Consider the following 230686-nt stretch of genomic DNA (forward strand, 5'->3'; position numbering starts at 1 on the left):
GCCCTTGTCCAGGAGGAGGGTCTTGGTGGCGTCGTCCGGGGCGTCCTGCGCGGGGTTGGCGGGACCGGACGTGTAACCGTGGCTGAAGAGCAGCACGGTGCCGTTCCAGGCGGCGGGCACGTCCATCAGGTACGCGGCGCCGGAGGGGAGTCGGCCCTCGACATGGCTCGTGTCCGCCGCGGCCACCGCCGTCGAGGCCGGAAGGGCGGCGACGGCGAGCAGGACGGCAGCCGCCCAGGCGGTGCGCGTACGGCCCCGGGTGGGGACGGGGGTACGGGTGAGGGTGTGGGTGGGGGGCGTCATGCGGAGATCTCCTGCGTGTGGGGGGCGTCGGAGCCTTCGGCGGGGTCCGCGGTGTCGGAGAGGGACGTCCGACTGGTCTCGCGCACGAAGAGGACTGTCACGGCGGTGACCGCGGCGCCGCCGCAGAGCAGCAGGGAGACGGGGGTGCTGTTGCCGCTTCCCGCCACCAGGCTGCCGGCGATCATCGGGGAGAAGCCTGCGCCGATGAGGGTGGCGCCCTGGTAGCCGAGGGAGGCACCGGTGTAGCGGACCCGGGTGCCGAACATCTCGGTGAGCAGGGCGCCCAGCGGGCCGTACATCGTGGACTGGGCGATGCCGTGGCCGAGGACGACGGCGAGGATCAGCAGCCCGGGCGACCCGGAGTCGACCAGCGCGAGGACGGGGAAGGCCAGCGCCGCCGAGGCGAGCGCTCCGGCGAGGACGACCGGACGGCGGCCGACCCGGTCGGAGAGCGCGGAGGCGCAGGGCAGCACGACGAGGGCGACGGCGGCGGACACCGTGAGCGCGGTGAGCACCTGCGGACGGGCGTAGCCGATGCCGGTGGCGTACGCGATCAGATAGCTGGTGAGCAGCGACTGGGCGGTGAAGGCGCCGATGCCGACGCAGCAGGCCAGCAGGACCGGGCGCGGTCGCCGCAGCACGTCGAGGATGGGCAGCCGCGACTCGGCACGGTCCTTCTTCACCTCCGCGAAGAGCGGGCTCTCGACGACCTTGAGGCGGACGAAGAGCCCGACGCCGAGCAGCACCACGCTCAGCAGGAACGGCACCCGCCAGCCCCAGGCCGCGAACTCGTCCTTGGGGAGGGTGACGACGAGTGCGACGACGGCGGTGGAGAGCAGGGAGCCGAGCGGGGCCCCCATCTGCGTGAAGCTGGACCACAGTCCGCGCCGCCGCTCGCCCGCGTGCTCGACGACCATGAGCGTGGCGCCGCCCCACTCACCGCCGATGGCGAGGCCCTGCACCACCCGCAGGGTGATCAGCAGCACCGGCGCCCACACGCCGATCGTGTCGTACGTGGGCAGCAGTCCGACGAGGAAACTCGCGCCGCCCATCAGGCCCATCGTGAGCAGCAGCATCGACTTGCGGCCGAGCCGGTCGCCGAAGTGCCCGAAGAGGATGCCGCCGAGCGGGCGGGCGACATAGCCGGCGGCGAAGGTGCCGAACGCGGCGACGGTGCCGACGGCGGGGTCGGCGCCGGGGAAGAAGAGCTCGCCGAAGACGAGGGCGGCGACGGTTCCGTAGACGAGGAAGTCGTAGAACTCCACGGCGGTGCCGAGCAGTCCGGAGGCGGCGACCACGCGCAGCTGCCGAGTTCGTTCGGCGGTCGTGGACTTGGACGGGGACGGGGACGGGGACGGTGACGGTGACGGTGATGCGACGGGGGACGGGGGCATCGCGGTCTCCCTAGACCGGGGGAAGGACACCGTGAAGTTAGGCCCTCAAGTAACCGCCGTCAATAAAGTGCACAACATTGACCCATGGTGCGGGCCACCGCCTCCAGCAGAGCACGGTGACCCGCCCGGGTCCTGTCGGAGCTTGTACGGGTCAGGCCGCGAGGGTGGCCGGTTCGTCCGCCGGCTCCTCCTCCAGCAGATCCGCCAGGGTCGCCCGGGCCCGCGCCACGCGCGAACGCACGGTGCCCACCGGACAGCCGCTCGCCTCCGCCGCCTCCGCGTAGGGCAGCCCGGCCAGCTGCGTGAGCACGAACGCCTCCCGCCGCTCGGCCGGGAGCGAGGCCAGCAGGTCCAGCAGGACGACGCCGTCGTCGAAGCCCGGCAGGTCGCGCGGCTGGGCGCGCTCGGCGGCCAGTTGCCAGTCCGGTACGTCGGACAGCCGGGGCCGGGTGGCGGCGTACCGATAACTGTCGATCACCGCCCGGCGGGCGATGGACAGCAGCCAGGAACGGGCCGAGGAACGGCCCTCGAACCGGTGCAGGCTGCCGAGGGCGCGCAGGAAGGTGTCCTGGGCGAGGTCGTCGGCCGCCTGGGGATCGGCGCACAGGTGGGAGACGTAGCGCAGGACGTCGCGATGCAGAGCGCGTACGAAGCGCTCGACCGCGTCCGCGTCACCGGCCCGGGCGGCGAGCGCCCACGCGGTGATCGACTCGTCGAGCGCGGCCTGTGACGCATGGGAGGCATGGGTTGCCTGGGGCGCCTGGGGCGCCTGAGGTGCCTGGGGTGCCTTCACGGCAGACGTGATCACCTGGTGTCCTTCTCGGATCATCCACGAGGGCATGAGGGTGAGAGGGCCCCACGCCCGTCTGCACGGGCGTACGGCCGTGGCCCGGGGCGCACAGGGGCAGCCCCGGGTCGCCTGCTGCCGGCCTGTCGTCGGACGTCGGACGTCGAAAGTCGGACGTCGAAAGTCAGATGTCGGACGCCAAGTGTCGGACGCCAAGTGTCTGCTGTCAGACGTCAGATGTCAGACGGCGGCAGCGGTCCCCAGGGGCGGACCCCGAGTGGTGATCGCGTGGGTGAGGAGGAGCAGCCGGGGCGCTCGTGCCGAGCGGCGGCGGCGGAACCGGACCCGTGGGCGGTCCGGGGTGACCGGCACGGCGAGCAGCAGCCGCAGCGGCGCGGCCAGCCGTCCGGCCACCGCCCGCAGAATCCGGAACGCGGCCTTCTCGCCGTGCGCCAGCCACAGTCCGCACAGCAGCGCGGCGAGCAGGTGGGCGGCGAGCATGCCGAACGAGGAGGAACCGCCCTGTCCGGCACCCTCCCCCATGTGACTCATGTGGCTCATGTGGCCGATATGACTCACGTGATCCATGTGGCCCATATCCATGGAGTCCATGCCCATGGCGCCCAGGGCGCCCATGCCCGCGGACGCCGCGGCACCGGACTCCGGCCCGGCCAGCGAGAACGCCGAGTGCAGGGCCGTCTGGGCGGCGACCACGACCGTCACGATCAGCGGCAGCCCACGCTCCCGGCCCGCCAGGCACCAGCCCGCGATCCCGGTGACGGCGACGCCCGCGGCCAGCGCCCACGCGGGCACCTCGGCCCCGGACATCATCACGTGGCCCAGGGCGGCGAGCAGCACGCAGACAGCCGCGAACAGCGCGGCCCGTAGCGTGCGAGTACACCACCCAGCAGTCATGGCGCCTCATCCTCGCACTCGGACACCGCCCGTCGTACGGGGGTACGGAATTCACCCCCGTACGGAACTCAATCCGCCGCATATGACCTACCTCACCCCACCTCCCCTCCCGTCACCTCGCCTTGTCGGCCACGGCGCGTGGTTCCCCCGAAGGGTCTAGTCCACCGCGCAGGAGGCGCCCGGCCCGCCGACTCTGGGACGGGGCGTGTCGGTCGTGCCATGTCCATCGAGCAGCGGAGGTGCCGGTGAGCGGTTGCGCCGAACGCGTGCGGATCGCGGTCATCGGGGACTGCCCCGTCTTCCGGCACGGCATCTCGAACCTGATCAGCGCCGCTCCCGACCTCCATCTGGTCGCGGCCGCACCGTCGATGGAGAGCATGGACGGCAGCCTGCGCGGCGCGCAGGTCGTCCTGGTGGACCTCCAGCAGCCCGCCCCGAGACTCACCGCGGCCGTGACGAAGCTGCACAGGCGAGGACATGCGGTCCTGGTCGTGTCGTCCTCCCCGCAGATCGACGCCGTCCAGGTGATCCGGGCGGGAGCCAGCGGCTATCTGAGCCGGCAGGCGGAGGCGCACGAAGTGCTGACGGCGATCCGGACCGTGGGCTCGGGCCGCAGCTATGTCTCGGCACCCGCCAGCCGTCTGGTGGGGCTGTCCCCCCATTTCACGGACCGGGAGCAGGAAATCCTGCGCCTGCTCGCGAATGGTTCAACGGACCACGAAATCGCCGCCGAATTGGGCATCAGCAAACACACCGTCCATTCGCACCTCGACCGAATCGGCGAGAAGACGGGCTCCCGACGGCGTCCCGACCTGACCCGAATCGCCGTCGAACACGGTCTCACCAGCCTGGAATAGAGCCCTGCGCGAGCTCCGCCGTGGGTAGTCCTACCCCGCGCTTCGTGGGTAATTACCGCCCTTGACCTGCGACGACGGAAGCACGATCTTGGGATAGGACCAATATCGCGGGAATGAGTGAGCAGGGAGAAGTCATGCGCAATCGTCTGGCAATCATCTCCGCAGCAGTGGTGGTTCCTCTGACGGCCGTGGCGTCGTTGGCGGCAGCAACCCAGGCCGGAGCCGACCCCAAGAGTGGAACGGTCGTCGTCACAGGTCAGGTGGAGGACTGCCCGAATGGCGCTACCCCCAACAAGGTGACAATCACCACGGACCAGGAAAGCCGCGTCGACAACAAGGACGTCGATACGACGGGCCAGTACGCCATAAAGTTCACGAACATCGCCAAGACGGGGAGCCAGACCAAAAAGGTGACGGTCACCTGCGGTACGGCAACTTCGTACACCGCCGACAACTTCAAGATCAGTCGGCCCGCAGGAGCGGACGAGTTCACCGTGGAGCACGACATCGAAACTCCCTAGGTCCGTACACCGCGACCGGGTCCTGTACACACAGGACCCGGTCGAGGCATGATCACCCGGAATTCACTGATCCTCGTCACAGCCCGCCGCCCACCGTGAACCCGATCACCGATCCGCCCCCCGCCCGCCGGTGCGCGAACGGCGCACCCTCGTGGGCCAGCGCCACCTCGCGCACGATCGACAGGCCGAGACCCGAGCCCGGCAGGGAGCGGGCGTCGGCGGCGCGGTAGAAGCGGTCGAAGACGCGGGTCAGATCGGCCTCGGCGATGCCGGGGCCGCGGTCGAGGACCTCGACGCGGACGACCCCCGGCCGGGACGGCCCGGTGACGGCGATCTCGACGGGCGCCCCGCCCTCACGGTCGAACTTGGTCGCGTTCTCCACGAGGTTCGACACCGCCCGCTGGAGCATGGCCGGCCGCCCGTAGAGGGTGGTGTCACCGCTCGCCCGGATCAGGACCGGCCGCCCGGTGCGGCGCCGGGCGAGGCCCGCGACCTCCTCCGCGATGTCGGCGAGGTCCAGCCGTCGCGGCGGCTCGGTGTCGGACTGGCCGGCCGCGAGGTCGACCAGCTCGTTGACCAGGTCGGTCAGTTCCCGGGCCTCCTGGGTCAGATCCGCCACCAGTTCGTCACGGGTGTCCGGCGGCAGCTCGTCGATGCGGCGCAGCAGCGAGATGTTCGTCCGCAGTGACGTCAGCGGCGTGCGCAGTTCGTGGCCCGCGTCCTGGACCAGCCGGCGCTGGTCCTCCTCCGACTGGGCGAGCCGGCCGAGCATGCGGTCGAAGGCGCGGCCCAGCCTGCCCACCTCGTCGTGGCCGGTGACCGGCACCTGCACGCCGAGCCGGCGGGTGCGGGCGACGTCCTCGGCGGCGGTGGTGAGGATCACCAGTCGGTGGGTGATGCGCCGGGCCAGCCACCAGCCGAACAGCCCCGCGGCCGTGACCACCGCGATCATCAGGATCAGGGTGCGCTGCTGGAGGGCGCGCAGCAGGTCCTCGGTGTCGCTGAACTCCTGCGCCACCTGCACCGCGCCCCGGCTGCCGCCCAGGGAGACGGTGGCGATGCGGTAGACGTCGCTGCCGACGTCGACGTCCTTGTGCTCGGTGATCCGCCCGGCCGCCGCGGCCGCCGCGATCGCGCGGTCGGCGGTCCGGACGGGCAGTCCGGGGCTGCCGCTGTCCACGACCGAGCCGTCCGCGCCCAGCACCTGCACGTCCGTACGGGCCGGCCGCACGATGTCGTGTCCCGGCGCGGACGAGGAGAAGTCCTCCGGCGCCATCCGGTGGTTGCGCACCTCGTCCCGCAGGTCCTGCACGACCTCGTCGAACACCGACTCCTGGTCCACCCGGACCAGCCGGGCGGCCGCCGAGTACGACAGGACGCCGACGAGCACGGTGACCGCGGCCGTCACGGCCGCGAAGGACACCGCGAAGGTGGTCCGCAGCGACACCAGCTTCGGCCTCGGCCGGGACAGCAACCGACGCAGACGACTCACTCGCGTCCTCGTCTCACTGTCGCCCTCGTCTCACGCTCGTCCTCGTCTCACGCTCGACCTCGTCTCACGCTCGACCTCGTCACTCAGTCTTCCCGCAGCACGTAACCCACCCCGCGCACGGTGTGGATCAGCTGCGGGGCGCCGGGCTGGTCGAGCTTGCGGCGCAGATAGCCGACGTAGACGGCGAGGTTCTTGGAGCCGGGACCGAAGTCGTAGCCCCAGATACGGTCGTAGATCGTGGAGTGGTCCAGGACGATCCCGGCGTTGCGCGCCAGCAGTTCCAGCAGCTCGAACTCGGTCCGGGTCAGCTCCAGCTCGCGCCCGCCCCGCCACGCGCGCCGCGCCTGCGGGTCCATCCGCAGCCCGGCCGCCTCCACGTGCCGCTCCGTAGCCCGCTTCGGGGCTTCGGGTACCGGCGCGGCGGCCTCGGGGGCGGCGTCGGGGCTGGTGCGGCGCAGCAGCGCCCGCAGCCGGGCGAAGACCTCCTCGACGTCGAACGGCTTCACGACGTAGTCGTCGGCGCCCGCGTCCAGGCCGGCGATCCGGTCGGCGGTCTCCACCAGCGCGGTCAGCATGAGGATGGGCGTGCGGTCGCCCTCGGCGCGCAGCACCCGGCAGACCTGGAGGCCGTCGATGCCGGGCATCATCACGTCGAGGACGAGCACGTCCGGCGGGTTCTTGTGGGCGTGCGCCAGCGCTTCGACCCCGTCGGCGACCGCGGTCACCCGGTAGCCCTCCAGGGCCAGGGCGCGTTCCAGGGCGTTGCGGATGGCACGGTCGTCTTCGGCGAGCAGCACGGTGGGAGGCACCAGGCCAGTCTGCCAAGGCCTCCGGCGGTTGGGCGGTGGGGACGGTCCTACGATCACCCTTCTTACTGGGCTCTCACCGTCCGACCGGGTGGGCGTACCCGGGGGCTGCCGCCCCCAGACCCCCGCATCGGCCTGAACGGCCTCGTCCTCAATCGCCGGACGGGCTGAGTTGTCCCGTCCGGCGCTCAGGAGGGCAGCGGTTCAGTGGTTACCGGGCGGCCAGGGCCGCCAGCTGGTCGGCGAAGGGGACCACCGTGAGCTCGCTCTTCTCGGCCTTCTCATCCCTCTCATGGTTCACCGGTGCGGACGGCGTCGACGGTGCGGACAGGCCCTTCATCAGCGTCGCCAGCTCGGCCGCCGCTCGCTCGATCCGCTCGGGCAGGCCCTGCGCGCCCCAGTCCTCCGAGGCGGCGTAGACGGCTGTCGGGACGACCACGGCGCGCAGGTACGAGAAGAGCGGCCGCAGGGCGTGTTCGAGTACCAGCGAGTGCCGCGCGGAGCCGCCCGTGGCGGCGATCAGCACCGGCTTGCCCGCCAGCGCGTCCGGGTCGATCACGTCGAAGAACGACTTGAACAGTCCGCTGTAGGACGCGGAGAACACCGGCGTGACGACGATCAGCCCGTCCGCCGCCGTCACCGCCGCCAGCGCGGCCGCCAGTTTCCGTCCGGGGAAGCCGTTGGTGAAGTTGTGGGCGATCTCGACGGCGAGGTCGCGCAGCTCCACGACCTCCACGTCCACGTCCGCTCCCACCGCGGTCCGCCCGGCGGTCGCGGCCGACAGCCGGTCCGCCAGCAGCCGGGTCGACGACGGGACGCTCAGCCCCGCCGAGACGACGACGAGCCTCATGCGACGTTCACCCCTTCCTGGGTGGCCCGGGCGGCCTGGGCGGCCTTGAGCAGCGACTCGTGGGTCGGCGCGTCCGGCACCTCGGCCGGCCGTCCGACGGCGAACTCCTTGCGCAGCACCGGCACGACCTCCTCGCCGAGCAGGTCGAGCTGCTCGAGCACGGTCTTCAGCGGCAGCCCCGCGTGGTCCAGCAGGAACAGCTGGCGCTGGTAGTCGCCGGCGTACTCGCGGAACTTGAGCGTCTTCTCGATGACCTGCTCCGGCGTGCCGACGGTCAGCGGGGTCTGGTCGGTGAAGTCCTCCAGGGACGGCCCGTGACCGTAGACCGGCGCGTTGTCGAAGTACGGCCGGAACTCGCGCACCGCGTCCTGCGAGTTCTTCCGCATGAAGACCTGCCCGCCGAGCCCCACGATGGCCTGCTCGGGCGTGCCGTGTCCGTAGTGCGCGTACCGGGCGCGGTACAGCTCGACCATCTGCTTGGTGTGGTCGGCCGGCCAGAAGATGTTGTTGTGGAAGAAGCCGTCGCCGTAGAACGCGGCCTGCTCGGCGATCTCGGGCGAGCGGATGGAGCCGTGCCAGACGAACGGCGGCACATCGTCCAGCGGACGGGGCGTCGAGGTGAAGCCCTGGAGGGCGGTGCGGAACTTGCCCTCCCAGTCGACGACGTCCTCGCGCCACAGCCGGCGCAGCAGGGCGTAGTTCTCGATGGCGAGGTTGATGCCCTGCCGGATGTCCTGGCCGAACCAGGGGTAGACCGGGCCGGTGTTCCCGCGCCCCATCATGAGGTCGACGCGCCCGTCGGCCAGATGCTGGAGCATCGCGAAGTCCTCGGCGATCTTCACCGGGTCGTTGGTGGTGATGAGGGTGGTGGAGGTGGAGAGGACCAGCTTCTCCGTCCGCGCGGCTATGTAGCCGAGCATCGTCGTCGGCGACGAGGGCACGAACGGCGGGTTGTGGTGCTCACCGGTGGCGAAGACGTCGAGGCCGACCTCCTCGGCCTTCTGCGCGATGGCGACCATGGCCTTGATCCGCTCGCGCTCGGTCGGCGTACGGCCCGTGGTGGGGTCCGGCGTGACATCGCCGACGCTGAAGATCCCGAACTGCATGGTCGCTCAACCTCCAAAGTTGTTGACCGTTAAACTATACCGGCCAAACACCTCCCTCGTCCCCACTATTCCGCCGACCGCCACGAGTGTCGGCGGCGCTGTCGATGCCGCTGTCGGTACCGCTGTCGGTACCGCTGCCGTGGCGATGTCGGTGGCGCTGCCCATCGCGATGCCGGTGTCGGTGGCGGTGGCGCTGTCGGTGGCGGTGGCGGTGGCACTGTCAGTGGGCCGTCCTACGATCCGGAGATGGCCACCCCACGCCGTGACACCCGAGGCATCGTCGACGCGGCGGACTTCCTCGCACGCGTGCGCTTCCGCCGCCCCGAGCCGGCCCCGCCCCTGCGGCCCCATGTCGAGCACTACTGGCTGATCGACTGGGACCTGACCGAGCCGTACGTCTCCCACGTGGTCCCGCACCCCGCGGTCCACCTCGTCTTCCAGCGGTTCGAGGGGCAGGAGCCCTTCGTCGAGATCGCCGGCGTCCAGCAGGGCCTCTTCAGCCAGAAACTGGAGGGCCGGGGACGGGTGTGCGGCGTCAAGTTCCGCCCCGGCGGCTTCCGCCCGTTCGCCCCCGAGCACCCGGTCTCCCACTGGACGGGCCGCCGGGTCCACCTCACCGGCATCGACCCGGCCCCGGTCCTGGACCCGGCCGACGAGGAGGCCCGGGTGGCCGCCCTCGACGCACACCTCCTGGCGGCCCGCGTCCCTCGCCAGGACCCCCAGGCCGACCTCGCGATGACCCTCGTCGACCGCATCCGCACCGACCGCGCGATCCGCCGGGTGTCGGACCTCGCGCGCGACGAGGGACTGTCGGTACGCCTGCTCCAGCGCCTGTTCGCCGCGTACGTCGGTGTGGGCCCCAAATGGGTGATCCTGCGCTACCGCATCCACGAGGCCCTGGAACGGGCGGAGGCCGAGCGGACGGTGGACTGGGCAGCCCTGGCCGCGGACCTGGGCTACGCGGACCAGGCCCACCTGGTCCGCGACTTCACCACGACGGTCGGGGTCCCCCCTGCCACCTACGCGAGGCATCGCGGCCCATGACCTCTCTGCCCTGAGCCCCCGGGCCCCGACCCCCGGGCCCCCGCCTAAGGAACCAGCACCAGTCGTCCCCGGACCCCGCCCTCCGCCAGTCGCGCGTGTGCCTTCGGGGCGTCCTCCAGCGCGAAGGTGTCGGCCACCCGGAGGGTCAGCTCGCCCGCGTCCACCGACCGCACCAGCTCCGCCAGCCGGGCCCCGTCCGCGCTCACCTCGACGGCCTCGGTCCGCACTCCCCGCTCCGACGCGGGCTGGGCCTGCGGGATCACCCCCACGTACGCGCCCCCGTCCCGCACCAGGGCCAGCGCCTCGGCGCCGAGCACCGCCGCGTCCAGCACCGCGTCGAAACTCCCCTCGCCGCCCGGGAAGCGCGTGGCCCCCAGCGACCGGACGAACTCCTCGTCCTGCGCCCGAGCCAGCACGGCGACCGTCACGCCGCGCCGCGCGGCCAGCTGGACGACATAGCCGCCGACCGCTCCCGCACCGCCCGTGACCAGCAACGAATCCCCCGGCGACAGGGCCAGCAGATCCAGCGCCTGCGCCGCGGTCAGCGCGTTCAGCGGCAGCGTCGCCGCGTGCACCGCGTCCACGGAAGCCGGCGCGAGCGCCACCGCGTCCGCGTCGACGACGACGTACTCCGCGTGGGTTCCGAGCGGCTTGACCATCCCGTGGTCGAGCGCCACGACCTCCTCCCCCACGTTCCACGCGACGGCCACCCCCACCGCGTCCACGGTCCCGGCGACGTCCCAGCCGAGTCCGACCTGCTTGCCCGCGCCACCGAAGACCCCGGAGCGCACCCCGGCGTCCACCGGGTTCAGCGCGGCCGCCGCCACCTTGATCCGCACCTGCCGGGCGGCCGGCTCCGGCAGCTCCGCGTCCACGAGCTCGACGGCCTCGGGCCCGCCGAATGTCCGCACCACTGCTGCACGCATGACAACTCCCCTGGATAGGCGGGTACTTGCGGGCATCTCCCGCTTCCCTCTTGCTGTCACAACCCTAGGAAGAGTTACTATCCAGGGGGAAGTAGTTACCTGAAGGTGCCTACGTCACCAGGAGGAGAGTCACCATGGCCACCACGACCGCCGCCCAGCGACGCGAACAGGCCCGCAGCGACTACGACGCCTTCCTCCGCAGCTGCCCGACCAACCAGCTCCTGGACCGCCTCAGCGACAAGTGGGTCAGCCTGGTCGTCTCGGCCCTCGCCCCCGGCCCCCAGCGCTACAGCGACCTGGCCCGCAGGATCGCCGGCGTGAGCCCCAAGATGCTCACCCAGACCCTGCGCACCCTGGAACGCGACGGCATCCTGACCCGCACGGTCACCCCGTCCGTCCCCGTCCGCGTCGACTACGAGCTGACCCCACTCGGCAGCGACCTCGCGCTGCTGCTCACGGCCGTGAAGGACTGGGCGGAGATCCACTTCGACGAGGTCCAGGCGGCCCGCCGACGCTACGACACGGACGGCGCCGACGTCTGAGCGGCGCCGACCGATACCGTTCGGTGCCGATCAGCGCCCTCCGTGCCCAGGTCCGTGCCGTTCAGGAGGTGAGCGGCAGCGCGTCCATGTACGCGTTCGACGGCTTGCGCACCTTCCGCACGCCCCGCGCGTCCAACGCGACCGCCGCCGACGAGGTGCCCAGCGTGCCGCTCCCCTGCCAGGTCCCGGTGACGTTCACCCAGGTGTCGGCCTTCGGCGCCGCGATCCCCCGGACCAGCACCTTCACGGACGACGCGTCCGCCGCGCAGCAGTTGACGATGATCCGGGTCAGATACCAGCCGTCCTGCTTCCCCTGGGCCGGGGTGACGAACCCGGTCATCACGACCGCGCGGCCCCGGATGGCCCGCGACCGGTCCTGCTGCACCCGCTGGGTGAAGTCGGTGAGCGTGATCGGCAGCGGGGAGGTCGCGGGCAGCGGATCGAAGGCGTCGTCCTGCACGGCGACGGCCTTCGCCGGCTCCCGCGAGGCCGTGTAGGAGCCGAGCGCGGGAGGCGCGTAGAAGAGCAGGCTCAGCACGGGCAGGAACAGCAGCCAGGCGACCCGAGGAACACGGGAGTGATCATGCCCGTGCCCCTGATGCCCGTCCCCCGACTCGCCGTGCTCCTCCCGCGGTGGGGCGGCCCATGCCTCCGCCACTCCCAGTACCAGCAGCAGCACCCCGGAGGCGACCAGCAGCGGCCGCATCCCCTCCTTGACGTATCGCAGGTACTCGTCCGTGAACAGCGAGGTGTGCAACAACCCCAGTCCACCCAGCACCAGCAGCCCCACCTGTACGAACCGCCTCACAGCAGGACCCCTCCGATCACCGCGCTGCACACCACGGCCACCACCGCCGTGGCCGCCGAGAACCGCACCGCGAAGGCCCGCCCGAACGTGCCCGCCTGAAGCGCGATCAGCTTCAGGTCGACCATCGGCCCCACCACCATGAACGCCAGCCGCGCGACCGGCGAGAACCCGCTCAGCGAGGCCGCCACGAACGCGTCCGCCTCGCTGCACACCGCCAGCACGATCGCCAGCGCCGCCAGGAACAGCACCGACAGCCACGGCGAACCCGCGAACGTGTCGAGCAGCGTGCGCGGCACCGCCACGTTGAAGGTCGCCGCCGCCATCGCCCCTACCACCAGGAAACCCCCCGCGTGCAGGAAGTCGTGCTGGAAACCACGCCGGAACTCCGTGAACCGGCTGCGCCCCGGAACATGCCCGGTGTGCCGGACGACGGTGGGCTTCAACCACTCCTCGCGCCCCAGCCAGAGCCACAGCCAGCCCATCGCGGCGGCGGTGACCAGCGAGGCGAGCAGCCGGGCCAGCACCATCTCCGGACTGCCCGGGAAGGCGACGGCCGTGGCGGTCAGCACCACCGGGTTCACGGCGGGCGCCGACAGCAGGAACGCGAACGCGGCGGCCGGGGTGACGCCCCGCCCGATCAGACTGTTCGCCACCGGCACCGACGCGCACTCGCACCCCGGCAGCACCACACCCGCCATCCCCGCCACCGGCACCGCGAGCGCGGCCCGCTTCGGCAGCAGCCGGCTGAAGACCCGGGCCGGCACGAAGGCGTTGATCGCCCCCGACAGGGCCGTGCCCAGCAGCAGGAACGGCAGCGCCTGCACGGTCACGGCCAGACACACCGTCCGCCACGCCTGCATCGCCGGCTCGTCCAGCGACCGCCCGACGAGCACCAGCAGCACACCCGGCACCACCGCCGCGCCCAGCAGCAACAGCGGCCAGTGCCGCGGCAGCGCACCCGCCGGGCGGGCGTCCGCCGCCCGCACTCCCTCGGCCGCCGCCGCGGACGGCCGTATGTCCGTCTCCTGCATCCCGCCCTAGACCCGGCCTTCCCGCAACCGTGCGACCTGGACCGCGCCGAACTCCACCGTGCGCCGCATGTGCCGCACGATCACCGCGAGTTCGCCGTCCTCCAGGTCCTCGAAGAGCGGCATCCAGTCGCCGCCCAGCCGCTCCCACATCCGTGTGAACTCCGCGATCCGCTCCGGCACCGTCACCACGAGGACCCGCCGCCGGTCGGCCGCGTCCCGCTCCCGGACGACGTAGCCCGTCTTCTCCAAGCGGTCCACCAGCCGGGTCGCCGACCCGGTGGTGAGCCCCGTCAGCTCGGCGACCCGGCCCGTCGTCACCGGCTCCCGCTCCAGCATCAGCAGGTTCAGACACTGAAGATCCGTGGGATGCAGCCCGAGACGGTCGGCGAGAGCCTGGTTGAACAGCGCGTACGCGGCCACGTACCGACGCGACACCACGGACAGCTCGTCCAGCAGCCGCGAGCGCACGTTCCCGGACATCGCACCCCTTCGTCGGCACCGCCGTCAGCGCCGTCCGCAGATCGTACGACGCTCCGCAACCTCGACCGTCAGAAGAAGTAGGCGTCCCCGGTGTCCAGGACCAGCACCTGCTGCCGGTCGTTGGAGCGGTTGCGGTCCACCGCCCCGCCGCCCCACAGCGTGTCGACGGCCATCGTCACCTCCGTCGGCCGCCCCCGCAGCCACACCCGCAACGCGATCCGCTCCCCCAGTCCGTCCGCGGCCAGCGCCCCCGTCCGGCACACCACCTCCTGGCGGCCCGTCCGCGCGCAACCGGCCGGCAGCCGCTGCGCCCCCGCCGCCAACGGCACCGACCAGCGCAGCCGCACGGTCGAGTCGGAGACGTCCGCCGGACCGTGGTTGCGCGGGGTCAGCCCGACGTCGACCCGGCCGCCGCGCATGACGGCGGAGCCGTGGTACGACAGGTCCGCCTCGGTCGCCTCCCCCGCCTCCCCCGCCGTCCCGGCCGCCCGCGCGGGCGCGACCCCCACCCCCACCGCCAGCACCGCAGCCCACACCGCGAGACCTCGCATCCAGCGCATGCCACCACTCCTCGATTCCTCGATCGGAAACCGCCCGGGTACGAAGGGCCGGGTACGAAGGGGATGTATCCCACGCCCGGCGCCCGGCAGGCGCCCTCCAACAGGTGACAGCACCCGGCCGTGTCAAGCTGCCGGCATGTTCGTCCTCCGGTCCGCCGCTCTGTTCGTCGTCGCCGCGCTCTTCGAGATCGGCGGCGCCTGGCTGGTCTGGCAGGGCGTACGCGAGCACCGGGGCTGGCTGTGGGCGGCCGGCGGTGTCCTCGCCCTCGGCGCGTACGGCTTCGTCGCCACCTTCCAGCCCGACGCCCACTTCGGCCGCATCCTCGCCGCGTACGGCGGCATCTTCGTGGCCGGCTCGCTGCTCTGGGGCGCGGTCGCCGACGGCTACCGGCCCGACCGCTGGGACGTGACCGGTGCCCTGGTCTGCCTCGCCGGGATGGCCGTGATCATGTGGGCCCCGAGGAACGGCGGCTGACCCCGATACCCTGGGCGGCAGCCGGTCGTATGAACGAACACCCCCGTGTACGAGGAGCAGCCCATGGCCACCGCCGCACCGTCCGCCGCCTCCCGCATCGCCGTCGTCACCGGTGCGAGCAGCGGAATCGGCGCCGCCACCGCCCGGCAGCTCGCCGCGGCCGGTTACCGGGTCGTCCTGACCGCCCGCCGCAAGGACCGCATCGAGGAGCTGGCCGAGGAGATCACGCGGACGGGCGGCTCCGCGACGGCGTACCCGCTGGACGTCACGGACCGCGCGGCGGTCGACGAGTTCGCCGGCGCGTTCAAGAAGATCGGCGTCCTGGTCAACAACGCGGGCGGCGCGCTCGGCGCCGACCCCGTCGCCACCGGCGACCCGGCCGACTGGCGCACGATGTACGAGACGAACGTCCTCGGCACCCTCAACGTCACCCAGGCCCTGCTCCCCAAGCTGGTGGCGAGCGGCGACGGAACGGTCGTGGTGGTGTCCTCGACCGCCGGCCACGGGACGTACGAGGGCGGCGGCGGCTATGTCGCCGCCAAGCACGGCGCCCACGTCCTCGCCGAGACCCTCCGCCTGGAGATCGTCGGCCTGCCGGTCCGCGTCATCGAGGTCGCCCCCGGCATGGTCAGGACCGACGAGTTCGCCCTCACCCGCTTCGGCGGCGACGCGGACCGGGCCGCCAAGGTCTACGAGGGCGTCGCCGAACCCCTCACCGCCTCCGACGTGGCCGAGACGATCGCCTGGGCGGTCACCCGCCCCAGCCACGTCAACGTCGACCTCCTCGTCCTGCGCCCCCGCGCCCAGGCCTCCAACACGAAGGTCCACCGGGAGCTGTGACGGCCGAGGAGGAGGGGACCGCGGGCCAGGACCCGGACGCACGGGAGCCACGCTCGCCAGAACCGCTCTCCCCGGAGCAGCGCTCGCTGGAGCAGCGCCGCCTCGCCCAGGAGACGAAGAACGAGCGCCACATGTGGGTCTTCCTGGCCTACTTCCTCTTCGGCATCCACCTCGTGGCGTTCGTGATGATCTACGCGGTGCGCCACGCGAAGTGACGGCCGCCGCGCCATAGGGTTTCCACGTGGACAGACACATACCGTTCGAGACGCTGCACAACTTCCGTGACCTGGGCGGATATCCGGCCGGCAGTGGCCAACGGGTCCGCGCGGGCCGACTGTTCCGCGCGGACTCCCTCGGCAAGCTGCGACCGGACACCCCGGACTGGGACCGCTTCCTCGCCCTCGGCGTCCGCACGGTGATCGACCTGCGTCACCCCTGGGAGATCGAGGCGCGGGGCCGGGTACCGGAGGACGACTCCTTCACCTACCGCAATCTCAGCATCGAGCACCGCCCCTACGACCAGGCCGCGTTGACCCCGGACGTGGACCCGGGCCCGTACCTCTCCGCCCGCTTCATGGAGGTGGCGGAGGACGGCACGAAGGAGATCGCGGCGGCCCTGGAGCTGGTGGCCGGGGCGCGGGAGGGACTGGTCTTCCACTGCGCTTCGGGCAAGGACCGCACCGGGCAGCTGGCGGCCGTGGTCCTGAGTCTGCTGGGCGTGCCGGACGAGGTGATCATCGAGGACTTCACCCTGACGGAACTGGCGACCCCGGCCCTGCTCGCCGACTGGCGCGCGCGAAACGACGGCCGCTCCCCGGCGTGGCCTGCCTTCGGCCGGGCCCCCGAGTCGGTGATGCGCCTCTTCCTGGAGGCGCTGCGGGCCCGTTACGGCTCGGTGGAGGCGTATGTGTCGGGAGCTCTCGGCATGGACGCCGAGGCCTTGTCGGCCACCCTCCGCGCCCGCCTCCTGGAACCCGCCCCCACCGCTCGGCCGGAGTTGACCCACCGCAGGGCGGAGCCGCTCGACGCCCCTGTCCTGGTCCGCCTGCGCGACACGGCGGCGCTGTGGCAACTGGCCCGGGGCATCGATCAGTGGCAGCCCGGCGAGAAGACCGCGGCCCACTTCGTCGACCGCATGCGCGAGGGCGAGGTCTGGCTGACGTACGCGGACGGCGCGGTCGTGGGCGCCTTCGAGCTCTGGTGGGACGATCCGGCCGCCTGGGGCCCCCGCCCGCCCGAGGCCGGCTACATCCACCGCCTGATGACGACCCCGCACACCGCCCCGCCGGGTACGGGCCGCAGGATGCTGGCCCAGGCCGAGTCCCGCATCACCGCGGCCGGCCGCCCCTACGCCCGCCTCGACTGCCTCTCCACCAACCCCCGCCTGCGCGCGTACTACGAGTCCGCGGGCTACACGGTCGTCGGCGAACAGCACGCCAAGGAGGACGGCACGGGAAGCCCGTACGCGGTGACCCTGCTGGAGAAGCGGCTCGGCTGAGGGAGAGACGCGTGAGGGGCCCGAGCCGAAACCGGCCCGGGCCCCTCACCTGCGGTCGTCAACCGCGGACCCGCGGTGTCAGCCCTTCACGCAGACGACCTGCTTCAGCTTCGCCACGACCTCGACCAGGTCCCGCTGCTGATCGATGACCTGCTCGATCGGCTTGTAGGCGGCCGGGATCTCGTCCACGACGCCGGAGTCCTTACGGCACTCCACGCCCTGCGTCTGCTCCTCCAGGTCGCGCGTCGAGAAGCGGCGCTTGGCCGCGTTGCGGCTCATCCGCCGGCCCGCGCCGTGCGAGGCCGAGTTGAAGGCCTTCTCGTTGCCGAGGCCCTTCACGATGTACGAACCGGTGCCCATCGAACCCGGGATGATGCCGTACTCGCCGGAACCGGCCCGGATCGCGCCCTTGCGGGTGACCAGCAGGTCCATCCCGTCGTAGCGCTCCTCGGCGACGTAGTTGTGGTGCGCGCTGATCTCCTGCTCGAAGGCCGGCTTCGCCTTCTTGAACTCCTTGCGGATCACGTCCTTCAGGAGCGCCATCATGAGCGTGCGGTTGTACTTCGCGTACTCCTGGGCCCAGAACAGGTCGTTGCGGTAGGCCGCCATCTGCGGGGTGTCCGCGACGAAGACGGCGAGATCGCGGTCGATCAGGCCCTGGTTGTGCGGGAGCTTCTGCGCCACCCCGATGTGGAACTCGGCGAGTTCCTTGCCGATGTTCCGGGAACCGGAGTGCAGCATCAGCCAGACGGAGCCGCTCGTGTCCGTGCACACCTCGACGAAGTGGTTGCCGCCGCCAAGGGTGCCCATCTGCTTCACGGCCCGCTCCTCACGGAACTTCACCGCCTCCGCGACTCCGTCGAACCGTGCCCAGAAGTCGTTCCACCCGCCGGTGGCCGCCGGCCCGTGGAACCGCTCCGGGTCGACCGCGGTGTCGTGCATCCCGCGGCCCACCGGGATCGCCTGCTCGATCTTCGAACGGAGCGGGGAGAGATCGCCGGGCAGGTCGTTCGCCGTGAGCGAGGTCCGGACCGCGGACATTCCGCACCCGATGTCGACGCCCACCGCCGCGGGACAGACGGCGCCCCGCATCGCGATGACCGAGCCGACCGTCGCGCCCTTGCCGTAGTGGACGTCCGGCATGACCGCCAGTCCCTTGATCCACGGCAGGGTCGCCACGTTCCGCAGCTGCTGGAGCGCACCCTCCTCGACCGACGCCGGGTCGGCCCACATACGGATGGGTACCTTCGCGCCCGGCAGCTCCACGTACGACATATCGTCCTCATTCCCCCGGATTAATTACAAAATCCTTAGATCGCAAAACTGGCGCCAAGGTCAACGAAAAGGACAGCGAACCGGCATCCACAGCTCCACGTGCGATACACATTGTCTCCAGGGGCCGCCCCCGTCCGGCAAGCGAATAACCAGCGGGGACACCGGCAGCCACCCACATCACCAGAACTGTCGAGAGGAGCCGACCGTGCAGCGGAAGGCATACGTACCCGGCGTCGTCGCGCTCCTCGCGGCGCTGCTGGCCGGCTGCACCGGCGGTTCGGACGAAGGCGGCTCGACGGACAACTCCAACCCGGGCGAGGCGGGTACGGCCAGCGCCGTCGCGCAGCCCGGCAAGTACGACACGCTCCCCGAGGCCTGCGGTGTGGTGAGCCGGTCCACCCTCGACTCGCTCCTCCCCGGCATCAAGCAGCTCACCGACGAGGCGCAGCGCGACACGGCCTACGCGGGTGAGGCGACCCAGACGTTCGACACCGACCGCAAGGTGGGCTGCCGTTGGAAGGTGGAGTCGACGGACGCCACCGACCATCTCCTCGTCGACTTCGAGCGGGTCGTCTCGTACGACAACGCCGTGAGCGACGACAACCAGGCCGAGGCCCTCTTCGCGCAGCGGGTGACCGCGGCCGACCTTCCCGCGCCCACCGCCTCCGCCACCGGCGCGGCGACCGGCTCCGCTTCCGCGAGTCCGAGCACCTCTCCCTCGACGACGACTTCACCCTCCGCGGGCGCCTCCGCGTCGGCCTCGCCCTCGGCCTCCTCCACCGTCACCCCCGCCGACCTCCAGCCCCGCCTCCTGGAGGACCTGGGCGACGAGGCGTTCATCGACGACGCGCTCAGCAGCTCCGGTTCGACGGCCAAGCAGCGCACGGTGACTGTGGCGTTCCGCACGTCCAACGTCATGGTGACCATCCAGTACGAGGAGCAGCCGGCGACCGTCGGCGTGGTGCCGGACAGCGAGGAAATGCAGGACAAGGCCCGGAAACTGGCCGCGCAGCTCGCCGACTCACTGGCCGGCTGAGGGCACTTCGGCCAGGTTCGGGCCCCACCCGCAAAGCCCTCGAAGCGGAACCGCACAGCATCTTCACCGACTACGGTGGCCCCTCGGACCCGATCCGACCGCAGGAACCACGAGCGTCATGAGTGAAGGAACCATGCAGCGACGAGCCCAGCGAGACGGCCAGTTTGACCAGCGCGAGCAGCGTGCCGAGCGAGTGAAGCGTGCCGGAGGGCTGAACCGCCTCCTGGCCGCGGCGGTCGCCGTCCCCGTGATGCTGATGGCCGCGGGCTGCTCCTCGGACTCCGGCTCGGGCGATGACGCGAAGGACGCCGGCGCCTCCATCGGTGCCGGTTCGGGCACCGACTCCGCGGCGAGCGCCGCGCCGACCGTGCAGGCGGCGGCGTACAAGACGCTGCCCGAGGCGTGTGCGGTGGTGTCGAAGAAGACGCTGACGGAGCTGGTGCCGAAGGGGGCGGCCAAGGGCAAGGAGGGGACGTCCAGCGACACCGCGGCCCGGGCCAGCTGTTCCTGGTCCAGCCTCGCCAACAACGGGGTGAAGGGCTCGCAGTTCCGCTGGCTGAACGTTTCGCTGCTGCGCTTCGAGTCGGACACGACGACCGGTGACGGCGAGTCGCAGGCGAAGACGTACTACGCGAAGCAGGTCAAGGACGCCCAGGCGGTGTCGGGCGCGAAGAACGTCAAGTCGGCGCCGGCGGCCGCGACGGGTGACGAGGCGACCTCGGTGCGCTACGACCTGAAGAAGTCGGAAGGCGCCTTCAAGCAGCAGACGGTCGTGGTGCGCGTCGAGAACGTCGTGCTCACGCTCGACTACAACGGGGCCGGTCTGGCGGGCGACAAGGCGCCGAGCGCGGAGACCCTGACGAAGTCGGCGGAGAAGGCGGCCAAGGAGGCGGTGGCCGCCGTGCGGTCGGCCAACGGCGAGGGTGGCAGCGGCGGTTCGGACACCTCGGCCACGAGCCCGTCCCCGTCCAAGTCGGCCTCCTCCACCCCGAAGGCAACGCCCTCCAAGTCGTCGTCGGCGACCCCGAAGGCGACGGCCTCCAAGGCGGCCGCGGCGGCACCGAAGGCCTCCGCTTCCGCGAAGAGCTGACGGACCGGCAACACGTGCGCCGCACACATGTGCCACCCTGTTGCGCGCAAGAACACGCAAGGGGAGGGGAGTACGGGTGTCCGCGCCAATACAGCTGACCCGGACGCACCGCGTTCTCATCGGCGTGGTCGTGACCGGCGCCGTGATCATCGCCGGAATCGGCTTCGCCGGTTCGTACGCGGCCGTCCGGGAACTGGCCCTCGAGAAGGGCTTCGGCAACTTCTCGTATGTGTTCCCGATCGGTATCGACGCGGGTATCTGCGTCCTGCTGGCCCTGGATCTGCTGCTGACCTGGATCCGCATCCCCTTCCCGCTGCTGCGGCAGACGGCGTGGCTGCTGACGGCGGCGACGATCGCCTTCAACGGCGCGGCGGCCTGGCCGGACCCGCTGGGCACGGGTATGCACGCGGTGATCCCGATCCTGTTCGTGGTCTCCGTCGAGGCGGCCCGGCACGCGATCGGCCGGATCGCGGACATCACGGCGGACAAGCACATGGAGGGCGTGCGCCTCACGCGCTGGCTGCTCTCGCCGCTGCCCACCTTCCTGCTCTGGCGCCGTATGAAGCTGTGGGAGCTGCGCTCCTACGAACAGGTGATCAAGCTGGAGCAGGAACGTCTCGTCTACCAGGCGAGGCTGCGTTCCCGCTTCGGCCGCGCCTGGCGCCGCAAGGCCCCGGTGGAGTCGCTGATGCCGCTGCGGCTGGCCCGTTACGGCGTCCCGCTGGCGGAGACCGCCCCGGCGGGTCTGGCGGCGGCGGGCATCGAGCCGGCCGTGCTCCCTCCGGCGCCGGTCCCGGCGGCCGCGCCCCAGCAGGAGCTGACGGCGGGCGCCCCGGTCGACGCGGGCGTCCGTGCCGTCGAGGCCGCTCCCGCGCCCCGGCAGGCCCAGCAGGGCCGGCAGGTCGGCCACGCGCCCGTCCCCGCGCCCACGGAGGAGGAGCAGAGCCCGTGGTTCCAGGCGCCGCACGAGGTGGCGTACCAGGGGGGCTACGACCCCACGTACGACCCCTCGGAGCAGTACGCCCAGTGGTACGAGGAGCAGCAGCAGGCCGAGCAGTACCAGGACCAGTACCAGGAGGAGCCTCCGGCGCAGGAGCCCTCTCCTGAGGAGACCGGTTCGTTCCCCATCCCGGTGGGTCCGGGCCGCAGCCGCGAGCTCGGTGAGGGCGGCGGTACCCCGGTGGTCGAGCCGGACGAGGAGGCCTACTACCAGGTGTTCCGTCAGTCGATAGACGGCAGCTTCCCCACGCCCGGTGTCCTCGGCGACAACATTCAGGCGACCTACGGGACGACCATGAGTCCCAGCGCCCTGAAAACCCTTACGGAACGCTTCCAGCACCGCTTCAACGCGGAGTTGGAGGAGGACCACATCGCCTGATGCGCAGGTGTACGACGGAGGGGCGCCCGGTGCTGACACCGGGCGCCCCCTCCGTCGTGGAAGTGCCGCCTACTCCCCGAGCAGGGCCCGCACCCGCTCCTGGCCCACGGCCAGCAGCAGGGTGGGCAGCCTCGGGCCGGTGTCACGCCCCACCAGCAGGTGGTAGAGCAGGGCGAAGAACGTCCGCTGGGCGGTCTTGATCTCCGGCGGGAGTTCCTTGGGGGTGGCGTCGGCGGAGAACCCGGCCTGGACCTTGGGGACGCCGTAGACGAGGTGCGTGAGCCCGTCCAGCGACCAGTGGCCGGCGAGTCCGTCGAGCAGGAGCCGCAGGGACTGCTGGGAGGCCTCGTCGAGGGACTTCAGCAGCTCGGCGTCGGCTTCGGCGCGGACGATGGTGCGCTGGTCGGCGGGGACATGGGTGTTGATCCAGGCCTCGGCCTTGTCGTACCGGGGCCGGGCCTCGTCGAGGGAGCCGAGCGGGTTCTCCGGGTCGAGGTCGGAGAGGATCCGCAGGGCCTGGTCCCGGTGTCCGGCGGTGATGTCGGCGACGGAGGCCAGCGTGCGGTACGGCAGCGGCCGGACGGTGCGCGGCAGCTCACCGGCGGCCGTGCCCACCGCGCGGGAGTGCGCGGCGATGTCGGCCGGGAGCGCCGAACCCTCGGCGACCTTGGCGTCCAGCTTGTCCCACTCGTCGTAGAGCCGCTGGATCTCCTGGTCGAAGGCGATCTTGAAGGACTGGTTGGGACGGCGGCGGGCGTAGAGCCAGCGCAGCAGCTGCGGCTCCATGATCTTCAGCGCGTCGGCGGCGGTGGGGACACCGCCCTTCGAGGACGACATCTTCGCCATGCCGCTGATGCCGACGAAGGCGTACATGGGCCCGATGGGCTGCTTGCCGCCGAAGATGCCGACGATCTGGCCGCCGACCTGGAAGCTGGACCCGGGGGACGAGTGGTCGACGCCGCTCGGCTCGAACACGACGCCCTCGTACGCCCAGCGCATCGGCCAGTCGACCTTCCAGACCAGCTTGCCGCGGTTGAACTCGTTCAGCCGGACGGTCTCGGCGAATCCGCAGGCGGCGCAGGTGTAGGACAGCTCGGTGGTGTCGTCGACGTACGAGGTGACCGTGGTGAGGTCCTTCTCGCAGTTGCCGCAGTAGGGCTTGTACGGGAAGTAGCCGGCCGAGCCGGCCGAGCCGTCGTCCTCGTTCGCCGCGCCCGACCCCTCCGCCGCCTCGAGCTCGGCCTCGTCGAGCGGCTTCTGCTGCTTCTTCGCCGGGGCCTTCTTGGTGCGGTACTGGTCGAGGATCGCATCGATGTCCCCGCGGTGCTTGATCGCGTGCAGGATCTGCTCGCGGTAGACACCGGAGGTGTACTGCGCCGTCTGGCTGATGCCGTCGAACTCCACGCCGAGCTCGGCCAGCGACTCGACCATCGCGGCCTTGAAGTGCTCGGCCCAGTTCGGGTGGGTCGAGCCCTGCGGCGCCGGGACGGAGGTCAGCGGCTTGCCGATGTGCTCGGCCCAGGAGTCGTCGATCCCGTCGATGCCCTGCGGCACCTTGCGGTAGCGGTCGTAGTCGTCCCAGGAGATCAGGTGGCGGACCTGGTGGCCGCGACGGCGGAGCTCGTCGGCGACCAGGTGCGGGGTCATGACCTCGCGGAGGTTGCCCAGGTGGATGGGTCCGGAGGGGGAGAGTCCGGACGCGACGACCACAGGTTTGCCGGGGGCCCGACGCTCCGACTCCTCGATGACCTCATCCGCGAAACGGGAGACCCAGTCGGTGGTCTCGGTGCTCAGAGCCACGATCGGCACGTCCTCTTGTTCTGAAGGCTTCCGGGTTTGAAGTGCGTTCCATTGTCCCAGACCGCCCCGCGCCCGGGAAAACGGCTTTACCCCCCATGGGATACTGACTGCGTCTATCCATCCCCACGAGGAGAACGGCACCCACTCCTATGGCCCCGGTCACGTCCCTCAGTCACTCCGTCGAACAGCACCTCACGTCCGCTCTCTCGGCCACCCTGCCGGAGGCCGCCGGCGCGGACCCGCTGCTGCGACGAAGCGACCGGGCCGACTTCCAGGCCAACGGCATCCTGGCGCTGGCCAAGAAGGCGAAGGCGAACCCGCGGGAGCTGGCGACGCAGGTCGTGTCGCACGTCGTCACGGGTGACCTGATCGGGGAGATCGAGGTCTCGGGCCCCGGCTTCCTGAACGTGACGATCACCGACGGCGCGATCACCCGGAACCTCGCCGCCCGGTACGCGGACGCGGACCGCCTGGGCGTGCCGCACTCCGCCGCGCCGGGCACGACGGTCATCGACTACGCCCAGCCGAACGTGGCGAAGGAGATGCACGTCGGTCATCTGCGGTCGGCGGTCATCGGCGACGCGACGGTGCAGATTCTGGAGTTCACCGGCGAGAGCGTGGTCCGCCGGCACCACATCGGCGACTGGGGCACCCAGTTCGGCATGCTCATCCAGTATCTGGACGAGCACCCGCACGAGCTGGACCACAAGGATTCCCAGGTGAGCGGCGAGGAGGCGATGTCGAATCTCGACCGCCTCTACAAGGCCGCGCGCAGGCTGTTCGACGCGGACGAGGAGTTCAAGACCCGGGCCCGGCGCCGGGTGGTGGACCTCCAGGCGGGCGACCCGCACACGCTCGCGACCTGGCAGAAGTTCGTCGACGAGTCGAAGATCTACTTCTTCTCGGTCTTCGAGAAGCTGGACATGGAGATCCGGGACGAGGACATCGTCGGCGAGTCGGGTTACAACGACATGCTGGCGGAGACCTGCCGTCTCCTGGAGGAGTCCGGGGTCGCGGTCCGCTCCGAGGGCGCCCTGTGTGTCTTCTTCGACGACGTCAAGGGCCCGGACGGCAACCCGGTCCCGCTGATCGTCCAGAAGTCGGACGGCGGCTACGGCTACGCGGCGACCGACCTGTCGGCGATCCGCGACCGTGTCTTCCACATCAAGGCGAGCACGCTGCTGTACGTGGTGGACGCCCGTCAGTCGCTGCACTTCAAGATGGTCTTCGAGACGGCGCGCAGGGCGGGCTGGCTGAACGAGGACGTCAAGGCGCACCAGTTGGCGTTCGGCACGGTCCTCGGCAAGGACGGCAAGCCGTTCAAGACCCGTGAGGGCGAGACGGTCAAGCTGGTCGACCTCCTCGACGAGGCCGTCGAGCGGGCCACCACCGTGGTCCGGGAGAAGGCCGTGAAGGTCGGCCTGTCCGAGCCGGAGATCGTGGAGAACGGCCGGTACGTGGGTGTCGGCGCGGTGAAGTACGCCGACCTGTCGACGTCCGCCGTGCGGGACTACAAGTTCGACCTGGACCAGATGGTCTCGCTGAACGGCGACACGTCCGTCTACCTCCAGTACGCGTACGCCCGTATCCAGTCGATCCTGCGCAAGGCCGGCGAGGCCCGCCCGGTCGCTCACCCGGAGCTGGAACTGACCCCGGCGGAGCGGGCGTTGGGCCTGCACCTGGACCAGTTCGGCGAGACGGTGCACGAGGTCGCGGCGGCGTACGAGCCGCACAAGCTGGCGGCGTACCTGTACCAGCTGGCCTCGCACCTGACGACGTTCTACGACCAGTGCCATGTGCTGTCCCCCGACAACTCGCCGGAGGTCGTGGAGAACCGCCTGTTCCTGGTGGACCTCACGGCCCGCACACTCCACCTGGGCATGGCCCTGCTGGGCATCAGGACGCCGGACAAGCTCTGACCGACCGGCGACACCCTGGGCGCTCGACCTACCGCGGCCCGTCCTCCTTCCGGCTTCCGGCTTCCGGCCGTCGGGGAGGGCGGGCCGCGGTCATGGCCGGGTGCGTCAGGCGGCGAACCGCTTGAACGCCGCGCGGGTTCCGCTCCCGGCGATGCCGTCGATCTTGCCGGTGTAGCCGTAGTCGTCCTTGAGGAGCCGCTGGAGCGCCATGATCGTGTTGGGGCCGGGGTCGCCGTCGATGGCGTCGGTGTAGCCCCAGTACTTCTTGAAGCAGCGCTGGAACGCCTTCCAGCTCTCGGTGCCCAGCTGCCCGTCGATCTTGCCGGTGTAGTCCCAGTCGCCCGCCAGGAACGTCTGGACGTTCTTGGCCTCGGCGGTGGTCAGGCCGAAGTTCTCCGTCGACAGCGTGGCGGCGGGTGCGCTCACCGCCTGCGTGGCCGGCGCGGAGGCCGCGAAGCCGGTGCCCGCGGTCGCCAGGGATCCGGCGGCGAGACCGGCGACGGCGGTGAGTCCGACGAGGGTCCTGGCCAAGACGTTCGGTCGCATGCGTTCCTCTTTCGGTTCGTGGGTCGACACCGGGCCCGGTCGACGAGCTGGTGACGACACGAGAGTGCGGGACGGGCGCCGAAGGCCGCCACGGCTGCCGCCGAGGTGACGGCCTCGTGGGACGACACCGGCTCTGACCTGCGAGGACACCGGCCGCCTGGACGGTCCCGCGGGACGGTTGTGGCGGGTGTTGAGATGCTCATGCAGAATGCGAGCGAGCGGGGGGCCGCTGACCACGGTCCATGACCGCAAGTGGGGGGAAGATGTCGCGCTGGAAGGCGCTGTCCACCGAACTGGATCCACGCGTACGGCAGTTACTGACGCAGTTGCGCCGGCTGAAGGACCACAGCGGGCTGAGCATGCGTCAGCTGGCCGCGAAGACGGGGTACAGCGAGAAGTCGTGGGAGCGGTATCTGGGTGGCAGGTCGCTGCCGCCCCGGGAGGCCGTCGAGGCGCTGGCCCGGATCGGGGGCGTCGACCCGGTCCGCCTGCTCGCGCTGCACGAGGTCGCCGCCGACACGTGGGGCGGCAGGCACCTCGACGCCGCCGCGCCGCAAGAGCCCGCACCGGAGCCCCCACCGGAGCCTGTGCCGGCGCCCACGGTGGGGCCGGCCGCCCGTCCGCAAACGGAACCGGAAACGGAACCGGAGGCGGAAACGGAATGGGTGACGGCCGCCGGGCGGTCACTGCGCGTCGCGCTGGTGGCGGGAGCCGTGGCCCTGGTGCTGGCCCTGTCCTCGGCGGCACTCCTGGTCATGCGGCTCGACGGCGACAACAGCGAACCGGCGGCTGCTCCCCCCGCCGTGTCCACCGCTCCGGCGCCGTCGTCGGCGCCCGCGTACACCTGCCGGGTCGAGCGCACCGACGGCCTCTGGTACGCGGGCATCAGCCGCACCCGGGACACCGAGCTCGGCTACGGCGCGGCCGGGCCCGAGGTGGCCGAGGCGCAGTGTCTGCTGCGCCGGGCCGGGATCTCGCCCGGCGGCATCGACGGGATGTTCGGCCCGCTGACCCAGCGCGCGGTCAAGGCCTTCCAGACGGGGGCCGGGCTGGCCGTGGACGGCACGGTCGGGCCCGACACCTGGAAGGCCCTGCGCGGATGACCCGTCCCGCCTCGTCGCCGGCGGGTGTCCGACTGGCCTCCACACTCCGGGAGTTGAGGCGACGGACCGGCCTGAGCCTGGCGGGCCTCGCGGCGAAGACCACGTTCAGCAAGTCGTCCTGGGAGCGCTATCTCAACGGCAGGACCCTGCCTCCGCGCACTGCGGTGGAGGAGCTGTGCCGTCTCGCGAACGAACCGGTCGGTCGGTGTCTCACCCTGTGGGAGATCGCGGAGTCCGAGTGGGACGGCCGCGCCACGGCGGCGGAGCCGGCCCGGTCTGCGCGCCCCACGGCGGCTCCGCCGTCTCCCTCCCTTCCGGCCGCCACAGCCACCACAGCCGCCACAGCGGTCGGGGCCGCACCGGTCGGGGCCGCACCGGTCGGCCACCGGGGAGCGGCGACCGCAGCGGTCCTCGCGTCGGCCTCCGCCGCGGTGTTCGGGGCCATCGCGTTGACCCTCTTCCTCCTCCCGGGCCGGCACGGCGCACCGCTCCCGGCCGCGCACCCGCCCGCGTCCTCGTCCCCGTCCGTCACCGGCCCGCGCTGCCGGGGAACCGCCTGCGAGGGCGGGAGCCCGATGGACATGCGGTGCGCCACCGCGCCGGAGACCCTCGCCGAGCACGTCACCGCCACCGGGGCTTCGGTGCAACTGCGGTACAGCAGGGAGTGCGGGACGAGTTGGACCCGGATGTGGGGTGCGCGGATCGGCGACCGGATCGAGTCCCAAGCCGTGGGCGGCGTCCGCGCCTACCGAGCCGAGGTCAAGGACCGCGCCGAGGCGGACACCTATGTGCACACCGCCATGACGGCGACCCGCCCCGGGACGCTCGTCCGGACCTGTTTCCTGCCGACGGCGGACGGCAGGACGGAGTGCTTCGAGGCCCGGGTGGACCGGTCCCCGGAACCGACTCCCCGCATCCGCACGTCCCACCCCTCGACGACGTGAGAACGCAAGTGCGAGGAGAGGCAGTTGGGCGGCGCGGACGACCTGTCGACCGGTGACGTCCTGATCACCTTCCTGTTCGTCGGAGGCGCGGGTGTGGTCATCCCGGCCGCCGTCGTCCTCCCGCTCGTCGGCCTGGGCATCTGGCTGACGCACGTCTGGCGCCGCCGGCGCGCGAGACACTCCGCCTGACGGCCGTCGCGGACCGGACGGGACACACCGGCCCGGGCCGGTGTCAGTGCCTGCCCCTACAGTCACCGGCATGGCGACTCTTCCCAATCCGCTCCCCAAGCTGGCCTCCGATCCCAGCGGCCGCTCCCTCGGCCTCCAGCTCCCGCCCGGCCGGCTGATCGACACGACGGACGAGGGGGTCTGGCACGAGCCGTTGCTGTGGCACGCGGAGCAGTCCGCCTCCTCCGGCAACTGGACGGCCCTGGGCGGGACGGCGGGGCGGGCCGGGCTGCTTCCGGTCCTGGTCGACCTCGGCGGCTCCCAAGGCGGCCCGTCGGAATGGGAGTTGATGCCCGGCGAGGTGTCCTACCCCGGGGACCACGACGCGGAGGAGGTCCTCGCGCAGTACTGGCAGGAGTGCGCGGCGGACGGCGAGGAGTGGCCCGGTCTCGCCGCGCCCGGCACCCTGACGGCGGATCCCGACGCACGCGCCGCGCGGATCGCCGACACCCTTGCGGAGGAGGGGCCCACCTGGTTCAGGTCGCCGCATGTCGCCCTGGTCCCCGCCCGCCGCAGCGCGGACGTCCCGGCGGCCGTCGGCTGGTCGGGCCCGGCCAACCACGAGAGCGACACCGCGCGTCTGTGCGCCGTCCTGCGCTCCTGGGAGGACCGCTTCGGCATACGGGTCGTCGGCCTCGGTTTCGACGTCCTGGCCGTATCCGTCGCGGCCCCGCCCGCCACCCTCGCGGAGGCGGAGCCGATCGCCGCCGAGCACTTCGCGTTCTGCCCGGACAACGTCCTCCAGGGCCCGGGCACCCTGCAGGCCTACGCCCAGCAGCTCGTCGGCGAGCCCAGCTGGACCTTCTGGTGGGACTGATCCGCGCTACCCGGTGAGCCCCCGCCCCAGCCTGCGCAGCCCCTCCCCGATCTCGTCCGGGGTCTGCGTCACGAAGCACAGGCGCAGGGTCGAGCGGTCGGGTTCACCGGCGTAGAAGGGGGCGCCGGGGACGTACGCCACGTCCTGGGCGACGACCCGCGGGAGGAGGTCCGTGGTGTCGTACGACTCAGGGAGGCGGGCCCAGAGGAACATCCCGCCCTCGGGACGGGCCCACACCGACCCTGCCGGGAGGGCGCCCGCGAGGCCCGCGAGCATGGCGTCCCGGCGCTCCCGGTACACGGCGGCGACCCTGGCCACGTGCGCGTCCAGGTCGAAGGCGGTCAGGTACCGTGCCGCGGCGAGCTGGTTGACGGTCGGGGTGTGCAGGTCGGCGGCCTGCTTGGCGACGACGCAGGCCCGGCGCAGCTCGGCCGGCGCGCGCAGCCACCCCAGCCGGATGCCGGGTGCCATGACCTTGGAGAAGGAGCCGAGCAGGACCGTACGGTCGCGGGCGTCGGGGTGGGCGGCGATCCAGGGGACGCGCTCACCGTCGTAGCGGAGTTCGCCGTAGGGGTCGTCCTCGACGATCCACAGACCGTGCCGGGCGGCGACGGCTGCGACCGCGGCACGGCGCTCGGCGGGGAGGGTGCGGCCGGTGGGGTTCTGGAAAGTGGGGACGGTGTAGAGGAGCTTCGGCCGTTCGCGGACCACCAGGTCGGCGAGCGCCTCGGGGTCCAGGCCGTCCTCGTCCCCGGGCACGGCGACGATCCTCGCTCCGGCCAGCCCGAAGACCTGAAGGGCGGCCAGGTAGCAGGGCGCCTCGACGAGCACCGTGTCGCCGGGGTCCAGGAGAGCGGTCGCCAGCAGGGACAGGGCCTGCTGTGAACCCGTGGTGACGAGGAGGTCGTCGGCGGTCGTGGGCAGACCACGGGCCGTCGTCCGCGCCGCGAGCCCCTCACGCAGGCTCGGCTCGCCCTCGGTCGTGGCGTACTGGAGGGCCTGGGCCGGGGCCTCCTCCAGCGCGTACCGGAAAGCGGCGGCCACGCCCTCGCGGTCGAACAGCTCCGGCGCGGGCAGCCCGCCCGCGAAGTTGATCACCTCGGGGCGGCCGGTGACGGCGAGGATGTCCCGCACCGGCGAGCCGCCGATCGACCGGACCCTGGCGGCCAGTGGAGGCACGGAGGCCGGAACGGAAGCGGGGCCGGGGCCGGGGCCGGGGACGAAGGCGGGAGCGGGGGCGGGCGCGCTGGGCGACTCGGCTGCGACAGTCATGCCCGCACCCTAGGGAGATACATGCCGCCTACACACGGGTTTCTGCCATGTGGACAGCGGCATGCGTTCACACCTTCGTGCCCGTCGCCCCGTACACGTTGATGTCCTCGTCCGTCACGTCGTCGATCCCGCGATAGCGGATCTTCTCGATGTCGTCGAGGGCGGCGAACGCGTCCGGCGCGATGCCCGGCGGGGCGGGCGCCGGCCCCGGGTTCCACCGGTGCACGGGCACGACCCCGGGCGCGTCCAGGACGAGGCCCGGAGTATCGCCGAACAGCCGCTCCACCTCGGCCTTCGACCGGAAGACGAAGGTGAACCCGCGCTCCGTGTACGTCCGTTGGACGGCCCGGGTCGGCTCGGGATGCAGCTCGTCGGTCAGGTGGGTGAGGACGACCCTGCTCCCGGCGGGCAGCCCCGCCACCAGCTCCCGCAGCACGGGCTGGGCCGCCTCGTCCTCGACGAAGTGCAGGACCGCGACCAGGCACAGGGCGATCGGCTCGGCGAAGTCGAGTGTCCTGGCGGCCTGTTCGAGGATCCGGTCCGGCTTCAGCAGATCGGCGTCGAGGTAGTCCGTCCGCCCCTCGGGACCGCTGGTCAGCAGCTCCCGCGCGTGCGCGAGCACGACCGGGTCATGGTCGACGTACACCACCCGCGCCTCGGGGACGAGACTTTGGGCGATCTGGTGCACGTTCTCCCCGGTGGGCAGCCCGGTGCCGAGGTCGAGGAACTGGCGTATCCCGTCCTGCGCGGCCAGCTTCGTCACGGCCCGCCGCATGAAGTCGCGGTTGTGCCGTACGTCGAGGTAGCCGCGCGGGTTGGCGGCGAGGGCGGCGGCCGCGGCGGCACGGTCCACCGGGTAGTTGTCCCGGCCACCGAGGAACACGTCGTAGACACGGGCGGGATGCGCCCTGGTGGTGTCGATCCCTGCGGACTCTGCGGACTCTGCGGACAAAGGGGCTCTCCCTGGGCAGTCGGGCGTCCCACATCCCGTCCCGGAGGGGCACTGTTTGCGCAGGTCAGAGGCTATGGGACTGGACCGGCGTCCCGACTTGCGCGGTGGATGTGGAAGGGCGGAGGCCGTACGACTCAGGCTTGCCCCATGCCCACACGCCCCACTCCCCCCACTCGCCGCCGCGTCCGTCTGCTCGCCGTCGCGCTGACCGCCGCCGCGGCGCTCGCCCTCACCGCGTGCCACGACGGCGAGGGCCTGCGCGACGAGGGCCCATCCGGCGCCGGCCGCCTGACAGGGACCGGCGTCCTGACAGGATCGAACCCACCGGGCCGGGCCCGCTGACCGGGCCGGGCCTCCTGACCGGTTCGAGCGCCTACGGCGTGGGTGAGGCTCCCGCCCGCTCCCACGCGGAGCCGCCGAGCGGGAACTCGTAGTCGGGGCGCCCGTTCTCGCCGCTGGTGCGGAACGGCCTCCCCTTGTCGTCGATCGTCATCGTGCCGTGCCGTGCACCGCTGGACCAGGACAGCTCCAGGTACCAGCGCACGTCGTACGCGGAGGCGTCGGCGGTGACGTAGTAGACCTCCGGGTCCGACTCGCTCACCTTGAACGGGAAGTTCTGGTGCCCCGCCTCGGGCACCAGCGCCGGCCGCGCCGCGTCGAGGGCGACGGAGAAGGCGCGCGTCGGCACACCGCCACCGCAGCCGACGCCCGGGTAGCCCATGGCGTAGTCGTTCCAGGCGAGCGGCGCGGCCTTGCCGACGGTCCGGACCGTCAGGCTGTCCACGACGACGGTCTCCTCGCCGGTCCCCTGCACGGTGAGCTCCAGATACTGCTCCCCCGCCGACACGGCCCCGTGCCGGGCCACCCACGCGGGCGCGTCCTGCTCGACGGGCGGCGGCTTGACCTGCTCCGGCCCCTGCTCGATCAGATAGTGCTGGCTACAGGGGCTCTCCCAGGCGTACGGGCGGGTGGTGACCGTCAGCGGGACGCGGTCGCCGGCCCCCGCGCCCGACGCCGGCGAGGAATCCGCGGTGGCGGAGCCCGACGGGGAGGCGGATCCCGAGGCGGAGGCCGAGGCCGACGGCGACGCGGACACGGACGGCGACGCGGACGCGGACGGCGAGGACGTGCTCCCCGTTCCCCGGCCCTGCACGGACGGTGTGGCCGCCGCACCGACGCTGTCCCCGTCGCCGGACCCGCCGGAGGGCAGGGTCAGGGCGAGCGCCAGGGCGACCGAGCCGAGGGCGGCCACGGCACCGACCCCGGCCAGGGCCAAGGAGCGGCGGGTGGGACGGGTCCGCTCGTCCCCCACGACCTCGACAACCGCTTCCCCGGGCCCGACGTCCACAACCCCGACGTCCACAACCCCGGCGTCCGCGACCGCCGCCTCCGCGACCGCCGCCTCCGCGAGGGCATCGCCGACGGCGACGTCCGCGACCCCGCGCGCGACGGCGTCCGCCTCGGCCGTACTCCCCTTCCTCCCGCGCACCGCGTCCGCCAGCACCCACCGCCGGTGCAGCTCGACGAGCTCCTGAGGTGACGCCTTGCAGAGCCGCGCCAGCCGCTCCACGGGCGCGTAGTCGGTGGGGACGGCGTCCCCGTTGCAGTAGCGGTGCAGCGTCGACGTACTCATGTGGAGCCGTTTCGCGAGCATCCCGTAGCTCAGCCCGGACCGCTCCTTCAACTCTCGCAGCAGCTCGGCGAACTCGGTCGCAGACACCGTTCCTCCACTCCCCATGTCCCATCCCCGCGTTCCAGGGATGGTCCGTTTCCCCAGGTCAGACCCATTGCGGGCATTCCAGCGTCCCTGATCGTCCGCCGACCGTGGCGGCCGGGACGGATCCCCGCACAAGCTTTGGCCATCCAAGCACGCCGCTTCAACACGGCATTCCGGAAGAGGACTTCACGATGCGTATCCGCCGCACCAGCCACCTGCTCGCCCTCACCGCCCTGGCCGCCCTCGCGCTCACGGCGTGCGAGGACGGGACGGGCGTAAAGGACGAGGGCGCCTCGCGCCCGGCGTCGTCGACGGCCACGGCGGCACAGCTCACGCCCGGCACGGACAAGGGCACCGGCACCGGCACCGGCACCGGCACGGCCCCGACGAAGGACACGACGGGCTCGGCCGGCTCGTCCGGCAAGTCGGGCGGCACCACCGGCGGCTCCGGCACGGGCGGCGACACGGGCGACAAGGCCGCCGACACCGCCTCCGACAGCCGCGTCCTGTGCAACGGATCGAACACCAGGGTCACCGCGCAGACGGTCGCCCGCCCGCTCAACCACATGCTGCTCACGGTGACCAACACCGGCAGCAGGACCTGCGACCTGACCTACAACCCGGTCCTGCGCTTCGACGAGATGCAGTGGGTGCCGCAGGCCGCCAAGGAGACGCAGCCGCAGGCGGTCACGACCCTCGCGCCCGGCGAGTCGGGCTACGCGGGCGTGCTGCTGTCCGCCGCCGACGGCAGCGGCGACGGCGGCCAGACGGCCAAGAAACTGACGATCGCCTTCCAGGGCTACACCCCGAACAGCGACGGCGGCGCCTCCGCGACGCCGCCCCTGCCCGCCAAGGGCGTCTACTACGACAGCTCCCTGGCGGTGACGTACTGGCAGCAGGACATGGACGACGCCCTGTCCTGGTGAAAGCAGGCGGACTACCGCAGCTTCTGGGCCGCTTCGGTGGCCCAGTAGGTGAGGATGTTCCGCGCTCCGGCCCGCTTGATGCCGGTCAGCGTCTCGAGGATCGCCTGGTCGCGGTCGATCCAGCCCTTCTCGGCGGCGGCCTCGACCATCGAGTACTCGCCGGAGATCTGGTAGGCGGCGACCGGCACGTCCACGGCGTCGGCGACCCGGGCCAGGATGTCGAGGTAGGGGCCGGCCGGCTTCACCATGACCATGTCGGCGCCCTCCTCCAGGTCCAGCGCCAGCTCGCGCAGCGACTCACGGAGGTTCGCCGGATCCTGCTGGTACGTCTTCCGGTCGCCCTTCAGGGACGAGCCCACGGCCTCCCGGAAGGGCCCGAAGAAGGCGGAGGAGTACTTGACGGTGTACGCGAGGATCGAGACGTCCTCGCGGCCGATCTGGTCGAGGGCATCGCGGATGACCCCGATCTGCCCGTCCATCATCCCGCTGGGCCCCACGACATGGGCACCGGCATCGGCCTGGACCTGTGCCATCTCGGCGTACCGCTCCAGGGTGGCGTCGTTGTCGACGCGCCCCTGCTCGTCCAGCACCCCGCAGTGCCCGTGATCGGTCGTCTCGTCCAGGCACAGGTCGGACATGACGAGCAGGTCGTCCCCGACCTCGGCCCGCACGTCCCGGATGGCGACCTGGAGGATGCCGTCCGGGTCGGTCCCGGGCGTGCCGAGCGCGTCCTTCTTGGACTCCTCCGGCACGCCGAAGAGCATGATCCCGGAGATCCCGGCCTGTACGGCCTCCAGCGCGGCCTTCTTCAGGCTGTCGCGCGTGTGCTGCACGACACCGGGCATGGCCTGGATCGGCACCGGCTCGCTCACGCCCTCCCGCACGAACGCGGGCAGGATGAAGTCGGCCGGGTGCAGCCGGGTCTCCGCGACCATGCGCCGCATGACGGGGGTGGTACGCAGCCGCCGGGGACGCGTACCGGGAAAGGATCCGTACTTCGTCATGGCCTCTACGCTACGCCCGGCCCGGGGGCACCTTTGCCGACGCCCCGTCGGCCCGAGGGAGGGCCACCGCCCCGCCCGTGTGCACCGTGCACGCCCCGGGTCCATCCTGGAAGGAAGGACCACGACGGCCACTCCTGCGATCGAGGAGGCCGCGATGACCGCCACGCACCACCCCACCCCGGACCTCTTCGCCCTCTCCGACGTGCACGGCCCGGTGCTGCGTCCCGGGGACGAGGGCTACGACACCGAGGTGGCCGCCTTCAACCTGGCGGCCCGGCACGCCCCGGACGTCGTCGTGGGCGCGACCGGCGCCGACGACGTCGTGTCGGCGATGCGCTGGGCCGCGGCCACCGGCACGCCCGTCGCCGTCCAGGCCACCGGACACGGCGCGAACTTCCCCCTGGACGGCGGCCTGTTGATCAACACCGGCCGGATGACCGACGTGTCGATCGACGTCGGGGCGCGAACCGCGACCGTCGGCGCCGGCGTGAAGTGGCGGCTGCTGCTGGAGGCGTCGGTCCCGCACGGCTTGTCCGCGCTGCACGGCTCGGCGACCGACGCCGGGGTGGTCGGCTACACCCTGGGCGGCGGGCTGCCGCTGTTCGGCCGCGCCTACGGGTTCGCCTCCGACCTGGTCCGTTCCCTCCAGGTCGTCACCCCGGACGGCACCCTGCACGAGACGGACGCCGACCACGAGCCCGACCTGTTCTGGGCACTGCGCGGCGGCAAGGGGAACGTGGGCGTGGTGACGTCACTGGTCACCGGGCTGGTGCCGCTGAGCCACGTGGTCGGCGGAGGCATCTACTGCGCCGGCGAGCACGCCGAGCCGCTGCTGCGTGCCTACGCGGACTGGGCGCCCACCGTGCCGGCCGGGATGTGCACCGGCTTCACCCTGCTGCGGCTGCCCCCGCTGCCGATCATCCCCGAACCGATGCGCGGCCGCTTCTTCGCCCGCGTCGCGGTCGCCTGGACCGGCGACCCGGCCACGGCGGACTCCCTGCTGGCGCCGCTGCGCGCGGCGGCGCCGGTCGAGTTCGACACGGTGGCCGACCTGGACTGTCGCAAGGTCGACGAGATCTACCAGGACCCGCAGGACCCCATCCCCGCCCGCGAGTGCTGCGCGCTGCTGCGCGAGCTGACCCCGGAGGCCGTGGACACCCTGCTGGCACAGACCGGCCCGGACGCCGGCGAGGACTACCCGCTCCTCATGGTCGAGCTGCGCCACATGGGCGGCGCACTGGCCGAACCGGCCGCCGTCGAGGACGCGGTCTGCGCCCGCGACGCCGCGTATCTGCTGGAGTCGGTCGGCGTCCTGGCCGGCCCGGAGGCCGCCGCCGCGGTGGAGGCGGCCACGGCCGCCCTGTACACCGCGATGGCGCCGTACGGCACGGGCCGCACGATGGTCAACCTGCACGGCACCCCGGGCGACGGCGCCGACCGTGCCCGCGCCTGGACCCCCGAGGTGCACGACCGTCTGCGCCGCACGAAGGCGACGTACGACCCGCACAACCTGCTGCGCCACGGGCACACGGTCGTGCCGGTCCCCTGACGCCCTCGGCCGTTACGTCGCCCGCCTCCGCCGCGCACCCGGACGCCGCTCGCTCGGCCGGCTGACCGGGTCACCGGCCTCCTGGGCCGCGGCCCGCCGGCGCAGTCCGAAGTCGGCCAGTGCCTCGGCCAGCTTGAGCGCGGACGGCTCGGGCGCCATGACGTCCACCCGGAGCCCGTGCTCCTCGGCCGTCTTGGCCGTGGCCGGGCCGATGCAGGCGATGACCGTCACGTTGTGCGGCTTGCCGGCGATGCCCACCAGGTTCCGCACGGTGGACGACGACGTGAAGAGCACGGCGTCGAACCCGCCGCCCTTGATGGCCTCCCGCGTCTCCGCCGGCGGCGGCGAGGCCCGCACCGTCCGGTAGGCGGTGACGTCGTCGACCTCCCAGCCCAGCTCGATGAGCCCGGCGACCAGGGTCTCGGTGGCGATGTCGGCGCGCGGCAGGAACACCCGGTCGATCGGGTCGAAGACCGGGTCGTAGGGCGGCCAGTCCTCGAGGAGCCCGGCGGCCGACTGCTCGCCGCTCGGTACGAGGTCGGGCTTCACACCGAACGCGACCAGCGCCTTCGCCGTCTGCTCGCCCACCGCCGCGACCTTGATGCCCGCGAAGGCACGCGCGTCGAGCCCGTACTCCTCGAACTTCTCGCGCACCGCCTTGACGGCGTTCACCGAGGTGAAGGCGATCCACTCGTAGCGGCCCGTCACCAGGCCCTTGACCGCCCGCTCCATCTGCTGGGGGGTGCGCGGCGGCTCGACGGCGATCGTCGGCACCTCGTGCGGCACGGCCCCGTACGACCGCAGCTGGTCGGAGAGCGACACCGCCTGCTCCTTCGTACGCGGCACGAGCACCTTCCAGCCGAACAGCGGCTTGGACTCGAACCACGACAACTGGTCGCGCTGGGCGGGGGCGGAACGCTCACCGACCACGACTATCACCGGCCGGCCGCCCTCGGGCGAGGGCAGCACCTTCGCCTGCTTCAGCGTCTGCGCGATCGTGCCCAGGGTCGCCGTCCACGTCCGCTGCCGCGTCGTCGTACCGGCCACCGTGACCGTCATCGGCGTATCGGGCTTGCGCCCCGCCGACACCAGCTCGCCGGCCGCCGAGGCCACCGCGTCGAGCGTCGTCGACACGACGACCGTGCCGTCGGAGGCCCCGACCTCGGTCCAGCAGCGGTCCGAAGCCGTGCGCGCGTCGACGAACCGGACGTCGGCGCCCTGCGCGTCCCGCAGCGGCACACCGGCGTACGCGGGCACGCCGACGGCGGCCGCGACACCGGGTACGACCTCGAAGGGAACACCGGCCGCCGCGCACGCGAGCATTTCCGCCGCCGCGTACGTATCAAGTCCGGGGTCCCCGGTCACCGCACGCACGACCCGCCTGCCGCCCCGCGCGGCCTCCATGACAAGATGTGCGGCATCGCGCACAGCGGGTACCTCAGCGGTTGTTGACGTGCCGTCAACGATCGTCGGGAGGGGCGCGCCCGTGCCCGGAAGAGGGTCCGATGGACCCGCTTCCGCGTTCACGACGGCGACGCCCGGCCTCGCGTGCGTCCGTACGACGTCGAGCACCTCGTGCTCGGCGACGAGGACGTCCGCGTGCGCAAGCGCCTCCACGGCGCGCAGAGTCAGTAGTCCCGGATCCCCGGGTCCGGCACCCAGGAAGGTGACGTGCCCGTGTTCAGGACCAGCGGCTGGAAGGGCGGTGGGGCTCACAGTGCTCGCTCCCCCATCAGACCGGCCGCGCCCTGGGCGAGCATCTCGGCTGCGAGTTCGCGACCGAGCGCCATTGCCCCGTCGTGCGTCTCGGGCACGGGACCGGTGGTGGACAGCTGCACCATGCGCGTGCCGTCGGTGGTGCCGACGACGCCACGCAGGCGCATTTCGTTGACAATCTGCCCGTCGGCCAGCAGGTCGGCAAGCGCGCCCACAGGGGCGGAGCAGCCGGCCTCCAGGGCGGCGAGCAGGGACCGTTCGGCGGTCACGGCGATCCGGGTGAACGGGTCGTCGAGCTCACCGAGCGCGGCGATCAGTGACGCGTTGTCCGCGGCACACTCGATCGCCAGTGCTCCCTGGCCGGGAGCGGGCAGAACCGTGTCTATCGACAGGAAGTCGGTGACCTCGTCGATGCGGCCGATGCGGCTGAGGCCGGCCGCCGCCAGCACCACCGCGTCCAGCTCGCCGTCGTGCACGTACCCGATCCGCGTGTCGACGTTCCCGCGGATCGGGACGGTCTCGATGTCCAGCCCGTGGCTGCGCGCGTACGCGTTCAGCTGCGCCATCCGGCGCGGCGAACCCGTACCGATGCGCGCTCCGCGCGGCAGGTCGGTGAACTTCAGCGCGTCCCGGGCGACGATCACGTCGCGGGGGTCCTCGCGCACCGGTATGGCGGCCAGGACCAGGTCCTCGGGCTGCGTGGTCGGCAGGTCCTTCAGCGAGTGAACCGCGAAGTCGACCTCGCCCTTGGCCAGCGCGTCGCGCAGCGCGGTCACGAAGACGCCCGTGCCGCCGATCTGCGCGAGGTGCTCGCGGGAGACATCACCGTAGGTGGTGATCTCGACGAGTTCCACGGGCCGTCCGGTCACCTGGCTCACGGCGTCCGCGACCTGCCCGGACTGGGCCATGGCGAGTCTGCTTCGCCTCGTCCCCAGTCTCAGTGCCTTCGTACTCATGCCGCTCATGCCGGCCCTCGGCTCTCTGCGTTCTTCTCGGTGCTTTCCTCGGCCCGGGACACGGCGGCCACCGCTTCCGGGTCGAGGTCGAACAGGGTCCGCAGCGCGTCCGCGTACCCGGCGCCGCCGGGCTCGGCCGCGAGCTGCTTGACCCGTACGGTCGGTGCGTGCAGCAGCTTGTCGACGACCCGCTTCACGGTCTGGGTGATCTCGGCGCGGTGCTTGTCGTCCAGGCCGGGCAGCCGCCCGTCGAGCCGGGCGATCTCCGTGGCCACGACCTCGGCGGCCATGGTGCGCAGGGCGACCACGGTCGGCGTGATGTGCGCGGCCCGCTGTGCGGCGCCGAAGGCGGCGACCTCGTCGGCGACGATCCGCCGCACCTGGTCGACGTCGGCGGCCATCGGCGCGTCGGCCGAGGCCTCCGCCAGCGACTCGATGTCCACGAGCCGCACGCCGGCCAGCCGGTGGGCGGCCGGGTCGACGTCCCGCGGCATCGCGAGGTCGAGCAGGAAGAGCACCGGCTCCGGCCGGACGAGCGCGGCGACCGGCTCGGGTCCGCGGCGCTCGGGGATCCGGCCGAGGGTGGCGGCCGTCGCGGCGAGCGCGGTGATCAGCTCGGCGTCGGCCTCGGGGGTGCGGCGGGCGGTCGGCCTGCGGTCGACGGTCGCGTTGTCGACCCAGGCGGCGTGCTGCTCCAGCGTCGCCGCGTCCATGCCGGCGACGGCGGCCTCGCCCAGCACGGAGAACCCGGACTGCTGCACGGGGGCCTGCTGTACGGCGGCCAGGTCGAGGGGGCAGTTCTCGTCGGTGCCGACCGAGGTGGGCGGCAGCGGACGTACGTCCGTCGCCGCGGCCTCGTCGTCGAAGGCGGCGGGTGTCCCGGTGCGGCCCTCGACGGCCTCGGCGACCGCCTCCGCCGTCAGGACCAGGCCCGTCGCCCCGGTACAGGAGACGGCCACGTCGGCACGTGTCAGCTCGGCCGGCACCGACTCCATCGGTACCGCGCGGGCCGACACGTCCGTGTCGCCGCCCTCGGTCAGGCGCTGTCCGTACTGCTCTTCGAGCAGGTGGGCGAGCCGCTCGGCCCGGTCGGGCGTGCGGTTGGCGACGACGATCTCGGCGACCCCGGCGCGCGCGAGCGTGGCGGCGGCCAGCGAGGACATCGAACCGGCGCCGATGACCAGCGCCTTCTTGCCCCGCGCCCACGCGGTCACGTTCCCGCCCGCGGCCAGCTGCTCCAGGCCGAAGGTGACCAGGGACTGCCCGGCGCGGTCGATGCCGGTCTCGGAGTGGGCGCGCTTGCCGACCCGCAGGGCCTGCTGAAACAGGTCGTTCAGCAGCCGTCCGGCGGTGTGCAGCTCCTGCGCACGGGCCAGGGCGTCCTTGATCTGTCCGAGGATCTGCCCCTCGCCGACGACCATGGAGTCCAGCCCGCAGGCCACCGAGAAGAAGTGGTGGACGGCGCGGTCCTCGTAGTGCACGTACAGGTAGGGGGTGAGCTCCTCGAGCCCGACCCCGCTGTGCTGGGCGAGCAGCGTGGACAGCTCGGCGACACCGGCGTGGAACTTGTCCACGTCGGCGTACAGCTCGATCCGGTTGCAGGTGGCGAGGACCGCGGCCTCGGCGGCCGGTTCGGCGGCGACCGTGTCCTGGAGCAGCTTGAACTGGGCGTCCGTGGACAGCGAGGCCCGCTCCAGCACGCTGACCGGAGCGCTGCGGTGACTCAGCCCGACGACGAGGAGACTCATGCCGGCATCACGGCGGGTACGTCCCCGTCGGGTCCCTGGTCGGTGGAGTCGGCGCGGCCGGCCGGGGCCGGTACGGCGTTCTCGTTCGCCGCGGCCTCCTCGCCGGCCTTGCGCTGCTCGTGGAAGGCGAGGATCTGGAGCTCGATGGAGAGGTCGACCTTGCGCACGTCGACGCCGTCCGGGACGGTCAGCACGGTCGGCGCGAAGTTCAGGATGGACGTGACGCCGGCGGCCACGAGCCGGTCGCAGACCGCCTGGGCGACACCCGGCGGGGTGGTGATGACGCCGATGGAGACGCCGTTGTCGGAGATGATCTTCTCCAGGCCGTCGCTGTGCTGGACGGAGATCCCGGCGACCTGCTTCCCGGCCATCGCGGGGTCGGCGTCGATGAGCGCCGCGACCCGGAAACCGCGCGAGGCGAAGCCGCCGTAGTTGGCGAGAGCCGCGCCGAGGTTACCGATACCGACGATCACGACGGGCCAGTCCTGGGTGAGCCCGAGCTCGCGGGAGATCTGGTAGACGAGGTACTCGACGTCGTAGCCGACCCCCCGGGTCCCGTAGGAACCCAGGTAGGAGAAGTCCTTGCGCAGCTTGGCGGAGTTGACCCCGGCCGCGGCCGCGAGCTCCTCGGAGGAGACCGTGGGTACCGAGCGCTCCGACAGTGCGGTCAGCGCGCGGAGGTACAGCGGAAGCCGGGCGACGGTGGCCTCGGGAATCCCTCGGCTACGGGTCGCCGGTCGGTGAGTTCGGCCAGTTGCCACGGTGCTCCTGCGGGTAGAGCGGGGCTGTAGGCGGTCACACGTACCCAGACCGCCCCGTCGACAGCAGGCTATGTCTTTGTGAACGCGTGCACAAAGATGGTGTCCGATTTGCCCGGCCAACGTGACCGGGGTCACGCGCAACATTCCAGGGGGCAAAACCGCCACTCTCCTCGTGAATCCCGCCCCCGAGACAAAACCGCCATCGATCCTAAGCGACGTTCGGTACGGCCTTGTACTGCTCGGTCAGTTCCTCACCCGGCCAGTTCTTTGCGCAGGCGACTCTCGTCCACCCGCCAGAAGGTGTGCTGCCTGCCGTCGACCAGCACCACCGGGATCTGCTCCCAGTACTGGTCATGCAGCTCCGGGTCGTCGGCGATGTCCTTCTGCTCCCAGGACACACCGAGTTCCCCGCAGACCTTCTCGATCACGCGCTCGGCGTCGTCGCACAGATGACAACCGGACTTACGAATGAGGGTGACCGACCGCTCGCCCGTGGCGGCCTTACGTCGAAAGAGGGGAGTCATACCGCCATTCTCGCGCTTCTTTAACGGCGCGGTCGCGGAGAGTTCACACCCTTCGAACCTCTCGGCTCCGGAACCACCGAACAGACTGGCTATGCTCACGCCATGGCCGCTCTAGGATGGCTCACTCCCCGTAGGCGCTCCGCCACGGCGCGGAGCGTGTTGGCAGGCGAGGCCTCGGCGGAGGCAGCCCGCAAGTCCACCCAGGAAGCCCTGGACTCCCAGGAGACCCTGGCGCCCCTGGACACTTCCGACCGGGAACCGCAGTTCCCGGTGCACGGCGACGCGATGGCCGCCGCCTTCTTCGACCTCGACAACACCGTGATGCAGGGCGCCGCGCTCTTCCACTTCGGCCGTGGCCTGTACAAACGCAAGTTCTTCGAGACCCGCGACCTGGTCCGCTTCGCCTGGCAGCAGGCATGGTTCCGGCTGGCCGGCGTCGAGGACCCCGAACACATGCAGGAGGCCCGCGACTCGGCGCTGTCCATCGTGCAGGGCCACCGGGTCTCCGAGCTGATGTCGATCGGCGAGGAGATCTACGACGAGTACATGGCCGAGCGCATCTGGCCGGGCACCCGGGCCCTCGCCCAGGCGCACCTGGACGCGGGCCAGAAGGTGTGGCTGGTCACGGCGGCCCCGGTGGAGATCGCCCAGGTGATCGCCCGCCGCCTCGGCCTGACCGGCGCGCTGGGCACGGTCGCGGAGTCCGTCGAGGGCGTCTACACGGGCAAGCTGGTCGGCGAGCCGCTGCACGGCCCCGCGAAGGCGGAGGCGGTCCGCGCGCTGGCGGCGGCGGAGAACCTGGACCTCTCCCGCTGCGCCGCCTACAGCGACTCCCACAACGACATCCCGATGCTCTCCCTCGTCGGCCACCCCTACGCCATCAACCCCGACGCCAAGCTCCGCAAGCACGCGCACAACCTCGACTGGCGGCTGCGCGACTACCGCACCGGCCGCAAGGCCGCGAAGGTCGGCATCCCGGCCGCGGCGGGCGTGGGCGCGGTGGCGGGCGGCACGGCGGCGGCGATCGCGCTGCACCGACGACGGCGATGACGACGCCGGCGTAGACATCCCGGAAGAGCGGCCGAGGCGCAACTGCCCGGCCGCTCTTTCGCGTTACCGGACAACACCCCACACCGGGCACCGAACCCGGCCAATCCGACGGTCTTACCCCCGTAACCCCCCGTCCAGTCCTGTTGTCCGCGCACAGCCACAACACGCCCTGGACCGACCCGAAACTCGAACTATTTCGATCAACAATCGTTCACCCTACGCAACTTGATCGAGCGCCAATAGGCCACAGAAGCGACGTAATCGATGATTTGAGCAACTCGGTGTAGCAGGGCCTGCACGAAGCGTTATTCTCCTCAGACGCAATCCGGTACCCCTTCCGTCGCTACGACGGGTGAATGGTTCCGTACTGCACGTGATGCAAGCTCTGCCTCTGGGAGTCCCGTGTACCCACACGTCGGGGTTGACACCTCGGGCCTGGCTACGCTGCGCGCAACGGTCGCTACGGTCCATGACCTCTTGCGCGGCGTCGTCCCCACCGCGTACGCCGTCCCCGCCTTCGCCACCACCGCTCCGCTCGGCCCGTGCTACGCACTGGCCGACGGCAGCGCCGCGGTGGGCAGACGAGGACGCTCGGCCGGCGCGGCCACCGCCCGTCGGCCGGCCGCCGACAGTGACAGCGCCCGCATGATGGACCTCGTCGAACGCGCCCAGGCCGGCGAGGCCGATGCGTTCGGGCGCCTGTACGACCAGTACAGCGACACGGTCTACCGCTACATCTACTACCGGGTGGGCGGCAAGGCGACCGCCGAGGACCTGACCAGCGAGACATTCCTGCGCGCCCTGCGCCGCATCGGGACGTTCACCTGGCAGGGCCGCGACTTCGGCGCCTGGCTCGTCACCATCGCCCGCAACCTCGTCGCCGACCACTTCAAGTCGAGCCGTTTCCGGCTCGAGGTGACGACCGGCGAGATGCTCGACGCCAACGAGGTCGAGCGCTCACCCGAGGACTCCGTCCTGGAGTCCCTCTCCAACGCGGCGCTTCTGGACGCCGTACGCCGACTCAATCCCCAGCAGCAGGAGTGCGTGACGCTCCGGTTCCTGCAGGGGCTCTCCGTCGCCGAGACCGCACGCGTCATGGGCAAGAACGAGGGCGCCATCAAGACGCTCCAGTACCGGGCCGTCCGGACCCTCGCCCGCCTGCTGCCGGAAGACGCCCGCTGAACCCGTCCCCCGCCCGCGACCGACGCCACACACTCCGTGACGCCAACTCACCTTCAGTGAAAGTCCGTTGTCTTCCCGATCCGATCATCCGCAGTCCGTAACCCAAGTGCCGCGCCAGTCGTTGTGCGGGATACAGGCTCCCTGTGGTCACGTCCTGGCCGACCCCGATCACTCGATCGTGTGGATCCGGTTCAGGGCGTGCAACCGTCAGGACCCCAGGGGAGTCGACCGTCATGACGAGAGGAGGTGCCGCCAGTGATCGCGAACGTATCGGCGCACCGGCGGGCGAGCGCCTTCGCCCAGGCCTTGGAGGAGCAGTCCGACTGCTCCGCCCAGGGCACGGCGGCCGAGCAGACCGAAGGATCACCGCCGGCGCCGGCCGCTGCGGACCAGACCGGGCAGGGCCGTCTTCTGGCCCTCGCCACGAGTCTCGCCGAGCTGCCCAAACCGGAGTTCGATCCCGAGGTCAAGGTCGTCCAGCGGGCCCAGTTGGTCGCCGCAATGGAGGCCATGCTGCAAGCGGGCACCGCGGGAGGCGAAACGGCGGACCCTTCGGTGCCGGAGCAACGCTCCCACCGGGCCAGGGGCACTCACCGGGCCAGTCCCCTGGGCAAGTTCCGACCGCGTTCCCGCCTCGCCAAGGGCCTCACCGCGGGCGGCCTCAGCGTCGGCGTCGCGGCGGGCGCCTTCGGTGGAGTCGCGGCCGCGAGTTCCGACGCCCTCCCGGGCGACGGGCTCTACGGGCTGAAGCGCGGCATCGAGGACTTCAAGCTCAACTATCTGGCCGACGGCGACGACGAGCGCGGTCGGACCTATCTCGACCAGGCCTCCACCCGGCTCAGCGAGGCCCGTCGGCTCATGGAGCGGGGCCGCAGCGGCGACCTCGACCACGAGTCCCTCGGCGAGATCCGACGCGCCCTGAACGGCATGCAGCACGACGCGTCGGAAGGCCACCGGCTGCTTCACGAGGCGTATGAACGCGACCCGAACTCCCTGGGCCCCATCCAGGCGCTCGACGCGTTCTCCCGCTCGCACCGCGAGGTCTGGGGCGCCCTGCGCGACCGCCTGCCGGTCCAGCTCGGCGACGTCAGTCAACAGGTCTCGTCGGTCTTCGAGGCCATAGACGAAGAGGTCGCCCCGCTCCAGTCCCTCCTCCCGCGGCCCCCGGCCCCGGGCGGCGGCGGCACCCGCGAGGGCACCGGCCCGGCGTCCACCGGCACCTCGGACACCGGCCGCCACGCGAGCACCCCGGGCACCGGCCACGCCCCGTCGGACGGGACCGGCGCCGACACCGGAAGCCCCAGCAAGTCGTCCACCTCCGGCACCACCGACGACGGCCTGCTCGGCGGCAACACCGGCGGCCTCCTGGACCCCCCGAAGGACACCGGCACCACCGCCCCGACCCCCCTCGTCCCCAGCACCCAGCCGGACGTCACCCTCCCGCCCCTCCTCCCTGGCCTGCTCCCAGGCCTGGGCATCGACAGCGAGGACGCGGAGTAACCCGAACAACCCAGCCCGTACGGCTGTGGGGGCGCCCCTCTCAAACAGAGGAGCGCCCCCACAGCCGTACCCAAAACCCGACCACGACGACCGGACCGGCCTGCGGACGTACCCAGCTAGAAGAACACCGACCGCCGCTGCACCAGCAACTTGTAGAGCGTGTGCTGGATCTGCTCCCGTACCTGGTCCGTCAGGTTGAACATGAGCATCGGGTCCTCCGCCGCCTCCGGCGGGTAGCCGTCCGTCGGGATGGGCTCGCCGAACTGGATCGTCCACTTCGTCGGGAGGGGGATGCCGCCCAGCGGTCCCAGCCACGGGAAGGTCGGCGTCAGCGGGAAGTACGGGAAACCGAGCACCCGTGCCAACGTCTTCGCGTTGCCGATCATCGGGTAGATCTCCTCGGCCCCGACGATCGAGCAGGGGATGATCGGAGCTCCCTGACGCAGTGCCGTGGAGACGAAGCCGCCCCGGCCGAACCGCTGGAGCTTGTAGCGCTCGCTGAAGGGCTTCCCGATGCCCTTGAAGCCCTCCGGCATCACCCCGACCAGCTCGCCCTGGCCGAGCAGCCGTTCGGCGTCCTCCGCGCAGGCGAGGGTGTGCCCGAGCTTGCGGGCCAGCTCGTTGACGACCGGCAGCACGAAGACGAGGTCGGCGGCCAGCAGTCGCAGGTGCCGGCCCGCCGGGTGGTGGTCGTGGACGGCGACCTGCATCATCAGGCCGTCCAACGGCAGCGTCCCGGAGTGGTTGGCGACGATCAGCGCGCCACCCTCCGCCGGGATGTTCTCGACACCCTTCACCTCGACCCGGAAGTACTTCTCGTACAGCGGCCGCAGCAAGGACATCAGGACCTGGTCGGTCAGCTCCTCGTCATAGCCGAAGTCGTCGACCTCGTAGTCGCCCGTGAGGCGCCGGCGCAGGAAGGACAGCCCGCCGGCGATCCGCCGCTCCAGGCCGCCCGCGTCCTTGTCCAGCCGTTCCTCACCCGTCACAGGAACATCATCCTGCCCAGCCGTCCTGGTGGGCAGGGGCTGGACCTCACCGACCTCACCGATCTCCCGGACCGGCGCGGGCTCGCCGTTCCGGCGCCGGCTGACCGCACCCCGTCGCCGGGGCGGCCGCGCTACGGCGCTCCCCCGGGACCGGTCGTCGTCGAACGGAATGACCTTGGCATCCGCCATCGTTGATGCGCTCCTCAGTTGGCGCTCTGCGTCGGGAGGTTGACCGGGGGGTGGGCGCCGCCCGGCAGGGACAGCGCGGCGATCCGGTCGACGGCCCCGGCAACGGCCTCGGGCGGCAGGAGTCCGGGTCCGTGACTGCGCGCGAAGTCCGCGAAGGTCTCCGCCGTGGTGTACCGCGGCGTGAACCCCAGCGTCTCGCGCATCTGGTCCGTGGACACGACCCGGCCGTGGGTCAGCAGCCGGATCTGCTCGGGCGAGAAGTCCGTCATGCCCAGCGTACGCACCAGCGACCCTGCCCAGGTGACGGCGGGCAGCAGCAGGGGCACGGTGGGCCGCCCGAGCCGCCGCGAACACTGCGACAGCAACAGCGCCCCGTCCCCGGCGATGTTGAACGTGCCGCTGTTGAGGGTGCCGCGCCGCGGTTCGTGCGAGGCGATCCGCAGCACCTCGATCACGTCGTCCTCGTGCACGAACTGGAGCCGGGGGTCGTAGCCGAGCACGGTGGGCAGCACCGGCAGCGAGAAGTACGCGGCGAGCGGCGTCTCGGCGGTCGGCCCCAGGATGTTGGCGAACCGCAGCACACAGACGGCGACGTCGGGCCGCCGCCGGGCGAACCCGCGCACGTACCCCTCGACCTCGACGGCGTCCTTGGCGAAGCCGCCGCTGGGCAGCGACTTGGGCGGGGTCGTCTCGGTGAACACGGCGGGATCACGCGGCGCGGACCCGTAGACGTTGGTGGAGGACTTGACCACCAGCCGCTTCACATTCGGCGACTTCTGACAGGCGCCGAGCAGCTGCATGGTCCCGATGACGTTGGTCTCCTTGACCGTGGTCCGGCTGCCCCTGCCCAGCGCGGTCGCCGTCACGTCCAGATGGACGACGGTGTCGGCACCGGTCTCGGCGAGCACTCGCGCGATGGTGGGCTGCCGGATGTCGGCCTCGATGAAGTCGGCGCCCCCGAGATGGTGCTCGGGCCGCACCGCGTCCACGGCGACCACCCGGTCGACCTGTGGATCACGCTGGATCCGCCGTACGAACCGGCCCCCCAGCTGACGGGCCACTCCGGTAACGAGCACGACCTTTCCCAAGATCAGCGCCTTCCTTCCGTCCTGGAACCGCCGGCCGCCCTGCCGAGTTCCCGTCTGCGGCCAACCTAGCGGGTCGATGTTGCACTGTGATGACCGCCCGATGCACGAAGTGACGAGATCTCTTCGGTCATACGACCAGATCAGCCATGGTGCACGTCCAGACATACGCACGGCGTTCAGCCGACCGTACGAGCACCCGGATATGCGTGTGGCCCCCCACCGATAACACGGTGGGGGGCCACACCACGCCTACGCGGCTCGCGTCGCGCGAAGTAAGTGCTTGCGCCTACTCCTGCTCGCGCTTACTTCTTGTTGCGACGCTGAACGCGCGTGCGCTTGAGCAGCTTGCGGTGCTTCTTCTTGGCCATCCGCTTGCGCCGCTTCTTGATAACAGAGCCCACGACTACCCTCGCTCACTTCTCATCACTCGGTGCTGGGCGCCATGGGCCCATACGACCTACGGGGGCCTAGCCTACCCGCCTGAGCGCTGAGGTCGTAATCGAGGGGCGGGAGGGGCCCGAGACGGCCCTGAGGCCGGGCCCCACCCCGGGCCTGCCCTGCCGGACAGGCCCTGGCCGTCAGGCGGTTTCCACCCCCACGTAGCTCTCGCGGAGGTACTCGTGCACCGCTTGCTCGGGGACACGGAAGGACCGCCCCACCCGGATCGCGGGCAGATGACCGCTGTGCACCAGTCGGTACACGGTCATCTTCGACACTCGCATCACCGAGGCGACTTCCGCCACGGTAAGGAACTGAACCTCGTTCAGAGGCCTCTCGCCAGCTGCACCCATGACACACCTGAACCTTCCGCACTCGACTCGACGGCCACCGGCTTCCCCTTCCGGTGACTCTTCGTCGCTGCGTGCTCACTCCCCAATGTAGGGGCGGGTGATGCGAGTGGGGAAGAGGTGCACCCATCAGCGGCCTACTGTGACAGACACGCTCGATTGAGTACGTAGCGGGTCAGCGGCCTGTAGTAAGCGGACCGCACGGCGTCATCAAGTGGAACGACGACGGAGACGACCCCCTCGGCCTCCCCCACGAACAACGCGGGGTCGTCGGTGTCCGCCAGCCCGATGGCCTCGAACCCCAGCTGACCTGCCCCGCAGACCCATCCGTGGTCCCCGATGACCAGCTCGGGCAGCGGCCCCCCGCCCTCGGCCGCCGCCGCCAGCGCGACCCGAACCGGGAGCGGCGAATGGCTGTGCGCACCGGTCGCACAACCGGCGCGTTCGACACCCGCCTCCCGGACGACCGCGACTCCCCGTACGTAGTCGAGGTTGTGCGTACGTAGACCGAACCGGGTCGTTATGTCGACACAGTGACCCTGCGCCGGGGTGAGAACATCACATCCCGCCGCCGACAAAGCGTCCGCAACGGCGGCGTAGAACCCCAGCAGCCGATGCGGATGCCCGGTGCCCAGCAGCACGGGGGCACCACGCTGGGCGACGGAGGCGAGCCGCTTCGCGAAAGCGTCCAGCGCGGCCAGCGTGCGCTCAGGATCGATCACATCATGCCCGGAAACGCAGCCGGGATCGGCCGAAACTCCACACTTGTCGGCCATCAGCGCGATCAGATCCCGCTGCCCCCAACTCCACTCGGGATCAAGCCCGATCAGCACCCGGGGATCGCGAGCGGCGAAGAGCCGATAGCTCCGCAGGCTCTCCTCCCGGGAGGTGGCCACCGGCCCGGCCAACCGCACGGCAAGCAGATGCGCCCGAAGCGCCCCGGCACTCAACACACAAGCGATGCTGCCGGACGAACCAACGCCCGGGGCGAAAACAGCCGCAGCACCCCACAGTCGGCGTAACAGCTGCACTGACGAGCCCGTCCCGCGATTGAGGACGCGGCCGTTCAGGCCGATACCGGGTCCAGGGGCAGAACCCCTGGCGGGGCCGAAGGGGCAGAGCCCCGGGCAAGGATGGGAACGGGTAGGGGCGGCGGGGGCGAACCCCACAACACCCAGCCCCCACACCCCCTACGGCAACAACCCCCGCAACGGAAACACCGCCCGCCGCGTGGCCAACACCGCCTGGTCCAGCCGATCGGCCGGGTCGTACCCCGACTCCCACCCGGCCCACTCCACCGGCCACCGCCCGTCGGTCATCCGCACCGGCCCCAACTGCCGAGTACGAGCGAAGACCTCCTGCCGCCACCCCTCCGGAATCACCGTCTCCGGCGCCACCGGCACCCCCGCCGCCACCCCCACCAGATGCGTCCACGACCGCGGCACCACATCCACCACCGCGTACCCGCCCCCACCGAGCGCGACCCACTTACCCGCGGCGTACTCGTGCGCCAACTCGTGACACGCCACCTGCACAGCCCGCTGCGCGTCGAGAGACACCGCCAGATGAGCCAACGGGTCCTCGAAGTGCGTATCGGCCCCGTGCTGGGTCACCAGCACATCCGGCCGGAAGTCGGCGATCAGCTCCGGCACCACCGAGTGGAACGCCCGCAGCCACCCCGCGTCCCCGGTCCCGGCCGGCAGCGCGACGTTCACCGCCGACCCCTGCGCCCGCTCCCCACCGGTCTCCTCCGGCCACCCGGTCTGTGGGAACAAGGTACGAGGATGCTCGTGCAGGGAGATCGTCAGCACCCGCGGGTCGTCCCAGAACGCCGCCTGCACCCCGTCCCCGTGATGCACGTCCACGTCCACATACGCGACCCGCTCGGCCCCCAGCTCCAGCAACCGGGCGATCGCCAGCGAAGCGTCGTTGTAGATACAGAACCCCGACGCCCCGCCCGGCATCGCATGATGCAACCCACCCGCGAAGTTCACCGCGTGCAGCGCCTCCCCCCGCCAGACGGCCTCCGCGGCCCCGACGGACAGCCCGGCGATGAGAGCGGACACCTCGTGCATCCCCGCGAAGGCCGGATCGTCCATCGTCCCCAGCCCGTACGACTGGTCCGCCGACCCCGGCTCCACCGACGCCGCCTTGACGGCCTGGACGTAGTCCTCCCGGTGCACGAGCCGCAACGTGGACTCCCCGGCGGGCTTCGCCGCGACGACGTCGACCTCCCGGTCGAGCCCCAGGGCACCGACCAGCCTCCGGGTCAGATCCAGCCGAACCGGATCCATCGGATGCTCGGGCCCGAAGTCATAGCCCGTTACTGCCTCGTCCCACATCAGCTGTGCGCGGCCGCTCATGCCCGCCACCGTATCGGTCCGGTTGAGCGGCGAACGACCGGGCGTACACCAACGTCACCAGCACCAACACCATCGGCACCACCATCGCTCCCCGATAGGTCCAGGCGTCCCCCAGCGCCCCCACCAACGGCGAACCGATCAGGAACCCGACGTAATTGAAGATGTTGAGACGCGCGATCGCCGCGTCCGAAGCCCCCGGGAACAACCGCCCCGCCGCCGCGAACGTCTGCGGCACCAGCACGCACAACCCCAGCCCCACGAGCGTGAACCCGAGCATCCCGACCCACGCCCCGGGCGCGACGGCCACCACCGCGAACCCCGCAGCCGCCACCAGAGCCCCCAGCCGCACCACCGCCGCGGCCCCGAACCGCCGCACCCCGAAGTCCCCGATGGCCCGACCGAGCAGCGTGGTCACCATGTAGACGTTGTACGGAACGGTGGCCAGCTGCTCGCTGCTGCCCAGCACGTCCTGGAGGTACTTCGCGCTCCAGTTGGAGACCGTCGAGTCCCCGATATAGGCGAAGGTCATCACCAGACACAGCGGCAGCAACACCTTGAAGACGAGACCCGTACCGCCGTCTCCCGACCCGGCGCCCGCCGCCTTGCCGTCCTCCTCGTTGCCGTCCTCCGCGCCCCTGTCCACATACCAACGGCTCCCCACCAGGACGGCCGGCAACAGCACGGCCACCACCGGCAGATACGACACCCACAGCGCGAGATGCCAGTGCGCCCCCACCCACGCCAGCGAGGCCCCCACGATCCCGCCCAGGCTGTACACGGCGTGGAAGCTGAGCATGATGCTGCGCCCGTACGTCCGCTGAAGACTCACTCCGAGCATGTTCATCGAGGCGTCCAGCGCCCCCACGGCGAGGCCGAAGACGGCCAGGGCGACACCCAGCTCGGCCATCCCCCGCCCCGCTCCGACCCCGAGCAGCGCCAGCAGCACCACCGGCTGGGACCACCGCAGCACCCGGCTGGGCGGTATCCGCTTCACCAACTGCTCGGTCGACACGCTTCCGACCCCGGCCAGGATGGGTACGGCGGCCAGGAAGACGGGCAGCAGCGCGTCCGAGACCTCGTACCTGTTCTGGATGGCCGGGATCCGGGTCACGAGCAGAGCGAAGGCCGCGCCCTGCGCGAAAAAGCTGAACGCCAAAGAGGCCCTACCGCGCCGCAGCACTTCTGTCATGGCGGCGAGCGTAGGGCCCCTGCGTACTCGTGGGTAGATCCAGCCAAAGATGAATTCTCCTCAGCTTTGCCGGACTTCACCGCGCGAGGACCACCTCGGGCACCTCGACCTCGGCCTCCACGGCCTCCACGGCCCCCGTCTCGAAGGCGACCATAGCCGCCATCGGCCCGGCACCGAGCGCCCCGCCGACCACGAAACCGATCCCCATCGCCACCACCATGACCACGGAACCGAGCCACACCATGGTGTCCACCGGCACCGTGTACGCCCCCACGACCCGCACGACGCACTCGACGAGCAGCACCACACCCCAGACGATCGAGAAGGCCCGCTCCCGCTTGCGGAAGTCCGCCGACGCGACCGACGCGCCACTCTCCAGCCGCGCCCAGGCCGCCTCCCTGACCGCGTCGCCCTTCACCAGGAACGGCTTGACCGCGGCCGTCATCATCGGCCTCCCCAGCGCCACGGAGATCAGGATCCCGATCCCGATCGTGCTGCTCACCCCGCTGTCCTTGGCCAGCATCAGCCGCGGATCACCGGAGACCAGGCTCAGCACCAGCCCAACGATGTTGACGACGAGGATGAGCCCGGCGAGCCCGTTGACCGTCCGCCGGCTGACCGCGCTCCACAGGGTCCGCCCGGCCGGAACCAGGCTGCTCCAGGCGAGAGCGGCGAAGGTGCTCATCCCGAACGCGCCCTTGAAGAGGTAGTACGACCCGAGCGGCACCGCCACGTCCACGAGGAGCGGGGCGAAGGCGTTCTGCTTCTTGTGCTGGTTCGTCGTCATGCCCATAGCTTCGCCGCCGGGAGGGGTCCCCCAGTAGAAACGATCGTCCTGAGCTACGCATGACAAATGTCAGCCCGACACCGGAACGTCCGTCAGATCAGCAGGTCAGGCAACTGCCCCAGATCGGAAAAGAGTTGAGTGGCGCCCGCGAGCTTGGCGGCCGGCGTCATCGCGGTGAACCCGTACACGTCCATCCCGGCCGCCACCGCCGCCCGCACCCCCAGCGGACTGTCCTCGACGACGACACACCGCTCCGGCGCCACCCCCATCCGCCGGGCCGCGTGCAGGAAGAGATCCGGCGCCGGCTTCCCCTTCCCTACATCCTGCGAGCTGAAGATCCGCGCGTCCTCGAACCACCGGTCCAGCCCGGTCTTCCGATGCCCCACCCGAATCCGCTCATGACTCCCGGACGACGCCACGCAGTACGGCACCCCGTCCGCGGCCAGCTTCGCGAGGACGTCCTCGGCGCCCGCCACCGGCTCCAGCTCCCGCTCGAAGGCCGCGAACACCCGGCGGTGAAACGTGTCGTCGAACTCCGCCGGCAACAGCTGCCCGGTGCGCTCCTGGACCAGGTCGTGGATGCGATGCATCGCGGACCCCATGTAGTCACGGAGGGAGTCCTCGTACGAGGTGGGATGCCCGATCTCGGTCAGATAGGCGGCGAGCAGCCGATTGGAGATCGGCTCACTGTCCACCAGGACACCATCGTTGTCGAAAATCACCAGGTCGTAGCGCATGACCAAACCCTAAACGAGCCCAAACGCAGAAAACCCCCGCACCGTGAGGTGCGGGGGTTTCCCGTAATATTTGTTCGGCGGTGTCCTACTCTCCCACAGGGTCCCCCCTGCAGTACCATCGGCGCTGTAAGGCTTAGCTTCCGGGTTCGGAATGTAACCGGGCGTTTCCCTCACGCTATGACCACCGAAACACTATGAAACTGTCCAGCCGCACCATGCCGTGACCATGGCATGGGGCCGTTCGTGGTTTCAGAACCAACACAGTGGACGCGAGCAACTGAGGACAAGCCCTCGGCCTATTAGTACCAGTCAGCTTCACCCATTACTGGGCTTCCACATCCGGCCTATCAACCCAGTCGTCTACTGGGAGCCTTAACCCCTCAAGGGGTGGGAATACTCATCTCGAAGCAGGCTTCCCGCTTAGATGCTTTCAGCGGTTATCCCTCCCGAACGTAGCCAACCAGCCATGCCCTTGGCAGAACAACTGGCACACCAGAGGTTCGTCCGTCCCGGTCCTCTCGTACTAGGGACAGCCCTTCTCAATATTCCTGCGCGCGCAGCGGATAGGGACCGAACTGTCTCACGACGTTCTAAACCCAGCTCGCGTACCGCTTTAATGGGCGAACAGCCCAACCCTTGGGACCGACTCCAGCCCCAGGATGCGACGAGCCGACATCGAGGTGCCAAACCATCCCGTCGATATGGACTCTTGGGGAAGATCAGCCTGTTATCCCCGGGGTACCTTTTATCCGTTGAGCGACGGCGCTTCCACAAGCCACCGCCGGATCACTAGTCCCGACTTTCGTCCCTGCTCGACCCGTCGGTCTCACAGTCAAGCTCCCTTGTGCACTTACACTCAACACCTGATTGCCAACCAGGCTGAGGGAACCTTTGGGCGCCTCCGTTACTCTTTAGGAGGCAACCGCCCCAGTTAAACTACCCATCAGACACTGTCCCTGATCCGGATCACGGACCCAGGTTAGACATCCAGCACGACCAGAGTGGTATTTCAACGGCGACTCACCGTGAACTGGCGTCCACGTTTCAAAGTCTCCCACCTATCCTACACAAGCCGAACCGAACACCAATATCAAACTGTAGTAAAGGTCCCGGGGTCTTTCCGTCCTGCTGCGCGAAACGAGCATCTTTACTCGTAGTGCAATTTCACCGGGCCTATGGTTGAGACAGTCGAGAAGTCGTTACGCCATTCGTGCAGGTCGGAACTTACCCGACAAGGAATTTCGCTACCTTAGGATGGTTATAGTTACCACCGCCGTTTACTGGCGCTTAAGTTCTCAGCTTCGCCACCCCGAAGAGTGACTAACCGGTCCCCTTAACGTTCCAGCACCGGGCAGGCGTCAGTCCGTATACATCGCCTTACGGCTTCGCACGGACCTGTGTTTTTAGTAAACAGTCGCTTCTCGCTGGTCTCTGCGGCCACCCCCAGCTCGAGCAGCAAGTGCTCTCACCAGACGTGGCCCCCCTTCTCCCGAAGTTACGGGGGCATTTTGCCGAGTTCCTTAACCATAGTTCACCCGAACGCCTCGGTATTCTCTACCTGACCACCTGAGTCGGTTTAGGGTACGGGCCGCCATGAAACTCGCTAGAGGCTTTTCTCGACAGCATAGGATCATCCACTTCGCCACAATCGGCTCGGCATCAGGTCTCAGACTCATGGTGTGCGGATTTGCCTACACACCGTCCTACACCCTTACCCCGGGACAACCACCGCCCGGGATGGACTACCTTCCTGCGTCACCCCATCACTCACCTACTGCAAGTCTGGTTCGTCGGCTCCACCACTTTCCTTTCCCCGAAGGGTCCGGAACGGCTTCACGGACTTAGCATCGCCTGGTTCGATGTTTGACGCTTCACAGCGGGTACCGGAATATCAACCGGTTATCCATCGACTACGCCTGTCGGCCTCGCCTTAGGTCCCGACTTACCCTGGGCAGATCAGCTTGACCCAGGAACCCTTAGTCAATCGGCGCACACGTTTCTCACGTGTGTATCGCTACTCATGCCTGCATTCTCACTCGTGAACCGTCCACAACTCGCTTCCGCGGCTGCTTCACCCGGCACACGACGCTCCCCTACCCATCCATACAGGCGTTGGCCCTATTGTATGAATGACACGACTTCGGCGGTACGCTTGAGCCCCGCTACATTGTCGGCGCGGAATCACTAGACCAGTGAGCTATTACGCACTCTTTCAAGGGTGGCTGCTTCTAAGCCAACCTCCTGGTTGTCTGTGCGACTCCACATCCTTTCCCACTTAGCGTACGCTTAGGGGCCTTAGTCGATGCTCTGGGCTGTTTCCCTCTCGACCATGGAGCTTATCCCCCACAGTCTCACTGCCGCGCTCTCACTTACCGGCATTCGGAGTTTGGCTAAGGTCAGTAACCCGGTAGGGCCCATCGCCTATCCAGTGCTCTACCTCCGGCAAGAAACACACGACGCTGCACCTAAATGCATTTCGGGGAGAACCAGCTATCACGGAGTTTGATTGGCCTTTCACCCCTAACCACAGGTCATCCCCCAGGTTTTCAACCCTGGTGGGTTCGGTCCTCCACGAAGTCTTACCTCCGCTTCAACCTGCCCATGGCTAGATCACTCCGCTTCGGGTCTTGAGCGTGCTACTGAAACGCCCTATTCGGACTCGCTTTCGCTACGGCTTCCCCACTCGGGTTAACCTCGCAACACACCGCAAACTCGCAGGCTCATTCTTCAAAAGGCACGCAGTCACGACGCATTGAGTAAACTCAATGCGCGACGCTCCCACGGCTTGTAGGCACACGGTTTCAGGTACTATTTCACTCCGCTCCCGCGGTACTTTTCACCATTCCCTCACGGTACTATCCGCTATCGGTCACCAGGGAATATTTAGGCTTAGCGGGTGGTCCCGCCAGATTCACACGGGATTTCTCGGGCCCCGTGCTACTTGGGTGTCTCTCAAACGAGCCGTTGACGTTTCGACTACGGGGGTCTTACCCTCTACGCCGGACCTTTCGCATGTCCTTCGCCTACATCAACGGTTTCTGACTCGTCTCACAGCCGGCAGACTGTGAAAGAGAGATCCCACAACCCCGTACACGCAACCCCTGCCGGGTCTCACACGTATACGGTTTGGCCTCATCCGGTTTCGCTCGCCACTACTCCCGGAATCACGGTTGTTTTCTCTTCCTGCGGGTACTGAGATGTTTCACTTCCCCGCGTTCCCTCCACACTGCCTATGTGTTCAGCAGCGGGTGACAGCCCATGACGACTGCCGGGTTTCCCCATTCGGAAACCCCCGGATCAAAGCCTGGTTGACGACTCCCCGGGGACTATCGTGGCCTCCCACGTCCTTCATCGGTTCCTGGTGCCAAGGCATCCACCGTGCGCCCTTAAAAACTTGGCCACAGATGCTCGCGTCCACTGTGCAGTTCTCAAACAACGACCAGCCACCCATCACCCCGAACCCTTAACGGATCCGAGTGCACTGGGGCCGGCACTGAAGGCAGCCATACGGCCATACCCTCAGATACCCAACAGCGTGCCCGGCACCCTCGCCACTCGTGATCAGCTTTCCACGCTCCGAAGAACAGTACTTGCAGCCCGAGATGACTGAGAATGCCGAATAATCAACGTTCCACCCATGAGCAACCAGCATCGGACGTACGCCGATGTACTGGCCTCTGACCGAGCAAGCCCGGTAAGAAGTGCTCCTTAGAAAGGAGGTGATCCAGCCGCACCTTCCGGTACGGCTACCTTGTTACGACTTCGTCCCAATCGCCAGTCCCACCTTCGACAGCTCCCTCCCACAAGGGGTTGGGCCACCGGCTTCGGGTGTTACCGACTTTCGTGACGTGACGGGCGGTGTGTACAAGGCCCGGGAACGTATTCACCGCAGCAATGCTGATCTGCGATTACTAGCAACTCCGACTTCATGGGGTCGAGTTGCAGACCCCAATCCGAACTGAGACCGGCTTTTTGAGATTCGCTCCACCTCACGGTTTCGCAGCTCTTTGTACCGGCCATTGTAGCACGTGTGCAGCCCAAGACATAAGGGGCATGATGACTTGACGTCGTCCCCACCTTCCTCCGAGTTGACCCCGGCAGTCTCCTGTGAGTCCCCATCACCCCGAAGGGCATGCTGGCAACACAGAACAAGGGTTGCGCTCGTTGCGGGACTTAACCCAACATCTCACGACACGAGCTGACGACAGCCATGCACCACCTGTACACCGACCACAAGGGGGCGCCTGTCTCCAGACGTTTCCGGTGTATGTCAAGCCTTGGTAAGGTTCTTCGCGTTGCGTCGAATTAAGCCACATGCTCCGCTGCTTGTGCGGGCCCCCGTCAATTCCTTTGAGTTTTAGCCTTGCGGCCGTACTCCCCAGGCGGGGAACTTAATGCGTTAGCTGCGGCACCGACGACGTGGAATGTCGCCAACACCTAGTTCCCACCGTTTACGGCGTGGACTACCAGGGTATCTAATCCTGTTCGCTCCCCACGCTTTCGCTCCTCAGCGTCAGTAATGGCCCAGAGATCCGCCTTCGCCACCGGTGTTCCTCCTGATATCTGCGCATTTCACCGCTACACCAGGAATTCCGATCTCCCCTACCACACTCTAGTCTGCCCGTATCGAATGCAGACCCGGGGTTAAGCCCCGGGCTTTCACATCCGACGTGACAGACCGCCTACGAGCTCTTTACGCCCAATAATTCCGGACAACGCTTGCGCCCTACGTATTACCGCGGCTGCTGGCACGTAGTTAGCCGGCGCTTCTTCTGCAGGTACCGTCACTTTCGCTTCTTCCCTGCTGAAAGAGGTTTACAACCCGAAGGCCGTCATCCCTCACGCGGCGTCGCTGCATCAGGCTTTCGCCCATTGTGCAATATTCCCCACTGCTGCCTCCCGTAGGAGTCTGGGCCGTGTCTCAGTCCCAGTGTGGCCGGTCGCCCTCTCAGGCCGGCTACCCGTCGTCGCCTTGGTGAGCCATTACCTCACCAACAAGCTGATAGGCCGCGGGCTCATCCTTCACCGCCGGAGCTTTTAACCCCCACCCATGCGAGTGGAAGTATTATCCGGTATTAGACCCCGTTTCCAGGGCTTGTCCCAGAGTGAAGGGCAGATTGCCCACGTGTTACTCACCCGTTCGCCACTAATCCCCACCGAAGTGGTTCATCGTTCGACTTGCATGTGTTAAGCACGCCGCCAGCGTTCGTCCTGAGCCAGGATCAAACTCTCCGTGAATGTTTTCCCGTAATCGGGACGACACCACGAGAGCGGAACAGCCAGGCGGAATAAGCCCGGCCGTTCACAGCGTCCTCGCTGTGTTTTGTTTCAAAGGAACCTCATCCTCGGCTATCACTGCCGGGGACGGGGTATCAACATATCTGGCGTTGATTTTTGGCACGCTGTTGAGTTCTCAAGGAACGGACGCTTCCTTTGTACTCACCCGAGAGACTCTCTCAGGCTTTCCTCCGGGCGCTTCCCTTCGGTCTTGCGTTTCCGACTCTATCAGATCTTTTCTCGACCCGATTTCCTCGGCGCTTTCCAGGTTCTCGCTTTCGCGTTTCCCTTTCCGGCGGTTCCGACTCTATCAGATCCTTTCGGGCCTGATTCCCAGTCAGAGGGGGCTTGTCTTCCCGGCTGTTGGGCCGTTCCGACGAGTGAGACTTTAGCGGATTCCCGGCCCCCGAAGCCAATCGGGGTCCTGCGTCCTTTCGAACGCGGATTCCTCATTTCGCGAATACACATGACAACGACACGACGGCAGACGAATCGACTGCGCGTCGAGAAGTGGTTGGTACTTGCGGAATGGCTGTCCGGGGACCGACCGGGGTCGGCGCTCACGTCGAACAACTCGGAGAACACTACGTATCGGGTCGGGGTGTGTCAACTCATGCCCCTCGGGCACCCCTGAGGCGTACTCTGACGGGCATGACTACGCGTACGTGCACCCAGCTGTGGTGGGCCGCCTGACGGCGGCCGTGCTCACGTATGCACTCAACGGCCGCCGCTTCGGCGGCCGTTCTCGTTTCTCCCTCCAGGATTCCAGAGGGTCGGCCGGCCGGAGTGGCGGTCTCGACCAGGAGGTGGAGAGATGAAGCGGGTCTTCAGCGGGGTCAAGCCGACCGGGCATCTGACGCTGGGGAACTACCTGGGCGCTCTGCGGCAGTGGGCCGAGGTCGACCAGCACCGGGCGGACTCGCTGTTCTGCGTCGTCGATCTGCACGCGCTGACCGTGGAGCACGATCCGGCGCGGGTGCGTCGGCTCAGTCGGCAGGCGGCGACGCTGTTGCTGGCGGCGGGACTGGATCCACAGCTGTGCACCGTGTTCGTACAGAGTCATGTGGACGAACACGCGCGGTTGTCGTATCTGCTCGAGTGCGTGGCCACGGACGGCGAGATGCGGCGGATGATCCAGTACAAGGAGAAGTCCGGGCGGGAGCGGGAGCGCGGGGGCAGTGTGCGGCTGTCGTTGCTGACCTATCCCGTGCTGATGGCGGCGGACATCCTCGCCTACGGGGCCGACGAGGTGCCGGTCGGCGACGACCAGGCCCAGCATGTCGAGCTGACGCGCGATCTGGCCGTGCGGTTCAACCAGCGGTACGGGCACACGTTCGTCGTACCGAAGGCCACGCATCCGGCGGTGGCGGCGCGGGTGATGAACCTCCAGGAGCCGACGTCGAAAATGGGCAAGAGCGACGACTTCGGGCCGGGGATCGTCTATCTGCTGGACGAGCCCGATGTGGTGCGCAAGAAGGTCATGCGGGCCGTCACCGACAGTGGGCGTGAGGTCGTGTACGACCGGGAGGAGCGGCCGGGGCTCGCCAATCTGCTGGAGATCCTCGCCGCGTGTACGGGCGGGGAGCCGGAGGCACTGGCCGGTGCCTACGGGTCGTACGGCGCATTGAAGAAGGACACGGCCGACGCGGTGGTCGAGGTTCTGCGGCCGGTGCAGGCCAGACACAGGGAGCTGTGCGCGGATCCCGTCCAGGTGGAGGCGGTGCTGCGGGACGGGGCGGCGAAGGCCCGGGCGATGGCGCGGCCGGTCGTGGACAGCGCCTATCGCGCGATCGGGTTGCTTCCGCCCGCGCCGGAGCCGGTCGCCGATCGGGTGCTGAACGCGGTCCGGTAGGCGCGTGGGCTGGTGGCGAGGCGCGATGCGAAGTGCTGGCGCATCGTGACCTCGCTGCCGAAGCCGGCCCTCCTGGCCACCTCGGGCATGGGGAGGTCGGTGCGTTCGAGGAGTTTCTGGGCCGCGGCGATGCGCTGGTCGAGGAGCCAGCGCAGGGGGGTGGCGCCGGTCTCGGCCGTGAAGTGGCGGGCGAAGCTGCGGGGGGACATGCCGGCCCGCGCCGCCAGGGCGGCGACGGTGAGTGGTTCGTGCAGGTGGCGCAGGGCGTGGTCGCGTACGGCGGCGAGGGTGTCGGCGTCCCGGTCGGCGCGGGGGGTGGGGTGTTCGATGAACTGGGCCTGGGTGCCGGTGCGGAAGGGGGCGGTGACCATCGAGCGGGCGATGGTGGCGGCCGCTTCGGCGCCGTGGGAGCGGCGGACCAGGTGGAGGCAGAGGTCGATGCCGGCTGCCGTGCCGGCGGCGGTCCAGATGTTGTCGTCCTCGATGAAGAGGGCGTCGGGGACGACGTTCACTCGGGGGTGGTGTGTGCGGAGGAGGTCGATCAGGCCCCAGTGGGTGATCGCTCGGCGGCCGTCGAGCAGGCCGGCCTGGGCGAGGGTGAAGGCGCCGCCGCACAGGGCCGCGAGGGTGGTGCCGCGGGCGTGGGCGCGGCGGAGGGCGTCCAGGACGGGGTCGGGTGCGGGGGTGACGTGGTCGTCCAGGCCGGGGACCAGGATCAGGTCGGCTCGGGAGAGCCAGGTGAGGGTGCGGTCGGGGGCGAGGGCCAGGCCGCCGCGCATCGGGACGGAAGCGCTGTCGGTGGCGACTCGGCGCAGGTCGAAGGCGGGGGCGCCGCGGTCGGTGCGGTCGGTGCCCCAGACCTCGGTGATGACGGAGACGTCGAAGGCGCGGATGCCGGGGAAGGCGACGAGGGCGACCCGGTACGCAGGCTTCATGAGTGGCAGTAAACCATCGATCGCTGTCTTCCGACCTGCTGGGGTGCGGGGGGCTCCGGCGGCAGGATCGACGGCATGGATATCGCGGAGAACGCAGCGCTGGTGGTCGTCGATGTACAGAAGGGCTTCGAGGAGCTGGACTTCTGGGGGGCGCGGAACAATCCCGGGGCCGATGACAACATCGCCGCGCTCATCGACGTATGGCAGGGGACGGGGCGGCCGGTCGTGTTCGTGCGGCACGACTCGGTGAAGCCGGGGTCGCCGTTGCGGCTGGGGTATGAGGGGAACGGCTTCAAGGAGTACGTGGAGGAGCGGCGCGGGAAGGGCTCCGGGGCCGAGCTGTTCCTGACCAAGACGGTGAACTCGGCGTTCCTCGGAACGCCGGATCTGGGCGCCTGGCTGACCGCGGCGGGGATCTCGCAGATCGTGGTGGCCGGGATCCAGACGAACATGTGCGCGGAGACGACGGCGCGGATGGGCGGGAACCTCGGGTACGACGTGCTGTTCGCGTACGACGCGACGTACACGTTCGACCTGGAGGGTCCGTTCGGCTGGCGGCGGAGCGCGGAGGAGATCGCGCAGGCGTCGGCGGTGTCCCTGCACGGGGGCGGGTTCGCGCGGGTGGTGACGACCGAGGAGCTCGTGGGGGCGGCCGGTGCCTGACCGCCCCGGCGGCGTCAGTCCTTCTTGCCCGAGGCCAGTTCGCGGCTGCGGTCGCGGGCGGCCTCGAGGGCGGCGATCAGGGCGGCCCGTACGCCGTGGTTCTCGAGTTCGCGGATGGCGTTGATGGTGGTGCCGGCCGGGGACGTGACGTTCTCGCGGAGCTTGACCGGGTGTTCGCCGCTGTCACGGAGCATCGTCGCGGCGCCGATCGCGGACTGGACGATGAGGTCGTGCGCCTTGTCGCGGGGCAGGCCGAGCAGGATCCCGGCGTCCGTCATGGCTTCGACCAGGTAGAAGAAGTACGCCGGGCCGGAGCCGGAGAGGGCGGTGCAGGCGTCCTGCTGGGACTCGGGGACGCGGAGGGTCTTGCCTACGGCGCCGAAGATCTCCTCGGTGTGGGCGAGGTGGGCGGCGGTGGCGTGGGTGCCGGCGGAGATGACGGACATCGCCTCGTCGACGAGGGCGGGGGTGTTCGTCATGACGCGGACGACCGGGGTGCCGGCGGCGAGGCGCTCCTCGATGGAGGCGGTGGTGATGCCGGCGGCTCCGCTGATGATCAGGCGGTCGGCGGGGACGTGCGGGGCGAGCTCGTCGAGGAGGGTGCCCATGTCCTGCGGTTTCACCGTGAGGATCAGGGTGTCCGCGGACTTGGCGGCCTCGGCGTTGGTGACCGGGGTGACTCCGTAGCGGGTGCGGAGTTCTTCGGCCCGTTCCGGGCGGCGGGCGGTGACGAGGAGGTCGGCGGGGGGCCAGCCGCCTCGGATCATGCCGCTGAGGAGGGCTTCGCCGATCTTGCCGGTGCCGAGGACTGCGACTTTCTGGGTCATGGTGCGGGGTCCTCCGGGGGTTGCGTCGTCCGGGGTTCATCGTCGCACCGGGGGTGCTTGTCCGGCTTGCCTGTCCGGTGGGCGGACGTCGTTTTCCCGCCCCCGCCGCCCCTTCCCGTCCCGTCCCTGGGGGCTGTGTCCCCAGACCCCCCTTTCCCTCCTTTCGGCCTGGACGGCCTCGTCCTCAAGGGCCGGACGGGCTGGACGGGCTGGACGGGCTGGACGGTCACGCTGTGCGGCGTCGGAGAGTGGCCGCTCCCAGGCACAGGACCAGAAAGGCGCAGCCGCCGACGATGAGGACGTCCCGTACGAAGGTGGCCGTCATGTCGGTGTGGGTGAGGACCTCGTTCATGCCGTCGACCGCGTAGGACATGGGGAGGACGTCGGAGACGGCTTCCAGGGCGGGGTGCATGGTGTCGCGGGGGGCGAAGAGGCCGCAGAGGAGGAGTTGGGGGAAGATCACCGCCGGCATGAACTGGACCGCCTGGAACTCCGAGGCCGCGAAGGCCGAGACGAAGAGGCCCAGGGCGGTGCCGAGGAGGGCGTCGAGGAGGGCGACCAGGAGGAGGAGCCAGGGGCTGCCCGTGACGTCCAGGTCGAGGAACCAGACCGCCAGGCCGGTGGCCAGGGCCGACTGGATGATCGCGAGGGTGCCGAAGGCGAGGGCGTAACCGGCGATCAGGTCGCCTTTGCCGAGGGGCATGGCGAGGAGGCGTTCGAGGGTGCCCGAGGTGCGTTCGCGCAGGGTGGCGATCGAGGTGACCAGGAACATCGTGATCAGCGGGAAGATGCCCAGGAGGGACGCGCCGATGTTGTCGAAGGTGCGCGGGCTGCCGTCGAAGACGTAGCGGAGCAGGAACAGCATCACGCAGGGGATGAGGACCAGCAGCGCGATCGTGCGGGGGTCGTGGCGCAGTTGGCGCAGGACCCTGGTCGCGGTGGCGGTGGTGCGGGAGAGGCTCAGGGCGCTGGTGGTGGGTGCGGGAGCGGGGGTGGTGGGCGTGGTCGTGGTCGTGGTCGTGCTTGTGGTCCTGGTCGTGGTCATCGGGATGTCTCCTTCGTGCGGGTCTTCGTGCGGGTCTCCTTCGTGGGGGTCTCCTTTGCGGAGGTCTTCTTCGTGGGGGTCTCCTTCGTGCGGGCTGCCTCTGTCGCCGCGTCCACCAGGCGCAGGAAGGCCGACTCGACCGTGTCGGCGCCGGTGCGCGTGCGCAGGGCCTCGGGAGTGGCGTCGGCGAGGATCTCGCCCTCGCGCATGAGGAGCAGGCGGTGGCAGCGCTCGGCCTCGTCCATCACGTGGGAGGAGATCAGCAGGGTCGCGCCCCGGGTGGCGGCGATGTCGTGGAAGAGGTTCCACAGGTCGCGGCGCAGGACCGGGTCCAGGCCGACGGTCGGTTCGTCGAGGACCAGGAGTTCCGGGGTGCCCAGGAGTGCCACGGCCAGTGAGACGCGGTTGCGTTGGCCGCCGGAGAGGTTGCCGGCGAGGGCGTCGGCGTGGGTGGTGAGGTCGACGTCGGCGATGGCCCGGGTGACGTTCTCGTGGCGGCGGTCCGCTGCCGCTCGACCGGGGTCGAGGATCGCGGCGAAGTAGTCGAGGTTCTGGCGGATCGTCAGGTCGTCGTAGACGGAGGGGGCCTGGGTGACGTAGCCGATGCGGGTGCGGAGGGCGGGGTGACCCGCGGGTCGGCCGAGGACGTCGAGGGTGCCGGTGACCTTGTCCTGGGTGCCGACGATCGAGCGCATGAGGGTCGACTTGCCGCAGCCGGAGGGGCCCAGTAGGCCGGTGATCTGGCCGCGGGGGACGGTGAAGTCGAGGGTGCGCAGGACCGTGCGGGGGCCTCGGACGACGGTCAGGTTCTCGGCCTGTACGGCGGGTGCGGCGGGTGCGGCGGGTGGAGCCTGGGTCGTGTTCTCGCCGGGTGGGCGGGAGTCCGGCTTAAAATTCATCATGCGATGAATAATGCTCCGGGGCGCGCTGGGGCGTCAAGTGGCGCGGGCGCGTGGGGGTGGTGGAGGCGTGCGGGGGCGGCGCGGCGTGCCGTCATGACGTAGGCCCGCCCGGGTGGCGGAGGCCTGCCCGGGTGGCGGGGCGTGCCGAGATGGCGCAGGCGTGGGCGGGGGGCGGAGGCGTGCGGGGGCGGTGGGGGCGCGTGAGGGGGGTGCAGGCGCGTGGGGGTGGTGCGGATGCGTGGGGGTGGTGTTGGAAGGGGAGGTTCCGGTTCCTTCGCTTCCGTGTTCACCGGGTCGCCACAGGAACCTCCCGGGCGGCCGGTCGTTTCAACCGACAATGGAATTCATGCGCTTCCGGAGCGTCGGGCTCGCCCTCGCCCCGGTCCGCGCAGCTTCGTCGCCGTGCCCTCCCCCGGTGCGGCGCGCCCACGCATCTCCCGTTTCCTCCTGGAGGTGCCGTCGTGTTGCTCCGTGGTGTCCGTAAGGCCGACCTGTTCGCTTCCTTCGTCGTGTTTCTCGTCGCGCTCCCCCTCTGTGTGGGCATCGCCGTGGCCTCCGGTGTGCCCGCCGAGCTGGGGCTGATCACCGGCATCGTCGGCGGGCTGGTGGTCGGGGCACTGCCCGGCGGCAGCCTCCAGGTGAGCGGGCCGGCGGCGGGGCTGACCGTGCTCGTCCACGAGGCCGTCCAGCGGTACGGCGTGGCGGCGCTCGGCGTGCTCGTCCTCGCCGCCGGGCTGGTGCAACTGGGGCTCGGCGCGCTGCGGCTGGGGCGGTGGTTCCGGGCCGTGTCGGTTGCCGTCGTGCACGGGATGCTCGCCGGGATCGGACTGGTACTGGTCGCCGGACAGGTGTACGCCCTCGGGGACGCGACCGCGCCGGCGGGCGGACTCGACCGGCTCACCGGACTGGTGTCGCTGCCCGGGCGGGTGGATCCGGTGGCGTTGTCAGTGGGGGGTGCCACGATGGTCGTGTTGCTGTTGTGGGGGCGCTGGCGGCGCGGTGCGCGGCTGGTTCCGGCGCCGGTGGTCGCGGTGGCGTCGGCTGCGGGCGTGACGTGGGTGTTCGACCTGGAGGTGCGGCGGGTCCAGGTGCAGGGGCTGTGGAATGCCGTACGGGTGCCGGAGGCGGCGGATCTCGGACGGCTGACGGAAGTGGGGGTGATCGGGACCGTAGTGGCGTTCGCGTTGATCGCGTCGGCGGAGTCGTTGTTCGGCGCCGCGGCGGTGGACCGGCTGCCCGACGGACGAGGGACGGACTACGACCGGGAGTTGATGACACAGGGCGCGGGCAATGCCGTGTGCGGGGTGCTGGGCGCGCTGCCGATGACGACCTTCATCGTGCGGAGCACGGTCGCGGGAGCCGGGGGTGCCGTCTCCGAGGGGGCGCGGGCGGGCGCGCGGACCAAGGCGTCGCGGGTGCTGCACGGAGTGTGGCTGCTGCTGTTCGCGGCAGCGCTGCCCGGGGTGCTGGGGGCCGTTCCGGTCGCGGCACTGGCCGGGCTGCTGGTGTACGTCGGCTGCAAGCTGGTGCCCTGGCGGGAGGCACGGAAGCTGTGGCGCGGGCAGCGGGCGGAGGCCGTCGTGCTCGGGGTCACGGCGGTGGCGATCGTGGCGGGGAACCTGTTCGAGGGGGTGTTGGTCGGGCTGGCGCTGGCCGTGGCGAAGACGGCGTGGGAGATCAGCCATGTGCACGTCGAGACGGAGGACCGGGGAGACGCCGGCCTCGTCGTACGGGTACGGGGGCATGCGACGTTCCTGCGGCTGCCGAAGCTGCTTGACGCGTTGGACGCGCTGCCGCACGACCGCGCGGTGCGGCTGGAGCTGGGCGGGCTGCGGCATGTGGATCACGCGTGTGCGGCGGCCCTGGCGGGGTGGGCCGCCGCGCGCGGTCAGGCTCTGGTCGCGAGCAGCAGGACGACGTCGTAGACCTCTTCGACGAGTCCCTCGGGGAAGGCCCGCATCAGGTGGTCGCGCTCCTCGGCGAGGAAGGCGGTGCTCGCCTCCTCGCCGTGGACCAGGAACAGCGAGTGGCTGCCGATGTTGGCGAGGTGCGTGTCGACGGGGACGCGGCGGCTCCAGCGGACCTCACGGCGGGTCAGTCCGAGGCGGCCGGTGGGGTCGACGACATGGGCGTTCACGTTCTTGGTGTTCGCGGGGATGCTCTCCCCGAAGTACCGGTCGATGCGCTGGGCCGCCTCCGCCAGCCAGGGCACGTCGAGGGCACCGGTGTTCCACCACAGCGCCAGCGCGCCGCCCGGACGCAGGACGCGCAGGGCCTCCGGAACCGAGTGGGCCGGGTCGGTCCAGTGCCAGGACTGGGCGTAGGTGAGGAAGTCGAGGGAGGCGGTGGCCAGGGGGAGGTGGTTGCCGTCGCCCCGGACGATCGGCACGTCGGGGAGGGCGTGGCGGAACTGCGCGGTCATGCCGTCCCCGGGCTCGACGGCGATGACGTCGGCGCCGCGAGCGTGCAGGAGGGCGGTCGCTATGCCGGTGCCCGCCCCGACGTCCGCGACCCGCGCCCCGGCGAGGGGGCGGCCGGCGAGCTCCTCGATCGTGTCGAGGAGGGCGGTCGGGTAGGAGGGGCGGTTGGCGGCGTACTGGGCCGCGGCGGAGTTGAAGGAGTGGGCTCGGGTGGTGTGCCCGGGGGTGTCGGAGGAGGACGTCATGCGGCCATGGTGGCCGGAGGCGGCCGGGAAGGGGAACAGTCCGGGGCTGTGGGGCGGGTCGGCGGGCCGGGGCTGTGGGCCGGGCTGTGGGCCGAGCCCACGGGCCAGGCCTACGGGTCGGGGCTGTGCGCCGGGCCTACGGGTCGGTTCGGCCGTGGCGGCACGGGCCTCCTCCACGTCCCGCTCCCCGGCGACACCGGCACGCGGAGGGGGTCAGCCGCGGCGGCGCTTCTTCGACGGGTTGCCCGTGCGGCGGGTGGAGCGGCGTTCGTACTGTTCGCGAGCCGTGTCGTACTCCTCGCGGTGGAGCCTCTCGCCGGGTGCCTCGGTCAGGGCGCGGAAGAAGTACGCGAGCAGCGAGCCGACGAAGCCGACGGCGAGCAGGCCACGCAGGGAGGCCTGGCGGTCGGGGTCGGGGCGCTTGGTGAAGCTCTCCCAGGTGTGGCGGAAGGCGAGTGCGGTGCAGACCGCGAACATCACGACGACCAGGAGCGTCACGAAGCTGCCCAGGTCGGCGATCGCGATGCCCTCGTAGGCGAAGCGCAGGACGAGGCAGGAGACGGCGGCGGCGGCCAGGGAGCCGACGGCCACGGCGATGCGGCGGGCCGCGTAGCCCCGGTAGCCGGGGTCGTGGTCCACCCAGGTGGTGCCGAAGAAGCGGAGGGCCTCCGGGCGGGGCCCGGCGCCGACGGGGCTTCCCGGCCGGTCTGCGGGGGTACCGGTGGGAGTGCCCGCCGCGCCGGTCGAGGTGTCCCGGGAGTCGGCCGAAGTGTCCGGGGTGCCGTTTTCGTCGCTCACGGGACGATTATGGCTCCGGGCGGAGGCGGGCTCCCGGGTGGGTTGCTCGTAGACCGGTCCGAGGCCCGCCGAGAGCCGGCCCGAGCCCGTCCGAGACCGGTCGAAGGCTTGTCCGAGGCGTGCCGAAAGCCGGTCCGAGACCCGCCGGAAGCCCGCCGGAAGGCGCCAGTCCGAACCCTGGTCCGAGGCGCAACCTCGGACCAGGGTTCGGATCAGGGCTTGAGTCCGGTCCTGATCCGGGTCCGATTCCGGTTCCGGATCCGGGACCGGGACCGGGACCGGGACCGGATGCTGATCCGGTCCCGGGACGCGTTCGGATGCTGATCCGCGTTCGGATGCTGATCCGCGTTCGGATGCTGATCCGGGACCGGGATCAGGGACCGAGGGCCGGGTCCGGGATCAGGGACCGAGGGCCGGGTCCGGGACCGAGGGCCGGGACCGGGACCGAGGGCCGGGACCGGGACCGAGGGCCGGGACCGGGTCCGGGACCGAGGGCCGGGACCGGGACCCGGGGCCGGGTCCGGGACCCGGGGCCGGGGCCGGGTCCGGGACCCGGGGCCGGGGCGTGTCAGGCGCAGTGGGCGGCGACGTAGCCGTCGCTGCCCGTCCGCACGTACGCGTCCGAGACGAACTGGCTGTCGGCGATGTTGTCCCAGATGTTCGTCGTGCCGTACGGGCCGGACACCGAGGTGCCCGGGGTCTGGCAGAAGATGGGGACCTTGGTGCCCTCGGCCAGGACCCTGACAACCGGGTAGCTCGTGCCGGGGCCGCTGCGGACGTTCAGCCGGACGCCCGGGGCGACCGGGTAGTACGTGAGGGCCGCCGCGGCCGTCGCGACGGCCTCCGCCGTTCCGCCGCTCGCGACCTCTTCCACTTCCACACGGTCAACAGACATGGAAAAACCTCCCCCGTCGAACCCCATGACTGCCATGGGGCCACGTTGATTCCCCTAAAACACGCAATGAAACACATGTGCAGGATTCGCACACGGAGGCTAGCAAGCCGCCTCTGTCCCGTACGAGTCATCGACTAGGCTCCGTGCGTCGCGCGCGCGGTTGAACAGCACGGGGGTGGTTGGTCCATGACGCCACAGCGCAACACCGGGGCGGGCGCGGAAGCGGAACTTCCGGAGTACGCCGGTCACTACCACCTGGACGAACGTCTGGGCTCCGGTGGCATGGGCGTGGTGCACCTGGCCCGGAGCACCTCCGGGATGAAGGTCGCGGTGAAGGTCGTCCATGCCCAGTTCGCCCGGGATCCCGAGTTCAGGGGCCGTTTCCGGCAGGAGGTGGCCGCCGCTCGGCGGGTGAGCGGGGCGTTCACCGCGCCCGTCGTCGACGCCGATCCGGAGGCCGAACGGCCTTGGATGGCCACCCTGTTCATTCCCGGTTCGACGCTCGCCGAGCAGGTGAAGCAGAACGGCCCCATGCGTTCGGGCGAGTTGCGGCGACTGATGGCCGGGCTCGCGGAGGCGCTGCGGGACATCCACCGGGTCGGGGTCGTGCACCGGGATCTGAAGCCGAGCAACGTCCTGCTGGCCGAGGACGGGCCGAAGGTCATCGACTTCGGCATCTCCCGGCCGAAGGACAGCGAACTGCGCACCGAGACCGGCAAGTTGATCGGTACGCCGCCCTTCATGGCACCGGAGCAGTTCCGGCGGCCGCGCGAGGTGGGGCCGGCCGCCGACATCTTCGCGCTCGGGTCGGTGATGGTGCACGCGGCGACGGGACGCGGGCCGTTCGACTCCGACAGCCCGTACGTCGTCGCCTACCAGGTCGTGCACGACGAGCCGGATCTGACCGGCGTACCGGGGAACCTCGCGCCGCTGGTGGTGCGCTGTCTGGCCAAGGAGCCCGAGGACCGGCCCACGCCGGACGAGTTGATGCGGGAACTGCGGTCGGTGGCGGCCTCGTACGACACGCAGGCGTTCATACCGTCGCAGCGGGCGCTGGCGGAGGCCGAGGCCGAGTCGGCGGGCGCGGCCGGGCAGCCGGAGGGTGCGGAGGAGCCCGCGGCGGCACCGGACCGGGCGCAGGTGCGGCCGCGCAGCCGACGCCGGCGGGTGGCCCTCGCGGTCGGCGCGCTGGTCGTCGTCCTCGCGGGCGGCGCGGTCCTCACCACGCAGCTGCCCGGCGAGGACGACGCGGGCCGGGACGCGCGGGGCAAGGCGGGCGGCTCGCAGTCCGCGTCGCCGGCCTTCACCCCCTGGAGCACGCGGCCGGCGAAGGGCAGCACCGGCGCGGGTGCCGGTACGGGCACGGGTGGCATGCCCCAGTGCACCTACGACGCGCGGCGGCTGCTCTGCGTCCAGAAGGGGCTGGTGTCGGCAGTGGACGCGTCCGACGGGCGGGTGCTGTGGCGGCACGTCCTCACCGACGACGACGGGCCGAGCCAGGCCCCGGTGCTCTCGGGCGGGCTGGCTCAGGTGATCACGCACTCGGGCAAGCGGATGGAGGCGCTCGACCCGGCGTCGGGCGCCACCCGCTGGCAGCGCGACCTGTCGGACTACCCGGGTGTCCGGAGCGTCGGCGGCACCCTGTTGCTGACCGCGGCCGACAACACGGTGACCGGGGTGGACGCCGCGACGGGGAAGTCGGTGTGGAGCCGGCGCATTCCGGGGCTGAGCGAGCCGTACTTCACGGCGTTCCCGAAGGATCCGCTGGCGTACGCGTCGACCACCTCGGACGACGGGCACACCCGGATCACGGCCGTGGATCCCGCGACCGGGAAGGTGCGCTGGGACGAGCGGCTCAGTGGCACGCTGCGCCTCGTGGGCACCACGGACGGCAGCCTCGTCCTGCTGTCCCAGGGCGCCGACTACGGCACGGTCGACGCCGTGGTCCGCTACTCCCCGCAGGACAAGGGGTCGCTGCGGGTGAAGCTGCGCGTCGCGCTCCAGGAGGCGCAGGCGACCGTGCAGGGCGACCGGGTCTACCTCCTGGCCTTCGACGGATCGCTCGTCGCCGTCGACACGGTCCTGGACCAGCAGGTGTGGTCCCTGCAGACGTCGGTGAGCCGGGGTTCGGTGCCGGCCGCCGACGGTGAGCACGTCTACTTCAGCGCCGCCGACGGACGGCTCCTCGCCGTGGACGCCGAGAAGGGCAAGCTCGTCGGGCAGACGGAGCTGCGGCTCGGCGCCAACTCGGACGAGGTGGTGGCCACGCTGCCGGCGCCCGAGGCGGTCGACGGCCACGTCTACGCCGGCGCCCCGGACGGAACCGTCTTCGCGGTGGACGGACGGGACCCGGCGGGTTGGTAGGGCTGGGCGGGTGACGGCAGGCCGGCTACAGCGGACGGGTGGCGACGGGCCGGTGACAACAGGCCGGTGGCCACGGGCCAGTGGCGACGGGCCGGTGACAACAGGCCGGTGACAACAGGCCGACAAGACGCGCCGAGGGCCGCCTCCGTACGGCGGAGACGGCCCTCACAGCAACGCCGGTTTCTGGCGTCAGCCCACGCCGGTCTCTGGCGTCAGCCCACGCCGGTTTCTGGCTTCAGCCCAGCTTCGACACGTCCCGCACCGCGCCCTTGTCGGCGCTCGTCGCCATCGCGGCGTAGGCCCGCAGGGCGGCGGACACCTTGCGCTCGCGGTTCTTCGGGGCGTAGACGCCGCCGAGGGCCGCCTCGCGCCGCGCCAGCTCGGCGTCGTCGACGAGGAGCTCGATCGTGCGGTTCGGGATGTCGATGCGGATGCGGTCGCCATCCTCGACGAGGGCGATGGTGCCGCCGGAGGCCGCCTCGGGCGAGGCGTGGCCGATCGACAGACCCGAGGTGCCGCCGGAGAAGCGGCCGTCGGTGATCAGGGCGCAGGTCTTGCCGAGGCCACGGCCCTTGAGGAAGGACGTCGGGTAGAGCATCTCCTGCATGCCCGGGCCGCCCTTGGGACCCTCGTAGCGGATGACGACGACGTCGCCGTGCGTCACCTGCTTGTTGAGGATCTTCTCGACGGCCTCCTCCTGCGACTCGCAGACGACGGCCGGGCCTTCGAAGGTCCAGATCGACTCGTCGACGCCGGCCGTCTTGACCACGCAGCCGTCGACGGCGATGTTGCCGCGCAGGACCGCGAGACCGCCGTCCTTGCTGTAGGAGTGCTCGGCGGAGCGGATGCAGCCGCCCTCGGCGTCCACGTCCAGCGCCTCCCAGCGCTCGGACTGGGAGAAGGCCTTGGCGGAGCGGACGCAGCCGGGGGCCGCGTGCCACAGTTCGAGCGCCTCGGGCGAGGGGGAGCCGCCCCGGACGTCCCACGTCTTCAGCCAATCCGCCAGGGACGGGCTGTGGACCGAGAACACGTCCTCGTTGAGCAGGCCCGCGCGGTGCAGTTCGCCGAGCAGGGCGGGGATGCCGCCGGCGCGGTGCACGTCCTCCATGTAGTACGTGCGGTCCTTCGCCACGTTCGGCGCGACCTTGGCCAGGCAGGGCACGCGGCGCGAGACCTCGTTGATCTCCTCCAGGCCGAACGGGACGCCCGCCTCCTGGGCGGCGGCCAGCAGGTGGAGGATCGTGTTGGTCGAGCCGCCCATCGCGATGTCGAGGGCCATCGCGTTCTCGAAGGCCGCGATGGTGGCGATGTTGCGGGGCAGGACCGTCTCGTCGTCCTGCTCGTAGTAGCGGCGGGTGATGTCCATCACCGTGCGCCCCGCGTTCTCGTACAGCGCCCGGCGGGCCGTGTGGGTGGCCAGGACCGAGCCGTTGCCGGGGAGGGAGAGGCCGATGGCCTCGGTCAGGCAGTTCATCGAGTTGGCGGTGAACATGCCGGAACAGCTGCCGCAGGTCGGACAGGCGTTCTCCTCGATACGGAGGATGTCCTCGTCCGAGATCTTGTCGTTCACGGCGTCGGAGATCGCGTCGACGAGGTCGAGCGTGCGGACCGTGCCGTCGACCAGGGTGGCGCGGCCGGACTCCATCGGGCCGCCGGAGACGAAGACCGTGGGGATGTTCAGGCGCAGGGCCGCGTTCAGCATGCCCGGGGTGATCTTGTCGCAGTTGGAGATGCAGATCAGGGCGTCGGCGCAGTGCGCCTCGACCATGTACTCCACGCTGTCCGCGATCAGGTCGCGGGAGGGCAGGCTGTAGAGCATGCCGCCGTGGCCCATCGCGATGCCGTCGTCGACGGCGATCGTGTTGAACTCGCGCGGGATGCCGCCGGCCGCGGTGATCGCCTCGCTGACGATCCGGCCGACCGGCTGGAGGTGCGTGTGGCCGGGCACGAACTCGGTGAAGCTGTTCGCCACCGCGATGATCGGCTTCCGGCCGATGTCCGCACCGGGTACACCGGAGGCGCGCATAAGGGCGCGGGCGCCCGCCATGTTGCGGCCGTGGGTGACTGTGCGGGACCTCAGCTCGGGCATCGTCGCTCGCTCCTTCAGAGACTGCGATCAGAGACTTCTGACTGCTAACGAGCGTACGCCGGTCATCCAGGGGGCGGACACGGCGTCCGTATACCGGGACGTATGTCTCACCTCCCACCCGCATCCCCGCCCGCCTCCGAGCGGCGTCCGGGCCGCGTCCCGGCCGCGTCTCACGGCCCGGTCAGGTGCCCCTGCACGACCGGTGCCACGCGCGCGATGATCAGCTCCAGGTCCGCCGAGGCCAGCGGCTCCACCTTGATCACGTACCGCAGCATCGCGCAGCCCACCAGCTGCGCCGCCGCCAGTTCGGCGCGCAGCTCGGCGTCCGGCAGATCGAGCCGGCCGGCGATCCGGCGCAGCACCTGGGTGGCGACCAGGCGGCGGAAGACGGCGGCCGCGGTGTCGTTGTTCACGGCCGAGCGCACGATCGCCAGCAGGGGCTTCCGGGTCGTCGGGTTCTCCCAGATGCCGAGGACGAAGCGGGCGAGCCGCTCGCCGACCTGGTCCAGCGGGCCGTCGGCGACCGCTTCCGGGGCGCCCAGCGCGGGCCCGAAGGCGACCTCGACGGCCGCCTCGAAGATCTGCTCCTTGGTGCCGAAGTAGTGGTGCACCAGGGCCGGGTCCACGCCGGCGGCCTTCGCGATACCGCGTACGGACGTCTTGTCGTAGCCCCGCTCGGAGAACTCCTCGCGGGCGGTCGTCAGGATCAGGTCCCTGGTGTCCGCCGACTCCGAACGAGGGGGGCGGCCGCGCTTGCGGGCGGTGACGCCGGTCATCGGCGGGGCACCTTCGCCGTGGGTGACGTCGTGGGTGACGTCGTGGGTGACGTCGTGGGTGACGGGGCCGACGGGGCCGTCGACGAGGCGGAGGCCAGGTGCAGGCGCGTGAAGGCCAGGGCTTCCGCCAGGTCGGCCTCACGTTCGGCGCTCGACATCGCGCGCCGCGTGTTGACCTCGATGACGACGTGCCCGTCGAATCCGGTCAGCGCGAGCCGTTCCAGCAGCTCGGCGCAGGGCTGGGCACCGCGGCCGGGAACCAGGTGCTCGTCCTTGGCCGAACCGTTTCCGTCGGCGAGGTGGACGTGGCCCAGGCGGTCGCCCATGCGGTCGATCATCTGCATCGCGTCCGCGCGGGCCGTGGAGGCGTGGCTGAGATCGATCGTGAAGTGCCGGTAGTCGTCCTTCGTGACGTCCCAGTCGGGCGCGTACGCGAGCATCTCGCGGTCGCGGTAGCGCCACGGGTACATGTTCTCGACGGCGAACCGTACGTCCGTCTCGTCCGCCATCCGCCAGATGCCCGTGACGAAGTCCCGCGCGTACTGGCGCTGCCAGCGGAACGGCGGGTGGACGACGACCGTGCTCGCGCCGAGCTTCTCCGCCGCCGCGCGGGCGCGCTGGAGCTTGGTCCACGGGTCGGTCGACCACACCCGCTGGGTGATGAGCAGGCAGGGAGCGTGGACGGCGAGGATCGGGATCCGGTGGTAGTCGCTGAGTCTGCGCAGCGCGTCGATGTCCTGGCTGACGGGGTCGTTCCAGACCATGACCTCGACGCCGTCGTATCCGAGGCGCGCGGCGATCTCGAACGCCGTCGCCGTCGACTCCGGGTAGACCGAGGCCGTCGACAGGGCGACCTTCGCATCCGGGATCCGCACGACTGGCTCTGCCATGGGGGACAGGTTACGGGGTGCGGTCACCCGGGTGCCGGGCCCCGGGCCGCCGTTGTGGTGTTCGCCACGGGAGGGTGCGGGTACGCCCTGGGACCCGTGCCCGCACGGCGGAGTGGGCCCTGTCACGGCCGGGCGCCGCGCGGGTCCGTCACTCCGACGCCATGTGATCGAGTTTGCGCAGGATGACGCCCTCCCTGAGCGCCCAGGGGCAGATCTCCAGGTTCTCCACACCGAAGAGGTCCATCGCCCCCTCCGCGACCAGCGCGCCCGCCAGGAGCTGGTTGGCGCGGCCCTCGGAGACGCCCGGGAGTTCCGCTCGCTGGGCGGTCGTCATGCCCGCCAGACGGGGCACCCAGGCCTCGAGCGACTCGCGCTTGAGCTGCCGCTGGGCGTACGGACCGTCGATGGAGCGGGCGGCACCGGCGATGCGGGCCAGTTGCTTGAACGTCTTGGAGGTGGCGACGACGTGGTCGGGGGCGCCGAAGCGCTTGAACTCCCCCACCGTGCGGGCGATCTGCGCACGGGCGTGGCGGCGCACGGCCCGTATGTCCTCGGGGTCGGGCGGGTCGCCGGGCAGCCAGCCCGCGGTGAGCCGACCGGCTCCGAGCGGCAGCGAGACGGCCGCGTCGGGCTCCTCGTCGATGCCGTAGGCGATCTCCAGGGAGCCGCCGCCGATGTCCAGGACCAGCAGCTTCCCGGCGGACCAGCCGAACCAGCGGCGGGCGGCGAGGAAGGTGAGCCGGGCCTCCTCGGCGCCGGTGAGGACCTGGAGCTCGACGCCGGTCTCGGCCTGCACGCGCGCGAGGACGTCGTCGGCGTTGCTGGCCTCGCGCACGGCGGAGGTCGCGAACGGCAGCAGGTCCTCCACGCCCTTGTCCTCGGCGGCCTGCAGCGCCTCCTGGATCACGGCGATCAGTTTGTCGACGCCCTCCGGACCGATCGCGCCGTCCGCGTCGAGGAGTTGGGCAAGGCGCAGTTCCACCTTGTGCGAGTGCGCCGGCAGGGGGCACGCGCCCGGGTGTGCGTCCACCACCAGCAGATGCACCGTGTTCGATCCCACGTCGAGGACACCGAGTCTCATGTAGGGAACGCTACTGCCCACAGGGACCTCGGCCGTCCCCGAAGCGGCCCCTGGCGACTTACCCTGGACGAGTGCCAAAGACGAACAAGGCGAAGACCGACAAATCGACCGGCGGTTCTTCGCGGGCGAAGCCGGTGAAGCCACCGAAGAAGTCGAACAAGGCCCAGGCAGCGGCAGCGAAGGCGCCGACTGCGGACGAGAAGGGTCTCGATTTCGCGCGCGCGTGGGTGGAGTTCCCCGACCCGGCGGACGACGAACAGGTCTTCAGGTGTGATCTGACCTGGCTGACCTCTCGCTGGAACTGCATCTTCGGCAGCGGCTGCCAGGGCATCCAGCCGGGCCGCGCGGCCGACGGCTGCTGCACCCTGGGCGCCCACTTCTCCGACGAGGACGACGAGAAGCGCGTCGCCGGGCATGTGGCGCGGCTCACGCCGGACATCTGGCAGCACCACGACGAGGGCGTCCGGGACGGCTGGGTCTCGGAGGACGACGAGGGCTCCCGCCAGACCCGCCCGTTCAACGGCTCGTGCATCTTCCAGAACCGCCCCGGTTTCGCGGGCGGCGCGGGCTGCTCGCTGCACATCCTGGCTCTCAAGGAGGGCCGCGAGCCGCTGGAGACCAAGCCGGACGTCTGCTGGCAGCTGCCGGTGCGCCGGACGTACGACTGGATCGACCGGCCCGACGACACACGCGTGCTCCAGGTGTCGATCGGTGAGTACGACCGCCGCGGCTGGGGGCCGGGCGGCCACGACCTGCACTGGTGGTGCACGTCCGCGACCTCGGCACACGGCGCGGGCGACCCGGTGTACGTCTCCTACCGCCCGGAGCTGACCGAGCTGATGGGCAAGGCCGGCTACGACCGCCTGGTCGAGCTGTGCGAACAGCGCCTCGCCTCGCAGCTCCCGCTGCTGGCACCGCATCCGGCGGACCCGGCGAACACGCAGGGCTGAGCGGCCGGCGGGCTGAGCGGTCGGCGGGCTGAGCGGCCGGCGGGCTGAGCGGTCGGCGGGCTGAGCGGCCGGCGGGCTGAGGGGTCGGCGGGCTGAGGACTGGTGGCCTGACGCGCCCGGCCCCTCGACCCCTGTGAGACGGCCGGGATCCCGGCAGCGCGGGCCCGCGCGGGCCGTGCCGCCTGCACCGCCTGCACCGCCTGCACCGCCTGCACCGCCTGCACCGCCTGCACCGCCTGCACCGCCTGCACCGCCTGCACCGCCTGCACCGCCTGCACCGCCTGCGGCCGACTCCTACGACGTCGCCGGGTTCGGCGGGTCGCTGTCGTCGGACGGCGGGGTCGGATCCTCCGAGGCGGTCGGGGACGGGTCGCCCGGCGTGGGCTCCGGGTCGGACGAGGACGGCGGATCGGTCGGCGTGGGATCCGGGGAGGACGGCGTCGTGGGCGTCGGTTCCGGGTCGGACGGCGAGGGCGGGCCGCCGGGGCCGCCCGGTCCCGGGCCGTTGCCCGGGTCCGAGGGGCCGGGCGCGGTGCCGTAGCCCTCGATGGAGACGACGGCACCCGCCGGGGCGACGGCCACGCGCGCGTGCCAGTGCCCGGAGGGCTCGCGCAGATGATCGACGTACACCTTGATCGTCACCGACTCGCCGGGCTTCAGCGTGCCCGTTGAGCGGCTCAGATAGAGCCAGGAGGCCGCCGTGGTGGCCGACCAGCGGACCGGCCCGTCGGCGTCGGCCGCCGCGGTGAGGGTGATGAGGGTGGTGTCGCCGCTGTTGGCGGCCGTCACGGAGAGCTTGCCGGCCGCGCTCCTGCCGAGTCCCGAGACGCTGACGACCTCCACGGAGACATCCGGTCCGCCGCCCTTGAGGAGGTCGGCCCCGGGGCGGGTGCTGGCGTTCCCCGCGTTCTCGTAGCCGCCGACCGTCTCGCCGTCGAGGCTGTCGGGGCCGTGCGCCTCGCTGGCGCTGGCCGAGCGGCCCTCGACCCCCTCCCCCGTCGGTGTGCCCCGGTAGGCCGCCCACAGGGCGAGCACGGGAGCGGCGACGACGGTGGCGACGACGGTCGTGGTGACGGCACGCGCGCGGAGTCGCTCCCGGCGGGCGGCCCGGTCCTTGGGGTCCATCGGGAAGCCCCGCCGGTCGTAGCGCGGTGCGGCGGCTCCCCGCGCGCGGGGGAGGTGGCCCATGGCCACGTGCAGCTCCGCGCGGGGCGCCGACAGGACGGGCAGCTCGGCGGGGGTGACACCGGCGCCGGGCCAGCGGCCGGGGACGGCGCGTTCGGCGGCCCGGCGGCAGCGCGGGCAGTCGTCGACGTGCCGGACGAGCTCGCGGCGCAGGGCGGCGCTGAGCACGAGCTGGTTCTCGCCGGTGAGACGGGCCACACCGGGACAGCCGCCGGTCTCGACGACGGCGAGCGCCGCGCGCGTGCGCTCGACCTCGCAGGCGGCGGAGGCGAGCAGTTCGCGGGCGGCGGCCAGGTCCTTGCCGAGGACGGCGGCCACCTCGTGGGGAGCGAGGTGGTGGCGTACGGCGAGTTCGAGCGCCTCGCGCTGTTCCGGGGTGGTGCCGGCGGCCTCCGGCCAGGCGAGCTGGGTCAGCTCACGCCGACGCTGTTCCCTGGCCTCGTCGGAGGCGGGCGGGCCTGCCGAGGCCGTGGCGGCCGTGGCGCCCGTGGCCGTCGCGGGCTTCGCACCCGACTGCCGGCGGGCGCCGTTGCGGGCCGCCGCGTGCGTGCCCTGACGTTTCTGCTTGGCCTGACGTTTCTGCTTGGCCTCGGTGAGCTTGCGCAGGCAAGCCCAGCGGGCCAGCGCGTAGAGCCAGGCCCGGCGGTCGCCCACCGCTTCGGGGCCACGCTGGCCACGCCGTTCGGCGAACGCGAGGACGTCACCCAGGGCGGCGGTGGCGGCTTCGTGGTCGCACAGGACGGACAGGCAGTAGGTGAACAGGCCGTCCAGGTAGGGCTCGTAGCGCGCGGGAGGTCGCTGCGCGAGCGTGCGCGCCGCAGCGCCGTCGCGCGCCTCCCGGTGCGCCCGGTGTGCGCCGATCGTGCGGGTCGAGATTTCCGGGCTGCTGCTCATCACCCGTGCGACCGTAGGCGGCGCGGAACTAGGTCTTCTTGTCCCTTGAGTCCTTTTAATCCGTACGGGTGAAACGATCCCTCATAAGGGGACAGGGAAGGGGGGTCCCATGGCTCGTTCGTGACGGGGCGTGGCCAAATCACAAGGGGTGCCTGTCCCCTCCCGGGGTGCGCGGGCCCGCGCGGGGCGACGAAGAGGCACTCGGGACGGGCCCCGGCGAGGCCGGTTGTCCACAGGCGCGTCCGGCTGTCGGTGGCGGCGGTTACGGTTTCCCCATGGCTGCCCGCACGAAGACCACCAAGGACCGTCCGTCCTACCGCTGCACGGAGTGCGGCTGGCAGACGGCCAAGTGGCTCGGCCGCTGCCCCGAGTGCCAGGCCTGGGGGACGGTCGAGGAGTACGGCACGCCCGCGGTCCGTACGACGACGCCGGGGCGCGTCACGACGTCCGCCCTGCCCATCGGCCAGGTCGACGGGCGGACGGCCACCGCCCGCCCCACCGGCGTGCCCGAGCTGGACCGCGTGCTGGGCGGCGGACTCGTACCGGGCGCGGTCGTCCTGCTCGCCGGCGAGCCGGGCGTCGGCAAGTCGACCCTCCTGCTGGACGTGGCGGCCAAGTCGGCGAGCGACGAACACCGCACGCTGTATGTGACCGGCGAGGAATCGGCCTCCCAGGTCCGCATGCGCGCCGACCGCATCGGCGCCATCGACGACCACCTGTATCTGGCCGCCGAGACCGATCTGGCGGCCGTCCTGGGCCACTTGGACGCGGTGAAGCCATCGCTGCTGATCATGGACTCGGTGCAGACCGTGGCCTCCCCGGAGATCGACGGAGCGCCCGGCGGCATGGCCCAGGTCCGCGAGGTCGCCGGCGCCCTGATCCGCGCCTCCAAGGAACGCGGCATGTCCACGCTTCTGGTGGGCCATGTCACGAAGGACGGCGCGATCGCCGGCCCCCGCCTCCTCGAACACCTCGTGGACGTCGTGCTGAGCTTCGAGGGAGACCGCCACGCGCGCCTGCGCCTGGTCCGGGGCGTCAAGAACCGCTACGGCGCCACCGACGAGGTCGGCTGCTTCGAACTGCACGACGAGGGCATTACGGGCCTTGCCGACCCAAGCGGACTTTTCCTGACCCGACGTGACGAACCGGTCCCGGGCACCTGTCTGACGGTCACCCTGGAGGGCCGCCGCCCCCTGGTCGCCGAAGTGCAGGCCCTCACCGTCGACTCGCAGATCCCCTCACCCCGCCGCACGACGTCCGGCCTGGAGACGTCCCGGGTCTCGATGATGCTGGCCGTCCTGGAGCAGCGCGGCAAGATCAGCGCACTGGGCAAGCGGGACATCTACTCGGCGACGGTCGGCGGAGTGAAGCTCTCGGAGCCCGCCGCGGACCTGGCGATCGCCCTCGCCCTGGCCTCCGCCGCGAGCGACACCCCGCTGCCCAAGAACCTGGTCGCGATCGGCGAAGTCGGCCTCGCGGGCGAGGTCAGACGGGTCACGGGCGTCCAGCGCAGGCTCTCGGAGGCACACCGTCTGGGCTTCACCCACGCGCTCGTGCCGAGCGATCCCGGCAAGATCCCCGCGGGCATGAAGGTCCTGGAAGTCGCGGACATAGGGGACGCCCTGCGGGTCCTGCCGCGCTCCCGTCGACGAGACGCCCCACGGGATGCGGAGGAGCGCCGGTAGACTTTGCCCTGGTCTCGCCCGTCCGTACGAAACGAGTGCGCGAAACGGGAGCATCCCAGACCTGTGACCGGAGGAGTGCAGTGGCAGCCAACGACCGGGCGGCAGCTCCCGGAAAGTCCGGTGGGAGTTCCGGTGCCGACGGCCTGATGCGCGCCGCGCTGAGCGCGGTGGCTCCCGGCACGGCCCTGCGCGACGGCCTGGAGCGGATCCTTCGCGGCAACACTGGCGGACTCATCGTGCTGGGCTCCGACAAGACGGTCGAGGCGATGTGCACGGGCGGGTTCGTCCTGGACGTGGAGTTCGCGGCCACGCGCCTGCGTGAGCTGTGCAAGCTCGACGGCGGCATCGTGGTCTCCTCCGACCTGTCGAAGATCCTCCGGGCCGGCGTCCAGCTGGTGCCGGACCCCACGATCCCCACGGAGGAGACGGGCACCCGGCACCGCACGGCGGACCGGGTCAGCAAGCAGGTCGGCTTCCCGATCGTCTCCGTCTCCCAGTCCATGCGGCTGATCGCCCTGTACGTCGACGGCCAGCGCCGCGTCCTGGAGGACTCCGCGGCGATCCTGTCCCGCGCGAACCAGGCGCTCGCGACCCTGGAGCGCTACAAGCTCCGCCTGGACGAGGTCGCGGGAACGTTGTCAGCGCTGGAGATCGAGGACCTGGTGACGGTCCGGGACGTCTCCGCGGTGGCCCAGCGCCTGGAGATGGTGCGCCGCATCGCCACCGAAATCGCCGAATACGTGGTCGAACTGGGCACGGACGGGCGGCTGCTCGCCCTCCAGCTCGACGAGTTGATCGCGGGCGTGGAGCCGGAGCGCGAGCTGGTGGTCCGGGACTACGTTCCCGAGCCCACGGCCAAGCGGTCCCGCACGGTCGACGAGGCGCTGTACGAGCTGAACGCGCTCAGTCACGCCGAGCTCCTCGAACTGTCCACGGTCGCCCGCGCGTTGGGCTACACCGGCTCTCCCGAGGCCCTCGATTCGGCGGTCTCGCCCCGCGGCTTCCGCCTGCTGGCGAAGGTGCCGCGGCTGCCCGGCGCGATCATCGACCGTCTCGTCGAGCACTTCGGCGGCCTCCAGAAGCTCCTCGCCGCGAGCGTCGACGACCTTCAGACGGTGGACGGCGTGGGCGAGGCACGGGCCCGGAGCGTCCGCGAGGGCCTGTCACGGCTGGCGGAGTCGTCGATCCTGGAGCGGTACGTCTAGCCGGTCGACACGTCCGGGGCTCTAGTCGTCCTTGAGCACGAACGACGTCTGTGCCTTGGCAAACCCCGGCGCCTTCGCCTCCACCAGAAACGTGCCCGCTCCGGCCAGCCCCGCCGGAGGCGTCGCGCACTCGGGGGCGCTCGGCTTGCGGTCCCACTTCACGGTGTACGTGAAGCTGTTCCCGGCCGGCACCCGGTACAGCAGGCTTCCGGCGATCCTGGGGCAGTCGGCGGACGACCAGTACGCGTCGTCGCCGCCGGTCTCGGTGATCGTCAACACCGCCGCCTTCGGCCCGAGATCGACCTTGCAGTCGCTCCCCGAGGCGTTCTTCGCGATCAGCTGGAACGTGGGCGTCTGGTCGGGCGAGTAGGAGTTCTGGACACTGCGCAGGGTCAACGTGACCGCCCCGGCGGTGCAGTTGGGCAGGGTCGTCCCGGCCGGCAGCGTCGTCCCCGTACCGCTGCCGCCGCCACTGCCGCCACTGCCGCCGCTTCCGCTCCCGCTCCCGCTGCCGTTGGCGCCGTCGTCGGTGCTCCCGGCTCCCGCCGAGTCACCGGCCGAGCCGCCCGACCCGGTGCCGCCGTCCGCGCCCGATCCCGAGCCGGACCCGGAGCCGGACCCGCTGGAGGTGCCGTCGCTCGACTCGTCGCGGCCACCCGGGTTTTGGCTGATCGCGGGCCCCGATCCGGACGGCCCCGGCGTGATGGAGGAGGCGGGATTCTTGCCCCCGCCGCCGTCGGCACCGTTCTTCTTGCCGCCCCCGCCCGAGGTCACCACCCACAGAGTCAGCAGCGCCAACAAGGCGAACACGGACAGCAGTACGACCCTCCGACGCCAGTAGATGGAGGAGGGAAGCGGCCCGACCGGATTGCGCAGAGATCCCACGGCGCAAACTGTACGAGAGATCGACGGCTTCACTGGCCCCACCCGCCGCCAGGATCGCAACTTTTCCGGATCATCATCCCGGAAACCGTTTCCCCCGTACCCCTCTTCGGTCCGCGCGGCCGTCCCTCCTTGCCGATCGCACCCGTTGCACCTCTGGCCACGGCCCCGGGCACGCGCGCGTGACGCGCCCGCGGGACCTCGCCCGGCCGAGTGGCGGTACGCGCGCGTGCCCCGGTCCGCATGGCAGGATCGGAAGGGCCATGACTGCGCCCACGAAGCCCCCGCACCGATCCCCCGCCCGCTCCGACGCCGACGCCGAAGCCACCGGAGCGGACCTGCACGCCCCGGTGATCGACTGGTTCGACGAGAACGCCCGCGACCTGCCCTGGCGACGCCCCGAGGCCGGCGCGTGGGGCGTGATGGTCAGCGAGTTCATGCTCCAGCAGACACCGGTCAGCCGCGTGCTGCCGGTCTACGAGCAGTGGATCGCCCGCTGGTCGCGCCCCGCCGACCTGGCCGCGGAGTCGCCGGGCGAGGCCGTACGCGCCTGGGGGCGGCTCGGCTACCCGCGCCGCGCCCTGCGGCTGCACGGCGCGGCGGTGGCGATAACGGAACGGCACGGCGGCGACGTACCGTCGGCGCACGCGCAGCTCCTGGCGCTGCCCGGCATCGGGGAGTACACGGCCGCGGCCGTCGCCTCCTTCGCCTACGGGCAGCGGCACGCCGTCCTGGACACCAACGTCCGCCGTGTCTTCGCGCGCGCCGTCACGGGCGTGCGGTACCCGCCGAACGCCACCACGGCCGCCGAGCGCAAGCTGGCCCGCGCCCTGCTGCCCGACGACGAACCGACCGCCGCGCGGTGGGCCGCCGCGTCCATGGAACTCGGCGCGCTCGTCTGCACGGCGAAGAACGAGACGTGCGTGCGCTGCCCGATCGCGGCACAGTGCGCCTGGCGGCTCGCGGGCAAGCCGGAGCATGACGGCCCGCCGCGCCGGGGCCAGACGTACGCGGGCACCGACCGGCAGGTCAGGGGCAAGCTGCTCGCCGTCCTGCGGGACGCGCACACCCCCGTGCCGCAGTCCGCCCTGGACCGGGTATGGCACGAGCCGGTGCAACGCGCGCGTGCGCTGGACGGTCTCGTCGCGGACGGACTCGTGGAGCCGCTGCCGGGCGGGCTGTACCGCCTGCCGCTGACCTGACGCACGGTCATTTCACAGGTGCGCGGCTTCATCACCACAGCCGTCGGGCTTTTGTCACGCCCGGCGGCTGTACAAATCACCTCATAGCCGAGCCATACGGCCTGTGTCTCTTCCCTAAACCTCTTTCCGTTACACAACCGACGGACAGCTGAGCGCTGGCCGCAGGCTGCCTCGGACAACGCCGTGACAACACCTCCGTAGCTTCATTTGCGTACCCGGCAGGACCACGAGGGCTACAGACCACAGGCAGTGAACCGGCGGCGGCAGTCCGCCGGTACGGGGAATCGGAGGCGGTTGACCATGGCACAGGGCGAGGTGCTCGAGTTCGAGGAATACGTCCGCACGCGGCAGGACGCGCTGCTGCGCAGCGCCCGCCGCCTGGTCCCGGACCCGGTCGACGCGCAGGACCTCCTCCAGACCGCGCTGGCCCGGACCTACGGCCGCTGGGACGGCATCGCGGACAAGCGACTCGCGGACGCCTACCTGCGCCGAGTCATGATCAACACACGTACGGAGTGGTGGCGGGCCCGCAAGCTCGAGGAGGTTCCGACCGAGCAGCTCCCGGACGCGCGTGTCGACGACTCCACCGAGCAGCACGCCGACCGCGCCCTGCTGATGGACGCGATGAAGGTGCTCGCTCCGAAGCAGCGCAGCGTCGTGGTGCTGCGACACTGGGAGCAGATGTCCACGGAGGAGACGGCCGCCGCCCTCGGCATGTCGGCGGGGACGGTCAAGAGCACGCTGCACCGGGCGCTCGCCCGGCTCCGCGAGGAGCTGGAGGCCCGCGATCTGGACGCACGCGCGCTGGAGCGTGAGGAGCGGGAGCGTTGCGCGGCGGCCTGACCGAGGCCGGGCCCACACCGGCCCGAAGCACCATCCAGGCGGCGATCACGGCGATGTCCGTGCTCGCCGCCCTCGCCCTTTTCGTCTCCGCCTGCGCCACCGGCGGGACCGGCGCCCGTGACGAGGGTCCGGCCCACTCCGACACCGTGGCGGGCGCCACCGCCACCCCGTCGTCCGCCTCCACCGGCCCCCCCGACCGGGCGGAGGCGGTCCGGCTGATCAAGGACGACCCGGAGGTCTCGGCCGAGGTCAAGCGCGAGTTGCAGCCCTGCGTCGGCGACGAGTACCCGGTCGACGTGTCGTACGGCGACCTCACCGGCGGCTCCGGCGACGACATCATCGTCAACGTGCTCACCTGCGGTGACATCGTCGGCGTGGGCTCGTACGTGTACCGGAAGGACGACGGCGGCGGCGGCTACCGGAACGTCTTCCAGGCCGAGGAGCCTCCCGTGTACGCGGAGATGGACCGGGGCGACCTGGTGGTGACCAAGCAGGTGTACGAGAAGGGCGACCCGGTCTCGGATCCGTCCGGTGAGAACGTGATCACGTATCGCTGGACCTCGGGCCGCTTCGTGAAGGAGTACAGCTGGCACAACGACTACAGCAGCGTCGTCGGTGACCTTCCCACGGTGGCCCCGGAGGCCGGCTGACCTGCCCAGACGCGACCTGCGGAAAAAATCCTGCGGCGGCGTGAACCGATCGGCCCGCTCGTTCCGATCAATGGGTGGACGGGCAGGGACGGGCGAGAGGGGCAGGGACGCGCAAGGACGGACCGCACGGAGAACGGACATGGATCGCGCGCGAAGTGAACGCTCGGCGTGCTCCACGCGTCCAAGCAAGGGACACACCCGACAGTTCACCGACAGGTGAGCGACGGGGCGCAGGCGCGAGCCCGTCAGACCGACGGCCCGCACGCACACGAGACCGCATACGAGAACTGAGAGCACCGGGATGGCAGACCAGACCCACGTCCTGTTCGTCGAGGACGACGACGTCATCCGCGAGGCCACCCAGCTCGCCCTCGAGCGGGACGGCTTCGTGGTGACCGCGATGCCCGACGGCCTGTCGGGCCTGGAGGCGTTCCGTGCCGACCGCCCCGACATCGCGCTGCTGGACGTCATGGTGCCCGGCCTGGACGGCGTGAGCCTGTGCCGGCGCATCCGGGACGAGTCCACCGTGCCGGTGATCATGCTGTCGGCGCGTGCCGACTCCATCGACGTCGTCCTGGGCCTGGAGGCCGGCGCCGACGACTACGTGACCAAGCCCTTCGACGGCGCCGTGCTGGTCGCCCGGATCCGCGCCGTGCTGCGCCGCTTCGGTCACGCGGGCGGCGGCGACCGCACCGAGCCCGCCGCCTCCACGGCCGGTGGTGTGCTGTCGTTCGGCGATCTGGAGATCGACACGGAGGGGATGGAGGTGCGCCGGGCCGGGCAGCCGGTGGCGCTGACCCCGACCGAGATGCGCCTGCTGCTGGAGTTCTCCTCCGCTCCGGGCACGGTCCTCTCGCGCGACAAACTGCTGGAGCGGGTGTGGGACTACGGCTGGGGCGGCGACACCCGGGTCGTCGACGTCCATGTGCAGCGGCTGCGGACGAAGATCGGCCAGGACCGTATCGAGACGGTCCGCGGTTTCGGCTACAAGTTGAAGGCCTGAGCGGGGCAGGGGCAGGAGGGTGCGGGGGATGATCCGGCAGCTGGTTCCGGCTCGCAGAGAACGCGTGGGTATCCGTACGGGGCTGCGGTGGAAGCTGAGCGCGGCGATCGCACTGGTCGGCGCGCTGGTGGCGATCGCGCTCAGTCTGGTCGTGCACAACGCCGCACGCGTGTCCATGCTCGACAACGCGCGCGACCTCGCCGACGAGCGGATCCAGATCGCCCAGCGCAACTACGAGCAGTCGGGGCGGCCGAACTTCCCCAACGTCAAGATCGACGACTCCCGCCTGCCGCCGTCGTTGCGGGAGAAGGTCCAGGAGGGCCGCCGGGCCACCTTCGTCTCCGACCGCACCGGCGGGATACCGGACATCTGGGCGGCCGTGCCGGTCAAGGACGGGCACGTGCTGTCCCTGCACACCGGCTTCACCGACCGCAGCACGGACATCCTCAACGATCTCGACCAGGCCCTGGTGATCGGCTCCATCGCGGTCGTGCTCGGCGGCAGCGCGCTCGGCGTGCTCATCGGCGGGCAGCTCTCGCGCCGGCTGCGCAAGGCGGCAGCCGCGGCGAACCAGGTCGCCAGCGGCGAGTCGAACGTGCGGGTGCGCGATGCCATAGGCGGGGTCGTACGGGACGAGACCGACGATCTGGCGAGCGCGGTGGACGCCATGGCGGACACGCTCCAGGAGCGGCTGGAGGCCGAGCGCCGGGTCACCGCGGACATCGCGCACGAACTGCGCACCCCGGTGACGGGACTGCTGACGGCCGCCGAGTTGCTGCCGCCCGGCCGGCCCACCGAACTGGTCCTGGACCGGGCGAAAGCCATGCGCACCCTGGTCGAGGACGTGCTGGAGGTGGCCCGTCTCGACGGCGCCTCGGAGCGCGCCGAACTGCAGGACATCGTGCTGGGCGAGTTCGTGGCCCGACGGGTCGCGGCCAAGGACCCGGACGTCGAGGTGCGGGTGGTCCACGAGTCGATGGTCACGACCGACCCCCGGCGCCTGGAGCGCGTGCTGTTCAACCTGCTGGCCAACGCCGCCCGGCACGGCAAGCAGCCGATCCAGGTCACCGTCGAGGGCCGGGTCATCCGGGTCCGCGACCACGGCCCCGGTTTCCCCGAGGACCTGCTCGCCGAGGGACCCAGCCGCTTCCGCACCGGCAGCGCCGACCGGGCCGGACACGGACACGGCCTCGGGCTCACCATCGCGGCGGGCCAGGCCCGAGTACTCGGCGCCCGGCTGACCTTCCGCAACGTACGGCCCGCGGGGGCCCCTGCGCACATATCCGCCGAGGGTGCCGTCGCGGTCCTGTGGCTGCCCGAACACGCACCGACGAACACGGGAAGCTACCCGGTCATGCCGTGACGGCGGACGCCCTGGGAGGGTCGGGGTTGGGGCGCTTCGTCGAAGTTGCGGTTCTCGTCGCGGGGAAGCCGTCGGCCCACAGCATCGCGTAGCCCCCCGGGATCTGGGAAGCACCTCGGCCGACCTGGGCGGTTCGGTCCGTCCCCTCGGCACCGGGCGAGCGGCGTCGGTCCGGGCGTGCGTACGAAAAGCGCAGGCCCCCGGGGCGGACACCGCCGGGGGCCTGCGCTCACGACAACGTGGTCAGACGGCGTCGACCAGGGGCGGCTGCGTCGCTGCTGCCGCATCGTCGGCCGACTCGCCGTCCTTCTGCGGACCCGCGCCCTTGAGCGGGACCTCCTTGACGAAGACCGCCGCCACCAGTGCGGTCACCGCCACGACGGCCCCCAGCAGGAACGCCGAGTGGGTGCCGGCCGACACCGCGTGCTGGTAGGCCTCGCGGGCCGCGACGGGCAGCTTGGCCAGGCTGGCCGCGTCCAGTTGCGCGGACTGCTCGGTGATCTTCGAACCCAGCGCGCCGGCCCGCTCGGACATGACGTCCTGGACGCGGTTGTTGAACAGCGCGCCCATGATCGCGACACCGAAGGAGGAGCCGAGCGTACGGAAGAGGGTGGTGGACGAGGACGCGACGCCCATGTCCTTCATCTCGACGCTGTTCTGCGCGACCAGCATCGTGATCTGCATGAGGCAGCCCATGCCGAGACCGACGACGGCCATGAACACGCCGGAGGTGAGGCGGCTGGTCCCGGTGTCCATGGTGGACAGCAGGTACAGGCCGATGACCATCGCGACGCTGCCGACCAGCGGGAAGATCTTGTACTTGCCGCTGTTCGTGGTCACCCGGCCCGCCACCATCGAGGTGACCAGCATGGCGCCGAGCATCGGCAGGAGCAGCAGACCGGAGTTGGTCGCGGAGGCGCCCTGCACCGACTGCTGGTACAGCGGCAGGAAGAGGGTGGCGCCGAACATCACGAAGCCGGTGACGAAGCCGATGAGTGACATCAGGGTGAAGTTGCGGCTGCGGAAGATGTGCAGCGGCACGATCGGCTCGGCGGCCCTGGTCTGCCAGAACACGAACCCGATGAGCGAGGCGACGCCGATCCCGATGAGCTCCATGATCCGCGCGGACGACCAGGCGTACTCCGAGCCGCCCCAGGTGGTGACGAGGACGATGGAGGTGATGCCGACGGTCAGCAGGGTGGCACCCAGATAGTCGATCCGCGACTGCGAGCGCTTCCTCGGCAGGTGCAGAACGGCGCTGATGAGGGCCAGCGACACCACGCCGAGCGGCAGGTTGATGTAGAAGGACCAGCGCCAGCCCCAGTTGTCGGTGATGGTGCCGCCGACCAGCGGGCCACCGATCATCGCGAGCGCCATGACGCCGGCCATCATGCCCTGGTACTTGCCGCGCTCCCGCGGCGGGATGAGGTCACCGATGATCGCCATGACGCCGACCATCAGACCACCGGCACCGAGGCCCTGGATCGCGCGGAAGCCGATCAGTTCGCCCATGTTCTGGGCCATGCCGCTCAGTGCGGAGCCGATCAGGAAGATCACGATCGACGTCATGAAGGCGCCCTTGCGCCCGTACATGTCGCCGATCTTGCCCCAGATCGGGGTGGAGGCCGCGGTCGCGAGGGTGTACGCGGTCACGACCCACGACAGGTGTTCGAGCCCGCCGAGTTCGCCGACGATCGTCGGCATCGCCGTGCCCACGATCATGTTGTCGAGCATCGCGAGCATCATCGTGATCATCAGCGCGAGCAGGACGACCCGCACGCTCCTCGGTGGTTTCTCCGCCTCGGTCTCGACCGTCTTCGCGTCCGCCATGATTGCCACTCCCCTGGGCATCCCCCCGGTCGGCCACTTACTTGCCGCCCGGCTAGTTCACTACACTGGGAAGGTAGACCTGCAACTAGCCGGGCGTCAAGTAAGTTTCCGCATCTAACTAGCCGGACGGCAAGTAAGTTTCGCGGAGACACGAGGACCACGAGAATGGACGTCACCATGGACGGCACGAAGCAGCAGCGGCGCGGCAACACCCGCCAGCGCATCCAGGACGTCGCGCTCGAACTCTTCGCCGAGCAGGGCTACGAGAAGACCTCCCTCCGCGAGATCGCGGAGCGCCTGGAGGTCACCAAGGCGGCCCTGTACTACCACTTCAAGACCAAGGAAGAGATCATCGTCGGCATCTTCACGGATCTGACGAAGCCGATCGAGGACCTGATCGAGTGGGGCCGGAGCCAGCCGCACACGCTGGACACCAAGCAGGAACTGGTACGGCGCTACAGCCGGGCCCTCTCCGAGGCGACCCCGCTCTTCCGCTTCATGCAGGAGAACCAGGCGACGATGCGGGAGCTCCAGATCGGCGACTCGTTCAAGGACCGCATGCGAAGCCTGCGCGACATCATCATCGACCCGGACGCCCCGCTCACCGACCAGGTCCGCTGCGTGAGCGCCATCTTCACGCTGCACGCCGGCATGTTCTTCCTGCAGGACCTCGAAGGCGACCCCGAGGACAAGCGCGCAGCCGTCCTCGAGGTCGCCATCGATCTGGTGACGCAGGCGCACCAGGGCACCTGATCACCTGGGCGTCAGACCTTTACGCCCTTGCTGTGCAGGAAGGTGACCGGGTTGATCGCCGAACCGTAGTTGGGGGTCGTGCGGATCTCGAAGTGCAGGTGGGGACCGCTGGAGTTGCCGGTGCTGCCGGACAGGGCGATCTTCTGGCCCGTCTTGACGATCTGGCCGACCTTCACGTGGATGCTCGAGAGGTGGGCGTACTGCGAGTAGACGCCGTTGGCGTGCTTGATCACGACGGCGTTGCCGTAGGCGGGGCCGTCACCGGCGCCGTTGCCGCCGGCCTTGACCACGGTGCCGCCGTGCGCAGCCATGACCTTGGTGCCGCTGGGCACGGCGAAGTCCTGACCGCTGTGGGTGGACTGCCACATCGCGCCGGCCTGGGCGTAGCCGGCGGACAGCGTGTACTTCTTCACCGGGTCGATCCAGGAAGCGGCCGAGGCGGCCGTCTTGGCCGCGGCGGGCGCGGCGGCAGGCGCGGCGGCGGACGCCACTCCGCTCCCCAGCACGACCGAGGCGCCCAGGGCGGCGGCGCCGACGACCACGCGAGTGCGGAGCTGGGACGTACGGGAAGAACGGAACGTGACGCGCTGGAACATCGAAGACCTCATGGGGACGGGGACAGAAGAAACCACCCGGCGTGACCTCCGCCGAAGTGGCCATCCCTTGGTAACCCCGAGACCCGCAGACACCCAAACGTGTGATCTACGACGGAACCTAGTACTTCACCCCAAAACTTCCCACTTCTTGACAGAACCCCCTTTCCGGACACATCGACGCTCGCCCATACCGGAGGCCTGAGCGAGGATCGGAGCCTCTGCGTCGTTCGTCCTTTTTAGTCCGATTTGGGTTACGACTACCCGCCCTAGTAGGGTCCGGATCGCCTGTGCGCCATGTCACCGGCCGTCCCCTGCAAGGGACTTCGGAATGTGACGGCGACTACTCCCGTACCCCGCAGGGCACTTGTGACCCCGCTCACGTCGCGTGCACGGGTCTGTGATCGGGCTCTCATCGGCCTCTACCGTCCAGTAACCCGCTGGTTCCCCTCAGGCCACCCCCAGCGATCAGCATGCTCACGACACCGGCAGTGCAAGGACGCGAGAGGACCCCACACATGACCAGAGGCAGCTGGACGCGCCGCATCGCCATGACCGCCGTGGCGACGGCAGCCGTCACGGCGATGGCCGTACCGGTCGGCGCCCAGGCCGCGACGGCCACCGGCACCTCCACCGTCTCCACCGCGGCCGCCGCGGCCGCCGCCGAGGACGTCGACTACGCCACCTGGCAGCAGGACTGCCAGGCCGTGGTCGACCAGGCCCTGCCGGCGCTGAAGCAGCGCATCGCCGCCACCAAGCCGGGTGAGAAGCAGGCGATCGTCTTCGACATCGACAACACCACCCTGGAGACCGACTTCGGCTTCAGCTACCCCCAGCCGGCCAACAAGCCGGTTCTCGACGTGGCCAAGTACGCCCAGGAGCACGGCGTCTCCCTGTTCTTCGTCACCGCCCGGCCGGGCATCATCTCCGGGGTGACCGACTACAACCTCAAGTACGTCGGCTACCAGGTCTCCGGCCTCTACGTGCGCGGCTTCCTCGACCTCTTCAAGGACGTCGCCGCCTACAAGACCGCCCAGCGTGTCGCCATCGAGTCCAAGGGCTACACGATCATCGCGAACATCGGCAACAGCGCCACCGACCTCTCGGGCGGCCACGCCGAGACGACGTACAAGCTGCCGGACTACGACGGCCAGCTGTCGTAGGTCCCTGCCCGGCCGTGGGTGCCCGCGGAACGCGTGCGGTGCCTGCGGAGCGCATACGGTGCCGCGGACCGAGTGCGGTGCCGCGGACCGTGCGATGCCTGCGGAGCGCATGCGAAAGGGGCCGGTGCTGTGAAGCACCGGCCCCTCTCTGCGCTCAGCCCCGAAGGGTCAGGCGTCCTTGCTCAGGTTCGGTCCGGCGCCGCCGGCCGCCTGCTCGATCGGCGGGACGTCGGGCAGAGCCGACTTCTCCTCGCCGCGGAAGGTGAAGGTCTTGGTCTCACCCTCGCCCTCGGTGTCCACGACCACGATGTGACCGGGGCGCAGCTCGCCGAAGAGGATCTTCTCCGACAGCGTGTCCTCGATCTCGCGCTGGATCGTGCGACGCAGCGGACGCGCGCCCAGCACCGGGTCGTAACCCTTCTTGGACAGCAGCTCCTTGGCGGACTGGGAGAGCTCGATGCCCATGTCCCGGTCCTTCAGGCGCTCGTCGACCTTGCCGATCATCAGGTCGACGATCCGCAGGATGTCCTCCTGCGTCAGCTGCGGGAAGACGACGACGTCGTCGACGCGGTTGAGGAACTCGGGGCGGAAGTGCTGCTTGAGCTCGTCCGAGACCTTGTTCTTCATGCGCTCGTAGTTCGACTTCTTGTCACCCGAGGCCGCGAAGCCCAGGTTGAAGCCCTTGGAGATGTCCCGGGTGCCGAGGTTGGTCGTCATGATGATGACCGTGTTCTTGAAGTCCACGACCCGGCCCTGGGAGTCGGTCAGACGACCGTCCTCCAGGATCTGCAGCAGCGAGTTGAAGATGTCCGGGTGGGCCTTCTCGACCTCGTCGAAGAGGACGACGGAGAACGGCTTGCGGCGGACCTTCTCGGTCAGCTGGCCGCCCTCTTCGTAGCCCACGTATCCGGGGGGCGAACCGAAGAGCCGCGACACCGTGTGCTTCTCGCTGAACTCCGACATGTCGAGGGAGATCAGCGCGTCCTCGTCGCCGAAGAGGAACTCGGCGAGCGCCTTGGACAGCTCGGTCTTACCGACACCGGACGGACCGGCGAAGATGAACGAACCACCGGGACGCTTCGGGTCCTTGAGGCCCGCACGCGTACGACGGATCGCCTTCGACAGCGCCTTGACGGCGTCGACCTGACCGATGACCCGCTTGTGGAGCTCGTCCTCCATGCGCAGCAGGCGGCTCGACTCCTCCTCGGTCAGCTTGAAGACCGGGATGCCGGTGGCGGTCGCGAGGACCTCGGCGATCAGCTCGCCGTCGACCTCGGCGACGACGTCCATGTCGCCGGCCTTCCACTCCTTCTCCCGCTTGGCCTTGGCGGCCAGGAGCTGCTTCTCCTTGTCGCGGAGGGAGGCGGCCTTCTCGAAGTCCTGCGAGTCGATCGCGGACTCCTTGTCGCGGCGGACGCCGGCGATCTTCTCGTCGAACTCGCGCAGGTCCGGCGGCGCGGTCATCCGGCGGATGCGCATCCGGGAACCGGCCTCGTCGATCAGGTCGATCGCCTTGTCCGGCAGGAAGCGGTCCGAGATGTACCGGTCGGCCAGGGTGGCGGCCTGGACCAGCGCCTCGTCGGTGATCGAGACACGGTGGTGCGCCTCGTACCGGTCACGCAGACCCTTGAGGATCTCGATCGTGTGCGGCAGGGACGGCTCCGCGACCTGGATGGGCTGGAAGCGGCGCTCGAGGGCCGCGTCCTTCTCCAGGTGCTTGCGGTACTCGTCCAGCGTGGTCGCACCGATGGTCTGGAGCTCACCGCGGGCCAGCATCGGCTTCAGGATCGAAGCGGCGTCGATGGCGCCCTCGGCGGCACCCGCACCGACCAGCGTGTGCAGCTCGTCGATGAACAGGATGATGTCGCCGCGGGTGCGGATCTCCTTGAGGACCTTCTTCAGGCGCTCCTCGAAGTCACCGCGGTAGCGGGAACCGGCGACCAGGGCGCCGAGGTCCAGGGTGTAGAGGTGCTTGTCCTTGAGGGTCTCGGGCACCTCGCCCTTGACGATGGCCTGGGCGAGGCCTTCGACGACGGCGGTCTTGCCGACGCCGGGCTCACCGATCAGGACCGGGTTGTTCTTGGTGCGGCGGGACAGCACCTGCATGACCCGCTCGATCTCCTTCTCGCGCCCGATGACCGGGTCGAGCTTGGACTCACGAGCGGCCTGGGTGAGGTTCCGGCCGAACTGGTCGAGGACCAGGGACGTGGAGGGAGTGCCCTCGGCAGGACCGCCGCTTGCGCCGGCGGTCTCCTTGCCCTGGTAACCGGAGAGCAGCTGGATGACCTGCTGCCGCACCCGGTTGAGATCTGCGCCCAGCTTGACGAGGACCTGGGCGGCGACGCCCTCGCCCTCGCGGATCAGGCCGAGCAGGATGTGCTCCGTGCCGATGTAGTTGTGTCCCAGCTGAAGGGCCTCGCGGAGCGACAGCTCCAGGACCTTCTTGGCACGGGGGGTGAAGGGGATGTGCCCGGACGGGGCCTGCTGGCCCTGGCCGATGATCTCCTCCACCTGCTGGCGGACCGCCTCGAGCGAAATCCCGAGGCTCTCAAGGGCCTTGGCGGCGACACCCTCACCCTCGTGGATCAGGCCCAGGAGGATGTGCTCGGTGCCGATGTAGTTGTGGTTGAGCATCCGGGCTTCTTCCTGAGCCAGGACGACAACCCGCCGCGCGCGGTCGGTGAACCTCTCGAACATCGTTAATCGCTCCTCAGAGCGGTCAGGCAGTGGGGGGAACTTCCCCTCCCTGTCCTTCCGCAGCTTAGTCCCGCAAGCGGGGACCGCTCATTCCAACTGCCGACACCGTCGATGGCCTCCTGACCCCGAACGCCGACATCTGCTCCAACCCGATGGTGCGAGACGATGTTCCCGCAGGCCAGGCTGTTACCCCAGTCGCCAGTACGCCGATGGCGAACGTGAGACGGCCTTTCCTGCGTGTCGCCCCCTCCCACTAGGGATGTCTTACCCGCTGCAACCGACAGTCCATGCCGCGTGCACCGGTCCCCTCCGCTATGGGCGAACAACCTTGCGTGTCCCGACACCCCCACACGCCCTGTTTGTCGACACAGGGCGCATCCGTTCAAACACCCAGCGTAACTCGCGGGCCTTTTCGACGGTTGCACTTGGCATGGTTGGCTCCGTCCCGTCGGCTGGCTGCTCGGCCGCCGCTGCGATCCTCACGGTCCCTCTCCCCCGACGGCCGCTCGACCCGGACGATCCGGCCGACCGGATCCGCGGCTGGTACGAGAACGAACTGGGGTGGCCGACGGTGCCCGGGGAGCCGGTACGACTTTTGGTCGGCGAGCGCTTCGACGTGCTGGACGTGCCGGCCGAGGCGGGCCTCGCGGCGCTGCGGCGACTCGCGCCGGGCTCGCCGGTGGCTGTGCGGGGCGACCGGATGCGGCTGCTGGTGGCGGCGGGCGGCGCGGAGGAGGTGCCGGGGATCCTTCAGTGGCTGGAGTGGGGCGCGCTGCCACTGGATCTGACGGCGATCGGCGCGGGCGAACTCATCGAGGCGCCCCTGCCACCCCCCGGCGGGAGCCAGGGCCGCGATCCGGGCCCGAACCGTCCCGGGCCGGTGCAGGGGGCCGCTGTCTGGCTGCGGCCCCCCGTGGCAGGGTGCGAGGCCGAGGCCTCGCTGCCGACGATGTCGGCGCTGGGGGGCGTTGGGGGCGCCCCCGATCTCGTACGGCTGGTGGACACGCTGGCGACGCACTGTCACCGTGTCCGGCTGCGGCGCGCGAACGCTCAGCCGTTGGCCTTCTCGTAAGCCTCGCGAATGGACGCGGGAACGCGGCCGCGGTCATTGACCTCGTGACCGTTCTCCTTGGCCCACGCGCGGATCTGGGCGGTGTCCTGGCTGCCACCGGTAGCGGCGCGCGCCTTTCCGCGTCCGCCCGAAGCACGGCCACCGGTACGACGACCACCCTTCACGTAGGGCTCGAGAAGTCCACGGAGCTTGTCCGCATTGGTAGTCGTGAGGTCGATCTCGTAGGTCTTGCCGTCCAGCGCGAACGTGACGGTCTCGTCCGCCTCGCCGCCGTCGAGGTCGTCGACAAGAAGGACCTGAACCTTCTGTGCCACCGGATTTCCTTTCATCGAAAACGTGAGGGCCGGGGGTCCGCGGCGTCCGCCGTTTAGCCGCGCCCTGTTATATGCAGTACAGCAGTACGTCGGAAAGCAAACCGCTTTTGCTGGGAAAACACAAACCCCCGGCGAGGACCCACAGCCCGCCCCCAGCCCGGAAACGTGCGCGTTTCGGACATAGGGAACCCGGGCAAGGCGGGTCGCTGTGAATGGACGTCGACGATCACAGATGCAGAAGCATCCGACTGTTGCCCAAGGTGTTCGGTTTCACTCGTTCGAGTCCGAGGAACTCCGCGACGCCCTCGTCATAGGAACGCAGCAGCTCCGCGTACACATCGGTGTCGACCGGCGTCTCACCGATCTCCACGAAGCCGTGCTTGCCGAAGAAGTCGACTTCGAAGGTCAGGCAGAAAACGCGTCGAACCCCGAGCCAGCGTGCGGTGTGGAGCAACTTCTCCAACAACTGGTGACCGATGCCCGCACCCTTCAGCCCGGGCTTCACCGCGAGAGTGCGTACTTCCGCCAGGTCTTCCCACATCACGTGCAGGGCGCCGCAGCCGACCACCTCGGCGTTGTCGTCGCGTTCGGCGACCCAGAACTCCTGGATGTCCTCGTAAAGCGTCACCGTCGCTTTGTCGAGCAGGATGCCACCGCGGACGTGGGCGTCAAGGAGACGGCGCACGGCGGAGACATCGCCGGTCCGGGCCCGGCGGACGGTGATGGCTTTAGCGGTGACTTCGGGGTTCTCGGCCGAGGGACTCTCTGCTGACATGTGCGGACGCTATCGCCCGTCGGACTCCGTCGCCGAGCCGGGGTTCTCACCGGTACTCCCCGTACTCCCCGGACTCCCCGGAGTTGCGGGTTCGGCAGTTTCCGGACCCTGGACCATGCGTACGGCGTCGCGCAGCGCGAGCCGCTGTTCCTCGCTCATCATCCCGAAGAAGGCGACGAGAGCGGCGGCGGGGTTGTCGCTCTGCGCCCAGGCCTCGTTCATCAGGGCGGCCGCGTAGGCGGCCCGGGTCGAGACCGCCTCATATCGATAGGCCCGGCCTTCTGCTTCCCGGCGCACCCAGCCCTTCTGATGGAGATTGTCCAAAACGGTCATCACCGTGGTGTAGGCGATGGACCGTTCCTGCTGAAGGTCTTCCAGGACTTCTCGAACGGTCACCGGGCGGTTCCACTTCCACACCCGCGTCATGACCGCGTCTTCGAGTTCTCCCAATGGGCGAGGCACAGCTCAGAACAATAGTGGGAGATCTCGCCAATCGCGTGCCGGACGTGCGCTTTCATCGGCAAACGGGAACAAAAAGGGCGTACGGCTCCGAAAAGAGCCGCACGCCCCGGGCGGTGCGGAAGCGTCGCGGGTCGGTCAGGCGTCAGGGCTCGCGGAGGCCTGACGGGCGCCGTCCGCGCGCGCGAGGACGGCGTCGACGGCCGCGTCCTCCTTGGCCTTGTTGGCTCCGCCCTGGGTCTTCACGATCACCCTGATCACACCGATGAAGAACACGGCCATGACGACGGGAGGCACGAGCGCGGAGACATAGTCCATGGATCCAGGGTAGCCAGGGCGGAACGGGACATCGGGGCGGGGTCGCCCGTGTCAGCCGGCGGCCAGCCGCTGCTGTTCCGGGTTGGCGGGCGGCGGGGCCGGTCTGCGGCGCGGGAAGACCTCGCCCGGCGTCGGGACGGGCCGCCGGGCGGGCTCCGGGGCGGGCTCGGCGGGCACCGGACCGGGAGCGGGCGTGGCGGGCTTCCCGGCGGGTTTCCTGCGCGGCTCCTCACCCGGACGCGCGCCCGGATCACCGGCGGCGACGGACTGACAGGCGCGGCCGTCCTCGGAGAGGCCCCCGGGGAGGGCCAGAAGCCGGGTACGGGACGCCGGGACGGTGGGGGCGACCTCCGGGACCCTGCGGGCCGCCCGGCGGGCCAGACGGGCGCGCACGTCCCGTTCGGCGAGCATCTGGCAGCGGCCCAGGAGGGCGGCGGCGGTGGGGTTGCCGCGCAGGGCGCGCAGGGCGGCGAGGTCGTCGGGCTCGGGCCGGTAGCCGGTCGGCAGTACCTCCTCGAGGAGCGTGAGGTAGCCGGCGGCGGTGCCGGGGAGGGCGGCTCGGTACCGGGCGAGGTCGGCCACCAGGAAGGCCCGCAGTCGGGCGGCCTCGCGCGTCGCCTCGTCGAGGGACTCGGCGAGGCGATGGCAGTCCTGGATGTCCTCGGCGGAGACAGGGCCGGGGTGAAGGGCGAGGGCAAGGGCGCGGCGGAGCACACGCAACTCCTCCGTGCCGAACGCCATGCCGCCGCGAGATCCGTAGGGCGTGGGCATGCCGCGACGATACGCGCTAATCAGACAAATTCGACATAGGGGACGGGCGTGGCGCGTCCGTGATCCGAACCGGTGGCCCCGCCTGCCGGATCACCCGCCTCCGCCCGCCCGCCTCCGCCCGCCCGTCGGTCGTGGTTGGGCCGCCCCCGCGCGTCCGCGGAGGCGTTCCCGCTCACATGCGGGACACGTTCCGCTCGTACACCAGGCGCAGCCCGATCAGCGTCAGCCACGGCTCGTGCTCGTCGATCACGGAGGACTCGCCGAGCACCGTGGGTGCCAGCCCGCCCGTCGCGATCACGGTGACCTCGTCCGGGTCGTCCGCCAGCTCGCGGGCCATCCGGGTCACCACGCCGTCGACCTGGCCGGCGAAGCCGTAGACGATCCCGGACTGCATCGCCTCGACGGTGTTCTTGCCGATCACGCTCCGGGGCCGGGCCACCTCGATCTTGCGCAGCTGTGCGGCCTTGACGCCCAGCGCCTCGACGGAGATCTCGATGCCGGGGGCGATCACCCCGCCGACGTACTCCCCGCGCGCGCTGACCGCGTCGAACGTCGTCGCCGTGCCGAAGTCGACGACGATCGCCGGGCCGCCGTAGAGCTCGTTCGCCGCGACCGCGTTGATGATGCGGTCGGCGCCGACCTCCTTGGGGTTGTCGAAGAGGATCGGCACCCCCGTCTTCACACCGGGTTCGACCAGCACGGCGGGCACGTCGCCGTAGTAGCGCCGGGTCACCTCGCGCAGTTCGTGCAGCACGGAGGGCACGGTCGCGCAGATCGCGATCCCGTCGATGCCGTCGCCCAGTTCCTCTCCGAGCAGCGGGTGCGTTCCCATCAGGCCCTGCAGGAGCACGGCCAGTTCGTCCGCGGTCCGGCGGGCGTCGGTGGAGATCCGCCAGTGCTCGACGATGTCCTCACCGTCGAACAGGCCGAGCACGGTGTGCGTGTTGCCCACGTCGATCGTCAGCAGCATGGCCGGTCCCCGTTCCCTACTCAGCCGCTCGCAGATCCAGACCGATGTCCAGGATCGGCGAGGAGTGCGTCAGGGCGCCGACGGCGAGGAAGTCGACGCCGGTGTCGGCGTACGCCTTGGCGTTGTCCAGGGTCAGCCGGCCCGACGCCTCCAGCAGGGCGCGCCCGCCGACGACGCCGACGGCCTCCGCGCACTCCCCGGGCGTGAAGTTGTCCAGCAGGATCAGGTCCGCGCCTGCGTCGACCACCTCCCGCAGCTGGTGCAGGGTGTCGACCTCGACCTCGATCGCGACGTCCGGGAACGTCTCCCGTACGGCCTCGAAGGCCTGGGCGACGCCGCCCGCGGCGACCACGTGGTTGTCCTTGACCAGCGCGGCGTCGGACAGCGACATGCGGTGGTTGACGCCTCCACCGCTGCGGACGGCGAACTTCTCCAGGGAGCGCAGACCCGGCGTCGTCTTGCGGGTGTCCCGCACGCGCGCCTTGGTGCCCTCCAGGACGTCCGCCCACGCGCGCGTGGCGGTGGCGATGCCGGACAGCCGGCACAGCAGGTTGAGCGCGCTGCGCTCGGCGGTGAGAAGGTCACGCGTGCGCGTGGTGACGGACAGCAGCTTCTGGCCGGCCTCCACGCGGTCGCCGTCCTCCACGTGCCGCTCGACCTCGAACTCGTCCGTGCAGACGACCGAGACGACCGCCTCGGCGATCCTGAGGCCCGCCACCACGCCCGCCTCGCGCGCGGTGAAGTCGGCGGTGGCGACCGCCTCCTCGGGGATGGTCGCGACGGTGGTCACGTCCACGCCGTGGGCCAGGTCCTCCTGGATGGCGACGTTGGCGATGTCCTCGACCTCCACGGGGTCGAGTCCGGCGTCGGACAGCAGCTGGGCGAGCGCGGGGTCGAGCCCGCACTCCGCGTATTCGGCGTATCCCTCGCCGGCGAAATCGGTGTCTGCGTCGGCGCCACAGGCACAGCCGTCGCCGCAGCCGCCGCTCTGGGCGAGGGGAAGGTCGGGGGTGCTCACGTCTGTCACTGCTCCTGGAGGTGCTGCCGGGTCGGGGGGAAGTCTGCGGTATCGGTGGTGTGTACGGCGAGCGTGCGGTCCGGATTCAGCCGGACGACGATGTGGCGGTGCCAGTTCGCGTCGTCGCGGTCGGCGTGGTCCTCACGCCAGTGGCAGCCGCGGGTCTCCTCGCGCTGCCGGGCGGCGGTGACCAGGACCCGCGCCACGCACAGGAGGTTGGTGGCCTCCCAGGTGTCGACGCCGGGCTCGGCCGTCTTGCCGTTCTCGTCGAGGGCGTCGCGGGCCTCGGCGTGCAGCCGCACCAGCTGGCCGGCCGCCTTCTCCAGGGACGCGGCGGAGCGCAGGACGCCCGCGCCGTCGGTCATGATCCGCTGGATGGCGAACCGGGCCTCCGGGGCGAGGAGCGGGTGCGCCGGCTTCTCCGGGCGCTCGACCGGCGCGGGCACCCGCGCGTGCAGGCCGTCGTCCGTCCGGCTCTCCACGATGTCGGTGACGATGCGCTCGGCGTAGACGAGGCCCTCCAGGAGCGAGTTCGACGCGAGCCGGTTCGCGCCGTGCACGCCGGTGCAGGCGACCTCGCCGCACGCGTACAGGCCAGGGACGGTCGTCCGGCCGCGGGAGTCGGTGCGCACGCCGCCGGAGGCGTAGTGGGCCGCCGGGGCGACCGGGACGGGCTCGGTGACCGGGTCGATGCCGTGGACGCGGCAGGCGGCCAGGATCGTCGGGAAGCGGTGTTCCCACATGTCGGCGCCGAAGTGGCGGGCGTCCAGGAACATGTGCTCGGCGTCCTGCTCCTGCATGCGGCGCATGATGCCCTTGGCGACGATGTCGCGGGGCGCCAGCTCGGCCAGCTCGTGCTGCCCGACCATGAAGCGCACGCCGTCCGCGTCGACCAGATGGGCGCCCTCGCCGCGTACGGCCTCGGAGACGAGGGGCTGCTGGCCCTCGGCGTCCGCGCCGAGGAACAACACGGTCGGGTGGAACTGGACGAACTCCAGGTCGGAGACCTCCGCGCCCGCGCGCAGGGCGAGCGCCACGCCGTCGCCGGTGGACACCGACGGGTTGGTGGTGGCGGAGAACACCTGGCCCATGCCGCCGGTCGCGAGGACGACCGCGGGGGCGTGCACGGCGCCCACACCGTCGTGCTGGCCCTCTCCCATGACGTGCAGGGTGACGCCGGCGGTACGGCCGTCGGTGTCCGTGAGCAGGTCCAGCACGAGCGCGTTCTCGATCGTGCGCAGGCCCCGCGCGCGTACCGCCTCGACGAGTGCCCGGGAGATCTCCGCACCGGTCGCGTCGCCGCCCGCGTGCGCGATACGGCGGCGGTGGTGGCCGCCCTCGCGGGTGAGCTCCAGGCCGCCCCCCTCGGACTCGTCGAAGTGGGCGCCGGTCTCGATCAGCCGGCGCACGGCGTCGGGGCCCTCGGTGACGAGGATCCGAACGGCGCCCTCGTCGCACAGGCCCGCGCCCGCCACCAGCGTGTCGTCCAGGTGCTGTTCGGGCGTGTCCCCCTCGCCCAGGGCCGCGGCTATGCCGCCCTGCGCCCAGCGGGTGGAGCCGTCGTCGAGCCGGGCCTTGGTGACGACGACCGTCGTCAGGCCGGCGGCCTCGCAGCGCAGGGCCGCGGTCAGGCCGGCGACGCCGGAGCCCACGACCACCACGTCCGCGTCGATGCTCCACCCGGGCGCGGGTGCGTGCAGTCGTATGCCTGTGCTGCTCACGAGGCGGCTCCGAAGGTGAGGGGGAGGTTGTCGATCAGCCGGGTCGTCCCGACCCTGGCGGCGACCGCGAGGACGGCCTCGCCGGTGAAGTCGTCCTCGAACTCGGTGATCTCCGTGAAGTCCGAGGGGTCGACCAGCGCGAGGTAGTCCAGTTCCAGCGGCGGGTCCAGCCGGGCGGCCTCGTCGAGGACCAGGCGGGCCGCCGCGCGGATGGCCGCCGGGCTGCCGGGGGCGGCCTTGGCGACGGCGTGCGCGTCGGCCGCCGCGCGGGACTCCCCTATGGCGCTGAGCGCCTCGGCACGCGCGCGCGTGGCGGGCACCTGACGCGCGCGTGCCCGCAGCGCCTCCTGCGCGGCATGCCGGTCGCGGCCCGCGAACAGGGCCTGGGAGAGCGCCAGCGCGGTGCGCCGCCCGGCGGCGGACAGATAGCGGTTGCGGCTGGACAGGGCCAGCCCGTCCTCCTCGCGCACGGTGGGCACGGCGACGATCTCCACGCCGAAGTTCAGGTCCCGCGTCATGCGACGGATCAGGGCGAGCTGCTGGGCGTCCTTCTGCCCGAAGAGGGCGATGTCGGGCCGGGTGAGGTGCAGCAGCTTGGCGACGACGGTGAGCATGCCGTCGAAGTGTCCGGGGCGGGAGCTGCCCTCGAGCCGCTCCCCCATGGGTCCCGCGGTGATCCGGACCTGGGGCTCGCCGCCCGGGTAGACCTCGTCCACGGACGGAGCGAACACGACGTCCGCGCCGGCCTGCTCGGCGAGCTTGAGATCGGCGTCCAGCGTGCGCGGGTAGCGGTCGAGGTCCTCGCCCTGGCCGAACTGGAGCGGGTTGACGAAGACCGTGACGACGACCTCGCCGTCCGGCCCGGCGAGTTCCCGGGCGGTGCGGACGAGGGTGGCGTGGCCCTCGTGCAGGGCGCCCATGGTCATCACGACGGCCCGGCGGCCGCCACGCGTGCGTGCGTGCAGTTCGGCGGCGGTGCGCAGCAGGGTGGTGGTCATCCGGCATCTCCTTCGGTGCCGTGGGTGCCCGGGGCACCGGGGTTTCCGGGAGTGCCGTGGGCCTCGTCGGCGAGTACCCCGAGGAGGTCCTCGGCGAGCTCGGGCTTGAGGAGCCCGTGGGCGAGCGCGCGGTCGGCGGTCGCGCGGGCCATCGCCAGGTAGCCGGCCACGGTCTGCGGGGCGTGCTCGCGCAGCTCGGCGACGTGCGCGGCAACCGTGCCCGCGTCCCCGCGCGCGACGGGGCCGGTGAGCGCGCCGTCGCCGGAACGCAGTGCGTTGTCCAGGGCCGCGCCGAGCAGCGGGCCGAGCATCCGGTCGGGGGCCTCGACGCCCGCCGTCCGCAGCAGCTCCATGGACTGGGCGACCAGCGTGACCAGGTGGTTCGCGCCCAGGGCGAGGGCCGCGTGGTAGAGCGGCCGGTTCTCCTCGGCGATCCACTCCGGCTCGCCGCCCATCTCGATCACCAGGGCCTCGGCGGCCAGCCGCAACTCGTCGGGCGCGGTGACGCCGAAGGAGCAGCCCGCCAGGCGCTGGACGTCGACGGGGCTGCCCGTGAAGGTCATCGCCGGGTGCAGGGCCAGCGGCAGCCCGCCCGCGCGCAGGGCCGGGTCGAGGACCTTCGCGCCGTAGCGCCCCGAGGTGTGCACGATCAGCTGGCCGGGCCGTACGGCGCCGGTCTCGGCGAGGCCTTCCACGAGCCCGGGCAGGGCGTCGTCGGGGACGGTCAGCAGCACCAGGTCGGAGCGCTGGAGGACCTCGGCGGGCGGGAGGAGGGGCACGTCGGGCAGCAGCAGCGCGGCTCGCCGCCTGGAGGCGTCGGAGACACCGGAGACGGCGACCGGGCGGTGTCCGGCGAGCTGGAGGGACGCGGCCAGGGCGGGGCCCACCCGGCCGGCGCCGACCACGCCGACGGCGAGCCGAGCGGGGCGGTCCCTGGGGTCTGGCTGTTGGGCTGTACTCACGCGACGGAGGCCTTCCGTTCCAGTCCGCTCCGGGTACCGGACGATTTCTCGTCATGTTAACGCTATCCGTCCGAGGAGCGTCCGGTTGTCCACAGGCTGTGGGTTATCCCACCCGTTCCCGACCTGCGGCCCGGAGGGCGGGCGGGGGCCGGAAACGCCCGTGGCTCCGCGGGCCGTCGCACGGCATCATCCGGTGCATGACGAACACGGCGGAACAAGGCGAGGAGAAGTCGGCGCAGCAGCGCCTGCGGGAGCGGCGGGCGGCCGCCTACCGGAAGGCGGAACGCGTCCTGTCGCGCGACGGCGCGCGGGGCACCCTGCGGGACCGGCTCGCGCTGCTGCACGAGGCCGCGCCGCAGGTCCACGACCTGGACGAGCCCGCGGACCTCTACGGCGACGGGGTCGTGGCGGCGCTGGAGGCGCGGGTCGCCGGGCTGCTGGGCACGGAGGCCGCGGCGTTCTTCCCGACCGGCACGATGGCCCAGCAGGTCGCCCTGCGCTGCTGGGCGGGACGTACCGGCAACCCCACGGTCGCGCTGCACGCGCTGAGTCATCCCGAGGTGTGGGAGCGGGGCGCGTTCGGCGCCGTCAGCGAACTGCGCACGGTCCGGCTGACGCGCGAGCCCCGGCTGCCCACGGCCGAGGAGGTGCGCTCCTTCGAGGAGCCCTTCGGGGCGCTGATGCTGGAACTGCCCCTCAGGGACGCCGGTTATGTGCTGCCCTCCTGGGAGGAGCTGACCGAGGTCGTGGAGGCGGCACGCGAGCGCGACGCCGTGGTGCACTTCGACGGCGCGCGCCTGTGGGAGACGACCCACCACTTCGGCCGCCCCCTGCGGGAGATAGCGGACCTGGCCGACAGCGTCTACGTGTCGTTCTACAAGTCCCTGGACGGCTTCGGCGGCGCCGCGCTCGCTGGACCGAAGACGCTGGTGGACGAGGCGAAGACGTGGCGGCACCGCTACGGCGGGATGGTCTTCCAGCAGTTCCCCACCGCCCTGGCGGCACTCGTCGGCCTGGAGCGGGAACTGCCCCGGCTGCCGGAGTACGTGATCCACGCGCGCGTGGTGGCCGCCGCGCTGCGCGAGGGGTTCGCCGAAGCGGGCGGGCCGTGGGCACGCGTGCATCCCGAGGTGCCGCACACGCACGAGTTCCAGGTCTGGCTGCCGTACGAGGCCGATGTGCTCGCCGAGGCGGCGGCTCTCCAGGCCGAGCAGACGAAGGCGATGCTCTTCGTCGGCGGCTGGAGCCGCGGCGGGCCGGGGCTGTCGTACACAGAGGTCACCGTCAGTTCCGCCGGACTGACGTGGACGGCGGACGACGTGAGGGCGGCGGTCGTGGACTTCGTGGGCCGGGTGGCCGAGGTGGTCAGCAGGTAGGCCGCGGGCGCAGCCGGCGGGCCAGGGCCTGCCGCAGCCGCCCGTGGGCGGGTCGGCCCGCGAGAACCGCGCGGAACTGCTGGTAGTCCCGCAGCTCGCGCATCACCTGCCAGTCGTGGGCGCCGGGCGCGGGCACGACGGGCTCGCCGTGCTGCCTGGCGCGGTAGGCGTCGAGGGCGTACTGCTGCGTGATGCTCATGGCTGATCCCTCTCGGAACGAACGTGGTCCGGACGGTGCCCGGACATGGCCCCACCCGGTCGTGGTCCGGGCAGGGGAGGACGTGCGGCAGGGGAGGACGTGCGGAAGGGGGTCCTGAGGCCTGTTCCGCGGCTGCCCCGGCCTCCTCAGGCTGCGCCCGGCCGGTGCCCGGCGTCGCGTCGATTGACGGCGGCCGTCAATCGAGGACCGCGTTGTCGGTGGCGCGGTGCACCATGAGGGCATGAGCCTGAGCATCGACATCGCGGGGCTGCGGCCGGAGAGGGTCGCGGTCGTGCCCTCACCCCTGGCCGAGCTCGGCATGGCGCTGCACGCGCTGTCCGAGCCGGGGCACCATCCCGGCCTCCAGGGCTGGGTCACCGGCGTGACCGCCGGGCTCGACTCGCATCTGGCGGACCGGATGTGCGAGGCCGACTTCCTGTGGCGGACGACGTTCTCGGACATCTTCCTGCCGTACGCGGGCATCCCGGGCAGAAGCACGCTCCCCGGGGCCACCCTCGCCGAGGAGCTCGACCTCCTGGACAAGCTGACGGACGAGCAGTTCGTGGACTCAGCCCTGGAGTTCACCTGCGCCCCCGGGTACGACGTGCCGAGCCCCAACGTGCTCGCCGACCCGAAGCTGCGCAGGCGCGCCTTCGAGCTGGCCGCCACGCGCGGGCCGCGGCAGGTGCGGTTCACTCAGCGGCTGCTGGACGACCCGCCCCGCGTGCGTGCCTGGCTGCGGCAGTTCCTGGAGGACTGCGACGAGGCGTTCTTCGCCGATGTCTGGGCCCGGGTGCGCCTCCCGCTCGCCACGGACGCCCGCTACAAGACGGATCTTCTGCGCCGCAAGGGCCTGGCGGAGGCCCTCGCCTCGGTGTCCTCGGCGGTGACGCTCGACGTGGACGCCGCGCGGATCACCGTGGACAAGCTGGTCCAGGGCCGCAGCACCACCGGGGACGGCGGCCTGCTGCTGGTGCCGACGAGCCTCGGCTGGCCGCACCTGATGGTGCTGCACCGGTACGGCTGGCAGCCGGTGCTGCACTACCCGGTCGGCTCGCCGGAGCTGGCCTCGCCGCCCTCGGTGGAGCAGCTGACGCTGCGGATGAAGGCGCTGTCCCATCCCGTGCGGATGCGGATCTGCCGCCTGCTGGCCCGCAGTGCGTACACCACGACCGAGCTGGCCCAGGTGCACGGCATGACGGCCCCCGAGATATCCCGGCACCTCGCCGTCCTGAAGAAGGCGGGCCTGCTCACCACCCGTCGGCGCGGTCGCTATGTACTGCACCAGCTCGACGTGACGGTGGTGGCCCGGCTGGGCAGCGACTTCCTGGAAGGGATGCTCCGCTAGCCGTCGGTGCCCCGTGGAGGCCGCGGAGGCCGCATGGGCCGGTGCGGGTCAGCCGTGACCGCCGGCCCGGACGATCCCCGTCTCGTACGCGAGGACCACGACCTGGACCCGGTCGCGCAGCCCCAGCTTGGTCAGGATCCGGCCCACGTGGGTCTTCACGGTCGCCTCGGACAGCACCAGCCGGGCCGCGATCTCCCCGTTGGACAGCCCCTGGGCGACCAGCACCATGACCTCGCGCTCCCGCTCCGTGAGGCGCTCCAGCTCCTTGTGGCGGGGCTCCTTGCCGGTGGTGGGCAGCATCGGCGCGAACCGGTCGAGCAGGCGGCGGGTGGTGGACGGGGCGACCACCGCGTCGCCGCTGTGCACGGAGCGGATGGCGGCGAGGAGCTCGCCCGGCGGCACGTCCTTGAGCATGAACCCGGAGGCACCCGCCTTCAGCCCGGAGAACGCGTACTCGTCCAGGTCGAAGGTGGTCAGGATCAGCACCTTGGGCGGTTCGGCCTCGGCGCAGATGCGCCGGGTGGCCTCCACGCCGTCCAGCTTCGGCATACGGACGTCCATGAGCACGACGTCGACCGCCGTGGAACGCACCACCTGGAGGGCCTCGACGCCGTCGCCCGCCTCCGCCACGACCTCCATGTCCGGCTGGGCGGCGAGCACCATCCGGAACCCGGTGCGCAGCAGCACCTGGTCGTCGACGAGCATCACGCGGATCGTCATCGAGTCCTCTTCCGTTTCTTCTGTCTCTTTTGTTTCTTCAGTTTTCGTCGGCCGGTGCGCGTGCGTCGGGGGGCGTGACAGGTGTCACCAGGGGCGCGCGTCGGCTTCAGTGCGCGGGTTTGAGCGGGAGCAGGGCGCTGATGCGGAATCCTCCGCCGGGCCGCGGGCCCGCGTCCAGGGTTCCGCCCACCATGCCGACGCGCTCGCGCATGCCGATCAGGCCGTGACCCGCGCCGTCGGCGCCGCCCTCCTCGTACAGCTCGTGCGGGGCGCCCTTGCCGTCGTCCTCGACGAGCAGGCCGAGACCGTCGTCGAAGTAGACCAGGCGCACGCTCGCGCCGGTGTTGGGCCCCCCGTGCTTGCGCGTGTTGGTCAGCGCCTCCTGCACGATCCGGTAGGCCGTCAGCTCGACCCCGCTGGGCAGCGGCCGCGGCGTGCCCTCGACCTTGAAGTCCACCGGCAGGCCCGAGCCGCGGCACTGCTCGACGAGGTCCTCGATCTGCTCGACGTCGGGCTGCGGCACGTACTCGCCGCCCTCCTGGTGCTCACCGGTGCGCAGTACGCCCAGCAGGCGGCGCATCTCGGCGAGGGCCTGGCGACCCGTGGAGGAGATCGTCTCCAGGGCCTTCTTCGCCTGGTCGGGTGCGGCGTCGAGGACATAGGCGGCACCGTCGGCCTGCACCACCATCACCGACACGTTGTGCGCGACGACGTCGTGCAGCTCCCGCGCGATACGGGCGCGCTCGGCGGCGACCGCGACCTTCGCCTGCGCCTCGCGCTCCTTCTCCAGGCGGGCCGCGCGCTCCTCCAGCTGCGCGAAGTACGCGCGACGGGTGCGAATGGAGTCGCCCAGCACCCAGGCGAGGGCGAACGGCACCGTCTGGAAGACGATGACCGCGACCTGGCCCGGCACGCTCGCGTTCTCGTGCGGCCAGCGCACCTGCGCCAGGGTGGCCGCGCTCAGCGCCATGACCAGTGCGAGGCGGGAGGCCCAGCGGGCGCCGGTCGCGGCGACCGTGTAGACGATCACCAGCAGGGAGAAGTCGGCCGCCGTGACCCCGACGTTCAGCACCAGCTGAGCCAGTCCGAGCGCCGCGGCGAGCACGAGCATCTGCTCGGGCATACGCCGACGCAAGGCGATGACCAGGCACAACAGGAACACGACCGGCACCAGCAGCGCCATGGAGTCGGTGCCGCCGCGGTCCTGGCCCGCGGTGCCGGCAGCCGCGGAGATCCCGAACAGGACGAGGGCCCAGAAGCCGTCAACCCCGGTCGGGTGTCTGCGGAGGAAGTCATAGAGGCGCTGCACGTAACCCAGCGTAGGGAAGCCCGATGCGTGCAGGGGTCAACCGGAGGGCCGATCCGGTCCGGGCGCGCGTACTCCGCAAGGTGGATGCCGTGATCACCTGTACGCCTAGTCTGACCGGGTGGTGGACAAGGCGACGAGCTCGGGCGGGTGGCGCGGCTGGCGGGCGGCGACGCAGGCGGCGCTGTACGGCGTGGACGGAACGGGCGGCTTCTACCGGCGCTCCGAGGGCCCGGCCGGACACTTCCGTACGTCCGTGCACGCGTCGCCGCTGTTCGCCGCTGCCGTGGCCCGGCTGCTGTGCCGGGTCGACGAGGCGCTGGGCCGGCCCTCGTCGCTCGACTTCGTCGACATGGCCGCCGGGCGGGGCGAACTGGTCACCGGAGTGCTGGCCGCGCTCCCCGCCGAGGTGGCGGCACGCACACGCGCGTACGCCGTCGAACTCGCCGACCGCCCCGCGGGCCTCGCTCACCGGATCGAGTGGCTCCCCGAGCCTCCACGGCAGCTCACCGGGCTGCTGTTCGCCAACGAGTGGCTGGACAACGTGCCCGTCGAGGTCGCGGAGGTCGACTCCGCGGGCGTGGCACGGCTGGTGCTCGTCCGGGACGCCGGGGCCGAGCGGCTCGGCGAGCGGGTGTCCGGCGCGGAGGCGGAGTGGCTCGCTCGGTGGTGGCCGACGGCGGGCGAGGAGGGGCTGCGCGCGGAGATCGGGCTGCCCCGGGACACGGCCTGGGCGTCCGCCGTCTCGTGCCTCGATGCCGGGCTCGCGGTGGCGGTGGACTACGCGCACACGGCGGACGCGCGCCCCCCGTTCGGAACGCTCACCGGCTTCCGGGAGGGGCGCGAGACGGCACCCGTGCCGGACGGTTCCTGCGACATCACGGCCCACGTCGCGCTGGACGCGTGCGCGGAGGCGGGAGCGGCGGCGGCGAAGGGCGCGGCGCGGGCTGCCGTCGGCGCGCGCCTGCTCGCACAACGCGCCGCACTGCGCGCCCTGGGCATCGCCGGCGCGCGCCCCCCGCTGGCGCTGGCGTCCACGGACCCCTCCGCGTACGTGCGCGCCCTCGCGAGCGCCGGAGAGGCCGCGGAGCTCCTCGCGCCGGGCGGACTGGGCGACTTCGGATGGCTGCTCCAGCCGGTCGGGATTCCCCACCCGCTCGGCCCGGAAGCCGAAACCGGCTGACCGCCCGCGGCATGCGCCGGCCGCCGCCCGGCCTACTTGTCGATGTCCCCCACCACGAAGAACATCGACCCGAGGATCGCCACCATGTCCGAGACGAGCGTGCCCGGCAGCAGTTCGGTGAGCGCCTGGATGTTGTTGTACGAAGCCGAGCGGAGCTTCAGCCGGTACGGGGTCTTCTCGCCCTTGCTGACGAGGTAGTAGCCGTTGATGCCGAGGGGGTTCTCGGTCCACGCGTACGTGTGCCCCTCGGGCGCCTTGAGGACCTTCGGCAGCCGCTGGTTGATCGGACCGGGCGGCAGCTCCGCGAGACGGTCCAGACAGGCGTCAGCAAGGTCGAGCGCGTTGTACGTCTGCTCCAGGAGGCACTCGAAGCGCGCGAGACAGTCGCCCTCCGTCCGGGTCACCACCTTGAGGGTGTCCCGCAGCTCCCCGTACGCGAGATAGGGCTCGTCCCGGCGCAGGTCGAAGTCGACACCCGAGGCGCGCGCGATCGGCCCGCTCACGCCGTACGCGTGCACGTACTCCGGCGCGAGCGTTCCCACGTCCCGCGTGCGCCCCCGGAAGATCTCGTTGCCGACCACCAGATCGTCGAAGACGTCCATGCGCGAGCGCACGGCGGCGACGGCGCCACGCGCGCGTGCGGCCCATCCGGCCGGCAGGTCCTCCTTGAGGCCGCCGACGCGGTTGAACATGTAGTGCATGCGCCCGCCGGAGACCTCCTCCATCACGTTCTGGAGCACTTCGCGCTCGCGGAACGAGTAGAAGACCGGGGTGATGCCGCCCAGCTCCAGGGGGTAGGACCCCAGGAACATCAGGTGGTTCAGCACCCGGTTCAGCTCGGCGAGCAGGGTACGGGTCCACACCGCGCGCGGGGGGACCTCCATGCCGAGCATCCGCTCCACCGCGAGGACCACGCCCAGCTCGTTCGAGAACGCCGACAGCCAGTCGTGGCGGTTGGCCAGCATGATGATCTGGCGGTAGTCGCGTGCCTCGAACAGCTTCTCCGCGCCGCGGTGCATATAGCCGATCACCGGCTCCGCCTGCCGGATGCGTTCGCCGTCCAGGACGAGCCGCAGCCGCAGCACACCGTGCGTGGAGGGATGCTGGGGGCCGATGTTGAGCACCATGTCGGTGCTCTCCGCGGCACCGCCGATCCCGACCGTGGTCTCCGTCGTAGGAGTCATGGGCACAGTCTCCCCTACGTGCTCCGCTCCGTACGCTGACGGTATGGAAACGGGGAGCCAGGGTGGCACGGGGACGACGGCGGCCGGACCGGAGTGGATCGGACTGCCGCCGGGACTCTTGCGGATGCGGCGGCTGCTGCTGGTGGTGTGGCTGGGGCTGGCGGCCGTCGGCGCCGGACTGCTGCTCGGGCTGCTCGTCGGCCCGGCGTGGGCCGCGTTCGCGCTGCTGCCCCTGGCCGGCATCGGATGGGGCTGGGTGCTGCTCGGCCGCAACTGGCACTCCTGGCGGTACGCCGAGCGGGCCGACGACCTGCTGATCAGTCGGGGCGTGCTGTGGCGGGAGGAGACCGTCGTGCCGTACGGGCGCATGCAGCTCGTCGAGGTCACCTCCGGGCCCGTCGAACGGCACTTCGGCCTGGCCAGCGTCCAGCTGCACACCGCGGCCGCCGCGACCGACGCGACCATCCCGGGCCTGGACCCGGCCGAGGCGGAACGGCTGCGCGACCGGCTCACCCAACTCGGCGAGGCCCGATCGGCGGGGCTGTGACGACCCCGGGCGTCGAGGACGGCGTACCCGATGTACCCGACGTACCCGACGTACCCGCCACAGCGGACACCGCGAACACTGCGGACACCCCGGAGACAGCGGGAACAGCGGGGGCAGCGGGGACAGCGGGGACAGCGGGAAGACCGGACCCTCCCGGCACCCACCCGGAACGGCCCGTCACCGAGCGCCGGCTGCACCCCGTCACACCGTTCCGGCGGGCGTGGGCGCCGATCGCGGTCCTCGTCGGGTGGGCCGTGCACGACCCCAACCAGGCGCAGGAGCAGCTGACCCGGCTGACCACCACGACGCTGCTGATCGCGCTCGCCGTCCTCGTCCCCGCGGCTTCCCTCTACGGCTTTCTGACCTGGTGGTTCACCCATTTCTCGGTGACCGACAGCGAACTGCGCATCCGGACCGGCCTGCTGTTCCGGCGCGCCGCGCACATCCGGCTGGAGCGCATCCAGGCGATCGACGTCAGTCAGCCGCTGCTCGCGCGGATCGCGGGCGTCGCGAAGCTCCGGCTCGACGTGGTCGGCGCCGAGAAGAAGGACGAACTGGCCTTCCTCGGCGAGGAGGAGGCCCGGGTCCTGCGGGCGGAGCTGCTCGCGCGGGCGGCGGGTTTCGCGCCGGAGACGGCGCACGAGGTGGGCGAGGCGCCCGCGCGCGAGCTGCTGCGCGTACCGCCGCGCGAGCTCGCGATCGCGCTGGTGCTGACCGGCGCGACCTGGGGCGCGCTGGTCGCCGCGCTCGTCGTGCCGCCGGTGCTGTGGCTGGCCACCCACAGCGTGTGGACGGTCCTCGCGACCGGCGTGCCGCTGCTCGGCGCGGCGGGCGCGAGCAGCGTGGGGCGGTTCGTCGGCGAGTACGACTGGACGGTCGGCGAGTCGCCGGACGGGCTGCGGATCGACCATGGGCTGCTGGACCGTACGCACGAGACGGTGCCGCCCGGGCGGGTGCAGACCGTACGGATCGTGCAGCCCCTGCTGTGGCGGCGGCGCGGGTGGGTCCGGGTCGAACTCGACGTGGCCGGCTCGGCCAACTCCGTACTCGTGCCGGTCGCCCCGCGCGAGGCCGCGGAGGCCGTCGTCGCGCGCGTACTGCCCGGGGTGAGCGTCCCGGCCGGGACCTCGCTGTCGCGGCCACCGCGACGGGCCGGGCGGTGTGTTCCGCTGTGGTGGCGGGGCTACGGGATCGCCGTCACGGACGCGGTGTTCGCCACCCGGCACGGACTGCTGCGCCGCAGCCTGGCGCTCGTCCCGCACGCCAAGGTGCAGAGCGTGCGACTGGCACAAGGGCCCTGGCAGCGCCTCTGGCGGCTCGCGGACGTCCATGTGGACACGGGAGCCGACAAGACCGTCACAGCCCGGCTGCGGGACGCACAGGAGGCCGCGGAGCTGCTTCGGAGCCAGGCCGAACGGTCACGGACCGGGCGCCTGGACGCCCGGTCCGACCGGTGGATGGCCTAGGACACCTCAGGAGACGGCGCTGCGCAGTCCCTGAAGGTCGATGTGCTCCGTCTCGTCGTGGGCGGTCAGGTCGATCACCTGACCCACACCGCGCGCCGCCTCGTCCAGCGGCTTGAACTCCGCCTCGGACTCGGCCTTGTGCAGGGCGAGGGCCTCCTGGCCGACGACATCGGCCAGGTCCTCGTTCTGCACCGCCTCCAGGGCGCAGGGCGCCGACGCGCCCTTCGTACCGAAGAAGTCGAAGCCTCCCTCGGCCGTCGGACGCCGTGCGGGCTGTGCGGCCGGTACGACGGCCACGGCGGTCGGCACGGCGAAGTGGCCGGAGGGGCGGCGCTGCACGGCGCCGGCGGGGCGGGGGACGAGCGCACCGGCCCCGGTGGCGGACGGGGCGGAGGCTCCGGTGGGGGAGCTGGTGGGGGCGGAGTGCACCGGCGGCGCGGGCCGCGCGGGCTCCGCGTGGTTCAGGCGCTCGCCGACCACGGCCGTTTCCGAAGCCACCGGCTCCGGGGCGTTCTCCTCCGCGTCGTCCGCGTCCGCGGCGGCGGGGGCCTGGTCACCCGGGGCCTGATCGCCCGGGGCCTGGTCCTCCGCACTCTCGTCGTCCGCGCTCCGGTCGTCCGAGACCGTGTCGGCCTCGGCAGCCGTGTGGGGGGCGGCCGCGCGCGCGTGCTCGTCGACCGCCTCGGGCTTCCCCTGTGCTTCGTCCTCCTGCGCGGCCTCCGCGTCGCCGCCGGCGACTGGGGCGCCGACGTCCGCGGAAGTCGCCCGCGCGGGCTCCTCCTCGGCGTGGTCCTCGATCTTCGTGGCCTTGACGCCGTCGGTGTCGAACCGTGCCAGCGCCGCCTGGGCCCGCAGGAACAGCTTGGACCCCTCGGGCGAGAACACCGCCGAATCCGTCGGCTCCTCCTCGGTATCCGCGCTCTCCTCGGTGTCCCCGGCCTCCCCGGTCTCCCCGACCGGCTCGGCGGTGGCATCGCCGGACTCGCCGGACTCGGCGGAGTCGGCGGAGTCGGCGGAGTCGCCAGAATCGGCAGCGTCGGCAGCGTCGTCGAACGCGGCCTCCTCGGCCGACTCCTCGGCTCCGGCCGACGCCTCGACGGCATCCGTGCCTTCGGTGTCCCCGGAGTCCTCGGTGTCGTCGACGTCCTCGGCCTCCCGCGTGACGACCGCGCCGGCCGGCTCCGCGTCCTGCGCCGCGCGCGCGGCGGGCAGCGCGGGCGTGGGCGCCGCTTCTATCTCGAGCAGCCGGCGGCCCTCCAGGGCGCTGGCCCGCTCGGTCTCTGCCGTGGCATAGCGGCGCAGCAGCGCGGCGTGCTCGTTGCGCAGGCCCGCCAGTTCGGTGCGCTTGGACCGCAGGCGCTGCTCCAGCTTGACGCGCAGCTCACGTGATTCGTCGAGGTCGCTCTCCAGTTCGGCGACCCGTTCCTCGTAGCGCCACTCGTCGCCGGCACGCGCGCGTGCCAGGTCGGCGACCTGTTTGCCGGCCTGCATGTCCCAGCGGCGCATCACGTACGCGCCGAGGATCGCCGTCGCCGCGGCGGCCGCGGCCAGACCACGGAGCGCCATCGGCTCCGTGAACACCCAGGGGCCGAGGGCGCAGACAAGGGAGACGCCTGCGATTGCCGAGGGAGGCAGCAGCCTGTGCAAAGGCGGGGAATGGCGGTGACGTCCACGTGGCATGGCCAGAAACTTACCGCGCGTAGGCGAATGTTGGCGCCCCGCCCCGCAAAAACACGGCCATACCGAAGTCTTCACAGGGCATCAGGAAACAACGCGGTCACGGAATTCGACAAGAAGCAAGATCATTTCCTGCCGGGGCGCCCCGAACAGCCCTCATGAACCCCGGCCGAGCCACCCGGCACCCCCGGCCTTCGACGACCGTCAGACCCCTCTTCGCCGACCGCCAGACCCCTCTTCGCCGCCCGTCAGACGCCTCCTCGGCACCCGTCAGACGCCTCCTCGGCGCCGTCAGCCTTCTCCTCGACGACCGCCGCCCCCTGCTCGACGCCCGCCACCCCGCCCCGGCATTCGACGCCCGTCGCCCTGCCTTCGGCATTCGGCATTCGGCGCCCGCCGCCCGGCCCCGCCGTCGGGCGCCGCTCACCGGTCGCTCAACCGCCCGCTGATCCACTCGAGCGTCGGCGGGATCTCCCGCCGCCAGGTGTTGAAGTTGTGCCCGCCGCTTTCCAGGATGATCGACGAGATCCTGGTCGTGCCCGTGGCCTTCGCCAGCGCTATGAACTTCTGTGTGGCCTTGAAGTTGGATTCTCCGACCTTGCTGCTGGTGACGAGCAACGAGGTGTCGGGAGCGGAACGATTCTTCAGAAACCAGTGCAGATCCGCCTCGTTGCGCAGGGTCGCGTTCCCGTGGAACAGGTCACCCGTGGTCGGATCGCTCGGCGCCTTGTAGTACGCCGACAGGCCCGCGCCCGCCCCGTAGACCTCCGGGTGGTGCATCGCCAGCTTCAGCGCGCAGTAGCCGCCCGTGGAGTCGCCGATGATGCCCCAACTGCCGGGCTTCCTGGCCACCCGGTAGTGGGCCGTCACGGCGTCCGGCAGGTCCTTGGCGAAGAACGACTCGGTCTGCGGGCCGCCCGGGATGTCCACGCACTCGGTGTCCCGCGGCGGCGCCACCGTCGGCCTCATCATCACCAGGATCATCGGCTGCATGCGCCCGTCCTTGGCGAGCTGCCGCGCGGTACGCGGGTAGTGCAGCTTGTCCACCAGCGCCTCCGCCGTTCCGGGGTAGCCCGTGAGGACGACGGCCGCGGGGAACGTACGCGTGCGGTACTGCGGGTCGAAGTACTCCGGCGGCAGGTACACGTACGCCGGCGTGGCTATGTGTGTCGTACGTCCGTTGACGGCGACCTTCTGGATCTGTCCTCCGTACTGCGGACGCGGACTGCCGCCGCCGTCCACGCGCCGGGTGTCGACCACCCGCAACGGCCCCGCCGGGGCGCCGCCCGCCGCGTGGTCGACGACCACGCCCTGGTCCGTCTCCCGGCCGAACAGATCCGCCCAACTGGCGTAGAAGCCGAACGCCTGGTTGGCGGTCAGCCCCACCGAGACGAACAGCGCCAACTGGGTGGCGAGCAGCAGCCCGACCCGCCCGCTGACGGCCCGCCAGCCGGTTCGGGCAAGGCGCGGCCACAGCCATACCGTGCCGACGAACAGCAGTAAGGCGAACAGCACTGACAGCAGCAGCGTTTTGTCGCTCGTGAGCCCCATGCGGTGGTTTCCTGCCTGCTCTCCGTCCGGGATCACGCCCGCTCCCCCGACTCCTTCGCGAGGGCTTGTCCCGAACTTTCCTTCGCCTTTTCAGTGGCTTTGAGAAGACGAGTGAACCTCTCTCCTCAAGACACCGTCCTAGAGGGCGCAATGTCGCCGGATGCCCGAATCGGGCCCGGGTCCAAGGTCTCTCGCGGAACTACGGGATGCGATGTCTGTCACTCAAGATGGGGAAATGTCGGGCGGGGTTCCGCACCGATCAAGCCGGGTGCGGCAGATAGTGCGAGGTCCGCGCCCCGAGTCCGTCCCTGCCCTGGTCGCCCGCGCCTGTGCCCTCGTGGGCCTGCTGGATGTCGCCGGAGGCGTCTTCCCGCGGTTCAGGCACAGCCGTATGCACACCTTCGCCGAGGTGCTGCCCGGCTCGTTCGGGCCGTTCGCGGCGGCGCTGTCGCTCAGCGCCGGCGTCCTGCTGCTGCTGCTCGCCCACGGCCTCAAGCGCGGCAAGCGGCGCGCGTGGCGCGCGGCGGTGGTGCTGCTCCCGGCGGGCGCGGTGGCCCAGTTCGTGTACCGGCACTCGATCGTGGGTGCGCTCATCTCGGTCGCGCTCCTGGCTCCGCTGCTGCTGCACCGCGACCAGTTCGCGGCACTGCCCGACCCGCGCAGCCGCTGGCGCGCGCTCGCCAACTTCGTCCTCATGGGCGCCGGTTCCCTCGGTCTGGGTCTGATCATCGTCAGCGTCCACCCGCGGCGCCTGATCGGCGACCCGAGCCTGGCCGATCGCATTACGCACGTCCTGTACGGCCTCTTCGGCTTCGAGGGCCCGGTCGACTACCAGGGCAACACCTCCTGGACCGTCGCCTTCTCCCTGGGCGCCCTCGGCTGGATCACCGCGGTCACCACGATCTACCTCGCCTTCCGCCCCGAGCACCCGGCCGCCCGCCTCACGGAGGAGGACGAGGAGCGCCTGCGTGCCCTGCTGGACAAGCACGGCCGCCGCGACTCCCTGGGCCACTTCGCGCTGCGCCGCGACAAGGCCGTGGTCTTCTCGCCCAGCGGCAAGGCGGCGGTGACCTACCGCGTCGTCTCCGGCGTGATGCTCGCCAGCGGCGACCCCATCGGCGACGTCGAGGCCTGGCCCGGCGCCATCGAACGCTTCATGGACGAGGCCAAGGCCCACTCCTGGACGCCCGCCGTCATGGGCTGCTCGGAGACGGGCGGCGAGGTATGGACCCGTGAGACCGGCCTCGACGCGCTCGAGCTGGGTGACGAGGCGGTGGTGGACGTAGCGGATTTCTCCCTGGCCGGCCGCGCGATGCGCAACGTGCGCCAAATGGTCAAACGCATCGAACGCGCCGGTTACGAGACCCGGGTACGGCGCGTCCGTGACCTCGGCGAGGCCGAACTGGAGCGCATCCGGCGGGCCTCCGAGGACTGGCGCGGCACCGACACCGAGCGCGGCTTCTCGATGGCCCTGGGCCGCGTCGGCGACGCCGCCGACGGAGACTGCCTCATCGCCACCGCGCACAAGGCCGACGAGGTCCCCGGCGAGTACGGCGACCTGAAGGCGATCCTGCACTTCGTGCCCTGGGGCCCGGACGGCGCCTCCCTGGACCTGATGCGCCGCGACCGCTCGGCCGACCCGGGCATGAACGAACTCCTGATCGTCGCCGCTCTCCAGGCCGCCCCGAAGTTCGGCATCGCGCGCGTGTCGCTGAACTTCGCCATGTTCCGCGCGGCGCTGGCGCGCGGCGAGAAGATCGGCGCGGGGCCGGTCCTGCGGGCCTGGCGCGGGCTGCTGGTGTTCCTGTCCCGCTGGTTCCAGATCGAGTCGCTGTACAAGTTCAACGCCAAGTTCCAGCCGCGCTGGGAGCCCCGCTTCGTCGTCTACCGGGCCTCCGGCGACCTTCCCCGCATCGGCTTCGCCGCCATGCAGGCCGAAGGCTTCGTCAGTCTCGCCCTCCCGCTGCCGCGTTTCCTGCGCCGCCGCTCCACAGCGGCACGCGTGTGTACGCACGCGGTGGCGGAGAGAGACGTACGCGCGGCGTAGGCGCGGCGATGCCGGCCCGGCGGGCATCGGGCCCGCGCCACGAGACCGGCCCCGGTGGCGCCCTCTCCCTGCTCCGGGGCTTCCACCCGGACCGCACCGCGGCACCGCCCCCCGCTGGGCCTACGCTGAACGCATGAGCAAGCAGAGCGGACGCGGGCGCGTCGTCGGCCTTCCGGAATGGGACCGCTGCGCGGTCATGGGAGTCGTCAACGTGACCCCCGACTCCTTCTCCGACGGCGGCCGCTGGTTCGACACGACGGCCGCCGTCAAGCACGGCCTCCAGCTCGTCGCCGAGGGCGCGGACCTCGTGGACGTCGGCGGCGAGTCCACTCGCCCCGGCGCCAGCCGGGTCGACGAGACCGAGGAGCTCCGCCGGGTCATCCCCGTGGTGCGAGGTCTCGCCTCCGAGGGTGTCGTCGTCTCCGTCGACACGATGCGCGCCTCCGTCGCCGCCCAGGCCCTCGCGGCCGGTGCCGCCCTCGTCAACGACGTCAGCGGCGGCCTCGCCGACCCGGCGATGATCCCGGCCGTCGCGGACACGGGCGCCCCCTTCGTCGTCATGCACTGGCGCGGCTTCCTCGAGGGCGGCAACGTCAGAGGCGTCTACACCGATGTCGTCGCCGAGGTCGTGGACGAACTCCACGCGCGTGTGGAGGCCGTCCTGGCGGGCGGCGTCTCCCCCGACCGCATCGTCGTCGACCCGGGTCTCGGCTTCTCCAAGGAGGCCGATCAGGACCTCTCCCTGCTGGCCCACCTCGACCGGCTGCACGCCCTCGGTCACCCGCTGCTCGTCGCGGCCTCCCGCAAGCGGTTCCTCGGCCGTGTCCTGGCCGGCCCGGAGGGCGCGCCGCCGCCCGCACGCGAGCGGGACGCCGCCACCGCCGCCGTCTCGGCCCTCGCGGCGGAGGCGGGCGCCTGGGCGGTCCGCGTGCACGAGGTGCGGGCGACGGCGGACGCGGTACGGGTCGCCCGTGCCGTGGAGGGGGCGCGCGAGGAAGGCAGCGCGCCCGGCGCGGGCGCACCGCGCCCGGCGCACACCGCCACAGGCGAACCCGCGCCCCCGGCGGCACAGCGCGGCGGGCACGGTCCGAGCGGCGCAGAAGGAGTCCGGTGAGCGCCCCCCACACCGACGTCGAGCAGGTCGAGGCCGCCAACACCGCCTTCTACGAGGCACTGGAGCAAGGCGACTTCGACGGGGTGTCCGCGCTCTGGCTCACCCCGGCCGACCTGGGCGTGGACGAGACCTACCACGACCCGGCGGACGTCGGCGTGATCTCCTGCGTGCACCCGGGCTGGCCCGTGCTCACCGGCCGGGGCGACGTGCTGCGGTCGTACGCGCTGATCATGGCGAACACCGACTACATCCAGTTCTTCCTCACCGACGTGCATGTCTCCGTCACCGGCGACACGGCGCTGGTGAACTGCACCGAGAACATCCTCAGCGGCGGCCCGGCACCGGAGGACGGCGAGGAACTCGGGCCGCTCGTCGGCCAGCTGGTGGTCGCCACGAACGTGTTCCGCCGCACCTCCGACGGATGGAAGCTGTGGTCGCACCACGCCTCCCCGGTGCTGACGGAGAACGACGAAGCCGACGGTCCCGAAGAGCCCGAGAGTGACGAGAACCCCTCCTGAGCGGGTAGGCGGACCGCAGGAAGGGGGCAGGAAGCCCCGAGATGACCCACAGGGACCAAGAAGTGGTTGGAATCACGAACCGTGGGTAGGGGCGGCTACCAGCCCGTGAGCAGCCGGGTTCCCGCAGGGAAACACCCGGTGAAAAGTCCTGACTCCGGCCGGCCCACCGTGGCCGGAGCCCGGGTCTGTCAGTGCTCGCGGGTAGATTCGTTCGAGGCCGGGGTGCCGCCCGCACCCGGACGCACCGGCCGAAACCGACGACTGCAGGAGTGATTCGCGTGGATCGTGTCGCGCTGCGCGGCCTGAAGGCCCGCGGGTACCACGGCGTGTTCCCCAAGGAACGCGAGGAGGGCCAGACCTTCATCGTGGACCTCGTCCTGGGCCTGGACACCCGACCGGCCGCGGCCGACGACGACCTGGCGAAGACCGTCCACTACGGCATCGTGGCGGAGGAGGTCGTCGCCGTCGTCCAGGGCGATCCCGTCGACCTCATCGAGACGCTCGCCGAGCGCATCGCCCAGGCCTGTCTGAAGCACGAGGGGGTCCAGGAGGTCGAGGTCTGCGTCCACAAGCCGGACGCGCCGATCACGGTCCCCTTCGACGACGTGACCGTCACCATCATCCGGAGCCGAGTATGACCGCGTTCTTCACCGAGGGTCAGAGCGACCCGACCGTACAGCCGGTACCCGCCTCCGTCGTGGAGAAGGTCGACGCCGCCGACACCACCCTGCACAATCCCCAGCGGGCCGTGATCGCCCTCGGCTCCAACCTGGGCAACCGCCTGGAGACCCTCCAGGGCGCCATCGACGCCCTCGAGGACACCCCCGGCGTCCGCATCAAGGCCGTCTCCCCGGTGTACGAGACGGAGCCGTGGGGCGTCGAGCCCGGCAGCCAGCCCTCGTACTTCAACGCGGTGGTCGTGCTGAAGACGACCCTGCCGCCGTCCTCGCTGCTGGAGCGGGCGCACGCGGTCGAGGAGGCCTTCCACCGGGTGCGCGACGAGCGCTGGGGCGCGCGCACGCTCGACGTCGACATCGTCGCGTACGCCGACGTCGTCGACGACGATCCGCACCTCACCCTCCCCCACCCCCGCGCCCACGAACGCGCCTTCGTCCTCGCCCCCTGGTACGACGTGGAACCCGAGGCCCAGCTGCCCGGCCGCGGCACGGTCGCCGGTCTGCTCGACACCGTGACCCGCGAGGGCGTCGCGGCACGCAAGGACCTGGAACTCCACCTGCCCGAGTAGTCGTTAAGGTCGACAGGACCACTGCCCGCGGGATGTCCATGCCCGCGGGCTCGGGGGAGTTGAAGGGACACCGTGAGAGAGCTGCGCATCAGGGTGCTGGCCGGCGTGTTCGGCGTGGCCGCGATCCTGTCCTGGGCCGGAGCCCGCCTGTGGAACTCGATCGGGACCCTCCCCAGCGTCCCGCTGGCCGCGCCCATCGTCCTCGCCCTGATCGCCGTGGTGCTCACGGCCACCGCGCTGTCGCTGCGCGCCCGGCTCAAGGCCCAGCGTGAGCGCCGCCCCGAGGCCAAGGGCGTCGACCCGCTGATGGCGGCCCGCGCGGTCGTGTTCGCCCAGTCCAGCGCCCTGGTGGCCGCCCTCGTCTCCGGCATGTACGGCGGGACGGGCGTCTTCCTGCTGGAGTCCCTGGACATCCCCGCCCGCCGCGACCAGGCCATCTACGCCGGTTTCTCGGTCCTGGCGGGCATCGCGGTCATAGCGGCGGCCATCTTCCTGGAGCGCGTCTGCAAGCTGCCCGAGGACGACGATCACGACAAAGGGGTGGCGTCACCGGCGTGACGCCTCCCCGGTGAGCGCAGGCCCCGTCAGCGCGCCATGATCAGGCTCATCGCCTCGTTGCGCGTCGCCGCGTCCCGCAGCTGTCCCCGCACCGCCGAGGTGATGGTCTTGGCGCCGGGCTTGCGGATGCCCCGCATGGACATGCACATGTGCTCGCACTCGATGACGACGATCACGCCACGCGGCTCCAGGATCTCCATCAGGGAGTCGGCGATCTGCGTGGTGAGACGTTCCTGCACCTGGGGACGGCGTGCGTAGACGTCCACGAGACGGGCCAGCTTGGACAGCCCGGTGATCTTCCCGGTGGTGGACGGGATGTAACCGACATGGGCGACGCCCCTGAACGGCACCAGATGGTGTTCACAGGTGCTGAACACCTCGATGTCCTTCACGAGCACCATCTCGTCGTGCCCGAGGTCGAAGGTGGTCGTCAGCACGTCCTCGGGTTGCTGCCACAGCCCCGCGAATATCTCCTTGTACGCCCGCGCCACCCGCGCCGGCGTCTCCCGGAGGCCCTCACGGTCCGGGTCCTCGCCGACCGCGATCAGCAGCTCGCGTACGGCGTTCTCGGCGCGCTTCTCGTCGAACTCGCCGATGGCGCCCTCGCCGTCCAGCGTCACGGGGTCGGTCATGTGGTGCCTCGTTCCTGTGCGGGTCACGCGTGTGGGTCACGCGCCTCATCGCGGCATGGAAGACATCGGACGAAAAATGCCGCGCCCCCCAGGCTAGAACCTGGGGGGCGCGGCATCCATTCCGGGCCTGGTGGGGCTCCCGGGAGCCGGATCAGCTCTCGGGGCGGTCCTCCGGGGCCGGCTCGGTCACCGGGGTGGGCTCCACCGCGGTGGACTTCGCCGTGGAGATCGCCGGCGTCGCGCCGTTGGCGCCGTTCGTCAGTGCGAGCTCCCGGGGGGAGAGCACCGGCGGACGGGTGGACGGCGTGCGCCGCGAGGAACCGGTCCAGGCGGGCCGGGCCGGGCGCTTGACGATGGCGGAGAAGACCTCGGCGATCTGCTCCTTGTTCAGCGTCTCCTTCTCGAGCAGCTGAAGCACCAGGTTGTCGAGGACGTCGCGGTTCTCGACCAGGATCTCCCAGGCCTCGTTGTGCGCCGTCTCGATGAGCTTCTTGACTTCCTCGTCCACCAGCGCGGCGACCTCTTCCGAGTAGTCGCGCTGGTGAGCCATCTCACGGCCGAGGAACGGCTCGGTGTTGTCGCCGCCGAACTTGATCGCGCCCAGTCGCTCGGTCATGCCGTACTGGGTGACCATCGCGCGGGCCGTGGCGGTGGCCTTCTCGATGTCGTTCGCGGCGCCGGTGGTCGGGTCGTGGAAGACCAGTTCCTCGGCAGCGCGACCGCCCAGCATGTAGGCCAGCTGGTCGAGCATCTCGTTGCGCGTGGTCGAGTACTTGTCCTCGTCCGGCAGGACCATCGTGTAACCGAGGGCCCGTCCGCGCGACAGGATCGTGATCTTGTGGACCGGGTCGGAGTTCGGGGAAGCCGCCGCGACCAGGGCGTGGCCGCCCTCGTGGTACGCGGTGATCTTCTTTTCCTTGTCCGACATGATCCGGGTCCGCTTCTGCGGGCCCGCCACGACGCGGTCGATGGCCTCGTCCAGCGAGTGGTTGTCGATGAGCTTCTTGTCGCTGCGCGCCGTGAGGAGCGCCGCTTCGTTCAGCACGTTCGACAGGTCCGCGCCGGTGAAGCCCGGGGTACGGCGGGCGACGGCCGACAGGTCGACGTCCGGAGCGACCGGCTTGCCCTTCTGGTGAACCTTGAGGATCTCCAGACGGCCCTGCATGTCCGGGCGGTCGACCGCGATCTGGCGGTCGAAGCGGCCGGGGCGCAGCAGCGCGGGGTCGAGGATGTCGGGACGGTTCGTGGCGGCGATGAGGATCACGCCGCCCTTCACGTCGAAGCCGTCCATCTCGACGAGCAGCTGGTTCAGCGTCTGCTCGCGCTCGTCGTGACCACCGCCGAGGCCGGCGCCGCGATGGCGGCCGACCGCGTCGATCTCGTCGACGAAGACGATCGCCGGGGCGTTCGCCTTGGCCTGCTCGAAGAGGTCACGGACCCGGGAGGCACCGACACCGACGAACATCTCGACGAAGTCGGAACCGGAGATCGAGTAGAAGGGAACGCCCGCCTCGCCGGCGACGGCGCGCGCGAGGAGCGTCTTGCCGGTACCGGGCGGGCCGTACAGGAGTACGCCCTTGGGGATCTTGGCGCCGACGGCCTGGAACTTCGCCGGTTCCTGGAGGAACTCCTTGATCTCGTGGAGTTCCTCGACGGCCTCGTCCGAGCCCGCGACGTCGGCGAAAGTCGTCTTCGGGGTGTCCTTGGTGATGAGCTTGGCCTTGGACTTCCCGAAGTTCATGACTCGGGAGCCGCCGCCCTGCATCTGATTCATCAGGAACAGGAAGACGACCACGATGAGGACGAAGGGGAGCAGGGACAGCAGGATCCCGACGAAGGCGTTCTGCTTCGTCGGCGAGACTGTGTATCCGTCCGGGATCTGCTTGTCCTGGTACTTGGTCTGCAGCGTGTTGGCAATGGTCACGCCTTGGTCGCCGATGTAGCTCGCCTGGATCTTCGAGCTGTCCTTGACCTTTTCGCCGTCCTTGAGCGTGACCTTGATGGTCTGCTCGTCACCGGTGGTGAGCTTGGCCGACTCGACCTTGTTGTCGTTGATCGCTGCAATGACCTGGCCGGTGTCCACCGTCTTGTAGCCGCCGGACGAGCCGACGACCTGCATCAACACGACCACGGCAAGGACGGCCAGCACGATCCACATGACCGGCCCACGGAAGTATCGCTTCACGTCCATCCATACGGAGCGGTGTCGCCCCGTCCCTCCTGCCATAGTGAGTTTGATAAGACAGTTCTTCTGACGGTACCCCAGCTTTGTCGCGCGGAGCCGCACGGGACGGCTGGCGCACCCGTCTGCATGCTCCAACGGCGAAAGGCCCGCCGAGGTTCCCGATCTTCGTACGGGGCTTGGGCCCTTCGGGTTTCAGCCGCCGTAGACGTGGGGCGCGAGCGTACCGACGAACGGGAGGTTGCGGTACTTCTCGGCGTAGTCGAGGCCGTAGCCGACGACGAACTCGTTGGGGATGTCGAAGCCGACCCACTCGACGTCGATGGCGACCTTGGCGGCCTCGGGCTTGCGCAGCAGCGTGCACACCTTGAGGGTGGCGGGCTCGCGCGAGCCGAGGTTGGAGATCAGCCAGGACAGCGTCAGACCGGAGTCGATGATGTCCTCGACGATCAGGACGTGACGGCCCTTGATGTCGGTGTCCAGGTCCTTGAGGATCCGCACGACACCGGAGGACTGGGTGCCCGCGCCGTAGGACGACACAGCCATCCAGTCCATGGTGACAGGGGTGGACAGGGTTCGGGCGAGGTCGGCCATGACCATCACGGCGCCCTTGAGGACACCGACGATGAGCAGGTCCTTGCCCGCGTACTCCGCGTCGATCTTCGCGGCCAGCTCTACCAGCTTCGCGTCGATCTCTTCCTTGGTGATGAGCACCTCTTTGAGGTCGGTGCCCATGTCTTTCGCGTCCACCCGCATCACTTTCGGTTGTCCCACCGGCCACCGAGACCGCCCACGACCACGTAAGCGGTCCTGCCGGAGGGCCCGGATTCAGCCTTGCCGAATCACCAGTCTGCCACCCTGGCGCTGGGCGACGACTTTGCCGGGGAGATTGATGACCCCCTGGCCGCGCCAACCGGTGATCAGCCGGTCGACCTCCTCGATGTGCCGGGCGAAGAGGGAACCGGCCGGAGCACCCGCCTCGATGGCGGCGCGGCGCAGGATCCGACGGCGTACGGCGGGCGGCAGGGCGAAGAGCTTGGCGCACTCCAGAAGACCGGCGGCGTCCCGCACGGAGGCCTCGGCCTGGCCCGCCCAGGCGTCGAGGGCGTCGGCGTCGTCACGGGAGAGCTGGGCCGTTCGGGCGAGCGCCTCGACGACACCCTTGCCGAGGGCCTTCTCCAGGGCGGGCAGCCCCTCGTGGCGCAGCCGGGAGCGGGTGTAGGCCGGGTCGGCGTTGTGCGGGTCGTCCCAGACGGGCAGGGACTGGACCATGCAGGCCTTGCGGGCGGTCTGCCGGTCGAGCCGGAGGAAGGGGCGGCGGTAGCGGCCGTCGGCTCCCGAGACCGCCGCCATCCCGGACAGCGAGCGGATGCCGGAGCCGCGGGCGAGGCCGAGCAGGACGGTTTCGGCCTGGTCGTCGCGGGTGTGGCCGAGCAGGATCGCGGCGGCGCCGTGGCGGACGGCGGCGGCGTCGAGGGCGGCGTAGCGCGCGTCGCGGGCCGCGGCCTCGGGCCCGCCTTCGCGGCCGACGGTCACGGCCGTGGCCTCCACGGGATCGAGGCCGAGTTCGCGCAGCCGCAGGACGACTTCCTCGGCGCGCAGGTCGGAACCGGGCTGGAGCCCGTGGTCGACGGTGACACCGCCGGCCCGGATGCCGAGCCGGGGCGCCTCGAAGGCGAGGGCGGAGGCGAGCGCCATGGAGTCGGCGCCGCCGGAGCACGCCACGAGCACGAGCGGCGGTGCCGGTCGCTCGTGGGAGCCCGTCTCGGGGGTGGGGTGGTCGTTGAGGATGTCGTGGAGTACGCGGCGGACCGCCAGGCGTATCGCCGCGACCGCAGGATGGGGACCCACTGTCCGGTTCCCTTCATGAAGTTGTCGGGGGTGAACCCGAGGTTCGGTCACGCAGAGTGTGTAGATGGTGACAGAACCGGGGCGTTCCCCGAGCATTGCACGCCTGCCCAGGGCTCACGGTCCCTCGGACGGGTGATTGAAGGGGCGTTCGCCTGCCGTCGGCCGGATTCGTTCATCGCCGTTCTGGCGGGTTCATGACTCGGCCTTGCGGTGCACTCGCGTGACCCATTCCGCCGGCTTGGCGATCTCGGCCTTGGTCGGAAGTGTGTTCGGGGAGGTCCATACGCGGTTGAAGCCGTCCATGCCGACCTGGTCGACGACGGCCCGTACGAAGCGCTCGCCGTCCCGGTACTGCTTGAGCTTGGCGTCCAGGCCCAGCAACTTCCGCAGGGCGATGTCCAGTCGGGAGGCGCCCTTGGCGCGGCGCTGCTGGAACTTCTCGCGGATCTCGGCGACGGACGCCACGACTTCCGGGCCCACTCCGTCCATGACGAAGTCGGCGTGTCCCTCCAGGAGGGACATCACGGCGGTGAGCCGGGCGAGGATCTCCCGCTGGGCGGGCGTCTGCACCAGCTCGACCAGGGAACGGCCGCCGTCGTCCTCCTCGCCCTCGGGCCGGCCGCCGGAGAGGGACTGCGCCGCTTCCCTGACCCGCTCCAGGAACGTCATGGGGTCGACGTCGGTCTCGCCCAAGAACGACTGGATCTCGCCCTCGAGGTGGTCCCGCAGCCAGGGCACGGCCGAGAACTGGGTGCGGTGCGTCTCCTCGTGGAGGCACACCCACAGCCGGAAGTCGTGAGGTTCCACGTCGAGTTCGCGTTCCACGTGGACGATGTTCGGCGCGACGAGCAGCAGACGGCCGCCGCCGTTGGCCCCGGCGGGGAGCGCGCGGGTGGCGGGGGCGAAGGTCTCGTACTGGCCGAGGACGCGGGAGGACAGGAAGGACAGCAGCATGCCCAGTTCGACGCCGGTGACCTTGCCGCCGACGGCGCCGAGGACCGCACCGCCGGGGGTGTTGCCGCGCCGTTCCTGCATCTTGTCGAGGAGCGGTTTGAGGATCTCGCGGAAGCCCGCCACGTTCGCCGCCACCCAGCCCGGGCGGTCGACGACGAGGACCGGCGTGTCGTGGATGTCCTCGGTGCCCATACGAGTGAAGCCCCGGACGTGTCCCTCCGAGGCCTTGGCGTGTCGGCGCAGTTCCGCGACGACGGCTCGCGCCTCGTCGCGGCTGACCTCGGGTCCCGGCCGCACGAGCCGGGTCGCGGTCGCCACCGCGAGATTCCAGTCGATCATCCCCGAAGAAGCAGCGCCACCGATGCTCGTCATGCGTCAACCGTACGTGAGCGCCGCCGTTGGGGGCAGGCCGCAGGAGACCGGTCAGGGAGATGTCAGGGTCGGGGCCGGGGCCGGCTCGGGGGTGCCGGGCCGCGCCGCTCAGCGGCAGCCGCACCCCGCCAGCGCCGTCGCCGCCCGGTCCAGCGCCACCTGGGCCGCCGCCGGATCGGTCGTGCCGGCGGCCAGGAGGGCGAACGCCAGGAGGCGGCCGTCCTGGTCGACGACCGTGCCGGCGAGGGTGTTCACGCCGGTCAGGGTGCCGGTCTTGGCGCGGACGACGCCGGCCGCGCCCTCCGTGTAGCGGCCGGCGAGGGTGCCGGTGAAACCGGCGACGGGAAGGCCGGTGAGGACGGGGCGCAGATCGGGGCGGCCTGCGTCACCGGCCTTGACTAGGAGGGCGGTCAGGAGGTTCGCCGTGAGCCGGTCCTCTCGGTCGAGACCGCTGCCGTCCTTGATCCGTACGCCGGTCAACGGCAGTCCGAGCTTCTTCAGTTGCGCTCGGACGGCCTTGCCCGCGCCGGCGAAGTCGGCGCGGACACCGGTCGCGACGGCGGTCTGGCGGGCGAGGGCCTCGGCGATGTCGTTGTCGCTGTTGGTCAGCATCCGTTCGACCAGGACGGACAGCGGGGGCGAGGAGACCGTGGCGAGGGTCGTCGCGCGCGTGGTGGCCTTGGACGGTCCGGGGGACGAGGTCTTGATGCCGGCGGCCTTCAGGAATTCGGCGAACTTGCGGGTCGCGTCGGCCGCCGGGTCGCTCACGCGGGTCGTCGGGCCGCTGGTGGAGTCGTCGGTGCGGCCCTCGTCGGCGGACAGGGCGGTGACGGCGGCGAGGTTGGGGTTGACCCCGATGGGGTGAACCTGGGTTCCGGCGAACAGCGTCGTGTCGTACGAGAGCGTCACCTGGGTGAGGCCGCGCTTCTTCAGGGCGGCCGCCGTGGAAGTGGCGAGGGTGCGCAGGTCGGCCCAGCCCTCGGCGTCCGCGCGGGCCGTGAGGGTGGGGTCGCCGCCGCCGACGAGGACGACTTCCCGGGTGTCGGGTTCCAACGCGGCGCGGGTGGTGAGGCGGTGCTCGCCGCCCATCGCGGAGAGCGCGGCGACCGCGGTGGCGATCTTCGTCGTGGACGCCGGGGTCAGCGCCTGGTCGGCCCCGGAGCCGTACAGCCGTCTGCCGGTGGCCACGTCGACGACCACGGCGGTCCGCCGGGCGCCGAGGGCCGGATCGCCCAGGAGGGGGTCCAGGACGCCCGAGAGGCCCGTGCCGGTCGGAAGGGCGTCCGGGGCGGACTTCACGGCGTTGGTGGCGCCGCCGAGGCCCGCGAGGACGGAGGCGGCGCTCGGCGCGGGCCTCGGCGCCCCGGCCGCCTTGTCGGAGGTACCGGACGAATCGTCCGTACGGCCGTGATCTGTGCCACCCACCTGTTCCAGGGCGGCGGCCCGGTCCCGCTCGGCCGTACGCTGACCGGTGGAGTCCCAGGGGCCGGCGGCGGTCACCACACCGGCGGCCAGCGCCAGCCCGGCGGTCGCCGCACCCGCGGTGTACTGCCACGACCTGGTGTTCGGACCGGCCTTCGTGATCCGCTCGAGCTGCGGCTTCGCCGCCTGTGTGAGCCGTGCGACCTGCGGCTTCGCGGCCGCCGCCACACGTGCGAGACGAGGCCGTACGATCCCTGCGGCCCGTGCCAGACGCGGTCGAACGGCGTCCGTGACCCGCACCACGTGCGGTCTCACGGCCCGCCAAGGCCTCAGCTCTGGCACGAACACCAGCCCCTTTCGCGATCACACTGCGGCGTGAGGGACACTTAACCACCAGAACTATGTGCTGATCATGGAGGAGCCACCGGTGGAGTTCGACGTCACGATCGAGATCCCGAAGGGTTCGCGGAACAAGTACGAGGTGGACCACGAGACCGGTCGGATCCGCCTGGACCGTCGACTCTTCACCTCGACCGCCTACCCGACCGACTACGGATTCGTCGAGAACACTCTCGGCGAGGACGGTGACCCGCTGGACGCGCTGGTCATCCTGGACGAGCCGACGTTCCCGGGCTGTCTGATCCGCTGCCGCGCGATCGGCATGTTCCGGATGACGGACGAGGCCGGCGGCGACGACAAGCTGCTGTGCGTCCCGTCGACCGACCCGCGCGTGGAGCACCTACGGGACATCCACCACGTGTCGGAGTTCGACCGGCTGGAGATCCAGCACTTCTTCGAGGTCTACAAGGACCTGGAGCCCGGCAAGTCCGTCGAGGGCGCCGACTGGGTGGGCCGCACCGACGCCGAGGCCGAGATCGAGCGGTCCTACAAGCGTTTCAAGGACCAGGGCGGCCACTGAGGTCTCTGTCGCCTGATGCCGCCGGAAGGGTCGCACGCGTACGCGTGCGACCCTTCCGCGCGTCTGTGCGCATACTGAGGCCTACGGAAGGTGTCGTTCAGGGAGCGTTGCTGAGTGTCGGAGGCGGAGGACCGCAAACCGCAGTCGGGCGAGGCGAGGGGTGGCTTCGACCCCGAGATCACGTCCGAGTTCGCGATCCCGGCGGGGCTCGCCGTCCCCAGAACCGGCGGTGAACCGGAGACCACGTCGGAGTTCGCCGTCCCGAGCGGGCTGGACGTGGGTACGCCCGCCGCCGGGGAGGGCGAGGGATCGGCGTTCAGCCTCCCGAGCACGTACAGCGCCCGGCAGGCCCCGTCGGCCTTCACGCCGGCCGAAGGCGTGCCGGTGGTGAGTCTGATCAAGGACCTGCCCTGGCAGGACCGGATGCGCACGATGCTGCGGATGCCGGTGGCAGACCGGCCGGCGCCGGAGCCGGGGCCGAAGGCGGAGGAGGGCGGTCCGGCCGTCCCGCGCGTGCTCGACCTGACGTTGCGTATCGGCGAGCTGCTGCTCGCGGGCGGGGAGGGCGCCGAGGACGTGGAGGCCGCGATGTTCGCGGTCTGCCGCTCCTACGGGCTCGACCGCTGCGAACCGAACGTCACCTTCACGCTGCTGTCGATCTCGTACCAGCCGTCCCTGGTGGAGGACCCGGTGACGGCGTCCCGGACGGTCCGCCGCCGGGGCACCGACTACACGCGCCTGGCGGCCGTCTTCCGGCTCGTGGACGACCTGAGCGACCCGGAGAGCCATCTCTCCCTGGAAGAGGCCTACCGGCGGCTCGCGGAGATGCGCCGCAACCGGCATCCGTACCCCACCTGGGTGCTGACCTCGGCGAGCGGGCTGCTCGCGGGCGCGGCCTCGGTGCTGGTCGGCGGCGACCTGGTCGTGTTCGTGGCGGCGGCGCTCGGCGCGATGCTCGGTGACCGGCTGGCGTGGCTCTGCGCGGGGCGCGGGCTGCCGGAGTTCTACCAGTTCCTGGTCGCCGCGATGCCGCCGGCCGCGATAGGCATCGCGCTGACGCTGGCGCACGTCGAGGTGAAGGCGTCCGCGGTGATCACCGGTGGGCTGTTCGCGCTGCTGCCCGGACGGGCGCTGGTGGCGGGCGTCCAGGACGGCCTGACCGGCTTCTACATCACCGCGGCCGCGCGTCTGCTGGAGGTCATGTACTTCTTCGTGGGCATCGTGGCGGGCGTGCTGGTGATGCTCTACGTCGGTGTGCAGCTCGGCGCGCATCTCAATCCCGACGCGGCCCTGGGCATCACCAAGCGGCCGCTGTGGCAGATCGGTGCGTCGATGCTGCTGTCGTTGACCTTCGCGGTGCTGCTTCAGCAGGAACGATCCACCGTGCTGGCCGTCACCCTGAACGGCGGTGTGGCGTGGTCGGTGTACGGCGCGATGCACTACGCCGGGGAGATCTCGCCGGTCGCCTCCACGGCCGTCGCGGCGGGTGTGGTGGGCCTGTTCGGGCAGTTGCTCTCGCGCTACCGGTTCGCTTCCGCCCTGCCGTACACGACCGCCGCGATCGGGCCCCTGCTGCCGGGATCGGCGACCTACTTCGGGCTGCTGGCCATCGCGCAGAACGAGGTGGACGCGGGGCTGGTGTCGATCACCAAGGCCGCGGCACTGGCGATGGCCATCGCGATCGGCGTGAACCTCGGGTCCGAGATCTCGCGGCTGTTCCTGCGGATCGGCTCCGCCGAGAAGCGGCGGGCCGCCAAGCGGACGCGGGGCTTCTGAGCCTCTAGTAGCCCTGGTTGTCGTAGGGGTACTGGCCGTTCTGCTGCGCGCCGTACGGCTGCTGCTGGGGCTGCTGTCGGGGCTGCTGCTGCCAGTCCTGGGGGTACTGCTGCTGTTGCGGGTACGGCTGCTGCTGGGGGTACTGCTGCTGACCGTAGTAGTCGGGCTGTTCGACCTGACCCTGGTTCTGGCCCTGGTTCTGGCCCTGGTTCTGGCCGTGGCCGTGACCCTGGTCGCCGTACTGGTACTGCTGGTCGTGCTGGTCGATCCGGCGGAGCTGGGTCGTCGCGTCGTCCATGACCGGGGGCTGCTGCTGGTGGGGCTGGTGCTGCTGCCCGGGAGCCTGCGACGGGGTCTGCTGCGGGTTCTTCTTGGCCTTCGAGCGGGCCCGCAGGAACTCGATGATGATCGGGACCACGGAGACGAGGACGATCAGGATGAGGATCGCTTCGATGTTCTTCTTGACGAAGTCGATGTTGCCCAGCCAGGAGCCGAGCAGGGTGACACCCGCGCCCCACAGGACGCCGCCGATGACGTTGAAGACCAGGAAGGAGCGGTACCGCATGCCGCTGACGCCGGCGATGATCGGCGTGAACGTGCGCACGATGGGCACGAAGCGGGCCAGGACCAGGGACTTCGGGCCGTACTTCTCGAAGAACTCGTGCGCCTTGGTGACGTTCTCCTGCTTGAAGAGCCGGGAGTCCGGTCGGTTGAAGAGCGACGGCCCGACCTTCTTGCCGAACATGTAACCCGCCTGGTCGCCCAGGATCGCGGCGACGCAGATCAGCGCGACCGCGCCCCACAGCGGGTAGTCCAGCTGGTTCGACGTGATCAGCAGGCCGGCGGTGAACAGCAGGGAGTCACCGGGCAGGAAGAACCCGATCAGCAGGCCGGACTCCGCGAAGACGATGAGCAGCAGGCCCCAGAGACCGAAGTTGTCGAGCAGGTAATTGGGGTCCAGCCAGCTCGGTCCGAGGGCGATCGTCGTCACGGTTCCGGGCTCCTGATGGGTGGGGGAAGGGCGGCGTCCATGGTGCAGCCGCACAAAGCTATCAACGCAATGTGTCCGCCCCAGGTTCCACGGATGTCTCCGGGATGCACTGTGGGCCCGCTGGGACGAAGCTGTGAGCCATGGGCATCGAAGACTACGGCGGCGGGCAGGGCCCCGAGCCGGACGTACTGGTCGTCACCACGAACGACGCACCCGGGTTCCGGGTGGAGAAGGTCATCGGCGAGGTCTTCGGGCTGACCGTGCGCTCACGGCACCTGGGCAGTCAGATCGGCGCGGGCCTCAAGTCGATGATCGGCGGTGAGCTCAAGGGCCTGACGAAGACCCTCGTCGAGACCCGCAACCAGGCCATGGAACGCCTCGTCGAGCAGGCACGCGCGCGTGGAGCCAACGGCGTGCTGATGTTCCGCTTCGACGTGACGGAGGCGGCGGAGGTGGGCACCGAGGTGTGCGCGTACGGAACCGCGGTGGTGCTGGTCCGGGAGTAGCCCCGGACCAGGACCCACAGGGACGCCCTACGCCGTCTGCCGGGCCGCGTTCGCCGTGATCGCCTCCTTGAGGTGCTCGGCGAGGCCCGGGCGCATCGCGTCGTAGAACGCCTTGAAGCGCTCGTCGGAGACGTACATCTCCCCCAGACAGCGGTGCGTCTCGTACGAGCAGTCGTAGAACCATCTGCCGATGTGCTGCCGGTGTTCCTCGGCCATGTCCATGGCCGCGTCGCCGGCCGGCGGCTCACCGGCGGCCATCAGGCCCGTGTAGCGCTCGCTCCAGTCGTCGACCTCGGCCTGGAGACGCTTCCAGTCGTCCTTCGTGTAGCGGGCGGCGCGGCGCTGCGACTCCGCGTAGGCCTCGGTGCCGCCCCAGCGCCGCTCCGCCTCCTCGGCGTACTGCTCCGGGTCCTTGTCGCCGAAGACCTCGAACCGTTCCTCGGGCGTGAGGTTGATGCCCATCTCGCGTGCCTCCATCGCGTGTTCCACGGCCGCGGCCATCTTCTGCAGCTGCTCGATCCGGGCGGTCAGCAGCTCGTGCTGCCGGCGCAGGTGCGCGCGCGGGTCGGCCGCCGGATCGTCGAGCAGGGCCGCGACGTCCTCGAGCGGGAAGCCGAGCTCGCGGTAGAACAGGATCCGCTGGAGCCGGTCGAGGTCGGCGTCGTCGTAGCGCCGGTGACCCGCGTGGCTGCGCCCGCCGGGGACGAGCAGGCCGATGTCGTCGTAGTGGTGCAGCGTGCGCACCGTGACACCGGCGAATCCGGCGACCTGTCCTACCGAGTAGCTCACTTCGTCCGCTCCCTCCTCGTACGCGCTCCACGGTGCGTCCTCACGCCGCGTGAGGTGCAAGGCGGATTCCGCCTCGTCCGTCGCCGCCCCGGATGTCATGTCTGTTTTGCCCGCTTATCGTGAGCCCGTGGCCCAGGACACCGCACAGCAGCCGCCCAGCGTTCCGGCGACCCCGGCACGCACCCTGCTGCCGTCGATCCTGCCCGCCCTCGCCATCGGCGTGCTGGCGAGCCTGGTGCTCCTGCTCGTGGAGGGGGCGGCCGAGCAACTCCAGCACGTGCTGTGGCAGAACCTCCCGGACGCGCTGGGCGTGGGCCGGTACTCCGTGCTCTGGATGATGGTCATGCTCACCATGACGGGCGTGCTGGTGGGGCTGGTGGTGTGGAAGGTGCCGGGGCACGCCGGTCCCGACCCGGCCACGATGGGGCTGGACGCGCGCGTGCTGCCGCCGGTGGTTCTCCCCGGGCTGCTGGTGGCGACCGCGCTGATGCTGGCGGGCGGACCCAGCCTGGGGCCGGAGAACCCGATCATCGCCGTGAACGTGGCTGTCGTCTTCTGGCTGGGCCACCGGCTCCGGCCGCATACGCCGGGCGCGGTGTGGGTGATGCTCGCGGAGGCGGCGACCATCGGCGCGCTGTTCGGTACGCCGGTGGCGGCGGCGCTGCTGATCTCCGAGGCGCTGGCGGGACGGCAGACCAAGGGGCCGCTGTGGGACAGCGTGTTCACACCGCTGGTCGCCGCCGCGGCCGGCGCGATGACGACCACCCTGGTGGCCCATCCGAGCTTCGACATGCACCTGCCCCCGTTCGGACAGCCCGGTTGGGGCGACCTGCTGGCGGCGATGGTGGTCGCGTCGGCGGGCGCGGTGCTCGGCATGTGCGGCGTGTACGCCTTCCCGTACCTTCACGGCGCCTTCGCGCGGCTGCGGCACCCGATGCTGATCCTCCCGGCCGGCGGGGTCGTGCTGGGGCTGCTGGCGGCCCTGGGCGGCCATCTGACGCTCTTCAAGGGGCTGGACGAGGTCGCGGAGCTCGCCGCCGACCCCGACGGCTGGACGGCCGGGCAGTTCGCCACGATGACGGTGGTGAAGATGGCCGCGCTGGTCGTCGCCGCGACCTCCGGATTCCGGGGCGGGCGGATCTTCCCGGCCGTGTTCGTGGGCTCCGCCCTCGGCTTCACCGCCCATGCGCTCGTGCCGGGCGTCCATCCGGCGGTGGGCGTGGCCACCGGGGTGCTGGGCGTCCTCCTGGCCATCACGCGGCAGGGCTGGGTGAGCCTTTTCGTCGCCGCCGTCCTGGTCGCCTCGCCGTCGATCATCGCCCTGCTCTGCATCGCCTCGCTGCCGGCCTGGCTGCTGGTGACGGGGCGGCCGCAGATGCAGTTGCGCGCGGACGGAACTTCGGTCCGCTGACACCCGTTCGATCCATCAGGAGGCACTCCCATGGCGCTGCACAAAGGTCCCGAGAAGTCCGACGAGCGGCCCCTGTCCGTGAACCCCTTCTACGGCGAGGCCGATCCGGTCAGCGGCATGATCGAGGCGCCGCCCAAGCACCGGCTGCCGGACGGCCCGACGCCACCGTCGGCGGCGTACCAGCTGGTGCACGACGAGCTGATGCTGGACGGCAATTCGCGGCTCAACCTGGCCACCTTCGTCACCACCTGGATGGAGCCGCAGGCCGGCATCCTGATGGCGGAGTGCCGCGACAAGAACATGATCGACAAGGACGAGTACCCGCGCACCGCCGAACTGGAGCGCCGCTGCGTGGCGATGCTCGCCGACCTGTGGAACGCGCCCGATCCGTCGGCGGCCGTGGGCTGTTCGACGACCGGGTCGAGCGAGGCGTGCATGCTCGCCGGGATGGCGATGAAGCGGCGGTGGGCGCAGCGCAATTCCGACCGCTACCCGGGTGCCCGGCCCAACCTCGTGATGGGCGTCAACGTCCAGGTCTGCTGGGACAAGTTCTGCAACTTCTGGGAGGTGGAGGCCCGCCTGGTCCCCATGGAGGGCGAGCGTTTCCACCTCGACCCGCAGGCCGCGGCCGAGCTGTGCGACGAGAACACCATCGGCGTCGTCGGCATCCTCGGCTCCACCTTCGACGGCTCCTACGAACCGATCGCTGACCTCTGCGCGGCCCTCGACGCCCTTGAGGAGCGCACCGGACTCGACATCCCGGTGCATGTGGACGGCGCGTCCGGCGCGATGATCGCCCCCTTCCTCGACGAGGACCTGGTGTGGGACTTCCGCCTCCCGCGGGTGACCTCGATCAACACCTCCGGGCACAAGTACGGGCTGGTGTACCCGGGTGTCGGCTGGGCGTTGTGGCGGGACAAGGAGGCCCTACCGGAGGAGCTGGTCTTCCGGGTGAACTACCTGGGCGGCGACATGCCGACCTTCGCCCTCAACTTCTCCCGGCCGGGCGCCCAGGTCGTCGCGCAGTACTACACGCTGTTGCGGCTGGGCCGCGCGGGCTTTCGGGCGGTGCAGCAGACCACGCGGGACGTGGCCCGGGGCATCGCCGAGCGGGTGGAGGCGCTCGGCGACTTCCGGCTCCTCACCCGGGGCGACGAGCTGCCGGTGTTCGCCTTCACGACGGCCCCGGGCGTGGACTCGTACGACGTCTTCGACGTGTCACGGCGGCTGCGCGAGAGCGGCTGGCTGGTGCCCGCGTACACGTTCCCGCCGAACCGGGAGGACCTGTCCGTCCTGCGGGTCGTGTGCAGGAACGGCTTCTCGGAGGACCTCGCCGACATGTTCGTGGAGGACCTGTCCCGGCTGCTTCCGGAACTCCGCCGGCAGTCGGCACCCCGAACCCGGGACAAGACCGCGGCGACCGGGTTCCACCACTAGGTCGTGTCCGTTCAGTGGCTCATGCGGGCGAACTTCCGGATTGCCAGGGGGAAGAAGACCGCCAGCAGGGCCAGGGGCCAGGCGGTGGCTGCCCACAGGTGGGCCGGGTCGGCGCCCAGGCCGCCGAACAGGTCGCGTACCGCGGTCGCCGTCCGGGACATCGGGTTCCACTCGACGGCGGTGCCCAGCCAGCCGGGCATCGCGGCGGGGGCGGCGAGGGCGTTGGAGAGGAAGCCGACCGGCCAGACCAGGATCTGCACGGCCTGCACCATCTCCGGTTTGCCGGCCACCAGCGCCAGATGGATGCCGATCCACAGCATCGCGAAGCGGAAGAGGAGGAGCAGGCCCACCGCGGCCAGGAAGGCACCCGGCCCGCCCTGCGGCCGCCAGCCGAGCGCGAGGCCGACGACGATCAGCACGGCCAGGCCCACGGCCGACTGGAGCATGTCGGCCGCCGAACGGCCCACCAGGACCGCGCCGTCGGCCATCGGCATGGCGCGGAACCGGTCGATGACACCCTTGTTGAGGTCCTGGGTGACGGCGAGCATGGTGCCCTCCAGGCCGAAGGCCATGGTGAGCGCGAGCATGCCGGGCATCAGGTAGTCGAGGTAGTCGCCGCTCACCCCCCGGCCGCCGCCGACCAGGTAGCCGAACATCAGCAGCAGCATCACGGGGAAGACGAGCCCGACGACCAGGCGGCCCGGCTGCCGTGCCCAGTGGGCGAGTTCACGCCGGGTCATGGTCCAGGAATCGGTCAGCGCGTACGTACTCACACGGTCTCCTTCGTACGGTCGTCCTGCCCGGTCAGGTGCAGGAACACCTCGTCCAGCGTGGGGCGGCGCAGGGCCACGTCCTCCGCCTCGACGCCGGCCTCCTCCAGGGCGCGGACGACGGCGGAGAGGGCGGCCATGCGGTCGGTGACCGGGGCGCTGAGCAGGCGTCGGTCGGGGTCGACGGTGACGTCCTCCTTGGGCAGGGGCAGCAGGGCGACGGCCGCGCCCAGCAGGCCCGCGTCGCGCAGGACGACGTCGATGCGGTCGCCGCCGGTCAGCGCCTTCAGTTCGTCCGCCGTGCCGTCGGCGATCACGCGGCCCCGGTCGACGACGGAGATCCGGTCGGCGAGCTGGTCGGCCTCCTCCAGGTACTGGGTGGTGAGCACGACCGTCGTCCCGCCGCCGACCAGCGAGCGGACCGCGGACCACACCTCGGCGCGCCCGCGCGGGTCGAGGCCGGTGGTCGGCTCGTCCAGGAAGAGCACCTCCGGGTCGGTGCCGTGCCGGTTGCCGATGAGGGAGGCGGCCAGGTCGAGGCGGCGGCGCATGCCTCCGCTGTAGGCGCGGACCGGTTTGCGGCCGGTGGCGGTGAGGTCGAAGCGCTCCAGGAGTTCGTCGGCGCGCACGCGCGCGTGGCGGGCGCCCAGGTGGTGGAGGCGGCCGAACATCTCCAGGTTCTGGCGGCCGCCCAGCTCCTCGTCGAGGGCGGCGTGCTGGCCGAGCAGTCCGATGCGCAGGCGGACCTCCCTGGCCTGGCGCACGACGTCGTGGCCCGCCACCTCGACGCGTCCGGAGTCCGGCCGCAGCAGCGTGGACAGGATCCTGACCAAGGTCGTCTTGCCCGCGCCGTTCGGCCCGAGCACCCCGTGCACGGTGCCGCGGGCCACCGTGAGGTCGAGCCCGTCCAGTGCCTGTGTGTCGCCGTACCTCTTGCGTACGCCTTCGACGGTGATCGCCGTGTCGGCCACGAAAGTCCCCCAACCCCTCTACTAATCAAACTTGACTACTGAGGCAAAGTATCGCCACCGACCGGTCTCGTCAAACTTGATTAGCGGGTGTCTCCCGGATGCCGCTCATCCGTGGCGTACGGGTTCTCCTCGCCCTCCGCGAGGACGCCGACGAACGGCTCGCCCTCCCCCGCGAAGGTGTACGCGCCGCGCTCGATCCGCGCGATCAGGCCCCGCGTCCAGGTGGCCTCGGCGTCGGCCGTGTGGATCCAGAGGTTCATGATCTCCCCGATGTGGCCCAGTTGCTCAGGTCCGTCCTCGGGGACGTAGTGCTCGGTGACGGCGGAGCGCCACTCCTCGATGCCGTGGATGCGCTCCTTCAGGAGCGACACGGCCTCCGCGCGCGGGAGGTCGACCACGAAGCCGATGGCCGCCGACTTCACGTCCGTCTTCTGGTCGTAGGAGGTCAGCGCCTCGCGCAGCAGCCTGAAGTACTCCTCGGTGCCGGCCTCGGTGATCTCGTACTCGGTACGCGGCGGGCCGCCCGCGGTGGACGGGGCCGTCTCGTGCTCGCGCAGCAGCCCCTGCTTCGCCATCTGCTTCAGGGCGTGGTAGATCGAGCCCGGCTTGGCGTTGGACCACTCGTGGGCGCCCCAGTACTCCAGGTCGCCGCGCACCTGGTAGCCGTGGGCCCGCCCGTGCTGACGCACGGCGCCCAGCACGAGAAGACGGATCGCTGACATGCGCCCAGGTTATGGCGTGGCGGACACGCGCCCGTCAGGTGCCCGGGCGCATGTCCGCCGTGCCGCCGAAGCACCGGCCCTCAGGGGTCGGTCGGCTCAGAACGGGAATCCGCTGCGGCCGTGCTGGACCGAGATCCACTTCGTGGTGGTGAAGGCCTCCAGGGTCGTCTCGCCGTTGAGGCGGCCGACGCCGGAGTTCTTCTCGCCGCCGAAGGGGACGATCGGCTCGTCGTGGACGGTGGCGTCGTTGACGTGGAACATGCCGGTGACGATCTGCTTGGCGAAGGCGACGCCCCGCTCGATGTCGGCGGTGTGGACGGCGCCGCTGAGGCCGTACGGCGTGTCGTTGGCGATGCGGACCGCCTCCTCCTCGCCGTCGAAGGTGTTGATGAAGACGACCGGGCCGAAGACCTCCTGCTGGAGCAGGGCGGAGTCGGCGGGCAGGCCGGCCAGCACGGAGGGCTCGACGAGGTTGTCCGTGGTCGTGCCGTGCAGCAGGGCGGTCGCGCCCTCGGCGATCGCCTGCTCGACGGCGCCGGTCACGGCCTCCGCCTGCTGGGAGTTGATCACCGGGCCGATGGCGGTCTGCGGGTCGCGCGGGTCGCCGGCCTTGAGGGTCTTCACCTTGGCGACGAACTTCTCGGTGAACTCGTCCGCGAGCGAGCGGTCGACCAGGATGCGGTTGGCGGCCATGCAGACCTGGCCCTGGTGGACGAAGCGGCTGAAGACGGCAGCGTCGACCGCGTAGTCGACGTCGGCGTCGTCGAGGACGACGAAGGCGCTGTTGCCGCCGAGCTCGATGATGGACCGCTTGAAGTGCGAGGCCGCGACGGTGGCGACATGGCGGCCGACCTTGTCGGAACCGGTGAAGGAGATGACCCGCGGGATCGGGTGCTCCAGGAAGGCGTCACCGATCTCGGCGATGTCGGTCACGACGACGTTCAGCAGGCCCGGGGGCAGTCCGGCGTCCTCGAAGAGCTTGGCGATCACGGTGCCGCCGGCGATCGGGGTGTTCTGGTGCGGCTTGAGCACCACACCGTTGCCGAGGGCCAGCGCGGGGGCGACGGACTTCAGCGACAGCAGGAAGGGCACGTTGAACGGGCTGATCACACCGACCACGCCGACCGGCTCCCGGTAGACGCGGTTCTCCTTGCCGTCGATCGGCGAGGGCAGGATGCGGCCCTCGGGACGCAGCGCCAGGTGGATCGACTCGCGCAGGAACTCCTTGGCGAGGTGCAGCTCGAAGGCGGCCTTGCCGAAGGTGCCGCCGGCCTCGGCGACGAGGACCTCGCTGATCTCCGCCTCGCGCTCCTCGACCAGCCGCAGCACCTTCTCGAAGACCGAGCGGCGGGCATAGGCATTGGTCGCGGCCCACTGCTTCTGGACCCGGGCGGCGGCACGGTAGGCGTCGTCGACCTCTTCGACGGTGGCTATGGTGATCGAGGCCAGCTTCTCGCCGTCGTAGGGGTTGAAGTCGATGATGTCCCAGGACCCGGTCCCCGGACGCCACTTACCGTCGATGTACTGCTGGGCCAGGTCAGTGAAGTAGGACGTCATGTGATCCCTCAATCCCCTGCTGCGATCGGCTGCGATCGATCGGCATCACGATCTGATCACACGTCATCGTACGGGGGTTTCAAGGGAGTTGGGGCCGTTCCAGGAGGCGCCGAGGGTAATCCCTAGGACAGCTGGATCAGGCCGCGCAGGAGGTCCCGGCTCTCGTCCGGCCCGGGGCTGTCCTGCTGGAGCTCCTTCAGCGCCTGCTCGTACTGCGCGACGTCCTCGCGCTTGTCGAGGTACAGGGCGCTGGTGAGCTGCTCCAGGTAGACGACGTCCTGGAGGTCGGACTCCGGGAAGCTCAGGATGGTGAAGGCGCCGGACTCGCCGGAGTGCCCGCCGAAACTGAACGGCATCACCTGGAGCCGCACGTTGGGGCGCTCGGAGATCTCGATCAGATGCTGGAGCTGTCCGCGCATCACCCCGCGGTCGCCGTACGGCCGGCGCAGCGCCGCCTCGTCGAGGACGATGTGGAAGTCGGGGGCGCTCTCGGCGACGAGGTACTTCTGCCGCTCCAGGCGCAGCGCCACGCGGCGGTCGATGTCGGCCGCGTTCGCGCCCTTCATGCCGCGGCTGACGACCGCGTGGGCGTACGCCTCGGTCTGCAGCAGGCCGTGCACGAACTGGACCTCGTACGCCCGGATCAGCGCGGCCGCGCCCTCCAGGCCGACGTAGGTGGGGAACCAGTTGGGCAGGACGTCCGAGTAACTGTGCCACCAGCCCGCCACGTTGGCCTCACGGGCGAGTCCGACGAGTGCCTGGCGCTCGGTGTCGTCCGTGATGCCGTACAGCGTCAGCAGGTCCTCCACGTCCCGGGTCTTGAAGCTCACCCGGCCCAGCTCCATCCGGCTGATCTTCGACTCCGAAGCCCTGATCGAGTAACCCGCCGCCTCGCGCGTGATGCCGCGTGCCTCACGCAGCCGCCGTAGTTGCGAGCCGAGCAGCATCCGCCGCACCACCGATCCGGGCTCTCCCGCGCTCACGTTCGCCAGCCTCCCCAACCGTCTTAGGGGCCGCAGTCTGCCACTAAAACACTTCGAGCAGTACTCGTCCGATTACAGAGATGGAAAGAAGACAAAGGATACGTACAGCGCGATGCGAGGGAACAGTGAGGGGAAAGCAAGGGAAGTGGCTCTGATGGGCGAGAAGTTGGCGGAAAAAATGGCCAAGAAGCGGTACGGGCGGGTCCATTTCGGTCACGTGCACGTGCATCTGCCCTTGCATCCGCAGTGCGCATCGGAAACCATGGTCTCGCGCCACCGCTGCATCGCAACGACCGCGAATCCCGGGAGTGCCTCGCATGGGGACGAATGGATCGACCATGCTCGAGCCGTTACGGCAGGGCCTTCCGCCGCTTGATCCCGCGGCCGTGTCCAACGCCGCCTCGTGTGCCCTGCCCGCCCGCTTCGAAGCGGTGCGCGAGGCCCGGCAGTTCACCAAGCGGACCCTCGGCCAGTGGGACGTCGGCGACCGTTTCGACGATGTCTGTCTGGTCGTCTCGGAGCTGGTGACCAACGCCCTCAGACACGGACTCTCCTCCGACGACGTCCCGCACGTACCGGACCGGCAGCATCCGCCCGTGCGGCTGCACCTGATGCGGTGGACCGAGCGACTCGTGTGCGCGGTGCGCGATCCCAGCCGGGAGAGTCCGCTGCCCCGCGAGAGCGACGACTTCTCGGCGGAGTCGGGCCGCGGCCTGTTCCTCGTCGACTCCTTCGCCGACAGCTGGGGCTGGCACCCGCTGTCCGGCAGCCTGGGCGGCAAGGTCGTCTGGGCACTCTTCCGGCTGCACACGCCTGCCGAATGACGAACCGCGGCGCGCTCTGACGCCGCGGTTCTACGCGCGTTGCCCGCCGTTTTCGCGCGACAAGTCCGAAATCCGGGTGCGCGCGGAGTGAAGGCGCGGGGAGAAGGGACGGAGAGCGGCCGAGACGAGGGCGAGGACGTCGAGGGACGTCAGCTCGCGATCAGGTGGTCGAACTCGCCGTCCTTGATGCCGAGCAGCATCGCCTCGATCTCCGCGCGGGTGTAGACGAGTGCGGGACCGTCGGGGAAGCGCGAGTTGCGCACGGCCACGTCACCGCCCGGCAGCCGTGCGAACTCGACGCAGGAACCCTGCGAGTTGCTGTGCCGGCTCTTCTGCCAGGCAACCCCGTACAGCTGTGTGGCCGTCATGCCGTTGTGCACGTCGTGCCCCCCGTCAACGTGGTGGTCCACAGGTCGCTCCCTGGTGGTGCACTGGCTCGTGTGGCCATTGGTGCCGTGGTCAACTGTCCCGGATCATAACCCCGTTCATGTGCAGACGCATGAGCAGATGCACGTGCACGCGGGGTGCCTGCCTGGTTACAGCTTTGACGCCCGCTTTACCCGGCGTTCCGCCCCGCGCGTCCGGGTCGGCGGTCGACGTCGGGTCCACGTGAAAGTCGTCCGGATCGAACTACTCCTGCACTAGGAACAGACGCACGGCGCGGCCGTCCTGTTCCGTCGACACGGGAACGGATCGGCTGACGGGGGCCGGTGTGCGGCGGCGGGGCCGTCCCGAAAGGAGCGGTTCCGGCGGATGCCCGTCATCCGCTCGGCACGGCAGGACGCCCCTCCGGATGTGGCTTCGCCCGGTGTACGCCAGTGCCGCGGGACGGCGGGCGGCGCGGCGGCCGGGCACTCCTCAGGCATCCCGCCCGACGCCGAAACCCCCCGACACCTGTCCGTCCGAGGCCGAGCCGACCGGCCCGCCACCCCGGCCGGGAACGGGACACCCCGGACGACGACGATCGACGGCGACAAGCCGCCGCCCCCGCGCACGACGGTGAAGTCGGCCGCGAGGGCGGGACGGAGACGGCCCGACGCCGTAGCGACGCCTCGGCTCACTGTCGGGCCGGCGGCTGCCTCGAACGGCCAGGGCGAGTAGACGCCGTAGGTGAATCCGGTCATCCGGATGAGGGGCGGGCCGTACGGCGACAGCGGGCCCGGAAGTACGGATGGAGCCACTCCCGGGCGGGGCGCGGGTGGACGGGGAGGACGCGTACAGGACAGCTGCGGGAAGGGGCGGGGCGGGTCAGCGGGGGCTGGCGTACGGGAGTAGGGCCATTTCTCGGGCGTTCTTGATGGCTCGGGACAGTTGGCGTTGCTGTTGGGCGGAGATGCGGGTGATCCGGCGGCTGCGGATCTTGCCTCGGTCGGAGAGGAACTTCCGCAGGAGGTCGGTGTCCTTGTAGTCGATGTACGTGATCTCGGCCTGGTCGAGCGGGTTGGGGCGGGCCTTGGCCGGCCGGTGCTCGGTCTTGCGGGGCATCGGTTCAGACCTCCAGGAGGGTGTCGAAGGCGGGCGGCAGCCGCTTCCAGGCGGCCCGGCCGGCGGCGTACTCGGTGTCGGTGAGCAGGCAGGACTCCAGGAGGTGCGCCAGGCCGTCCCGGTCCAGGCCGGGGGACGTGAAGACCAGGTGCTGGCAGCAGTCGCCGTGCTCGGGGTGCCAGTCCAGCGCGGCGGCGGCGCGGCGCACCGGCGGGACCATGTCCCAGGCCGCGTCGGGCAGGGACGCGAGCCAGGGACCGGCCGACTCCACGCACAGCGCTCCGCCGGCCGCGTCCCAGTGGAGCAGGACATCGGGTTTGTCGGCGAGCCAGAACCGGCCCCGGCTGCGGGCGGCCGCGCAGGTCAGGTCCTCCAGCGCCGCGTACAGCCGCTCCGGGTGGAACGGGCGGCGCCGGTGCCAGACGAAGGTGCTCACCCCGTGCGCGTCGGCCTCGGCGGGCAGCAGCGCGCAGGCCGGGTGCTGGGCGGCGGCGGCCGACTCGACGTCGAAGCCGGCCAGCACCGCCCGGGCGAGAGCCGACCGCGCGTCCGCACGGCCGGCCGGCCCGATCCGGACCTGGCGGGCCGTCGGGTGCAGTTGCGCCAGCAGCTCGCGGTCCTCGTCGTCGGCCTCCTCGGAGTCGACGACGGCCAGCACGGGCGCGTACTCCAACTGGCGCGCGAAGGTGTCGGCGACCGTGCGCCGGTCGGTGGCGGCCGCGGCGAGACCGCACTCGGCGAGGTCGTCGCCGTTGCCGAGGCAGGGCAGGAGCAGCGCCGGATCGACGGCGGTGACGACGCCGGTGACCGTGAGCCCGCCGGCCACGACCACCTCGGCCATGGCCTTGGGCTCGACGGAGTCCCACAGTTCGACGACCGCGAGACGCGTGCTGCCGTCGTCGGCGAGGCGACGCAGCTCGGGGACGAGATCCTCGCGCAGGGCGCAGCAGGCGCAGTCGTTGACCAGGGGCGTCTCGCCGGCGGCGAGGATGCCGGTGGCGTCGCTGACGGTCCGTACGACCGTGCCCGCCACGGCCGTCGAGAGGTCGTGGTGGAGCACGACGCTGCCCGGGACGTCGGCGAGCAGACGCGCGACCGTCGTCCGGCGGGCGTCGGCGTGCAGTCCGCCGACGATCACGACCGACATGTTCACGCCCCGCCCCGCTTCCCGAAGCGGCGCTCGAAGCGCTCGACCCGGCCGGCCGTGTCCAGGACGCGGGCGGTGCCGGTGTAGAAGGGGTGGCTGACGTAGGAGATCTCGACGTCGACGACGGGGTAGGTGTTGCCGTCCTCCCACTCGACGGTCTTCCCGGCCGTCGTGGCGGTCAGCGTCGAGCGGGTGAGGAAGGCGTGGTTCGCGGCGCGGTCACGGAAGACGACAGGACCGTAGGCCGGGTGGATTCCCTTGCGCATGGCGGTGGTTCAGCGCTCCTCTCGGAAGTCGACGTGACGGCCGACGACGGGGTCGTACTTGCGCAGGGTCATGCGGTCCGGGTCGTTGCGGCGGTTCTTGCGGGTCACGTAGGTGAAGCCCGTTCCCGCCGTGGACCGGAGCTTGATGACCGGGCGGAGTTCGTTGCGTGCCATGCTGCTACCTTACTGAAAATGAATTCCATTAGTACTACTGCCCCTGGCATCGACCCTGGAGAGGTACGTCACCCGTGTCCGCGCACTGCATGCTGACCGGCGCCCAGCCGGGCTTCGGCAACCGCATCTCCCACTCCCACCGGCGCACTTCGCGCCGCTTCGACCCGAACATCCAGTCCAGGCGCTACTGGCTGCCGAGCGAGAACCGCCACGTACGGCTGCGGCTGAGCACGAAGGGCATCAAGACCGTCGACACGATCGGCGTCGAGGCGGCCGTGGCGCGCATCCGCGCGCGGGGGGTGCGGATCTGATGGCGAAGAAGAGCAAGATCGCGAAGAACGACAAGCGGCAGGCGACCGTCGCGCGGTACGCGGCGCGGCGGGCCGAGCTGAAGGAGATCATCAGGCGGCCGGAGTCGACGGACACGGAACGTGAGGCGGCACAGCGGGAGTTGCGCGCACAGCCGCGGGACGCGAGCGCGACGCGCGTACGCAACCGGGACCAGGTGGACGGGCGCCCGCGCGGGTACTTCCGGACGTTCGGGCTGTCCCGGGTGAGCCTGCGGGAGCGGGCCCATGCCGGACATCTGCCCGGGGTCCGGAAGTCGTCCTGGTAGGTCACAGGCCACCCCCAGTGTTCCGCGGGGACTTGCTGGTAGCTTGCTGCGGTCCCTTACCGGGCCGTACGGCCCCACGGTCCGTACGGTCCGCGGTCCGTGCGGTCGACCCGGTCGGCCGGCTACAGCTTGGGAGCTTGCAGTGACTTCGGCGATCTTCTCGCGGGGCGCGTCCCGTCGGCCGGTGCGGGCCGCGGCCGTTGCCGCGGCCGCCACGCTGGCGGGCGTACTCGTGCTGACGGGGTGCAGCGACGACGGGGGGTCCGACGACGGCTCCTCGGCGACGCCCACGACCGGAGGCACGAGCGGTGCGACGGACTCCGCCTCGGCCTCCGTCTCCGCCTCGGGTGAACTGGAGGGCAGTTGGCTCGCCACGACGGACGGCAAGGCCGTCGCCCTGATCATCACCGGCAAGCAGGCCGCCCTCTTCGTGACCGGCGGGACCGTGTGCAGCGGGACCGCCGGCGAGGAGGCGGGCATGCAGATGATCCACCTCAAGTGCACCAGCGGGACGGACGACCGGACGACCGGCATGGTCGACTCCGCCGACGCGAAGTCCCTGAAGGTCACCTGGTCGGGTGCGGTCGGCAAGGAGACGTTCGCCAAGGCGGAGGGCGGCCAGTGGCCGTCGGGGCTGCCGTCGCCCGGCCTCGGGTAGTCCGGAAGCCCTCTCGACTTCGCGGGGCCCGGAACGGCTCGGACGGTCCGGGTAGCGAAGCGGTCACGAGAGCGGGGGCGCGCGACACGTGCACGCGCGCGTGCGTGATGATCCTTCGAGCACCGTCACGAAACCCTAGGGATCACTCATGCGCGCCGTTCCCCTCACCGTCACCGCTCTCGCCGCGGCCCTGCTCCTCACCGCCTGCGGCGGCGGGGACGACAGCGGCTCCGGCACCGACGAGAGCAAGGCCGCCGAATCCACCGCCTCCGCCGGCGGCGCCTGCGCCGCCGACGACCTCGGCCAGGAGGTCGGCCCCGTCAACGCCGCTCCCGCCGCCGGTGACAGCGGCAACGTCACCGTCACGCTCACCAACAAGGGCGCGGAGTGCACCCTGAACGGCTTCCCCACCGTCGATCTCACCACCGACGGCGGCTCCACGACCGTCCCGAAGGACGAGGCCGCCGAGGCGCAGGCGCTGACCCTCCCGGCGCAGGGCACCGCCACCTTCACGATCACCTATGTGCGCGGCGAGGACGGCGGCGACCAGAGCCTCGCCGTCAAGACGGTGAAGTACGGCCTGCCGGGCGGCTCGGCCGACCAGAGCTTCCCCTGGTCGTACGGCGATGTCGCCCTCAAGAGCGGAAAGGTGCCGGACGCGACGGTGAGCGCCTTCCAGCAGGCGGGCGACTGATCGACCGGGCACCGGCCCCCGACCGGAGTGTCACGGCAGGCGGGGCCGGGACCGCATCCTGGCCCGGTCCGCCGCGTCGGCGCCCTCGGTCCAGCCCGCCTCGTCGGTGACTCCGCGCAGGCGGGTGGAGACGGTCTTCGGGAACATCCGGTCCGTCGCGGCGGTGACCGCGACGGACCGGGAGGCGAGCACAGGCAGCAGTTCCTCGGTCACCTGGGTCTCGGCGGCGGCGGTGACCTCGCCCAGGCGGGTGCCGATGCGGTGGGCGTAGGCGGCGAGGAAGGACTGCCGGAAGGTCTTGGTCCGCCTGCGGCCGCCGGCCCGCTGGGCCGCCTCCGCCTTCGCCATCGCGGACTGCGCCTGCACCAGCAGCGAGGTGTAGAGCAGCTCCACCACCTCCAGATCGGCCTCGAAGCCGACGACCGTGGAGAAGGCGAAGGGTTCGTTCCACACCGCCCGGCAGTGGTTCGCGTCGGCGACCGCGTTCAGCAGCACCGCCTTCGCCTGCTCGTACGGCGGCTCGACGCCGATCCGGCAGGCGCCCGGCGCGTCCGGGGCCGGCGCCTGGGCGTCGAGCAGCGCCTCGTCGACGCTGTGCCGGGCCATCAGCTCCTGCGCCTTCGCCGTGAGCGCCTCCGCCTCCTGCGGAAACCCGGTCGCCTCGGCCTTGGCGAGCAGCGCGCGGATGCGGGTGAGCATGCGGGAGTGCGAGCCCGGGCGGGACTGCCGGTGCGGTTCGGATTCCTGGAGGGGTTCGAGGGCGGGCAGGCGCAGCAGCAGGCGGTAGAGCTCCAGGACCGTGGTGGCGTACGTGAAACGGTCGGTGGCGGGCGCGGGCGGAGTGTCGTCGGACAGCTCCGCCAGCTGGGCGGCCCAGCGCCGTCCGCGCGCCCGGTCGTCACGCGCCTGCGCGCGGATCAGCTCCGTCACCAGGCCGACGTGGACGTCGTCCAGCTCGCGCCGTACGAACCGTACGAGGTCGGCGGGCTGCCAGCCCCGCCGCCAGGCCGCCGCCACGAACTCCCTGCCACGCCCGGCCAGTTCGGCGTCCGCCGCGCGGTCGGCGGCGAGGAGCGAGGCGCCGGTGTCGAGGGTGGCGTCGGCGGTGTCGTAGAGCGCGGCCCGGAAGGCGCGTTCGACGGTGCCGGACCGGCCGCCGGACGAGTCGCCGGCCGGGCCGCCGGACCGACCGCCGGACCGGTCGTCGGACCGGTCGTCGGACCGGTCGTCGGACCGGTCGTCGGACCGGTCGTCGGACCGGTCGTCGGACCGGTCGTCGGACCGGTCGTCGGACCGGTCGTCGGACCGGTCGTCGCTCGGGCTGCTGTGGTGGGTGCTGCTCACCGGTCGATCGTGTCACGGAGCCCGGCGCCGACGCCCACGGGAGTGACAACCTCGGGTTGACACTCCCCTACTGTCAACCTACGGTTGACACATGACGTCTCCACGACCCGGCACCACCTCGTCCGTCCGTCTCGACGACCTCATCGACGCCATCAAGAAGGTTCACAACGAGCCGCTCGACCAGCTCCAGGACGCCGTCATCGCCGCCGACCACCTGGGCGACGTGGCGGACCATCTCATCGGCCACTTCGTCGACCAGGCCCGCCGCTCGGGTGCCTCCTGGACCGACATCGGCCGGAGCATGGGCGTCACCCGGCAGGCCGCCCAGAAGCGGTTCGTGCCGAAGGAGTCGGCCGACCTCGACGCGAGCCAGGGCTTCACCCGCTACACCCCCCGCGCGCGGAACGCGGTCATGGCCGCGCACAACGCGTCCAAGACCGCCGGCAACGCCGAGGGGCTGCCCGCGCACCTCGTCCTCGGCCTGCTCGCCGAGCCGGAGGCCGTCGCGGCGAAGGCGATCACCGAGCAGGGCGTCTCCCTGGACGCGGTCCGCGAGGCCGCGACCGCCGCGCTCCCGCCCGCCGTGGCGGAGGCGCCCGAGCTGGTGCCCTACGGGCCGGACGCCAAGAAGGTCCTGGAGCTCACCTTCCGCGAGGCGCTCCGCCTCGGGCACAACTACATCGGCACCGAGCACATCCTGCTGGCGCTGCTGGAGTTCGAGAACGGCGAGGGCGTCCTCAGCGGCCTCGGCGTCGACAAGACCGGCACCGAGCGGTATGTCGCGAAGGTTCTGGCCACGATCTCGGTGCAGCAGGGGCAGGAGCCGGGACAGGAGCCGGGGCAGGAGCCGGGACAAGGGCAGGAGTAGCCGCCAGGGGCAAAAGCAACGGTCAGGGGCGTTGTCAGACCCTCCTGCCACACTCACAGCATGGCCGACCGGTGGGCACTCGCTCCGGCCGAGGACGGTGGCGTGGAACTCGCCCCCCTCGGTCCCGGCGGGCTGCCCACCGGCCCGGTGCTGCGGGAGGCGGACCTGGCGCGGGCCGTGCGCGACCGGCCCGACGTCACCCGGTGGGTCTGGCGCTCCACGGCCGAGGTGTATCCACGTCTGCTCGCCACGGGGGTGCGAGTAGAGCGGTGCTACGACGTCGAGGACGCCGAGACCCTCCTCCTGGGTCACGAGGGGCGCTCCGGAGAGCCCCGCTCGGCGGCCGCCGCGCTGGCCCGGCTGCGCGGCGGCCCCGTACCGCCGGACCCGCCGCAGCGCTCCGCCGCGCCCGGCGCGCAGTCCTCGCTGTTCGAGGCACAGGACACCGCCGTCCGGCTGCCGCTCGAAGACCTGCTCGCCGTCTACGCCGAGCAGCAGCGGCGGCACGAGCTGGCCGAACACCCGGCGCGGATGCGGCTGCTGACGGCGGCCGAGTCGGCGGGGATGCTGGTGGCCGCCGAGATGAACCGGGCCGGGCTGCCGTGGAGCGCGGAGGTGCACCGCGCGGTCCTGCACGACCTGCTCGGCGAGCGGTACGCGGGCGGGGGCGAGCCCCGGCGGCTGGCCGAGCTGGCCGACGAGGTCTCGGCCGCCTTCGGGCGCCGGGTCCGCCCCGACCTGCCCGCCGACGTGGTCAAAGCCTTCGCGCAGGCCGGCATCCGGATCAAGTCGACCCGGCGCTGGGAGATCGAGTCCCTCGACCACCCGGCCGTGAAGCCGCTGATCGAATACAAGAAGCTGTACCGCATCTGGGTGGCTCACGGGTGGTCCTGGCTCCAGGACTGGGTGCGGGACGGGCGGTTCCGGCCGGAGTTCCTCGCCCACGGCACGGTCACCGGGCGCTGGGTGACCAACGGCGGCGGCGCCCTCCAGATCCCCAAGATCATCCGGCGGGCAGTGGTCGCCGACCCGGGCTGGCGGCTCGTCGTCGCCGACGCCGACCAGATGGAGCCGCGCGTGCTGGCGGCGATCTCCCGCGATCCCGGGCTCATGGAGGTCGCCGGCCGGGAGAGCGACCTCTACCAGTCCGTCTCCGACCGCGCCTTCTCCGGCGACCGCGCCCAGGCGAAACTCGCCGTCCTCGGCGCGGTCTACGGCCAGACCTCCGGGGACGGTCTGAAGAATCTCGCCGCACTGCGCCGCCGCTTCCCGCGCGCGGTGGCGTACGTCGACGAGGCGGCGCGGGCCGGCGAGGAGGGACGGCTCGTGCGGACCTGGCTCGGCCGGACCTGCCCTCCGGCGAGCGGGGCGGGGGACGAGGGTACGGAGGAGGCCGGCATCCCCGTCGACTCCGCCACCCTCGGCGGTCCTGGCGGTTCCGGCAGCCCTGGCAGTCCTGGCGGAGACGACGACACCGCTGCCGACCGGCAGTGGGTGCCGGGGTACGCCTCGACCAACGCACGCGCGCGTGGCCGGTTCGCCCGCAACTTCGTCGTCCAGGGCAGCGCCGCCGACTGGGCGCTGCTGCTGCTCGCCGCGCTCCGGCAGGCCTGTGCGGGGATGGCGGCCGAGCTGGTCTTCTTCCAGCACGACGAGGTGATCGTGCACTGTCCGCAGGAGGAGGCCGAGACGGTCGTCGCCGCGATCCGCGAGGCGTCCGACCTGGCCGGGCGGCTGACGTTCGGGGAGACACCGGTGCGGTTTCCGTTCACCACGGCGGTGGTGGAGTGCTACGCCGACGCGAAGTGACCGGCTCGGTCGGGCGGGGACGCTTTCGGTGTCGCGTCGGCAGCGCATCGGCAGCGCATCGGCGGCGCATCGGATGCCGGCGGTTCGGACGCCGGCGGTTCGCATCAGGGCAGCTCGGGTTCCGGAACCTCGCCCCCCGCCGGCTCGGAATTCGCCCCTTCGGCCTTCGTCCCATCGACGTCGGCCACGTCAACTTCCGTCCCGTCGGCTTTCGCCAGTTCGCGGGCGAAGTCCCGTACCAGGTCGTGCGGGGTGTAGTGGCCGTATGCGTGCTCTTCCAGAAGTGCCACGTCGACGAGCCGGTTCAGGGCTGACTCGGCGCGGGGTTCGTCGGTGCCGGTGAGTCGGGCCAGGAGGGGGGCGTCGTACGTGGGCAGGTCCAGCGTGCCGATGCGGCGCAGGGCGAGGGCCGCGTCCCGGTCGGCCTGGCGTCCGGAGGCGGCGAGCGCGTCGTGGGCCACGGCGAGGGAGCGGCGGACGCTGAGATCGTCGTACTCCAGGTGGGGCAACCTGCTCTCGGTGTCCGCCAGTTGACCGGCCAGCCCGTCCGGGGTGAGGGCACTGCGCGCGGCGAGTCGAGCGGCGACGACGCGCAGTGCGAGCGGGAGGCGGCCGGTGAGGTGGACGAGGGGATGGGCCGCGTCCAGAACGGCACGCCCCTCGCCCGGACCGGACGCCGCACGCAGCAGGGCCGCACTGTCCTCGCCCGACAGCGGCCCGAGCGGGAAGCGGTGGGCGCCGTCGAGCGTGGTCAGCGGCGAGCGGCTGGTGACGATCACCGCGCAGCCGGAACCGGCCGGCAACAGCGGGCGGACCTGGGAGGCGGTCGCGACGTCGTCCAGGACGACGAGCGTGCGGGTCGGCGCGAGCAGGGTCCTCAGCAACGCGGACGCGGCATCCGGGTGTTCGGGGATGTGCCGGGGCTCGGTACCGAGGTCGCGCAGCAGGGCGGTGAGCGCCTGGGGTGCGGTGAGGGGGGCCATGCCGGGGGTGGCGCCATGCAGGTGGAGATAGAGCTGCCCATTGGAGAAACGTTCCTTCAGGGCGTGTGCGACGTGCAGCGCGAGCGCGCTCTTGCCTACGCCGGCCATACCGCTGAGGACGACGACCCGACTGTCGCCGGCAAGCGTGCGGTGGAGGAGACGCAGGGGCTCGACGCGGCCGGTGAAGTGGGCCGGCGGGGGCGGCAGTTGCGCCGGTCGGGTGCGCGGGTGGGCGAGATCGGGTGCGGACTTGGGCGTGAGCGCGGACTTGGGCGTGAGCGCGGGCGGGGGCGTGAGCGCGGGCGGGGGCTCAGGCTCGGTGGCCGGGGTGGGAGGTGAGGTCGTCGGAGTCGGAGTCGGAGTCGGAGTCGGAGTCGGAGTCGGAACCGCAGCCGGAGTCGGAGTGGCAGGCCGAGCCGGAGTGGCAGCCCGAGCCGGAGCCGGAGCCGGCGTCACAGCCGGACTCGGAGCCGGCGTCGGCGTCGGCGTCGGCGTCGGCGTCGGCGTCGGCGTCGGATCCTGAGCCTGCGTCGGATCCTGAGCCACGGTCGTCGTTGCAGCCGGAGCCGAGATCGGGGCCGGAGTCGGCGTCGCAGCCGGGCTCGGAACCGGAGTCGGGCGATCGTCGGTCGTGGGGGCCAGTATCTCCACGTGGGCGTCGCGTATCGCCGGGCCCGGTTCGATGCCGAGTTCCTCGGCGAGGCGGGCGCGCAGGTCGCGATGGACGGCGAGGGCCTCGGCCTGGCGGCCGGTGCGATGCAGGGCGAGCATCAACTGCCGGTGGTAGGCCTCGCGCAGCGGATGGTCGGCGGCCAGGGCCGTCAGCTCCGGGACGAGCCGCTCGAACCGCGTTCCGCCAAGGGCGAGTTCGGCGTCGTAGCGCCACTCCAGCAGGAGCAGCCGGGCCTCCCGCAGGCGTCGCACGAAGGCGTAGCCGCCCAGGTCGGCCGGGAGTCCGCTCAGCGGGGTGCCTCGCCACAGCGCGAGTCCCGCCGCGCACTCGCGCGCGACGCGTTCCCAGTTCCGGGCGGCGTGCGCGCCGCGTGCCGTGGCGACGTGCCGCTCGAACACGTGGACGTCGAGCTCGCCGTGTTCGACCCGGAGCCGGTAGCCGGGCGGCACCGCGCGCAGCCGCTCGGGGTCGTCGAGCAGCCGACGCAGCCGGGTCACGTGATTGTGCAGCGAGGCCTGCGCGGACACCGGCGGCGCGCCGCCCCACAGCGCCTCCTTGAGCGACTCGACGGGCACGATCCGGCCCGCGTCGAGGAGCAGGGACGCCAGCAGGGCACGTACCTTCGGGCTGCGGACGATGTCGTAGGGAGGGACACCTGCCTCGCACTCGGCGTCCGGCGCGTCGGCCGTGTACAGGACCGGTGGGCCCAGCAGCCCGAACCGCAGCCCGTACCGCCGCATCACGCCGCCCATCGTCCTTCCACGCCCGGTCCGCACCGAGGGTCTGTTCCTGAGTTGCCTTGCCGAGTTGCCTCGCCGAGTTGCCTTGCCGAGTTGCCTTGCCAGGTCGCGCTACGAGTCGCATGACGCATCGCTGACGATTCGCATCACCGAGTCGCTCGGCCCGCTCGCGCTCGGGACGCGTACCCGGCCGCCCTACCGGAACACCGAGTGACCAGCGGCATCGCGAAGAACCGTTGGCCACATGTTAGCGATCCGTTGGCGCGATCTGATGTGATCACATCATCGGAATCGGCCCGACGGTGCGCGCGTATCGACGCGCAACTCGGGGGAGCGTCGCCGCCGCGGCCGAATCCGGGGGCGCGCGGGGCCTCGGTCGGCGGAGGTGACCGACCGGGCCCTGCGCCCCGTTCCGTTGCGTGCCGTTCCGGTCCCTACTGGTGCGTGCCGTTCCGGTCCCTACTGGTGCGTGTCGTTCCGGTCCGTACTGGTGGTCCCGACGGCCCCTCAGATGACCGGCGGCCTGCCCAGCCGGGTCAGCCGCCACACCGTCCGCCACTTCATGGGCCGCCGATGTCCGGCCGGCTTGCGCACGCCCTCCGCGAACCCGCCGAACCAGGCCTTGAGACCGCCGAGCGAGCGGGTCCGCAGGAGGGTGACGGCGAGCCAGACGCCCAGGTGGACGGGGATGAGGAGCAGCGGAAGGTTACGGCGGACCAGCCAGACCCGGTTCCGGGCCGTGACCCGGTGGTATATCGCGTGCCGGGCGGGCGAGGTCTTGGGGTGCTGGAGGAGCAGCTCGGGCGCGTAGAGGATCTTCCAGCCGGCGTCGGTGGCGCGCCAGGCCAGGTCGGTCTCCTCGTGCGCGAAGAAGAACTCGGCGGGCCAGTCGCCGGTCTCCGCGAGCATGGCCATGCTCAGGGCGTGGCCGCCACCGAGGAAGCCGGTGACGTACCCGCCCTGCATCGGGTCCGAGGCGCCGACGCGCGGCACATGCCGGCGCTGGGTCTCGCCGTGCTCGTCGGCGATACGGAAGCCGACGATACCGAGGCGCGGGTCGGCGGCGTACAGGTCGCGGACGCGGCTCAGCACGTCGGCGTCGACGAGCAGCCCGTCGTCGTCCAGGTCGACCACGACGTCCACGTCGCCGAACTCCCTCAGCCGGGCGAGAGCGACGTTGCGGCCGCCGGGGCAGCCGAGGTTCTCGTCGACGTCGATCGTCGTGACCTCGCCGGGCAGGAAGAGGCGTTGGGCGAAGTCGGGCAGTTCGCAGCCGTTGCCGACGATCACGATGCGGGCGGGCGCCAGGTCCTGCTTGGCCACCGACTCCAGCAGCGCGTCGACCTCGGCGGGCCGGTTGCCCATGGTCACCACGGCCACGGCGATCCTCGGCTCCGCCGCGTCCCCGAAGTCCCCCACGTCCACCACGTCCCTCACTCCGTCCGGCCCTCGACGCGACCGCGTCCCGTCCACGCGCGGGCCCGTCGTTCACCTAGATGTTGCCTCAGGTGCGAGCGTTGCTCCGACGCCGCCTCATTTTGCTTCCCTTTTATGCCGGTTCTGCCTAAGCCGGTTCCGCCGATCCGGCCCCTTGGGGCGATGCGCCCGACGGGTCGCCTCGGTTCTCGATGGAGCACCGCGGTTCTCGATGACTCGCCTCTGGATACGTCGGCTCCGGTTACGCCGGTTCAGCCGCGTCGGTTTTCCCTGCGTCGGACGAACTTCAGCCCCGACCAGTCCTCCCCCAGCGCGGCGACCTTCACGTCCACGACACCGAGGGGCAGGAAGAGCTCGCGCAGGGCGTTCTCGGTGATGTCGCTGACGTGTCCGGCCGCCTTGCGGGGCCAGGCGATCCAGAGCATGGCGTCGTCGGCGAGGTCGCGGACGAGGGCCGGGGTCTCGGCGGCGAGGTCGGCGTGGTCGCGGTAGAAGGCGACGGTGATGTCGGCGTCGCGGGGGCCGCCCGGGGCAACGTGGACGCCGTCGGGCAGGCCGGGGAGGTCCCACCCGGCCGGGGCGTTTCGCAGCCGCACCCGGTGGCCGGGCTTGACGCCGAGCTTCTTGGCGAGGGGGGTGCCGGAGTAGCCGCCGGTCGCGGCCGAGTCGCTCACGGTCTCACCGTAGCCTCGGACCGGACCTGCCCCCGGTCGGAATCACCTCACCTGGAGGATCAGCCGTGCCCTTCCGCTGTGCCGTACTCGACGACTTCCAGAACGTCGCGACGACTCTCGCCGACTGGTCGGCGTCAGCGCCTGCGTCGGGCGAGGAGCTGGAGGCGGTCTCCTTCACCGAGCACTTCGTCGACGAGAACGAACTCGCCGCGGCGCTCGCCGACTTCGACTGTGTGGTCACCCTGCGGGAGCGCGTCCCCTTCCCGGCGTCGCTGCTGGACCGTCTCCCCCGGCTGCGCCTGCTGATCGCCTCCGGCATGCGCAACTCGGTGATCGACTACGCGGCGGCGAAGGCGAACGGCGTGACGGTGTGCGGTACGGAGAGCTCCTCGACTCCGCCGGTGGAGCTGACCTGGGCGTTGCTGCTGGGCCTCGCGCGCGGGCTGGTGCAGGAGAGCACCTCTCTGCGGGTGGGCGGGCCGTGGCAGTCCACGGTGGGCGCGGACCTGCACGGGCGGCGGCTCGGGCTGCTGGGCCTGGGGAAGATCGGCGCGCCGGTCGCCCGGGTGGGCCTCGCCTTCGGCATGGAGGTGAGCGCGTGGAGCCAGAACCTGACGGCGGGGCGGGCGGCGGAGGTGGGGGTGCGGCCGGCCGCCTCGAAGGAGGAGCTTCTCTCCGAGAGCGACTTCGTATCGATCCACCTGGCCCTGAGCGACCGCACCCGGGGGCTGCTCGGCCCGGCCGAACTGGCTCTCCTCAAGCCGACGGCGTACCTGGTGAACACCTCGCGGGCGGCGATCGTCGACCAGGACGCGTTGCTGACGGCGCTGCGCGAAGGCCGTTTCGCGGGCGCCGGCGTGGACGTCTTCGACGTCGAACCCCTCCCCGCCGACCACCCGATGCGAACGGCTCCCCGCCTGCTGGCCACTCCGCACCTGGGATACGTGTCCCGGGCGAACTACGAGCGGTACTACGGGCAGGCGGTGGAGGGGATCCGGGCGTATCTGGCGGGGGCGCCGGTGCGGGTGCTGGGCTGAGTCGACCGGGTGACCGGGTGGCCGATGACTTCGGAAACGAGCTACGCCGCGTTCAGTTCACACCAGACGAGCTTGCCCCGACGTCCCATCCGGGACAGCGGCTGCCAGTGCCAGAGGTCCGAGCAGGCCCGGACGAGGGCCATCCCGCGGCCGTTCTCGGCGCCGGCCGGCTCCTCCAGCCGTCCCGGCGGCTCGGGCGGCTCGGGGTCCGCGTCCCAGGCACCGATCTGCAGGATCCCGTCCCGGAAACGGAGGCGCAGACACGCGGGCCCCTTCGTGTGCAGTACGGCGTTGGAGACCAGCTCCGAGGCGAGCAGCTCCGCGGTGTCGACCAGGTGGATCAGACCGTGCAGGGTGAGGATCAGACGCAGGGTGCGGCGGCAGACGGTCACGGCGCGGGGGTCGCAGGGGATGTAGAGGGAGTACTCCCAGGGATCGAACATGCGTCAACTCCGAGTGGCGTGAGGGGATTTACGCGCGGTGGCATTGCCGCAGCCGTCGTGGCAGAACGGAGCGGTGCACTTCCGCAGCGTGTGCGGTACGTCACTGACGGTAGACCTGGATTTCCAGGTTAAGCAAGCCGGTCCCGTAATCTGACCCCGAACGAGTCGCGCTCACAGGCGCGTTGAAAGGAGTGACCGATGGGCTTGAGGCGCGAACCGACGGCACGTCAGGTGCGCTTGGCGATGGAGCTGCGCAGGCTCCGCGAAGCGGCCGGCCTCAAGGCGCGGGAGGCGGCGGCCCTGCTCGGAGTGAGCTCCACCCAGATCAACCAGATCGAGTACGGCCAATCGGGCGTGAGCGAGAAGCGGTTGCGCAGCCTGGCCGCGCACTACGCCTGCATGGACGAGGCGTTCATCGATGCCTTGGTGGCGATGGCGACCAATCGGACACGAGGCTGGTGGGAGGAGGACCGGGGCCGACTGCCTTCGGCATTTCTGGACCTGGCCGAGCTGGAGCACCACGCCACGTATCGGGCCGACGTGGAATGCCTGCATGTACCCGGCCTTCTGCAAACCGAGGATTACGCCCGCGCGGTGTTCGCATATCGGGTGCCCGAACTACCCGACCACGACCTGGCATTGCGGGTGGCACACCGCATGCGCCGTAAGGCGATCATCGAGCGGGCGGATCCCGTCCCGTACCAGGCGGTGATTCATGAAGCGGCACTACGCATCAGGGTCAGCAACCGCGCCGCCGCCCGTGCCCAACTCGCCCACATCCTCGACCTGTCCGAGGTGGACCACGTCACCGTGCGGGTGATCCCCTTCGACCGCGACGGCTTCGCAGGAGCTTGGAACACCATGATGTTGGCGGGCGGTGCGGTGCCCAAGCTGGACTCGGCGCAGCGTGACGGGCCGGAAGGCACGGCCCTCGTCGACTCCGAAGCCCAGCTCGGAGCCCTTCGAACGCTCTTCCGTAAGCTGAAGGCGGAGTCGCTGGATCCCGCATCGTCGCGCGACTTCATGAGCAGGCTGACGAAGGAGCTGTGAGGCGCGCTGTGACCACTCCCGGCAACTGGCAGAAGTCATCCTTCTCCGGAGGGTCCGACGGCAACAACTGCCTCGAACTCACCTCCACCGCCGCCGACACCCTCCGCCTCCGCGAAAGCGACAGCCCTGCCAGGGTCCTGACCACGACCCCGGCAGCCCTCGCCCACCTCCTGGCAGTCATACGCACCAACACCATCGCCGACCCCATGTGAGCGGGAGCTCGAGAGCAATCAGCCGGAGTTTCCGAGGGCCTCGGAGACAGCCTGCTTCTGGAACTCGATGACCTCACGGCATCGGGCATTCTCCAACTCCGCCCCAAGGCTGTAGACCGGAATGTCCTCACGGTCGAGCACTGCCTCGTAGCAGAAGCCCAGAACGCCGTACAGAACTTCTCCGCTCAGCCCTTCAGGTGCATCGCTGCAGGCGAGAAGCGCCGAGAGCATCTGCGAGGTGCCGTACTCCTCCGCGATTTCGTCGAGTTCCTCGTACTGGTCGAGCACGTCCTCCGGGAGCATGATCTTCTCGCGGCCCGCGCGGAGGTCCTCGTGCCCCAGTCTCAGCCCCTCGGCAAGATAGTCCCGGATCTCGACCGTCTCGATCGGGCCCATGATGTCGAGGGTCCAGTCCATCACCTTGAGAGCCGTGGCCAGTCGGCCAGTGGGCCGAATGTTCTGCAACACCTCGCGCAGTGAGCGCATTTCACGATCCCACAGGTACACGACGAACCTCCCGCTCGCTAACCGACACCGGCCCCCCACTTACCCACGACTCGGATCGCCTGGTACACGGCACCGCCGATTCTTCCACCACAGTTCTGTCGTCGCTCACCGCACGGCACGCGGGACGTGGCCATACGACCTGTCGAACCCACTTCGCCCATGTCGACTGCGTTGAGCAGGATCTGTTCGGCGTCCGTCTGCTTGGGGCCAGTGAACCGCTTGCCGTAGACCCTCCGGTAGCCAAGGGACTCCGCCAGCGCGGCCGCATCCGGCTGGATCTTGCCTCGGTTCACGGCGTAGACCAGCTCACCGTCGAGTTCGGCCGTGGTCACCGTCGTTCCGTTGTAGGCACGGTCGCCGTACCTGGCCCGCCAGGTTTCGTGGATGGCGTCCGCATCCGCCTGAAGCTCCCCGTCGGTCTTGCAGTTGTGGACAAGGAGAGAGGTGGTACCCGCCAGCACGTAGTACGTGTGCAGACGGCTGACAGTGAGGTTGTGGACGGTGGCGTCCGTCGCCGTCCACCGCTTGATCGCGGTGATCTGGACACGGGTGCCAGCACCCGTCTGGAGCCACTCGCCCGCCTGGAGGTCGGTCGCCTGAATCCAGGCGCGCAGCTCTGGGACCCAGAAGGGGTGGCCGTCGGTCGCGGTGACCTCGGCGGTCTTCGATCCCTTCTTGCCGTCGATGTCGATGGCGACCTTGACCAGGTGCTTGAGGCCCTGGCCATTGATCTCGGCGGTGACCTCCTCCATCTGGGTCTCGCCCGTTTCTGGGTCGCTGGCCATCACCTTGTCGCCGGCCTTGACGTCCTTGATCGCCTTGGTGGAGCCGTCGGCCATCAGGACACGGGTCTCGGGCGTGAAGCTGTTGACCGTGCAGGCGTCGGCACTGCCTCCGTCCCCGTCGGACGGGCCCCCCGAGTCCTCCTTGCCCGACTTGCTGCGTGAGCCGCCCGACTTGTTCTCCGCTTTGCCGCCGCCCGAGGAGCCCTTGGACTGGGCGCCTCGGCCGGCCTTCACCTGCGCCGAGTTGCCCCTGGCACCCTTGGAGCCCGTGTGCGACTTCTTCTTGACCGCCTCGGCGGCTCGCTTCGCCGCTTCTCTCGCCTTGCGTTTGGCCTCGGCCGCGGCCGCCTCCGCGGCCTTCTTCGCCTTGATCAGCGCGACCTTCGCGGCCTTGGCCGCCTTCATGCCGATCTCGGCCGCGCGCTTCGCCGCGCGGAAGGCCTTGACCGCGCTCATCGTGCCCTTGAAGGCACGCCACATCTTCTTGCCCTTGGAGAAGACGCTGGTCCACGGGATGGCGTCCATCAGGAGGCTGCCGCAGGCCCACAGGTCGCCCTGGGTGAAGCAGCCGACCACGTCGTTCCAGCCGATGAACTCCTTGAACACGGCCCAGCCGGTCGCCAGGATCACATCGCCGATCGAGCGGTTCAGCGTCTTCTGGTACTCGGCGATCTTCGCGTCGAGCGCCGCGATCGACGCGTCGAAGCTGGAGGCCGAGGAGGTGAGACCGGACGGGTCGGCGTGCGTCACCGGGTTGTTGTTGGCGTACGAGTAGCCGTTGGCCTGGAGCGGGTCGCTCTCGTCCAGGACCGGGTCGGCCGCGATGAAGCGGCCCGTCCCCGGGTCGTACTCCCGGGCGCCCATGTGCGTCAGGCCGGTCTCGTTGTCCTCGTCACCTGTGTGGAACCCGGTGTGCGTGCGCGGCGCGATGTTCACGGCGCGGTCCTCGCCCCACGGGTCCCTCTTCGTGACGCGCACGATCATCCCGGAGTCGAGGCGGACCTCCGCCACCGGAGTGCCGTTGAGGTCGGTCGCCTGGGCGAACAAGTACTCGCTGACGCCCGCCGCGTTGTTGGTGCTCTCGCGGTAGCGGGTCACCGCGGGGCCGCCGATGCCGGCGTAGGTGCGCTCGGTGAAGCGGACCTTGCCGGCCGTGGTCAGCGAGACCTTGGTGTCGGGCAGGTTCAGTACCGCGCCCGCGCTGGTGCGCTCCAGCAGGCGGTTGCCCATGGCGTCGTAGACGTACGTCGTCTTCGAGGCCGGCTTCCACAGCTGGGTCGCGACGGTCGAGTTGCACGCCGCCAGGGTCAGGTCGGTGCCCACCGTCGACGCCGGGGCGGACAGGCACAGGTTCGCCGAGAGGTTCTTGATCTGGCCGGTGCTCAGGGTCTGCCAGCGCTGCGCCGCCACGGTGGTGTCGCAGGGCTGGACGAGGACCGGCGAGGCGGCCGCGAGGCTGGTCGGCTGGGCGCATTTCCCGCCGACCATGAACGAGCCGATCGTGGCGTCCTCGACCGTGCCGTTCTTGTCGGCGTCGGCGGCCTGGAGGCGGAAGTTCTGCGCCTTGCTGCCGTTGCACACGTAGATCTGGATGGCGGTGCCCGCGTTCGGGACGCCGCCCGCGAGGTCCAGGCACATGTCGCCCGTGCCCACGAAGGCGCCCGAGCCGTCCGCGCCGAAGCCCGTCACGGACTCGACCTTGCCGTCCCAGGTCCAGGTCAGGGCCTGGGCGGTGTCGCCGCCCGTGCTGCGCTTCTCCAGGTCGCCCGCGCTGTCGTACGTCTGGTCCGAGCGCGTCTTGACCGTCGCCCCGGCCGTTGTCGTCGATGTCGTGGTGTATGAGGTGAGGGTGTGCGGCTGGTCGTTCTTCGCCGTGTCGCTGGTGCCGTAGGCGTAGTCGGTGACGACGTCGCCCTTGGTGTCGCGCACCCCGGCCGTGATGGTCGGGGTGGCCTGGTACGCCGTCTTCCTGGTGCGGTTGCCGAGGACGTCGTACTCGTAGGACTGCCAGTAGCCCGAGTTGTCGGCGGAGACGTTGACCGTGCCGTCGGAGTAGAGCGGCTCGGCGGTGGTCTTGCCGGTTGCGGTGCAGGCGCCGCCCGGCGTCGTCCACGCCTCCTTCAGCTGGCCCAGGGCGTCGTACTTGAAGCACTGCTGGTCGGTCGTCGCGCCCATGCGGTCGGCGACGGACAGGACGTTGCCCGAGGCGTCGTAGGAGTAGGAGCGCTTGCTGATCTCACTGCCTGGCACGACGGTCGTGTCGGGGGTCGGGGTCTCCCGGACGAGCCTGCTGCTCTGAAGTTCGCCCGTGGACTCGTTGAACGTGTTCTCCTGCCAGAGCCGGCGGCCCACCTCGCCCACAGTCGCGCGCAGTACCTGCCCGTACGGCGAGTACGACGTCTCGGAGGCGTACCAGTCCTTGCCGGAGACCGAGGTCGGCAGACCGGCCTTGTTGTACCGGGTGATCACGGCTTCGGCGTCGAGGCCGCCGGCCGCCGGGGCGGTGTACTTCTCCAGCTGGCCGTCGCTGTTGTACGCGTACGAGTACGTGTACTGGGTGGCGAAGCCTTCGGCGGTCAGACCCGCCGTGGAGCCCGGGGGCAGCGCCGTGGTCATCGCCGTCGGCTGGTAGTCGGCCGTGTAGCCGCCGACGGTGGTGGTGTACGCCTTGCCGTCGTTGAGACGGGTGGCCGAGGAGAGCTGGCCCTTGCCACCGGGTGCGGCGTCGTAGGCGTACGACTGCACGGGGGTGGCGGTGGTCGAGCCCTTGGGCGTGACCTTGACCTGCTCGACGCGGTTCAGGCGCTCGTAGGTGTACGAGACCGTCTGGCCCCGGGCGTCGGTCGCCTTGTCCACCCGGCCGTACGCGTCGTAGTCCGTGTGGGCGGCGCCCGCGTCCGGGTCGGTGGTGTCGGTGACCCGGCCCAGTGCGTCGTACTTCCAGGTGCGGGTGTTGCCGACGTCGTCGGTGCTGGTCACCATGTCGCCACGGAGGTCGTACTCGTAGGTCGTGGTGACCGCGCCGGCCTCGGTCAGCGCGGTGTCGCTGAACGTGTCCTGGCGGGTGGTGCGGCCCAGCGTGTCCGTCCACACCCGGGAGGCGGGCGTGCCCTGTGGCTGGCGGACGACCGTGTAGTCGAGGCCGTACTCGTAGCGGGTGCGGCGGTCCGTGGTCTGCACGTCCTTGCCGGCGTTGGTGAACTTCTCGCCCGTCTGCGGGTAGGAGCTGTGCACCGGGGTGACCGTCAGGACGCGGCCCAGGCCGTCGTACGTGTACGAGGTGGCGTTGGGGACCAGTCCCTCGGAGTCGGGGACGACCAGCTTGGTGTCCGGGTCGCCCTCCATGTAGTACGCGTTGCGGGTGTAGCGCACCTGGCCGGAGCTGTTGTGCAGGGTGTCGGTGACCAGGCGGCCGCCGTCCACCGCGGGTGTCTGGGTCTGGCGCTCGCGGCCCAGGCCGTCGTAGATCGTGGTGCTCGGCTGGTACTTGGCGTCGCCGGCAGCCGGGCTCGGGTTGTCCGAGAGCGACTCGGTGACCACGGACACCGGCTTGTCCGAGTCGGTGTTGTAGGTGTACCTGACCGTCGGGTCGTCGGTCGCCGGCTGGGTGGCGTCCCAGGCAGCGACCGCGCGGCCGAGCGGGTCGTACTCGTACGACTCGACGCGGTTGTTGGCGTCGGTCGACCTGATGGTGACGCCGCGGCCGGGCTCGAGGGTCGTGATGTCGGTGAAGCCGGTCTCCACACCGTCGACGACCTTGCTGCCGTTGACCGTGTCGATCCGGTAGACCTGGCCGCTGTCCGGCGTGTACTTGGTCCTGTTGACGACACCGGTCGCGTCGGTGGCCTCGACGACGCGGCCGAACGCGTCGTACGCCATCCGCGACTCGGGGTTGGTCGCCTCCCAGCCCGTGCCCGCACCGGTCGGCGCGACGGTCCTGGTCACCAGACCCTTGGTGGGCGCGGCGGTGTGTGAGGCGGCGCCGTCGTAGTACATGCGCGAGGCGCTGACCAGCGTCGATGCTGTGGCGCTGGAGAGATCGGCGGTGCAGGCGGTCGTGCCGGCGGTGGTGACGGTCTGGGCGACCAGGCCGACGAGGTAGTTGTCGCCGTCCGTGTTCTGCGTGTACGAGGTCGCGGTGCACGACTCGTCACCGATGACGGCCACGTCGCCGAACTCGCGGACCTTGGAGGGCAGTCCGTAGAGGGGGTCGTAGTCGGTCTGGGTGGTCACCGTGCGCAGGTAGGAGCCGTCCGGGCCCTTGACCGAGGCCTTGCTGATGGTCCTGGTCTCGCCGAGCGTGACGCGCTCGGACACGACGTCCGGGCCGTCGGTGCGGTTGCGGGTGGCCAGCCGGACCGGGGTGTCCGGGATGTTGACGGTACGGGCGGTCCAGCCGGTCCTGGTGTCCGCGCTCGTGTCGGGGTAGGTCAGCGACTCGGCGACCATGCCGGCGTACGCCTTGCGGTCCTCCTTGAGCACCGCGCCGTTGATGTCCGTCATGGTGGAGGAGCGCTTGACGTCGTCGGACGACTTCTCCGGGGTGCTGTCGGCGAGGACGTCGTCGGCCATGCCGCGGAAGTAGCGGGTCACCGACTTGGAGGCAGCGGTGCCCTCGCCGGCGTCCGTCACGCCGGTGATGGTGGTGACGACGGGGTAGCCGCGCCAGTCGTCCCAGGTGCGCTTCTTGGGGCGGGAGAACTCCCCCTGGTTCTTGGCCCACAGTGCGCCGTCCACGGCGTCGGGGTAGGTCTCGTACGCGTACTGCGTCACGATCTCCTTGGCGTCCGACAGGCGCGGAAACTCGGTGATCTTGTCGACGACGTACTTGTGGAACCAGGAGATGCGCTTGTCCTCCAGCTCACCGTCCGCGTGCCAGTAGGCCGGGTAGCAGAGCTGGTCGTTCTTGTCGACGGCCGCGCGGGTGGCGCCGGTGGCGCACTTGTCCTCGGGCGCCTTGTAGTCGACGTGGGTGCGGCCGCCGTACTCGGAGACGACCTCCTCGATGCGCAGCCGGGCGAACACCTCGTCCGGGTCGGACGCGCTGTTCTTCACGCGGTTGGGCAGCGCGTGCTCGTTGTGACCGAAGGAGACCGGGTTGAGAGCGGCGGAGGAACCGTCGACCGCGTACCCGACCCGGCCGATGGACTCCAGCCACAACGCGGTGTACTCGCCCGTCAGGTTCCACGGGAAGGACTGCTTCAGGCCCCAGGTGTCGACCTTGGACAGCAGGGTCGCGGTGGCCGAGTCGCCCGCCAGGCCGCAGGCGTTGCGCTGGCCGGTCTCGTTGCCGTCGGCGTCGGAGGAGTACTCCGTCAGCCGGACGCCCTGCTCACGCTGGGCGCAGGAGTCGACCGAGACCAGGCGCTTGCGCGACCAGAAGGTCGGGGCGTACGTCTGGCACTTCTTGCCGGCCTCGCAGGAGAGGTCGGCCGGCGTGTCGAACCAGGGCCGGGTGCGGTCGGACTGCTTGGAGTCGAAGTTGCTCTCCGAGCAGGACACCTTGAAGGCGTTGTCGTCGAAGCAGCGCTCGGTGGCGTGGAAACGCATCCGGCCGAGCGGTTCCTCGCTGAACAGGGAGCCGGCTCGCTGGCCGTAGTCGATGTGGCTCAGGTAGCCGCCGCGGTCGTAGGCGACCGGCGGCTTCTCCTTCATGTTCTGCGCGTAGGTGTTCTTCTCCTTCTCCCACCACAGCGTCATCGCGCTGCCGGTGGTGTCCACGACGTAGTCGAGCTGGAAGCGCCAGCCCTGGTCGCAGAAGGAGTCCTTGAACGCGGGCTTGTAGCAGGGGTCGGTGTCGTGGTTGCCGGCGACGGGCACCGACAGCACGGACTTGGTCTCCGGCTTGCCGGAGGTCCAGCCCGGCAGACGGTTGAGACCGAAGTAGTACTGGGTGCCGTCGTCGGTGGTGACGCGCCAGAACTCGCCGTTGTCGTCACCGTTGCCGGAGCCGTCGATGCCGGTGATCCGCTTGTAGTCGGCGGCGTCGAGCAGCTCGATGCGCATGTTGTCGCCGCGGGCGCTCTTCCACTGCTTGGTGGTGTCGTCGCGCACCAGCTCGGTGGTGGTCCCGTTCAGGGACAGCACGGCGTTGTACGAGCCCCAGCACTGGTCGCCGGTGAAGTGGCCCTTGTTGTTGGCGTTCGCGGTGTCGGCGGCGCAGCCCACGAAGGTGCGGGTGATGGAGCCGGGGTTGTAGTCCCAGCCCTCGCCGACCCAGGAGACCTGGTTGTTGGTGGAGGACGTCCGTCCGTCCGAGGTCTGCGAGTTGTAGCTGAGGGTGACGTTGGGCGACGGGCCGGCCGGGACCTGCGGTGCGGCCATCGTGTACGCGTAGGTGAACGCGCCCGAGGAGCCGCCGGCGGTCCAGGAGCCCGCGGAGACGATCGGGCTGGCGCCGAAGTCGCCGCCGGAGCCGGCGCCGTAGGAGCTGCCCACGAGGAGGCCGCCGCCTGAGGCGTCGGCGATCTGGCGTACGGCGTCCGCGGGACGGCCGGCGTGCCAGACGGCGGAGCTGACCGTCGAGTCGTCGCCCCGGTCGGCGGCGGTGTCCGCGGTCGCCGCGGACGTGGTGCCGGAGAGGGCCTGCAACTGGGCCGTGTCCAAGGTGATGTTGACGAGGGTTTCCGGCACCGGCTTGTGGTCGTCGGTCGAGCCGACCACTTCGTCGGACGCGCCGTCCTCGCCCGAGTCCGCCTCGGAGCCCGAGGAGTCGCCCGCGTCCACCGCCATGTCGACAGTCCGGCCGGTGCGCTCGACGTCGGTGCTCACCGGGACGCCGGTGGAGCACTCCTCGACGTCGGGCGTCTCGGCGTAGCAGGACGGCATCAGGGTGAAGGACAGCCGGTCGAGCCACTGGGCGCTGTAGGTCTCGGCGAGCTTGGTGGCGTCGATCGAGACGACCGCGTCGCCGGTGGCGGTGTCGGGCGCGTCCACGGCGAGCATGAAGCCCTGCGCGCCGTTGGCCACGGCCGTGTCCTCGGACGCGGCGGCGACGCTCCACTGTCCTTCGAGGGCGTCCACCTGGGCGTCGGAGGCGCCCTCGGGCGCGCCCACACCGATGGTCATGACGCCGTCGGCCGACTTGGCGACCTCGGTGGTGGTTCCGGCGGCCATGACGTCGACGGCCTTGCTGCCGGAAGCCTCGGGGACCTCGGCGACGGCCGCCGGCTCGTACGGACTCGCCGGCTCCGTCTCGGCCTGGCCGGCCAGTTCCTCGAGCGCGTCGGTCCGCTCCTCGTCGACCGGGACCGGGTCCGTCTCCTGGAGCTCGGCGAGCTCGACCGGTGTACGGGTGTCGTCGGGGCCGAAGGCCATGGCACCCGGCAGAAGGGTCACATTGAGGGCAAGGACCAGTCCGGCTATGACACCGACCCTGGCTCTACGACGGACCAGGCGCTCACGCGGCGATCTCGCCAGCGAACCCCTTCCGCACCACGACAGCACCGCACGCACGGTCAATTGACCCTTTCCGAGTCATAAACCATCAGAAACACGCGGACCGATGGCACATGGTGATCAGCAAATTACAAACCGAGCACGAACATAAAGGCGTTGTGAAGATCCACGTCAAGATGTGCTGAATGCGTGTTAGCTATGTCACTGATCAAAATCAGACAAAGATCAGCAAAGAAACTCCCCAGAGCTCTTTACGTCGACGTCGCCGAGTCGCGGCCGTCCGAAGGGTGTTGATCTCACCCGGAGTAGCTGTTCATACTCCAACCGCCCAATCCGACGCGTCGCAAGCTCGTCACGGCTTGTCACCAGGCCCGAGGGCACCCCTGGAAGAGCCATGCCGCGGCGGTCAGACACCTCGCGGCCCAGCCTGTTGGAGAAGGGCCCTTGAGCGACCTCGACACCGCCACGGAACCAAGTCCGCCCGGTAGAAGCCGCGTTCGGCGCGCCGTCGCCGCCGCCGTCGCGCTGGCCGTGCTGGCCGGCGGCGCCGCCGTGCTGACCCTGCGGGACGACTCCGCCGGCCCCTCCGACGCCAGGACCGAGCGCGCCGCGCGGCCGATCGACGAGGACGAGGCCCAGCGCCGCGCCCGCAAGAGCGGCAAGCAGGTCGAAGTCGCCGCGCTGACCGACGAGTTCTCCACCACGTACGCCGACCCCGACGGCTCGTTCACCTACACGGCGTCAATCGCGCCCGTGCGCGCCAAGAACGCCGAAGGCGCGTGGGCGCCGGTGGACACCACGCTGGAGCGGGACGGCGGCGGCAAGGGCTGGCGCACCGTCAACAGTCCGTATCCCGTGACCTTCGCGGCCGGGGATCCGGACCGCGCCCCGGCCCGCACGGCGGCGGCGCGCACCTCCGGCTCCACCGTCCGGACGGCCGTCTTCCGCACCGGCGCGGGAACCGGCACCGGCGACACCGCCGAGCGGATCGACGACGCGGCCGACACCTCGTGGACCCGGCTGCTGACGATGACCGCCGAGGGCCACGAGATCGACTTCGACTGGCCCGGCACGCTGCCCGAGCCGGTCGTCGAGGACAACCGCGCACTGTACGAGGGCGTCCTGCCCGGCGTGGACCTGATGCTGTCCGCGCGCGACACCGGCTTCACCCACGTCCTCGTGGTGCACACCCCCGAGGCCGCCGCGCAGCTGATCGCCGCCCCGCCGCGCTACCGCGTGACGTCGACCGACGTCACCTTCGCCCTCGACCCGTCCACCGACGTACTCATGGCCAAGGATGGCGGCGGCAACGAGATAGCCGTCTCCCCCACCCCGTTCCTGTGGGACTCCGCGGGCACTCACGAGACGGACCCCGACTCCGCCGACCCGGAGTCCGCGACCGGCGCCAACGAGGACCCCGAGATTGTGGAGGGGACGGTCGCGGCCGATCCCGCCGCCTACCCGCAGACCTCCGCCGCGAACGCCACCCTCGCCCTGCCCGCCGTGAACGGCCCCGGCGAAGGCGCCCACGCCGCCACTGCGGCCGCCGAATTCGACAACGGCAGCGGCGTCCTGACCGTCACCCCGCCGAAGAGCTACCTCACCACCACCGAGAACCTGACCTACCCGCTCTTCGTCGACCCCTCAACAACCGGCGTCCGCGCCAACTGGACCACCGTCTACAAGCGGTACCCGGGCTCCAGCTTCTATGACGGCGCCAACTACAACGAGGACACCAAGGAAGCCCGGGTCGGCTTCGAGAAGGAGACCTGGGGCACCGCCCGGTCCTTCTTCAAGATGAAGATCAAGAGTTCGATCAAGGGTGCGGCGGTCTCCAGCGCCACCCTGAAGGTCCTCGAAACCCACTCCTGGTCCTGCAGCAAGCGCACCGTGCAGGTATGGCGCACCGACCCCTTCGGCACCAAAACCACCTGGAACAACCAGCCCGCCTGGAAGAGGAAGATCACTTCCAAGTCCTTCGCCTATGGCTGGAAGTCCAACAGCGCCTGTCCCAACGCCTACGTCAACTTCACCGTCACCTCGCTGGCCCAGGAGGTCGCCGACAACGGCTGGACCGACTTCAACGTGGGCCTGGTCGCCTCCACCTCGGCCTCCGCGCCGACGGGCTCCTCCAGCAGCCTCGAGACGGACACGTACTCCTGGAAGAAGTTCCAGGCGGAGGGCAGCGGCTCTCCCTCGGTGTCCATCACCTACAACCGCAAGCCGAACACTCCGACGGCCCTCACCGTGAGCCCCGGCTCCTGCGACACCAGCGCCGCCCCGTACATCAAGATCGGTAAGTCGGCCAACATCTCCATCGGCGCCAAGGCCACCGACCCTGACGGCGTGATGAAGGAGCTGGAGTTCGAGCTCACGCGGACCGACACCGGCGCCAAGACGGTCTTCCACCGGCCGACGACCAGCGGTTCCGCCATCTCGGCCCCCCTCACCGGGCTCGTCAACGGCGTCACGTACCAATGGCGGGTACGCGCCTGGGACGCCGAGAGCAGCAGCGCCTGGGCGCCGACCAGCGGCACCCTCTACTGCCGCTTCGTCTACGACGCCGCCCTGCCCGACTCCCCCGCACCGGTCGTCTCGACGGACTTCCCCGGTGACGAGGACGAGGACGGCAACCCCGAGGCCTGGTCCGTCGAGCCCTTCGGCGGCAACGGCGGCAGCTTCACCTTCGCGGTCGGCGACCCCGCCGAGACCGACATCGTGAAGTTCGTCTACTCCATCAACTCCACCAGCTACGCCGGTTACGTCTGCGCGAACGGCAAGCAGGGCACCACGGGTGGTCTCACGGCTTCCTGCACCACGCCCGTCAAGTCGGCCACGGTCACCGGCGTCAAGCCACCGGCCGCCGGTCCCAACACCCTGTACGTCAAGTCGTTCGACGCGGCCGGCAACCCGTCCCCGAACGCCCGCAAGTACTTCTTCTACGTCACGCCGCGCTCGGTCGCGGACGGTGCTGGCGACCTGAACGGCGACGGCACGGCCGACTTCGGCCACATCACCGCCGCCGGAAATCTCTGGATCGACTCGGTGTCCCAGAACGGCACCTACTTCGCCAGCGCTCTCGGCATCCATGAGAAGGGGACCCTGCTGGCCGACGGCGACACCGCCCCGCACCTCTGGGACGGCACGAGCAAGTTCGCCCTGATCACCCACAACGGCGACTTTGCCCCGGGCGACGGCGTCACCGACTGGATCGTGCGCACCGCCGAGGACCGGCTGTTCCTCTACCCCGGCGACGGCTACGGCGCCGTCGACGTGAGCAAGCGCATCGAGCTGCGGCTGCCATCGAACGCCCCCGCCCCGTCCACCTTCTCCGAGATCAAATCGGCGGGTGACATCACCGGCGACGGCCAGCCCGAGCTGTTCGTGGCCGGCGGCGCGGGTGGCGCCGAACTCTGGGTCTTCACCGGCTGGAGCGGCGGGACCTTCTCCACCGCCGTCAAGCTCACCAGCTCCGCCTGGGCCGACGCCGAACGGGACTTCGTGGCCATCGCCGACTACAACGGGGACGGCGCCGCCGACCTGACGTACCGCAGCGCGGCCGGCAACGTCTGGTTGCGCAAGGGCGTCCTCGACAGCGGCGGTGGCACGGTCCTCACCAGCCTGGGCACCGCCGCCGCGAGCCTGGACGGCGACAACGCCTACGTCTCCGGCACGATGACCCGCGCCGCCTTCCCCCTGCTCCACGGCAGCCCGGACACCACCGGCGACGGCATTCCCGACATCGTGGCCACCAACAGCGCCGGAGCGCTCCTGCTCTACAAGGGCGGGGCCACCGCCCTCGGTACCGCGACCACCCTGCGAACGAGCGGATACAGCACGACCAAGCAGCTCGGCTGACCCGGACGGACCCCGGGCCGTACCTGCCCCGAACGACCGGCGCCCCCTGCCCCCAGAGCAGGGGGCGCCGTCCTGCGTCCGCCCTTCATACGACGATGCAGGTCATGGCCGCCCACAGCAGGGGCGAGTGCTCGATCCGGCCGCTCGACCGCCAGTGATCGAGCTGCTCGCGCTGCCAGCGGCCGAGCGCCTGCACGGGGTCACCCTGCTCGTGGGCGGTGTCGACGGCGACGATCGCCTCCGACAGCGGGCGCACGGACGCGGACAGACCGGCCAGCCGGTGGAAGGCGAGGTTCGTCGGCAGCACCCAACGGGTGGCGGTGACCAGCTCCGCACCGTTGTGGATCATCGCCGTGGCCAACCCGAACGACTCGGCGAACCGCAGATCGCCGCCGCTCTCGCAGCCGATGAGGGCGACCCGGCGTGGTGCGGGCCAGATCCCCGCGCCCGGCTCGCCGTCCGCGCGCAGGGGAAGCGTGCCCAGCAGCAGGTCCTTGGCCGACAGCGGCCGATGACCGCGGACCGGCTCGGCCAGGCCGACCGTCTCCGCACCGCAGCACAGATGGAGCGTGCCGTCCTCGCTCTGCCCGCCCTCGACCGGCGCGCCGCTCACATGCCCGACGTACATCAGCCTGCGCACCCCCTTGCGGAGCACGTCGCCCAGCCAGTCCCGGTCCAGGTCGGTGCGGCGGAACGCCTCCGCCGGGGCGGTGACCGACGGCACGACGGCGCCCGCGTCGAGACGGCGCCGGACGAGCGACATCAGCTCCGGGTCCGAGCCGGGCGGCCCCAGGACGGAGCCGAGCGGGGAGTCGGCCCGGAATCCGGGCACCCGGGGGTCGAGGACGAGCACCACCGCGTCGGCACTCGTTGCGGTACCCGGCCCGGCGCCCGTTTCCGCGAGGGCTCCTTGCCGCAAGGACGCCGGCGCGGTGGTCACGACGTCCGCCAGGTCGATGAGCCGTACGTCGCTCGTCCCGTCGACGGCAAGCAGTTCCCACGGCACCTGGGCCACCCGGGGCGACGGCTGGATCCGCACCAGCGGACGGCCCGCGCGCGCCGACACCTGACGTATCTGCTCGGTCAGCCCCGCCGGCCACAGCGCCTCGGCCAGCAACCGCGCGAGCCGCAGCTCGGTCCGGTACCCGGCCAGCGCGCCCGAGTCGAAGGCGCGCCGCATCCCCTCGGCGCCCGCGACCGCCCCCGGGAGCGCGTCGGCCAGCGCATGGACCGCCCGGTCGACCTCGTCGGCGGGCCCACGGCCGGTACCGAACCCCCGGGCCCCACCCGCCCACGTCCAGGTCATGAACAGGTCGCCGGCGTCTGCCAGCCGGACCTGCACCACCGGGCGGCTCGTCAGGTCCTCGGTCATCCAGAACGGCGTCTCCGCCTCGCTCACGAGCCGTCGGTGATAGCGGAACTCGGCCGCCGCGATGTACTCCTGGAGCGCGACGCGGCCTGACTCCGACGACATCCGCACCTTCGGCGGCGGCGCCACGCGCAGTCCCGCGGAGGCAGCGGCCTCCGCCGCCACGCCCCCCAGCGCCACCACGCCGTCGACGGGCTCGTACGTCTTCATGCCCGCGCTCGGGAACACCGGAGAGTCGGACGCCACCGCAGCCGTCGCCGAAGCCGTGGTTGCAGCCGTGGCCGAAGTCGGGGCGGAAGCCGTGGCCGACCGCGGCGTACGGTCGAGCGCCAGCGAGGCACCCGCGCAGCGGTGTTCCGCCAGTTCGAAGAGCAGCCCCTGGTCCTGCCGGCGTACCGCGAGACGGAAGACCAACTGCATCGCCTCGTCCGCGAGTTGCAGCCACTGACTGCGCGCGTGAGCGGTGACGAAGTCGAAGCGGGCCGCCTCCAGGGCCAGTGCGGCGGGCAGGGCGACCGAGATCGCCGTACCGATGGACTCCGACTCGCGGTCGCCGTGGTCGGTCCGGTTCAGGTTGTCCTCGAGGGTGCGCGCGAGCAGCAGGTCGACCTGTGCGCACCGCTCGTACACCGCCCGCTCCTGGTACACGTCCCGGGCCTGCTGGGCCAGCCGCTTCATCTCGTCGATGTCGCGGCGTTCGTAGGCGTGTTGGGCGCCCAGCAGCATGCTGTCGGCGGCGGCGATCGCGGCGCCGAGCCGCTCGAACCGGGCCAGGCTCGCCCCCAGCAGGTCATCCGCGCCGATGGCGTCGCCGCGCCGCCCGGCGAGAAAGCCGCGGGCCTGTTCACAGACCGCCAGGTCACCGAACCGCCGCTGCCGCTCGAAGAACGCGGACGCCTCCGCGAACAACCGCTCCGCGAGATCGAGTTCGCCCCGGTGCATCGCGGTGTACGCCCGGTGCGCGAGCAGCGACCGCTGCTCACCGGTGTCCCCCATGGCCCGGAAGCGGTCCTCCGCGCGGGCGAAGTAGTCCTCGGCCGGGTCGAACCGCCCGGTCGAGGCGCAGATCAGACCGAGGGCGACCAGCAGCCGCGGGACGGTCTCCACCGCGGTCGCCGACGTGGTGGACAGCAACCCCGCGGCCTGTTCCTCCGCCGCTCCCCACTCGCCCCGCTCGATCAGCAGATGCACGCGGTTCAGGCCCAGTTCGGAGGTGCGCAGCCCGTCGGGGTCGTCGAACTCGGGCATCCGGACCGCCGCCTCGTCGAGACAGGCCAGCGCCTCGTCCAGGCGCCCGGTCCGGCGCAGCAGATCGGCCCTGGCGAGCAGCGTCCTCAGCAGGATCTCCAGCCAGAGCTGACGGCCGCGCGGCCCCATCGGCACCGACGCGATGCCGTCGAGGAGGGCACGGGACCGCTCGACGGCATCCTCCGCCCCGCCCAGGTCCGTGGCGGTGAGCAGGACACTCGCGATGTTCGCCAGCAGATGCGCCCGCAGGAACCGCACGTCGGGCGAGTCCTCGAAGGACTCGGCCACGGCGAGCAGTTCCTCGTAGACGGCGACCGCGGCGGTGAGATCGGCGGCCAGCTGGTGTTCCTCGGCCAACGCGAGCCCGCTGTCGAACGGCTCCCCGTACAGCCGCACCACCGCACCGCCGTCCGGGCGCTCGTTCTCCCCGCGCTCGCTCTCGTCCATCCGTCAGTAGTCCTCTTCCGTAGCGGTGGCGACGGCGGCGATCTCGGCGAGGAACGGTCCCGAGGAGGCGTCGTGCGGTGAGCCGTCGTATGCCAGGGGCCGGGCCGCGGTGGCGAGCCGCCGCCGGACCAGCGCGCGGATCGCGTCACGGGCGGCGCGGTCTTCGGGACCGCCCGGCCCCGGGTCGAATCCCGGCAGCAGCACCTCCACCTCGAAGCGCGGCGGCACGGCACCGGCCGGACCGTGCGGGTCCAGGTCCGCCCGGCCCGTCCACACGTCGTCCCGCCTGCCCAGGGGCACCCGAGTCCGACGACCGCCGTTCACCCCGACCTCGGCGACGAGGGGCGCACCGGCGACGGGTGCCGCGACGTGCGCGACGATCTCGACCTCGATCTGACGTCGTGCGCCGAGTGCCCGAGCGGTCCAGGACACCGCGGTCTCGGAGGCGTCGACGAAGCCGGGCGGGTAGCGGCGCCAGTCGTTGGTCCCGGAGCCGCGGGCGATCACCCGGCCGCCCGCGCCGAGCGGATCGCCCGCCGCGAGGGCATAGCCGTCGCGCCGGACGAACAGCGCGCCGACGTCGACCGTCGTACCGGCCGGACGATGTTGCTCCAGGGCCGACCGGAGCCGGCGCAGAGCCTGCCCGTCCAGCCCGGCGCCGTCCGCCGCCTCGTCGAGCAACCGCAGGACGCTCTCCAGATGCCGTGCCGTGTCCGCCGACTGCGGCGCCGCGCGCCACCACTGGATCAGCGGGTCGAGCGCGGCCTGATGATCCTCGATCAGTTGGGCCGCACAGCCATCCGGCTGGTCACCGAAACGGTCGCGGGCGTCGTGGCCGTGCTGACCGTCGCCGGAGCCACCGAAGTCCAGGAACCCGTTGAACCCGTTGATCCCGTTGATCCCGTTGAAGTCGCCGAAGTCGCCGAAGTCGCCGAAGTCGCCGAACAGTTGCTGGCACCAGTGGGTGAGCGCGGCCAGCTCCAGCCCGAGCACGTCCGGTTCGAGCGCCGGTATCCCGTCCACGTACGACGCCGACCACCACCGGGCCGCCCAGTGCCCGAAGCCCAGCCGGGCGGCGGCGCCCGCGAGAGCGGTCACGTCCGCCGTGACCCGTACACCGGCGGGCTCCCCTGTCACACAGGCCTGCACGGCGCCGGCGGTGCGCTCGCCGTAGAGCGCCCACAGCCACTGCTGCGCCCGCCCCACGTCATGCACCTCCGCCACCGGCAGCCCCGGTTCTTCGCGGACGGGCCAGGACAGGACCGCCCCCGCGACGTCGAGAACGGCCCGGGCGAAGTCGGGGCCGCCGTCGTCTCCGGCCCGTCCGGGGGCCGGGCCGGCGGCGATCCGGATCGTGCCGTCCTCGCCCTCGCCCCGTGCGACCTGGACGTCGACGTGAGCCCGCGCCATCACGCGCTCCTCGGCTCGGCCGCCGCCGGGGCCGCCCGGGGCGTCGGGCTCCCCGTCGCCGCCGACAGTGTGCGCAGCGCCGACCGGACCCTGGCGCGGTGGTCCATCATCACCGAGCGGGCGACCCCGTCGAGGACCGCCCAGGCCGAGGCGGCGTCCGCCAGCGATGCACCGCGGACGTCCCGACCGTGCAGCCGCACCCACAACCGCCGCATATAGGCGGCCCAGGGGTTACGAAGGTCCTGGGCGAGCGCGTCCAGCACTCCGCCGCCGTCCGGGTCGGGGCGGGGAGAAACGGTCATCCTGCGGGCGCGCAGGACCGAAGCCTCCCGCCGCCAGCGGCTGTTGACGGCCCGATGCGCCGCCGTCCGCCCCGGCGCGGGCTCCCCGGTGCCCAGCGGGTCGAGGCCGACCGCGAGCCGGCCGCCGAGGACCACGGCGACGCGCAGGCTCTCGTCGTACAGCCCGAGCGGTGCGCAACTGCGGCCGACCTCCCGCCCGACGAGCTCGGGCACCGTCGGCAGTTCCTCGCGCCGGGCCGACGACTGAAGGACGACGAAGAGCCGTTCGAAGAGCGTGCGGTCCAGCGGCGCGGGGAGCGTGGCCGTCGAGGCGCCCCGGCCGACCTCCGGCCGCGGCGGCACCCGGCGCCCGGTCAGCCCCAGATGCGCCGGCAGGTCGTCACGGCCCCAGACACCGTCCGCGTGCGCCCACAGGGCCCGGCCGAGCAGGGCGCCGTGTCCCGCCTCGACCATGGCCCCGTACTCCGGCGAGTCGCCCGCCCCGCCCGGCACGCCGCAGGCCTCCAGGACCTCGCCCGCGAGCGCCACCGCCGCGACCGCGTCGGCGGCCGGTGCCGGCCGGCGACTCTCCCACCCACCGGCCAGCTCAGCGTCGAGCCGGGCGCGCCGGACCGTATCGGCGAGGTGGTCCTTCAGCACCTCCACCGTGCGCCCGCCGTCCGCGTCCGCCACCTCCTCGACCACGGATCTGGCCACCGCGTCGGCACCGGCCGAGGGCGCTCCGTGCTCGGTGGCCAGCTCGAAGCAGCGCTGGAAGTACAGGTCCTGGGGGTTGCCCGCCACGATGCCGAGCGCCCGGCGCGTCCGCTTGAGCAGGGTGAACCACTGTGCCGTCGCCCCGAGCCGCGTCCCGGACTCCCGGATCAGCGCGGCGAGGCGCCCGGCCTGCGCCGGCCCGAGGAAGTCCACCGCGAGTTCGGGGCTCAGCGCCGGCCTGACGATCAGCGGCAGCAGTATCAGCTTGACCGTCCGGGTCAACGGCGCGCCGCCGGGGCCGCTCAGCGATTCCAGCCCCGGCCCGAGGTCACGCCAGGCGGTGTCGATCACCATGGCACGCGGTCGGCGCTCGCCGGTCGGCTGACTCGGGGACGGCATGCCTGGAGCGTACGTCGTCCGGAAACGGGCGGGCGAACCTGGGATCGGTAGGCGTCCCCGGCCTTCTAACGTCCCGACCGTGGACGCGTTCCGGATCGCGCACGACGAGGTCCGTACGAACCGCGTCCGACTCAGCCGGGCGTCGCCGGACACCGCAGCGCGTCGCCGGACACCGCCGAGAAGGGGAAGCCGTCATGGGAATCTTCAGGAAGCGTCACCAGACCCGCGAGGAGCGGGCCGCCGAGATCGCCGGCAAGGTGGCCGGCGGCAAGGGCTTCTACGGTCGCGCCACCCGCGCGTTCCTCGGCGCCGAGGACTTCGCCCGGGTCCAGCAGTCGATGAACGCGTACAACTCCGGCCTCGGGGTTCAGCAGTTGCTCGCCATGGGGGCGCCGACCATACCCGCCGTCGTCGTGTCGATCGGCGACACCGGCAAGCTGGTCAACTTCGACCCGGTCGTCGATCTGGTCGTCGACCTCGTGCCCCGGCCGTCCGGGGACGCCGAGCGGATCACCCTTCGGACGATCGTCTCGAAGCTGCGGATCCCCCGCGCCGGCGACCAGGTCCTGCTGATCGCCGACCCCGCGCGGCCCGGCGACTACCTGTACGCCGGGGACGGTGTCACCCCGTGAGGCCGGAGCCGTACGAAGCCCCGGAGCCGTACGAAGCGCTGCCGCCGTACGAAGTGCCGCTCCCCTACGAAGTGCTGGTGAGCGACACCGTCCTGATCTCCTTCGACGGCCGGATACTGGAGCTGTTCGGCTACTCCGACACCCACCGCATCCACATCCGGCAGGCACCCCGGCTGGAGTTCGGCACGGGCCGCAACCCCCGGATGACGATCGTCACCGGACGCGGCATGCGCCACTCCCTCCCCTACGACGCGCACCGGCTCGACGGCCTGCGCGTCCTCGCGGAGCGGCTCGCACAGAGCCCACCCGAGCGGCCGGAGCCCTGAGTTGACCACCGGCGGGGACGACGTCCGAAACAGCGGCGGGAACGGCGATCCCGAGCCGAAGCAGGTCTCCGACATAGGCCTCTACGGCACGGCGGTCCTGTACTCCACCGCCCTGGGCATGTGCGTGTGCGGGCCGGTCATGCTGGGCTTCACCGTCTTCGCCGATGCTCCCCTCCTGCTCGGGGGCATCCTGTCCACGCTGCTCTGCACGCCCCTGGGCATCGGGCTCTGGGCCCACGCCTCCCTCGAGAGAGCCGACAACCGGCGGCTCGACACCATCGGGGTCACGGCGACGGCGGAGGTCACCGACCTGACCGCCTGGGAGGACGGGGACGACGCCGGTGTCACGGTCGCGCTCCGCGTCAGCGGCCCGGGCTTCCGCACCTTCGAGACGACCTGGAAACGCTCACGGCACCCCGCCCTGCGCGTGGGTCTCCGCCTGACGGCCGTCGTCGACCCGGCCGACAACCTGTTCCGTGTCTCCCTCTGATCGGCACAGAAAGGCCGGCACTCGCATGGGCGGTTACGAGCTACTTGAGCTGTGGTGGGTGGTACCCGCGGGGCTGGCGTTCCTCGGCTACGCCCTCTCGCTCACCGGACTGACCCGGGCCCAGCGCGCGGTATGGGTGACGGCGCGGATCGTGGCCGTGGAACCGCCGGCCCACGGCGCCTCCAAGAGGCCCGGCATACCGGTGACGGTCACGTTCCAGGACCCGTTCACCGAAAGGCAGTTCACCCTCTCGAACGCGGGCAGGCACGGCGACTCGGTCGAGGAAGCCTGGGTGGGCCGGGAACTACAGGTGCGCTACCCCCGAGGGCAGCCGCACCGGTTCCGCGTCACTCCCGACACCCCGCAGGACAGGAACGGCCGGCTCGGCCCCGACTGCGCCACGATCCTGCTCCTCATCGGCCTCGTGATCCATGCGACCGTCGTCCGGGGCTACCCGTACGCACTGCTCGGCTTCGGCGCCCTGCTCACCGTCTTCGCGGCGGCCAGTCCCGACATCCGCATCGCGCGCACCCGCGACGACCTGCTGTCCTCGGCCGTCGCCGCCCCGGCCCGCGTGGTGGCCGTCACCAAGGACGTCTACACCGACGGTGAGGGCGACGAGATCGTCAACCACGCCCCCGTCGTCACCTTCACCACCCGGGACGGCACCCACGTCACGGTCCTCCCCCGCGACGGCATCCCCGACCCGAGCCACTCCCTCCACCGCGAACTGACCCTCCACTACGCCCCCTCCGACCCGGCCGTCTACACCCCCGACCTCAGAGCGGACCACCGCGCCAACGAAAGGGCCATCGGCTGGATCATCATCATGCTGATCACCGGCCTGGCATCGATCGCGACCGGCGCGGCCCTGCTGTGACACCCGTCCCCCGGGCTCACCAAAAGCAAAAGCCCCAGGTCACGGCGAGTGAGTCCTGAGGCTTCGGCAGAGCCGCCTTCGGGATTCGAACCCGAGACCTACGCATTACGAGTGCGTTGCTCTGGCCATCTGAGCTAAGGCGGCGCGCTGTCCACACCATGGTGCGATCAGCAACGTCGGTAAGTCTACACAGTTTCCAGGGGTGCTCCGAACAGCCCCCGGGAGCGGTCCTCCCGGGATCCTCCCGGGGTCCTCCCGGGGTCCGCGCGGGCCGGCACCGGGCGGTCTACGTGCAGCGCTTGCCGTCCGCCGGAGGCGTTCCGTGGAGCAGGTAGGTGTCGATCGCGGAGTCGATGCAGGCGCTGCCGCGCCCGTAGGCGGTGTGGCCGTCGCCCTCGTAGGTGAGGAGGCGGGCCGAGGCGAGCTGGTGGGCGAGGGACCGGGCCCAGCGGTACGGGGTCGCCGGATCCCGAGTGGTGCCGACGACGACGATCGGGGCGGCGCCCTTCGCCTCGATGAGGTGCGGCTCGCCCGTGGCCCTCACCGGCCAGTAGGCGCAGTTCAACGAGGCCCAGGCGAGGCCCTCACCGAAGACCGGGGACGCCTTCTCGAAGGACGGGAGTGCCTTCTCGACCTGGTCGGGGGTGGAGAAGGCCGCGGGGAGGTCGAGACAGTTCACCGCGGCGTTGGCGGCCATCAGGTTGGCGTAGCGGCCGTCGGCGTCCCGCTCGTAGTAGCTGTCGGAGAGGGCGAGCAGGCCCGCGCCGTCCTTGTCCTTGATCGCCGAGGTCAGCGCCTCGCGCAGCTGCTCCCAGGTGCTCTCGTCGTACATCGCCGCGATCACGCCGGTGGTGGCGAGGGCCTCGCCGAGCTTGCGGCCGTCCGGGTCGCCGGTGGGGATCGGGCGCGCGTCGAGTTTGCGGAAGAAGGCCTTGAGGCTCTCGCCGACCTTGGCGGGAGCCGTGCCCTTGCCGCCGAGCGGGCAGTCGGACCGCGTGACGCAGTCCTTCGCGAACGACTGGAACGCCGTCTCGAACCCGGCCGTCTGGTCCAAGTTCAGCCGGCGGGCGGGCAGCGACGGGTCCATCGCACCGTCCAGGACGAGCCGGCCCACCCGGTTCGGGAAGAGCCCCGCGTACGTCGCACCGAGGAACGTCCCGTACGACGCCCCCACGTACGTCAGCTTCCCGTCGCCCAGGACCGCGCGCAGGATGTCCATGTCGCGGGCCGCCTCCACGGTGGAGACGTGCCGCAGCAGCCGTGCCGAGTGCGCGCCGCAGCCCTCCGCGAACTCCTTGTACGCGTCGACGAGTTCGCCGGTCTCCCGCTGGTCGTCGGGCGTCGTGTCCGTCTGCGTGTACGTGTCCATCGCGCGCCCGTCGAGGCACTCCACGGGCTCGCTGCGGGCCACGCCCCGCGGGTCGACGGCGACCATGTCGTAGCGGGCGCGGACTCCGGCGGGGTAGCCGATGCCGGCGTACTGCTGGAGGTAGCCGACCGCCGAGCCGCCCGGTCCGCCCGGGTTCACCAGCAGCGAGCCGAGCCGCTTGCCCGGTCCCGTCGCCTTCTTGCGGGCGACCGCGAGCCGGACGTCGCCCGCGCCCGGGTCGGCGTAGTCGAGCGGCGCCTTCAGGGTGGCGCACTCGAATCCGGGCACACCGCAGCCGCGCCAGCTCAGCTTCTGCCCGTAGTACGGCGCGAGCGCCGACGGCGTGGCCCGCGGCAGCGCGACGAGCGCCGCCACCGCCGTGGAACCGGCGGAACTCGTCGACTCCGCGGCGGAACAGCCGGAGACGAGCAGCGCGGCGAGCGAGAGGAGGGTGACGCCGGTACGGGACCTGCGGAGAGAGCGCCTCATGTACATCCAGCGAGCGTAACTCTGCGCAATGTCACGAACGCGGTACGTACGCGAACGGACACGGACGAGTGACGCCGTCAACCCAAGATCGACGTCAGCCTCGGTGCGGCGGCCGGCGTCGGCCCGGCGCTCGGTGGCGGCCCCGATACCGGCCTCGGCCCGGCGGCCGGCATCAGCCCGGTGACCGGTACCAGCCCGGTGACCGGCATCAGCCCGGTGACCGGCATCAGCCCGGTGACCGGCATCAGCCCGGTGACCGGCATCAGCCCGGTGACCGGCATCAGCCCGGTGACCGGCATCAGCCCGGTGACCGGCATCAGCCCGGTGACCGGCATCAGCCCGGTGACCGGCATCAGCCCGGTGACCGGCGTCGGTCCGGTGACCGGTACCAGCCCGGTGGTCGGTGCCGGCCCGGTGGTCGGTGCCGGCGCGCTCGCCGTCGGCGGTGTCAGCCCGCTCTCAGGGCCATCGTCATCGCCTCCACCGCCAGCAGCGGAGCCACATTGCGGTCGAGGGCCTGTCTGCATCCGGCGATGGCCTCGATACGGCGGAGGGTGGATTCCGGGCTGCTGCCACGGGCGAGCCGCTCGAGGGCGTCCTCGGCGTCCATGTTGGCGATCGCGACGCGTGAGCCGAGCTGGAGGGCGAGGACGTCGCGGTAGAAGGCTGTCAGGTCGGTGAGCGCGAGGTCGAGGCTGTCGCGCTGCGTACGCGTCCTGCGGCGTTTCTGCTTGTCCTCCAGGTCCTTCATCACACCCGCCGTACCGCGGGGCATCCGGCCGCCCTGGGCCGCGCCCAGCGCCGCCTTCAGCTCCTCGGTCTCCTTGCCGTCCCTCTCCTCCGCGAGCTGCTTGGCGTCCTCGGTCGCCGCGTCGACCAACTCCTGGGCGGCACGCAGACAGCCGCCGACGTCGTCGACGCGCAAGGGCAGCTTCAGCACGGCCGCGCGGCGCTCGCGGGCGGCGGGGTCGGTGGCCAGCCGACGGGCGCGGTCGACGTGCCCCTGCGTGGCCCGGGCGGCGGCCGCGGCGACGGCCGGCTCGATGCCTTCGCGCCGGATGAGCATGTCGGCGACGGCGTCGACGGAGGGCGTGCGCAGGTTCAGGTGCCGGCAGCGGGAGCGGATGGTGGGCAGCACATCCTCCAGGGAGGGCGCGCAGAGCAGCCAGACCGTCCGCGGGGCGGGCTCCTCGACGGCCTTGAGGACGGCATTGGCGGACTTCTCGTTCAGCCGCTCGGCGTCCTCGACGAGGATGATCTGCCAGCGGCCCGTGGCGGGCGAGGTGTACGACTTACGGACCGTGTCACGCATGTCCTCGGCGAGGATCTGCGAACCGACCGCGGCGACGGTGTTGACGTCGGCGTGGGTGCCGATGAGCGCCGTATGACAGCCGTCGCAGAACCCGCAGCCCGGGACGCCGCCGAGCGCCCGGTCCGGGCTCACGCACTGCAGGGCGGCGGCGAAGGCCCGCGCCACCTGTCCGCGACCTGCCCCGGGCGGACCGGTGATCAGCCAGGCGTGCGTCATCTTCGACGTCTCGGGCGGCGGGGCGGCGGCGCCCGCCGCGGTGACGAGCGCGTCGGCGTCCCGAGCGGCAGCGGCGAGCTGCTCGCTCACCTTCTCCTGCCCGACGAGGTCGTCCCACACGGTCATGCGTCACGCCGCCCTTTCGTCACGTTTCGCGTTGCGGCTTCCATTGTGCGGGGAGCCACTGACAATCGAGCCACGGGTGAGGTCGGCGTCCCGCCGCCGACCGACGGCGGGACGACCGGCGGCGCCGGAACGCTCAGCGGCGTCGGCCCCGCCCGCGGCCCTCGTCGTTGCCGTCCTCGTCCCGGCGCGGGCCCAGCAGTTCGTCCGCCAGCGTCGGCAGATCGTCCAGCGGGGTCTCCTCGGCCCAGTCCGACCGGGGTCGCTGGCGGGGCGTGCCCTCCTCGTCGACCTGCGGCAGCTCGCGCGTACGGTCGTCGGCCCCGTCCGGCCGCGCCCCGTCCTGCTCACCCCGCTCGTCGCGGAAGTACCCCGGCGGCACCCGGTCCGAGGGGTTCCGGTCCCGCACGGGAGGCAGCACGGCCGTCTCGTCGGCGGGGTTCTCGTCCCGGACCGGCGGCAGTACGGCCGTCTCGTCCTCGGAGCTGTCGCCGCGCACCGGAGGCAGTACCGCCGTCTCGTCGGCGGCCCCCGGCGGAATCGAGGGCTGCGGCAGCTCGGCCGTCACCTCGGCGTCGGCCCCGCCCGCGGAGCCCTGGGGCTTCCTCCCGGATCCGGACGCGTTCCCGGACGTCCTGGAGGGCTGCTCGGGCTCCTTGTCCATGCGGATCGGCGGCAGCACGGCCGTCTCGTCCACCGGCCCGCCCGACGCGTTCGTCGGAGTCACCACCGGCGTCGGCACGGTCACGGCCTCCGGCGGGACCGCCGGAGCCGCCGAAGCGGCGGTCGCCGTGGGGCGCGCCGGCTTCGGTCCGACCTGAGCCGCGGCGGCGGCCTGCTCCGCCGCACGTCGGGCCTGCTCGGCCCGCAGCAGCGCCTCCTCGGCCTTCCGCTGCTTCTCCAGGCGCCGGGCCTCGGCCTCGGCACGCAGCCGCGCCTCCTCCTCGGCCTGCCGGCGGCGCCGCTCCTCCTCCGCCTTGCGGCGGGCCTCCTCCTCGGCGCGGGCCTTCTCCTCCGCGAGGAGCCGGACCCGCTCCTCCTCGGCACGCCTGCGTGCTTCCTCGGCGCGCAGCCGCGCCTCCTCGGCCTGCCGTTCGGCCTCGCGCCGCTGCGCCTCCTCCAGCTCGCGCCGCTTGCGCTCCTCCTCCTCGGCGCGCAGCTTGGCGAGCTGCTCCTGGCGCTCGCGCTCCAGGCGCTCCTCCTCGGCCTTGCGGGCGGCCTCTTCCTCTGCCTTGCGGCGGGCCTCCTCCTCGGCCTTCTTGCGCGCCTCCTCCTGGGCCTTGATCTCGGCCTCGGACAGGGGCAGCAGCTGGTCGAGCCGGTGCCGGACGGCGGTCGTGACCGCCTCGGGCTCCTGGGCCGCGTCGACCACCAGGTAGCGGCCCGGGTCGGCGGCGGCCAGCGTGAGGAAGCCGGAGCGCACGCGCGTGTGGAACTCGGCCGGCTCCGACTCCAGCCTGTCCGGGGCCTCCGTGAAGCGCTCGCGGGCGGCCTCAGGCGACACGTCCAGCAGGACCGTCAGATGCGGGACCAGGCCGTTCGTCGCCCAGCGCGAGATCCGCGCGATCTCCGTCGGGGACAGGTCGCGGCCCGCGCCCTGGTAGGCCACGGACGAGTCGATGTACCGGTCGGTGATGACGACCGCGCCGCGCTCCAGGGCGGGCCGGACGACCGTGTCGACGTGCTCCGCGCGGTCCGCCGCGTACAGCAGCGCCTCCGCGCGGTGCGAGAGCCCGGCGCTGGAGACGTCCAGCAGGATCGAACGCAGCCGCTTGCCCACGGGCGTGGCCCCCGGCTCACGCGTGAGGACGACCTCGTGGCCCTTGGCCCTGATCCACTCGGCGAGCGCCTCGGCCTGCGTGGACTTGCCGGCGCCGTCGCCGCCCTCCAGGGCGATGAAGAAGCCGGTCCCGACCGAGGTCTGCACCGGGTCGTCGCCGCCGAGCAGCGCGTCCCGCAGGTCCTGCCGCAGGGGCACGCCGGAACGGTCGTCGACCTTGGCCAGCACCAGCGCGGCCACCGGCAGCAGCAGCGCGCCGACCAGCATCAGCGTGAACGCCGCCCCGCCGTGCGCGAAGACGAACTTGCCGCTTTCCAGCCGGTGCGGCCCGATGAGCGCCGCCACCAGCGGGGCGATCACCGCGCCCAGCGCCACCACGACCCGCACGACGGCGTGCAGGTGCTCCGTCGTCCGCGCCCGGCGGTGTTCCTCGGTCTCCTGGTCGAGCAGGGCGTGCCCGGTGTTGGCGGCGACGCCCGCGCCGACGCCGGCCAGGGCCAGGATCAGCAGCACACTGGTGACGTCCGGGACCAGCCCGGCGGCCAGCAGCGCCACGCCGGTGAAGGCGATGGCCAGCGCGAGCAGCCGGCGCCGCGACAGCGACGCCAGCACCTTCGGTGCCGTACGGACGCCGACGACGACCCCGCCGGTCAGCGCGAGCACGAACAGCCCGTACATGACCGGACCGCCGCCTAGGTCCTTGGCGTGCAGCACGGCCACGGCGACGGCGGCGGCGATCGCCCCGGCGACGGCGGCACAGGCGAGGACCAGCAGCGGGATCGCGCCGGTGCGGCCCGCGTCGACGCCGGTGGCGGTCCTGGGCCGGCGCAGCCCCTCGAGCGGCGACCGCGCGCGCGGGGTGCGCAGTCCGGGCAGCTCCAGGAAGGTCACGATGGACAGCGACCCGGCGAAGAGCCCTCCGGCGACATACGAGGCGAGGGCCGCCTGGTGCTGTCCGAACCAGTCGATCCCGGCGCCCAGAAGATTGTTGAACAGTGCCGCGACGACCAGCGTGGCCGCGCCCAGCGGGATCGTCACGAAGCCCGTGCGCAGCGACAGGCGGCGCAGGGCGTCCATGTGGTCGGGCAACGGCCGGACGGTCGCGCCCTCCAGCGGCGGGGCGGGCAGCAGGGCCGGGGACGCGCTCTCGCGGGCGACCGTCCAGAACCGCTCGGCCACCCCGGTCACGAACACCGTGACGAGCAGCAGGGCCAGCGCGTCGTCCGGCGTCCAGTCGATCCACAGCGGCGCGACGATGAGCAGCGCCGCGCGCACGCCGTCCGCGCCGACCATGGTCCAGCGGCGGTCGAGCGGGCCGTCCGGCGAGGTCAGTGAGGTCAGGGGGCCCAGGAGGACGGCGCCGAAGAGGAGGGTGGCCAGAATCCGCACCGCGAAGACGGTCGCCACCGCGAAGGCCACGCCGCGGTAGCCGCCCCCGAAGGAGCCCTCCACGATGGCCGCCTGGAGGACGAGAAGGACGAACACCAGGAGTGCGAGGGTGTCTCCCACCCCGCTCACCAGCTGTGCGCTCCAGAGCCGCTTGAGCTGCGGCTCGCGCAACAGGGCGCGCACAGCGCGCTCGCGGGAGTCCGCCACCAAGGCGTCGTCCGGTGCCGGGTGGTGGGCCGTTGGCTGCTCGGCTCGCGTCATGCTTTCAGCCTATCGGCCGCGACTGACACCCTGTCGCCCCCGTCCACGCGCGCGACCGCCCCGACACCAAAGTGATGCCGGGGCGTGGGTTTGAAGAACCGCGGTGGAGGAATGGTGCCGGGCTCCGTCGCCGATCAGGCGTCCGGCCGGCCGTACCGGCAGGCACCCGATCCGCCAGGTGACCGGCCGGGTGCCGGCCGTGCGTCCAGTCGTGCGATCGGCCGTGCGCTCAGTCCTCCGACGAAGCCGGGGAAGCCGTCGCCTTCTTCGTGGCCGTCTTCTTCGCCGTCGTCTTCTTGGCCGTGGTCGTCTTCGCGGCGGTCTTCTTGGCGGCCGTCTTCTTGGCCGGGGCCGCCTTCTTCGCCGTCGCCTTCTTCGCGGGCGCCTTCTTGGCCGTCTTCTTGGCCGGCGCCTTGGCGCGCTTCTCGGCGAGCAGCTCGAAGCCGCGCTCCGGGGTGATCTCCTCGACGCTGTCACCGGAGCGCAGGGTCGCGTTGGTCTCCCCGTCGGTGACGTACGGCCCGAAGCGACCGTCCTTGACGACGACCGGCTGTCCGCTGACCGGGTCCGCGCCCAGCTCCTTCAGCGGCGGCTTGGCGGCGGCCCGGCCACGCTGCTTGGGCTGGGAGTAGATCTCCAGCGCCTCTTCGAGCGTGATCGTGAAGAGCTGGTCCTCGGTCTGGAGGGACCGCGAGTCCGTGCCCTTCTTCAGGTACGGGCCGTAGCGGCCGTTCTGCGCGGTGATCTCCACGCCCTCCGCGTCGGCGCCGACGACACGCGGCAGCGACATCAGCTTGAGGGCGTCCGCCAGCGTCACCGTGTCCAGCGACATCGACTTGAACAGCGAGGCCGTACGCGGCTTCACGGCGTTCTTGCCGGTCTTCGGGGTGCCCTCGGGGAGCACCTCGGTGACGTACGGGCCGTAGCGGCCGTCCCGGGCGATGATCTGGTGACCGCTCTCCGGGTCGGCACCGAGCTCGAAGTCGCCGCTCGGCTTGGCGAGCAGCTCCTCCGCGAGTTCGACGGACAGCTCGTCCGGGGCCAGGTCCTCGGGCACGTCCGCCCGCTGGTGCCCCTCGGCGTCCTTCTCCCCGCGCTCGATGTAGGGGCCGTAGCGCCCGACCCGCAGCACGATGTCGTTGCCCACCGGGAACGACGACACCTCGCGCGCGTCGATCGCGCCCAGGTCGGTCACCAGCTCCTTGAGGCCGCCGAGGTGGTCCCCGTCGCCGTTGCCGGCTTCGGCCGCGCCGCCGTGGCCCGCGCCTTCGCCGAAGTAGAACCGCCTCAGCCACGGCACGGCCTGCGCCTCACCGCGGGCGATGCGGTCGAGGTCGTCCTCCATGCGGGCGGTGAAGTCGTAGTCGACCAGTCGGCCGAAGTGCTTCTCCAGGAGGTTGACCACGGCGAAGGACAGGAAGGACGGCACGAGTGCCGTGCCCTTCTTGAAGACGTAGCCACGGTCGAGGATCGTGCCGATGATCGACGCGTACGTCGACGGACGGCCGATCTCGCGCTCTTCGAGCTCCTTGACCAGGCTGGCCTCGGTGTAGCGGGCCGGGGGCTTGGTGGCGTGCCCGTCGACCGTGATCTCCTCGGCGGTCAGCGGGTCGCCCTCGCCGACCTGGGGCAGCCGGCGCTCGCGGTCGTCCAGCTCCGCGTTCGGGTCGTCGGCGCCCTCGACGTACGCCTTCAGGAAGCCGTGGAAGGTGATCGTCTTGCCGGAGGCGCTGAACTCGACGTCCCGGCCGTCGGCGGCGGTGCCACCGATCTTCACCGTGACGCTGTTGCCGGTCGCGTCCTTCATCTGGGAGGCGACCGTCCGCTTCCAGATCAGCTCGTAGAGCTTGAACTGGTCGCCGGTCAGACCCGTCTCGGCGGGCGTGCGGAAACGATCACCCGAAGGGCGAATCGCCTCGTGCGCCTCCTGCGCGTTCTTGACCTTGCCGGCGTACGTGCGCGGCTGGGGCGGCAGGTAGTCGGCGCCGTACAGCTGCGTGACCTGGGCGCGGGCGGCGGTGATCGCCGTCTCGCTCAGCGTCGTCGAGTCCGTACGCATGTACGTGATGTAGCCGTTCTCGTACAGCTTCTGCGCGACCTGCATGGTGGCCTTCGCGCCGAAACCGAGCTTGCGGCTGGCCTCCTGCTGAAGCGTCGTCGTACGGAACGGGGCGTACGGCGAGCGGCGGTAGGGCTTCGACTCGACGGACCGGACGGCGAACCGCGTGTTCTCCAGGGCGACGGCCAGGGCGCGGGCGTTCGCCTCGTCGATGTGGAGGATGTTCGCGCTCTTGAGTTGTCCCAGGGAGTCGAAGTCGCGACCCTGCGCGACCCGCCTGCCGTCGACGGTCTGGAGGCGCGCGACCAGCGACGACGGGTCCGACACGTCACCGGCGCGGCCGGTCGAGAAGGTGCCCGTCAGGTCCCAGTACTCGGCAGAACGAAACGCGATGCGCTCGCGTTCCCGCTCCACGACGAGACGGGTGGCGACGGACTGGACACGGCCGGCCGACAGGCGCGGCATGACCTTCTTCCACAGGACCGGCGAGACCTCGTAACCGTAGAGACGGTCGAGGATGCGGCGGGTCTCCTGGGCGTCGACGAGCTTCTGGTTCAGCTGGCGCGGGTTGGCGACGGCAGCCCGGATCGCGTCCTTGGTGATCTCGTGGAAGACCATCCGCTTGACCGGGATCTTGGGCTTGAGGACCTCCTGGAGGTGCCAGGCGATCGCCTCGCCCTCGCGGTCCTCATCGGTGGCGAGGAAGAGCTCGTCGGATTCCTTGAGGAGATCCTTGAGCTTCTTGACCTGCGCCCGCTTGTCGGCGTTGACCACATAGATCGGCTGGAAGTCGTGTTCGACGTCCACACCGAGACGGCGGACCTCGCCCGTGTACTGGTCCGGCACCTCCGCGGCGCCGTTGGGAAGGTCACGGATGTGCCCGACGCTGGCCTCGACGATGTATCCGGGGCCGAGGTAACCCTTGATCGTCTTCGCCTTGGCAGGCGACTCGACGATCACGAGTCGGCGGCCGCCCTTCGCGGTCTCGCTGGTCGGGGACAACTTCGCTCATCTCTCCGGTCGACGCTGGGGCCTCACCCAGGCCTTGCTCCCGGGGTCGGGTCATGGTGACGCTGCGGAGTGTGACGGTACATCCCGCCCCCGTGTCAAACGGGAAAAGCCCGCAACGGCCACTCGAACGGTAACCCGACTACCGCCATTCCTGCCGCCCGGAGTACCGACCGGCCCTTTTCCGTACGACCGGAACGCGTCTTCCCCTTTACCGGCGCGGCCACGTTCACGCGGTTCGAACGGGGGTCCGGCGAGATCCGCGAAGGCAGCCTCGGAGTCGGCCCCGTAGGCACTTCCGCAGGTGGCGACGGAGTCGGCTTCAGAGCCGGGTGAAGCACCACACCCCGACGGCCAGCGCGCCGACGGAGGCCAGGGCCGCCAGGGTCGCCGATGCGACGGGGCTCACATCTTGGGCCACGGGTTCACGGTGTCGCACCCGGATCGTGGTCCACATCAGCAGTGCGGCCCCGAACAGGGCGAACACCGTTCCTGTGAAGATCGTCGGCCCGCTCTCCATGATCGTCCCCGCCCCTTGCGCTCGGCCCTCGCCTGCCCCGGCCACGGGAGGCTGTCACGCGCGGGCGGCGCCCCGGCGAACCCGAGGTGAACGCCGGCCCACGGATGGGGGCGGAGGGCCCGGCGAGCCGTCTGCCGGGGTGCGGCCGGGGCACGGCGACGGCCCCTCGGAGCGGGGCCCCTGGCGGCCGGGGGTGCGGCGGAGCGCACCGAACCGGGTGCGGGCTTATCCGGCCGTCTTCGCCGTCTTCGCCGTCTTCGCCATGGTCGCCGTTGTCGATCGGCTCACATTGCATACGATCTTGGCGAATCGGCGCCGAGCGCGAAGAAAGCATGAAGAGCGGCGAAGAACGGGCGGGAGGAGCTGGCGCGGCGCGAGCGGGCCGCGCTCCCAAAGACGTCGCGGAGGGCATCCCGGAGGACGTCCCGGATGACGTCACGGGTGATCTTCCGGACAGCGTCGCGGGCGGTGTTCCCGACGGCGTCGCGGATGACAATCCGGATGACATCCCGAATGGCGCCCCACGTGACGTCCCACATGACGCTCCGGATGCCATCCGGTAGCCCGCTCCGACGGTCCGGGCCATCCGGGACCGGCCGGATCCGGATGGCCGGGACCGGCCGGATCCGCTCGGGTCACTCCGCCGGTTCGAGGAAACCCTGCTCCACCAGAAGGCGGATCTGGGCCGGAGTGCGGTCCCGCAGCAACACCGGATCCTCGCCGACCAGTTGGGCGATGGCGTCGAGAATGCGGCCGGCGCTCAGCGAGCCGTCGCACACCCCGGCGAAGCCCGCGCCGACCGTGTCCACCTTGGTGGCCCGGCGCATGCCGCGGTGCTGGCGCAGCACGACGTGCTCCGGGTCCTCGGCGCCGGGCAGCCCGACCTGCTCCTGGATGACCTCCGTGACCAGCCGGAAGCGCCCGGCGAGCAGGGCCGCGTCGTCATGGGCACGCAGGTAGTCCAGCCGTTCGAAGTGCGCCAGGACCGCGTCGCCCAGCGGCTGTTCGACCGGGTGCGGCCACTCCTCCACCGTGATCACGGGCTCCGCGGCCGTCGTCCTGCGCAGCGTGATCCAGCCGAAGCCGACCGCCTTCACCTTGCGTGCCTCGAACTCGTCCAGCCAGGTGTCGTAGTGCGCCTGGTACTCGGCCTGGTCGCCGCGGTGATCACCGGCGTCCCTCAGCCAGAGCTCCGCGTACTGCGTGACGTCCTGCACCTCGCGCTGCACGATCCACGCGTCGCACCCGCGCGGCACCCACGACCTGAGCCGGTCCTGCCAGTTCTCCCCTTCCACGTGCTGCCAGTTGGCGAGGAACTGCGCGAACCCGCCCTCGCTCAGCCGCTCCCCCGCCCCTTGAACGAGCGAGCGGCACAGATCGTCCCCGCCCATCCCGCCGTCCCGGTAGGTCAGCCGGGCGCCCGGCGAGATCACGAACGGCGGATTCGACACGATCAGGTCGTACGTCTCGTCGTCCCGGACCGGTTCGAACAGCGAGCCCTCGCGCAGGTCCGCCGCCGGAGCCCCGGACAGCGCGAGCGTGAGCGCGGTGATGTGCAGCGCGCGCGGGTTGAGGTCGGTCGCCGTCACGCGCGTGGCGTGCTGGGCGGCGTGCAGCGCCTGGATGCCCGAGCCGGTGCCGAGGTCGAGGGCGGCGGAGACGGGCATGCGCACGGTGATACCGGCGAGGGTCGTCGACGCGCCGCCGACACCGAGGACGACAGCGGTGTCCGCCTGGCCGCCTTCGCTCCCGCTGCCGCCCGCGCCACCGACCGCGCACCCGAGGTCGGAAATGATGAACCAGTCCTCGCCGCCCGGCCCGCCGTACGGCCGTACGTCCACGGTCGCGGCGACCTCGTCCTCGCCCGTGGGGACCAGCCAGCCGCTCTCCACGCACGCGCGTACCGGCAGGAACTCCTCCACGCGCGCGTGCGGCACGGGCTGCTGGAGCAGGAAGAGGCGGACGAGCGTCTCCAGCGGCGTGTCCCCGCGGGTCGCGCGCAGCGCGGGGACGGTCTCGCTGCGGGCCAGGGCGGCGTAGGCGGGCGCGCCGAGCAGGTCGAGGAGACCGTCCGCGGTGAAGGAGGCCGCGAGCAGCGCCTCGCGCAGCCGGGCGGCCACGTCGGGGCGGTCGGCGGAGGGCAGGGGGGAGAGGGTGGCGTTACTCACGCCCCCCATTGTCTCCCGTCACCACTCGGGGCGCGTTCCCCCGGATCGTTCTGAGCCGCGCGGCCTCAGCCGGTCGTCGCGCGGGCCGAGGCGGAGGTGGCCACCTTCTTGCAGCTGGCCTGGTTGGCCATGGCGTTCTTGACGTCACCCTGCTCGAGGTTCTTCAGCGCGGTGTTGCCGCTCTTGCTGAGTTCGCCGAGGTCGGTGGCGATGTCCTGGAGACCGTCGGCGAACTTCGCCTGGTCCTTCGTGTCCAGCGCGTCGACCTGCTTCTTCAGGCCCGCGTAGGAGGTGGAGAGAGTGGTGAGCGCCGAGACGGCGTCCTTCTGCTTCTTCTCGCCGTCGTCGACGCCGGGAGGCGTCCCGGCCTTCTGGACGGCCTGGGCGAGTGCTCCGTAGGCGTCGGACATGTCCTGGAAGGCCTGCGAGTCGGTCTTCTGGACGTTCGCCGGAGCGTTGTTGTCCGTGGCGGCCTGCTTGATCGCGGCGTTGGCCGCGTCGACCTTCGCGTCCTGGGCAGGCAGCGCGTCGCAGACCTGCTTGGCCCAGGCGTCGAGCTCCTTGTTGCCGTCGTCGCCGCTGCTGCATCCGGTCAGCGCCAGTACCAGTACCGCACCGCCGGACATCACGGCCGCGAGCTTCTTGTTCACCGGGTTGGTCCCTTCCATGGCTCTCGGCCCCGGAACATACACGGCAACCGGGCAAGAACCCCAGAACGAATGTCCGCTATGTGGATTATTAAAGCCATTTGTACCAGGAGAGAGAAGGCTCACGGCTCGGGCACATACTCAACACAACGGGCGGGCGACGCGACAACGCGCGTCACCCGCCCGCCCCTTGAGCTGGGCCCCGGTGGGCTGGTCTACGAAATCACCGCCGGATCGGCGGACTTGGACGAGGATTCGGCGTTGTCTTCGTCACCCACGGCGATCCCGCGTCGCTTGGAGATGTACACGGCGACCACGATGACCGCGAGCGCCAGGACCGCGATCAGGATCCGTACGCCGATGCTCTTGTCCTCGCCGTAGCTGAACTTGATCACGGCGGGCGCGATGAGCAGCGCCACGAGGTTCATGACCTTCAGCAGCGGGTTGATCGCCGGGCCGGCGGTGTCCTTGAACGGGTCGCCGACCGTGTCCCCGATCACCGTGGCCGCATGGGCCTCGCTGCCCTTGCCGCCGTGGTGACCGTCTTCGACGAGTTTCTTGGCGTTGTCCCAGGCGCCGCCGGAGTTGGCGAGGAAGACGGCCATCAGCGTGCCGGAGCCGATCGCGCCCGCCAGGAACGCGCCGAGCGCGCCGACTCCGAGGGTGAACCCGATGAAGATGGGCGCCAGCACGGCGAGCAGTCCGGGGGTGGCCAGCTCGCGCAGGGCGTCCCGGGTGCAGATGTCGACGACCTTGCCGTACTCCGGCTCCTCGCTGTAGTCCATGATCCCGGGGTGCTCGCGGAACTGCCGCCGCACCTCGAACACCACGGAACCCGCCGACCGCGACACCGCATTGATCGCCAGCCCCGAGAAGAGGAAGACGACCGCCGCGCCCGCGATGAGGCCGACGAGGTTGTTGGGCTGCGAGATGTCCATCATCAGGCTCATCGGAGCGCCGGCGCCGGAGAGCTTCTCCCCGACGTCCTGCGCACCCGTCGTGATGGCGTCCCGGTACGACCCGAAGAGCGCCGACGCCGCCAGGACGGCGGTGGCGATGGCGATGCCCTTGGTGATGGCCTTGGTCGTGTTGCCGACGGCGTCGAGATTGGTGAGCACCTGCGCGCCCGCACCCTGGACGTCACCGGACATCTCGGCGATGCCCTGCGCGTTGTCGGAGACCGGCCCGAAGGTGTCCATGGCGACGATCACGCCGACCGTGGTGAGCAGACCGGTGCCGGCCAGCGCCACCGCGAACAGCGCCAGCATGATCGACGTACCGCCGAGCAGGAACGCCCCGTACACCCCCAGACCGATCAACAAGGCGGTGTAGACGGCCGATTCGAGGCCGACGGAGATACCGGCGAGGACGACGGTGGCGGGGCCCGTCAGCGACGACTTTCCGATGTCGCGCACGGGTCGGCGGGTGGTCTCGGTGAAGTAGCCCGTCAACTGCTGGATGACCGCGGCCAGGAGGATGCCGATCGCCACCGCCACGAGGGCGAGGACGCGTGGATCGCCGTTCTTGCCGTGGATCGCCGCGTCGGTGACGCCGTCGAGGTCGGCGTACTTGCCGGGGAGATAGAGGAAGACGGCCACCGCGACCAGCACGAGCGAGATCGCCGCGGAGATGAAGAAGCCCCGGTTGATCGCGGTCATGCCACTGCGGTCGGTGCGACGCGGGGCGACCGCGAAGATGCCGACCATGGCCGTGAGCACGCCGATGGCGGGAACGAGCAGCGGGAAGGCGAGCCCGGCGTCGCCGAAGGCCGCCTTGCCGAGGATCAGCGCGGCGACCAGGGTCACGGCGTACGACTCGAACAGGTCGGCCGCCATGCCCGCGCAGTCGCCGACGTTGTCGCCCACGTTGTCGGCGATGGTCGCGGCATTGCGCGGGTCGTCCTCCGGAATGCCCTGCTCGACCTTGCCGACCAGGTCGGCGCCGACGTCGGCGGCCTTGGTGAAGATGCCGCCGCCCACCCTCATGAACATGGCGATGAGGGCCGCGCCGAGTCCGAATCCCTCCAGCACCTTCGGCGCGTCGGCCGCGTACACCAGCACCACGCAGGCGGCGCCGAGCAGGCCGAGCCCCACCGTGAACATGCCCACGACGCCGCCCGTGCGGAATGCGATCTTCATTGCCTTGTGCGAGACGGCGGTGAGATCCTTTTCCGGTTCACCTTCCGCCGGAGTCGCTTCCCGGGCCGCCGCGGCGACGCGGACATTACTGCGCACGGCGAGCCACATGCCGATATAGCCGGTGGCCGCGGAGAACCCCGCGCCGATCAAGAAGAACACCGATCGTCCGGCGCGCTGATTCCAGTCGTCCGCGGGCAGCAGCAAGAGCAGGAAGAACACCACGACGGCGAAAACACCGAGCGTGCGCAGCTGCCGGGACAGATACGCGTTGGCGCCTTCCTGGACCGCCGCCGCGATCTTCTTCATGCTGTCGGTGCCCTCGCCTGCCGCGAGCACCTGGCGCACCAGTACGCCCGCGACCACGAGTGCGGCCAGGGCGACGACCGCGATGACCACCACGAGCAGGCGATTGCCGTCGGTCAGCACTGCGGCTGCGAAGGTTGTGGAGTGGTCCAACCGATGAGGGGTAGAAAGCCCCGCCATTCGTCCTCCTTGACGCTTGGGCTGAGCTCAAGATGTGGACGGATTGTAGGTACCGGAACCTGATCAAAACAGTGTGCGGCAAGCGGAATTCGCCGTCGCACGCAAAACCCGCACGATCTCGCTCGGTAATGGCTTCAAGGCATTCAGGTTCGTGAATTGATTCACGATATTCGCGGCAAGATTCACTACACCAAGATTCACTGCACCGAGATTCCAAGATTCATTTCACGGAACCACTGTAAGCGCGGTCGCCGAGGTCCGCACATGCCGAAGGGCCCTACGAGGTAGGGCCCTTCGGGTGAGTGAATCGCGAGGTTCGGGTCAGGACAGCGTCGCGGTCGCCGGCGTGGTCGGCCAGGTCATGCGGATCAGCCCGCCGTGCTCGCCCGCGGAGACCTCGACGTCGTCGACGAGGCCGCTGATGACCGCCAGGCCCATCTCGTCCTCCTCGGCCTCCACGTCGACGCCTGCGCCCGAGCCGGGCGCCCGGTCACCGGGCGCCGAGCGCGGCGCTTCGTCGCCGACCTCGATGGAGAACTGTTTCTCCTCCTCGATCAGCGACACCTTCACCGGCGCGGTGATGCCACCGGTCTGATGCAGTCCGACGGCACGGGTGCAGGCCTCGCCGACGGCGAGCCTGACCTCGTCGAGGACGGCCTCGTCCACTCCGGCCCTGCGCGCCACCGCTGCCGCCACCAGTCGGGCGGTCCTGACATGCTCGGGCAGCGCGCTGAAGCGGAGTTCAACGGTGGCCATGCGTCCCCCTCGGAACTACGGGCGTGCTGTCGGGGGGCCGGGCCACCAAGCCCGGACCCCCTCTTCGTTCAACCAGCCGTGCCGGGCCGCGCGGGCCCGGGACGACGTGGTCAGTCGGTGGCAGCGACCGCTTCGTCGACCGAGGTGTGGATCGGGAACACCTTGGTCAGACCGGTAATGCGGAAGATCTTCAAAATACGCTCCTGGTTGCAGACCAGACGGAGCGAGCCCTCATGGGCACGCACCCGCTTCAGTCCGCCGACCAGCACGCCGAGCCCGGTGGAGTCGAGGAAGTCCACGCCCTCCATGTCGACGACGAGGTGGAAATTCCCGTCGTTCACCAGCTCGACCAGCTGCTCGCGCAACTTGGGCGCGGTATATACGTCGATTTCGCCACCGACCTCGACGACCGTACGATCGCCGACGGTACGGGTCGACAGAGACAGGTCCACGGATCCTCCAGCACCTTGCTATCGAGCGGTCGCCCCTCGGAACACCTGGGCAGGAGTCCCCGGGACGGTACGCCAGCCGCCATGGCATTCAATCACTTACCGGCAGGCGTGCACGACGCCTTGGCCCCATTGTCCGTCACGCCAGTGACACACTCGGTGCCGATGGCCAAGAATCACCGATCCGATCGACCCTCGCCCGAGGCCGTGCCCCGCCTGTCCCCGGCCGCGGTTCTGGACCGGCTCGCCCCGGGACCGAACCGGGCGTCGCGCATCACTCATACGGAGCACTTGCCCCCGCGTGAGGGCCGCCATGCCGTCTGGCCGGACCGGATTCGCCCCGAGGTCATCGCGGCCGTGCAGGAATGCGGCATCGAACACCCCTGGGCCCACCAGGCCCGGGTCGCCGAGCACGCCCTGGACGGCGAGTCCGTGGTCGTCGCCACGGGCACCGCGTCCGGCAAGTCCCTGGCGTACCTCGTACCGGTCCTCTCGGCTCTCCTGGACGGCTCCGAGGCCCCGAACGGCCGCGGGGCCACCACCCTCTACCTGGCCCCCACCAAGGCCCTGGCGGCGGACCAGTGCCGCTCCGTGAAGGAACTTTCACAACCGCTGGGCAACGCCGTCCGGCCGGCCGTGTACGACGGCGACACCCCGTTCGAGGAACGGGAGTGGATCCGCCAGTACGCCAACTACGTCCTCACCAACCCGGACATGCTGCACCGCGGGATCCTCCCGTCCCACCCCCGCTGGTCCTCCTTCCTGAAGTCGCTGAAGTACGTCGTCATCGACGAGTGCCACACCTACCGCGGCGTGTTCGGCTCCCACGTCGCCCACGTCCTGCGCCGGCTGCGCCGCCTGTGTGCCCGCTACGGCGCCTCCCCGGTCTTCCTGCTGGCCTCCGCGACGGCCGCCGAACCCGCGGTGGCCGCCGGGCGCCTCACCGGCCTCCCGGTCGTCGAGGTCGCCGACGACGCCTCACCCCGCGGTGAACTGGTGTTCGCCCTCTGGGAGCCGCCGCTCACCGAGATGGTGGGCGAGAAGGGCGCACCCGTCCGGCGTACCGCCACCGCCGAGACCGCCGACCTGCTGACCGACCTCGCCGTCCAGGGCGTGCGCACCGTCGCCTTCGTCCGCTCCCGGCGTGGCGCCGAGCTGATCGCGGTGATCGCCCAGGAACGCCTCGCCGAGGTCGACCGCTCACTCGCCCGGCGTGTCGCGGCCTACCGCGGCGGTTACCTCCCCGAGGAACGACGCGCCCTGGAGCAGGCCCTGCACTCGGGCGAGCTGCTCGGTCTCGCCGCGACCACCGCCCTGGAGCTCGGCATCGACGTCTCCGGACTCGACGCCGTCCTGATCGCCGGCTACCCGGGCACCCGCGCCTCCCTGTGGCAGCAGGCCGGCCGCGCGGGCCGGTCCGGGCAGGGCGCGCTGGCGGTGCTCGTCGCCCGGGACGACCCGCTGGACACCTTCCTGGTCCATCACCCGGAAGCACTGTTCGACCGCCCGGTCGAGTCGACCGTCCTCGACCCCGACAACCCCTACGTCCTGGCCCCGCACCTGTGCGCGGCGGCCGCGGAACTCCCGCTGACCGACGAGGATCTGCCCCTGTTCGGACCCGAGGCCGAGGGCCTGCTGCCACAGCTGGAGGCCGCCAAGCTGCTGCGCCGCCGGACCAGGGCCTGGCACTGGACCCGCCGGGAACGCGCCGCCGACCTCACGGACATCCGCGGCGAGGGCGGCCGGCCCGTCCAGGTCGTGGAGGCCGGCACCGGCCGGCTGCTCGGCACGGTCGACGCGGGCTCCTCGCACACCGCCGTCCACGAGGGCGCCGTCCACCTCCACCAGGGCCGCACCTATCTCGTACGTTCCCTGGACCTGGAGGACTCCGTCGCTCTGGTCGAGGAGGCCAGCCCCCCGTATTCGACGGTGGCCCGCGACACGACGTCGATCTCCGTCCTGGAGACGGACGTCGAGATCCCCTGGGGCCAGGGCCGGTTGTGCTACGGCTCCGTCGAAGTCACCAACCAGGTCGTCTCCTTCCTGCGCCGACGTGTCATCACCGGTGAAGTCATGGGCGAGTCGAAGCTCGACCTCCCTCCTCGTACGCTGCGCACGCGTGCCGTGTGGTGGACGGTGACCGAGGACCAACTGGACGCGGCCCGGATCAACCCCGAGATCCTCGGCGGGGCCCTGCACGCCGCCGAACACGCCTCGATCGGCATGCTGCCCCTCTTCGCGACCTGCGACCGCTGGGACATCGGCGGCGTCTCGGTCCCCCTCCACCCCGACACCCTGTTGCCGACGGTCTTCGTCTACGACGGCCATCCCGGCGGCGCGGGCTTCGCGGAGCGGGCCTTCCACACGGCCCGCGCCTGGCTGACCGCCACCCGCCAGGCCATCGCCTCCTGCGAGTGCGACGCCGGCTGCCCGTCCTGCATCCAGTCCCCCAAGTGCGGCAACGGCAACGACCCACTCCACAAGAGGGGCGCTGTACGGCTCCTCACGGAACTGCTGCGGGAGGCTCCCGAGGAGAAGGCCCAGGAGGGGGAGCCTCCGACAGCGCCGGAGAAGGTGCCGGGTGCGGGTCCGGAGAAGGTGCCGGAGGCAGGACCGGGGGCGGGTCCGGAGGCAGGACCGGGGCCGGCAACGGGTGAGGCTGCGGGGGCAGGTGCGGGGGCGGCACCGCGTCAGCAGGCCCCGCCCGCGCCCTGACCTCGGCCGCGAACAACCCCCGTCCCGACGCCGCCGTCACGTCCGAGATCCCGCCGACGACCACGCACCGCACCAGTCGCGCCCCCTGCGCCCGGGCCACCCGGTCCGCCCTGTCGCAGGCCCGCGCGACGCCGTCCGCTCCATGGTCGGCGGCCGCCAGCGCCGCGAGGTCTGCGCCGCCGGCGGCACGGTGCCGGGACGCCACGGCCTGTCCGAGGGCGAGCACGATCCCGAACACCACGCACAGCACGGCGATCGCACCCACACTCCAGACGGTGGCGGAACCCCGGTCCGCGTCCCCGTGACGCCCTCCGAGGACCCGCCCGCCGAGTACCCGGGCCCACATGGCCCCGCCGTCACGCCCCGCGCCCTTCACGGCACGTCTCCCAGCGACTGCTGGGCGTCTGCCGCCGCACCCCGGGGGGCACCTGGCGCGCGGGCGGGATCCGGCGCGCCTCGCGGGGCACCTGAGGCACGGGCACCACCCGGCGCGCCCCGGGCCTCCTCAGCCGCCCCTACGCCCTTCTCGGCCGTCCCCACGGCGTTCTCAGCCGCTCCTACGGCTTCGCCCCCCGTCGCCACTGCCGACTCCGCCGTCCCTACGGTCTCCTCCGCCGCCGCCACGGCCTCCTCCGCCGCCGCCACAGCTTCCTCCCGCACCTCGAAGGGCAGGCCACGCAACGCCGGTGGCTTGGCCACGACCACGACGCGGACCTGGTCACCCTCCCGGCTGATCGTCACGTCCGCCCCGCGCGGCGCCGTCGCGCGGGTCACCTCGAGGACCGCGTCCGCCGGATCCTGCCGGGCCGCCGCGCGGGCGCCTGTCCTGGCCGCGTCCACGCACTGGATCTGGGCCGCCATGACCAGCAGCCCCCACACCAGCGCCATCGTGAACACCACCAGCACCGGCAGCACCACGGCCGACTCCGCCGTCACGAACCCCCGGTCCCCGGCACACACCCACCGGGAGACGCGCCGAGGCTCCCGTCCGCGCTCACGCCCCCGCACTGAGCGCCCGCTTCACGATGGCCTGCAACTGAGCCGCGACGACGTCGCTCGTCACCACCTGGTAGAGGAGCACCGCGAATCCCACGGCCGCCACGATCCCCATCGCGTACTCGGACGTCACCATCCCCGCGTCACCGCGCGCCGCACGCATCCGCACCCTGCACACCAGGGCGCTCAGCCGCGCCCACACCGCCTTGCACATCTCAACCCCCTTGAGGTTCCGTTGTGTTGATCTCTGTCTCTGGTTCGGCCACTTCGTTTTCGACCATTCGCCGCTCGACCGCTCGGCCCTCGACCCTCGGCCCTCGCCTCGGCCACCCGATGGTCGTCGGCCGGTTCGTCAGCGACCCGTGCCGTCGCGCTTCGGCGTTCACGTTGTCCACGCCCTCATCGACCACCCCCTCCCAGCACCCCGCCCGCGAGCCCGATGACGATGGGCAGCACGCCGACCGCGATGAAGGCAGGCAGGAAGCACAGCCCCACCGGCACGGTGACCATCACGGCTGCCCGCCGGGCCCGAGTCGTCGCGGCGCGCGCCCAGTCGGCTCGGGTGTCGGCGGCGAGCCGGGCGACCGGTCCGGCCGCGGGCAGTCCCGAGACGTCGGCCCGCTCCAGCAGGCGGGCCAGGGCCGCGGCACCCGGTATCGAGGCCAACCTCCGCCACGCGATGGCCGGTTCGCCGCCCAACCGCACCTCGGCGGCACCGCGCGCCAGCCCTTCCCCCACGGGCCCGCCGAGGGCCTCACCCACAGCCTGCGCCGCGATCACCGGGCCGGCTCCCGCCGCGATGCACGCGGCCAGCAGGTCGGCCGCGAGCGGGAGTTGACGTGCGGCAAGCTGGACGTCGACCTCGCTCACCACGCCCGCCGCCTGTTGCCGACGACGCCACCGCCCCAGCACCACCGCGCCGATCAGCCCCAGTACGAGACCGGCGACGCCACCGACCACCACCCATCCCGCACCGAACACCAACGCGTCGGGAAGCCACCGCCGTACGGCGTTCCGCAGCCCGGCTCCTCGGACGGCCGCCGCCGTGGCCGAGGCAAGCAGTTCGGCCGGGCGCCGCCGTGCCCTGCGCCGGCGTCGCGCGGCCTCCCAGCACCGTGTCAGCCACCAGAGGGCCACCACGATCCCCACGGTTGCCCCCAGCCTGTGGACAACTTCCACGCTCACGCCTCCTCCGTCCACGTCACCCACCTCCCTCTCGTCACGCTCACTTCGCTTCCGCGTGGCGGACGATCCGCAGTGCCCACCACATCCCCACGCCCTCAAGCACTCCGCCGACGAGCAGGCAGCCCAGCCCCGCTCCGGTGTGCAGCAGGACGTGCAGCGGGTCCGCTCCGAGCGCGGCGCCCAGCAGAAGGCCCAGGACCGGCAGCCCTGCGAGCATCACCACCGTGGCGCGCGGACCGGCCAACTGAGCACGCAGGTCGGCACGTTGATCGCGCTCCGCGCGTAACGCCGCCTCCAGCCGGTCGAGTCCGGCGGCGAGGCCGGCGCCCTGGTCCACGGCCACCCGCCAGCACGCGGCGAGTCCCAGCAGGCCGTCGGCACCCGGTTGCCGGGCGGCGACCGCGAGAGCCTTGGGCACGTCGCCGCCGAACCGTGCCGCCGCCAACACCGAGGGCTGCGCGGCGCCCAGTCCTCCGGAGTCCTGCGCGGCCCGTCGCAGCGCCTCCCCCGGCTGCCGGCCGGCAAGCACCTCCCCGGCCAGCGCCGCGCACAGCGCGATCACCGCGTCGCCTCGGCGCTCCCCCGCCCGCCGGGTCTCGGCGGCATGCCGCACTCGGCGCAGCAGAGGTACCCCGGCCGCGCCCGCGACCACCGGCAGCACCGAACCGCCCAGCAGCGCCAGGACCAGTCCGGCGACCGGTGCCCACCATTCGGGTCGCCAGCGTCCCCGGAGCTTGCGGAGCTCGCCGGTGAGCTGCCGCCATGGCGGGGGCGCGCTGCCGGCCACGCCGCCTCCGGCCAGGAGCAACTGCGCCCGTCCGGCCCCTGAGTACGGTCCGCCCATCAGCCAGGCCGCCGCTCCGGCACAGGCCACGGCCGCAGCCATCGGCATCTCACTCATCACGTCCGCCCCTCCCTTCGCTCGCCTCGCCCCGCAGCAACTCCCGCAGCCGCTCCCATCCCCGCTCGTGGGCGAAGGCGTCCGCCCGCCACCGCAGTGCCGGTACGGTCCGGACCAGCCCGGACGGGTCCCGCTCCAGCACGTGCACCTCGGCGATCCGCCGCCGCCCGGCGGGGTCGCGTACCAGGTGCAGGACCACCGACAGGGCCGCCGCCAACTGGCTGTGCAGCGCGGTCCGGTCGAGCCCGGCCGCCGTGCCCAGCGCCTCGAGCCGGGCGGGGACATCCGCGGCGGCATTGGCGTGGACCGTCCCGCAGCCGCCCTCGTGGCCCGTGTTGAGCGCGGCCAGCAGGTGGACGACCTCCGGCCCGCGCACCTCGCCCACGACCATCCGGTCGGGCCGCATCCGCAGGGCCTGCCGCACCAGGTCCTCGAGGGTGACGAGCCCCGCGCCTTCCTGGTTGGCGGGTCTGGTCTCCAGGCGGACGACGTGCGGGTGATCCGGTCGCAGCTCCGCCGAGTCCTCGGCGAGCACGATCCGCTCCCCCGGCCCGACCAGGCCCAGCAGCGCGCTCAGCAGGGTCGTCTTGCCGCTGCCGGTGCCGCCGCTGACCAGGAAGGACAGCCGCGCCCGCATCAGATCCCGCAGCACCCTGTCGCCGCCCGGCGGCACCGTGCCCGCGGCCACCAGCTCGCCGAGCGTGAACGCCCGGGGCCGTACGACGCGCAGCGACAGACAGGTGCAGCCGACGGCGACCGGGGGCAGCACCGCGTGCAGTCGCGTCCCGTCGGGCAGCCGGGCGTCGACCCAGGGCCGCGCGTCGTCCAGGCGCCGTCCGGCCACGGCGGCCAGACGCTGCGCGAGGCGCCGTACGGCCGCGGCGTCCGGGAAGGAGACGCCGGTGAGCTCCAGACCGCCGCCCCGGTCGACCCAGACCCGGTCCGGAGCGGACACCAGTACGTCGGTCACCCCGGGGTCGGTGAGCAGGGGTTCCAGAGGCCCGCTGCCGATCAGCTCGGACCGTAGATGCTCGGCCGCGCCGAGGACCTCCGCGTCCCCGAGGACCCGCCCCTGTTCGCGCAGCGCCTGCGCCACGCGCGCGGGCGTCGGTTCGGCGCCGGTGTCGGCGAGCCACTGCCGTACGCCGTCGAGCAGCGTCCCCGTCGCCTTCGCCCGTTCGAGGCCGGCCGGCGTGCTCATGAGCCACCCGCCTCGGTGAGCGCGCGCTCCCAGAACTCCTTGCAGAAGCGCGCGAGCGGTCCGCGAGGCGTCGCGCCCGGCGGTGACTTGCCGCCGTCCGGGCGCAGCAGCCCCGATTCGACGGGCACCTCGCCAGCCAACGGCAGGCCGAGCAGTCGGGCCACCTCGCTGTCGTCGAGTCCGGGCGCGTAGGGGCCGCGCACCGCCACCCGCAGGTCGCGCAGCACCATGCCGACGGCGGAGGCCACGCGCTTGCCCGCCGCGACGGCGCGCAGTTCGGCGGGGACCACGAGGAGCCCGAGGTCGAGCTGGGCGAGGATCTCGGCGACGCCGTCGTCGATGCGGCGCGGGAGGTCGACGACGACCGTGCCGCCCCGGCGCCGGGCCGCCGCCAGCACCGCGCGTACGGCCTGGGGCGCGATGGCCACGCAGTCGCCCCGGTCCCAGCTGAGCACCCGCAAGGAGTGCAGCCTGGGCAGCGACTCCTCCAGGGCGCTGCCGCCGACCCTCCCACGTGAGGCGGCGAACGCGGGCCAGCGCAGCCCTTCCGTGCTCTCGCCGCCGAGGAGGACGTCGAGCCCGCCACCGAGTGGATCGGCGTCGACCAGGAGGGTGCGCAGCCCTTCTCGCGCGGAGGTGACGGCGAGGGCGCACGCGAGCGTGGAGGCTCCGGCGCCGCCGCGTCCGCCGATGACGCCGACGGTGAGGGCGGGCCGTCCGACGCCCTCGGCGACGTCGGCAATGCGGTCGACCAGCCACTGTTCGCCGTCGGGCAGCATCAGGACGTGGTCGGCGCCGATCTCCACGGCGCGCTGCCACACCCCGGAGTCGTCCTGGTCGCGGCCGACGAGGACCACTCCGCGCCTGCGGACGGCCCCGCGGACACGGCGTACCGCGTCGTCGCCGACCAGGACGAGTGGCGCCGACTCCCAGCTCCCCCGGCGTTCCGGCACCGAGTGGTGCACCTCCGGTGTGGCGCCGGCGGCGGCACACAGGCGCAGCAGGTCGTCGAGGAGTCCCGCGTCCTCCGTGACGATCAGTGGTTTGCCCGGTCCGCCTCCGGTGGTGGGCGGCGGGTCGTGTGTGACGGCTCCGGTCACGATTTCCATCCCCCTTCACTGCGGGGCGCGCAGTCGCTGCGGTCCCGCGATTCCCAAACGTGTGAAGAACCGGCAGCCGGTCTCCATATGAACGGCCGACAGAATCCGGCCGAACGCCCCCGGCAATCGGAACCGGCCATGTGAAGCCGGCCCGAGCGGACGCGTTGGAATCACGGTGCAGTGGGCCCGGAAATCGTGTGGATCTTGGTGGAAAACTGTGGACAAGCGGGTGGTTGTGAATATCGCTGTCACCCATACCGGTGAGCCCCGCACCATCTGCTGTGCGACTTCCGCAGAGGAGTCCGACGACTACGCACAGTGACAGCGAGAGGGTAAACAAAAGAGGCGGCCGCAGCCGCCTCGATGCGGCGCAGTAGCCGCGTTCAGAACTGGAAAACCCGCCCGGACATGCGACGACCCCCGCCGGGGGGGAGAGCGGGGGTCGCCTTCACGGCCGACTCGGGGGGGGAGGAGTCGGACCGCGTTAGCACGGTCGCGAACGATCCGTGACTTCCATGGTGTACCCGAGAGCCTTCTCAGGCAAACCCACGCGCCCACCTTACGCCGAATGGGCTGCCCCTATGCTCATGGTTGTGGAAAACCACTCCTTGCCCCGCACAGCGGCCTTCTTTGACCTGGACAAGACGGTCATTGCGAAGTCGAGCACGCTCACCTTCAGCAAGTCCTTCTACCAAGGCGGTCTGATCAACCGCAGGGCGGCCCTGCGGACCGCATACGCCCAGTTCGTCTTCCTCGTGGGCGGTATGGACCACGATCAGATGGAACGGACCCGCGAGTACCTGTCCGCCCTCGTGCGCGGCTGGAACGTCCAACAGGTGAAGGAGATCGTGGCCGAGACCCTTCATGACCTGATCGACCCGCTGATCTACGACGAGGCCGCCTCCCTGATCGAGGAACACCACACGGCCGGCCGTGACGTGGTCATCGTGTCCACGTCGGGCGCCGAGGTGGTCGAGCCGATCGGCGAACTGCTCGGCGCGGACCGCGTGGTCGCCACCCGCATGGTCGTGGGCGAGGACGGTTGCTTCACCGGCGAGGTGGAGTACTACGCCTACGGCCCGACGAAGGCGGAGGCGATCAAGGAGCTGGCCGGGTCCGAGGGCTACGACCTCTCCCGCTGTTACGCCTACAGCGACTCGGCGACCGACCTGCCGATGCTGAAGGCGGTCGGGCACCCGCACGCCGTGAACCCGGACCGGGCCCTGCGGCGCGAGGCCGTCGCACGCGGGTGGCCGATTCTCGACTTCCACCGGCCGGTGCGCCTCAAGCAGCGGATTCCGTCGTTCTCCGTACCGCCCCGCCCCGCGCTCGTCGCGGCCGCGGCGATAGGAGCGGCGGCGGCCACCGCGGGCCTCGTCTGGTACGCGAACCGACGCCGGGCGGCGGCCGTCTGAAGGCGCCCCCGCGTGGGGGCGGGGCGGCTCGTCACCCCTCAGGGACGCCCGTTTAAAACCCATTTGGGAACAAAAGCAAAGAACTGGTGCCAGCACTTCCGCTTGCCGGGGTCCAGGAGTACAAAGGACTTAACGGCCCGCGAGACCAAGGACATCCGAGAGGATCACCTTAATAACGCATTTGGCCCCACGGACCGCGCATGACCACTGGGCACCCACGCGACGTCGACCCGTCGATTACGGGCCAGCCGCACCAGGTCACGGGCAAAGTTCCCGGCCTGATGGGCAATATATCGAGGACGCTTGGTAACCGGGTGAGCATGCCAGCGGCGGTACGAGAACTCGTACCGCCGCAACCCTTTGCGAGGCCCCCGCGAGGGGGCCTTTTCCGTACCCGCGTCTCACGCGCGCGTGAGGCTCACGCCGCCCCGCGCTGCAGCGCCTCGCACACCGCCGTCGACTCGCGGGCGCCCAGCTCGACCGCCCTGCCGCAGTGCGCGATCCAGGCCGCCATGCCGTCCGGGGCGCCGGAGACGTAGCCGTCCAGGGCCGCCAGATAGGCCGCCCGCCCCAACTCGGCGTGCCCGACCTCGGCCGGGCAGACCGACTTGGGGTCGAGGCCACTGCCGATCAGGACGATGCGCTCGGCGGCCCGCGCGACCAGGCCGTTGTGGGAGGTGAACGGGCGCAGGGCCAGCAGCTCGCCATGAACGACGGAGGCCGTCACCAGGGCGGGCGCGGAGCCTCCCGCGATGATCAGCTCGGACAGGCCCTCAAGACGGCCGGCCACTTCGGTGGCACTCGGCAGTGGCAGCTCGATCAGCGGCTCGTCGACCTTCTCACCGGCCTGTCGCGGGCGGCCGACCTCGTCGTCGCTCGTCGCCGCGGCCACCAGATGCAGCCGCGCCAGCACCCGCAGCGGCGACTGCCGCCAGATGGACAGCAACTGGCCCGCCTCGGCGGACAGCCGCAGCGCCGCACCCATGACACGCGCCTCGTCGTCGGCACCGAAGTCGGAGCGCCGTCGCACCTCTTCCAGTGCCCAGTCCGCGCCGGACAGTGCCGCCGAGCCGCGGGCGCCGCGCAGTGCGGCCTCGGAGGTGATCTCGGTGCTGCGGCGACGCATGACACGGTGGCCGTAGACCCGGTCCACGGCCTTGCGCATGGTCTCCACGGACTCGGCCACACCGGGCAGGGAGCCCAGGGCCGCGAGCGGATCGGCGGACGCGCCTGTCGTACTCATGAGTACGACACTACGCAACCTGCGCGGGCACCCCACGAAGGAGTGGTCTTCTTCACGCACGCGTGCCACGCACGGCAATCACCGCACTACCCTTTGTGAACATGAAAATTGCTTTCGTCGGGAAGGGTGGCAGCGGCAAGACCACCCTGTCCTCCCTGTTCATCCGCCACCTCGTCGCCGACGGCGGGCCCGTGATCGCGGTCGACGCGGACATCAACCAGCACCTGGGGCCCGCTCTCGGCCTCGACGACGCGGAGGCTGCCGGGCTGCCCGCGATGGGCGACCGGCTGCCGCTGATCAAGGACTACCTGCGCGGCTCCAACCCCCGTGTCGTCTCCACCGAGACGATGATCAAGACAACACCGCCCGGTGAGGGCTCCCGGTTGCTGCGGGTGCGCGAGAACAACCCGGTGTACGACGCCTGCGCCCGGCCGGTGGAACTCGACGGCGGCGCCGTCCGTTTGATGGTCACCGGCCCTTTCACGGACGCCGACCTGGGGGTCTCCTGCTACCACTCCAAAACAGGAGCGGTGGAACTGTGCCTGAACCACCTGGTGGACGGCCCTGACGAGTACGTCGTGGTCGACATGACCGCCGGCTCGGACTCCTTCGCCTCCGGCATGTTCACCCGCTTCGACATCACGTTCCTCGTCGCCGAACCGACCCGGAAGGGAGTCTCCGTCTATCGCCAGTACAAGGAGTACGCCCGCGACTTCGGCGTCGAGCTGAAGGTCGTCGGCAACAAGGTGCAGGGCCAGGACGACGTCGACTTCCTGCGCGCCGAGGTCGGGGACGACCTGCTCGTGACGGTCGGCCACTCGGACTGGGTGCGCGCCATGGAGAAGGGCCGGCCGCCCCGGTTCGAGCTCCTGGAGGACACCAACCGCCAGGCCCTGCGCCTGCTGCGGACGACCGTCGACTCTGCGTACCAAAGGCGCGACTGGGAGCGCTACACACGGCAGATGGTGCACTTCCATCTGAAGAACGCCGAGTCCTGGGGCAATGAACGGACCGGAGTCGACCTGGCGGCGCAGGTCGACCCCGGATTCGTCCTCGGCGAAAGCCTCACAGCCTCCGTGTGACGGCCTCTGTGTGGTGGCCTTTGTATGACGGCCTCCGTGCAATGGCCCCCGTGCGACGGCCTCCGCGGGACGGATCCGGCGTGACGGATCCTGTCGGTGAAGGTTGCCGCCGGGTCACCACCTGGCTGCGGCGCCCGTCGGGTCGGGCGCCTACTGCCTGACCGCCGGAGCCCCGGGCACGCCCTTCGGGGCCGGGGCCGGACTGCCGGACAGGAAGGACGCCCAGCCGGGCTTCGGGGACTCGCCGACCTCCAGCGTGCGCAGCTTGACCAGGGCCTTCGGGTCCTGGGCGTCCAGCCAGTCGGCGAGCTGGCGGAAGGACACGCAGCGCACGTCCGGCTTGTTGCAGACGTTCTCGACGACCTCCTCGACGGCGCGCATGTACGTGCCGCCGTTCCAGGACTCGAAGTGGTTGCCGATGATCAGCGGTGCGCGGTTGCCGTAGTAGGCGCGGTCGAAGCCCTTGAGCAGGCCGTCACGCATCTGGCGACCCCAGAACGCGCGCTTGCCGGGGTCGCCCTGACTGGTGCTGCCGGACTGGTTGACCATGAAGTTGTAGTCCATGGTGAGCTGCTCGTAGGAGTGGCCGGGGAAGGGCACGAGCTGCATCGACAGGTCCCACAGGCCCTGCTTCTTGCCGGGCCACACCTGGTTGTTGACGCCACTGGTGTCGTAGCGGAAGCCCAGCTCGCGGGCGGCCTTCATGAAGTTCTTCTGGCCCTCGAGGCAGGGGGTGCGGGCGCCGATGAGTTCCTTGTCGTAGTCGAAGGGCAGCGGAGCCGCGTCCTTCATGCCGGTGTTGGTCTTCCAGGTCCTCACGAACCGCTTGGCCTGGTCGATCTCGTCCTTCCACTCCTCGATCGACCACTCACCGACGCCACCGTTCTTGCCGCAGAAGTGGCCGTTGAAGTGGGTGCCGATCTCGTTGCCCTCCAGCCACGCCAGACGCAGCTGCTTCACGGTGTCGGCGATGCCCTGCTCGTCGTTGAAGCCGATGTCGGAACGGCCCGGCGAGTGCTGCGGCGGCCGGTACAGGTCGGCCTTCTCCTCCGGCAGCATGTACACGCCGCTGAGGAAGTACGTCATCGTCGCGTGGTTGGCCTTGGACACCTGGCGGAAGTGGGAGAACAGCTTCTGGCTGTCCTCGCCCGCGCCGTCCCAGGAGAAGACCACGAACTGCGGCGGCTTCTGGCCCGGCTTCAGCCGCTCGGGGCGGGGCAGGTGGGGCTGCGCCCCGGTGTACGCGGTGGAGCCGTCGCCGATCAGGCGGACGACACTCTTGGGGGCGGCGGGTGCCGGCTTGGCCTTCTGCGGGCCCGGCACCCCCTCCCCGGAACCGTGGGAACCCCCGGTTCCCGTCGCGCAACCGGCGAGCGATGCGGCGACAGCCGCGGCGACCACTGCGCCCGCGGCGATCCTCTGGGTGGCGGCCATCTTCCGCCCACCTTCTTCCTTCTCTCGGCCAACGCCGACGAGGGCGTTCTCTGGTGACGCGCCGGGACGAGCCGGCAGCGCCGTCAAGGTCGCATGGAGTCGAGAAGGAATTAGTACGACAAGCCGACAAAAAGACCACTTCACTCTCGGGGGTGATTACCTGCCCCATTTGCCGCAAAAATCCATGCTTGGCCTTTACTCTGCATTACGATCTGTTTACCGAGCGTTGATTTTCATCCCGCCGCTGCACGCCGTGACCCACGGCCGCGACCGCCCCCGCCCCAACCGGGGGACCACATGTTCCGCGACCGCGCTGCCCCGGAGGAGACGGGAACCATGTCCGCCTGCGCCCCCACCCGCACCGACCACTCGAAGCGCACCGAGCGCATCCACCCGACCCACAGCCCCCCACCGGGCCCGCACCGCCGCTTCCGCATCGCGGGCGCGGACGTGTCCGCCTCGATCGCGGTCTTCCTGATCGCCCTGCCCCTGTCCCTCGGCATCGCCCTCGCCACCGGCGCGCCCCTCCAGGCCGGTCTCGTCGCCGCCGCCGTCGGCGGGATCGTCACCGGGTGGGTCGGCGGTGCGCCGCTCCAGGTCAGCGGCCCCGCGGCAGGCCTGACCGTGGTCACCGCCGACCTCATCCAGCGCTACGGCTGGCGGACGACATGCGCCATCACCGTCCTCGCCGGACTCGCCCAGCTGGGTCTCGGCTGTCTGCGCGTGGCGCGCACCGCCCTCGCCGTCAGCCCCGCCATCGTGCACGGCATGCTCGCCGGCATCGGCGTCACCATCGCCGTCGCCCAACTGCACGTTGTTCTCGGCGGCACCCCCCAGAGCTCGGTCCTCGACAATCTCCGCGCTCTGCCCGCCCAGTTGGCCGGACTGCAGCCGGCGGCCGTGGCCGTGAGCGCGCTGACTCTGACCCTGCTGCTGCTCTGGCCTCGTATCCCCGGCCGGGTGGGCCGCCTGGTGCAGAGAGTCCCCGCCGCGCTCGTCGCCGTCACCGGTGCCACCGCCATCGCCGCGCTCGCGGGCCTCACCCTGCCCAAGGTGGACCTGCCGTCCTGGAGCAGTCACGCGCTGGCGGGGCTGCCCGAGGGACCGGTGCTCGGACTCATGGCCGCCGTCCTCACCACCACTCTGGTGTGCAGCGTGCAGTCGTTGCTCGGCGCGGTCGCCGTGGACAAGCTGATCGCCTCGCGGCCGGACCTGCTCAGCGCCCGCTCCACCCGTGTCGGCCGCTCCGATCTGGACCGCGAGCTGCTGGGCCAGGGCGCGGCCAACATCGTCTCCGGAGCACTCGGCGGGCTGCCGGTGGCGGGCGTGGCCGTGCGCAGTTCGGCAAATGTCCAAGCCGGTGCCGTGAGCCGGAACTCGACGATGCTGCACGGCGTTCTCGTAGTAGTCGCCGCGTTGCTGATGGTCCCGATCCTGGATCTCATCCCGCTCGCCTCACTCGCCGCCCTGGTGATGGCCGTCGGCATCCAGATGGTGTCCCTGCACCACATTCGCACGGTGACCCGCCACCGTGAGGTGCTGGTGTACGCCGTCACCACCCTCGGCGTGGTCGTCCTCGGCGTCCTGGAGGGCGTGACGCTCGGCATCGCCGTGGCCGTCGCCGTCGCCCTGCACCGCCTCGCCCGCACCCGGATCACACACCACGAGAAGGAAGGAGTCCATCACGTACACGTAAGAGGCCAGTTGACGTTCCTCGCCGTGCCGCGGCTGAGCCGCATCCTGCATCTCGTACCCCAAGCCACCCATGTCGTCGTCGAGTTGGACGGCTCCTTCATGGACCATGCGGCGTACGAGGCCCTGCAGGACTGGCAGAAGACACACACCGCCCGGGGTGGCTCCGTCGAGCTGACCGGCCGCCGCTCCAGCACGGGCCTCGACACCGGTACCGACGTCGAGGCGGAAACCGAGGCGGGAATCGAGGCAAGCGTCGGCTCCCGCAGCAGTATCGGCACCGGCACCAGAACCGGCCTCGCCACCAGCACCGGCGCCGGCCTCGACACCGGCGAAGGTGGCTCGACCGCTCCCCCAGCTCTCGATCACGTTCACGCCGGTGAGGTTCCGATCGCCGACTGCCGCTGCCGCCCCTGGACGCCGTGGCGCAACCACCAGTGCGAAGTACCACGGGAAACGACACAGACCCCGCAGACGCCACAGACGCCACAGACGCCACAGGCATCGACCCCGGCACCGACACCGACATCACTGGCAGCGCAGCCTGCAGAGTCGACCGACGCGGCACGTCCAGCGGAAGCGACAGCGACAGGGGCGCCCGAAGCTGCCCAGAGGAGGGGAAAGAGGGAGACGACAGAGTCCGCCGAGTCAACCAAGCCAAGAAAGCCGAAGCGGCCGTCGCAGCCGAGCCGGCCGGAACAGCCGGAACGGCCAGGCCAGCCGGGCGAGGGGAGGCAGCCAGGGGCGTCCGTCGAGCCGGGTGAGCATCAACTGGTGCGTGGCATCAGCGCGTTCCAGCGCAACACCGCACCGCTGGTGAGGGGTGAGCTGGCGCGACTGGCCCGGGAGGGGCAGCGGCCCACTCAGCTCTTCCTCACCTGCGCCGACTCCCGGCTGGTCACGTCGATGATCACCTCCAGCGGTCCGGGCGACCTGTTCGTGGTGCGCAACGTCGGCAACCTCGTGCCGCCGCCCGGTGAGGAGAGCGGGGACGACTCGGTGGCGGCCGCGATCGAGTACGCGGTGGACGTGTTGAAGGTGCGGTCCATCACGGTGTGCGGGCACTCCGGGTGCGGCGCCATGCAGGCACTGCTCGACACCGAACCGGGCGGTACGCGGACCCCGTTGCAGCGGTGGCTGCGGCACGGTGTGCCGAGCCTGGAGCGGATGGCCGACGACGGCCGTCCCCGCGCCCGACTGGCCGGGCGGGCGCCGGTGGACGCGGTCGAGCAGCTCTGCCTGACCAATGTGGTCCAGCAGTTGGAGCACCTACGGGCCCACGAGTCGGTGACCCAGGCCCTGCGGAGCGGGGCGTTGGAGCTGCACGGGCTGTACTTCCACGTGGGTGAGGCACAGACGTACCTGCTCACCGAGGCGGCCTCGGGCGACGGCGAGTTGTTCGGTCATGTGGGAGAGGCGGGCGTGCCGGCCTGAACCGGCGCGACGCCTCCCGATGTCTCGGCGGCGGCGGGCGGGGATGTGAAAGGCGTTACACCGGCTGAACTCCGTCCGCTCCGTGTCCGTGGGTACGGATGACCCCTGGGTCGATCCAGGGGTCGGCCTCCGGCCACCGTAAAACGGGGTCGAGAAGCGGCGACCCCTACAGGTCTAAACCAATTTTTGGTCGGGCCTTGTCACCGGACCCCTGGGTCTGATGAGCTGTGGCCTGGGACACAACGGACACGGACACCCTTCGAGAGGGAGATGTCGTGAGCAACGAATCCTTGGCCAACCTGCTCAAGGAAGAACGCAGGTTCGCGCCGCCCGCCGATCTGGCGGCCGACGCCAACGTCACGGCGGAGGCGTACGAGCAGGCCAAGGCTGACCGGCTCGGCTTCTGGGCCGAGCAGGCGCGCCGGCTGACCTGGTCCAAGGAGCCGACCGAGACGCTGGACTGGTCGAACCCGCCGTTCGCCAAGTGGTTCAAGGACGGCGAGCTCAACGTCGCCTACAACTGCGTCGACCGGCATGTGGAGGCCGGCAACGGGGACCGGGTCGCCATCCACTTCGAGGGCGAGCCCGGCGACAGCCGCGCCATCACCTACGCCGAGCTCAAGGACGAGGTGTCGAAGGCCGCCAACGCCCTGCTGGAGCTGGGGGTGCAGAAGGGCGACCGGGTCGCCGTCTACATGCCGATGATCCCCGAGACGGCGATCGCGATGCTGGCCTGCGCCCGCATCGGCGCCGCGCACTCGGTCGTCTTCGGCGGCTTCTCGGCGGACGCGCTGGCCACCCGTATCCAGGACGCGGACGCCAAGGTCGTCATCACCTCCGACGGCGGATACCGGCGCGGCAAGCCGTCCGCGCTGAAGCCGGCCGTCGACGACGCCGCCGACCGCGCGGGCAACGTCGAGCATGTCCTCGTCGTACGGCGCACGGGCCAGGACGTCGCCTGGAACGGCGAGCGTGACGTGTGGTGGCACGAGATCGTCGAGCGTCAGTCGGCCGAGCACACCCCGGAGGCGTTCGGCGCGGAGCACCCGCTGTTCATCCTCTACACGTCGGGTACCACGGGTAAGCCGAAGGGCATCCTGCACACCTCCGGCGGCTACCTCACGCAGACCGCCTACACCCACCACGCGGTCTTCGACCTGAAGCCCGAAACGGACGTCTACTGGTGCACCGCCGACGTCGGCTGGGTCACCGGGCACTCCTACATCGTCTACGGGCCGCTGGCCAACGGCGCGACGCAGGTCATGTACGAGGGCACCCCGGACACCCCGCACCAGGGCCGCTTCTGGGAGATCGTGCAGAAGTACGGGGTGACGATCCTCTACACGGCGCCGACCGCGATCCGTACGTTCATGAAGTGGGGCGACGACATCCCCGCCAAGTTCGACCTCTCCTCCCTGCGCGTGCTCGGCTCGGTCGGTGAGCCGATCAACCCCGAGGCATGGATCTGGTACCGCAAGCACATCGGCGGCGACCGGACACCGATCGTCGACACCTGGTGGCAGACCGAGACCGGCGCGATGATGATCTCGCCGCTGCCCGGCGTCACCGCCACCAAGCCCGGCTCCGCACAGCGGCCGCTGCCCGGCATCTCCGCCACCGTCGTCGACGACGAGGCCAACGAGGTGCCCGACGGCGGCGGCGGCTACCTCGTCCTCACCGAGCCCTGGCCGTCGATGCTGCGCACCATCTGGGGCGACGACCAGCGCTTCCTCGACACCTACTGGGCACGCTTCGAAGGCAGGTACTTCGCCGGCGACGGCGCGAAGAAGGACGACGACGGCGACATCTGGCTGCTCGGCCGCGTCGACGACGTCATGCTCGTCTCCGGCCACAACATCTCCACCACCGAGGTCGAGTCCGCGCTCGTCTCCCACCCTGCCGTCGCCGAGGCGGCCGTCGTCGGCGCCGCCGACGAGACCACCGGCCAGGCCATCGTCGCCTTCGTCATCCTGCGCGGCACGGCCAACGCCGAGGACGAACACCTCGTCGCCGACCTGCGCAACCACGTCGGCACCACCCTCGGTCCGATCGCCAAGCCCCAGCGGATCATGCCGGTCGCGGAGCTTCCGAAGACCCGCTCCGGCAAGATCATGCGCCGACTGCTGCGCGACGTCGCCGAGAACCGCCAGCTCGGGGACGTCACCACACTGACCGACTCCACCGTCATGGACCTCATCCAGGCAAAGCTCCCGGCCGCACCCAGCGAGGACTGACCAGGTCAGGGAAGGGCACCCGACGACACCGCGCCGGGTGCCCCTTTCACCCCTACCGTGGGGATCACCGGATTCCTCCTGGCGCACTTTAGGTAGGCTAAAGAAAAAGGTGCGCCGGGAAGTCTGGTCGGCATGTGCTCACTGCTGCCCACCGACCGGAGGCCCCCACCGTGTCCGCGCCCCGCAACACCGCTCCCCGCAAGGTCTTCGGACGGCTGTCCCTGCCCGAGCGGAACTTCGTCGCGGAGGCGCTGCGCGCCGAGACAGTCGGCGGTGTGCTGCTGCTCGCCGCCGCCGTCGCGGCGCTGATCTGGGCGAACGCACCCGGGCTGCACGACAGCTACGAGAGCGTGAGCCACTTCCACTTCGGACCCGCCGCCCTCGGACTGAACCTCTCCGTCGCGCACTGGGCGGCCGACGGCCTGCTCGCGATCTTCTTCTTCGTCGCCGGTATCGAACTCAAGCGAGAACTCGTCGCCGGTGACCTCAAGGACCCCAGGGCCGCCGCGCTCCCCGTGGCGGCCGCGCTGTGCGGAATGGCCGTACCCGCGCTCGTCTACACGCTCACCAACCTCAGCGGCGGTGGCTCGTTGGCCGGTTGGGCGGTGCCCACGGCCACCGACATCGCGTTCGCGCTCGCCGTGCTCGCCGTCATCGGCACGTCCCTGCCGAGCGCGCTGCGCGCCTTCCTGCTCACTCTCGCGGTCGTCGACGACCTGTTCGCGATCCTGATCATCGCGGTCTTCTTCACGAGCACCATCGACTTCGTGGCGCTGGGCGGCGCGGCCGTCGGCCTCATCGTGTTCTGGCTGCTGCTGCGCAAGGGCGTGACCGGCTGGTACGTCTACATCCCCCTCGCGCTCGTCATCTGGGCGCTGATGTACAACAGTGGCGTGCACGCCACGATCGCCGGTGTCGCGATGGGCCTGATGCTGCGCTGCACGACGCGCGAGGGCGAGGAGCACTCCCTGGGCGAGCGGATCGAGCACCTCGTCCGGCCCCTCTCCGCAGGGCTCGCGGTGCCGCTGTTCGCCCTGTTCAGCGCCGGTGTGGCGATCTCGGGCAACGCGATCGGGGACGTCTTCGGCAAGCCGGAGACGCTCGGCGTCGTCCTCGGTCTCGTCGTCGGCAAGACGATCGGCATCTTCGGCGGGACCTGGCTGACCGCCCGCTTCACCCGCGCCTCGCTGAGCGAGGACCTCGCCTGGGCGGACGTCTTCGCCGTCGCGGCCCTCGCCGGTATCGGCTTCACCGTGTCGCTGCTGATCGGGGAGCTCGCCTTCGAGGGCGACGCGGTCCTGACCGACGAGGTCAAGGCCGCCGTCCTGATCGGCTCGCTGATCGCGGCGACCCTCGCGACGGTCCTGCTGAAGCTGCGCAACGCCGAATACCGCCGGATGTGGGAGGCCGAGGAGCGCGACGACGACCTCGACGGCATCCCGGACGTGTACGAGGAGGACGACCCGGCGTACCACCTGCGGATGGCGGAGATCTACGACCGCAAGGCCGCCGAGCACCGCCGCCGAGCCGAGGGGATCGCCCGCGAGAGCGGCCGCGAGGGGGCTCTCGGAGAGGCCCAGGAGGAGCCCGGGGAGGGGCCGACACGCGCCACGGGCCTACCGAAGTGACGGGCGGGGCAGGCGGGGAGGGCAGCCGTCCGGCATGATCTGACGGGACGGTACAAAAGAAGCCAGAAGCAGCACAGCAGCAGAAGAGGGAGAACGCGATGAGCGCACCCGACGGCAGCCCGGTCGGCGCCGAACGCAGCATCGGCCAGCTGTTCGCCTCGGCGACGACCGAATTGTCTGCGCTGGTGCACGACGAGATCGCGCTGGCGAAGGCGCAGCTGAAGCAGGACGTCAAACGGGGAGCGACGAGCGGTGGGGCGTTCTCGGTGGCCGGCGCGGTCCTGCTGTTCTCCCTGCCGATGCTCAACTTCGCCCTGGCGTACGGCATTCGGACCTGGAGCGACTGGAACCTGGCGATCTGCTTCCTGCTCTCCTTCGCGGCGAACGTGCTCATCGCGCTCGTCCTCGTCCTGATCGGCGTGGTCTTCGCGAAGAAGGCGCAGAAGAGCAAGGGCCCGCAGAAGGTCGCCGCGTCGATGAAGGCCTCGGCGGGCGTCCTCCAGAACGCCAAGCCGCACCCGCGGCCCGAGCTGCCGCAGGACCGGGTCCCGGAGGCCATCGAGGCTGTGGCACGCTCGTCGTCATGACGGACCCCGCCACTCCTCCGGCCCAGCCCGCTTCGGTCGTACGGCCGGACGCCGTCTGCGGCGTGCAGGTCACCCATCGCGAGGTCGCCGCGAACGGTGCCCGCTTCCACATCGCCGAGGTCGGCGACGGTCCGCTGGTCATGCTCGTCCACGGTTTCCCGCAGTTCTGGTGGACGTGGCGGCACCAGCTGGTCGCGCTGGCCGACGCGGGCTTCCGGGCCGTCGCGATGGACCTGCGGGGCGTGGGCGGCAGCGACCGTACGCCGCGCGGCTACGACCCGGCCAACCTCGCCCTCGACATCACCGGCGTGATCCGCTCCCTCGGCGAGCCGGACGCCGCGCTGGTCGGCCACGACCTGGGCGGCTACCTGGCGTGGACGGCGGCCGTGATGCGCCCCAAGCTCGTCCGCAGGCTCGTCGTCTCCTCGATGCCACATCCCCGGCGCTGGCGCTCGGCAATGCTCGCCGACGTCCGGCAGACGACGGCCGGCTCCCACATCTGGGGGTTCCAGCGGCCGTGGATCCCCGAGCGGCAGCTCACCGCCGACGACGGCGAACTGGTGGGCCGGCTGATCCGGGACTGGTCCGGGCCGCGGCTGCCGGAGGACGAGGCGGTGGCGACCTACCAGCGCGCCATGTGCATCCCCTCCACCGCGCACTGCGCCGTCGAGCCGTACCGGTGGCTGGTGCGCTCGATGGCCCGGCCGGACGGCGTCCAGTTCTACCGGCGCATGAAGCGGCCCGTGCGCGTGCCCACGCTGCATCTGCACGGGTCCCTCGATCCGGTGATGCGCACCCGGAGCGCGGCCGGCTCCGGGGAGTACGTCGAAGCGCCGTACCGCTGGCGGCTGTTCGACGGACTCGGCCACTTCCCGCACGAGGAGGATCCGGTCGCTTTCTCCACCGAACTGGTCAATTGGCTGAAGGATCCCGAGCCCGATCGGTGACCGCGCCATCGCGCCCGGTACCCGGTTCTGGACGTCTGTACGACGAACAGCCAAATGCCCGGCGCATAGGCCAATTGGCCGCTCTGAGAACGGTTATCGACCTTGGGGCAGGGGCAGACGTCGGTGTATGGGCTGGACGCACGACTACAGTGACGCACCACGCAACCGCCGCTCGGCCAACGGCCTGAGCCCCCACCAACGAGGTGCCGACCCGCAACTGCCGGGCTCAGACCTCCGGGTGGGTATTCCGCGCATCCTGCGCCGCCGGGCCCGCTGGGTCTCGGTCCGCCTGCGTCACCCTCGAGGCTGACCCGGCAGAGGATCGCCGAGGGGGCCTTGTGCGGGCCCCCTTGTGCGACCCCCCTTCAGCGGGGTGCTCCTGACGGCTTCTCAAAGGGCGCAGCTGTCGCTGTCCACCTGTTGGCCCGCGGTACGCCCCTCGGTGATGTCCTGCTTGATCTCGTCCGCGGTGAGGGCATAGCCGGTGTCGGCGTCGTCGAGGGACTTCGCGAAGACCACGCCGTACACCTTGCCGTCGGGGGTGAGCAGCGGTCCTCCGGAGTTGCCCTGACGGACCGTCGTGAACAGCGAGTACACGTCACGGCGCACGGTGGTGCGGTGGTAGATGTCCGGACCGTTGGCCGTGATGCGACCACGCACACGCGCGGCACGGACGTCGTACGACCCGTTCTCCGGGAACCCGGCGATGATCGCGTCGTCGCTGCTCACCGCGTCCTCGGTGGTGAACTGCAGCACGGGCGCGTCCAGATCCGGTACGTCCAGGACGGCGATGTCGCGCTTCCAGTCGTACAGGACGACCGTGGCGTCGTACTTGCGGCCCTCGCCGCCTATCTGGACGGTGGGTTCGTCGACGCCGCCCACGACGTGCGCGTTGGTCATGACGCGGCGCTCGCCGAAGACGAAGCCGGTGCCTTCCAGGACCTTGCCGCAGCTCTCCGCGGTGCCCATGACCTTGACGATGGAACGCTGCGCGCGCTTGGCCACCGCGCTGTTCGCCAGGGCCGGGTCGGGCGGCTGGACGTCGGTGATCGGCTCGTTGGAGAACGGGCTGAAGACCTGCGGGAAGCCGTTCTGCGCGAGGACGGAGGAGAAGTCGGCGAACCAGGTGTCGGCCTGGTCGGGCAGCGCGTCGGACACCCCGTGCAGCACCTTGGAGCTACGGACCTCCTTGCCCAGCGTGGGCAGGGTGGTGCCGGCGAGGGCGGACCCGATGAGCCACGCCACCAGCAGCATCGCCACGACGTTGACCAGCGCGCCGCCGGTCGCGTCCAGCGCGCGGGCCGGGGACCAGGTGATGTACCGGCGCAGCTTGTTGCCGAGGTGGGTGGTGAGGGCCTGACCGATCGAGGCGCAGACGATCACGACGATGACCGCGACGACGGCGGCCGTGGTGCTCACCTCGGAGTTGTCGGTCAGCGCGTCCCAGATCACGGGCAGCAGGTAGACGGCGACGAGGCCGCCCCCCAGGAAACCGATCACCGACAGGATGCCGACGACGAAGCCCTGGCGGTAGCCGACGACCGCGAACCAGACGGCCGCAACCAACAACAGGATGTCCAGCACGTTCACCGCTTCGCGCCTCGCCTCATCATTTCGCGGTCACCACAGGTCGGCCGGGGGTCCGACCCGCCGCGAAGCGGCGATGGGGCAGAGCTTCCCCCGGGCAGACACAGCACGGTGGACACCCTGTCATGACCGCCAGTCGAGCGGGACCTGCTTCTCGCGGTCCCAGGGGTGCTCCCAGCCCGCGAAGTGCAGCAGGCGGTCGATCACCCCGGCCGTGAAACCCCATACAAGGGCGGATTCGACCAGAAATGCCGGGCCTCGGTGGCCACTGGGGTGCACGGTCATGGCGCGGTTCTCCGCGTCCGTGAGATCCGCCACGGGAACGGTGAAGACGCGGGCCGTCTCCGCCGGATCGACGACGCCGACCGGGCTCGGCTCGCGCCACCAGCCCAGGACCGGGGTGACGACGAAGCCACTGACCGGGATGTAGAGCTTGGGCAGCACGCCGAAGAGCTGGACGCCGGCCGGATCGAGCCCGGTCTCCTCCTCGGCCTCGCGCAGGGCGGCCCGCAGCGGCCCGTCACCGTGCGGGTCGCCGTCCTCCGGGTCGAGGGCACCGCCCGGGAAGGAGGGCTGGCCCGCGTGCGAGCGCAGGGAGCTGGCGCGCTCCATGAGCAGCAGCTCGGGACCGCGCTCGCCCTCGCCGAACAGGATCAGGACGGCCGACTGGCGCCCCGCGCCGTTCTCCGGGGGCAGGAAGCGGCTGAGCTGGAGCGGCTGGACCGTCTCCACGGCGTGCACCACCGGGTCCAGCCAGGCGGGCAGACCCTCTTTGCTGAGCGTCACCGCACCGCCCTGCGTGTTGCTCGCGCGTGTCATCGTCGCACCACCCCCCGTTCTGCCCTGTCCAACGCCCGGGAACCGACAGATCGTTCCGCGGACCGTCCCCCGAACGCGTGTGTCCTGTGTGTCCTGCGGGTCATTCGCGTCGCGCGGGTCGCGCGGGTCGCGCGGGTCGCGCGGGCCATGCGTGCCCTGCAGGTCGTGCGTGCCCTGCGGGTAGTGCGGGGCGCACGGGTCGCGGGCCTGCGTAGGCCGGGGCGCCCCGCGCCGACCGTCCGTCCCTCGTCGGCCCGTCCCTCGTCGGTCCGCGCAGCCTGCTCGGGCCGGGCGGCCCGTTCGGGCCGGGCCGCCGTCCGCTCTTCCGTCATCCGGCCCCCAGCGGCGGGGCCGGCCTGCCGCCCGCGTCCAGGTAGGACTGGGGCGGGTTCAGGCGCTGGCCGGGGAAGCCGCCCTTCTCGTACTTCAGGAGCTTCTTCGCCTTCTCCGGGTCCGTCTCGCCCTCGCCGTACGCCGGGCAGAGCGGGGCGATGGGGCAGGCGCCGCAGGCGGGCTTGCGGGCGTGGCAGATACGGCGGCCGTGGAAGATCACGTGGTGCGAGAGCATCGTCCAGTCGCTCTTGGGGAAGAGCGCGCCGACGGCCGCCTCGATCTTGTCGGGCTCGGTCGCCTCGGTCCATTTCCAGCGCCGTACGAGCCGCTGGAAGTGTGTGTCCACGGTGATCCCGGGCCGGCCGAACGCGTTCCCCAGCACCACGAAGGCGGTCTTGCGACCGACACCGGGCAGCTTGACCAGGTCCTCGAGCCGACCCGGGACCTCCCCGCCGAACTCCTCCACGAGGGCCTTGGAGAGACCCATCACCGACTTGGTCTTGGCCCGGAAGAAGCCGGTGGGGCGGAGGATCTCCTCGACCTCCTCCGGATCGGCGGCGGCCAGATCCTCGGGGGTGGGGTACTTGGCGAAGAGGGCGGGGGTCGTCTGGTTCACCCGGAGGTCGGTGGTCTGGGCGGACAGGACCGTGGCGACCACCAGTTGGAAGGGGTTCTCGAAGTCCAGTTCGGGGTGGGCGTAGGGGTAGATCTCGGCGAGCTCGCGGTTGACGCGGCGGGCACGGCGGACGAGAGCGGTGTGGGACTCGGGCTTCCCGACAACGGCGCCCTTGCTCGCGCTCCTGCTCGCGCTCCTGCTCGCGCCCTTGCTCGCGGCACCTTTGCTCACGGCGTCCTTGTCCGCGGGGGCCTTGCTCGCACCGCGACCGGCCGCGACCTTCTCGACGGCTGCTTTCCCGCTGTCGGCCTCTTTCCCGCTGTCGGCCGCTTTCTTCGCAGGCATTTCGTTTGTCACCTTTGCCGTTTTCCTACCACCGCCGGGGTCCTGTTCGCCCACAGCGGAAACGCGACGTACAACCACCCGCCCAGCCCCCTTGGCCTGTGCTCTCACCGGCGTTTTGGACACTCGGCCAGCCTAAAGCCCGGCACCGACATCCGCCCCGGACCCTGAAGATCGGCCCCCAATTGGACCCCTGCCGCTTACCTCGGGACACGTGTGCGGCATCCTTGTGACAGATCACACTGTTTGGACCGTCCAGCAAAATGGGGAACACGGTCCCCTGGTAAGCGGGGGAGCAAGATCCCCTGAGCAGGTCGACAAGGAGAGAACTCGTGGACGACGTTCTGCGGCGCAACCCGCTCTTCGCGGCACTCGACGACGAGCAGGCCGCGGAACTGCGCGCCTCCATGAGCGAGGTGACCCTGGCCCGTGGTGACTCCCTCTTCCACGAGGGCGACCCGGGCGACCGGCTCTATGTCGTCACCGAGGGCAAGGTCAAGCTCCACCGCACCTCCCCGGACGGCCGGGAGAACATGCTGGCCGTGGTGGGTCCCAGCGAGCTCATCGGAGAGCTGTCGCTCTTCGACCCGGGTCCGCGCACGGCGACGGCCACCGCCCTCACCGAGGTCAAGCTCCTCGGTCTCGGTCACGGCGACCTCCAGCCCTGGCTGAACGCCCGGCCCGAGGTGGCCACCGCACTGCTGCGCGCCGTAGCCCGGCGCCTGCGCAAGACCAACGACGCCATGTCCGACCTGGTCTTCTCGGACGTCCCCGGCCGCGTGGCCCGCGCCCTGCTGGACCTCTCGCGCCGCTTCGGCGTGCAGTCCGAAGAGGGCATCCACGTCGTCCACGACCTGACGCAGGAGGAGCTGGCCCAGCTCGTCGGCGCGTCGCGCGAGACCGTGAACAAGGCGCTGGCGGACTTCGCCCAGCGCGGATGGCTGCGCCTGGAAGCGCGGGCGGTCATCCTGCTGGACGTGGAGCGACTGGCCAAGCGGTCGCGCTGACGCTCGGTCCTGGCCGTCCGGTGCGCAAGGGGGCCTGAACGGGGCCTCGTCCTCGAGCGCCGGACGGGCTGCACGGCCCTGACCGGCGCTGAAAATGCGGCGGCTTCCCACGCCTCTCGGTGCACAGTGACCCTATGACCGAAACGGTTCCTCACAGGGGTCTCGACTCCCGGGGCTGCATCGCCCGTGAAGGCTCCCTCGCGCGCGTGCCGTACGCGTTCCGGTCCGTCGTCGTGGCGGCTCGGGACCGGATCCCGGGCGTCTTCGGAGCCCGGCTGCACAGCGCGTACCTCTACGGGTCGATTCCGCGCGGTACCGCGCACGAGGGCCGCAGCGATCTGGACCTTCTGGTGGTCCTGCATGAGGAGCCGACCGACGCGGACCGCGCCGACGCCCGTGCGCTCGACGAGACCCTCGACAAGGAGTTCCCGCAGATCGACGGCGGCGGCACTCTGCTGGTCGGCCACGCGCGCGTGCTGAGCGACCTGGAGAGGTACGACCTGGGGTGGTTCCTGGCGTGCCTGTGCACGCCGCTGCTCGGGGAGGACCTCGCCGCATACCTCCCCCGCTACCGCCCGGACTCCCTGCTCGCGCGCGAGACCAACGGCGACTTCGCCCTGCTCCTGCCGCGCTGGCGTGATCGCATCGCCTCGGCGGGCGACTCCGAGGAGGCCCTGCGGCCTCTCGTCCGGTTCATGTCCCGCCGCCTCGTGCGCACCGCGTTCACGCTCGTCATGCCCCGCTGGAACGGCTGGACGAGCGACCTGCACGAGATGGCCGAGGCCTTCGGCGCCTACTACCCGCAGCGCGCGGAGCAGCTACGGGCGGCGGCCGTCCTCGGGTACGAGCCGAGCGGCGACCGCGCCGTCCTCTCGTCCTACGTCGACGACCTCGGCCCCTGGCTCGCCGAGGAGTACGCGCGCGTGCACGGCGTGAAGGCCGCCAGGCCGGAGGAGCCCTAGGCCGGCCCTTGGATGAGCCCGTGCTCCCTCAGGTACTCCAGTTGCGCCCGCACGGACAGCTCAGCGGCCGGCCACAGGGAGCGGTCGACGTCGGCGTACACATGGGCGACGACCTCGGCGGGAGTGCGGTAGCCGTTCTCGACGGCCGTCTCGACCTGGGCGAGGCGGTGGGCCCGGTGGGCGAGGTAGAACTCCACGACGCCCTGTGCGTCCTCCAGGACCGGCCCGTGACCCGGCAGGACGGTGTGGACGCCGTCGTCGACCGCGAGGGACCTGAGCCGCCGCAGGGAGTCCAGGTAGTCGCCCAGGCGGCCGTCGGGATGCGCGACGACGGTCGTGCCACGGCCGAGGACCGTGTCGCCGGTCAGCACGGCCCGGTCGGCCGGGAGGTGGAAGCAGAGGGAGTCGGCGGTGTGGCCGGGCGTCGGGACGACCCGCAGCTCCAGGCCGCCCACCGCGATCACGTTCCCGGCGGCCAGGCCCTCCTCGCCCAGCCGCAGCGCCGGGTCCAGGGCCCGTACCTTCGTGCCGGTCAGCCCGGCGAAGCGGGCGGCGCCCTCGGCGTGGTCGGGGTGGCCGTGCGTCAGCAGGGTCAGGGCGACGCGCTTGCCGGCCCGCTCGGCGGTGTCGACGACCGCGCGCAGATGGCCGTCGTCCAGCGGGCCCGGATCGATCACGACCGCCAGGTCGGAGTCGGGCTCGGAGACGATCCAGGTGTTCGTGCCGTCCAGGGTCATCGCGGACGCGTTCGGCGCGAGGACGTTGACCGCGCGCGGGGTGGCCGGGCCGGAGAGGACTCCGCCTCGCGGCTGGCCGGGGAGAGCGGCTGCGTCGGTCATGCGAAGGGGCCTTCCATAGGGCTGGGCGGAGGGCTGGGCGGAACGTCACCTCGGCGGCGGACGGCCGGCGCGGCACATCGAGGCGCTCCAGGCGGCACGAGAGGCCCGCGAAGGACCCGTCCCCCGCCGGGCGGCCGGCTTCGACCGCTCACGCCCGTCCGCCCACGGATGTCCGTCATGCGGTGCCCCCGCGCGTCGCGTCGGCCGCGTCGGTCACGCCGGTCGCCCCGATCGGGATGTGCTTGGTGAACTCGTCGTGCCCCGGCCACGACAGCACGACCTCGCCCTGCTCCAGGCGGGCTTCCGCCAGGACGGGCGTCAGGTCGAGGCCGGGGGCCGCGGCGAGCGCCTCGGCGGCCGTGCCGTACGGGACGAGCCGGCGCAGGGTCGCGATGGTGGGCGGCATCATCAGCAGCTCGCCCTTGTCGTACGAGGCCGCCGCGTCAGCCGGGCGGATCCACACCGTGCGGTCGGCCTCGGTGGAGGCGTTTCGGGTGCGCTGGCCCTCGGGGAGCGCGGCCACGAAGAACCAGGTGTCGTAGCGACGGGACTCGAACTCCGGGGTGATCCAGCGCGTCCAGGCGCCGAGCAGATCGGAGCGCAGGACCAGGCCGCGGCGGTCGAGGAACTCGGCGAAGGACAGTTCACGGGCGGCCACGGCGACCCGGTCCGCCTCCCAGTCGGCGCCCGTGGTGTCACCGACGACGGAATCGGGCGTGAGCCCCGCGAGCAGGACGCCCGCCTCCTCGTAGGTCTCGCGCACGGCCGCGCAGACGATCGCCTGGGCCGCCGTCTCGTCGACGCCGAGCCGCTCGGCCCACCACGCGCGCGTGGGGCCGGCCCAGCGGACGTGAAGGTCGTCGTCGCGCGGGTCGACGCCGCCACCGGGATAGGCGTACGCGCCTCCGGCGAAGGCCATGGAGGCGCGTCTGCGCAGCATGTGGACGACGGGGCCGCCGTCGGTGTCCTTCAGGAGCATGACGGTGGCCGCGCGCTTCGGGACGACCGGGGTGAGGGTGCCGTCCGCGAGCGCGCGGATGCGTTCCGGCCAGTCCTGGGGGAACCACTGCCCATTCGCCATGGGCGCGAGGCTATCCCGTGGTGCGCGAATGTTCGAGAGGCCCCCGAGGTCAGAGCGCGTCCACGGGGCGCCAACGGGGACGCCTCCGGATGCCGGCGCGGCACCCGGGAGAGGCGTCCGCAAGGCGCCTACAGGGCGAAGGCGCCTACGGGACGGAAAGCGACTACGGGACGAGTTCCACCTGGATCTCGACCTCCACCGGCGCGTCCAGCGGCAGCACCGCGACGCCCACCGCACTGCGCGCGTGCACGCCCTTGTCGCCGAGGACCTCGCCCAGCAGTTCGCTCGCGCCGTTGAGGACGGCGGGCTGGCCGGTGAAGTCCGAGGCCGACGCCACGAAGCCGACGACCTTCACCACGCGCGCGATACGGTCCAGGTCGCCCGCGACCGACTTGACGGCAGCCAGGGCGTTCAGCGCGCAGGTGCGGGCCAGCTCCTTGGCCTCCTCGGGGGTGACCTCGGCGCCGACCTTGCCGGTGATCGGCAGCTTGCCGTCCACCATGGGCAGCTGGCCGGCCGTGTACACGTACGGGCCGGACTGCACGGCCGGCTGGTAGGCCGCGAGGGGCGGCACGACCGCCGGCAGGGTCAGCCCCAGCTCGGCGAGCCTCGTCTCGACCGCGCTCACGCCTTCGCCCGCTTCAGATAGGCGACGAGCTGCTCCGGGTTGTTCGGCCCGGGCACGACCTGGACGAGCTCCCAGCCGTCCTCGCCCCAGGTGTCCAGAATCTGCTTCGTTGCGTGGACGAGCAGCGGCACGGTTGCGTATTCCCACTTGGTCATGGGGCCGACTGTATCCGCTGTCGCCCGAGGGCCCGTTCCACGGGCCATGTGGCCGATATCGACCCCCCTTGTCCACAGCCACCCGATTGCCTCGGGCGCCGAATGGTTACGCTCGAAGACGTGAGCAGGCTCCAGGTCGTCAGCGGTAAGGGCGGGACCGGCAAGACGACGGTCGCCGCGGCCCTCGCGCTGGCCCTCGCCACGGCAGGGAAGCGAACGCTTCTCGTCGAGGTGGAGGGCCGGCAGGGCATCGCACAGCTCTTCGAGACACAGGCGTTGCCCTATGAGGAACGCAAGATCGCCGTCGCCTCGGGGGGCGGTGAGGTATACGCACTGGCCATCGATCCCGAACTGGCCCTTCTGGACTACCTCCAGATGTTCTACAAACTGGGAGGCGCCGGACGGGCCCTGAAGAAGCTCGGCGCCATCGACTTCGCGACCACCGTCGCGCCCGGCCTGAGGGACGTGCTCCTCACCGGCAAGGCGTGCGAGGCGGTACGGCGCAAGGACAAGAACGGGCGGTTCGTGTACGACTACGTCGTCATGGACGCCCCGCCCACGGGCCGCATCACCCGCTTCCTGAACGTCAACGACGAGGTCGCCGGGCTGGCCCGGATCGGCCCGATACACAATCAGGCACAGGCCGTGATGCGGGTGCTGAAGTCGTCGGAGACGGCCGTGCACCTGGTGACGCTGCTCGAGGAGATGCCCGTCCAGGAGACCGCCGACGGTATCGCCGAACTGCGGGCGGCGAAGCTGCCGGTGGGGCGGGTCATCGTCAACATGGTGCGGCCCGAGGTGCTCGACGAGGACGGTCTGGAACTCGTACGGACCGTGACTCGTTCTTCCGTCGCCCGGTCGTTGTCCGCCGCCGGACTCGGCGGGGCGCGGCGCGGGGGGCACGCCGAGCGGCTGGTGGATCCGCTCCTTCAGCAGGCCGAGGAGTACGCCGAGCGGCACGCGCTGGAGCACGAGCAGCGCGCGGTCCTCGGCGAACTCGACCTGCCGCTGCACGAACTGCCGTTGCTCGCCGAGGGCTTGGACCTCGCGGGCTTGTACCAGCTCGCCAACGAACTGCGGAAGCAGGGGATCGCATGAGTCCGGACCAGGCTCACGACCAGGGAAGCACCCGGCGCCGTCTCTCCCCCGCGCCCGTGCTGGACCTCGATCCACTGCTCGACGACCCGGCGACCCGCATCGTGGTGTGCTGCGGCTCCGGCGGCGTCGGCAAGACGACCACGGCGGCGGCGCTGGGGCTCAGGGCGGCCGAGCGGGGCCGCAAGGTGGTGGTCCTGACCATCGACCCGGCCCGCCGGCTCGCCCAGTCCATGGGCATCGACTCGCTGGACAACACCCCGCGCCGCGTCAAGGGCGTCGAGGGGGACGGCGAACTGCACGCCATGATGCTCGACATGAAGCGCACCTTCGACGAGATCGTCGAGGCGCACGCGGACGGCGACCGGGCTGCCTCGATCCTGGGCAACCCGTTCTACCAGT

At 71.1% G+C, this 230686-nt stretch carries 202 protein-coding genes, 1 tRNA gene, 3 rRNA genes and 2 pseudogenes (2 of these 208 cut by a window edge); 81 read left to right on the forward strand and 127 right to left on the reverse strand.

Going from position 1 to position 230686, the window contains the following annotated elements; translation table 11 throughout:
• From OG933_RS19445 to OG933_RS19460, 4 genes are all read right to left on the reverse strand, one after another.
• Window positions 1-303: the 5' portion of an alpha/beta hydrolase family protein gene (locus OG933_RS19445; RefSeq protein ID WP_405628024.1), read on the reverse strand. Its footprint begins 1119 nt before the window's first position; only the first 303 of its 1422 coding nucleotides appear in the window; it begins with the start codon at window positions 301-303; its stop codon lies off the left edge, out of view.
• Entirely contained in the window at window positions 300-1697 is a 1398-nt protein-coding gene (locus OG933_RS19450) for an MFS transporter (protein ID WP_405628026.1), read from the reverse strand. The genes OG933_RS19445 and OG933_RS19450 overlap by 4 nt, the downstream gene beginning before the upstream one ends.
• Before the next feature lie 151 nt (window positions 1698-1848).
• On the reverse strand, window positions 1849-2505 hold the full coding sequence (locus tag OG933_RS19455; protein WP_405628028.1) for a sigma-70 family RNA polymerase sigma factor: 657 nt from the start codon (window positions 2503-2505) through the stop codon (window positions 1849-1851).
• Window positions 2506-2724: 219 nt separating this feature from the next.
• Window positions 2725-3399 (reverse strand): hypothetical protein, encoded by a 675-nt coding sequence (locus OG933_RS19460; protein ID WP_405628029.1) that lies wholly within the window; start codon window positions 3397-3399, stop codon window positions 2725-2727.
• Window positions 3400-3644: 245 nt separating this feature from the next.
• Between OG933_RS19460 and OG933_RS19465 the strand changes: the two genes are divergently transcribed.
• Complete coding sequence (locus OG933_RS19465) at window positions 3645-4256, forward strand: response regulator transcription factor (protein WP_362518240.1); 612 nt, start codon at window positions 3645-3647, stop codon at window positions 4254-4256.
• A gap of 134 nt (window positions 4257-4390) precedes the next feature.
• On the forward strand, window positions 4391-4777 hold the full coding sequence (locus OG933_RS19470) for a hypothetical protein (protein ID WP_362518243.1): 387 nt from the start codon (window positions 4391-4393) through the stop codon (window positions 4775-4777).
• Between the two features lie 76 nt (window positions 4778-4853).
• Here the strand turns inward: OG933_RS19470 and OG933_RS19475 are convergent, their stop codons facing one another.
• The 4 genes from OG933_RS19475 to OG933_RS19490 all read right to left on the reverse strand — a co-directional run bounded on the left by OG933_RS19475 (window position 4854) and on the right by OG933_RS19490 (window position 9031).
• Complete coding sequence (locus OG933_RS19475; RefSeq protein ID WP_405628033.1) at window positions 4854-6269, reverse strand: ATP-binding protein; 1416 nt, start codon at window positions 6267-6269, stop codon at window positions 4854-4856.
• Window positions 6270-6352: 83 nt separating this feature from the next.
• Window positions 6353-7078, reverse strand: a complete 726-nt coding sequence (locus OG933_RS19480) for a response regulator transcription factor (RefSeq protein WP_405628035.1) — start codon at window positions 7076-7078, stop codon at window positions 6353-6355.
• Between the two features lie 208 nt (window positions 7079-7286).
• Complete coding sequence (locus OG933_RS19485; protein WP_405628037.1) at window positions 7287-7925, reverse strand: FMN reductase; 639 nt, start codon at window positions 7923-7925, stop codon at window positions 7287-7289.
• Window positions 7922-9031, reverse strand: coding sequence for an LLM class flavin-dependent oxidoreductase (locus tag OG933_RS19490; RefSeq protein ID WP_405628040.1), 1110 nt, complete (start codon window positions 9029-9031; stop codon window positions 7922-7924). The genes OG933_RS19485 and OG933_RS19490 overlap by 4 nt, the downstream gene beginning before the upstream one ends.
• Window positions 9032-9277: 246 nt before the next feature.
• Here OG933_RS19490 and OG933_RS19495 point away from each other — a divergent pair, with 246 nt between their 5' ends.
• Window positions 9278-10075, forward strand: coding sequence for a helix-turn-helix domain-containing protein (locus OG933_RS19495; protein ID WP_362518257.1), 798 nt, complete (start codon window positions 9278-9280; stop codon window positions 10073-10075).
• 44 nt (window positions 10076-10119) lie between these two features.
• On the opposite strand, the gene OG933_RS19500 is transcribed toward OG933_RS19495, so the two are convergent.
• Window positions 10120-11001: an NADP-dependent oxidoreductase gene (locus OG933_RS19500; protein WP_362518260.1), complete on the reverse strand. Its 882-nt coding sequence runs from the start codon at window positions 10999-11001 to the stop codon at window positions 10120-10122.
• A 134-nt stretch (window positions 11002-11135) separates the two neighbouring features.
• On the opposite strand from OG933_RS19500, the gene OG933_RS19505 reads away from it, so the two are divergent.
• Window positions 11136-11543, forward strand: a complete 408-nt coding sequence (locus tag OG933_RS19505; protein ID WP_405628042.1) for a winged helix-turn-helix transcriptional regulator — start codon at window positions 11136-11138, stop codon at window positions 11541-11543.
• A gap of 61 nt (window positions 11544-11604) precedes the next feature.
• Here the strand turns inward: OG933_RS19505 and OG933_RS19510 are convergent, their stop codons facing one another.
• From OG933_RS19510 to OG933_RS19525, 4 genes are all read right to left on the reverse strand, one after another.
• Window positions 11605-12351, reverse strand: coding sequence for a TIGR03943 family putative permease subunit (locus tag OG933_RS19510; protein ID WP_405628044.1), 747 nt, complete (start codon window positions 12349-12351; stop codon window positions 11605-11607).
• Window positions 12348-13382, reverse strand: coding sequence for a permease (locus tag OG933_RS19515; protein ID WP_362518267.1), 1035 nt, complete (start codon window positions 13380-13382; stop codon window positions 12348-12350). The genes OG933_RS19510 and OG933_RS19515 overlap by 4 nt, the downstream gene beginning before the upstream one ends.
• Before the next feature lie 6 nt (window positions 13383-13388).
• Window positions 13389-13862, reverse strand: a complete 474-nt coding sequence (locus OG933_RS19520) for a MarR family winged helix-turn-helix transcriptional regulator (protein WP_054238641.1) — start codon at window positions 13860-13862, stop codon at window positions 13389-13391.
• A gap of 68 nt (window positions 13863-13930) precedes the next feature.
• Window positions 13931-14422 carry a hypothetical protein gene (locus tag OG933_RS19525; RefSeq protein WP_362518270.1) on the reverse strand — a complete coding sequence of 164 codons (492 nt, stop codon included), beginning with the start codon at window positions 14420-14422 and terminating at the stop codon, window positions 13931-13933.
• 136 nt (window positions 14423-14558) lie between these two features.
• On the opposite strand from OG933_RS19525, the gene OG933_RS19530 reads away from it, so the two are divergent.
• The 4 genes from OG933_RS19530 to OG933_RS19545 all read left to right on the forward strand — a co-directional run bounded on the left by OG933_RS19530 (window position 14559) and on the right by OG933_RS19545 (window position 17235).
• Entirely contained in the window at window positions 14559-14897 is a 339-nt protein-coding gene (locus tag OG933_RS19530) for a YnfA family protein (protein ID WP_020130058.1), read from the forward strand.
• A gap of 63 nt (window positions 14898-14960) precedes the next feature.
• Window positions 14961-15737: an SDR family NAD(P)-dependent oxidoreductase gene (locus tag OG933_RS19535; RefSeq protein ID WP_405628048.1), complete on the forward strand. Its 777-nt coding sequence runs from the start codon at window positions 14961-14963 to the stop codon at window positions 15735-15737.
• Complete coding sequence (locus OG933_RS19540) at window positions 15734-15952, forward strand: hypothetical protein (RefSeq protein ID WP_362518275.1); 219 nt, start codon at window positions 15734-15736, stop codon at window positions 15950-15952. Before OG933_RS19535 ends, OG933_RS19540 begins: the two co-directional genes overlap by 4 nt.
• Window positions 15953-15978: 26 nt before the next feature.
• A complete protein-coding gene (locus OG933_RS19545) occupies window positions 15979-17235 on the forward strand; it encodes a tyrosine-protein phosphatase (protein WP_362518278.1) in 1257 nt (418 codons plus the stop codon).
• A 78-nt stretch (window positions 17236-17313) separates the two neighbouring features.
• On the opposite strand, the gene OG933_RS19550 is transcribed toward OG933_RS19545, so the two are convergent.
• Window positions 17314-18510 (reverse strand): RtcB family protein, encoded by a 1197-nt coding sequence (locus tag OG933_RS19550; protein ID WP_405628050.1) that lies wholly within the window; start codon window positions 18508-18510, stop codon window positions 17314-17316.
• A gap of 205 nt (window positions 18511-18715) precedes the next feature.
• Between OG933_RS19550 and OG933_RS19555 the strand changes: the two genes are divergently transcribed.
• The 3 genes from OG933_RS19555 to OG933_RS19565 all read left to right on the forward strand — a co-directional run bounded on the left by OG933_RS19555 (window position 18716) and on the right by OG933_RS19565 (window position 22014).
• Entirely contained in the window at window positions 18716-19546 is an 831-nt protein-coding gene (locus OG933_RS19555; RefSeq protein WP_362518284.1) for a DUF3558 domain-containing protein, read from the forward strand.
• A 118-nt stretch (window positions 19547-19664) separates the two neighbouring features.
• Window positions 19665-20636, forward strand: a complete 972-nt coding sequence (locus OG933_RS19560) for a DUF3558 domain-containing protein (protein WP_362518287.1) — start codon at window positions 19665-19667, stop codon at window positions 20634-20636.
• A 76-nt stretch (window positions 20637-20712) separates the two neighbouring features.
• A complete protein-coding gene (locus tag OG933_RS19565) occupies window positions 20713-22014 on the forward strand; it encodes a DUF2637 domain-containing protein (RefSeq protein ID WP_405628054.1) in 1302 nt (433 codons plus the stop codon).
• A gap of 69 nt (window positions 22015-22083) precedes the next feature.
• On the opposite strand, the gene lysS is transcribed toward OG933_RS19565, so the two are convergent.
• Window positions 22084-23823 carry a lysine--tRNA ligase gene (lysS, locus tag OG933_RS19570; protein ID WP_362536005.1) on the reverse strand — a complete coding sequence of 580 codons (1740 nt, stop codon included), beginning with the start codon at window positions 23821-23823 and terminating at the stop codon, window positions 22084-22086.
• 140 nt (window positions 23824-23963) lie between these two features.
• Here lysS and argS point away from each other — a divergent pair, with 140 nt between their 5' ends.
• Window positions 23964-25733, forward strand: a complete 1770-nt coding sequence (gene argS, locus OG933_RS19575; RefSeq protein ID WP_405628057.1) for an arginine--tRNA ligase — start codon at window positions 23964-23966, stop codon at window positions 25731-25733.
• Between the two features lie 105 nt (window positions 25734-25838).
• Here the strand turns inward: argS and OG933_RS19580 are convergent, their stop codons facing one another.
• A complete protein-coding gene (locus tag OG933_RS19580; RefSeq protein WP_362536001.1) occupies window positions 25839-26279 on the reverse strand; it encodes a peptidoglycan-binding protein in 441 nt (146 codons plus the stop codon).
• Between the two features lie 263 nt (window positions 26280-26542).
• Here OG933_RS19580 and OG933_RS19585 point away from each other — a divergent pair, with 263 nt between their 5' ends.
• From OG933_RS19585 to OG933_RS19600, 4 genes are all read left to right on the forward strand, one after another.
• Entirely contained in the window at window positions 26543-27382 is an 840-nt protein-coding gene (locus tag OG933_RS19585; protein WP_405628058.1) for a peptidoglycan-binding protein, read from the forward strand.
• Window positions 27379-28326, forward strand: coding sequence for a helix-turn-helix domain-containing protein (locus tag OG933_RS19590; RefSeq protein ID WP_405628060.1), 948 nt, complete (start codon window positions 27379-27381; stop codon window positions 28324-28326). The genes OG933_RS19585 and OG933_RS19590 overlap by 4 nt, the downstream gene beginning before the upstream one ends.
• Before the next feature lie 24 nt (window positions 28327-28350).
• Entirely contained in the window at window positions 28351-28515 is a 165-nt protein-coding gene (locus OG933_RS19595; protein ID WP_362535995.1) for a hypothetical protein, read from the forward strand.
• 70 nt (window positions 28516-28585) lie between these two features.
• On the forward strand, window positions 28586-29371 hold the full coding sequence (locus tag OG933_RS19600; protein WP_405628063.1) for a DUF4253 domain-containing protein: 786 nt from the start codon (window positions 28586-28588) through the stop codon (window positions 29369-29371).
• Between the two features lie 6 nt (window positions 29372-29377).
• On the opposite strand, the gene OG933_RS19605 is transcribed toward OG933_RS19600, so the two are convergent.
• Together OG933_RS19605 and OG933_RS19610 are read right to left on the reverse strand one after the other, a co-directional pair.
• Window positions 29378-30643, reverse strand: coding sequence for a PLP-dependent aminotransferase family protein (locus OG933_RS19605; protein ID WP_405628065.1), 1266 nt, complete (start codon window positions 30641-30643; stop codon window positions 29378-29380).
• A gap of 67 nt (window positions 30644-30710) precedes the next feature.
• Window positions 30711-31595, reverse strand: a complete 885-nt coding sequence (locus OG933_RS19610) for an SAM-dependent methyltransferase (protein WP_405628068.1) — start codon at window positions 31593-31595, stop codon at window positions 30711-30713.
• A 147-nt stretch (window positions 31596-31742) separates the two neighbouring features.
• Between OG933_RS19610 and OG933_RS19615 the strand changes: the two genes are divergently transcribed.
• Entirely contained in the window at window positions 31743-31937 is a 195-nt protein-coding gene (locus OG933_RS19615; RefSeq protein WP_405628070.1) for a hypothetical protein, read from the forward strand.
• A 31-nt stretch (window positions 31938-31968) separates the two neighbouring features.
• Here the strand turns inward: OG933_RS19615 and OG933_RS19620 are convergent, their stop codons facing one another.
• A complete protein-coding gene (locus tag OG933_RS19620) occupies window positions 31969-33315 on the reverse strand; it encodes a helix-turn-helix domain-containing protein (RefSeq protein ID WP_405628072.1) in 1347 nt (448 codons plus the stop codon).
• 188 nt (window positions 33316-33503) lie between these two features.
• Between OG933_RS19620 and OG933_RS19625 the strand changes: the two genes are divergently transcribed.
• Window positions 33504-34238, forward strand: coding sequence for a DUF4232 domain-containing protein (locus OG933_RS19625; RefSeq protein ID WP_405628073.1), 735 nt, complete (start codon window positions 33504-33506; stop codon window positions 34236-34238).
• Window positions 34239-34249: 11 nt separating this feature from the next.
• Here the strand turns inward: OG933_RS19625 and hemB are convergent, their stop codons facing one another.
• Complete coding sequence (gene hemB / locus OG933_RS19630) at window positions 34250-35242, reverse strand: porphobilinogen synthase (RefSeq protein ID WP_362269045.1); 993 nt, start codon at window positions 35240-35242, stop codon at window positions 34250-34252.
• A gap of 154 nt (window positions 35243-35396) precedes the next feature.
• On the opposite strand from hemB, the gene OG933_RS19635 reads away from it, so the two are divergent.
• Complete coding sequence (locus OG933_RS19635) at window positions 35397-36791, forward strand: FAD-binding oxidoreductase (RefSeq protein WP_405628076.1); 1395 nt, start codon at window positions 35397-35399, stop codon at window positions 36789-36791.
• A gap of 12 nt (window positions 36792-36803) precedes the next feature.
• Here the strand turns inward: OG933_RS19635 and OG933_RS19640 are convergent, their stop codons facing one another.
• The 5 genes from OG933_RS19640 to OG933_RS19660 all read right to left on the reverse strand — a co-directional run bounded on the left by OG933_RS19640 (window position 36804) and on the right by OG933_RS19660 (window position 42496).
• On the reverse strand, window positions 36804-38507 hold the full coding sequence (locus OG933_RS19640; protein WP_054238621.1) for a uroporphyrinogen-III synthase: 1704 nt from the start codon (window positions 38505-38507) through the stop codon (window positions 36804-36806).
• On the reverse strand, window positions 38504-39463 hold the full coding sequence (gene hemC, locus OG933_RS19645) for a hydroxymethylbilane synthase (protein ID WP_028806874.1): 960 nt from the start codon (window positions 39461-39463) through the stop codon (window positions 38504-38506). The genes OG933_RS19640 and hemC overlap by 4 nt, the downstream gene beginning before the upstream one ends.
• A 5-nt stretch (window positions 39464-39468) precedes the next feature.
• Window positions 39469-41211, reverse strand: a complete 1743-nt coding sequence (locus OG933_RS19650) for a glutamyl-tRNA reductase (RefSeq protein ID WP_405628080.1) — start codon at window positions 41209-41211, stop codon at window positions 39469-39471.
• A complete protein-coding gene (locus tag OG933_RS19655) occupies window positions 41208-41972 on the reverse strand; it encodes a redox-sensing transcriptional repressor Rex (protein ID WP_020130037.1) in 765 nt (254 codons plus the stop codon). Before OG933_RS19655 ends, OG933_RS19650 begins: the two co-directional genes overlap by 4 nt.
• A 251-nt stretch (window positions 41973-42223) precedes the next feature.
• On the reverse strand, window positions 42224-42496 hold the full coding sequence (locus tag OG933_RS19660) for a glutaredoxin family protein (RefSeq protein WP_267019016.1): 273 nt from the start codon (window positions 42494-42496) through the stop codon (window positions 42224-42226).
• Between the two features lie 102 nt (window positions 42497-42598).
• Between OG933_RS19660 and OG933_RS19665 the strand changes: the two genes are divergently transcribed.
• The 3 genes from OG933_RS19665 to OG933_RS19675 all read left to right on the forward strand — a co-directional run bounded on the left by OG933_RS19665 (window position 42599) and on the right by OG933_RS19675 (window position 46228).
• On the forward strand, window positions 42599-43546 hold the full coding sequence (locus tag OG933_RS19665; RefSeq protein ID WP_362535972.1) for an HAD-IB family hydrolase: 948 nt from the start codon (window positions 42599-42601) through the stop codon (window positions 43544-43546).
• A 402-nt stretch (window positions 43547-43948) separates the two neighbouring features.
• Complete coding sequence (locus OG933_RS19670) at window positions 43949-44728, forward strand: ECF subfamily RNA polymerase sigma factor, BldN family (protein ID WP_054238616.1); 780 nt, start codon at window positions 43949-43951, stop codon at window positions 44726-44728.
• 255 nt (window positions 44729-44983) lie between these two features.
• Window positions 44984-46228 (forward strand): DUF5667 domain-containing protein, encoded by a 1245-nt coding sequence (locus OG933_RS19675; protein WP_362535970.1) that lies wholly within the window; start codon window positions 44984-44986, stop codon window positions 46226-46228.
• A gap of 116 nt (window positions 46229-46344) precedes the next feature.
• Here the strand turns inward: OG933_RS19675 and OG933_RS19680 are convergent, their stop codons facing one another.
• From OG933_RS19680 to OG933_RS19735, 12 genes are all read right to left on the reverse strand, one after another.
• A complete protein-coding gene (locus OG933_RS19680; RefSeq protein ID WP_142265590.1) occupies window positions 46345-47406 on the reverse strand; it encodes a lysophospholipid acyltransferase family protein in 1062 nt (353 codons plus the stop codon).
• A 14-nt stretch (window positions 47407-47420) separates the two neighbouring features.
• Window positions 47421-48494 (reverse strand): NAD-dependent epimerase/dehydratase family protein, encoded by a 1074-nt coding sequence (locus OG933_RS19685; protein ID WP_054238613.1) that lies wholly within the window; start codon window positions 48492-48494, stop codon window positions 47421-47423.
• A 302-nt stretch (window positions 48495-48796) separates the two neighbouring features.
• The gene (locus tag OG933_RS19690; RefSeq protein WP_003948845.1) at window positions 48797-48895 is read right to left on the reverse strand and encodes a 30S ribosomal protein bS22; all 99 of its coding nucleotides are present in this window, start codon (window positions 48893-48895) and stop codon (window positions 48797-48799) included.
• A 177-nt stretch (window positions 48896-49072) separates the two neighbouring features.
• Entirely contained in the window at window positions 49073-49285 is a 213-nt protein-coding gene (locus tag OG933_RS19695) for a helix-turn-helix domain-containing protein (protein WP_015658719.1), read from the reverse strand.
• A 134-nt stretch (window positions 49286-49419) separates the two neighbouring features.
• Entirely contained in the window at window positions 49420-50235 is an 816-nt protein-coding gene (locus OG933_RS19700; RefSeq protein ID WP_362536007.1) for a phosphatase, read from the reverse strand.
• A gap of 237 nt (window positions 50236-50472) precedes the next feature.
• Entirely contained in the window at window positions 50473-51645 is a 1173-nt protein-coding gene (locus OG933_RS19705; protein WP_362535965.1) for an acetoin utilization protein AcuC, read from the reverse strand.
• Entirely contained in the window at window positions 51596-52834 is a 1239-nt protein-coding gene (locus OG933_RS19710) for an MFS transporter (RefSeq protein ID WP_362535963.1), read from the reverse strand. The genes OG933_RS19705 and OG933_RS19710 overlap by 50 nt, the downstream gene beginning before the upstream one ends.
• Window positions 52835-52910: 76 nt before the next feature.
• Complete coding sequence (locus OG933_RS19715) at window positions 52911-53621, reverse strand: VC0807 family protein (protein ID WP_405628086.1); 711 nt, start codon at window positions 53619-53621, stop codon at window positions 52911-52913.
• Window positions 53622-53713: 92 nt separating this feature from the next.
• On the reverse strand, window positions 53714-54358 hold the full coding sequence (locus tag OG933_RS19720) for an HAD family hydrolase (RefSeq protein WP_362535959.1): 645 nt from the start codon (window positions 54356-54358) through the stop codon (window positions 53714-53716).
• A 72-nt stretch (window positions 54359-54430) separates the two neighbouring features.
• Window positions 54431-54547: ribosomal RNA gene (gene rrf / locus OG933_RS19725) — 5S ribosomal RNA — on the reverse strand.
• Between the two features lie 90 nt (window positions 54548-54637).
• A 23S ribosomal RNA gene (locus tag OG933_RS19730) occupies window positions 54638-57758 on the reverse strand.
• A gap of 312 nt (window positions 57759-58070) precedes the next feature.
• Window positions 58071-59596 (reverse strand): 16S ribosomal RNA (locus OG933_RS19735).
• The 16S, 23S and 5S rRNA genes sit together here, the layout of an rRNA operon.
• 853 nt (window positions 59597-60449) lie before the next feature.
• Here OG933_RS19735 and trpS point away from each other — a divergent pair.
• On the forward strand, window positions 60450-61487 hold the full coding sequence (trpS, locus tag OG933_RS19740; protein WP_362522506.1) for a tryptophan--tRNA ligase: 1038 nt from the start codon (window positions 60450-60452) through the stop codon (window positions 61485-61487).
• Here trpS and OG933_RS19745 read toward each other — a convergent pair.
• Window positions 61415-62422, reverse strand: a complete 1008-nt coding sequence (locus OG933_RS19745) for a GlxA family transcriptional regulator (RefSeq protein WP_405628088.1) — start codon at window positions 62420-62422, stop codon at window positions 61415-61417. The two genes, trpS and OG933_RS19745, sit on opposite strands and share 73 nt — an antisense overlap.
• A gap of 75 nt (window positions 62423-62497) precedes the next feature.
• Between OG933_RS19745 and OG933_RS19750 the strand changes: the two genes are divergently transcribed.
• A complete protein-coding gene (locus OG933_RS19750; protein WP_267019027.1) occupies window positions 62498-63085 on the forward strand; it encodes a cysteine hydrolase family protein in 588 nt (195 codons plus the stop codon).
• A gap of 14 nt (window positions 63086-63099) precedes the next feature.
• Here the strand turns inward: OG933_RS19750 and proC are convergent, their stop codons facing one another.
• The 3 genes from proC to OG933_RS19765 form a co-directional block, all read right to left on the reverse strand.
• Window positions 63100-63912, reverse strand: a complete 813-nt coding sequence (gene proC / locus OG933_RS19755; RefSeq protein WP_362522504.1) for a pyrroline-5-carboxylate reductase — start codon at window positions 63910-63912, stop codon at window positions 63100-63102.
• A 226-nt stretch (window positions 63913-64138) separates the two neighbouring features.
• Window positions 64139-64957 carry an ABC transporter permease gene (locus OG933_RS19760; protein WP_405628092.1) on the reverse strand — a complete coding sequence of 273 codons (819 nt, stop codon included), beginning with the start codon at window positions 64955-64957 and terminating at the stop codon, window positions 64139-64141.
• Complete coding sequence (locus OG933_RS19765) at window positions 64954-65859, reverse strand: ABC transporter ATP-binding protein (protein WP_405628094.1); 906 nt, start codon at window positions 65857-65859, stop codon at window positions 64954-64956. Before OG933_RS19765 ends, OG933_RS19760 begins: the two co-directional genes overlap by 4 nt.
• Before the next feature lie 461 nt (window positions 65860-66320).
• On the opposite strand from OG933_RS19765, the gene OG933_RS19770 reads away from it, so the two are divergent.
• The gene (locus OG933_RS19770; RefSeq protein ID WP_405628097.1) at window positions 66321-67784 is read left to right on the forward strand and encodes a SulP family inorganic anion transporter; all 1464 of its coding nucleotides are present in this window, start codon (window positions 66321-66323) and stop codon (window positions 67782-67784) included.
• On the opposite strand, the gene OG933_RS19775 is transcribed toward OG933_RS19770, so the two are convergent.
• The 3 genes from OG933_RS19775 to OG933_RS19785 all read right to left on the reverse strand — a co-directional run bounded on the left by OG933_RS19775 (window position 67748) and on the right by OG933_RS19785 (window position 70217).
• On the reverse strand, window positions 67748-68524 hold the full coding sequence (locus OG933_RS19775) for a class I SAM-dependent methyltransferase (protein ID WP_405628099.1): 777 nt from the start codon (window positions 68522-68524) through the stop codon (window positions 67748-67750). The two genes, OG933_RS19770 and OG933_RS19775, sit on opposite strands and share 37 nt — an antisense overlap.
• 213 nt (window positions 68525-68737) lie before the next feature.
• Window positions 68738-69322: an EamA/RhaT family transporter gene (locus OG933_RS19780; protein ID WP_405628102.1), complete on the reverse strand. Its 585-nt coding sequence runs from the start codon at window positions 69320-69322 to the stop codon at window positions 68738-68740.
• Window positions 69323-69890: 568 nt separating this feature from the next.
• The gene (locus tag OG933_RS19785) at window positions 69891-70217 is read right to left on the reverse strand and encodes an SH3 domain-containing protein (protein WP_362522499.1); all 327 of its coding nucleotides are present in this window, start codon (window positions 70215-70217) and stop codon (window positions 69891-69893) included.
• A 186-nt stretch (window positions 70218-70403) separates the two neighbouring features.
• Between OG933_RS19785 and OG933_RS19790 the strand changes: the two genes are divergently transcribed.
• Window positions 70404-72581, forward strand: a complete 2178-nt coding sequence (locus OG933_RS19790; RefSeq protein ID WP_405628103.1) for a serine/threonine-protein kinase — start codon at window positions 70404-70406, stop codon at window positions 72579-72581.
• A 235-nt stretch (window positions 72582-72816) separates the two neighbouring features.
• Here OG933_RS19790 and ilvD read toward each other — a convergent pair whose 3' ends face one another.
• The 4 genes from ilvD to OG933_RS19810 form a co-directional block, all read right to left on the reverse strand.
• Window positions 72817-74670 carry a dihydroxy-acid dehydratase gene (gene ilvD, locus OG933_RS19795; protein ID WP_362522497.1) on the reverse strand — a complete coding sequence of 618 codons (1854 nt, stop codon included), beginning with the start codon at window positions 74668-74670 and terminating at the stop codon, window positions 72817-72819.
• A 170-nt stretch (window positions 74671-74840) separates the two neighbouring features.
• Entirely contained in the window at window positions 74841-75446 is a 606-nt protein-coding gene (locus OG933_RS19800) for a TetR family transcriptional regulator (protein ID WP_362522496.1), read from the reverse strand.
• Window positions 75443-76336: a sugar phosphate isomerase/epimerase family protein gene (locus OG933_RS19805; RefSeq protein WP_405628105.1), complete on the reverse strand. Its 894-nt coding sequence runs from the start codon at window positions 76334-76336 to the stop codon at window positions 75443-75445. The genes OG933_RS19800 and OG933_RS19805 overlap by 4 nt, the downstream gene beginning before the upstream one ends.
• Before the next feature lie 148 nt (window positions 76337-76484).
• The gene (locus OG933_RS19810) at window positions 76485-77417 is read right to left on the reverse strand and encodes a Ppx/GppA family phosphatase (RefSeq protein WP_405628107.1); all 933 of its coding nucleotides are present in this window, start codon (window positions 77415-77417) and stop codon (window positions 76485-76487) included.
• Between the two features lie 71 nt (window positions 77418-77488).
• On the opposite strand from OG933_RS19810, the gene OG933_RS19815 reads away from it, so the two are divergent.
• The gene (locus tag OG933_RS19815; protein WP_362522495.1) at window positions 77489-78367 is read left to right on the forward strand and encodes a hypothetical protein; all 879 of its coding nucleotides are present in this window, start codon (window positions 77489-77491) and stop codon (window positions 78365-78367) included.
• A 294-nt stretch (window positions 78368-78661) separates the two neighbouring features.
• Here OG933_RS19815 and OG933_RS19820 read toward each other — a convergent pair whose 3' ends face one another.
• A complete protein-coding gene (locus tag OG933_RS19820; protein ID WP_405628109.1) occupies window positions 78662-80446 on the reverse strand; it encodes a BACON domain-containing protein in 1785 nt (594 codons plus the stop codon).
• Window positions 80447-80721: 275 nt separating this feature from the next.
• Here OG933_RS19820 and radA point away from each other — a divergent pair, with 275 nt between their 5' ends.
• Together radA and disA are read left to right on the forward strand one after the other, a co-directional pair.
• Window positions 80722-82131 (forward strand): DNA repair protein RadA, encoded by a 1410-nt coding sequence (gene radA / locus OG933_RS19825; protein ID WP_020132462.1) that lies wholly within the window; start codon window positions 80722-80724, stop codon window positions 82129-82131.
• Between the two features lie 80 nt (window positions 82132-82211).
• The gene (disA, locus tag OG933_RS19830) at window positions 82212-83336 is read left to right on the forward strand and encodes a DNA integrity scanning diadenylate cyclase DisA (protein WP_020132463.1); all 1125 of its coding nucleotides are present in this window, start codon (window positions 82212-82214) and stop codon (window positions 83334-83336) included.
• A gap of 21 nt (window positions 83337-83357) precedes the next feature.
• Here disA and OG933_RS19835 read toward each other — a convergent pair whose 3' ends face one another.
• On the reverse strand, window positions 83358-84221 hold the full coding sequence (locus tag OG933_RS19835; protein WP_405628111.1) for a hypothetical protein: 864 nt from the start codon (window positions 84219-84221) through the stop codon (window positions 83358-83360).
• A 260-nt stretch (window positions 84222-84481) separates the two neighbouring features.
• On the opposite strand from OG933_RS19835, the gene OG933_RS19840 reads away from it, so the two are divergent.
• The 5 genes from OG933_RS19840 to cseC all read left to right on the forward strand — a co-directional run bounded on the left by OG933_RS19840 (window position 84482) and on the right by cseC (window position 89279).
• A complete protein-coding gene (locus tag OG933_RS19840) occupies window positions 84482-85420 on the forward strand; it encodes an A/G-specific adenine glycosylase (RefSeq protein ID WP_405628114.1) in 939 nt (312 codons plus the stop codon).
• A 300-nt stretch (window positions 85421-85720) separates the two neighbouring features.
• Entirely contained in the window at window positions 85721-86263 is a 543-nt protein-coding gene (locus OG933_RS19845; RefSeq protein ID WP_020132466.1) for a SigE family RNA polymerase sigma factor, read from the forward strand.
• On the forward strand, window positions 86248-86913 hold the full coding sequence (locus OG933_RS19850) for a hypothetical protein (RefSeq protein WP_362522491.1): 666 nt from the start codon (window positions 86248-86250) through the stop codon (window positions 86911-86913). The genes OG933_RS19845 and OG933_RS19850 overlap by 16 nt, the downstream gene beginning before the upstream one ends.
• A 301-nt stretch (window positions 86914-87214) precedes the next feature.
• The gene (gene cseB / locus OG933_RS19855) at window positions 87215-87916 is read left to right on the forward strand and encodes a two-component system response regulator CseB (protein WP_020132468.1); all 702 of its coding nucleotides are present in this window, start codon (window positions 87215-87217) and stop codon (window positions 87914-87916) included.
• A gap of 28 nt (window positions 87917-87944) precedes the next feature.
• Window positions 87945-89279 (forward strand): two-component system sensor histidine kinase CseC, encoded by a 1335-nt coding sequence (gene cseC / locus OG933_RS19860; protein WP_405628119.1) that lies wholly within the window; start codon window positions 87945-87947, stop codon window positions 89277-89279.
• A gap of 243 nt (window positions 89280-89522) precedes the next feature.
• Here cseC and OG933_RS19865 read toward each other — a convergent pair whose 3' ends face one another.
• Window positions 89523-91109, reverse strand: coding sequence for an MDR family MFS transporter (locus OG933_RS19865; protein ID WP_405628122.1), 1587 nt, complete (start codon window positions 91107-91109; stop codon window positions 89523-89525).
• 165 nt (window positions 91110-91274) lie between these two features.
• Between OG933_RS19865 and OG933_RS19870 the strand changes: the two genes are divergently transcribed.
• Window positions 91275-91862, forward strand: coding sequence for a TetR/AcrR family transcriptional regulator (locus OG933_RS19870; RefSeq protein ID WP_383470696.1), 588 nt, complete (start codon window positions 91275-91277; stop codon window positions 91860-91862).
• 11 nt (window positions 91863-91873) lie between these two features.
• Here OG933_RS19870 and OG933_RS19875 read toward each other — a convergent pair whose 3' ends face one another.
• The gene (locus OG933_RS19875) at window positions 91874-92458 is read right to left on the reverse strand and encodes a M23 family metallopeptidase (RefSeq protein WP_405628125.1); all 585 of its coding nucleotides are present in this window, start codon (window positions 92456-92458) and stop codon (window positions 91874-91876) included.
• Between the two features lie 515 nt (window positions 92459-92973).
• Here OG933_RS19875 and OG933_RS19880 point away from each other — a divergent pair.
• Window positions 92974-93618, forward strand: coding sequence for an HAD family acid phosphatase (locus OG933_RS19880; protein WP_362522485.1), 645 nt, complete (start codon window positions 92974-92976; stop codon window positions 93616-93618).
• Window positions 93619-93786: 168 nt separating this feature from the next.
• Here the strand turns inward: OG933_RS19880 and OG933_RS19885 are convergent, their stop codons facing one another.
• Window positions 93787-96315, reverse strand: a complete 2529-nt coding sequence (locus OG933_RS19885) for an ATP-dependent Clp protease ATP-binding subunit (protein WP_020132474.1) — start codon at window positions 96313-96315, stop codon at window positions 93787-93789.
• A 430-nt stretch (window positions 96316-96745) separates the two neighbouring features.
• On the opposite strand from OG933_RS19885, the gene OG933_RS19890 reads away from it, so the two are divergent.
• Window positions 96746-97387, forward strand: coding sequence for an SCO3374 family protein (locus OG933_RS19890; protein ID WP_405628129.1), 642 nt, complete (start codon window positions 96746-96748; stop codon window positions 97385-97387).
• Here the strand turns inward: OG933_RS19890 and OG933_RS19895 are convergent.
• From OG933_RS19895 to OG933_RS19940, 10 genes are all read right to left on the reverse strand, one after another.
• Window positions 97366-97701: an Lsr2 family protein gene (locus tag OG933_RS19895; protein WP_020132476.1), complete on the reverse strand. Its 336-nt coding sequence runs from the start codon at window positions 97699-97701 to the stop codon at window positions 97366-97368. The genes OG933_RS19890 and OG933_RS19895 overlap by 22 nt on opposite strands.
• A gap of 226 nt (window positions 97702-97927) precedes the next feature.
• Complete coding sequence (locus tag OG933_RS19900; RefSeq protein ID WP_020132477.1) at window positions 97928-98476, reverse strand: amino-acid N-acetyltransferase; 549 nt, start codon at window positions 98474-98476, stop codon at window positions 97928-97930.
• 9 nt (window positions 98477-98485) lie between these two features.
• Entirely contained in the window at window positions 98486-98926 is a 441-nt protein-coding gene (locus OG933_RS19905) for a BlaI/MecI/CopY family transcriptional regulator (protein ID WP_362522514.1), read from the reverse strand.
• Window positions 98927-99073: 147 nt separating this feature from the next.
• Complete coding sequence (locus OG933_RS19910; protein WP_020132479.1) at window positions 99074-99253, reverse strand: hypothetical protein; 180 nt, start codon at window positions 99251-99253, stop codon at window positions 99074-99076.
• A gap of 51 nt (window positions 99254-99304) precedes the next feature.
• Window positions 99305-99994: a hypothetical protein gene (locus OG933_RS19915; protein ID WP_362522513.1), complete on the reverse strand. Its 690-nt coding sequence runs from the start codon at window positions 99992-99994 to the stop codon at window positions 99305-99307.
• A gap of 202 nt (window positions 99995-100196) precedes the next feature.
• Window positions 100197-100994 carry a type III pantothenate kinase gene (locus OG933_RS19920; RefSeq protein ID WP_020132481.1) on the reverse strand — a complete coding sequence of 266 codons (798 nt, stop codon included), beginning with the start codon at window positions 100992-100994 and terminating at the stop codon, window positions 100197-100199.
• Between the two features lie 16 nt (window positions 100995-101010).
• Entirely contained in the window at window positions 101011-102012 is a 1002-nt protein-coding gene (gene nadC / locus OG933_RS19925; RefSeq protein WP_405628134.1) for a carboxylating nicotinate-nucleotide diphosphorylase, read from the reverse strand.
• A 5-nt stretch (window positions 102013-102017) separates the two neighbouring features.
• Window positions 102018-103733 carry an L-aspartate oxidase gene (locus OG933_RS19930; RefSeq protein WP_405628136.1) on the reverse strand — a complete coding sequence of 572 codons (1716 nt, stop codon included), beginning with the start codon at window positions 103731-103733 and terminating at the stop codon, window positions 102018-102020.
• Complete coding sequence (panC, locus tag OG933_RS19935; RefSeq protein ID WP_054241739.1) at window positions 103730-104731, reverse strand: pantoate--beta-alanine ligase; 1002 nt, start codon at window positions 104729-104731, stop codon at window positions 103730-103732. The genes OG933_RS19930 and panC overlap by 4 nt, the downstream gene beginning before the upstream one ends.
• Complete coding sequence (locus OG933_RS19940) at window positions 104728-105693, reverse strand: DUF2520 domain-containing protein (protein ID WP_362522481.1); 966 nt, start codon at window positions 105691-105693, stop codon at window positions 104728-104730. The genes panC and OG933_RS19940 overlap by 4 nt, the downstream gene beginning before the upstream one ends.
• 197 nt (window positions 105694-105890) lie before the next feature.
• On the opposite strand from OG933_RS19940, the gene OG933_RS19945 reads away from it, so the two are divergent.
• Entirely contained in the window at window positions 105891-107069 is a 1179-nt protein-coding gene (locus OG933_RS19945; RefSeq protein WP_362522480.1) for a beta-eliminating lyase-related protein, read from the forward strand.
• On the opposite strand, the gene OG933_RS19950 is transcribed toward OG933_RS19945, so the two are convergent.
• Window positions 107059-107268, reverse strand: coding sequence for a hypothetical protein (locus OG933_RS19950; protein ID WP_362522479.1), 210 nt, complete (start codon window positions 107266-107268; stop codon window positions 107059-107061). The two genes, OG933_RS19945 and OG933_RS19950, sit on opposite strands and share 11 nt — an antisense overlap.
• A 241-nt stretch (window positions 107269-107509) precedes the next feature.
• Between OG933_RS19950 and OG933_RS19955 the strand changes: the two genes are divergently transcribed.
• Window positions 107510-108616, forward strand: a complete 1107-nt coding sequence (locus tag OG933_RS19955; RefSeq protein WP_362522478.1) for a DUF5937 family protein — start codon at window positions 107510-107512, stop codon at window positions 108614-108616.
• A gap of 48 nt (window positions 108617-108664) precedes the next feature.
• Here OG933_RS19955 and OG933_RS19960 read toward each other — a convergent pair whose 3' ends face one another.
• Window positions 108665-109336, reverse strand: coding sequence for a response regulator transcription factor (locus tag OG933_RS19960; RefSeq protein WP_020132489.1), 672 nt, complete (start codon window positions 109334-109336; stop codon window positions 108665-108667).
• A gap of 106 nt (window positions 109337-109442) precedes the next feature.
• Entirely contained in the window at window positions 109443-110645 is a 1203-nt protein-coding gene (locus tag OG933_RS19965; protein WP_020132490.1) for a sensor histidine kinase, read from the reverse strand.
• Between the two features lie 118 nt (window positions 110646-110763).
• Between OG933_RS19965 and OG933_RS19970 the strand changes: the two genes are divergently transcribed.
• The gene (locus OG933_RS19970; protein WP_405628141.1) at window positions 110764-111825 is read left to right on the forward strand and encodes an SAM-dependent methyltransferase; all 1062 of its coding nucleotides are present in this window, start codon (window positions 110764-110766) and stop codon (window positions 111823-111825) included.
• Between the two features lie 32 nt (window positions 111826-111857).
• On the opposite strand, the gene OG933_RS19975 is transcribed toward OG933_RS19970, so the two are convergent.
• Window positions 111858-113009, reverse strand: a complete 1152-nt coding sequence (locus tag OG933_RS19975; RefSeq protein ID WP_020132492.1) for an NADH-quinone oxidoreductase subunit D — start codon at window positions 113007-113009, stop codon at window positions 111858-111860.
• A gap of 43 nt (window positions 113010-113052) precedes the next feature.
• Here OG933_RS19975 and OG933_RS19980 point away from each other — a divergent pair, with 43 nt between their 5' ends.
• Both OG933_RS19980 and OG933_RS19985 read left to right on the forward strand, forming a co-directional pair.
• On the forward strand, window positions 113053-113556 hold the full coding sequence (locus OG933_RS19980; RefSeq protein ID WP_362522476.1) for a PH domain-containing protein: 504 nt from the start codon (window positions 113053-113055) through the stop codon (window positions 113554-113556).
• Between the two features lie 191 nt (window positions 113557-113747).
• On the forward strand, window positions 113748-115022 hold the full coding sequence (locus tag OG933_RS19985; protein WP_362275971.1) for a PH domain-containing protein: 1275 nt from the start codon (window positions 113748-113750) through the stop codon (window positions 115020-115022).
• Between the two features lie 6 nt (window positions 115023-115028).
• On the opposite strand, the gene OG933_RS19990 is transcribed toward OG933_RS19985, so the two are convergent.
• The 3 genes from OG933_RS19990 to OG933_RS20000 form a co-directional block, all read right to left on the reverse strand.
• A complete protein-coding gene (locus tag OG933_RS19990; protein WP_405628144.1) occupies window positions 115029-116702 on the reverse strand; it encodes a hypothetical protein in 1674 nt (557 codons plus the stop codon).
• Between the two features lie 420 nt (window positions 116703-117122).
• Window positions 117123-118250, reverse strand: coding sequence for an alpha/beta hydrolase-fold protein (locus OG933_RS19995; RefSeq protein WP_362522474.1), 1128 nt, complete (start codon window positions 118248-118250; stop codon window positions 117123-117125).
• Window positions 118251-118509: 259 nt separating this feature from the next.
• Window positions 118510-118635: a hypothetical protein gene (locus OG933_RS20000; RefSeq protein WP_282438183.1), complete on the reverse strand. Its 126-nt coding sequence runs from the start codon at window positions 118633-118635 to the stop codon at window positions 118510-118512.
• On the opposite strand from OG933_RS20000, the gene OG933_RS20005 reads away from it, so the two are divergent.
• The 6 genes from OG933_RS20005 (at window position 118588) to OG933_RS20030 (ending at window position 123733) form a co-directional block, all read left to right on the forward strand.
• On the forward strand, window positions 118588-120297 hold the full coding sequence (locus OG933_RS20005; RefSeq protein WP_405633446.1) for a phosphatidylglycerol lysyltransferase domain-containing protein: 1710 nt from the start codon (window positions 118588-118590) through the stop codon (window positions 120295-120297). The two genes, OG933_RS20000 and OG933_RS20005, sit on opposite strands and share 48 nt — an antisense overlap.
• 133 nt (window positions 120298-120430) lie before the next feature.
• Window positions 120431-121411 (forward strand): dihydropteroate synthase, encoded by a 981-nt coding sequence (gene folP, locus OG933_RS20010; protein WP_405628146.1) that lies wholly within the window; start codon window positions 120431-120433, stop codon window positions 121409-121411.
• Window positions 121408-121929, forward strand: a complete 522-nt coding sequence (locus OG933_RS20015) for a nuclear transport factor 2 family protein (RefSeq protein WP_267019062.1) — start codon at window positions 121408-121410, stop codon at window positions 121927-121929. The genes folP and OG933_RS20015 overlap by 4 nt, the downstream gene beginning before the upstream one ends.
• Window positions 121930-122207: 278 nt before the next feature.
• On the forward strand, window positions 122208-122567 hold the full coding sequence (folB, locus tag OG933_RS20020; protein WP_020132500.1) for a dihydroneopterin aldolase: 360 nt from the start codon (window positions 122208-122210) through the stop codon (window positions 122565-122567).
• Window positions 122564-123175, forward strand: a complete 612-nt coding sequence (gene folK / locus OG933_RS20025; RefSeq protein WP_054241751.1) for a 2-amino-4-hydroxy-6-hydroxymethyldihydropteridine diphosphokinase — start codon at window positions 122564-122566, stop codon at window positions 123173-123175. Before folB ends, folK begins: the two co-directional genes overlap by 4 nt.
• 72 nt (window positions 123176-123247) lie before the next feature.
• Window positions 123248-123733: a DUF3180 domain-containing protein gene (locus tag OG933_RS20030; RefSeq protein ID WP_054241752.1), complete on the forward strand. Its 486-nt coding sequence runs from the start codon at window positions 123248-123250 to the stop codon at window positions 123731-123733.
• Between the two features lie 26 nt (window positions 123734-123759).
• On the opposite strand, the gene folE is transcribed toward OG933_RS20030, so the two are convergent.
• From folE to dacB, 6 genes are all read right to left on the reverse strand, one after another.
• Window positions 123760-124365, reverse strand: coding sequence for a GTP cyclohydrolase I FolE (gene folE / locus OG933_RS20035; protein WP_054241753.1), 606 nt, complete (start codon window positions 124363-124365; stop codon window positions 123760-123762).
• 151 nt (window positions 124366-124516) lie between these two features.
• Window positions 124517-126556 carry an ATP-dependent zinc metalloprotease FtsH gene (ftsH, locus tag OG933_RS20040; protein WP_020132504.1) on the reverse strand — a complete coding sequence of 680 codons (2040 nt, stop codon included), beginning with the start codon at window positions 126554-126556 and terminating at the stop codon, window positions 124517-124519.
• Window positions 126557-126742: 186 nt separating this feature from the next.
• Window positions 126743-127303, reverse strand: coding sequence for a hypoxanthine phosphoribosyltransferase (gene hpt / locus OG933_RS20045; RefSeq protein WP_020132505.1), 561 nt, complete (start codon window positions 127301-127303; stop codon window positions 126743-126745).
• A gap of 72 nt (window positions 127304-127375) precedes the next feature.
• Window positions 127376-128398: a tRNA lysidine(34) synthetase TilS gene (tilS, locus tag OG933_RS20050; protein ID WP_362522472.1), complete on the reverse strand. Its 1023-nt coding sequence runs from the start codon at window positions 128396-128398 to the stop codon at window positions 127376-127378.
• Between the two features lie 192 nt (window positions 128399-128590).
• The gene (locus OG933_RS20055; protein WP_362522471.1) at window positions 128591-129724 is read right to left on the reverse strand and encodes a zinc-dependent metalloprotease; all 1134 of its coding nucleotides are present in this window, start codon (window positions 129722-129724) and stop codon (window positions 128591-128593) included.
• Window positions 129725-129832: 108 nt separating this feature from the next.
• Window positions 129833-131494, reverse strand: a complete 1662-nt coding sequence (gene dacB / locus OG933_RS20060) for a D-alanyl-D-alanine carboxypeptidase/D-alanyl-D-alanine-endopeptidase (protein ID WP_405628151.1) — start codon at window positions 131492-131494, stop codon at window positions 129833-129835.
• Between the two features lie 79 nt (window positions 131495-131573).
• On the opposite strand from dacB, the gene OG933_RS20065 reads away from it, so the two are divergent.
• The gene (locus OG933_RS20065; RefSeq protein ID WP_007452023.1) at window positions 131574-132065 is read left to right on the forward strand and encodes an inorganic diphosphatase; all 492 of its coding nucleotides are present in this window, start codon (window positions 131574-131576) and stop codon (window positions 132063-132065) included.
• A 114-nt stretch (window positions 132066-132179) separates the two neighbouring features.
• Window positions 132180-133841, forward strand: a complete 1662-nt coding sequence (locus OG933_RS20070; RefSeq protein WP_405628155.1) for a threonine/serine exporter ThrE family protein — start codon at window positions 132180-132182, stop codon at window positions 133839-133841.
• A gap of 4 nt (window positions 133842-133845) precedes the next feature.
• Here OG933_RS20070 and OG933_RS20075 read toward each other — a convergent pair whose 3' ends face one another.
• Window positions 133846-134832, reverse strand: coding sequence for a DedA family protein (locus tag OG933_RS20075; protein ID WP_405628158.1), 987 nt, complete (start codon window positions 134830-134832; stop codon window positions 133846-133848).
• 140 nt (window positions 134833-134972) lie between these two features.
• On the opposite strand from OG933_RS20075, the gene OG933_RS20080 reads away from it, so the two are divergent.
• A complete protein-coding gene (locus OG933_RS20080) occupies window positions 134973-135338 on the forward strand; it encodes a YbjQ family protein (RefSeq protein ID WP_362522467.1) in 366 nt (121 codons plus the stop codon).
• A gap of 27 nt (window positions 135339-135365) precedes the next feature.
• Here the strand turns inward: OG933_RS20080 and OG933_RS20085 are convergent, their stop codons facing one another.
• Window positions 135366-136127 carry a MerR family transcriptional regulator gene (locus OG933_RS20085; RefSeq protein ID WP_362522466.1) on the reverse strand — a complete coding sequence of 254 codons (762 nt, stop codon included), beginning with the start codon at window positions 136125-136127 and terminating at the stop codon, window positions 135366-135368.
• A 127-nt stretch (window positions 136128-136254) separates the two neighbouring features.
• On the opposite strand from OG933_RS20085, the gene OG933_RS20090 reads away from it, so the two are divergent.
• Window positions 136255-137538: an ion channel protein gene (locus OG933_RS20090; RefSeq protein ID WP_362522465.1), complete on the forward strand. Its 1284-nt coding sequence runs from the start codon at window positions 136255-136257 to the stop codon at window positions 137536-137538.
• A gap of 30 nt (window positions 137539-137568) precedes the next feature.
• Entirely contained in the window at window positions 137569-138975 is a 1407-nt protein-coding gene (locus tag OG933_RS20095; RefSeq protein ID WP_405628162.1) for a glutamate decarboxylase, read from the forward strand.
• An 11-nt stretch (window positions 138976-138986) separates the two neighbouring features.
• On the opposite strand, the gene OG933_RS20100 is transcribed toward OG933_RS20095, so the two are convergent.
• The 5 genes from OG933_RS20100 to OG933_RS20120 form a co-directional block, all read right to left on the reverse strand.
• A complete protein-coding gene (locus OG933_RS20100) occupies window positions 138987-139748 on the reverse strand; it encodes an ABC transporter permease (RefSeq protein WP_267019074.1) in 762 nt (253 codons plus the stop codon).
• Window positions 139745-140716: an ATP-binding cassette domain-containing protein gene (locus OG933_RS20105; RefSeq protein ID WP_362522462.1), complete on the reverse strand. Its 972-nt coding sequence runs from the start codon at window positions 140714-140716 to the stop codon at window positions 139745-139747. The genes OG933_RS20100 and OG933_RS20105 overlap by 4 nt, the downstream gene beginning before the upstream one ends.
• 80 nt (window positions 140717-140796) lie before the next feature.
• Entirely contained in the window at window positions 140797-141438 is a 642-nt protein-coding gene (locus OG933_RS20110; protein ID WP_267019076.1) for a PadR family transcriptional regulator, read from the reverse strand.
• A gap of 96 nt (window positions 141439-141534) precedes the next feature.
• On the reverse strand, window positions 141535-142995 hold the full coding sequence (locus OG933_RS20115) for an aldehyde dehydrogenase family protein (protein WP_362522461.1): 1461 nt from the start codon (window positions 142993-142995) through the stop codon (window positions 141535-141537).
• A 122-nt stretch (window positions 142996-143117) separates the two neighbouring features.
• Window positions 143118-143942: a helix-turn-helix transcriptional regulator gene (locus tag OG933_RS20120; RefSeq protein WP_052183894.1), complete on the reverse strand. Its 825-nt coding sequence runs from the start codon at window positions 143940-143942 to the stop codon at window positions 143118-143120.
• Window positions 143943-144316: 374 nt separating this feature from the next.
• Here OG933_RS20120 and OG933_RS20125 point away from each other — a divergent pair, with 374 nt between their 5' ends.
• Entirely contained in the window at window positions 144317-144802 is a 486-nt protein-coding gene (locus tag OG933_RS20125) for an ATP-binding protein (RefSeq protein ID WP_028807289.1), read from the forward strand.
• Between the two features lie 149 nt (window positions 144803-144951).
• On the opposite strand, the gene OG933_RS20130 is transcribed toward OG933_RS20125, so the two are convergent.
• The 5 genes from OG933_RS20130 to rpmG form a co-directional block, all read right to left on the reverse strand.
• On the reverse strand, window positions 144952-145170 hold the full coding sequence (locus OG933_RS20130; protein WP_052183895.1) for a DUF397 domain-containing protein: 219 nt from the start codon (window positions 145168-145170) through the stop codon (window positions 144952-144954).
• A gap of 880 nt (window positions 145171-146050) precedes the next feature.
• Window positions 146051-146287, reverse strand: a complete 237-nt coding sequence (gene rpsR / locus OG933_RS20135; protein ID WP_362522460.1) for a 30S ribosomal protein S18 — start codon at window positions 146285-146287, stop codon at window positions 146051-146053.
• Between the two features lie 4 nt (window positions 146288-146291).
• Window positions 146292-147434, reverse strand: a complete 1143-nt coding sequence (locus tag OG933_RS20140) for a CobW family GTP-binding protein (RefSeq protein ID WP_405633451.1) — start codon at window positions 147432-147434, stop codon at window positions 146292-146294.
• Window positions 147435-147436: 2 nt separating this feature from the next.
• The gene (locus OG933_RS20145) at window positions 147437-147700 is read right to left on the reverse strand and encodes a type B 50S ribosomal protein L31 (RefSeq protein WP_383470790.1); all 264 of its coding nucleotides are present in this window, start codon (window positions 147698-147700) and stop codon (window positions 147437-147439) included.
• 9 nt (window positions 147701-147709) lie between these two features.
• Window positions 147710-147874 (reverse strand): 50S ribosomal protein L33, encoded by a 165-nt coding sequence (gene rpmG, locus OG933_RS20150; RefSeq protein WP_019753828.1) that lies wholly within the window; start codon window positions 147872-147874, stop codon window positions 147710-147712.
• A 74-nt stretch (window positions 147875-147948) separates the two neighbouring features.
• On the opposite strand from rpmG, the gene rpmB reads away from it, so the two are divergent.
• From rpmB to OG933_RS20170, 4 genes are all read left to right on the forward strand, one after another.
• A complete protein-coding gene (gene rpmB / locus OG933_RS20155; RefSeq protein WP_054241771.1) occupies window positions 147949-148185 on the forward strand; it encodes a 50S ribosomal protein L28 in 237 nt (78 codons plus the stop codon).
• Entirely contained in the window at window positions 148185-148490 is a 306-nt protein-coding gene (gene rpsN / locus OG933_RS20160; protein WP_362522458.1) for a 30S ribosomal protein S14, read from the forward strand. Before rpmB ends, rpsN begins: the two co-directional genes overlap by 1 nt.
• 142 nt (window positions 148491-148632) lie before the next feature.
• Window positions 148633-149148, forward strand: coding sequence for a hypothetical protein (locus OG933_RS20165; RefSeq protein ID WP_405628170.1), 516 nt, complete (start codon window positions 148633-148635; stop codon window positions 149146-149148).
• A gap of 148 nt (window positions 149149-149296) precedes the next feature.
• Window positions 149297-149842 (forward strand): DUF4232 domain-containing protein, encoded by a 546-nt coding sequence (locus OG933_RS20170; RefSeq protein WP_405628172.1) that lies wholly within the window; start codon window positions 149297-149299, stop codon window positions 149840-149842.
• Window positions 149843-149872: 30 nt separating this feature from the next.
• On the opposite strand, the gene OG933_RS20175 is transcribed toward OG933_RS20170, so the two are convergent.
• Complete coding sequence (locus OG933_RS20175; RefSeq protein ID WP_405628174.1) at window positions 149873-151186, reverse strand: DUF2786 domain-containing protein; 1314 nt, start codon at window positions 151184-151186, stop codon at window positions 149873-149875.
• Window positions 151187-151277: 91 nt separating this feature from the next.
• Between OG933_RS20175 and OG933_RS20180 the strand changes: the two genes are divergently transcribed.
• A complete protein-coding gene (locus OG933_RS20180; protein ID WP_405628175.1) occupies window positions 151278-152054 on the forward strand; it encodes a Clp protease N-terminal domain-containing protein in 777 nt (258 codons plus the stop codon).
• Between the two features lie 60 nt (window positions 152055-152114).
• Window positions 152115-153863: a bifunctional 3'-5' exonuclease/DNA polymerase gene (locus OG933_RS20185; protein WP_405628178.1), complete on the forward strand. Its 1749-nt coding sequence runs from the start codon at window positions 152115-152117 to the stop codon at window positions 153861-153863.
• 104 nt (window positions 153864-153967) lie between these two features.
• Here OG933_RS20185 and OG933_RS20190 read toward each other — a convergent pair whose 3' ends face one another.
• The 3 genes from OG933_RS20190 to OG933_RS20200 form a co-directional block, all read right to left on the reverse strand.
• Entirely contained in the window at window positions 153968-156271 is a 2304-nt protein-coding gene (locus OG933_RS20190; RefSeq protein ID WP_405628180.1) for a BTAD domain-containing putative transcriptional regulator, read from the reverse strand.
• A gap of 495 nt (window positions 156272-156766) precedes the next feature.
• Entirely contained in the window at window positions 156767-157687 is a 921-nt protein-coding gene (locus OG933_RS20195) for a glycosyltransferase (RefSeq protein ID WP_362276356.1), read from the reverse strand.
• Window positions 157688-157947: 260 nt separating this feature from the next.
• Complete coding sequence (locus OG933_RS20200; protein WP_405628185.1) at window positions 157948-158370, reverse strand: DUF3052 domain-containing protein; 423 nt, start codon at window positions 158368-158370, stop codon at window positions 157948-157950.
• 65 nt (window positions 158371-158435) lie between these two features.
• Here OG933_RS20200 and OG933_RS20205 point away from each other — a divergent pair, with 65 nt between their 5' ends.
• Window positions 158436-159407, forward strand: a complete 972-nt coding sequence (locus OG933_RS20205; RefSeq protein ID WP_405628188.1) for a D-2-hydroxyacid dehydrogenase family protein — start codon at window positions 158436-158438, stop codon at window positions 159405-159407.
• Window positions 159408-159448: 41 nt separating this feature from the next.
• Here OG933_RS20205 and OG933_RS20210 read toward each other — a convergent pair whose 3' ends face one another.
• A complete protein-coding gene (locus OG933_RS20210) occupies window positions 159449-159850 on the reverse strand; it encodes an ATP-binding protein (RefSeq protein ID WP_405628191.1) in 402 nt (133 codons plus the stop codon).
• Between the two features lie 198 nt (window positions 159851-160048).
• Here OG933_RS20210 and OG933_RS20215 point away from each other — a divergent pair, with 198 nt between their 5' ends.
• Window positions 160049-160900, forward strand: a complete 852-nt coding sequence (locus OG933_RS20215) for a helix-turn-helix domain-containing protein (RefSeq protein ID WP_405628194.1) — start codon at window positions 160049-160051, stop codon at window positions 160898-160900.
• Complete coding sequence (locus tag OG933_RS20220; RefSeq protein ID WP_405628196.1) at window positions 160897-161112, forward strand: DUF397 domain-containing protein; 216 nt, start codon at window positions 160897-160899, stop codon at window positions 161110-161112. The genes OG933_RS20215 and OG933_RS20220 overlap by 4 nt, the downstream gene beginning before the upstream one ends.
• 18 nt (window positions 161113-161130) lie before the next feature.
• Here OG933_RS20220 and OG933_RS20225 read toward each other — a convergent pair whose 3' ends face one another.
• Together OG933_RS20225 and OG933_RS20230 are read right to left on the reverse strand one after the other, a co-directional pair.
• A complete protein-coding gene (locus OG933_RS20225) occupies window positions 161131-161529 on the reverse strand; it encodes a hypothetical protein (RefSeq protein WP_405628198.1) in 399 nt (132 codons plus the stop codon).
• 107 nt (window positions 161530-161636) lie between these two features.
• The gene (locus tag OG933_RS20230) at window positions 161637-169721 is read right to left on the reverse strand and encodes an RHS repeat-associated core domain-containing protein (RefSeq protein WP_405628200.1); all 8085 of its coding nucleotides are present in this window, start codon (window positions 169719-169721) and stop codon (window positions 161637-161639) included.
• 525 nt (window positions 169722-170246) lie between these two features.
• Between OG933_RS20230 and OG933_RS20235 the strand changes: the two genes are divergently transcribed.
• The gene (locus OG933_RS20235) at window positions 170247-173660 is read left to right on the forward strand and encodes an FG-GAP-like repeat-containing protein (protein ID WP_405628202.1); all 3414 of its coding nucleotides are present in this window, start codon (window positions 170247-170249) and stop codon (window positions 173658-173660) included.
• Window positions 173661-173745: 85 nt separating this feature from the next.
• On the opposite strand, the gene OG933_RS20240 is transcribed toward OG933_RS20235, so the two are convergent.
• From OG933_RS20240 to OG933_RS20250, 3 genes are read right to left on the reverse strand one after another with little or no spacing between them, the layout of a single operon-like run.
• On the reverse strand, window positions 173746-176724 hold the full coding sequence (locus OG933_RS20240) for a hypothetical protein (protein ID WP_405628204.1): 2979 nt from the start codon (window positions 176722-176724) through the stop codon (window positions 173746-173748).
• A 3-nt stretch (window positions 176725-176727) separates the two neighbouring features.
• On the reverse strand, window positions 176728-178134 hold the full coding sequence (locus tag OG933_RS20245; RefSeq protein WP_405628207.1) for a hypothetical protein: 1407 nt from the start codon (window positions 178132-178134) through the stop codon (window positions 176728-176730).
• Window positions 178134-179531 carry a hypothetical protein gene (locus OG933_RS20250; protein WP_405628210.1) on the reverse strand — a complete coding sequence of 466 codons (1398 nt, stop codon included), beginning with the start codon at window positions 179529-179531 and terminating at the stop codon, window positions 178134-178136. The genes OG933_RS20245 and OG933_RS20250 overlap by 1 nt, the downstream gene beginning before the upstream one ends.
• 194 nt (window positions 179532-179725) lie before the next feature.
• Here OG933_RS20250 and OG933_RS20255 point away from each other — a divergent pair, with 194 nt between their 5' ends.
• From OG933_RS20255 to OG933_RS20270, 4 genes are read left to right on the forward strand one after another with little or no spacing between them, the layout of a single operon-like run.
• Window positions 179726-180163 carry a hypothetical protein gene (locus tag OG933_RS20255; protein WP_362522441.1) on the forward strand — a complete coding sequence of 146 codons (438 nt, stop codon included), beginning with the start codon at window positions 179726-179728 and terminating at the stop codon, window positions 180161-180163.
• Entirely contained in the window at window positions 180160-180489 is a 330-nt protein-coding gene (locus OG933_RS20260; protein ID WP_405628214.1) for a hypothetical protein, read from the forward strand. The genes OG933_RS20255 and OG933_RS20260 overlap by 4 nt, the downstream gene beginning before the upstream one ends.
• Window position 180490: 1 nt before the next feature.
• Window positions 180491-180979: a hypothetical protein gene (locus OG933_RS20265; protein WP_405628217.1), complete on the forward strand. Its 489-nt coding sequence runs from the start codon at window positions 180491-180493 to the stop codon at window positions 180977-180979.
• 25 nt (window positions 180980-181004) lie between these two features.
• Window positions 181005-181859, forward strand: coding sequence for a DUF3592 domain-containing protein (locus tag OG933_RS20270; RefSeq protein ID WP_405628220.1), 855 nt, complete (start codon window positions 181005-181007; stop codon window positions 181857-181859).
• Window positions 181860-181929: 70 nt separating this feature from the next.
• On the opposite strand, the gene OG933_RS20275 is transcribed toward OG933_RS20270, so the two are convergent.
• The 13 genes from OG933_RS20275 to bldG all read right to left on the reverse strand — a co-directional run bounded on the left by OG933_RS20275 (window position 181930) and on the right by bldG (window position 199029).
• A tRNA-Thr gene (locus OG933_RS20275) sits at window positions 181930-182003 on the reverse strand.
• A gap of 142 nt (window positions 182004-182145) precedes the next feature.
• Entirely contained in the window at window positions 182146-183723 is a 1578-nt protein-coding gene (locus OG933_RS20280) for an alpha/beta hydrolase (protein WP_362522437.1), read from the reverse strand.
• A gap of 71 nt (window positions 183724-183794) precedes the next feature.
• Window positions 183795-184070 (reverse strand): hypothetical protein, encoded by a 276-nt coding sequence (locus OG933_RS20285; protein WP_405628223.1) that lies wholly within the window; start codon window positions 184068-184070, stop codon window positions 183795-183797.
• Between the two features lie 95 nt (window positions 184071-184165).
• Window positions 184166-185371, reverse strand: a complete 1206-nt coding sequence (locus tag OG933_RS20290; protein ID WP_020129313.1) for a DNA polymerase III subunit delta' — start codon at window positions 185369-185371, stop codon at window positions 184166-184168.
• 133 nt (window positions 185372-185504) lie between these two features.
• Window positions 185505-188798: a dTMP kinase gene (gene tmk / locus OG933_RS20295; protein ID WP_362522435.1), complete on the reverse strand. Its 3294-nt coding sequence runs from the start codon at window positions 188796-188798 to the stop codon at window positions 185505-185507.
• Window positions 188799-189027: 229 nt separating this feature from the next.
• On the reverse strand, window positions 189028-191859 hold the full coding sequence (topA, locus tag OG933_RS20300) for a type I DNA topoisomerase (protein ID WP_362522434.1): 2832 nt from the start codon (window positions 191857-191859) through the stop codon (window positions 189028-189030).
• Between the two features lie 328 nt (window positions 191860-192187).
• A complete protein-coding gene (locus tag OG933_RS20305) occupies window positions 192188-192385 on the reverse strand; it encodes a hypothetical protein (RefSeq protein ID WP_142265504.1) in 198 nt (65 codons plus the stop codon).
• A gap of 284 nt (window positions 192386-192669) precedes the next feature.
• A complete protein-coding gene (locus OG933_RS20310; RefSeq protein ID WP_405628227.1) occupies window positions 192670-192924 on the reverse strand; it encodes a hypothetical protein in 255 nt (84 codons plus the stop codon).
• A gap of 96 nt (window positions 192925-193020) precedes the next feature.
• On the reverse strand, window positions 193021-194562 hold the full coding sequence (locus OG933_RS20315) for a methyltransferase (protein ID WP_405628229.1): 1542 nt from the start codon (window positions 194560-194562) through the stop codon (window positions 193021-193023).
• 56 nt (window positions 194563-194618) lie between these two features.
• Complete coding sequence (locus OG933_RS20320; protein WP_362522431.1) at window positions 194619-195221, reverse strand: small secreted protein; 603 nt, start codon at window positions 195219-195221, stop codon at window positions 194619-194621.
• Between the two features lie 194 nt (window positions 195222-195415).
• Window positions 195416-197821 carry a sodium-translocating pyrophosphatase gene (locus OG933_RS20325; protein ID WP_405628233.1) on the reverse strand — a complete coding sequence of 802 codons (2406 nt, stop codon included), beginning with the start codon at window positions 197819-197821 and terminating at the stop codon, window positions 195416-195418.
• 321 nt (window positions 197822-198142) lie between these two features.
• The gene (locus tag OG933_RS20330; RefSeq protein WP_230194995.1) at window positions 198143-198577 is read right to left on the reverse strand and encodes an ATP-binding protein; all 435 of its coding nucleotides are present in this window, start codon (window positions 198575-198577) and stop codon (window positions 198143-198145) included.
• A gap of 110 nt (window positions 198578-198687) precedes the next feature.
• Window positions 198688-199029, reverse strand: a complete 342-nt coding sequence (gene bldG, locus OG933_RS20335; RefSeq protein ID WP_009189842.1) for an anti-sigma factor antagonist BldG — start codon at window positions 199027-199029, stop codon at window positions 198688-198690.
• An 81-nt stretch (window positions 199030-199110) separates the two neighbouring features.
• On the opposite strand from bldG, the gene OG933_RS20340 reads away from it, so the two are divergent.
• Complete coding sequence (locus tag OG933_RS20340; RefSeq protein WP_405628238.1) at window positions 199111-201741, forward strand: DEAD/DEAH box helicase; 2631 nt, start codon at window positions 199111-199113, stop codon at window positions 201739-201741.
• A 40-nt stretch (window positions 201742-201781) separates the two neighbouring features.
• On the opposite strand, the pseudogene OG933_RS20345 reads toward OG933_RS20340, so the two are convergent.
• The 7 genes and pseudogenes from OG933_RS20345 to ssd form a co-directional block, all read right to left on the reverse strand.
• Window positions 201782-202087 (reverse strand): annotated as a pseudogene (locus tag OG933_RS20345) (Rv3654c family TadE-like protein); the annotation flags it as partial.
• A 266-nt stretch (window positions 202088-202353) separates the two neighbouring features.
• Window positions 202354-202749 (reverse strand): annotated as a pseudogene (locus tag OG933_RS20350) (TadE family type IV pilus minor pilin); the annotation flags it as partial.
• On the reverse strand, window positions 202736-202951 hold the full coding sequence (locus OG933_RS20355) for a DUF4244 domain-containing protein (protein ID WP_405628241.1): 216 nt from the start codon (window positions 202949-202951) through the stop codon (window positions 202736-202738). The gene OG933_RS20355 and the pseudogene OG933_RS20350, both read right to left, overlap by 14 nt.
• 185 nt (window positions 202952-203136) lie before the next feature.
• Window positions 203137-203922: a type II secretion system F family protein gene (locus OG933_RS20360; RefSeq protein WP_405628242.1), complete on the reverse strand. Its 786-nt coding sequence runs from the start codon at window positions 203920-203922 to the stop codon at window positions 203137-203139.
• A gap of 40 nt (window positions 203923-203962) precedes the next feature.
• Entirely contained in the window at window positions 203963-204823 is an 861-nt protein-coding gene (locus tag OG933_RS20365; protein WP_405628245.1) for a type II secretion system F family protein, read from the reverse strand.
• Window positions 204816-206024 carry a TadA family conjugal transfer-associated ATPase gene (locus OG933_RS20370; protein WP_405628248.1) on the reverse strand — a complete coding sequence of 403 codons (1209 nt, stop codon included), beginning with the start codon at window positions 206022-206024 and terminating at the stop codon, window positions 204816-204818. Before OG933_RS20370 ends, OG933_RS20365 begins: the two co-directional genes overlap by 8 nt.
• On the reverse strand, window positions 206021-207133 hold the full coding sequence (gene ssd / locus OG933_RS20375; RefSeq protein WP_405628251.1) for a septum site-determining protein Ssd: 1113 nt from the start codon (window positions 207131-207133) through the stop codon (window positions 206021-206023). Before ssd ends, OG933_RS20370 begins: the two co-directional genes overlap by 4 nt.
• Window positions 207134-207705: 572 nt before the next feature.
• On the opposite strand from ssd, the gene OG933_RS20380 reads away from it, so the two are divergent.
• A complete protein-coding gene (locus OG933_RS20380; protein WP_054241799.1) occupies window positions 207706-208539 on the forward strand; it encodes an HAD family phosphatase in 834 nt (277 codons plus the stop codon).
• 418 nt (window positions 208540-208957) lie between these two features.
• On the opposite strand, the gene OG933_RS20385 is transcribed toward OG933_RS20380, so the two are convergent.
• A complete protein-coding gene (locus tag OG933_RS20385; RefSeq protein WP_405628254.1) occupies window positions 208958-209782 on the reverse strand; it encodes an oxidoreductase in 825 nt (274 codons plus the stop codon).
• Window positions 209783-209883: 101 nt separating this feature from the next.
• Here OG933_RS20385 and OG933_RS20390 point away from each other — a divergent pair, with 101 nt between their 5' ends.
• The gene (locus OG933_RS20390) at window positions 209884-210864 is read left to right on the forward strand and encodes an ATP-binding protein (RefSeq protein WP_405628257.1); all 981 of its coding nucleotides are present in this window, start codon (window positions 209884-209886) and stop codon (window positions 210862-210864) included.
• A gap of 150 nt (window positions 210865-211014) precedes the next feature.
• On the opposite strand, the gene OG933_RS20395 is transcribed toward OG933_RS20390, so the two are convergent.
• On the reverse strand, window positions 211015-212298 hold the full coding sequence (locus OG933_RS20395; protein ID WP_405628258.1) for a hypothetical protein: 1284 nt from the start codon (window positions 212296-212298) through the stop codon (window positions 211015-211017).
• Window positions 212299-212634: 336 nt separating this feature from the next.
• On the opposite strand from OG933_RS20395, the gene OG933_RS20400 reads away from it, so the two are divergent.
• From OG933_RS20400 to OG933_RS20425, 6 genes are all read left to right on the forward strand, one after another.
• Complete coding sequence (locus OG933_RS20400) at window positions 212635-215424, forward strand: SulP family inorganic anion transporter (protein WP_405628261.1); 2790 nt, start codon at window positions 212635-212637, stop codon at window positions 215422-215424.
• Window positions 215425-215699: 275 nt separating this feature from the next.
• Window positions 215700-217658 carry an acetate--CoA ligase gene (gene acs, locus OG933_RS20405; protein ID WP_405628264.1) on the forward strand — a complete coding sequence of 653 codons (1959 nt, stop codon included), beginning with the start codon at window positions 215700-215702 and terminating at the stop codon, window positions 217656-217658.
• Between the two features lie 170 nt (window positions 217659-217828).
• A complete protein-coding gene (gene nhaA / locus OG933_RS20410) occupies window positions 217829-219286 on the forward strand; it encodes a Na+/H+ antiporter NhaA (protein WP_362522420.1) in 1458 nt (485 codons plus the stop codon).
• A gap of 98 nt (window positions 219287-219384) precedes the next feature.
• The gene (locus OG933_RS20415) at window positions 219385-219873 is read left to right on the forward strand and encodes a phage holin family protein (protein ID WP_054241806.1); all 489 of its coding nucleotides are present in this window, start codon (window positions 219385-219387) and stop codon (window positions 219871-219873) included.
• The gene (locus OG933_RS20420) at window positions 219870-220820 is read left to right on the forward strand and encodes an alpha/beta fold hydrolase (protein WP_405628266.1); all 951 of its coding nucleotides are present in this window, start codon (window positions 219870-219872) and stop codon (window positions 220818-220820) included. The genes OG933_RS20415 and OG933_RS20420 overlap by 4 nt, the downstream gene beginning before the upstream one ends.
• Before the next feature lie 127 nt (window positions 220821-220947).
• The gene (locus OG933_RS20425) at window positions 220948-221130 is read left to right on the forward strand and encodes a hypothetical protein (RefSeq protein ID WP_078615678.1); all 183 of its coding nucleotides are present in this window, start codon (window positions 220948-220950) and stop codon (window positions 221128-221130) included.
• Window positions 221131-221210: 80 nt separating this feature from the next.
• Here the strand turns inward: OG933_RS20425 and OG933_RS20430 are convergent, their stop codons facing one another.
• From OG933_RS20430 to nth, 3 genes are all read right to left on the reverse strand, one after another.
• Window positions 221211-222410: a MarP family serine protease gene (locus OG933_RS20430; protein WP_362522418.1), complete on the reverse strand. Its 1200-nt coding sequence runs from the start codon at window positions 222408-222410 to the stop codon at window positions 221211-221213.
• Window positions 222411-222530: 120 nt separating this feature from the next.
• A complete protein-coding gene (locus tag OG933_RS20435; RefSeq protein ID WP_314224956.1) occupies window positions 222531-223226 on the reverse strand; it encodes a CoA pyrophosphatase in 696 nt (231 codons plus the stop codon).
• Between the two features lie 328 nt (window positions 223227-223554).
• Window positions 223555-224520 carry an endonuclease III gene (nth, locus tag OG933_RS20440; RefSeq protein WP_405628269.1) on the reverse strand — a complete coding sequence of 322 codons (966 nt, stop codon included), beginning with the start codon at window positions 224518-224520 and terminating at the stop codon, window positions 223555-223557.
• A 329-nt stretch (window positions 224521-224849) separates the two neighbouring features.
• On the opposite strand from nth, the gene OG933_RS20445 reads away from it, so the two are divergent.
• Complete coding sequence (locus tag OG933_RS20445) at window positions 224850-225524, forward strand: Crp/Fnr family transcriptional regulator (protein WP_020129286.1); 675 nt, start codon at window positions 224850-224852, stop codon at window positions 225522-225524.
• 134 nt (window positions 225525-225658) lie between these two features.
• A complete protein-coding gene (locus tag OG933_RS20450) occupies window positions 225659-226486 on the forward strand; it encodes a nucleotidyltransferase domain-containing protein (RefSeq protein ID WP_405628271.1) in 828 nt (275 codons plus the stop codon).
• On the opposite strand, the gene OG933_RS20455 is transcribed toward OG933_RS20450, so the two are convergent.
• The 4 genes from OG933_RS20455 to OG933_RS20470 form a co-directional block, all read right to left on the reverse strand.
• Complete coding sequence (locus tag OG933_RS20455; RefSeq protein WP_405628274.1) at window positions 226483-227325, reverse strand: MBL fold metallo-hydrolase; 843 nt, start codon at window positions 227323-227325, stop codon at window positions 226483-226485. The two genes, OG933_RS20450 and OG933_RS20455, sit on opposite strands and share 4 nt — an antisense overlap.
• 175 nt (window positions 227326-227500) lie before the next feature.
• Window positions 227501-228406 (reverse strand): NUDIX domain-containing protein, encoded by a 906-nt coding sequence (locus tag OG933_RS20460; RefSeq protein ID WP_020129283.1) that lies wholly within the window; start codon window positions 228404-228406, stop codon window positions 227501-227503.
• Between the two features lie 163 nt (window positions 228407-228569).
• A complete protein-coding gene (locus OG933_RS20465) occupies window positions 228570-229034 on the reverse strand; it encodes a RidA family protein (RefSeq protein ID WP_020129282.1) in 465 nt (154 codons plus the stop codon).
• Entirely contained in the window at window positions 229031-229189 is a 159-nt protein-coding gene (locus OG933_RS20470; RefSeq protein ID WP_020129281.1) for a DUF4177 domain-containing protein, read from the reverse strand. The genes OG933_RS20465 and OG933_RS20470 overlap by 4 nt, the downstream gene beginning before the upstream one ends.
• Before the next feature lie 120 nt (window positions 229190-229309).
• On the opposite strand from OG933_RS20470, the gene OG933_RS20475 reads away from it, so the two are divergent.
• Together OG933_RS20475 and OG933_RS20480 are read left to right on the forward strand one after the other, a co-directional pair.
• A complete protein-coding gene (locus OG933_RS20475; protein WP_362522397.1) occupies window positions 229310-230287 on the forward strand; it encodes an ArsA-related P-loop ATPase in 978 nt (325 codons plus the stop codon).
• Window positions 230284-230686 carry the start of an ArsA family ATPase gene (locus tag OG933_RS20480; protein ID WP_362522396.1) on the forward strand. 1016 nt of this gene lie beyond the right edge of the window, so 403 of the gene's 1419 nt are visible here — the first part of the coding sequence; the start codon lies at window positions 230284-230286; its stop codon lies beyond the right edge, outside the window. The genes OG933_RS20475 and OG933_RS20480 overlap by 4 nt, the downstream gene beginning before the upstream one ends.

The sequence above is a fragment of the Streptomyces sp. NBC_00016 genome (assembly GCF_045040885.1).
In the GTDB taxonomy this organism is placed as follows: domain Bacteria; phylum Actinomycetota; class Actinomycetes; order Streptomycetales; family Streptomycetaceae; genus Streptomyces; species Streptomyces coriariae.

Excerpts from the sequence above, each read along its gene's own strand:
- OG933_RS19450 (WP_405628026.1), bottom strand. The coding sequence starts at position 1,697 with ATGCCCCCGTCCCCCGTCGCATCACCGTCACCGTCACCGTCCCCGTCC.
- OG933_RS19460 (WP_405628029.1), bottom strand. The coding sequence starts at position 3,399 with ATGACTGCTGGGTGGTGTACTCGCACGCTACGGGCCGCGCTGTTCGCG.
- OG933_RS19470 (WP_362518243.1), top strand. The coding sequence starts at position 4,391 with ATGCGCAATCGTCTGGCAATCATCTCCGCAGCAGTGGTGGTTCCTCTG.
- OG933_RS19485 (WP_405628037.1), bottom strand. The coding sequence starts at position 7,925 with ATGAGGCTCGTCGTCGTCTCGGCGGGGCTGAGCGTCCCGTCGTCGACC.
- OG933_RS19490 (WP_405628040.1), bottom strand. The coding sequence starts at position 9,031 with ATGCAGTTCGGGATCTTCAGCGTCGGCGATGTCACGCCGGACCCCACC.
- OG933_RS19495 (WP_362518257.1), top strand. The coding sequence starts at position 9,278 with ATGGCCACCCCACGCCGTGACACCCGAGGCATCGTCGACGCGGCGGAC.
- OG933_RS19500 (WP_362518260.1), bottom strand. The coding sequence starts at position 11,001 with ATGCGTGCAGCAGTGGTGCGGACATTCGGCGGGCCCGAGGCCGTCGAG.
- OG933_RS19505 (WP_405628042.1), top strand. The coding sequence starts at position 11,136 with ATGGCCACCACGACCGCCGCCCAGCGACGCGAACAGGCCCGCAGCGAC.
- OG933_RS19515 (WP_362518267.1), bottom strand. The coding sequence starts at position 13,382 with ATGCAGGAGACGGACATACGGCCGTCCGCGGCGGCGGCCGAGGGAGTG.
- OG933_RS19520 (WP_054238641.1), bottom strand. The coding sequence starts at position 13,862 with ATGTCCGGGAACGTGCGCTCGCGGCTGCTGGACGAGCTGTCCGTGGTG.
- OG933_RS19525 (WP_362518270.1), bottom strand. The coding sequence starts at position 14,422 with ATGCGCTGGATGCGAGGTCTCGCGGTGTGGGCTGCGGTGCTGGCGGTG.
- OG933_RS19530 (WP_020130058.1), top strand. The coding sequence starts at position 14,559 with ATGTTCGTCCTCCGGTCCGCCGCTCTGTTCGTCGTCGCCGCGCTCTTC.
- OG933_RS19535 (WP_405628048.1), top strand. The coding sequence starts at position 14,961 with ATGGCCACCGCCGCACCGTCCGCCGCCTCCCGCATCGCCGTCGTCACC.
- OG933_RS19550 (WP_405628050.1), bottom strand. The coding sequence starts at position 18,510 with ATGTCGTACGTGGAGCTGCCGGGCGCGAAGGTACCCATCCGTATGTGG.
- OG933_RS19560 (WP_362518287.1), top strand. The coding sequence starts at position 19,665 with ATGAGTGAAGGAACCATGCAGCGACGAGCCCAGCGAGACGGCCAGTTT.
- argS (WP_405628057.1), top strand. The coding sequence starts at position 23,964 with ATGGCCCCGGTCACGTCCCTCAGTCACTCCGTCGAACAGCACCTCACG.
- OG933_RS19580 (WP_362536001.1), bottom strand. The coding sequence starts at position 26,279 with ATGCGACCGAACGTCTTGGCCAGGACCCTCGTCGGACTCACCGCCGTC.
- OG933_RS19585 (WP_405628058.1), top strand. The coding sequence starts at position 26,543 with ATGTCGCGCTGGAAGGCGCTGTCCACCGAACTGGATCCACGCGTACGG.
- OG933_RS19590 (WP_405628060.1), top strand. The coding sequence starts at position 27,379 with ATGACCCGTCCCGCCTCGTCGCCGGCGGGTGTCCGACTGGCCTCCACA.
- OG933_RS19600 (WP_405628063.1), top strand. The coding sequence starts at position 28,586 with ATGGCGACTCTTCCCAATCCGCTCCCCAAGCTGGCCTCCGATCCCAGC.
- OG933_RS19605 (WP_405628065.1), bottom strand. The coding sequence starts at position 30,643 with ATGACTGTCGCAGCCGAGTCGCCCAGCGCGCCCGCCCCCGCTCCCGCC.
- OG933_RS19615 (WP_405628070.1), top strand. The coding sequence starts at position 31,743 with ATGCCCACACGCCCCACTCCCCCCACTCGCCGCCGCGTCCGTCTGCTC.
- OG933_RS19625 (WP_405628073.1), top strand. The coding sequence starts at position 33,504 with ATGCGTATCCGCCGCACCAGCCACCTGCTCGCCCTCACCGCCCTGGCC.
- hemB (WP_362269045.1), bottom strand. The coding sequence starts at position 35,242 with ATGACGAAGTACGGATCCTTTCCCGGTACGCGTCCCCGGCGGCTGCGT.
- OG933_RS19635 (WP_405628076.1), top strand. The coding sequence starts at position 35,397 with ATGACCGCCACGCACCACCCCACCCCGGACCTCTTCGCCCTCTCCGAC.
- hemC (WP_028806874.1), bottom strand. The coding sequence starts at position 39,463 with ATGAGTACGAAGGCACTGAGACTGGGGACGAGGCGAAGCAGACTCGCC.
- OG933_RS19650 (WP_405628080.1), bottom strand. The coding sequence starts at position 41,211 with ATGAGTCTCCTCGTCGTCGGGCTGAGTCACCGCAGCGCTCCGGTCAGC.
- OG933_RS19660 (WP_267019016.1), bottom strand. The coding sequence starts at position 42,496 with ATGACTCCCCTCTTTCGACGTAAGGCCGCCACGGGCGAGCGGTCGGTC.
- OG933_RS19665 (WP_362535972.1), top strand. The coding sequence starts at position 42,599 with ATGGCCGCTCTAGGATGGCTCACTCCCCGTAGGCGCTCCGCCACGGCG.
- OG933_RS19680 (WP_142265590.1), bottom strand. The coding sequence starts at position 47,406 with ATGGCGGATGCCAAGGTCATTCCGTTCGACGACGACCGGTCCCGGGGG.
- OG933_RS19695 (WP_015658719.1), bottom strand. The coding sequence starts at position 49,285 with ATGGGTGCAGCTGGCGAGAGGCCTCTGAACGAGGTTCAGTTCCTTACC.
- OG933_RS19705 (WP_362535965.1), bottom strand. The coding sequence starts at position 51,645 with ATGAGCGGCCGCGCACAGCTGATGTGGGACGAGGCAGTAACGGGCTAT.
- OG933_RS19710 (WP_362535963.1), bottom strand. The coding sequence starts at position 52,834 with ATGACAGAAGTGCTGCGGCGCGGTAGGGCCTCTTTGGCGTTCAGCTTT.
- OG933_RS19715 (WP_405628086.1), bottom strand. The coding sequence starts at position 53,621 with ATGACGACGAACCAGCACAAGAAGCAGAACGCCTTCGCCCCGCTCCTC.
- OG933_RS19720 (WP_362535959.1), bottom strand. The coding sequence starts at position 54,358 with ATGCGCTACGACCTGGTGATTTTCGACAACGATGGTGTCCTGGTGGAC.
- trpS (WP_362522506.1), top strand. The coding sequence starts at position 60,450 with ATGAAGCGGGTCTTCAGCGGGGTCAAGCCGACCGGGCATCTGACGCTG.
- OG933_RS19745 (WP_405628088.1), bottom strand. The coding sequence starts at position 62,422 with ATGAAGCCTGCGTACCGGGTCGCCCTCGTCGCCTTCCCCGGCATCCGC.
- OG933_RS19750 (WP_267019027.1), top strand. The coding sequence starts at position 62,498 with ATGGATATCGCGGAGAACGCAGCGCTGGTGGTCGTCGATGTACAGAAG.
- proC (WP_362522504.1), bottom strand. The coding sequence starts at position 63,912 with ATGACCCAGAAAGTCGCAGTCCTCGGCACCGGCAAGATCGGCGAAGCC.
- OG933_RS19760 (WP_405628092.1), bottom strand. The coding sequence starts at position 64,957 with ATGACCACGACCAGGACCACAAGCACGACCACGACCACGACCACGCCC.
- OG933_RS19765 (WP_405628094.1), bottom strand. The coding sequence starts at position 65,859 with ATGATGAATTTTAAGCCGGACTCCCGCCCACCCGGCGAGAACACGACC.
- OG933_RS19775 (WP_405628099.1), bottom strand. The coding sequence starts at position 68,524 with ATGACGTCCTCCTCCGACACCCCCGGGCACACCACCCGAGCCCACTCC.
- OG933_RS19785 (WP_362522499.1), bottom strand. The coding sequence starts at position 70,217 with ATGTCTGTTGACCGTGTGGAAGTGGAAGAGGTCGCGAGCGGCGGAACG.
- OG933_RS19790 (WP_405628103.1), top strand. The coding sequence starts at position 70,404 with ATGACGCCACAGCGCAACACCGGGGCGGGCGCGGAAGCGGAACTTCCG.
- ilvD (WP_362522497.1), bottom strand. The coding sequence starts at position 74,670 with ATGCCCGAGCTGAGGTCCCGCACAGTCACCCACGGCCGCAACATGGCG.
- OG933_RS19800 (WP_362522496.1), bottom strand. The coding sequence starts at position 75,446 with ATGACCGGCGTCACCGCCCGCAAGCGCGGCCGCCCCCCTCGTTCGGAG.
- OG933_RS19805 (WP_405628105.1), bottom strand. The coding sequence starts at position 76,336 with ATGGCAGAGCCAGTCGTGCGGATCCCGGATGCGAAGGTCGCCCTGTCG.
- OG933_RS19810 (WP_405628107.1), bottom strand. The coding sequence starts at position 77,417 with ATGAGACTCGGTGTCCTCGACGTGGGATCGAACACGGTGCATCTGCTG.
- OG933_RS19820 (WP_405628109.1), bottom strand. The coding sequence starts at position 80,446 with ATGAGCAGCAGCCCGGAAATCTCGACCCGCACGATCGGCGCACACCGG.
- radA (WP_020132462.1), top strand. The coding sequence starts at position 80,722 with ATGGCTGCCCGCACGAAGACCACCAAGGACCGTCCGTCCTACCGCTGC.
- OG933_RS19840 (WP_405628114.1), top strand. The coding sequence starts at position 84,482 with ATGACTGCGCCCACGAAGCCCCCGCACCGATCCCCCGCCCGCTCCGAC.
- OG933_RS19845 (WP_020132466.1), top strand. The coding sequence starts at position 85,721 with ATGGCACAGGGCGAGGTGCTCGAGTTCGAGGAATACGTCCGCACGCGG.
- cseB (WP_020132468.1), top strand. The coding sequence starts at position 87,215 with ATGGCAGACCAGACCCACGTCCTGTTCGTCGAGGACGACGACGTCATC.
- cseC (WP_405628119.1), top strand. The coding sequence starts at position 87,945 with ATGATCCGGCAGCTGGTTCCGGCTCGCAGAGAACGCGTGGGTATCCGT.
- OG933_RS19865 (WP_405628122.1), bottom strand. The coding sequence starts at position 91,109 with ATGGCGGACGCGAAGACGGTCGAGACCGAGGCGGAGAAACCACCGAGG.
- OG933_RS19870 (WP_383470696.1), top strand. The coding sequence starts at position 91,275 with ATGGACGTCACCATGGACGGCACGAAGCAGCAGCGGCGCGGCAACACC.
- OG933_RS19875 (WP_405628125.1), bottom strand. The coding sequence starts at position 92,458 with ATGTTCCAGCGCGTCACGTTCCGTTCTTCCCGTACGTCCCAGCTCCGC.
- OG933_RS19880 (WP_362522485.1), top strand. The coding sequence starts at position 92,974 with ATGACCAGAGGCAGCTGGACGCGCCGCATCGCCATGACCGCCGTGGCG.
- OG933_RS19885 (WP_020132474.1), bottom strand. The coding sequence starts at position 96,315 with ATGTTCGAGAGGTTCACCGACCGCGCGCGGCGGGTTGTCGTCCTGGCT.
- OG933_RS19890 (WP_405628129.1), top strand. The coding sequence starts at position 96,746 with ATGGTTGGCTCCGTCCCGTCGGCTGGCTGCTCGGCCGCCGCTGCGATC.
- OG933_RS19900 (WP_020132477.1), bottom strand. The coding sequence starts at position 98,476 with ATGTCAGCAGAGAGTCCCTCGGCCGAGAACCCCGAAGTCACCGCTAAA.
- OG933_RS19910 (WP_020132479.1), bottom strand. The coding sequence starts at position 99,253 with ATGGACTATGTCTCCGCGCTCGTGCCTCCCGTCGTCATGGCCGTGTTC.
- OG933_RS19915 (WP_362522513.1), bottom strand. The coding sequence starts at position 99,994 with ATGGCGTTCGGCACGGAGGAGTTGCGTGTGCTCCGCCGCGCCCTTGCC.
- OG933_RS19920 (WP_020132481.1), bottom strand. The coding sequence starts at position 100,994 with ATGCTGCTGACGATCGACGTGGGCAACACGCACACCGTGCTCGGCCTG.
- panC (WP_054241739.1), bottom strand. The coding sequence starts at position 104,731 with ATGACCACCACCCTGCTGCGCACCGCCGCCGAACTGCACGCACGCACG.
- OG933_RS19945 (WP_362522480.1), top strand. The coding sequence starts at position 105,891 with ATGACGAACACGGCGGAACAAGGCGAGGAGAAGTCGGCGCAGCAGCGC.
- OG933_RS19950 (WP_362522479.1), bottom strand. The coding sequence starts at position 107,268 with ATGAGCATCACGCAGCAGTACGCCCTCGACGCCTACCGCGCCAGGCAG.
- OG933_RS19955 (WP_362522478.1), top strand. The coding sequence starts at position 107,510 with ATGAGCCTGAGCATCGACATCGCGGGGCTGCGGCCGGAGAGGGTCGCG.
- OG933_RS19960 (WP_020132489.1), bottom strand. The coding sequence starts at position 109,336 with ATGACGATCCGCGTGATGCTCGTCGACGACCAGGTGCTGCTGCGCACC.
- OG933_RS19975 (WP_020132492.1), bottom strand. The coding sequence starts at position 113,009 with ATGACTCCTACGACGGAGACCACGGTCGGGATCGGCGGTGCCGCGGAG.
- OG933_RS19980 (WP_362522476.1), top strand. The coding sequence starts at position 113,053 with ATGGAAACGGGGAGCCAGGGTGGCACGGGGACGACGGCGGCCGGACCG.
- OG933_RS19990 (WP_405628144.1), bottom strand. The coding sequence starts at position 116,702 with ATGCCACGTGGACGTCACCGCCATTCCCCGCCTTTGCACAGGCTGCTG.
- OG933_RS19995 (WP_362522474.1), bottom strand. The coding sequence starts at position 118,250 with ATGGGGCTCACGAGCGACAAAACGCTGCTGCTGTCAGTGCTGTTCGCC.
- folP (WP_405628146.1), top strand. The coding sequence starts at position 120,431 with ATGAGCAAGCAGAGCGGACGCGGGCGCGTCGTCGGCCTTCCGGAATGG.
- folK (WP_054241751.1), top strand. The coding sequence starts at position 122,564 with ATGACCGCGTTCTTCACCGAGGGTCAGAGCGACCCGACCGTACAGCCG.
- folE (WP_054241753.1), bottom strand. The coding sequence starts at position 124,365 with ATGACCGACCCCGTGACGCTGGACGGCGAGGGCGCCATCGGCGAGTTC.
- ftsH (WP_020132504.1), bottom strand. The coding sequence starts at position 126,556 with ATGGACGTGAAGCGATACTTCCGTGGGCCGGTCATGTGGATCGTGCTG.
- hpt (WP_020132505.1), bottom strand. The coding sequence starts at position 127,303 with ATGCGGGTGGACGCGAAAGACATGGGCACCGACCTCAAAGAGGTGCTC.
- OG933_RS20055 (WP_362522471.1), bottom strand. The coding sequence starts at position 129,724 with ATGACGAGCATCGGTGGCGCTGCTTCTTCGGGGATGATCGACTGGAAT.
- OG933_RS20080 (WP_362522467.1), top strand. The coding sequence starts at position 134,973 with ATGGGCATCGAAGACTACGGCGGCGGGCAGGGCCCCGAGCCGGACGTA.
- OG933_RS20095 (WP_405628162.1), top strand. The coding sequence starts at position 137,569 with ATGGCGCTGCACAAAGGTCCCGAGAAGTCCGACGAGCGGCCCCTGTCC.
- OG933_RS20110 (WP_267019076.1), bottom strand. The coding sequence starts at position 141,438 with ATGTCAGCGATCCGTCTTCTCGTGCTGGGCGCCGTGCGTCAGCACGGG.
- OG933_RS20115 (WP_362522461.1), bottom strand. The coding sequence starts at position 142,995 with ATGACGTCCTACTTCACTGACCTGGCCCAGCAGTACATCGACGGTAAG.
- OG933_RS20120 (WP_052183894.1), bottom strand. The coding sequence starts at position 143,942 with ATGCTGCTCGGCTCGCAACTACGGCGGCTGCGTGAGGCACGCGGCATC.
- OG933_RS20125 (WP_028807289.1), top strand. The coding sequence starts at position 144,317 with ATGCTCGAGCCGTTACGGCAGGGCCTTCCGCCGCTTGATCCCGCGGCC.
- OG933_RS20130 (WP_052183895.1), bottom strand. The coding sequence starts at position 145,170 with ATGACGGCCACACAGCTGTACGGGGTTGCCTGGCAGAAGAGCCGGCAC.
- rpsR (WP_362522460.1), bottom strand. The coding sequence starts at position 146,287 with ATGCCCCGCAAGACCGAGCACCGGCCGGCCAAGGCCCGCCCCAACCCG.
- OG933_RS20140 (WP_405633451.1), bottom strand. The coding sequence starts at position 147,434 with ATGTCGGTCGTGATCGTCGGCGGACTGCACGCCGACGCCCGCCGGACG.
- OG933_RS20145 (WP_383470790.1), bottom strand. The coding sequence starts at position 147,700 with ATGCGCAAGGGAATCCACCCGGCCTACGGTCCTGTCGTCTTCCGTGAC.
- rpmG (WP_019753828.1), bottom strand. The coding sequence starts at position 147,874 with ATGGCACGCAACGAACTCCGCCCGGTCATCAAGCTCCGGTCCACGGCG.
- rpsN (WP_362522458.1), top strand. The coding sequence starts at position 148,185 with ATGGCGAAGAAGAGCAAGATCGCGAAGAACGACAAGCGGCAGGCGACC.
- OG933_RS20170 (WP_405628172.1), top strand. The coding sequence starts at position 149,297 with ATGCGCGCCGTTCCCCTCACCGTCACCGCTCTCGCCGCGGCCCTGCTC.
- OG933_RS20180 (WP_405628175.1), top strand. The coding sequence starts at position 151,278 with ATGACGTCTCCACGACCCGGCACCACCTCGTCCGTCCGTCTCGACGAC.
- OG933_RS20185 (WP_405628178.1), top strand. The coding sequence starts at position 152,115 with ATGGCCGACCGGTGGGCACTCGCTCCGGCCGAGGACGGTGGCGTGGAA.
- OG933_RS20190 (WP_405628180.1), bottom strand. The coding sequence starts at position 156,271 with ATGGGCGGCGTGATGCGGCGGTACGGGCTGCGGTTCGGGCTGCTGGGC.
- OG933_RS20210 (WP_405628191.1), bottom strand. The coding sequence starts at position 159,850 with ATGTTCGATCCCTGGGAGTACTCCCTCTACATCCCCTGCGACCCCCGC.
- OG933_RS20215 (WP_405628194.1), top strand. The coding sequence starts at position 160,049 with ATGGGCTTGAGGCGCGAACCGACGGCACGTCAGGTGCGCTTGGCGATG.
- OG933_RS20225 (WP_405628198.1), bottom strand. The coding sequence starts at position 161,529 with ATGGACTGGACCCTCGACATCATGGGCCCGATCGAGACGGTCGAGATC.
- OG933_RS20230 (WP_405628200.1), bottom strand. The coding sequence starts at position 169,721 with ATGGCCTTCGGCCCCGACGACACCCGTACACCGGTCGAGCTCGCCGAG.
- OG933_RS20240 (WP_405628204.1), bottom strand. The coding sequence starts at position 176,724 with ATGGACGAGAGCGAGCGCGGGGAGAACGAGCGCCCGGACGGCGGTGCG.
- OG933_RS20245 (WP_405628207.1), bottom strand. The coding sequence starts at position 178,134 with ATGGCGCGGGCTCACGTCGACGTCCAGGTCGCACGGGGCGAGGGCGAG.
- OG933_RS20250 (WP_405628210.1), bottom strand. The coding sequence starts at position 179,531 with ATGCCGTCCCCGAGTCAGCCGACCGGCGAGCGCCGACCGCGTGCCATG.
- OG933_RS20255 (WP_362522441.1), top strand. The coding sequence starts at position 179,726 with ATGGGAATCTTCAGGAAGCGTCACCAGACCCGCGAGGAGCGGGCCGCC.
- OG933_RS20270 (WP_405628220.1), top strand. The coding sequence starts at position 181,005 with ATGGGCGGTTACGAGCTACTTGAGCTGTGGTGGGTGGTACCCGCGGGG.
- OG933_RS20280 (WP_362522437.1), bottom strand. The coding sequence starts at position 183,723 with ATGTACATGAGGCGCTCTCTCCGCAGGTCCCGTACCGGCGTCACCCTC.
- OG933_RS20285 (WP_405628223.1), bottom strand. The coding sequence starts at position 184,070 with ATGCCGGTCACCGGGCTGATGCCGGTCACCGGGCTGATGCCGGTCACC.
- OG933_RS20290 (WP_020129313.1), bottom strand. The coding sequence starts at position 185,371 with ATGACCGTGTGGGACGACCTCGTCGGGCAGGAGAAGGTGAGCGAGCAG.
- tmk (WP_362522435.1), bottom strand. The coding sequence starts at position 188,798 with ATGACGCGAGCCGAGCAGCCAACGGCCCACCACCCGGCACCGGACGAC.
- OG933_RS20305 (WP_142265504.1), bottom strand. The coding sequence starts at position 192,385 with ATGGAGAGCGGGCCGACGATCTTCACAGGAACGGTGTTCGCCCTGTTC.
- OG933_RS20310 (WP_405628227.1), bottom strand. The coding sequence starts at position 192,924 with ATGTGGGACGTCACGTGGGGCGCCATTCGGGATGTCATCCGGATTGTC.
- OG933_RS20315 (WP_405628229.1), bottom strand. The coding sequence starts at position 194,562 with ATGGGGGGCGTGAGTAACGCCACCCTCTCCCCCCTGCCCTCCGCCGAC.
- OG933_RS20320 (WP_362522431.1), bottom strand. The coding sequence starts at position 195,221 with ATGGAAGGGACCAACCCGGTGAACAAGAAGCTCGCGGCCGTGATGTCC.
- OG933_RS20325 (WP_405628233.1), bottom strand. The coding sequence starts at position 197,821 with ATGGCGGGGCTTTCTACCCCTCATCGGTTGGACCACTCCACAACCTTC.
- OG933_RS20330 (WP_230194995.1), bottom strand. The coding sequence starts at position 198,577 with ATGGCCACCGTTGAACTCCGCTTCAGCGCGCTGCCCGAGCATGTCAGG.
- OG933_RS20340 (WP_405628238.1), top strand. The coding sequence starts at position 199,111 with ATGGCATTCAATCACTTACCGGCAGGCGTGCACGACGCCTTGGCCCCA.
- OG933_RS20355 (WP_405628241.1), bottom strand. The coding sequence starts at position 202,951 with ATGTGCAAGGCGGTGTGGGCGCGGCTGAGCGCCCTGGTGTGCAGGGTG.
- OG933_RS20365 (WP_405628245.1), bottom strand. The coding sequence starts at position 204,823 with ATGAGTGAGATGCCGATGGCTGCGGCCGTGGCCTGTGCCGGAGCGGCG.
- OG933_RS20370 (WP_405628248.1), bottom strand. The coding sequence starts at position 206,024 with ATGAGCACGCCGGCCGGCCTCGAACGGGCGAAGGCGACGGGGACGCTG.
- ssd (WP_405628251.1), bottom strand. The coding sequence starts at position 207,133 with ATGGAAATCGTGACCGGAGCCGTCACACACGACCCGCCGCCCACCACC.
- OG933_RS20380 (WP_054241799.1), top strand. The coding sequence starts at position 207,706 with ATGCTCATGGTTGTGGAAAACCACTCCTTGCCCCGCACAGCGGCCTTC.
- OG933_RS20385 (WP_405628254.1), bottom strand. The coding sequence starts at position 209,782 with ATGAGTACGACAGGCGCGTCCGCCGATCCGCTCGCGGCCCTGGGCTCC.
- OG933_RS20390 (WP_405628257.1), top strand. The coding sequence starts at position 209,884 with ATGAAAATTGCTTTCGTCGGGAAGGGTGGCAGCGGCAAGACCACCCTG.
- OG933_RS20395 (WP_405628258.1), bottom strand. The coding sequence starts at position 212,298 with ATGGCCGCCACCCAGAGGATCGCCGCGGGCGCAGTGGTCGCCGCGGCT.
- OG933_RS20400 (WP_405628261.1), top strand. The coding sequence starts at position 212,635 with ATGTCCGCCTGCGCCCCCACCCGCACCGACCACTCGAAGCGCACCGAG.
- OG933_RS20415 (WP_054241806.1), top strand. The coding sequence starts at position 219,385 with ATGAGCGCACCCGACGGCAGCCCGGTCGGCGCCGAACGCAGCATCGGC.
- OG933_RS20420 (WP_405628266.1), top strand. The coding sequence starts at position 219,870 with ATGACGGACCCCGCCACTCCTCCGGCCCAGCCCGCTTCGGTCGTACGG.
- OG933_RS20425 (WP_078615678.1), top strand. The coding sequence starts at position 220,948 with ATGGGCTGGACGCACGACTACAGTGACGCACCACGCAACCGCCGCTCG.
- OG933_RS20435 (WP_314224956.1), bottom strand. The coding sequence starts at position 223,226 with ATGACACGCGCGAGCAACACGCAGGGCGGTGCGGTGACGCTCAGCAAA.
- nth (WP_405628269.1), bottom strand. The coding sequence starts at position 224,520 with ATGCCTGCGAAGAAAGCGGCCGACAGCGGGAAAGAGGCCGACAGCGGG.
- OG933_RS20450 (WP_405628271.1), top strand. The coding sequence starts at position 225,659 with ATGACCGAAACGGTTCCTCACAGGGGTCTCGACTCCCGGGGCTGCATC.
- OG933_RS20455 (WP_405628274.1), bottom strand. The coding sequence starts at position 227,325 with ATGACCGACGCAGCCGCTCTCCCCGGCCAGCCGCGAGGCGGAGTCCTC.
- OG933_RS20460 (WP_020129283.1), bottom strand. The coding sequence starts at position 228,406 with ATGGCGAATGGGCAGTGGTTCCCCCAGGACTGGCCGGAACGCATCCGC.
- OG933_RS20470 (WP_020129281.1), bottom strand. The coding sequence starts at position 229,189 with ATGACCAAGTGGGAATACGCAACCGTGCCGCTGCTCGTCCACGCAACG.